Below are 225,486 nucleotides of genomic sequence, written 5' to 3'. Positions count from 1 at the left end.
GGGTGTGAGGCGAAGTCGGTGAGCCGGTCGGAGGCGACGGGCAGCATGTAGCGGCGGACGGGGTCGGCGAGGAGGGTTTTGTCGGTGATCTCGCCGGTGGGGACCATGGTGTTGATCATGTGGGGTGGGACGAGCATCGACATGGTGGCCTGGGTGGCCTGGTCGAGGGCGAGGTCGTCGTAGAAGTCGGCGGTGATGAGGTCGCCGTAGACGGTGCGCAGCTGGTTGATGTTCTTGACGCAGTGGGCCCGCTGCCATTGGGCGGATTCCCATTCGTCGCGGGTCACGTGGCGCCAGCCGGGGAGGCGGCGCCAGTCCGGCTCAACGAGCTCGTGGCGTTCATACGCGTACGGCTGCACGGCACACCTCCAGAAATTCTGCGCTAGAACCGTCACAGTAGCGAAGATTCTCCGGTGTTTCGAGTCGCGGCGGGAGATTCTGCTGTCTGTCATCCGGCTGGTCGGAAAAGCGGGTCCTCGGACATGACGGTCGGTCACCGTCGGGCCCGCTTACGGTGGCGGTCCGCAACCGAACTGCACCCGAGCGATGCCCGAGGTCTCATGAACAACCGTTGGTCCATCCGCGCGAAGATCACGGCGATGCTGGCGATCCCGATCGTCATGCTCGTCGCGATCTGGCTGTTCGCGGTGAGCTTCACCCTCGAGACGGCGCTGGACCTGCGTAACGCGAAGCTGGTCAGCGACAAGGTCACCGAACCGGCCGAGGCGATGGTCGAGCAGCTGCAGATCGAGCGGCAGCTGACGACGGTGTACGTCGCCGGCGGCCGCCGCAACGCCGGCGCGGTCCAGGAGCAGCGGGCGAAGATCGACTTGGAGGTGAAGGAGTTCCGGGAGCTGGCCTCGGACAAGGACTTCCAGGACGTGGCGAGCGCGGAGACGAAGCAGGCGATCGCGACGTCGACGAACGCCCTGGACGCGTTGCCGCAGCTGCGGCAGCTCGCCGACAACGGTGGGCAGGCCGACGCGGTGCGGCAGGCGTACTCGGGGATCATCACCGGCAGCTACGGCATCGGTGAGTCGGTGACGAACCACCAGGATTCCGAGGTCACCGAGGAGGCCACGGGTGTGTTCGTGCTGGGCCTGTCCCGGGACCTGTACTCGCAGGAGGACGCGCTCATCACGCAGGCGGCGGCGAGCAACCAGTTCACCGCGTCGGTGCACACGGAGCTGGTGGCGCTGATCGGGCAGAAGCGGCTGATCCTGCCCTACGGTGTGACGCTGCTGCCGACGCAGACGCAGGCCCGGTACCGCATGGTCGCGGCCGGTGAGGCGATGCAGAAGCTGACGCAGTTGGAGAACCAGCTCCTGGCGCCTCCGCCGGGGACGGCGGAGGCGGCGGGGATCAACCTGCAGGCGTGGCGGGGTGCGTTCGACCCGGTGAACGAGGACCTGAAGCGGTTCCGCGGGGAGGTGCAGGCGCACAACGTGCAGGCGGCGCGGGACGCGTCCGACGCGATCTTCCTGCGGCTGGGTGTCGCCGGTGTGTGGGGCTGCTCGCGGTGATCCTGTCGCTGGTGCTGTCGGTGCGGATCGGCCGGTCCCTGGCGCGGCGTCTGGACGGGCTGCGGGCGGCGGCCCTGGAGCTCGCCGATGAGCGGCTGCCGTCGGTGGTGTCGCGGCTGCGGCGTGGTGTGCAGGTGGACGTGGCGGCGGAGGCGCCGCCGCTGCGGCTGGGCACGGACGAGATCGGTCAGGTGGGTGAGGCGTTCAACTCGGTGCAGCGCACGGCGGTCGCGTCGGCGGTGGAGGAGTCGTCGGTGCGGCAGGGCATGAACGAGGTGTTCCTGAACATCGCGCGCCGGTCACAGACGCTGCTGCACCGGCAGTTGTCGCTGCTGGACGGGATGGAGCGGCGTACGTCGGAGCCGGATGACCTGGCGGACCTGTTCCGGGTCGATCATCTGGCGACGCGGATGCGGCGGCACGCGGAGGACCTGGTGATCCTGGCGGGTGCGGCGCCGGGCCGGGGCTGGCGTAACCCGGTGTCGGTGATCGACGTGGTGCGTGGCGCGGTGTCGGAGGTCGAGGACTACGCGCGGGTGCAGGTGCAGCAGATCGGTGAGGGTGCGGTGGTCGGGCGGGCCGTCGGCGACATCATCCACCTGCTGGCGGAGCTGATCGAGAACGCGACGGCGTACTCGCCGCCGCACACGCGGGTGAACGTGACGGGTCAGCTGGTCCCGAACGGTTTCGTGGTCGAGGTCGAGGACCGTGGGCTGGGGATGTCGGAGCAGGCGATCGTGGAGGCGAACCGGCGCCTGGTGGAGCCGCCGGAGTTCGACCCGGCGAACAGTGCCCGGCTGGGGTTGTTCGTGGTGGCGCAGCTGGCGGCGCGGCACGGGGTGCGGGTGGTGCTGCGGTCCTCGCCGTTCGGTGGGGTGACGGCGGTGGCGTTGCTGCCGACGGATCTGGTGGTGGCGCAGCCCTCTGCGGTGCCGTCGCCGCTGCCGCCGGGGGCGCCGGCGGATCTGTCGAACACGCATGAGCTGCAGGTGGTGGCGCGGGAGCCGTTCTCGTGGCTGCCGGGTGACGGTGCGGGTGAGGTGCCTGAGCACACGCAGGTGTTGCCGGCGTCGTCGATCGGTGCGCGGCCGGCGTTGTCGGTGGTGCCGGACGGGCGCCGCAACGGTCCGGGTCCGTTGCCGCAGCAGCGGCCGGCGGCACCGGCCCCGGCGGCGAACGCGGCGAGCGCGGCCGGTGGGGCGTCGGGGAACGCCGGTGGTGGGAAGCCGGCGGGTTCGCGGGGGTTGCCGAAGCGGGTGCGGCAGCAGAGCCTGGCGCCGCAGCTGCAGCAGGACCCGGCAGCGGTCGACGATCTGGGCGAGGTGGAGGTGCCGCAGCCGAACCGGTCGCCGGAGCAGCTGCGCAAGATGATGTCGTCGTTCCAGGCGGGCACGGCCCGGGGCCGGCACGCGAGCGGCGCCGAGGACAGCAGCGACGGTAACGGCAGCAACGGCAGCACGGGTCGTGACGGGGTGGCGGGATGACGGCGGCGCAGGGTAGCAACATCGGGCTGAACTGGCTCCTGGACGATCTGGTGGATCGGGTGCCGTCGGTGCAGCGGTCGGTGGTGCTGTCGGTGGACGGGCTGATGATGGGCGCGTCGAAGGGGTTGTCGCAGGAGGACGCGGAGCATCTGTCGGCGGTTGCGGCGGGGTTCCAGAGTCTGGCGCGGGGTGCGGGGCGGCACTTCGGCGGCGGTCCGGTCCGGCAGACGATCATCGAGATGGAGTCGGCGTTCCTGTTCGTGACGGCGGCGGGGCGCGGGGCGTGTCTGGCGGTGCTGGCGGTGTCCGACGCGGACATCGGGTTGATCGCGTATGAGATGGCGATGCTGGTGCAGCGGGTCGGGCAGAACCTGTCGACGTCGGCGCGTCCGGTGGCCGGCGGATGACGCCGCCGCCGGGCCGGCACGCCGCCGGGCATCCGGACCGTGGCGATCCGCGGGAGGCGGGTGCGGCCGAGCAGTGGGTCGAGCAGCAGCGGGCGGATGCGTACCGGGCGGAGCTGTATGCGGCGCCGCGGGGTGAGCAGCCGTGGCCGGAGCGGCCGCGGGGTGATCTGACGGCGGAGCCGTGGGTGGATCACACGTGGGTGGACCGGGATGCGGGTCCGATGGTGCGGCCGTATGCGATGACGGGTGGCCGGGTCCATCCGGCGTCGGGTTCGTTCGACGTGGTCGCGATGGTGGTGGCGAACCGGGCGGCGATGTCGGACCTCGGGTACGGGTTGCAGCCGGAGCACCGGGCGATCCTCGCGTGGGCGCGGGAGCCCCTGGCGGTGGCGGAGTTGGCGTCGCACCTGGATCTGGCGCTGGGTGTGGTGCGGGTGCTGCTGGGTGACCTGCTGGGGCAGGGCCTGATCGAGATGTACCACCCTCCGGCGGCGGGCGAGTTGCCGAGCGAGAGCATCCTCAAGGCGGTGATCAATGGACTACGGGCGCTCTAGTGGTGTTGCGCGGCCGGTTCCGACGGCGATCAAGATTCTGGTCGCTGGTGGGTTCGGTGCGGGGAAGACGACGCTCGTCGGTGCGGTGAGTGAGATTCCGGCCGTTGCAGACGGAGGAGTCGCTGACGGCGGCGGGGATCGGCACGGATGATCTGACCGGGGTGGAGCGGAAGTCGACCACGACGGTGGCGATGGACTTCGGGCGGATCACGATCGGGCAGGATGTGGTGTTGTACCTGTTCGGTACGCCTGGTCAGGACCGGTTCTGGTTCCTGTGGGACGAGTTGGCGCTGGGTGCGCTGGGTGCGGTCGTGCTGGCGGACACGCGGCGGTTGGCGGACTGTTTCCCGTCGATCGACTACTTCGAGCGGCGCAATACGCCGTTCGTGGTGGCGGTGAACTGTTTCGATGACGCGTCGTCGTATACGGAGGCGGAGGTCCGGGAGGCGCTTGATCTGGATGGTCATGTGCCGTTGTTGTTGTGTGACGCGCGGGTCCGGGAGTCGAGCAAGGCGGTGCTGATCGGCCTGGTCGAGCATGTGCTGGCGCTGTCGACCGCCCGGACACGGTAGTTCTTCCCGCACTGTGGCTGGTGCGCCGGAAAATCTTCGGCTAACTTGTGGCAGTGCGGGAAATGACATCGCCGATCGGGTTGCATCGGGTCGTGGAACCGGCCGGGGTGCTGCCCCAGGCCGCTGACCGGCTCGACCCGGACCCGGCCATCGGCGCGGACGAGGTCCGCATCCGCGTCGAGCGGCTCAACCTCGACGCCGCGTCGTTCCATCAGCTGCGGACCGAGCACGGCGGCGACGGCGCCAAGGTCCGCGCGGCGGTGCTGGACATCGTCGGCAGCCGCGGCAAGATGCACAACCCGGTCACCGGCTCCGGCGGCATGCTCATCGGCACCGTCGAGGCCGTCGGGCCGGCGTCGCCGCTCGGCCTGCGGGTCGGTGACCGGGTCGCGACGCTGGTGTCGCTGACCCTGACCCCGCTGCGGATCGCCGATGATCTGCGCGACTGGGACGGGCTGTCGGAGCAGGTGCCGTGCGACGGTCACGCGATCCTGTTCGCCCGGTCGATCGCCGCGGTCCTGCCCGGCGACCTGGACCCGCAGCTGGCCCTGGCTGTCCTGGACGTGTGCGGCGCCCCGGCCCTGGTCGCGCGGGTCGTGCGCCGGTCCCTGCGGGACCGGGCCGCTGCTGCGGGGCCGCTGACGGTCGCCGTCCTCGGCGCGGCGGGCAAGAGCGGTTCCCTGGCCCTCGCCGCGGCCCGGGACACCGCCGCCGGTGGTGCGGTGCGCACCGTCGGGGTGGTGCGTGATGACGCCGAACGGGTCAGGCTCGCCGCCGCGGGCCTCGCCGACGCCGTGGTCATCGCCGACGCCCGCGACGCCGTCGGCCTCGCCACCGCCATCACCGCCAGCACCGACGGCACGAGCGGCGGCGGCGCGGACGTCACCGTCGTCTGCGTCGACGTCCCCGGCTGCGAGCACGCCGCGGTCCTGGCCACCGCGCCGGGCGGCACAGTGATCTTCTTCTCGATGGCCACGTCGTTCCCCGCCGCCGCGCTCGGCGCCGAAGGGCTCGCCGCGGATGTGACGATGCTCATCGGCAACGGTTACGTCCCGGGACACGCCGACTACGCGCTGCGGCTGCTGCGGTCCGAGACGGGCGTCCGGGACCTTTTCCAGGCGCGGCTGGGGACCGAAGCACCGCCCGGGTTGGCAGACTGAGCCGCATGCGAACCCTCTTCCGTGACGGCCGCGTCCACACCCCCGCCGACCCGTCCGCGACGGCGATGCTCGTCGACGGCGACACCATCGCCTGGCTCGGCCCGACCGGGGACGCGCCGACCGGCGGGGTCGACCGGGTCGTGGACCTCGACGGGGCGCTCGTCACGCCCGCGTTCGTCGACGCGCACGTGCACACGACGGCGACCGGGTTCACCCTGCGCGGGCTCAACCTCGCCGGGACCACGTCCAGGCTGCAGGTCCTCGACGCGGTCGCGGCGCACGCCGCGACGCTGCCCGCCGACGCGATCGTCATCGGGCACGGCTGGGACGAGTCCGGGTGGCGGGACCAGCGGACCCCGACCGCGGCCGAACTCGACCGGGCCGGCGGCGGCCGCGCCGTCTACCTGTCCCGGGCCTGCGTCCACGCGGCGCTCGTGTCCAGTGCGCTGCTCACCGACGCCGTGCAGGCCGCCGCCGGCTACGACGGGTCCGGGTGGCTGCGCCGCGACGCGCACCACCTGGTGCGGGAGGTCGCGTTCGGGTCGGTGACGCACGCGCAGATCCTCGACGCGCAACGCGCCGCGCTGACCCACGCCGCGTCGCTGGGGATCGCGTCGATCCACGAATGCGGGGGGCCGGGCACGTCCGGGGAGGCGGACTTCGTCGCCGCGCTCGGTCACGGCGCCGGGTACCCGCAGGTGTACGGGCTGTGGGGTGAGGTGAACGGCGCCGGGAAGGCGAAGCAGCTCGGCGCGGTCGGCGCGGCCGGTGACCTGTACGCCGACGGTGCGCTCGGCGCCCGCACCGCCCACCTGCGCGGCGCGTACCTGGACGGGTCGGGCGCCGACGAGCACGGGCACGGGTACCTGAGCGTGGAGCAGGTCACCGAGCACGTCGTGGACTGTGTCCGGCACGGGATGCAGGGCGGGTTCCACGCCATCGGCGACCAGGCGATCAGCACCGTCGTGGACGGGTTCAAGGGCGCGGCGAAACGGGTCGGGATCGACCGGATCCGGGCCGGCCGGCACCGCATCGAACACGTCGAGCTGCTGGACAAGACGCTGATCGCGGGGCTCGTCGACTTCGGGATCGTCGCGTCGGTGCAGCCGGCGTTCGACCGGCTGTGGGGCGGCGAGCACGGCATGTACGCTGCTCGGCTCGGCAAGGCCCGGTCCCTGGCGTCGAACCCGATCGGGGCCCTGGCCGGGGTCGGGGTGCTGCTGGCGTTCGGGTCGGACTCGCCGGTCACGGACCTCGACCCGTGGGGGACGTGCCGGGCGGCGATGCGGCACCACAACGCGGTGCAGCGGATCGGGGCGAAGGCCGCGTTCGCCGCGCACACCCGCGGCGGGTGGCGGGCCGTCGGCGTCGACGACGAGGGTGTCCTGAACCCGGGCTGGTCGGCGACGTTCACCGTGTGGGACACGACCGAGGAGATCAGTGAGGTGCTGCACACCGAGACGAACCCGCAGGCGCGGGTGACGGTGCTGCGGGGCCGGCCGATCCACAACAGGCAGGAACCCCTGTGACCACTCAGAGCAAGCTGAAGCTGGACCGGCGGACGGTCGCCACGGCGCGGCGGCTCGCGGCGGCCGCCGGCCGGCCGGTCGTGGACCTGGCGCGCAGCCACACGACGGTGTCGGTGGAACGGGCCACGCTGCGCCTCGCCGGGATCACCGGTGCGGACCCGGACGGGATCCCGTGGGTGAACCGGCTCGTCGACACCGTCGTGGAGCAGGTCGGGCTCGGCGGCGGGGTCAGCGGGCCGGTGTTCGGCGCGTTGCTGCGCGACGGGCACCAGGACCTCACCCTGCTGGCGCAGAAGGCCGCGGCGGGCAGCGTCACGTTCAGCACCGACACCCCGGCGGCGGCGCGGCGGGCCGCGACGAGAGCGGTCAGAACCGGTCTGGACCGCGTCGAGCGGCGCCGCAGAGAACGGGACCGGCTGATCAAACGGTACGGCGACCCGAAGCAGCGGCCGTGGATCTACCTGATCGTCGCGACCGGCGACATCCATGAGGACATCCCGCAGGCGCAGGCGGCGGCGCGGGCCGGCGCCGACGTGATCGCGGTGATCCGCTCGACCGGGCAGTCGCTGCTGGACTACGTGCCGGAGGGCGCGACCCGGGAAGGGTTCGCCGGGACGTACGCGACGCAGGAGAACTTCCGGCTCATGCGGGCCGCTCTGGACGAGACGTCGAAGGAGGTCGGCCGGTACGTGCGGCTGACGAACTACGCGTCGGGGCTGTGCATGCCGGAGATCGCGGCCCTCGCCGGGCTCGAGCGGCTCGACATGATGCTCAACGACTCGATGTACGGGATCCTGTTCCGGGACATCAACCCGATCCGCACGTTCGTCGACCAGCGGTTCTCCCGGCAGGTCCACGCCCGTGCCGGGATCATCATCAACACCGGTGAGGACAACTACCTCACGACCGCGGACGCGGTCGACGCGGCGCACACGGTGACGGTGTCGCAGCTGCTCAACGAGTACTTCGCGCATGAGGCGGGACTGCAGGACTGGCAGCTGGGGCTCGGGCACGCGTTCGAGATCAACCCGGAGCTGCCGGAGTCGTTCCGGCTCGAACTCGCCCACGCGCTGCTGGCGCGGGAGCTGTTCCCGGACGCGCCGCTGAAGTGGATGCCGCCGACGAAACACATGACCGGCGACGTGTTCCGCGGGAACCTCCTCGACGGGTTCTTCAACCTCGCCGGTGTGCTCACCGGGCAGGGGATCCTCCTGGTGGGGATGATGACGGAGGCGGTGGTGACGCCGTGGCTGTCGGACCGGGACATCGCGTTGCAGAACGTCCGGTACGTGCTGTCGGCGGCGGGGAACCTGCATGAGGACTTCACGCCCGGCGCGTTCATCCGGGACCGGGCCCACACGGTCCTCGGTGAGGCCGTGACCCTGCTGCGGCAGATCGGGTCGCAGGGGCTCCTCGACGCGATCGGCAAGGGCACGTTCGGGATCATGCGCAGGCCCGCGGACCGGGGTAAAGGCCTCGACGGGGTCGCGGCGCGGGAACCCGATTATTTCAACCCGGCGATCGAGATCCTGGACGGCCCGGCATGAACAACGGCATGAGCGCAGCGGTGATCCGCCCGTACGGGGACACGACCGGCGACGGCATGGTGCAGGTCAGTTTCACGCTGCCCCTCGCGGCGGACAAGCGTGGTGAGGGCGCGGCGCTGCAACTGGCGGGGAAGATGGGCATCGACCCGGCGATGGTCGTGCACGCCCGGCCGATCGGTGCGCAGCACACGTTCTTCGTCGTGTACGGCCGGGTCAACCACCTCGTCGAACCGGGCAAGGTCGTCGTCGCGGAACGCGACTACCCGCTGCTGTCGGCGAAGGAGGTCAACGCGGCGATCCGGGCCCGGTTGCGCCGCAAACTCGTCGTCGTCGGTGCGTGCATCGGCACCGACGCGCACACCGTCGGGATCGACGCCATCCTCAACGTGAAAGGGATCGCCGGTGAGAAGGGCCTGGAGTACTACCGGGAGTGCCGGGTGGTGAACCTCGGCGCGCAGGTCGCCGTCGCCGCGCTCGTCGAGCACGCCCGGGCGGAGAAGGCCGACGCGGTCCTGGTCAGTCAGGTCGTCACGCAACGCGACGCGCACCTGTCGAACACGCGGGAGATGTCGGCGGCGTTCCGGGAGGCGTTCCCGGCCGCGAAACGGCCGTTGCTGGTCGTCGGCGGGCCCCGCTTCGACGAGCTGCAGACCGCGGACCTCGGCGTCGACCGGATCTTCGGGCGGGGCACCACCCCCCGGGAGGTCGCGTCGTACCTCGTCCACGCGGTCCACGCGGTCGGTGCCCGGTGAGCGGCGCGCAGGTGGGGGTGCGGGTCGTGCACCGCCGGTACGTGCCGTACTCGCACGCGCACTACGCCGGGAACCTGGTCGACGGTGCGTACAGCCTCGCGCTGTTCGGTGACGTCGCCACGGAACTGTGCATCCGGACCGACGGTGACGAGGGCCTGTTCGCCGGGTACGCGGGCGTGGCGTTCCAGGCGCCGGTGCGGGCCGGTGACGTCCTGGAGGTGACGGCGACGATCACCAGGGTCGGGACCCGGTCGCGGACCGTCGAGTTCACGTGCCACGTCGTGTGCCGGGGTACGCCGGAGGCCGGCGCTTCGGCCGCCGCAGTGCTGGACCCGCCGCTGCTGGCGGTGTCGGCGACCGGCACCGTCGTCGTCCCGTAGTCCCGGTGCCTGGCCGCATGCTGGTCGCGTGCGTGGACGTCGGGTCGACGGACACGAAACTCGCCGTCGTCGACACCGCCGACGGCACCCTCGTGCGGACCGGGACCCACCCGACGACCGGTGGTGACGTCCTGGACGGCGTCGACGCGCTGCTGCGGGACGCGGGGCCGGTCGGTGCCGTGTACTGCTGCTCGTCGGCCGGGGGTGGGCTGCGGCTCGCCGTCATCGGCTACGAGGCCCTCGTGTCCGCCGACGCCGCGCACCGCGTCGCGTTGTCGGCGGGTGCGCGGGTCGTCCACGTCGCCGCCGGCGTCCAGGACCCGGCCGGGATCCGGGCGGTGCGGGCCGCGGCACCCGACGTGGTGCTCCTCGTCGGCGGCACCGACGGCGGTGACGGCGACACGCTGCTGCACAACGCGCGGCGGGTCGCGGCCGCCAGGTGGCGGGTCCCGGTCGTCGTCGCCGGCAACACCGACGTCCGTGACACCGCCGTGGACGTCCTCACCGCGCGGGGGGTGCCGGCGGTCGGCGCCGGGAACGTCCTGCCGCGGATCGGGGTCACCGAACCCGGGCCGGCACGCGCCGCGATCCGCGACGTGTTCCTGCGGCACGTCATCGGCGGCAAACACCTGTCCAAGGGCCCCCGGTTCGGGCGGCTGGTGCGGATGGCGACCCCGGACGCGGTCCTCACCGGCGTGTCGCTGCTCGCCGACACGACCGCCGGGGACCTGCTGGTCGTCGACGTCGGCGGCGCCACCACCGACGTGTACTCCGCGCTCGTCCCCGACGGCGGCGCCCCAGGGGTCGCCGGGACCCTGTGGCGGGCCAGGACCGTCGAAGGGGACCTCGGGGTCCGGTGGAACGTCGACGGGGTCCACACCGCCGCCGCCCGCGAACACGTCACCGTCGGCGCCGGGCCGCTCGGCGTCGCCGCCGCCGCGACCGTGATCGCGACCCGCCGGCACGCGCGCAGCGGCCGGGACCTGCGCAACGTCGGGACGGTCGTCGCGTCCGGCGGGGTGTTCCGGCACGCGACCCGCCGCGACGCGGTCGCCGCGCTCGGCCCGGTCCTGGGCGATCACGCCGGCGGGTGGGCGTTGCCCCGCGCCCCGCACGTCACCGTCGACGACCGGTACGTCCTGGCCGCCGCGGGGCTCCTCGCCGCGGAGCATCCCGCCGCCGCGGCCGCGCTGCTGCGGGCGCACCTGCACAGTGGGTGACGATGGGGGCATCCGGCGGCCCCGGGGCGCAGGTCACTCGCCGCGGGTGAACCAGGCCCGACACACCGCACCCGGCGCACCCGACACGCCGGGCCGGGTGAATTACATCGCGTGCGACGGTTGACAGGGCCCCCCGGCGAGCGCGTAACGTCTTTGCGTCCTACTTCGGCGCGGATGACCACGGTTCGCTACTCCCCAACGCCCACTGATCGGACGTCCTCGTCAACCGACGGGACACCACCGGATCCAGTGTGCGGGGGTCGGCGGGGGCCGCGGGCCGGGCATCCACCGGTGTCAGGGCAGGGGGGTCACGCGACCAGTAGACAACGGCACGCCCCGGGCAGCCAGCCCGAGCCGCGCCGGAACGAAGGCCGCGCCCAGACACTCCTGCCGCACCGGCCGGACCAAGGGCCTGGGAGCGCGGGGCGCGACTTCGGTCGCGCCCCGATTTCAGCCCCGTAGCGCACCGCCGCCAGGGTCGCACCCGCACGTCGCCACCCCGGCGGTCACCGGCAACGGTCGCGAGGGTGTGGTGACGGCCCGGTCGCGGTCCAGCCACATCCCAGCACATTCACAGCGGCGGGCACCACCGCCGATTCCCTGTCCAGGGTGACGTGGCCGCATAATTGTCGCCGCGGGCCGGTACCGGTCCGCGGGTCCGGCGCTGCGCGAGGGGCGGCCGGGCGGACCGCTGGACACGGCAGGGGATGGCGCAGGTGACCTTGGTCGACACCGGGAGCGCGGCGGACGGCGCGGACGGCGCGGACCGTCCCGCGGAGCCGCCCCACGACGCTGCACCCGTTCCCGGACCCGACGCCGGGCCCGGCGGGCCCGCGGTGCGGCCGGTGGTGGGGCAGGTGGCGGGCCGGGCGGTGCCGCCGCTGTGGGTCGCTGTGCTGCTCGCCGCCGCCGCCGGGGCGGTGATGCTGGTCGCGTTCCCGCCGTATGGATGGTGGTGGGCCGCGCCGGTCGCGGTGGCGCTCGCCGCCGCCGCCGTGCACGGGCGCCGGCTGCGGGCCGGTTCTGGCTCGGCACCCTCACCGGCGCGGTGTTCTTCACGCCGCTGCTGTCCTGGACGAACCTGCACACCGGGATGGTCCCGTGGTTGCTGCTGTCGGCGTTGCAGGCGCTGTTCATCGGGCTGCTCGGCGCCGCCACCGCCTGGATCAGCCCACTGCGGCAGCAGACGGTGCGGACCCGGTCGTGGATGTGGGTGCCGGCGCTCGCGGCGCTGTGGACCGCGCAGGAGGCGCTGCGGGACCGGGCGCCGTTCGGCGGGTTCCCGTGGGGCCGGCTCGCGTTCAGCCAGGACGCGTCGCCGCTGCTGCGGCTCGCCGCCGTCGGCGGGGCACCGCTGGTCACGTTCGCGGTCGCGTTCACCGGTGCCCTCCTCGCCGTGCCGTTGCTACGGATCATCACACCCCGGGCGGCCCGGCCGGCCGTGCTAACCCGAGGGTGGAGTCCGAGGGTGAGTTCCGCGGCCGCCGTCGCCGGCGCCGTCGTGGTGGTCGCCGGGGCGCTGCTGGTGCCGTTGCAGCAGCCGTCCGGCAGGGGCGTGTACGTCGCGGTCGTGCAGGGCAACGTGCCCCGGCTCGGCCTGGACTTCAACGAGCAGCGCCGCGCCGTCCTCGACAACCACGTGCGGGCCACCGTCGAACTCGGCCGCAAGGTCACCGAGGAGGGCGCGCGCCGGCCGGACCTGGTGGTGTGGCCGGAGAACTCCTCCGACATCGACCCGCTGCGCAACACTGACGCGGCCGCCGCGATCGCGACCGCCGCCCGGGCCGTCGGCGTGCCGATCCTCGTCGGTGCGGTCCTCACCGACCCCGCCGTCGGGGTCGAGAACGCCGGGCTCGTCTGGGAACCCGACGTCGACGCGGACGGCAACACCCGGCAGGGCGGCGTGTCGGCGCGGTACACGAAACGGCACCCGGTGCCGTTCGCGGAGACGATGCCGCTGCGGGACATCGCCCGGATCGTGTCGAAGGAGGTCGACCGGGTCTCCGACATGACCCCGGGGCACACGCCGGGGGTGCTGCAGGTCGGGCCGGCGACCGTCGGTGACGTCATCTGCTTCGAGGTCGCCTACGACGGGATCGTCCGCGACACCGTCACCGGCGGTGCGCAGCTGCTGGCGGTGCAGACGAACAACGCGACGTTCGACGAGGCCGAGGCGCGGCAGCAGCTGGCGATGGTGCGGCTGCGGGCCGTCGAACACGGCCGGGACGCGTTGATGGCCTCGACCGTCGGGATCTCCGCGTTCGCCGACGCGGCCGGCCGGACCCGGCAGGAGACCGGGTTCAACGAGGCCGCGGTCATCGCCGCCGAGCTGCACCTCGGGTCGGCCCGTACGCTGGCGACGAGGCTCGGCGCCGGCCCCGAATATGTGATCGTGATGCTGGGTATTGCCGCTGTTGTGGCCGCCGCCGCGGTCCGCCGCCGCAACCGGCAACACCCGACAGAGGAGGACGTGTGAGCGCAACCGACCGAGGCGTGAACCAGTACCCCGGGGTCGGCAGGGTCCTCGTCATCGTCCCCACCTACAACGAGGCCGACAACCTGCGGCCGATCGTGGCGCGGGTCCGTGCCGCGACCCCGGCCGTGGACGTGCTCGTCGCCGACGACAACAGCCCGGACGGAACCGGCCGGATCGCCGACGAGCTCGCCGCCGCCGACCCGGCCGTGCACGTGCTGCACCGGCCGGGGAAACAGGGGCTCGGCGCGGCGTACCTGGCCGGGTTCGCGTGGGCCGGCGAACACGACTACGACGCGGTCGTGGAGATGGACGCCGACGGGTCTCACGCCCCCGAGGAGCTGCCGCGGCTGCTGGACGCGCTCGGCGAGGCCGACGTCGTGCTCGGCTCCCGCTACGTCAAGGGCGGCAAGACCGTCGGGTGGCCGTTCCACCGGCACCTGATCTCCCGCAGCGGCAACGTGTACGTGCGGATGGCGTTGGGGATGCCGTTCCGCGACGCGACCGGCGGCTACCGGGCATACCGGACCCCGGTCCTCAGCAAGATCGAAATTGAGTCGATCGCGTCGCAGGGGTACTGCTTCCAGGTCGACCTGGCGTGGCGGTCGTTCCGCAACGGGTTCCGGGTCCAGGAGGTCCCGATCACGTTCGCCGAACGGCAGCGCGGGCACTCGAAGATGAGCTCGTCGATCGTGCGGGAAGCGTTGTTGCGGGTCACCGTGTGGGGTGCGTCGGCGCGGTGGGAGGCGCTGCGCCGCGGCGTCGCCGGCGGCGGACCCCGCGACGCCCGCGCCGACGCCCGGCAGCAGAGCGGCTGAGGAAAGAAGACGTCATGCGGACCCTGGGATTCGCCGCCGCCGGCGCGCTGTTCCTGGTGATCGTCGAGATCACCGTGTTCGTGCTGGTCGCGCACGCGATCGGCTGGTGGTGGGCGGTCCTGGCCGGGCTCGCCACCACGATCCTCGGTGGGGTCCTCGCCAAACGTGAGGGGGTCCGGGCGTGGCAGCGGCTGCGGGCCGCGGTCAGCGAGGGCCGCCCGCCCGGCGGTGAGGCCGGGACCGGCGTCGCCGGGCTCGCCGGGGCGCTGCTGCTGCTCGCGCCCGGGTTCGTCACCGACGCCGCCGGGCTGCTGCTGCTCATCCCGCCGGTGCGGGCGTTCGCGGGGCGGCAGGTCCGCCGGGCCACCGAGGCGCGGATCTCCGCCGCCGCGGCCGGGGACCTGTTCGGCCCCAGGGTCGTCAAAGCAACCCGCGCCGAGCCGCGCACCGACCCGCGCGCTGACCCGGGTGCGGTCCCGCACCAGCCCGGCAGCGGCGAGGTCCTGCAGGGCGAGGTCATCGAAGGCGACGTGATCGACCCGCAGCACCGCCACCACAACGCGTGAAGGCCCGCCCCGTCACCGTCGGCGGGCTCGCCGCCGACATCGCCGCCCGGGTCGGGAAGGCCCACGCGACCCGCGTCGCGGTCGACGGCGCACCCACCGCCGGCGGTGACGTCCTCGCCGCGCGGGTCGTCGAGCAGCTCCGCGCCGACGGCGGGCACGCCGTGCACATCCCCGCCGGTGGGTTCCTGCGGCAGGCGTCGCTGCGGCTGGAGCGTGGCCGCACCAACCCCGACGCCTACTACGAGGACTGGCTGGACCTGCGCGCGATCACCCGCGAGGTCCTCGGCCCGGCGGCGGCCGGCGGCACCGGACGGGTCCTGCCGTCGCTGTGGGACCCCGTCACCGACCGCGCCACCCGCGCCGCCTACCTGGACCTGCCGGCCGGTGCCGTCGTCGTCGTGTCCGGCACGATGCTGCTCGGCGCCGGTCTCGACTTCGACGTCACCGTCCACCTCACGCAGACCCCGGCGGCCCTCGCCCGCCGCACCCCGCCCGAAATGCAGTGGACGCTGCCGGCGTTCCAGCGGTACGACGATGAGGTGCTGCCCCAGGACATCGCCGACGTCGTCGTGCGCGCCGACGACCCCCGCCACCCCGCGATCGTGCTGTGACCCCGCCAGTGACGCCGCCATTGACGCCGCCGGTGCCGCCGGTGTTCCTGCCGGGGCTGGAGTTGTGCGGGGTGTTCTACCGCGACGCGGTCCGGCCGCTGCTGGACGACGCGTATCCGGGGCTGCCGCACGCCGCCGCCCGTATCGGCGCCGGGTCGGAGGTCCTCGGCTACGACAGCGTCCGCTCCACCGACCACGACTGGGGGCCGCGGCTCACCCTGTTCCTCGACCCCGCCGATCACGCCCGGCACGCCGCCGGGATCGACGCGGTGCTGCGGGCGCGGCTGCCGAAACACGTCCTGGGCTGGCCGACGCACTTCACGCCCGAGGACGCGCGGGTCCGGGTGATGACCGCGACCGACGGGCCGGTCGCGCACCGCGTCGACGTCACCACCGTCGCCGGCTGGACCGCCGGGCAGTTCGGGGCGCCGTTCACCGGGTCGCTGCTGGACTGGCTCGCCACGCCGACGCAGACGTTCGCGGAGACGGTCGGCGGCGCCGTCTACCACGACGACACCGGCGAGCTGACGGCGTTGCGGGCGGCGGTCGCCTGGTACCCGCACGACGTGTGGCGGTATGTGCTGGCCGCGCAGTGGACGCAGATCGCGCAGGAGGAGGCGTTCCCCGGCCGGGCGGTAGAGGCAGGTGACGCGCTCGGCGGGCGGGTCGTGGCGGCGCGGCTGGCCCGGCACGTGATGCGGCTGCGGCTGCTGCAGCAGCGGCGGTGGCCGCCATACAGCAAATGGCTCGGCACCGCGTTCGCCGCGCTGCCGGGGCTGCTGGACCCCGACGACCTGTGCAGCGCCTACGAGGACGCGGGACGCCGGCAGAACCTGCTCGGGCTGTCCGCGGCCGTGGACGCGACCCGCCGGCCGTACTTCGACCGGCCCTACCCGGTGATCGACGCCGGGCGGTTCGCCGCCGCGCTGACCGCCGCGATCACCGACCCGGCCGTCGCGGCGCTGCCCCCCGTCGGCGGGATCGACCAGTACGTCGACAGCACCGACCTGCTCGTCCGCGCCGACCTGCGCCGGGCCGTCGCCGCCGCGGTCTTGCAGCCGGTCCTGGGGCGGGTTGACCTTTGACGGGCTACCGTCGCAAGGTGTGAAGACGTTCTGGGTGGACCGTGACCGGGACCGGTACCTCAGCGCCGTCCAGCGCCACGCGGCGGAATTCGCCGAGACCGTCGGCGACATCGCCCCCGTGGGGTTCGCGTGCGTCGCCTGGGCCGCCGCGACCCCGCCGCTGCTGGACCCCGGCTACGTGCGCTGGCACCGGCGGGTGCTGACCGCGGTGTGCCAGCGCAACCCGTTCGACGGTGGCCTCACCGCCCGGGTGGAGCTGGTGTCGCCGCTGCCGGCGCCGCTGACCGCGTCCCGCACCTGGTGGCGGGACCGTGGCTGGCGCGGCTGGCCGGAACTGTTCGGGCAGTTCGTCCAGCCGACCGAGCAGGACCTCAGCCGGCACCCGCACCTGCGGGGCACGCTGCTGCTGGAGACGCCGCTGCCCCTGGACGGGCTGCCGACCCCGACCGAGGACCGGCACGTCGACGCCGCCGCCGAACGCGCCGTCACCGTCCTCGTCCGGCACCTCGACGACGTCGTCCGGCCGGTCCTGGAGCAGCTGGACACCGACCACGCCGCCCGGTGAGCCACCGCCAGTGCGCACCCGGCCCCTCACCTGCGACGAATGGCAGCTGAAACGGTATCTGCGGCTCGCCGCGCTGCTGGACAGCCCGGCCGCGTTCGCCAGCAGCCACGCCCGTGAGACCGGCCGGTCCGAGGCCGAGTGGCGGGACTGGCCCCGGCACGGCACCTGTTTCGCCGCGTTCGACGGCGCCGAACCCGTCGGGATCGCCGGCACCTGGGTCACCCCCGCGGACCCCGACGTCACCCACCTGATCAGCATGTGGGTCAGCCCCGCCGCCCGCGGCCGCGGCGCCGGCGGGCGGCTCGTCGCCGCCGTCACCGGCTGGGCCCGGCGCCGGCACACGAGCCGGGTCGAGCTCGAGGTCGCCGCCGGCAACGACGCGGCGCTGCGGACCTACACCCGGGCCGGGTTCACGGCCGCTCGGCGGGCGCCGTTCACGACCGGCGGGACCGTCCTGGAACTGCACCTCGCGTAGGTCCCACGCCGGTCTCGCACCGGTTCTCGCACCGGTTCTCGCACCGGTTCTCGCACCGGTTCTCACACCGGTTCTCACACCGGGCGTTCCGTGTTCAACGAGCTGACCTGAAAGCGGTCGCCGGCTGTCCTAAAGTCGTCCAGCCTTTGGCTGAAAGGATGACGCGTTTTGCGAGAAATGCCGCTTTCCGCTACATAGTGTAATCGCGTCATCACGACACGAGGGGGAGTCAAAGATGCGTAACACACAACGGTTCCTGACCCTGGCGGGCATGACGCTCGCCGCCGGCGCGATTCTCGGCATGGGCGCCACCGCCGCGTCGGCCGCGCCGTCCGCTGACAGCGGCAGCAGCACCGTCCAGGCCCCGCCGCCCGGCGGCGGTGGCGGCGGTGGCGGTGGCGGTGGCCAGCCCGGTGGCGGCGGCGGTCAGCCTGGCGGTGGCCCCGCCTGGCCGGGTGGCATGGGCAACAACAACAACGGTGGCGGCCGCTGGCACGGCAACTTCGACGGCCACCGCCGCAACAACCAGTGGGTCCAGTCCTGGGTGGTGGACACCTTCCGCAACAAGAAGGCGTGCAACTTCGCCGGCTGGATCGGCGAGCAGCGCAACTGGTGGGACGACTCGGACTGCTACCGCATCGGCAGCCGCAACCACGTCCGGTACGTCCTCGTCGCGCACGAGTACGGCGGCCGCCGCCACCGCTAGAACCCATCGCATCGCACACGGCGGGCGGCACCTTCACCGGTGCCGCCCGCCGGCGTTTGTCCGCTTCCGCCGGGGCCGTCTGCTTCCGGCGTTTCGTTTGCTTCCGGCGTTTCGTTCGCTTCCGGAGGCGGTCAGTGCGGCCGGCGGCGCAGCAGCACCGCGCCGAGCGCGGCGGCGAGCAGGTGACTCGCGGACAACACCCCGACCAGGACCGCCGGCGGGGCGGCGGCCAGGAACGTGAACGTCGCCGCGCCGACCGCCGCCGCGGTCAACTTGATCCCCGCGCCGAGGGTGAACACCTGCGTGCGGGTCCCCGGCGGCGCCTCCTGCGAACGGACCAGCAGCACCGAGGACAGCAACGGGCCGTCCAGGACCCCGGCCACCGCGAACACCCCGACCAGCACCGGCCACGACACGCCGCCGAGGACCGCACCGGCCAGCCCGGCGAACGCGGCACCCACCCCCAGCAGGCACGCCACCACGACCAGCTGCGGCGCCGGCCGCACCGGGAACCGCGCGACGAGCAGCGACCCGCACAACGCGCCCACGCCCAGCGCCGTCACCAGCAGGCCACCACCGGCCGGGTGGCCGGCCGCGACGCCGAGGACGACAGCGACCGGGGTGATCATGCCGGCGCCGTACGAGGCCAGGGCCGTCGCCGCGGTCACCGCCAGCAGCGGGCGGCTCCGCACGATCGCGGCGAGCCCGTCCCGGACCCCGGCCCGCGCCCCACCCGTCCCGCCGTCCCGTGGTGAAGGCCCGCTGTCCCGCGCCGCCTCGCCGGAGCGGGTTCCCGCGCCGTGCTGGGCTGCCGCGCCGTGCTGTGGCACGGCGCTGGTCCTGGCCGCCGCAGCGGTTTCCGGCGCTGCGGCGGTTTCCGGCTCCAGGTCAGGGGCGTCGGCGACGGTGAGCAGCGCAGCCGCCGCGAGCAGGCACGCACCGCACAGGACCAGCGCCGCGACCGGCACCCCGAACGCCGCCACCAGCAGCGCCCCAGCCGCCGGACCCGCAATCTCGGCCACGTTGTACGTCGCCGCGTCCAGCCCCCGCGCCCGGGGGCGGCGCGGTGGCGGTACCACATCATCCAGCAGACTCGACAGACCGCCGAAGATCATCGGGCCGCAGGTGCCGGCCACCAACGCCAACGCGACGACCACCGGCAGCGGCGCAACCCCCGCCAGCAGCAGCACCCCACCGAGCGCGACCCCGAACAGCGCCGCGAACCCCGCGTGGACCAGCCGCGGCCGGCGGGCCCGGTCGGTGACCAGACCGACGAACGGCCCGGCGAGCACGTGCGGGACCAGCAACGCGGCCAGGACCGTCGCGCCCTGCGCCGGGTCGCCGGTGTGCCGCACCGCGGCGAGCAGCAGCACCACCGCGGCGGCCGCCTCCGCGGTCCGGGCCAGGGTCGCGGCCGTGAGGAGACGGGCGAGCATCGCAGCAACGTACCCGCCGTCCTGCAGACCGCGGCGAACCGGTGCAGGATCGAATGATGAATGTTGCAGTGACGGACTGTGCCGACGGTGTCGTGCTCGTGGCGGTGCGCGGCGCCCTCGACATCGACTCGGCCCCGCAGTTACGTGAGGCGATGCACGGTGCGCTGGACCGCGGGCGTTCCCGGATCGTGGTGGACCTCGGCGACGTCGACTTCTGCGACTCGGTCGGGTTGGGGACGTTCGCGTACAGCCACAACCGGTGCGTCGCCGACGGCGGTTACCTACGGCTCGTGGCGCCGTCGCCGTCCCTGGCCCGGCTGCTGGACACGGTCGGGCTCACCGGCCGGATCCCGGTCCACGCCACGGTCAGCGACGCCCTGACCGGCGCCCCGCCCGCCCCTCGTCCCCGCGACCCGTTCGAGGACGCCCCACCGTCTTAGGCTGCGTTCCCGCTGCCCAGTGCGTCGGATGGCGGAACCCGACCGGCAGGCGGGTCGTCGCGTCACCACGGGCGGCGTCCAGCTGCGACTGGATCAGGAACAGCACGCCGCGCAGGTCCGCGCCCCGCAGATCGGCGCCGCGCAGGTCCGCGCCGGTGACGTCCGCGCCCGTCAGATCCGCACCCCGCAGGTCGGCGCCGAGGGCCGACGCGCCTCGCAGGTCCGCACCGCGGAGATCGACCCGCCGCAGGTCCTTGCCGACGACGCTGCGGCTCTGGAACGGCGGCCGCTTCCCCCGCACCCCGGCCCTCGCCAGCTCGCTGGCCTGCCGCAGCAACGGCACCACCGACACCCGATGCGCGTCGACGTCGACCCCGGCGAGTTCCCCGGCGGGCAGGTCGCTGAGCCGTCGCGTCTCGGCGGCGGCCGCGTCGAGGCGGTCGTGCAGCGGCCCGGCAGCCGGCAGGTCACGGGCCTGCGTCAGGTACCAGAGCAGCTCGTGCAGGTGACGCATCACCGCGAATACGGCGAACATCAGCGGCGCCTGCCCCGGTGCCTGCCGCCAGTCCCGGCCCGCGAACGTCACCTGGGCCACCTTCTGCCCGGCGCCGAAACAGTCGTAGACGGTGCACCCGACGAACCCGCGCTGCCGCAACTGGGTGTGGATACCGCACCCGAACCCGCTGCCGCTGCCGGCCTGGGTGCCGGCCGGAATGCTGGTCGGAGTGCTGGTCGGGGTGGCGGTCGGGGTGGTCGTCGGGGTGGTGCCGAGGTTCGGGCAGGCGTGCCCGGCGGGCTTGTCGATGGCGAAGTCCGCGGACCTCGCGAACGCCGGCGCGACGCAGCACAACCCGAAGCAGCTGCCGCAGTCGGCGCGAAGACCGGCCCTCGGGTCGGCCGGCTCCAGGGTCGGGGGGTCGGCACGCAGAGCGCCCCGACGGTCATCGACCGTCGGGGCGTCCTTGCCGTCCTGTGTGCTTATGCGGTGGTCCCGCTCACGCCGTGCGGCCGCGACGGTGGCGGACCTCTTCGAGGCGCTCGTTGAGGATGTCCTCGAGCTCCGCGATCGAGCGCCGCTCCAGCAGCATGTCCCAGTGGGTGCGCGGCGGCTTCGCCTTCTTCGCCTCCGGCTCGTTGCCGTCGACCAGCCGGGCGACGCTGCCGTCGAACTTGCACTCCCAGGTCATGGGGACCTCGGCGTCGACGGCGAACGGCACCTCGAACTGGTGCCCCTTGGCGCACAGGTATTCTCGGGTCTGACGCGGGGCCAGCTCGGTGTTGCGGTCGGACTCGTAGCTGACGGCTCCGAGACGGCTGCCGCGCAGCATGCGCTCGCCCATGGTCGGTCTTCCCCTTCGAATCGTGTTGCGCTTCGTTGTAACCAACGACACCACGTGGTCTGACGATTCCCACTGCGGGCGGGCAGATTACACGACCTTCCGGGTCCTGCGGTAGTCCAGTCGCCGGGTCGGTACGGTTATTTTACGTTGGGTTTCAATGATCGACCAGTTAGGCAGCGCCGTGGCGCGTCTCACCACCCGGAGTTTCGGCAGGTAACACACCCGGTTGACGGGAACCGGTCAGTTGCGCCAGCGCCCCGCTCAGCGTCGTGAGCTGCTGTTGCAGCTGCGCCTGCGCCGTCACCTCCCGCTCCACCGCCCGCGCCAACTGGGTGCGCAGATCCTCCGCCCGGTCCCGGGCCCGCTCAAGTTCACCCTCCAGCCGGCGGACATCACCCTGCAGCCGGGTGTTGTCCTCGTGCAGCCGCTCCGCGGTCGCCTGAGACTGCTCGAGGCGCCGCCGCAGCCGGGTCGCCTCGTCCGCCCGCCCGGCCAGGTCCCGTTCGACGTTCTGCCGTTCCCGCACCGCGGTGTCGGCGGCGGCCCGGGCGGTGTCGCGTTCCCGGTACGCCTCCGCCCGCAGCGCCGCCTCCGTCGCCGCCTCCCGCCGGGCCGTGTCCCGTTCGACGGTCGCGACCGCGAGGGCGGCGTCGGCGTCGCGGGCGGCACCCTGCGCCGCGTCGACCCGCAGCGTCGCGTCGCGTTGCGCCTCGGCGACCGCCTGGGCGGCGGTGTGGTGCGCCTCGGCGACCTGGACCGCGGCCTCTTCCGTCGCCTGCCGGACGCTGTGCCGTGCCTGCTCGGCGGCGTGTTCGGCGGCCTGCCGGGCCGCGTCGGCGGCGGCGTGCGCGGCGCCGGCGTCCTCCCGCGCGGCGGCGGCCTCCTCCCGGGCGACGGCCGTGGCCGCTTCCGCGGCGCGGGTCGCGGCCTCGGCGGCCTTCGCGGTCGCCTGAGCGTGCTGGACGGCAGCGCGGGCGTCGTCGCGTTCGGCGTGCGCGGTCAGGACCCCGGCCGCTGCCTCGGCCCTGGCGTGCGCGATCTGCCGTTCGACGCCGGCGGGGGACAGCTCCGCGTGCAGCGCCTCGACGAGCGTGTCCACGACCTGGTCGAGCCGCTCGGCGACCTCGAACGCCCGGGCCACCTGCCCGCTCAGCCCGGGGGAGGCCCGGTGCCGCAGCCGGGCGTTGCGGGCGGCCCGCTGGCAGTCACCATCGTTGTCGCGGCAGTACCGGAACGGCCGCCCGGCGGCGTTGCGCTGCGGCACCGGCCGGCCGCAGTGCGCACACGGCCGCTCGTCACCGTCCTGGTCCACGGCCGGGTCGGTGGACCAGCTCTCAGCCGGGCCGCTCCGGGGTCGGTCCTGAGCCCGTTCCTGAGTCAGGTCCCGGGCTCGCTCCTGGAGCCGTTGCTGGGGTCGTGCCTCGGGCCGTTCCTGGGGCTGCGTCTGGGGTCGTTCCGAGGCTCGGTCCTGCACCCGGTTCCCGGTCCGGCTGCCGGCCGGGTCCTGGGCCCGGTCCTGATCGACGGCGTCGATCCGCGCGTCGACCCGCATCCCGCGCGCCGGCGTCGCCGGGCCGCGTTCCTTCTTCTCTGCCACGCCCGTGAGCGTAGGCACCCGCGGGCTTTCCAGCCGCACGACACGCCACATTACCGTATTGCGATTACCGATAATCCAATAAATACCCTCGGAAGGCGTACACCATAATCACTGTTATGCGCGCGAACGCCGGATCTCTGGAGCGCCGACCGGGCACGGAGCGGTGATCACGGCGACCGACGGCCCAGCTGTCGTCTGCCAGCGTGTCTGAGGCATCTCACCGTTTCTGCCATTTATGTCCCGTGCCATCGAAGGTGCTCCGGGACGCGGGATGCTGCCGGAGTGACGCTCGTTGATGAGCCGGCTGTCTCGGTAGCGGCGGTTGACCGGTCGGCGTTCGCCGTCGAGTTCGTGGGCGAGGACGGTGAGTCTCGCCATGGACGTTTGGGCTCGTGCTGGCATGTGCCGTTCGAACACGCGTCGTGATCGACGTTCGTCCTGATGATCGGATCGAGCAGGCCGACGCGGAGGCGTTCGACGCGACGGCACGGGCCTGCGCCGAGGTGGGCTGGCTGTTTCCCGGGTGGGGACACCGGATCCGGTGTTGGCGGCGAATCTGCGCTGGCTGGCGCGGTATCGCCACCCCCATTGTGGTGTTCGGCGTGACGTCGTCGCGTCCCTGGTTGGCGTGGCCGTTGTCGCTGCTGCAGGCCGCGCCCGACTTCGAGGTGCTTGACCGCCGGCGCCAGAGAGCGGTGCCGGCGGTGGCGTCGTTGGAAGGGCTGCCGGAATCGGTGCTGGTGCGGGCCTTGTGGTGGGAGCCACACATCCTGGAGGTGCTGCACGGGGTTCGTCCCGACGCTGGACCTGGGACGGGGCCGCGTCCGCAGTACGACCCGGCCCGGCATTCGTTGGCCAGTCGGGAGCAGACCAAGGCCGCAGAGTTGGTCGCCGAGGGGTATGCGGTGACCGTTGCCACGGTCAAGCGCCAGCCTCCGGGAGGGCCCTCCGTGACGAGAGCGCCTCGCACAGAATCTCGGACGCCCCGTGCGGCCGACCTGCACGGGGCGCCATTGCTGCCCTTTAATCAGTTCCCCAGCGGGGACACGTGCGCTCTGCTGAAACCAACCGCCACTGGTCGAAGCGATTCACCGGACTCGTTGGGCGATCCTCAGCTCCGTCAGGTAGCGCTTGACAATTTGCCCCCCGTAGTCCACGTCGATCAGCCGCGCGACGGAGTTCAGCAGTGCGCTGCGCTGCACGTCCGGCAAGGCACGGTGTCCGGAGTAGGTCAACAGCAGATCCAGGTAGTCAGCTGTCGAGTACGGCAGCTCCCACTCGTATCGGTAGAACTTCGCAGGCCCGAATCGCCCCGACGAGGTGAGCTCCCGATCGTCTTCGACGATGTCACGAGCGGTCTCAAGACGCAGGCCCGGTGGGGTCGACGGATCGAAGCGCTCGTAGCACTTCTGGATCTCAACGAAGAATGCCTCGGTCCAGGTGCCGCCGGCGATGTGGTGGGTTCCCACGGTGGCCAGCAGGCCACCGAGACGCAAAGCGTCAGCAGACTTCGACACCCGCACCGCGGGGTCGATCCAGTGAAACGCGGTAGCGGAGAACACCACGTCGAACGGTTCACCGGACAAGGGCCACTCCTCGAACGCCGCCGTAACGACCTCCACCGCGTCGAACGCGGCAAGATTTCGCCGAGCCACAGCCGCCATGTCCGCGCCCAACTCGACAGCCACAATGCGGCAGCCCCGCTCGGCCAACGGCACAGTCGCCTGCCCAGTGCCACAGCCGATCTCCAGCACCCTTGCCCCAGGCGCTACCCCGGCCGCAGCGAGATCATCAAACATCTGCACTGGGTACCGGGGGCGGGCACGGTCATACCGTGCAGCGTCCTCATTAAAGGTCTCTCGCAACCTCACGTAGTCATTGCTATCGCTCACCAATAGAGAGTACGAGCGCAGCTCCTACGACAGGCACCCAATTCTCGATGCCAGGCACGGCAGGGTCCAGCCGCTCGCCCGCCTGCCGATCGTTACCGGAAATTCGCAATAACGTGCCCAGATCATGAGCCGCGCCTGGATCGGCCACGAACCGGCACTACGCAGTTCGGGGCAACTTCGATGGCACACATGCCCACCCCAACCAGCATCGTGAAGGGGCTCCAGCATCCACCCGTGCCATTCAATCGTGTCCGCCCAGGCAGCGGACCTGGGCCCCCGAGCACCTTGGGTGGCAAAGAACAGCACCTTGATGGTCGGTGCTTCGGCTCATCTCAGCGGCGCCCACGGCGCCGTTGCCGCCGGCCGGACTGTTGGACGGGTTGCCGGAGGAGATGGTCGAGCAGGCTCGGCGGTGGGAGCGGCACATCGTGGAGGTGCTCACTGGTCTGCCGGCGGGTGCGGAGAAGGGCGCCCGGGGCCGGCCGGAGTTCGATTCGGAGACGCGCACGTTGCGGCAGTGGGAGCTGGCGAAGGTTGCGGAGTTGAACGGCTCAGGTAAGCAGGAACATGCCACCGGCATTCCGCACCCGGGGACGCGAGCCAGATTCGGTATCGAACCGACCCCATTACGCTCACATCCATGACCGCGGCCATGATCGAGTTGGATGACGGTGCACAGCTACGCACATGGACCACAGGCTCGGCGACCCCGCAGACAGTTCCTTTGGTTATGGTGCACGGCGGTCCTGGGGTCCCCGACTATCTAGCCCCGGTCGCCGGCATCATCGACGACCTGTGCCTGGTCCATCGCTACGACCAGCGCGGCACCGGCGGATCCTCCTGGGAGGGGGAGCACACGATCGCCCGCCACGTTCAGGACCTGACGTTGTTGCTCGATGCGTGGGGACACGACCGTGTTGTTCTGGTGGGGCATTCGTTCGGAACCAATATGGCCAGCTACTTCTTGCTGGCCCATCCCGAGCGCGTGGCCGGACTGATTCAGATCGCCGGGCCCTTCCTGGATCCATGGCGGGAAGCCGACCGAGCAGCACAGCGAGCACGACGCACCGACCAGCAACGGGCCAGACTCGATGAACTCGATGCGATCGAATCACGCACCGACGCCGAGGAGATCGAGTACCTCACGCTGTCGTGGTTTACCGACCACGCCGACCGGGCTCGAGCACGGGATTGGGCGCTGGCATCAGCCCGCACGCTGCGGCCCATCAACTACGCGATGAACAGCCAGCTCAACGCCGCGAAGAAAGCCGACCCGCTCGAATCACACGTGGACGAACTTCGCGAGCACCTGCCGCCCGGCACGGTGATCATTGGCGGGGCCGGCGACAGCCGCCCTGCCGATGCCCTGCGACGTCTCGGAACACGCCTCAACTGCGAGGTCATCATCATCCCAAACGCGGGTCACTATCCATGGCTGGAAGCACCAGACCAGTTCACTGCGGCGCTCCGCGCCGCAGTGAAGAGCCAGACCCAAAGGGGGCAGCTGACGGGTCAGCGATCCCCTGAACCGGACGCGGCCGGGCTCAGCGCAAGCAGCCAAGCTGCGGCGCATCGCTGAGCGACCCAGCTATCCCATGGATCACGGTCTGCCTCAACTCCACTGGCAAGAACATCCGCCGGGTTCTGCCAGTCAATCTGAGGCACACCAGCTCAGGAGCATGATCATGCCTCAGCATTGTTGGCAGACGACAGAAGCTGATATCTCCCCGATACAACTGACACGCCGGACCGTCGGTCTGACAAAAGGTCCGATGAACCTGATAAGACGATCGTCGTGGTGAGCTGATGAACGCGGCTCCCAACGTGGTCCGCCTCGCGACTGGAAGAGCTGGTTGGTGGCATTGCGATCGATGGAGGTGACGGGATGGCGCGGCTCATCCATCTGAACGGCCCGCCGGGCATCGGCAAGTCCACCCTGTCGGCGCTCTACGCAGACCGGAATCCCGGCACTTTGAATCTTGACGTCGATGCCCTGCACCGCCTGGTGGGCGGGTGGCAGGACGAGGAGATCGACACGTGGCCGGTCGTGTGGTCCCTGGTCCGGGCCATGGCGAAAACCCATCTGGAGGGCGGGCGCGATGTCGTCCTGCCCCAGTACCACGCCAAGGTCGACGAGGTCGTCGAGCTTGAGAAGCTCGCGCACCAGCACGGGGCGGGCTTCCGGGAAGTCGTCCTGCTCGACGACCGGGAAGCGGCGATCGCGCGGTTCGACCGCCGCGCTCAGGAAAGCGATGACCCGTGGATTCGCCACCACCACCGTCTCATCGAGCTGGGCGGCGGGCATGTCGTGCTCGCAGCCATGTACGACAACCTGATGGAGGTCGTACGTCAGCGCCCAGGGACGGTGGTGGTGCCGAGCGCGGTGGGGGCGGTGCAGGAGACCTACGAGCTGTTGGCGGACGCCTTACGCGAGCCGGTGTCCCCAGAGCCCGGTTGAGCATTCCCAGAGAACTCTTACACCTCGATGCGGACCCACGCGTCGTCGGCACGAAGCCAGAGAACTCCGTCGCGGCCCTGGCCGCATCGCAAGACAACGCGACCAGGTGTCTTCACGACCTGGCGTTCCACCGTGACCCATGTACCGTCGACCAACTCCGCGCGGGTCACCGCAGTCGAGTTCTTGTTGTGAGCTCGCCGGGTCAGGACGGCCCGATGCCCACGCACCGCCAAACCGTCCGGAGACTCGATGTCGTCACCGATGCAGAAGGAGTCCTCGACCGCCCCCTCCGAGGAATACACAAGGCGTTCGGCTCCCACGATCCTTCGCCGCCCTTCCGGGCGCCACCGCTCGCGATGAGGAGCCGGCCGCCCGGCAGGAGCGAGATGTGACTCGGCCCCAGCGGAATCGACGCGATGGTGCGGTGATGGCACCGACCTCGCCGATCGGTTTGTGGGGTTGACGTTGCCGTTCCGATGGAAGGACACTGCGGAGCTCCCCGCGCTCGCGAACTCCTACGGCCTGGACTGCTATGACGCGCAGGCCGATGAGCTGCTGCGGGCCGGGCCCCGGCCGAGCGGGCCGCCCACACACCGCGTCGAGGGCAACACCACTGACGCAGCGTCCTCCGTCGGCGGGTGGGTGCAGGAGGACAACGTTGTCCGGGCGATGGAACTGATCAGCAAGCACATCGGCTACCCGTACGACCATCTCGACGAGGCTGCGCTGACCGGTGCGCTGGACGGGACGAATGACGAGTCGGCCGACGGGTGGTTCCAGTATCCGTTGCAGGGCGTTCCCCCGCTGATGGTGCATTTGGCGCGGTCGCCGGGCGACCTGGTCGTCATCGTTCGCGTGGAGGGGGACATGGACGCCGTGCTGGCGGCTCGAATCGATACGCTGCTGGACATGCTGTAGCTGCTCACGCGGTGAGCGTCGCGTGTCTCGAGGCTGACGGAGATCCGCAGGTTCAAGTGCTGTCAGCGCACCGCGGGCCAGGGCGTGTGAACAGGCTCAGAGCTCGTATGGATACAGATGGACGTCTTTGTGGGGGACGTGGATCTGAATCCAGGTGCCGTCAACGTCTGGGGGAGGGAGTTCGTCGAACTCCAGCAGGATCGACGAGCCGCTGAGATCGAGCACACCGACGCCGTCGGGATCCAGGCGCAGATGTCCGCGCAGAATCACGCAGTGGCCGCCGGCCAGGATGGCGGGCCCGGTCTCGTCTGCGGGCTTCGCGGTCAGACCCCAGGTGATGTCGGTGTCGATCGTCCACTCGACGCGATGCCGGCCGAGCGGCGCATCCGGTGCGCCGCGCCAGGGCACCGCCGTCCGCCCGATCGGGGTGTCGATCCGTGCAATCGGGAAGGGGCTCCAGGACAACTCGCGCATCATCTCGATCTCGACCAGCACCCTGGACCTTCTCAACACTGCGGGTTGTCGGACGACAGTTGGAGCTGGAAGAGCGTCAGCGCCGCCAGCGACGGCGCATCCACGATCTGCTCCGAGCGGATCATCCCGGCGATCTCCTGGTCTGTGAACGCTCGTCGGAACTGCTCGACCAGCCAGAAGCCATCCCGCCAGCGGGGCATGACCAGCGCAAAGTCGGGCTTCTCCACCACGCCGAAGATGCCCGCAGTTCCGTCCGGATGCCGGATCTCGTCCTCCCGGACGACCATCCAGGGGTTCTGATACACCACGCGACTGTTGACCCGTTCCATCGCGTGATCATCTCAGCTGGCGGTCACCAGGCAGATACCCCAGGTCAACGCCGGGTTGGTGCCGCATCTCGGTTGACGGACAGCCGCTATGTAGTGGTACCGTGTAGTGGTACCAAGTGGTACGAGGTACCAGAGGGAGTGGCGGGGAGGTGCGGTGGACGACCTGACGGAAATGCTGAAAGGCACCCTCGAGGGCTGCGTCCTGGAGATCATCGGCGGTGAGGAGACCTACGGGTACGCCATCACCCGCCGGCTGAACGAGCTCGGCTTCACCGAGGTCGTCGAGGGCACCGTGTACACCATCCTGCTGCGGCTGGAGCGCAACGGGCTCGTCCAGGTGACGAAACGACCGTCCGAGGTCGGCCCGCCGCGCAAGTTCTACGCCCTCAACGACGCCGGACGGGCGGAACTCGCCACGTTCTGGGCGAAATGGCAGTACGTCTCATCACGCATCGACAAGCTCAAGGAGGGTGGGAGATGAGCTTCTGGGACACCATCACCGGCAACGATCTCACCAGGCAGTGGCAGGCCTTCGAGACCCGGGCGGCGGCGCTGCCGGCGGACTACCGGGCCGCGTGGGAACAGATCAAGGCCCACACCGCCCCGTACGCGGACTTCACCGGCCGCAACCTGACACCGATCATGGACTCCGCCCTGGCGCTGCTGGAAGAAGGAGCGGCCGACGAGCTGAGCCTGGGCGAGGTGCTCGGCGACGACATCGCGGGCTTCGCCGCGGCGCTGGCCGGCGGCGCGGGCGCCCGCACCTACCGCGACCGGTGGCGGGAACAGCTGAACAGCAACGTCGCACGGAAACTGGCCCGGCTGGGAGGCTGACATGGGAATCCAGGACATCATCGAAGGCAAGAAGCAGTGGCGGGCGCACGTGGCCCGGGTCAAGGCCCTCCCGCCGGACTACCAGATCGTCTACAAGGAGCTGCAGCGGTACCTGTTCAAGGTCGGACCGGTCGACCTGCCCGACGGCGGGCTGCTGCCGGGGATCGTCGACTTCTTCGAGGAGGGCGCCGCGGCCGGCAAGGGGGTGCTCGGGCTCATCGGCACCGACGTCGCCGCCTTCGCCGACGGCCTGATCAAGGACTCACGCACGTACGCCGACATCTACCAGGAGTCCATCAGCGGCAGCCCCGGACCGGACCGCACATAGGGTCAGGCGTCCGGATCCCGGGCCCGGTTCACCCGGCCGCGTTGAGGAACCGCTCACCCCAGTCCCTGAGGTGAGCGACGAACTCCGGCGGTCCGATCACCTCGAACTCCGCGCCGATGTTGCCCAGCGCCTGGGTGGGCCAGTCCAGGCTGGTGGACACCATCGTGAGCCGGCAACGGTCCGGGCCGACCGGCTCGACTGCGCCCCACTGACCGACCAGCGGCCGGACACGTCCGGCGGGCGCGTGGACCAGCACGACCACCGTGTACGCGGCCGGGACCTGCGCTGAGGTGCGCACGAACGCTGCCGCGTCCCCGCCGGGCAGCGGCCGCTGCCGGAACGCGGCGCCGGTGTTGCGCGGCTCGCTCAGCCGGTCGAGCCGGAAACTGCGCCAGTCGTGCCTGGTCAGGTCGTAGGCGACCAGGTACCAGCGGCCGCCGAGAGCGACCAGGCGGTGCGGCTCCACCTCACGTTCGGTCTGCGTGCCGCCGCGGGTGGTGTAGTGGAAGCGCAGCCGTTCGTCGTCCCGGCAGGACCGGGCGATCGCGGTCAGCACCTCCGCCGGGACGACCGGGCCGGTGGACGGCGCGGAGACGGTCATCGCCCGCAGCGCGTTCACCCTGGTCCGCAGGCGCGGCGGGAGGGCCTGCACGACCTTGGTCAGCGCGCGGACCGCCGCCTCCTGCGCACCGGCGATGCCGCTCTGGGTGGCGTCGGCCATGCCGACCGCCAGCGCGACGGCTTCGTCGTCGTCGAGCAGCAACGGCGGGAGCACGGCCCCCGGGGCCAGCTGATAGCCGCCGTCGGTGCCCCGGGACGCCTGCACCGGGTAGCCCAGTTCGCGCAGGCGGTCGACGTCGCGGCGCAGCGTACGTTCGGAAACCCCGAGACGGTCGGCGAGCTGGGCGCCGGGCCAGTGCCGGTGCGTCTGCAGCAACGACAGCAGGGTGAGCGTGCGGGAGCTGGTGTTGGCCACGTCGTCGAGCATCCCGGGACTTCCGGTCAGGAACTGGCCGGAAGCCTCCGTAGGTTCACCGACATGATCACTCGTGAGGTTCACCTGACCAGCCAGATCACCGGCGTCCCCGGACCCGGGCACTTCACCGTCGCCGAGACACCGGTCGACGGCGAGGTCGTCGTCCGCACCGACTACGTGGGCCTGGCCGCCACCTACCTGGAACTCATGCGCCCCGACTGCCACCTGCCGATCCCCGCCTGGCAGCCCGGTCAGCGGGTCGGCGTCACGGCGATCGGCACCGTGCTGACCTCGGCCGCCCCGGACCTGAAGGAGGGCGACCTCGTGCAGTCGATGAGCGGCTGGAGCACGCACTCGGCGGGCCCGGCGGCCGCCTACGTCAAACTGGACCCCGCCGCCTACCCGGACCCGAGCTACCACCTGGCGCAGGGACCGACGGCATACCACGGCATGGCGGACGTGGCCAAGGTCGGCGCCGGCGACGTCGTGTTCGTGTCCGGAGCGGCCGGCGGCGTCGGTTCGCTGGCCGGGCAGATCGCCCGGAACCTGGGCGCGGCGAAGGTCATCGGCAGCGCCGGCAGCCGGGCCAAGGTCGACTACCTCGTCGACGAGCTCGGCTTCGACGCCGCATTCGACTACCACCGTGACCCGGTCGCCGCGCTCAAGGCACTCGCGCCGGACGGCATCACCGTCTTCTTCGACACCGTCGGCGGGGCGTTGTACGACGCCGCGCTCCGAGCCGCCGCACCGGGCGCGCGGTTCGCCCTGTGCGGGTCGCTGTCCACGCAGCTGGGCGCGGCCGCCGACCGGTACCCGGCGCCGGACCCGGCGGCCGCCCTGGCCGGGCAGGTCGAGCTACTGCCGTTCTCCTGCTACCACCTGCCGGAGCAGATCGCCGCCTGGCACGAGCACTTCCGCGCCTCGCTCGAACAGGGACGGTTCGTGTACCCGCGGACTGTCCTGGAGACCGACATCGACGGTGTACCCGGCGCGTTCCTGTCGATGCTGCGCGGCGAGCACCGGGGCAACGTCTCGGTGCGGCTGCCATGACCGCGGCTTGACCCTGACACTGTGACAAGGTCTTCACTGGGGTGCAGGAGGTGGTCCCCGTCAACCCCACATACCAACCCGGACTCGTGGACGCGCTGCGCGCCGCGAACCCATCGACCCGGCTGCAGGCGGCCCTCGCGGCCGGCACGCACCCGGACCCAGGCCTGGTCGACGCGCTCGTGGCCCGGTGCGCCGTCGAGCCGGACTTCTACGTCCGGGACATGCTCACCTGGGCGTTGACCCGCCAGCCGGCGCAGCTCACGCTGCCCAGACTCCGCACGGAACTCGAGACGGGGCAGGCGCAGGCCCGCAGCCAGGCGCTGCACACCCTGTCCAAGATCGGGGACCGGGGCGCGTGGCCGGCGATCACCCGGGCGCTGCTGCGCGACGCCGACGACGAGGTCGCCCGCAGCGCGTGGCGGGCCGCGGTCGTCCTCGTGCCCGATGGGGAGCAGGCCGGGCTGGCCGCGGAACTTGTCACGCAGCTCGGCCGTGGCGACCGCACCGTCCAGCTGAGCCTCAGCCGGGCCCTCGCCGCGCTGCCGGACGCGGCCGAGGCGGCACTGGGACCGGCGCTGGCGAGCACCGACCCTGCCGTACGCGCGCACGCCAAGGCCACGCACCAGCTCCTGCGGGACCCGGACGCCGCGTTCGACCCGGACGTCGAGGCGGCCCGGCGCATCGTCGCGCTCGGCCCCGAATGGGTCGAGGGGGCCGCGTGCTGATCGGTGAGGTGGCCCGCCGCTCCGGGGTGAGCACCCGGATGCTGCGCCACTACGAGTCCCTCGGCCTGGTCCGGCCGTCGGGCCGCACCGTCGGCAACTACCGCGAATACGAGGCCGACGACATCCGCCGGATCTTCCACGTGGAGAGCCTGCGGACGCTGGGCCTGTCGCTGCGGCAGGTCGCCCGCGCCCTGCAGGACCCCGGGTTCGAACCGGCCGCGCTGGTCGGTGACCTCATCCGGCGCACCGAGGACCGGCTGCAGCGGGAGCAGGAGCTGCTGGAGCGGCTCCGGGCCGTCGACGCGTCGGCGCCCGGCGGGTGGCAGGGCGTCCTGCGCATCGTCGAGCTGCTGCACGGGCTCAACTCGCCCAGCGCCGCCCGCCGGCAGCAGGCGGTCCTCGCGCCGGCCGAGGACGCGCCGATCCCCACCGACGTCCTGGCCCGGGCGGTCCTCACCGAGTCCGACCCGAACGTCGCCGGTGCCCTGCGGTGGGCCCTGGCCAGGGCCGGCGCCGACGGCGTGGCGGGTGTCGCCGCCGGCGTCCAGTCCCCGGACGCCGGTGTCCGGCGGCGCGCGGTCATGGCGCTCGCCGAACTACCCGGCGACGAGGCGACCGCGGCCCTCGCCGGCGCGCTCGGCGACCCGGAGCCGGCGGTGCGGGGGCCCGCCGCGCTGGCCCTCGGCGCCCGCGGCGTGGCCGCGGCGGTGCCGGCGCTCGTCGGGATGATCGTCGACGGCGCCAACGACGTCGAGGCGGCCGAGGTCCTGGGAACCCTCGCCGTCGACCCGGAGTGCGCGGACCAGATCATGCAGGCCCTGACCAGCGAGATCGCCGGAGCCGACGCCGCGGCCCGGATCCGGCTGACGCAGGCGCTCGCCGAGTTGCCGGCGGACCGTGCGCAGATCGTGCTGCGGCAGCTGGCGCACGACGCCGACCGGGTGGTCGCCCTGGTCGCCTCGGCCCTGCTGGGAGCCCTCAGCCGGTGACCGTCACCCCGTTGCCGCGCAGGGCGGCGAGGACCGGCCGCCACGCCCCGGCGTCGCGGGCGCTGCCGAGGTTCGCGACGTCCAGGGTCCGCAGCGACGCGATCGCGGGCAGGGCGTCGACGTCGACCCACCGGTCCAGGGCGCACATCCGCAGGTGCCGCAGGTCCGGCAGCCCGGTGAGCGGGGCGAGGCTGCAGTCGCTGAACATGCCCTGGCCGAGGGTGAGGTCGGTGACCGCCGGGCACATCCCGATCCCGTCCAGGGCGGCGATGTCGAAGTGGTTGCCGAAGTGCCACCAGCCGGGGAACACGGTGTACACCTCGCGGTCGCCGTCGAGGCACAGGTGGGTGACGGCGGCGAGCTCGCCGGTCGGCAGCGGCAGGGTCCGCAGGAAATCCTCCAGCTCCGGCAGGCGGTCGATGCCGAGCCGGGCCTCCAGGTCGTCCCACTGCGGCCCGCCGGCGACGGCCCGGTGCGCGGTGTACGGCTCCCGCAGCGTCGACAGCCAGTAGTAGTCGCCGGCGCGGGCCACGGACACCTCGTCGAGCAGCGCCAGCCGCAGGTTCGCGTCGGCGATCACGACGTCATGAACTCCGACACCGGGCGCAGCGGGGTGCGCAGCAGCGACCGCGCCAGGGTGCAGTCGAGCCGGACGTCGAGGGGCCGGCCGGGCAGGACGTCGGCGCTGCGGGCGGCCGGGATCGACGCCGGGTCGAGGCCGTCCCGGGCGGCGACCATCAGGCCCAGGTCGTAGCGGCTGACCGGCTCCGGGCCGGTGACGTGCAGCGGGCCGGCCACGTCGGTGCCGGCGAGTTCGATGAGGGCGTCGGCGAGGTCGTCGACGTGGACCGGCATGCGGATCTCGTCGGTGAACAGGGCGCCTGTCACCGCGCCCGAGGACAGGGCGTGGGTGAGGACCTCGTGGGCGCCGCGGCCGTCGCCGAGGATCGTCGAGGTCCGCACGAGGACCGCGGCGGGCGCGATCGCCTGCACGGCGGTCTCGGCGGCGGCCTTCGCGGCACCGTACCGGTACGTCGGGTCGGGCAGGGCGTCCTCGGTGTAGTGGACCTCCCGGCCGGAGAACACGGCGTCGCTGGAGATGTGGACCAGCCGGGCGCCGGTCGCGGCGGCGGCGAGCGCGACGTGGGCGGCGCCGTCGGCGAGGGACCGCCAGTCGCCGCGGTCCCGGCCGGCCGCCGTGTGGATCACGACGTCGGGTCGCAGGTCACGCAGGGCGGCGTCGACCGCGGCCCGGTCCCGGATGTCGAGGCGCAGGTCGGCGGCGGCGGGGGTCGTGAAACACGTGCCGGTCGCGGTCCAGCCGGCGGCGCGGGCACGTTCGTAGACCCGGCGACCCAGCGAACCGGTCGAACCCGTCACCAGCATCCGCCCCGTCACGAACCGCACGATACCGGTTCAGGAGATCCGGGCGTGCAGGTGCATGTCGTGCCAGCCGTCGGTGTGGCGGGCCTCGCCGCGTTTCGTGCCCTCCAGGGCGTATCCGGCGCGGGACGCCACCCGGCACGACGCGAGGTTCGCGGTGGAGTGGCAGACCTCGACCCGGTGCAGGCCCAGCGTGCCGAACGACCAGCCGGTCAGCGCCGCCAGGGCCCGCCCGGCGACGCGGCGGCCACGGGCGTGCGGCAGCACCCAGTACGACACCTCGGCCAGGGCCTCGGCGAGGTCGATGCGGCGCAGGCTGATCTGCCCGGCGACGGCACCGCCGTCGGTGACCGCCCAGCCGGCGCCGGTCCCGGCCTGCCACCGGGCCGGCCACCGGTCGATCCAGTCGCGGGCCTCGCCGGGCGTCATCGTCCGGCAGTGCCAGCGCTGGATGTCGGGGTCGGTGTAGGCGGCGACGACGGTGTCCGCGTCCGCCGCCCGCCAGGGCCGCAGCCGCAGCCCGCCGTCGCCGTCCAGGGACGGCTGGGTGAGCGCGGCGAGGGTCCCGGCGGGCAGCGCGGGTGTCACGAGTGACGGCACCCGGAAAACCTAGACCAGAGCGGCCTTCGCGGCGCGGCTGGCGTCGTCGACGAGGACCTCCGGCCGGCCGGAGGCGACCCCGTCGAGGGCGGTCGCGGCCACGTACGCCGGGTCCAGTTTCGGCACGTCGAACCCGGCCATCATGTCGGTGTCGGCGGCGCCCAGGTGCACGCCGGTGACGGTGGTGCCCTGCCGCGCCAGTTCGAGACGGATGCCGTTGGTGAGGCTCCACTGGGCGGCCTTCGCGGCGCTGTAGGCGTTGGCGCCGTCGTAGTTGGCCCACGACAGCAGCGACAGGACGTTGAGGATGGCGCCGCCGCCGTTGCGGGCCAGGACCGGCGCGAACGCCCGCACGACCTGCAGCGTGCCGAAGTAGTGCGTCTCCATCTCGAGCCGGATCCGGTCCAGGTCGCCGTCGAGAAGGTTGGTGCCCGTGGCCACGCCCGCATTGTTGACCAGCAGGTTGACGTCCTGCGCGGCGTCGGCGGCGGCTGCGACGCTGCCGGGGTCGGTGATGTCCAGGCGCAGCACCCGCGCCCCGGGCAGGTCGACGCCGCGCGGGTCGCGGGCCGTCGCGTACACCGCTGCCGCGCCGCGGTTGAGCAGTTCCAGGGCGAAGTGCCGGCCGAGGCCACGGTTGGCGCCCGTGACGAGCGCAACCGATCCGTTGATCTCCATGTCGGCTACGCTAAAACCTGACGCTGACGTCAGAGGCAAGTGAGGGGTGCACCACATGCGGATCGGTGAGCATGCGGATCGGTGAGCTGGCGGTGAAGGCCGGTGTCAGCGTGCGGGCGTTGCGCTACTACGAGGAGCAGGGTCTGCTCGGCGCCGACCGCACCCCCAGCGGGCAGCGCACCTACCCCGACGGCGCCGTCGACCGGGTCGTGCTGGTGCAGCAGCTGTACGCGGCGGGCCTGTCCAGCCGCCGCATCCTGGAGCTGCTGCCGTGCGTGTACACCGGCTACGCCACCCCGCAGACCCTGGCGCTGCTCGCCTCCGAACGGGACCGCATCGACACGCAGATCACCGGCCTCGCCGCCACCCGCGACCGCCTGGACGCCGTGATCGCCGCGGCGACGGCCAGCGTCACCGACGGCTGCACCCCGAACCACTACCCGGAAAGTTGATGATGCCCTCATGACGTACGACCCACGCGACCTGCTCGTCGCGAGCCGGCTCGGTGTCCTCGCCACGATCAAGGCCGACGGCCGTCCGCAGCTGTCACCCGTCCTGCCGTTCTACGACCGGGCCGCCGGCGTCATCTACGTGTCGATGACGCAGGGCCGCGCGAAGACCGCGAACCTGCGCCGCGACCCACGCGCGACCCTGGAGGTCACCAGCCCCGACGGCACGGCGTGGGCGACCGCCGAGGGCATCGCGACGCTCACCGGGCCGGGCACCGACCCGCACGGCCCCGAGGTGAACGCCCTCGTCGACTACTACCAGCGGGCCGCCGGCGAACACCCCGACTGGGACGAGTACCGCTCGGTGATGGTGTCCGACCGGCGGGTCCTGATGGTGATGACGGTCGAGCACGTGTACGGCGCCCAGATCGGCTGAGCTGCCGGCGTTTCAGCGTGTCGCGGCGTTCAGTGCTGCGCGGCGCCGAACCAGGCGGGCAGGTGCTCGACAAGGTCCTCCTGGTCGGCGCCGGCCCAGGCGACGTGCCCGTCCGGCCGCAGCAGCACCGCCGGCACGTCTTCGGCGGCGTCGGCCACGTGGTCGACCCGGTCCGTCCAGCCCGCCACCGACAGCCCACCGGTGCGGTCCAGCAGCAGCCCACGGCCGGTGCGCAGCAGCTCGAACAGGCGGCCGTTCTTCAGCGGCACGTCCCGCAGCCGCCGGCCCAGGAGCGGATGGGCGTCGCCCAGGTCGTACCGGATCCCGATCGCAATGATCTTTTCGATGAGGTAGCTGTTCACCTCCTCGAACTCCATCAGCCGCGTCACCAGGCGGCGCACCGCCTGAGCGCCCGGGTCCAGCGACATCAGCTGCATCTGCGCGCGGGTGTCGTCCAGCACGCCGGCGGCGACCGGGTGCCGCTCGGTGTGGTACGTGTCCAGCAGCCCCTCCGGCGCCCACCCGCGCACCGCCGCGGCCAGTTTCCAGCCCAGGTTGTGCGCGTCCTGGATGCCGAGGTTGAGCCCCTGCCCGCCGACCGGCGGGTGCACGTGCGCCGCATCCCCGGCCAGCAGGACCCGGCCGGTCCGGTACCGCTCGGCGAGGCGGGTGGCGTTGCCGAACCGGGACAGCCAGCGCGGCGAGTGCACCCCGAAGTCGGTCCCGCCGGTCGCCCGCAGCTGCTGCCGGAACTCCTCGAACGACGGCGGCGTGACCCGGTCCTCGGCCACCCCGGCGGCGGGCACGACCACCCGGAACACGCCGTCGCCGAGCGGCATCGCCCCGAACCGCAGCTGGGTCCGGCGGACCTCGGTCATCACCGCGGCCAGCTCCTGCGCCGACGCGGTCAGCTCCATCTCGCCCAGCAGCGTGTCGACCGTGGACGCCTCGCCGGGGAACCCGACGCCGGCGAGCTTGCGCACGGTGCTGCGGCCACCGTCGCAGCCGACGAGGTACCGCGACCGCAGCACCGTGCCGTCGGCGAGTTCGGCGCTCACCCCGTCGCCGTCCTGGCTGAGCGCCACGAGTTCGGCGCCGGTGCGGATCTCGGCGCCGGCCTCGGCGGCGTGCCCGGTCAGCAGCCTGGAGGTGATGGTCTGCGGGATGCTCAGCACGTAGGCGTGCGAGGTGTCCAACCGGTCCGGCTGCGGCTTGGTGATGCCGGCGAAGAACCCGCCGAGCGGATGTTTACGGCCGAGCTCGAGGAACCGGTCCAGCAGCCCCCGCTGATCCATGATCTCGATGGTGCGGGCGTGGATGCCGAGCGCCCGCACCACCTTGGTCGGTTCGGTCTCCTTCTCCAGCACGAGCACGCCCACCCCGTGCAGCCGCAGCTCACCGGCCAGCATCATGCCGGTCGGCCCGCCACCGGCGACGATCACGTCAAACATCTCGACCATGAGAACCCCCCAATTCGCCGCGAACCCCTGATTTCGTCAGGTTCTGGCCACGGCTGGAGATTCTGCGCCCTCACCCGGGTCTTGCCGCAAGCCCCGGGGTGCGATATACGTTGAATGTGGCAAGGAGAAGCTTCTCCTTGCCTTTGCTGTTTCCCGGCGTGGTCCAGACGATCCGGGCTGTCTGTCGCGCGGATTCGGTCAGTGCCGCAGCAGCCCACCGGCCTGGATCGGGTCCACGTGGCCGGTCGGCGGCAGCCTCCGGTGCAGCTCGAGCCCGACGTCGACGATGACGGCACGCGGCAGGGTGCGGACTTCGGGTAGCGGGACCCAGCGCGTCAGGTCGGTCGAGCCGCCGGTCTCATGGCGGAGCGCTCCGCCGACGACCTGGACCCGGTAGAAGATGCCCACGTGATGCAGCTCGGCGCCCCGTTCCACCTGCCTCGCCCGGGAGTCCATGCCGAGCAGCTCCTCGACCCGGACCTGGTAACCCGTCTCCTCGGCCACCTCCCGGACGACCGCGTCGAACGGGTCCTCGGCGTGCTCGACCTTGCCGCCGGGCAGCGTCCAGTGCCGCCGGGAACCGTCAGGCGAGACCCACCGGGCCAGGAGAAGGTGTTCATCTTGCTGGCACACCCCGTACGCGGCGACCCGTTGCCGTTGCGTGATCACAGTTCACAGTGTGCGGGTGGGGGCGAAGAGGACACGCACCACGGCGCGTAACAAGTGCGGTATTGGGGTGTAACGGCGGCTGGACACCATCAGGGGCAGCCAGGGCCGCCCGTGCCGGTCCTGCGGAGAGGACGGCAGAGGTGCAGACGACGCCACGTTTCCTGCAGGGTGTGTTCCCGTTCGTCGGCAAGGGGATCGAGTCGCCGGTGCCTCTCGACGCGGCGCTCGTCTACACGGTGCCGGTCGGGGTGATCGCGCAGACGGTGTACTTCCGCGGCGGCAACACCACCGGTGAGCTCGTCTACGTGGTGCTGACCCGGGACGGGCGGCCGATGCGGTACTTCCCGATCGGCGCGAAGAGCGACGTCCACGTGCCGCTGCGGGTCGTCGAGGACCTCGACGGCGGGACGGTCGTGGAGCTGCTCGTCGGCGCGCCGGAGGGCGTGGCGGGGGCGATCGTCGTGGACCTCGGCCTGGTGGAGGTATAGCCATGCCGGACAGGCAGCGGCTCGTGGTCGTCGGCAACGGGATGGCCGGAGCGCGGGCGGTGGAGGAGATCCTCGAACGCGGAGGCCGGGACCAGTTCAACATCACGATGTTCGGTGAGGAGCCGTACGGCAACTACAACCGGATCATGTTGAGCAACGTGCTGTCCGGGGCCGACGAGGAGGACGGGATCTTCCTCAACAGCCTGCCCTGGTACGCCACGAACGGCATCGACCTGCGTGCCGGGATCCGGGTCGAGCGCGTCGACCGGTTCGCGAAGGTCGTGCTGGACTCGACCGGCAACGAGCTGCGGTACGACAAGCTGATCATCGCCACCGGCAGCCGGCCGTTCATCCCGCCGATCGAGAACATGCACCACCCGAAGCGCGGCTACCACCAGGGCGTGTTCACGTTCCGGACGATCGACGACACCCGCGGCATGATCCGCTACGCGCGGGACCACGAGCGGGCCGTCGTCATCGGCGGTGGGCTGCTCGGCCTGGAGGCCGCGCGCGGGCTGCAGCAGTACGGGGTCGACGTGACCCTCGTGCACGCCGCCGGGCACCTGATGAACGCGCAGCTGGACGCCCAGGGCGGGGCGATCCTGAAGGCGAGCGTCGAGCGGCTCGGGATCACCGTCGAGCTTGCCGCCCGTACCGCCGCGATCGAAGGAAAGGCGAAGGTCGAGGGCGTCCGCTTCGCTGATGGGCGGGTGATCCCGTGCGACATGGTCGTCGTCGCCGCAGGGATCCGGCCCAACACCGGCCTCGCCGAGGTCAGCGGCCTCACCGTCGAGCGCGGCATCGTCGTGGACGACCAGCTGCGCTGCCTCGACGAGCCGGACATCTACGCGGTGGGGGAGTGCGTCCAGCACCGCGGCGAGACGTACGGGCTGGTCGCGCCGCTGTGGGAGCAGGCCCGGGTGCTCGCCGACCACCTCACCGGCGTCAACCCGAAGGCCGCCTACCACGGGTCGCGGACCGCGACGAAACTCAAGGTCGCCGGCGTCGACGTGGCCGCGATGGGGATCACCACCCCGGCACCCGGCGACGAGTTCGTGGTGTTCTCCGAGCCCAGCCGCGGCGTGTACAAGAGCGTCATCATCCGCAACGACCGGCTCGTCGGCGCGACCCTGCTCGGCGACGTCGGCAAGGTCGGATACCTGATGCAGGCGTTCGACCAGGGGCTGCCGCTACCGGAGGAACGGGTCCGGCTGCTGTTCGACCTCGGCGGGCCGTCAGACGAAACGTCGGCAGGGGAACTCGCCGGTGACGCCCAGGTCTGCAACTGCAACGGCGTGAGCAAGACAGCGATCGTGGAAGCAACAAGCACGATGAAAACGCTGTCCGGGGTCATGGAGCGCACCCGGGCCGGGAAGGGCTGCGGCTCCTGCAAGTCCCTCGTCAAGCAGATCGTGGACTGGGCCGCCGGAGGCGCCGCGGACGAGGACCCGGCCGCCAACTGGTACGTGCCGGGCGTACCGCTGCCGAAACCGGAACTCATCGCGGCGATCCGCGCGCAGAACCTGCGCAGCGTCTCCGCCGTCTTCGACGCGCTCGCCGGTGGCGAGGAGGACGCGAAGAGCAAGATGGGGCTCGTGTCGCTGCTGCGGATGCTGTGGGGCGACGACTACGTCGACGAACGCGGCGCCAGGTTCATCAACGACCGGGTCCACGCCAACATCCAGCGGGACGGGACGTTCTCGGTGGTGCCGCAGATGAAGGGCGGCGTCACCACCCCGGCGCAGCTGCGGCGCATCGCCGACGTCGCCGACAAGTACGCGGTGCCGCTCGTCAAGCTCACCGGCGGGCAGCGCATCGACCTGCTCGGCATCCGCAAGGAGGACCTGCCGGCCGTCTGGGCGGACCTGGACATGCCGTCGGGCTACGCGTACGGCAAGAGCATGCGCACCGTGAAGACGTGCGTCGGCTCCGACTACTGCCGGTTCGGCGTCGGCGACTCCACCGCGCTCGGCATCGCGATCGAGACCCGGTTCCAGGGCCTGGAAAGCCCGGGGAAGATGAAGCTCGCCGTCACCGGCTGCCCGCGCAACTGCGCTGAGGCGTATGTGAAGGACCTCGGCGTCGTGGCCATCGACGGCGGCCGGTGGGAGATCTACGTCGGCGGCGCCGCCGGCGCCCACATCCGCAAGGGCGACCTGCTCGCCACGGTTGACACCCCGGCCGAGGTGATGACGTTGACCGGGCGGTTCCTGCAGTACTACCGGGAGAACGCGAACTGGCTGGAACGCACCTACGCGTTCGTGCCGCGGCTGGGCATCGAACGGCTCCGCGACCTCATCGTGCTGGACAGCGAGGGGCTCGGCGCGGGCCTCGACGAACGGATGGAGGCGGCCGTGGCCGCGTACCGCGACCCGTGGAAGGAAGGGCAGGACCCGACGGTGCCCGGACAGTTCCGCACCGCACTGCCGCTGGTCGTGCTGCCGCAGGTGCCGGTCCGATGAGCGTGGACGCGGTGCAGACGCACCGGCTCGGGCCGCTCGAGGAGATCCCCGTCGGTGAGGGCCGCGCCTACGCCGTCGACGGTCACCAGGTCGCGGTGTTCCGGCTGCGGTCCGGTGCGCTGCGCGCGGTGTCCGCGGTGTGCCCGCACGCCGGCGGGCCGCTCGCCGACGGGCTGATCGACGCGAAGGTCGTGATCTGCCCGCTGCACCAGCACGTGTACGACCTGGCGACCGGCTGCTCGAGCACGGGCCAGCCGCCACTGCGGGTGTACGACGTGCACACCGACGACGACGGGACGCTGATACTGACGACATGACGCGTCACGTGGTCGCGGTTGTCCTTGCCGCGTTCGTCCTGACCGGTTGCGGTGGCGGGCCGGGCGGGCCGCCGGGGACCGTCCACGGCTCGATCGTCGTCTCGGGCGGGCCGCCGGGCTCGACGGCCCACGGCGAGGCGGGGACGGTGATCGTGCGGCAGGGCGGCACCGAGGTCGGCCGGCGGGACCTGGCGGCGGGCGAGGAGTTCACGTTCACCCTCGACCCCGGCAGGTACCGGTTGTCGGTGCGGGGTCTCGGCGACGGCTGCATCGACACGACCGTCACCGTGACCGCGTCGTCGGATCAGTCGGTCGACCTGGTGTGCTCGCGGAAGTGACCGTTGCCTGAGATCGGGCTCAGGTCGGCTCAGAGGACTCACAGCCGCCGATGGCGAGACTGTCGGCATGCTCCAGGTGCGCACGGCGGCGGGTTGGACGGCGGTCGGCGCGGCGGTGGTGTACGTCGCGCTGAACGGCAACCTGGTCGGCGGCGTGACCCGCGGCGAATGGCCCGTGGACGGTCTCGTCCCGGCGGGGCTTGCGGTCGCCGGGGGCGCGGTCGCCCTGATCGTGTTGCACCCGTGGCTGACCCGTGTGCTGGCGCGCGGTGTCCGGCCGGCACCGCTCGGCAGCCCCGGGTACGTCATCCTGGTGCGATGCCCGACGTGCGTTCAGTGTCTGCCGTGGTCGCGTTGTTCGACGCTGATGACAGCGACGGTGTCCTCGCCGCCCTACCCGGCCTCGCCGGGGCTGATGCTGTGCGAGCGGGGGCCTGGGAGGCGCTGCGTCGACGGCTGTGCACGGTCCCCGGACCGGACGTGCGGCAGGACCTGACCGACCAGGCCTGGAGCCGGCGCCTGCTGACCCGGGCCGTCGTGGCCCTGGCCGTGGGTCCCGCCGACGTCGCGCGGCGGATGGGCTCATACGTGTTCCTGCATCCACCGGTGGCCGACATCGGCCGGGTCCTCACGTCCCGGACACCCGAATGGCGGCGGGCGTTCACGGAGGCCACCCTGCGCGCCGAGGCCGCCGAGACCGAGGTCGGTCTGTTCGGCCCGATCTGGTGGGACATCTGGCGGCGCGTGCGGCAGCTGGAGCTGGCCGGGGTCTGGCAACCCGACGGCACGTCCGCGGACTATCTCGTGCTGATGGTCCGGGGCCTGCTGTTCAGCGACTCCGTCACCGACGCCGTCCGCGCCGACCCGGCCCTGGCCGACCGGTCGGTCTGGGCGCTGTTCGAGCCGGCGCCCGGGGTCCAGAAGGCCCTGCTGGGCTCCGAACGGTACTGGAACCCCGGCAACACCTGGCGGGTCGCGCTGGTCCGGCTGGCGCTGGACGGTGTGCTCGACCGTCAGCGGCTCGCCGACGCGGCCACCGCCGCCGCCGCCGACGCGCGGCTGGGGCGCAACCATCGCAGCTGGTACCGCAGGATCCCGCAGCTGCTGGCCGACCCGGGCCTGCTCCCACGGGAACCCGGCCACGGCCCACCGCCGCCCGGCAACCAGCTGCGCCGGCGGTGACGGCTGTGACGGCTGTGACGGCGGTGACGGCTGTGACGGCTGTGACGGTCACGTCGGTGGTGCCGCCGGGTCGCCGGCGCGGGTCAGCAGGTGCCGCTGCTCCGCCCGGTTGGTGGTGAGGCGGGCCGCGGTCCGGAACCAGCGCGACGCCTCCGCGTGCGCGCCGGACAGTGCCAGCAGGTGCGCGCGGACCGCGGCCGGCCGGTGGCTGCGGGCCAGCCGAGGGTCGCCGGCGACGGTGTCGAGGACGGTGAGGCCGGCCGCCGGGCCGTGCACCATCGCCTCGGCGACGGCCCGGTTCAGGGTGACGACTGGGCTGTCGGTGACGGCGCCGAGCAGCCGGTACAGGGCCAGGATCTGCGGCCAGTCGGTGTCCCGCGGGTGGTCCGCCTCGGCGTGCACGGCCGCGATCGCCGCCTGCAGCTGGTAGAAGCCGGGCGGGCCGGCCCGCAGCGCCGCGGTGACCAGCGTGACGCCCTCGGCGATCGCGGTGTGGTCCCAGCGGGTGCGGTCCTGCTCGTCGAGGGGCACGAGGACACCGCCGGGGCCGGTGCGGGCGTCCCGGCGGGCGTGGGTGAGCAGCATCAGGGCGAGCAGGCCGCCGACGTCGCCGCGGCCGGGGAGCCGGGCGTGCAGGAGGCGGGTCAGGCGGATCGCCTCGGCGGCGAGCTCGACCCGGTCCAGGGTGTCGCCGGTGGTGCCGACGTAGCCTTCGGTGAAGCTGAGGTACAGCACGGCGAGAACCACGTCGAGGCGCTCGTCGAACTCCTCCGGCGCGGGCAGCCGGAACGTCGCGCCTTTGAGCTGTGCCTTGGCGCGGCTGATCCGCTGCGCCACGGTGGTGACGGGGGTGAGCAGGGCCCGGCCGATCTCGGCGGTGCTGAGGCCGCCGACGGCGCGCAGGGTCAGCGCGAGCTGCGCGGGCGCGTTCAGCGCCGGGTGGCAGCACAGAAACAGCAGGGTCAGCGAGTCGTCTTCGCACGACACCGCCGGCGGCACCGGCGGTTGCCAGGCGGCCTCGCGGCGGGTCCGGGCCTGCTCGCTGCGCAGCAGGTCGACGAGGCGCCGCGACGCGACCCGGATCAGCCAGGTGCGTGGCTCCGCCGGCACACCCTGCGCCGGCCACTGGGTCGCGGCGGCCAGCAGCGCCTCCTGCACGGCGTCCTCGCACGTGTCGAAGTGCCCGTAGCGGCGCACGAGCGCGCCGAGCACCTGCGGGACCAGGTCACGCAGGTGCTCGGCGGTGACCGGCAGGTCAGCCATGCATGATCGGGCGGACCTCGACGGTGTCGCCGACGGCGTCGGCGATCCGCGCCGCGATGGCCAGGGCCCGGTCCTGCCCGTCGCAGTCGAGGATTGCGAAACTCGCGAGGACCTCGCCGGTCTCCGCGAACGGGCCCTCGCTGACCAGGGACCCGCGGCGCACGGTGTGCGACAGCGCCGGGTGGCCGAGGCCCTCGGTGCCCAGCAGCTCACCGGACTCGGTCAGTTCCTTGATCAGGTCTGCGTAGAACGCGCAGGAGGCCAGGAACTCCTCCGACGTCACGTCGACGCTGTCCCACTCGGCGAGGCTGGTGTACGCCAGTAACAGGTACTTCACGCGATCCGCTCCATCTCGGCGTGGTAGCCGCCACCCGGCCACACCCAGTCTCCGGTGAGCGTGTCGCCGGTGGCGTCGAAGGTGCCGCGGAAGTAGCCGGGTGAGCCCTTGAACCCGCCCCAGATGGTGAGGGTGTCGCCGTCGAGGTCGTAGACGTAGTCGAGGGTGTTGCCGTCCGCGTCGTACGCCCGGGCCTTGATCTCGGTGCCGGGCTCCTCACCGAACCTGCGCTCCCGGCCGATGATCTCGGTCATCGACACGCGGTGCCCGTCGTGGTCCAGGACGCCGCGCTGGATCAGGAAGTGTCCGCCGTCGAGCCATTCGTAGGTGGTGATGCCGGTGGCGCCGCCGGTGACCTTCCAGGTGCCGGCGAGCCGGCCGAGGCGCTGCAGTTCGTCGTCCATCGGTGCTCCTTGTCGAGATGTCAGGTGCTGTCGCCTGATACCTCGGAGCGGCCCGGCGCGTCTCGACAGACGAAGACGCCCCAGCCGAGAAATTCCCGCTGGTATTCCAGATGGGTGCGCCGGCACTGGTCGAGGTACCGGCGCATGTCGTCGGCGTCGGGGTGGGCGGGGTGCTCGCGCAGCCAGGCGTCGACGGTCCACCACTGCGCCGCCACGTACCGGTCCCAAGAGTCGCGGTCGGCGAGGACCATCTCGACCAGGCTGAGCCCGGCCGCTTCGAGCCGGTCGAGGGTGCCGAGCAGCGATGTGAACTCGGCGAGCTCGGCGGGGACGCCGGTCGGTGGGGTCGCGGTCCAGTACGGCTCGCCGATGAGCAGCAGCCCGCCGGGGCGCAGCGCGGGGCGCAGCAGCTCGACGGTGCCGGCCAGGCCGCCGCCGATCCAGGTGGCGCCGATGCAGGACACCACGTCGTAGGACGCGTCGGCGGGGACGTCCTTGCCGGCGTCGCCGTGCCGGAACGTGACGCGGTCGCTGACGCCGAGTTCCCTGGCCCGTTCGTGGGCGGCGGCGAGGAACACCTCGCTGATGTCGACGCCCTCGCCGACGGTGCCGTAGACGTCGGCCCACCGCGACAGCATCTCGCCCTTGCCGCAGGCGAGGTCGAGATGGCGTTGTCCCGGTCCGAGCCGGCACACCTCGCCGAGCAGCATCAGCTTGTCGTCCGTGAACGGGTTGAGAATCCGATGGCCGGCCTCGGCGATCTCATGCTGGCGAAGGATGTCCATGCTGCACCTTCGCCGCGCCGGGTGCCGGTTGTCCACCGTTTTGCGGGTGTGCGGCCAGGATCGCGCCGTTGAGGAACAGGTCGACGAGGTCGGTGGCGTCGCCGCCGGCCAGGACGAGGGTGTGGAACACGCGGGCGAGGTATTCGGGGTCGCGGCGCAGCTCATCCTGTTCGGGTTCGAACAGGACGGCGAGGGCGTCGACGGTCGCGGTCATCGCGCGGGTGCGGCGGTCCGGGTCGGGGCGTTCGGCGGGGTCACGGCGGCGTTCGGCGAGGTGGCCGAGGGCGCCGGCGACGGCGCCCATCCGGGTCATGTACGCCCGCAGCGTCTCCACCGCCTCGACGAGGCGGTCGGCGAGGGGCTGGTCGAGGTCGATGGCGCGGACGTGGGCGAGGGTGTCGTCGGCGCGCAGCGCCTCGGCCATGCACGCGAGCAGCAGCGCGTCCTTGTCCGCGAACGCGCGGAAGACGGTGCCCTCGCCGATCCCGGCGGCGCGGGCGACCTGGGCGGTGGTGACGGCGGCGCCGTGCTCGACGACGAGGGGCAACGCGGCCGCGACGATCATCGCGCGGCGCTGGTCAGGGCTCATGGGCGAGGCCCGCCTGCGGGGTTCGGTCATACCCAGATTCTGCGGAGTGAGTGCTCACTCCGTCAAGAGTGGCTTATCGTGATCTTTCGTGAACGGCGTCCAGCTCCTCCTGATCATCTTCGGCGGGATCGCGGTCTCCGCCGTCGCCCACCGCCGCGGTGCCCAGCCCGGCCTGGTCGTGGTCATCCTCGCCGCGGCCGCGTCGTTCATCCCCGGCGTACCCCGGCTCGAGCTGGACAGCGAACTCATCCTCGCCGTCGTCGTGCCGCCGCTGCTGTACTCCGCGACCCGTGGCGCGTCCGGATCCAGTTTCGCGGCGAACCTGCGCCCGATCCTGACCCTCGGCGTCACGCTCGTCGTGATCACCACCGGCGTCACCGGGTGGGTCGCGTCGCTGCTGCTGCCCGCGATCGGGCTGCAGGCCGCGCTCGTCCTCGGCGCCGTGCTCGCCCCGCCGGACACCATCACCACCGTCTCGCACGGCGAGGCGCTCGGCCTGCCCCGCCGGGTCACCGCGATCCTCACCGGCGAGAGCCTGGTCAACGACGCGACCGCCCTCACCCTGTTCAGCCTCGCCGTCGCGGCGACCGGCGCCGGGCACACCCTGTTCGACAACGGCTTCGTGCTCTTCCTGTACAACGCCGTGACCGGCATCGTGATCGGCGGGCTGCTCGCGATCGCCACGCTGTGGCTGCGCAAACGCCTGCACGACCCGGTCCTGGAGACCTCGGTGTCGCTGCTGCTGCCGTTCACCGCGTTCCTGCTGGCCGAGCAGGTGCACGCCTCCGGCATCCTCGCCGTCGTCGTCGCCGCGTTCTCCGTGTCCATCAACACCGCCCTCGACAAGCGCCACCAGTACCCGGGCGCCTACCGCTCCCGGCTGCAGGAGGACACCGTCTGGCCGGTCGTGGACTTCCTGCTGGAGACGTTCGTGTTCGCGTACATCGGGCTCCAGCTGCGGTTCGTGGTGCAGAACCTCGCCTCGTCGGACTCGCTGCTGCGCACCGTGGTCGCCGCCGCCGTCATCCTGGTCACGGTCATCGTCTTCCGGCTCGGCGCGGTGTCCGCCGCGTTCGCCTGGTGGGGGCTGCGCCGACGGCGGCGCGAGCAGCGGGTCGAGACCGACCCGCGGGCCCGCGCCCAGTGGGAACGCCGTCTGCAGTGGCGGGCCCGCCGCGGCCGCAAACGCCCCGTCCTCGGCGAGCCCACCCCGAAGGAGGCGCTCATCGTCGGCTGGACCGGCATGCGCGGCATCCTCACCCTCGCCGCCGCGGCCGCCGTCCCCGAACACCTCCACGACGGCGCCCCGTTCCCCGGCCGCGACGAGATCCAGACGATCGCGCTGCTCGTCACCCTCGGCACCCTGCTCATCCAGGGCACCACGATCCCGATGCTGGTGCGCCGCCTGCGCATCGACGTCGCCGCGGAACGCGAGCAGGAGGCCGCGCTGCTCGCCACGGGCGTCGCCATCGTCGAGGCGGCCGGGCCGGACTTCGACGCCCAGCGCGACGCCCTGGCCCAGGCCGTCTATGAGGAGACCCTCGACGACGCGACCGCCCGCAGCCTCATCCACGACGTCGACCTGCGCCAGGCCGCCGACGGCACGCGGCTGTAGCCTGCCCGGTCCAGGCGCTCGGGCTTCAGGCGCTCGCGGTCAGGGCGGCGGCGAGGTCGGCGGTCCGGCCGAGGAGCCGCGCGGTGGCGATCGGGTCCATGTAGTCCTGGTAGGACACGATCTCGCCGGCGCGGACGCGGATGACGCCGAGAGCGCGGAAGCGGTACGCCTCGCCGGTCACCGCCGAGCGCCCGTGATGCTCGATCTGCGCGACGACCACCTCGGGGTCGTCGGTGTCGCGGACGACCGCGTCGACGCCGTCCATCTCGAACAGCCGGCGCGAGTCCGACGCCGCGCCGTGGTAGGCCTGGATCGCGGCCCGGCCGCGCAGCTCCCGGGGCTGGCCGGGCAGGGCGAACGGGTATTCGAGGACGCCGTCCTCGGCGAACAGGTCGGCGAAGCGGATCCCCTCGCCGGCCACCATCCGCCGGACCTGCTCGGCGACCTCGCGCGGACTGTGCACCATGATGCCTCCCGTATAATCGGAACGTTGACCCCGCTTATCTCGACCCGACGATACGGAACGGTGGCCCCGGTTAGCAATGGCTTCCGCTGAGCAACCCCTGCGCGCCGACGCCCGGCGCAACCGCGACCGGATCCTCGCGGCCGCCCGCGCCGCGTTCGCCGAGTCCGGGTTCGCGGTGCCGCTGGACGACATCGCGGCCCGCGCCGGCGTCGGCCCCGGCACCGTGTACCGCCACTTCCCGACCAAGGAAGCCCTGTTCCAGGCGGTGATCACGGCCCGGGTCACCGACCTCGTCACCACCGCCCGGCAGCACGCCGGCGACCCCGATCCCGGCGCGGCGTTCTTCGCGTTCCTGGCCCACCTGGGCGCCGAGGGCGCCGCCAAGCGCGACACCTCCGACGCGATGTCGGTGCCCGGGCCGCTGATCGCCGACCTGCACGCCGCCGTCGCCACGCTGCTCGCCCGCGCCCAGGCCGCCGGCGCGGTCCGCGCCGGGGTCACCGTCGAGGATCTGTTCGCGTTCCTGAAGAGCCTGTTCGCCACCGCCCACGAGAGCACCGACCCCGGCAGGGCGCAGCGCCTCTTCACCGTGCTGACCGACGGCCTGCGCCCACCACGCGCAGCGGGCAGTCCAAGATGAGCGCATGACGACTGGGCCTTTGCGGGGCGTGCGGGTGGTGGAACTGGCCGGGATCGGGCCGGGGCCGTTCGCCGGGATGATGCTGGCGGACCTCGGCGCGGACGTGGTCCGGGTCGACCGGATCGGGCCGGGGTCGCCGATCGCCCCACCGGCCGCGACCGACCTGCTCAACCGGGGCAAACGGTCCGTCGCCGTCGACCTGAAGGACCCCGTCGGCGTCGCGACCGTGCTCGCGCTGGTGCAGAAGGCCCAGGTGCTGATCGAGGGGTACCGGCCCGGCGTCGCCGAACGGCTCGGGGTCGGACCGGAGCAGGCGCACGCGGTGAACCCGGCACTCGTGTACGGACGGATGACCGGCTGGGGGCAGGACGGGCCGCGGGCCGCCACCGCCGGGCACGACATCACATACCTGGCGCTGTCCGGCGCGCTGCACCCGATCGGCCGGGCCGGCGGGCCGCCGCAGGTGCCGGTGAACCTGCTCGGCGACTTCGGCGCGGGCGCCATGTATCTCGTCGTCGGCGTGATCGCGGCGCTGCGGGAGGCCGAGCGGACCGGGCGCGGGCAGGTCGTCGACGCCGCGATCGTCGACGGGGCCGCGCACATCAGCACGATGCTGCACAGCATGCTGGCCGTCGGGCTGTGGCAGGACCGGCGCGGCGTCAACATGATCGACACCGGGGCGCCGTTCTACGACGTGTACGAGACCTCCGACGGCAAACATGTCGCCGTCGGCGCGTTCGAGCCGCAGTTCTACGCGACCCTCGTGGCCACGCTGGGCCTGAGCGACCTGCCGGACCAGCTGGACGTGGCGCAGTGGCCGGTGCTGCGGGAGCGGCTCGCCGCGGCCTTCCTGACCCGGACCAGGGACGAGTGGTCGGCGCTGTTCCACGACACCGACGGGTGCGTCACGCCGGTGCTGTCGCTGCACGAGGCACCCGGGGACGCGCACCTGGCGGCGCGGAGCACGTTCGCCGACCACCTCGGGGTCGTGCAGCCCGTGCCGGCGCCGCGGTTCTCCGCGACCCCGGCGACGCTCGGCGGGCCGCCGCCGCTGCCGGGCCAGCACACCGCCGAGGTGCTGCAGGAGTGGGGCGTTCAGCCGGATCAGTCGGAGTAGCCGGGTGCGGCGGTGCAGCGGTCGATCGCCGGGGTGGTCGGTCGCAGCGTCTCCGGGTCGAACTTCACCCGCCACTCCTGGCCGTCGGCGGTCCGCGCGACCAGCAGGTCGCCGGTGACGGTGGCGGAGGCGAACGTCCAGTCCGGGTAGGCGCCGCCCTCGTCGAGGAAGCACGCCACGTCGGTGGTGCCGTCGCGGCTGAACAGGCCGGCGCGGCTGCGCAGGCGCAGCCGCAGATGCCGCCGCGGGACGTCGTCCTGCCGCCACGAGACGACCCGCACGTCGGTGCCGGTGGCGACGACCTCGGGCTGCCGCGGCGAGAACTCCCCGGCGCTGTGCACCAGCGCCGCGACCACGGCGACGACGACGGCGAACAGGCCGGTGCAGGCCTGGGCGACCACCCGCTCGGTGCTCTCCGGCAGGACGCCGCGCAGCGCGATGATCGCCATGACCGCCGCGACGAGGATCGCCAGGAACGGGTGGGCGATCGGGGTGAGCGCCGGGTAGTGCAGCGCGGTGGTGAGGCCGGCCAGGACGGTGATGGCGACGGCCGATCCGGCGAACCAGAGCATGATCAGAGCGGTCCCCCGGCGCATGTGGACATTCTCGCAGGGCGATGGGAGGCGGTGGGGTACCGCGCCCGGGAAGGGCAAGTTACTCTCGGGTAGGTGAGCACTGAGGCTTTCGTTTACGACGCTGTCCGCACGCCGCGCGGGCGGGGCAAGCAGAACGGGTCGCTGCACGGGGTGAAACCCGTGTCGCTGGTCGTCGGGCTGATCGACGAGCTGCGCCGCCGCTATCCCGGGCTCGACCCGGCCGACATCGACGACGTCGTGCTCGGCGTCGTGTCCCCGATCGCGGACCAGGGGTCCGACATCGCCAAGACCGCCGCGATCGCCGCCGGGCTGCCCGACACGGTCGCCGGGGTGCAGCTCAACCGGTTCTGCGCGTCGGGGCTCGAAGCGGTCAACGTCGCCGCGCAGAAGGTCCGCGCCGGCTGGGAGGACCTGGTCCTCGCCGGCGGTGTCGAGTCGATGTCGCGGGTGCCGATGGGCTCCGACGGCGGCGCCTGGGCGATGGACCCGGAGACGAACTACACCACCCGGTTCGTCCCGCAGGGCATCGGCGCCGACCTCATCGCCACCATCGAGGGCTTCAGCCGCGAGGACGTCGACACCTACGCCCTGGAGTCGCAGACCCGCGCCGCGAAGGCCTGGGCCGGCGGCTACTTCAACCGGTCCGTCGTGCCGGTCCGCGACCGCAACGGCCTCGTCGTGCTCGACCGCGACGAGCACCTGCGCGCCTCCACGCTCGACGGGCTCGGGGCGCTGCCGGCGTCGTTCGCGACGATCGGCGACCTCGGTGGTTTCGACGCGGTCGCGCTGCAGCGGTACCACTGGATCGAGCGGATCGAGCACGTCCACACCGCCGGGAACTCCTCCGGCATCGTCGACGGCGCGTCGCTCGTGCTCGTCGGCAGCGAGGCCGCCGGGACGAAGGCCGGGCTCACCCCGCGGGCCAGGATCGTCGCGGCCGCCGTCAGCGGCGCCGACCCGACGATCATGCTGACCGGGCCGGCGCCCGCGACCCGCAAGGCCCTCGCCAAGGCCGGGCTCACCGCCGCCGACATCGACCTGGTGGAGATGAACGAGGCGTTCGCCGCCGTCGTGCTGCGCTTCGCCAAGGACATGGACTTCGACCTGGACAAGGTCAACGTCAACGGCGGCGCCATCGCGATGGGGCACCCGCTCGGCGCGACCGGCGGGATGCTCATCGGCACTCTCGTCGACGAACTCGAACGCCGCGGCCTGCGCTACGGCCTCGCCACGCTGTGCATCGGCGGCGGCATGGGCATCGCCACCATCGTCGAGCGAATCTGAAGGGCACCGAAACCATGACCGACACGATCCGCTGGGACCGTGGCGACGACGCCGTCGTGGTCCTCACCATCGACGACCCGGCCCGCTCCGCCAACACGATGAACGCCGCGTTCGTCGCCGACCTCGAAACCGTCGTCGACCGCCTCGAAGCCGAGAAGGACACCATCACCGGCGTCGTGGTCACGTCGGCGAAGAAGACGTTCTTCGCCGGCGGCGACCTCGACCGGCTCGGGAGCATCGGCCCCGACCAGGCCGCCGACGTGTACGCGTCCTCGATGCACCTCAAGAGCCTGCTGCGCCGGCTGGAGACCCTCGGCCGGCCGGTCGTCGCCGCGGTCAACGGCTCCGCGCTCGGCGGCGGCCTCGAACTCGCCCTCGCCTGCCACCACCGCATCGTCGCCGACGACCCGCGCGTCGAGATCGGCTTCCCCGAGGTGACCCTCGGGCTGCTGCCCGGCGCCGGCGGGGTGGTGCGGACCGTCCGGCTGCTCGGCATCGCCCAGGCGCTGCTCACCGTGCTGCTGCGCGGACAGCGGCTCCGGCCGGCTGCGGCCCTCGAAGCCGGGCTCGTGCACCAGGTCTCCCCCCGCGAGGAGCTGCTGGACAGGGCGAAGGCATGGATCGCCGCCAACCCGAACGCCGTGCAGCCCTACGACGTGAAGGGCTACCGGATCCCCGGCGGCACCCCGGCGCAGGCGTCGTTCGCGGCGAACCTGCCCGCGTTCCCGGCGACGCTGCGCAAGGAGCTCAAGGGCGCGCCCTACCCGGCGCCGCGCAACATCCTCGCCGCCGCCGTCGAAGGCACCCAGGTCGACCTCGCGACCGCGTTCGCGATCGAGGGCCGCTACTTCACCGAACTCGTCACCGGCCAGATCGCCAAGAACATGATCAAGGCGTTCTTCTTCGACCTGCAGGCAGCCAACTCCCGCGGCGGGTCAGAGAAGTTCGCCAAGGTCGCCGTCCTCGGCGCGGGCATGATGGGCGCCGCGATCGCGTACGTGTGCGCGAAGGCCGGCATGCAGGTGCTGCTCAAGGACGTCACCGTCGAGGCCGCCGAACGCGGCAAGCAGTACTCGGCGAAGATCCTGGCGAAGAAGACGTTCCTGCCCGGCGAGGAGATCCTGGCCCGGATCACCCCGACCGCGGACCCGGCCGACCTCGCCGGCTGCGACCTCGTCATCGAGGCCGTCTTCGAGGACCCGGCCCTCAAGCACAAGGTGTTCGCCGAGGTCCAGGACGTCGTCGCGCCCGACGCGCTGCTGTGCTCCAACACCTCGACGCTGCCGATCTCGCTGCTCGCCGACGGCGTGACCCGCCAGCAGGACTTCGTCGGGCTGCACTTCTTCTCACCCGTGGACAAGATGCCCCTCGTCGAGGTCATCAAGGGCGCCGCCACCTCCGACGCCGCCCTGGACCGGGCCCTCGGCGTGGTGCGGCAACTGAAGAAGACACCGATCGTCGTCAACGACAGCCGCGGGTTCTTCACCAGCCGGGTCATCGGCACGTTCACCGGCGAGGGGCTGCTCATGCTCGCCGAGGGCGTCGCCGCGCCGTCGATCGAGCAGGCCAGCCTCCAGGCCGGATACCCGGCCGCGGTCCTCGCGCTGATGGACGAGCTCACGCTGACGCTGCCCCGCAAGATCCGGCTCGCGTACGGCGACGCGTGGACCCCGACCCCCGCCGACGCGCTCATCGACCGCATGATCGACGAGTTCGGCCGGCCGGGGCGCTCCGGCGGAGCCGGCTTCTACGAGTACCCCGGCGGCAAACGCGACCGGTTGTGGCCCGGACTGCGGGAACACTTCGCGAAACCCGGCGTCGACGTGCCGTTCGTCGACATGCAGGAGCGGATGCTGTTCGCCGAGGCCCTCGAGTCGGTGAAGTGCCTCGACGAGGGGGTCCTCACCAGCGTGGCGGACGCCAACGTCGGCTCGATCCTCGGCATCGGGTTCCCCGGCTGGACCGGCGGTGTGCTGCAGTACATCAACCAGTACGACGGCGGCCTGCCGGGCTTCATCGCCCGCAGCCGCGAGCTCGCCGCCCGCTACGGCGCCCGGTTCGAACCGCCGGCGCTGCTGCTGCGCAAAGCGGAGCAGGGCGAACAGTTCGTGTAGATCGCCGTAAGGTCGGGTCATGGGGACCGGACACATCGAAGTAACCGACGGCACGCTCTACTACGAGGCCGCCGGGGACGGGCCCGCCGTGGTGCTGCTGCACGGCGGGCTGCTCGACTGCCGGATGTGGGACGACCAGTTCGAGCTGCTCGCCGGCACGCACCGGGTGATCCGCCTCGACGCGCGCTCGCACGGGCGGTCCAGCACCGCCACCGGCGACTTCCGCCACGACGACGACCTCGCCGCCGTCCTGGACACCCTCGGCGTCGACCGGGCCGCGCTGGTCGGGCTGTCCATGGGCGGGCGGATCGCGTTCGACTTCGCCGTCAGCCGGCCGGAGCGGGTGTGGGCGCTGTGCGCGGCGGCGACCGGGATCAGCGGGATGACGTTCACCGACCCGTACATCCTCGATCACAACCAGGAGATCGGCCGCGCCGCGCAGGAGCGGGACACGGCCGGGTTCGTCGAGGCGTTCCTGCGCGCCTGGGTCGACGGGCCGCACCGCACACCGCAGGACGTGGCCGCGTCGGTGCGGGTGCGGTGCGCGGACATGGCCGCCAACAACGCAGCCCTGCACGCCACCGCGCAGGGCCGGATGCTGGAACGCGACGCCCTCCACCGGCTCGGCGAGGTCACGGCGCCGTCGCTGCTGGTCATCGGCGACGCCGACTCCAGCGACATCGTCGACGTCACGCAGCGCGCGGTGCGCGACGTTGCGGGTGCGCGGCGGGTCGAGATCCCCGGCGCCGGGCACATGGTGAACCTGGAACAGCCCGACGCGTTCAACGCGGCGCTGCTGCCGTTCCTTCGGGAGCAGTCCCCCTGATTCCGCGTATCCGCGCTATAACTCTCCGTTACGGTCTTCGACTGCGGGGCGGCGGGTAGTCGAGCCGCCGCCCTCCAACCGGAGATCGGACGGGGGAGACCGCGATGGCGGCGTTCGGCGTGCGGCTGAGACGTGGGCCGGTGAGCACTGTTTCGGCGGCGGCTGCGGCGGTGCTGGCAGCGATCGGCGGGACGGTCTCCATGCCGCTCTCCGCGGCGGCTGAACCGGCGCTCGCCCAGCAGCACATCACCTGGACCGGCACGCCCGACACGCCGCTGACCGCCGGCACCGTGTCCGTCGCCGCGGTCGCCACGTCCGGCCTGCCCGTGCAGTACACCAGCACCAGCGGCGACGTGTGCACCGTCGACGGCGACGTCGTGACGCTGCACCGGCACGGCCGCTGCACGGTCCGCGCCACCCAGCTCGGCAACGGCTCCTTCGCCGCCGCCGACCCGGCCAGCGACACGTTCACCGTGCTCGGCCGGGCCCAGACGATCACCTGGCACCGGACCCCGGACACGCCGGTCGCCGCCGGCACCGTCCAGCTGACCGCGGCCGCGACGTCCGGCCTCGCCGTCAGCTACGCCAGCGCCACCCCGCGCGTGTGCAAGGTCAAGGGCCACACGGCCACCCTCGTCGCCGGCGGCACCTGCACCGTGCACGCCGACCAGCGCGGCGACGAGACATTCGAGGCCGCACCCCGCGCCGACGACTCCTTCCAGGTCGCCAGGTCCACGCAGACGATCACGTTCGCTGTGGTGCCGCTGCCCGACGACACGACGATGACCGCCGGCACCGTCCGCATCGACGCGACGGCCACCTCCGGGCTGGCGGTCACGGTCACCAGCGCCGACCGCCACGTGTGCACCGTCGCGAAACGGCGGGTCACCCTCGTCGGCGCCGGAACCTGCCGGCTGCGCGCCGACCAGCGCGGCAACGGCCGGTACGCGGCGGCACCCCGCGTCGACCGGGCGTTCGCCGTCGGTCGCGGCCGGCAGACGATCACGTTCCCCACGCCCGGACCCGCGCCGCTCGCCGCCGGGACCGTGACGATCGCGCCGAGCGCCGACAGCGGGCTGCCGGTCGCGGTCACCAGCGCCGACCCGGCGGTGTGCACCGTCGCCGGCGCCACCGTGACCCTGCACGCCACCGGCACCTGCATGCTGGTCGCGCGGCGGCCCGGCACCGCCTCGTGGGCCGCAGCGCCGGACGTCGAGGTCCGCTTCACCGTCGGCCGCGGCGCGCAGCACATCACGTTCCCGCCACCGTCGGCGACCGCGGCCGGCGCCGGCCCGGTCACCCTCACCGCCACCGCGACCTCCGGGCTGCCGGTCACGTTCACCGCCGCGACCCCCGCCGTGTGCACGGTCGCCGGTGCCGTCGTCACCCTGGTGCGGACCGGCACCTGCACCGTGCACGCCGACCAGCCCGGGTCCGCCGGCTGGGAACCCGCCGCCCGGGTCGACGGCACGTTCACCGTCACCGGTGACGCCGCCACGATCGCGTTCGCCGCGGTCCCGGACGTCGCGCTGACCGACGGGCCGGTGCGGCTGGCCGCGACCGCGACCGCCGGGACGCGGGTGGCGTTCACCGGCAGCACCCCACGCGTGTGCACGGTCGCCGGGTCCGTCGTCACGCTGCGGACCCCGGGCCGCTGCACGGTCACCGCGTCCCGGCCCGGTCCCGACCCGGCACCGCCGGTCACGCAGACGTTCACGGTCACGCGGGGCGAGCAGCACATCGTGTTCCCGCCGCCGGCCGGCCGGTCCTACCCCGACGGGCGGCTGACCGTCGCGCCGGCCGCGTCGTCGTTCCTGCCCGTGGTCCTCAGCAGCGGCAGCCGCCGGGTGTGCACCGTCGACGGGCCCGTCATCACCCCGATCGCCGCGGGCACCTGCATCGTCCGCGCGGACCAGCCCGGCAACGCGCAGTGGGCGCCGGCACCACGGCTCATCCGGACGGTCAGGATCGCCCCGGCGGTGCAGACGGTCACGCTCGCCGCGCCACCACCGGCCGCGGTGCCCGACGGGCCGGTCATCCTCGCCGCGACCGCCACGTCAGGGCTGCCGGTCACGGTCACGACCACCTCGCCCGGGATCTGCGCCGTCGACGGCGCGACCGTGACGCTCCTGGCCGCCGGGGCGTGCGCGCTGGTCGCCGCGCAGGACGGCGACCGCCGGTACGCGGCCGCGCCCGACGTCACCGCCACGCTGACCGTCCTGCGGGACCCGGCGCCCGTCACCATCCCGGCCACCGCACCGACGACCGCCGACGGCCTGCGCAACACCGCCGGTGGGTCCACGGCCTCCGGGGCGGCGATCACCCTGCACGGCGGCGGCTACAAGCCGGGCACGTCCGTGGCCGTGGTGGTGTACTCGACGCCGCAACCGCTCGGCACCGCGTTCACCGGCGCCGACGGCACGTTCAGCCTGCTGGCCGTGGTCCCCGGGGACCTCGGCGGGGGCCGGCACACGCTGCTCGCGGCCGGGCTGGCCGCCGACAACACGGTGCGGTACCTCAGCGTGCCGGTCGCCGTGTCGCAGGCGGCGGCGATGCTGCCGGTGACCGGCGGGCCGATCGGCACGGTCGCGGCGCTGGGCACCTGGGCGGTCGTGATCGGCACCGTCCTGGCGCTGCTCGGCCGGCGCGGCTGGCAGCCCCGGCGGGGCCGGTGGGTGTACCGGTGGACGTACCGGGCCCGGCACGCCGTGGCGTGATCGTGCGCCGCCTCACCTGGCCTGTTGCGGTCTGGCCTGGCCTCACCAGTCGAACAGGCCGGTGCCGATCTGGGACACGGTGACGAGGGCGCCGAGCAGCAGGGCCGCGGCGGCGATGCGGGGCAGCCACCGGGTCACGGCCGGGGCGGTCAGCGCGGCGAGCCGGCCCGTCGCGGCGCCCAGCCCGGCGACGGCGAACGTCACCGAGGGCCCGAACACGAACCAGTGCAGCGCCGGCACCTCGCTGATCTTCAGGGCGTCGGCGAGGCCGATGTCCCCGTCGGCCATGCTCTCGATCGAGTACCGGTACTCGGGTGCCGCGGCCAGGACCGCGATGAGCACGGCGAGCAGCAGCCCGCCGGCGTCGGCGCGGCCGAAGACCGGCCGCACCTCGCTGCCGTCGAGCCGGCGCCGGGCCGCGAGCAGGATCACCGCGGCGATCAGCGCGACGACCAGCACGACGTAGACGCCGACAGCGCCGCCGACGTACGCGACGACGATGGTGACCTCATGCGCGAGGATCATCGCGGGGATGAGCACCAGGCCCCAGGTGACGGCGCGGGCGACGGTCTTGCCGGCCGGCGCGGCGAACAGGTACGCCAGCCACAGCACCAGCCCCGGGTACAGGTAGGTGCGACCTGTGTCGTGGCGAGCGGCCGGGCACTGCCCTCCGCGACCACCAGCTCGGGCTGCTCGAGGACCGTCGGGGCGACCCCGGTCGCCCGGTGCAGCAGCGTCGCGACGAGCGGCATCCGGCTGGACCCGCCGACCAGGAACAGTCCGGCGAGGGGGCGGGTCGGCTCGGCGGAGGTGAGCACGGTGCGGGTCAGCGCGACGGTGCGGTCGACGACCGGCCGGGCGAGCCGCTCCAGCTGCTCGCGGCCGAGCGGCGCGTCCTGCTCGATGAGCGGCACGTGGATGTAGGTCGCCGCGGACCGGGACAGGATCTCCTTCGCGGTGCGGACGTCCTCCCACAGGTTGCGGTTGGCGCGGCGGTCGGCGACGGTCTGCGGCTGGACGAGTCGCTGCATCTCCTGCGGGTGGGTGGCGGCGTGGACCGTGCCGAGGTGCTCGACGATGGCGGTGTCGACGTCGAGGCCGCCGGCGTCGTCGAGGCCTTCGCTGGCGATGACCTCCCAGCCGGACGCGGTGCGGGTGACGACGGACGCGTCGAACGTGCCGGCGCCGAAGTCGTAGACGACGACCCGGCTGCCGACGGGCACCGCAGCGCCGGTCGCGGCGACGAAGAACGCGGCGGCGGCGACCGGCTCGGGGACCAGCTGCGGGGTGCCGAGGCCGGCGAGGCGGGCCGCGTCGAGCAGCACGGCGCGGCGGCGGGGACCCCACGCGGCCGGATACGTGAGCACCACGGTCTCCGGGTCGCCGCCCATGGTCCGCACCGTCTCCGCCCTGACCTGGGTGAGGACGGCCGCGATGAGCCCGCTGACGGGGACCTCGGCGGCACCGAGCAGGACCGTGCCGTCGTCGATGCGGCGCTTCGGGTGCGGCTCGAACAGCTCGGGCCGGACCCTGGCGGCGTGCATCGCCTCCCGCCCGACGAGCAGCTTGCCGGTGCTGGCGCACACGCAGGACGGCAGCAGCGGGAACCCGTCGAACAGCACCGGCCGGGTGCGCCCGTCGCCCTCGTGGATGACGGCGACGGTGTTCGAGGTGCCGAAATCGATGCCGAGCCGGTACCGCACAGCGATCACTCGCGCACCCTACGCCCACCGCCGGCGTCCGGGGCGTCGCCGACGGTTTGCTGACAGATCATCCGCTCCCAGGTGCATTGATACCCTCGAAGGCATGACCGCACCGACGCGGGACGAGCCTGACCTCTCGTTCCTGCTCGACCACACCAGCCACGTCCTGCGCACGCAGATGGCCGCGGCGCTCGCGGAGATCGGCCTGACCCCGCGGATGCACTGCGTGCTCGTGCACGCGGTCGGCGTCGAGCGCACCCAGATCCAGCTGGCCGAGATCGGCGGCATGGACAAGACCACGATGGTCGTCACCGTCGACGCGCTGGAGAAGGCCGGATACGCGCAGCGCCGCCCGTCCAGCACCGACCGGCGGGCCCGGATCATCGCGGTGACCCCGTTGGGCGCGCAGATGGCGGCCCGCAGCCAGGAGATCGCCGACGGGGTGCACGCCGCGGCCCTGGACTCGCTGCCGGCCGCGGAGCGCGACGTGCTCGTGCGGGCGCTGACCGCCCTGTCGGCGGGACATCTTGCCGCGCCCGTCGAGGCGCCGGGGGTACGCCGGGCCAGAGCCGCCGCCCTGTAGGTCCCTAAAAGATGGTTCCGTAGCAGACGATCTGTTACGGTCGAACCATGACCACCAATCGTGGGGCGGCCCTCGCCGTCCTCGCCACCGGCATGCTGATGACCATCCTGGACGGCAGCATCGTCACCGTCGCCATGCCCGTCATGCAGGCCGACCTCGGCTTCACCCCGTCCGGGCTGACCTGGGTCGTCAACGCGTACCTCATCGCGTTCGGCAGCCTGCTCCTGCTCGCCGGGCGCCTCGGCGACCTGCTCGGCCGGCGCCGGCTGCTCATCGCCGGCACCGTCGTCTTCGTCGCCGCGTCCGTCCTGGCCGGCCTCGCCACCAGCCCCGCGTTGCTGATCGCGGCCCGCTTCCTGCAGGGCGCCGGCAGCGCCATGTCCAGCGCCGTCAGCCTCGGCATCATCGTCACCCTCTACCCCGCCCCGGCCGAACGGGCCAAGGCGTTCGGGGTGTTCGCGTTCACCGGCGCCGCCGGCGCCTCCATCGGCCAGGTCCTCGGCGGCGTCCTCACCGACCTGCTCAGCTGGCACTGGATCTTCCTGATCAACCTGCCGATCGGCGTCGCGGCCCTGCTCGCCATGCGGTTCGTCCCCACCGACCGGGGCCTCGGCGCACGCGCCGGCGCGGACGTGCTCGGCGCGTTCCTGGTCACCGCCGGCCTGATGACCGGCATCGCCGCCGTCGTCCAGCCCACCGGCCGGGTCCTGTTCGCTTCCGCGGCGGTCCTGCTCCTCGCCGGGTTCTTCGCCCGGCAGGCGACCGCCCGCACCCCGCTCATGCCACTGCGCATCCTGCGCTCCCGCCAGGTCGCCGGCGCCAACGTCCTGCAGATCCTGATGATCGGCGCGATGTTCTCCTTCCAGATCCTGGTCGCCCTGTACATGCAGCGCGTCCTGCACTACACCGCCCTGCAGACCGGCCTGGCGATGCTGCCCGCCGCCCTGGCGATCGCGGTGGTGTCCCTGTTCGGGTCGGCGCGGGTGATCGCCCGATTCGGTGAGCGGATCACCCTGATCGCGGGCCTGGCGCTGCTGGTCCTCGCCATGGCGTGGCTGACCCGGCTGCCGGCGGACGCCCGGTTCGTGCCGGACCTGCTGCCGGTGATGCTGCTCATCGCGGGCGGTGGCCTGGCGCTGCCGGCGATCACCGGGCTGGGCATGTCCGGCGCCCGGGCCGACGACGCGGGGCTGGCGTCGGGCCTGTTCAACACGACGCAGCAGCTGGGCATGGCGCTGGGGGTGGCGGCGCTGTCGACGGTCGCGGCGTCACGGACGGCGGGGCGGCTCGCGTCGGGCGCGTCGGAGGCGGTGGCGTTGACGGCCGGGTACCGGCTGGCGTTCACGGTGAGCGCGGTGCTGCTGGCCGTGTCGATCGGGGTGGCGGCCCTGGTCCTGCGCTCCCCGGCCGCGCTTGCCGCCGCGGCGGGTGAGGCCGCTGCGGGCGGGACCGAGGGTGCCGCTGCGGGGGCCGTCGCGTCGGGCGACGCGGCCACGGCTGCCGCCCCTCGTTGATCGACGGCGGCCGTCCGGTTGCGCTGCACCGGGAGCGGATCCTCCCCGGTGATCGAAGTCGCCCACCGGCCGTTCGGATGGCCGGCACGCGACTTCGATCACGGGTCAGAAGGGGTGCTGTTCGGCGACCGCGAGCCAGGCGTCGACCTCGTCCGGGGTGTGGTGGCGGATCGACCAGTCGACCTGGCGCAGTGCCATGTGGGCCCAGCAGGCGGTGAGGACCTCCGGCGGGGCGAGGTCGGCCGCGGCGGCCCGGATCTGCGCGGTCAGGTGCGGGGCGTGCCGGGTCAGCACGAACAGCAGCGTGACCAGGTCGAAGGCGCGGTTGCCGCGGCCGGCGCCGTCCCAGTCCACGACGCCGGTCACCACGCCGGTGTCGCCGACCAGGACGTTGCCCGGGTGGTAGTCGAAGTGGACCAGGTCGTCGCCGGGCAGGGTGTCCAGCGGGACGGCCCGGACCGTGGCCAGGAGCGCGGCGGCGCGCGCCGAATGTCCGGCCAGGGAGCCGTGCTGGCAGAAGCCGGGACCGTCGCGGTGCAGGTACAACTCCCGCTGTGGCAGGCCGGAGTCGCGCAGCAGGCCGGTGCAGCGGGTGCTGACGGCCAGCATCCCGTCCAGCACCGCCTGGTCGACCGGGCCCGGCGGGCGGCCGGGGAGCAGCTCCTGCACCACGACCGTCGCGCCGGCGAACTCGGCGACGAGCTCGTAGCGGGGTGCGGGCACGCCGGCGGTCCGGGCCACGTCGATGAACGGAACGGAGTCCCGGTGGCCGCCGGTCAGGACCGCCCGGCGGCCGTCGGGCAGCAGGACGTAACCGGCGCCGACCTCGCCGCCGGAGATCGGGCCGTCGTAGGTGAGCCCGAGCGCGGCGGCGCAGGCGGGAACATCGAGTCGCAACTTCCGTCCAAACTCTATACACTGTAGAACGTGATTGACGTCCGGGACATCCGCAAACGTTACGACGACCACACCGCCCTCGACGGCCTCGGCCTCACCGTCGCCGCCGGGACCGTGCACGGGCTGCTGGGCCCCAACGGCGCCGGCAAGACCACCCTCGTGCGCATCCTCGCCACCCTGGTCCGGCCCGACGGGGGGACCGCCACCGTCGACGGGCACGACGTCGTGCGGCACCCCGACCGGGTCCGCGCCGCGATCGGGCTCGTCGGCCAGCACGCCGCCGTCGACGAACTGCTCAGCGCCCGGCAGAACCTCGTCATGTTCGGCCGGCTCAGCCACCTCGGGACCGCCGCCGCCCGCCGCCGTGCCGAGGAACTGCTGGAGCAGTTCGGGCTCACCGACGTGGGGGAGAAGCCCGCGACCCGGTTCTCCGGCGGGATGCGCCGCCGCCTCGACCTCGCCGCCGGGATGATCCTCACCCCGAAGGTGCTGTTCCTCGACGAACCGACCACCGGCCTGGACCCGCACGGCCGCGCCGAGGTGTGGGCGGCCGTGCGGCGGCTCGTCGACGGCGGCACCACGGTCCTGCTCACCACCCAGTACCTGGACGAGGCCGACCAGCTCGCCGACCGGATCAGCGTCATCGACCACGGCCGGGTCATCGCCGACGGCACCCCCGCCTCGCTGAAGGGCGCCGACCGGCTCGACGTGCTCACCACCCCCGCAAGCACCGACGCGACCGCGGCCCGGCTCGCGACGCTCGGCCCGGTCACCGTCGACGGCAACCGGGTCAGCGTCGCCGTCCACGACCGGGTCGCCGCGTTCGCGCTCGCCGCCACCATCCCCGACGTGGAGGACATCACCGTGCGCCGCCCCACCCTCGACGAGGCCTTCCTGAAACTGGTGACCGCATGAGATGGGCACTGCACGACGGCTGGGTCATGACGCAGCGGGAACTGGCGCACCTCACCCGCCAACCCGCCCAGATCGTGCTCACCCTGCTGTTCCCGGTCCTGCTGGTCGTCATGTTCGGGTTCGTCCTCGGCGGCGGCATGAGCGTCGCCGGCGGCGGCGACTACCGCGAATACCTCCTGCCCGGCATGTACGCCATGACGATGCTGTTCGGGGTCGAGACGACGTTCGCGGCGATCGCCACCGACACCGGCCGCGGCGTCACCGACCGGTTCCGGTCCCTGCCGATGGCACCCTCCGCGCAGGTCACCGGGCGGGCCGTCGCCGACCTGCTCACCTCCGCGCTGGGACTGCTCGTCATGCTCGGCTGCGGCCTCGCCGTCGGCTGGCGCTGGCACGACGGCCTGGCCGGCGCGCTCACCGCCGTCGCGCTGCTGCTGTGGCTGCGCTTCGCCGTGCTGTGGATCGGCATCTACCTGGGACTGCTGTCCGGCAACCCGCAGCTGCTCGTCGCCGTGCAGATCCTCGTGTGGCCGGTCGCGTTCCTGTCCAGCGCGCTCGCCTCACCCCAGGACATGCCCACCTGGCTCGGCGCGCTGTCACACTGGAACCCGCTGTCCGCCACCGCGGACGCGACCCGCGCCCTCTTCGGCAACCCCGGCGGCGGCGCGACAGCGGGAATGCAGCCGGCGCTGCTGTGGCCGGCGGCCCTCACGGCCGTCTTCGTGCCACTGTCCATCCGCCAGTACCGGAGACTGGCGCGGTAGGCGCTAGAGTAGAGCGTTCGAGCAACAAAAAAGGCGCCCTCGGGCGCCTGACTGATCCAAATGTTAGCCGACTGGAGACGGGTTGTCAAACGCATCCGAGCTCGCAACTGAGCAAGCGCATCTCACGATGCTGTACGGGCACCTCGATACGCTGCGAGAGGAAGCGTCGGAGCAACTCCAACGGGCGCTGCTGCAAACGGGCGGCACCCCCGCCGACCGGTCGCACCGCGACTCGGCGACCGCGCTGTACACCGACCGCATCGCCCAGTACAGCGCCGTGGAGAACGGCCTGTGCTTCGGCCGCCTCGACTTCGAGGAGTCCGGGGAGGTGCGCTACATCGGCCGGATCGGCATCTTCGACGAGGACAACGACTACGAGCCGCTCCTCATCGACTGGCGGGCCCCCGCGTCCCGACCGTTCTACCTGGCCACCGCCGCCGCGCCCGAGGGGGTGCGGCGGCGCCGCCACATCCGCACCGAACGGCGCACCGTCACCGGCGTCGACGACGAGGTCCTCGACCTCGCCGAGGCGCACCACACCGGCCGCGGCGCACACGACGGCGTGGCCGGCGAAGCCGCGCTGCTCTCAGCGCTGAACGCGTCCCGTACCGGCCGCATGAAAGACATCGTCGAGACCATCCAGGCCGAACAGGACCGCGTCATCCGCGGCGACCTCAACGGTGTCCTGGTGGTGCAGGGCGGGCCCGGCACCGGCAAGACGGCCGTCGCGCTGCACCGGGCCGCGTACCTGCTCTACACGCACCGGCAGATGCTGTCGTCCCGGGTCGTGCTCATCGTCGGGCCGAACCCGACGTTCCTGCGCTACATCGGCCAGGTCCTGCCGTCCCTCGCCGAGACCGGGGTCCTGCTCGGCACCATGGGCGACCTGTTCCCCGGCGTCGTCGCGCACACCGACGAACCCGCCACGATCGCCGAGATCAAGGGCCGCGCCGAGATGGCCGACGTCCTCGCCACCGCCGTCCAGGACCGCCAGCGCGTCCCCGACGAGCCCGTCGCGATCCGGCTCGACATCCTCGACGGCGCCGCCGTCATGCTCGACCCCGAGGTCATCGCCGACGCCCGCGACCGGGCCCGCCGCTCCGGGAAACTGCACAACCTCGCCCGGCCCGTCTTCGACACCGAGATCATCCACGCGCTGTCGCTGCTGGTCGCCGACACCATCGGCATCGACCCCTACGCCGACGACCCCCTCGGCGGCGACGACGCCCCCGGCGACCCGCAGATCCTCGACGAGGCCGACCTCGCCGAGATCCGCCGCGAGCTGCGCGGCGAGGCCGAGGTCCTCGGCGCCCTGGACTGGCTCTGGCCGATCCTCACCCCGCAGCAACTCGTCGCCGGCCTGTTCGCCTCCACCGCCCGGCTGCTCTCCGCCGGCGCGCCCCTCGCGCTGCAACGCTCCGCCCGGTCCGGCTGGACCCCGGCCGACGTGCCGCTGCTCGACGAGGCCGCGGAACTGCTCGGCGAGGACGACACCATCCGCGAGATCATCGCCGAACGGCAACGCAAACGGCAGATCGCCTACGCCGAAGGCGCCCTGGAGATCGCGTTCGGATCCCGGTCCATCGACGTCGAGGACGAGGACGACCCCGAACTGCTGTCCGTCACCGACCTGCTCGAGGCCGACCGGCTCGCCGAACGCCAGGACGAGTCCTCCGGCCTCACCCCGGCCGAACGCGCCGCCGCCGACCGCAAATGGGCGTTCGGTCACGTCATCGTCGACGAGGCGCAGGAGCTGTCACCGATGGCGTGGCGGCTGCTCATGCGCCGCTGCCCGTCCCGGTCCATGACCGTCGTCGGCGACGTCGCGCAGACCGGCGACCTCGGCGGCGCCGCCACCTGGGCGTCCGCGCTGGACCCGTACGTCCCCGGCCGCTGGCGGCTGCGGGAACTCACCGTCAACTACCGCACCCCGACGGAGATCATGGCCGTCGCCGCCGAGGTCCTCGCCGGCATCGACCCCGACCTGCAGCCACCCCGCTCCGTCCGCGCGTCCGGCGTCGACCCGTGGATCCGCGGCGTCGCACCGGCCCGCCTGCCCGACGCGCTCGCCGAGGCCGCCGTCGCCGAGGCGGCGCTCGCCGGGGACGGACGGCTCGGCGTCATCCTCCCCGCCTCCTCATTTGCGGACCTGGTGCCGGCCGTGCTCAAGGTCCTGCCCGACGCCGCCGTGGGCGACGAACCGGAACTCGCCGCGAAGGTCGTCGTCCTCACCGTCAAGCAGGCCAAGGGCCTCGAGTTCGACGGCGTCATCGTCGTGGACCCGGACCGCATCGTGGAGGAGTCACCGCGCGGGGCGAACGACCTGTACGTGGCCCTGACCCGGGCCACCCAGCGCCTCGGCGTCCTGCACCCCGGCACCCTGCCGGACTCGCTGCACGCGGTGGTCGGCATGTAAGCGCTCTACTTGGTTTTCGCGGGGGGTTGTGGTGGGAGCGTGTTGGGTCGGACTCCAGCACGCTCACCGAACCGGCGCCGACCCGGGATGCCTAGTCCCGTGCCGACCTGTCCGTGAGCGTAGCAACCCCTCTGATGAACCCTCCGTCGGCGGGGTCCACCTGTGCAGTCCACCCCAGTTTCCCCAGGTCGGCAGCGAGCCCCGCGGCGTCATGGAAGAGTTTTACGACCTCGTGCTCGCTGCCGTCCTTCAACCTGCGCAGCACCGTGGCCCGATCACCGGGCGCCGCCCGCTCCGTCAACCGCTCCGCCGCGTCCGTGTCGACGAACACGACCCGCCCACCGGGCCGCACCGCACCGGCCACCGCCGCCCAGAACGCCGCGAACCGCTGCGGCGGCACATGCGACAACCAGAACGCGAAGAACACCGTGTCGTACCGAGCCTGCGGCCGCCACGAGAACAACTCATGCTGCTCGAACGTCGCCGTCAGCCCGGCCGCCTCGACCCGCCGCCGCGCGATGTCGAGCATCTCCGGCGCCCCGTCGACCGCAGTCAGGCTTTGTGCTCGTCCGGCCAGCCGGACCGTCCACTGCCCGGTCCCGCACGCCAGCTCGAGCACGTCACCACCGACCGGCAGCTCGTCCAGCAGGTCGGTCAGGGACCGGAACCCCCGCTCGCCGTACACCTCGTCGTACTCCGGTGCCCTCGCCCGGTAGTACGCCAACTGCCCGTCCAGCAACGACTCCAACCCATCCGACATACCCGGCAGTCTATGCGTTACCGGTCGCCGTCCACCTGGACGATGCGCTCCACACCGCTCAGCACTCCCTTCAGCACTCCCTTCAGCACTCCCTGACGAAGGCGATCCCGTCGGCCCGGTCCACGTCCGCCGGGTCCAGCGGCGCGTACCCGAACCAAGGGGAGTGGCGCGCGGCCACCTCCAGACCCGCGAACCGGCGCGCGTCCACGACACCACGCTCCTGCGGCAACGCGTACAACATCCCCTCGACGGTGTCCGGCGCCGGCACGCCCACCCCCCGGTGCCGGATCGTGCCGACCGCCGTGGCCACGAACCCGTACTGCTCACCCAGGTGCGCGCTGACGATCGCGCCCGCGCCCCACCACTGCAGTCGCGCACCGCCCATCGACATCTCGCTCCGGACCCGCTGCAGGTGCCCGTTGTGGCCGTGCGCCAACGCCGGCCCCTTCGCCGTGATCGCCAGCAGGTTGGCGGCCATCATCGAGTCCCGCGCCGCGCACAGCCGGGTGAGACGGTCCGGTCCGGTGTCGGCCATCCAGTGGTGGTACCGCAGCAGCCCGGTGAGCGTCCGCGCGTACAGCCGCGCCCGGTCCCAGTCCTCCCGGCTCTCCGCGACCAGCTGCGGGGTCTGCTCGTCGAGCACCGCCACCAGCTCGTCGGCGAGCAGCCGCAGCCGCCCGGCGTCGGGCGTCTGCCCGACGGACTTCGCCGGGTCCCACATCGCGGCCGGGTCGGTCCACCACTCGTCGGCGCCGATCAGCTCGTCGACAGTCGCCGCGGCGCCCAGGCCCGCGTCGACCCGGGCGGCGAGGTACCCGTGCACCGCGGCGAACGCCTCCCGCGGGCTCGCGGCGGCGGCCATCTCCAGCGGACCGTCGAACCCGGCGAACCGCACCTGCTCCGGCCGCGGCCGCCCGTCGTTGTACGCGCGCATCCACCGCACCAGCGCACGGTTGCCCTCGTATGCGCCCCAGCCGTGACTGAACCCGCGTTCCATGACGTCGTCGAGGTCACCGGCACCCGAGGTGACGTACCCGTCGACGACCAGACCCATCAGGCAGTCGCTCTCGATCGTGATCGTGCGGTAGCCCTCGTGCTCGACGAGCTGCCGGAACAGGTCGTTGCGCAGCTCGAGCAGGGCGTCCTCGCCGTGGGTGGGCTCGCCGAGCGCGAGCAGGCGCGGCCGCCCCGGAAGCAGCTCCATGACGGTCGCGGCGTATCCATCTGTCATTCCTTCAACCGTATCGTTGAACGGCCGGTTGAAACTTCTGCCGGACCTCCACCTTGGTGATGCCGCCGAACCTTCAAACCGGTGTGACACGTCCGCGCCGGCTGTCGAGAATGCGTCTCCGTCCCTGGGTGCACCGTGGCCGATACGGTCCGCCGGACCGACCACGGGTCTGAACGCGACGGCGGGGCGGGTCTGAACGCGACGGCGGGGCAGGGGATAGGGGAGTCGATCGCGGAGCAGCACCATGTGTCGCCGGTGAGCAGCCAGGTGCCGTCGGGGCCGGGCCGGGCTGTGACCGCCGGCGACGACCCGGCGATGTCGGAGCCGCTCTGCGGTCCGGGACCGGGCCGCTCCGTCGGCGCGATCCGCCCGCAATCCGCGCGACCAGGGGCGCGGACCCTGGGCCGTCCCGTCGGCGCAATCCGCCCCGCACTTCGCGCGACCAGGGGCGCATCGTTCGTCGTCGTCAGCGCAGCAGCGCCTCCGGCACCCGCAGGTCCGGCTCCGCATACAGGGCGGTGACCTCCGCCGGGTCGTCGCCGGCGGTCACCGCGGCGATACGGTCCATCAGTGCGTCGTAGTCGGTGCCGGTCTCACCCTTGTACGCGGCGTCCATGCGCCCCCACTCGTCCCACGGCAGCAGCTCCACCTTGTTGAGCGCGGCCAGGTCGCGGACCGCGTTGCCCTGGATCTCCGCCGGCCCGAAGTTCTCCGTGCCCTGCACCCCGAACCGCGACGCGTCGATGCGGCCCTCCCGCCAGGCCGCCCACGCCTCACCGCCGGTCAGGAACAGCCCGTCGGCGAGGTCCTCCGGGCGCGGCACCAGCGTCGCGGCGACGAACTGCACCTCGCTGCGGACCCACCGGCCGTCGCGGTGATGCTCCACGACCCAGTGGTCCAGGCCCTGACCCGGCTGGAAATACGTGCCGAACCCGCACCTGGCCCGGGCCGGGATGCCCCGCCACCGCAGCAGCGCACACGCGAGCACCGTGAAGTTCCGGCAGGTGCCGACGGCCCGCCGGTGCGCCGGGCGCGGCACGTGCAGGGGGTCGTCCTCCAGCTGCAGGACCGCCGCGACGATCCGGTCGGCGTGCCGCAGCTGGTTGTCCGCGAACCGTTCCTCGGGCAGGTTCAGCCCGGACGTCTCGTTGGGATGCACGATGAGCGTGTGCACGAGCCGGATGATCCCCTCCGCGTCCGCGGGCACCCCGGCGAGCGCAGCCGGCCGCACCGTGGACAGATCCGTGAGTGGTCCCGCCGTGGCGTAATCGATCCCCGTCATGCCCAGCAACCTACCGCCGGCGTACGACACTTTCCCGCCGACGTAGTTGACATAATGTGCATTATCGAACATCTACGGGCAGCGGGACGCTACGCTGCCGGACGTGCGTTACGTCGTGGCGGAGCAGTTCGACGCCCGCGCCTATCTCGCCGCCCTGCCACAACTCGCCGGTGACCTCCCGCCGGGCGCGGCACGGTTCGCAACCGACCCGGACCATTACGACCTCGCCGGACTGCGCTGCGTCAAAGACCTCAGCATCGGCGAGCTCGAACACGACGAGCCCGGCACCGCGCGGATCCGGTTCACCGGCAACCCGTGGAAACACGATGAGGACCTCGTCGTGCAGTACACCGGCGTCATCCACCTCCACGTCGAACCCGGCGAACCCACGTCCGTCAGCGGCCCCGGCCCGATCGGCAGCATCATGCTCGACGAGATCCTGCCCGACCCGGGCGGCTGCCGGCACGAGATCGCCGGGCACAACGGCCGTGCCGTCGTCGTCTGCGCCGACCTGACCGCGACCTGGCACCGGGTGCCCCGTCCCGACGACCCACCACCCGGCACCTGGACGCCGGTGCTGCCGCTCGGCGACCGCTGGAACTGGCTCGGCCGGCACACCGACGGCACCTGGGTCGTCGGCGTGCCGCACCGCCACGCCGACCCGGCGCCGGAACGCATGGACGCGCTGTCACACGTCCTCACGCAGCCGTGGCGGACGGTCGCGCACCAGTGGCCGGCGGTGCCGAGTCTCGACGACATCGTCACGCACGCCCTGACCTGCACGGGCTGGGAAAGTCTCAGCGCTCTGGACTGGATCGAGCACGGCTATCCCCTGGGCCCGCACGTGCGTGCCGCGCTCGAGACGATGCGTCAGGACCGGCGGCAGGCGCAGGAACGCCGGGCCAGGGCGTCGAAGCTGCTGCGGCGGGCTGCTGAAGGTGAAGACGTCCACCACGGACGGTGACGGAATACCGGGCGGGTATGCCATATCGGCGCAGGTGGGCTCGAATGTCCCCCGTCCGGGTGATGCGACGCTAGGTGATCAGCGTATGCGGCCGCTACCCTGTGCGTATGCGTGAAGTGCGCAAGGAGCGGGTCACGGTGACGATGCCCGCCGATGAGGCCGCTGCGGTGCGGCGGTTCGTGGACGCGGGTGGCGCGGAGTCGGTGTCGGCGTATGTCGCCGAGGCGGTGCGTGGCCGGCTGGCCCGGGACCGGGCGCTGCTGGCGTTGAACGAGCTGTATGCGCGGCGTGGGGTGCGCATGGACCCGGAGCACCACGCGTGGGCGCGTGAGGTGCTGGGGGTGGCACCCGCCGGGCCGGCGTCGTGACCGCCGTGGGCGGCCGCATCCTGGACAGTTCGGCGATCCTGGGGTTCGTGGCCGGGACGCCGTACAGCTCGGCGATCGTGTGGCACGCGGTGGACCAGGGTGTGGTCCTCGCGGTGCCGGCGGCGGCGCTGGCGGAGGCGTGGGCGCAGACGTCCCCCAAGGACTATGACGTGCTCAAGGTCCTGCTGAGCCTGCCGGTCGTGGTGGTGGACGACCTGACCGCCGCCGATGCCGTGGACGGTGGATCACTCTTCGCCGGAGAGGGCGGTCCCGCTCTGGTTGCGGCCGCGCATGTGGTGCGTCGTGCGCAGGCCCGACCCGGATGGGCCATCGTCACGGATCGTCCGGAGGTGCTGCGCACCCTCGACCCTTATGCGGAGATCGACGAGCTGCCCTGACGCCGAGATCATGTCGTACGGTGTGTCGCGTTCGGAAAATGTCGTACCCGACTGGTAGAACGTTTCCGACACATGTTCGATTGAGGAGGGTGCGATGGTAGCCGCGCGGACCGCGGCCGGGGGCTTGTCGACGGTGGAGCTGGAGCAGATCCGGGACACCCTCGCGGCCGGCCGGAAGCCGAAGGTCGTGTTCACGGAGGCTGCCGGCCAGATCGCCGGGCAGCTGGGGCAGGTCGTGCAGTTGACCGACCCCGAACTGTCCGAGGAGTGGGTGGTCGTCCGGTTCGGCCGGGACGAGTTGCCGTTCTCCCCCGCTGATCTGAAGATCGCTCCGAAGGCGGCGCCGGCGCGTCGCACCCCTGCCGTTCCAGCACCTCGTGAGGAGACCTCCGTGCCCGCGCCGTCCACCGTCGAGCCGTCCACCGACCCTGCCCCGGCCGACGTCGTGACCGAACCTGTCCCGGCCGCCGCGCCGGCGGAGCCGGTGACCGCCGAGGCGAAGGACGGCAAGGAAGTGAAGGAGAAGGAGCCGGTGAAGGAGTCTGCGGGCATTCCCGCGCCGCGGGCGACGCCGGCGAAGAAGGCAGCGCCGAAGCCGAAGGCGCCGGCGGGGTTGACGGTGACCCTGGCGTATGCGGACGGCGAGTGGACCGTCGCGGCCAACCAGGGCACGAAGTCCCTGGCGAAGCCGTATGTCATCAAGGCCAGCGAGGCGTTGAAGATGGTCGGGATGCTCGACGTTCCCGGGGTGCACGAGGCGGTCGAGGAGATCGTGTCGGCGGCCCGTGCGGAGGCCGAGTCGCAGGCGGAGCGGTTGCGGGCGGAGCTGGCCGAGATAGAGGCCCGTCTCGCCGAGCTCCGCGAAGCCGAGTAGCGGGGCTGAGGAGCGGGGCCGCTTGGCCAAGGCCCACGTCACCGCCGCCGAAGCGCTGACAGGCTGGCCGGTGGCGGATCTGTCCGCGGCGAGCTCCGGCCCGTCGCGGCCAGGCCGCCCGGCCAGGCCGAGCAGCGAAGCCAGCTGGATGGACGTCAGGGCCGAGCCTGGATGGGCGGTCAGGGCCGAGCAGTGAAGCCGGCTCGCCCGCTGGCGTGGGCCGAGTAGCGAAGCAGGGCTGACTGGCGGAGCCTGACTGGGCCGACAGGCAAAGCGGCGAAGCCAGTTGGATGGACGTCAGGGCCGAGCAGTGAAGCAGGGGCCGGCTGGCGAAGGCTGGCCGGCCCTGGGGCACGCACGTCGGCCAGGCACAGACCCGCATGGTCCGTGTCTGCGGCGCGGCTTGCCCGGCACTCGGCTTGGCCGGGCAGCCGCCGGTCGGTCGCGCGGAGCGCGAGTTGCGTGGTCCGTGTCTGCGGGCGGGCTCGCTGGGTTGTCGCGCCGGGCTGTCGTGCGCAGCTGGCGGCCGGTGAGGAACTTGATCATGCGGGTGCCGCGCCGGATGGCCGCGGTGCGGCGGATCGGGGCGAGCTGAGGTCACGGCCCGCAGATGAGGTCGCGGGCGGCGGGTCCTGGCGTGCGGTGTGCGCGTGTGTGGCGGCCGAGGTGTGACGCCGCACTGCAAGGCCGGTGACGCCGATGGCGCCGGTGACGCAGTCTGTGGTGCCGCTCCCCTCCCCTGGCCCGCCGCGGCGGCGCTTGTCGTTTCGCGGCCGACCTCACGTTGCGGCGCCGGCCCTCCGCGGGCCGCGTCGTCGAGGCGGGTCGTGTCCGCTGCGGTGGTGTGCGGCCGCCGTCCTGGCCTACCCGCTTCGGGCAGCCACGGTTGCGCAGTGATGGCGGACCGTGCTGCCTGACGGACTCGCTTCGCTCGCGCCGCCGTTGCGTCCTGTGGCCCGCGGACGCGGTCGCGGTCGAAGTTGTCCCGTGACCGTCCGGACGGCCGGTCTGTGACTTCGATCTGTGCAGGGTCTCGTCCGGCGGGTGGTGATGCGACAAGCGGAACGTTTTCCGGGGTCAGGTGTCCGGGGATCCTTCCGGTTATGGGGAATCCGGCCACGACCCCACGTGCCCGGCGCCAGGTCCGGCGCTGCCGAGGCCCGGATCAGCCTCTTCGCCCGAGTGTTCCGCCGCCGGCAGTGGATCTTCCTGCCGACGCGGCGGATGCGCAGGAACCATTCAGGTATTTTGTCCGGAAATGTGGACCGGTTCGAGTGGCATTCGGTGTGCTCCGCGAGTCGTGGCGGGACCCGTGGTCGACAGGACGTGCGGTATCCCCCACTACCTGGTGGATTCGTGATCGCCGGTGGTCAGTGATCCACCAGGTAGTGGATGTCGGCGCGGCAGCGTACCGTCTCAAGGTCGAATTCGGACTCATCGGGGCGGGAATGACGGACGTGGACCAGGGCGCGGCGAGTTCCGCAGCAGGGCATGGTGCTCCGGCTGGTGCGGTGGGTGGCTCCCCCGCCGCGGCGCTCTCCCCTGATCCGCCTGCGCCGGTGGGCACGAGCATTCCGGCCGGGGCGGTGTGGCGGGCGCCGCGGACGTGGCGGTTCCTGCTGTTCCTGGCGAGGGTCGTGGTGATGCCGGTGGCGCGGCTGAAGGTGACCGGGGACGTGCCGGCGGCGTTGCGGGACGGGCCGGTGATCTTCGCGGCGAACCACATCGGGCCGTTCGACCCGGTGGCGATCACCGCGGCGTGCCGGGTGGCGCGGTTGACGCCGCGGCTGATGGCGACGGGTGGGCTGTTCCGGGCGCCGGTGGTCGGGTCGGTGATGCGGGCCGCCGGGCACATCAGGATCAACCGGCGGCAGGCGGACGTCGGCACGGCCGTCGACATGGTCGCCGACGCCCTCGCGGTCCGATCGCACGTGCTCGGCTATCCGGAGGGGCGGATCACGCTCGATCCGGGGATGTGGCCGGAGCGGGGGAAGACGGGGATGGCGCGGATCGCGTTGCGGACCGGGGTGCCGGTGGTGCCGGTCGCACAGTGGGGTGCGCATGAGGTCGCGGCGTGGGGTGGGTTCGGGCCGACGGTGCGGACGTTGGGGCGTTCGTTGCTGCGGCGGCCGGTGGTGCGGGTGCATTTCGGGGCGCCGGTCGACCTGTCGGACCTGGACCCGGCGACGCCGGGTGCGGCGCAGCGGGCCACGGACCGGATCATCGACGCGATCACGGCCGAGCTCGTGGCGTTGCGGGTGGCGGAGCCGCGGCTGCCGCGGTACGTCGATCCGGTCCGGCCGTTGTCGACGCAACGGCGGCACCGCCCGGCCCGCTGACCGCGCCGGCCGCAACAGTCAGATCGGGCGGCGGAGCATGAAGACGTCGACCGGGTCCTCGGATTCGACGGTGAAGCCGTGCCGTTCGTACAGGCGCCGGGCCGCGCTGCCCTGCAGGACGTTGAGCCGCACGGGGGCCCGGTCGGCGTCGGCGCGGGCGAGGACGGTCCGCAGCACCGCCGAGCCGATGCCGTGGCCGTGCAGGGCGGCGGCGAGGTAGAAGTGTTCCAGCCAGCGGCAGTCCCCCGCGGGCCGTAGAGCGACGCAGCCGGCCAGGGCGCCGCCGGTGACGATGATCGTGGTGTGGTGCGGGTTGAACGAGTCCCGCAGCCGTTGCCGGACCCGGTGCTCGTCGTAGCGGCCGAGGCGTTCCAGGTCGGGGCGTAGCACGTCGGCGCGGAGCTCGGCGATCGGTTCGACGTCCGCCGGGGTGGCCGGTCGTGCCGTCCACGGCGCGGTCATGGCCGAAGTATCGCAGGGGACCCGAAAGGCACCCGAACCGAACCTGGCGAACCGCTCCCCCGGCAGCGGTGTCCTGCCGACATGGACACGACAGGTCGGTCACCAGGGCGTCACGCGGCGGAGGGGGTTCGGCGGAGCATGCAGGGATCCCGTACCCGCAGGCGGTGGCGGCTGGCCATCGGCGGGGTCATCGTAGTGCTGCTGTCGGTTGCCGTGCTGGGTGTCGTCGGGGTCGCCAGGACCCGGCACGCGTCGGAGACGGTGGCGCGGTCCACGGCCCTCGCCGACGCGTACGCGCGGGCCAACAAGGCGATCGCCGAGGAGGAGTCCCTCGAACGCAAGTACCGCCTGGACCGTGGGGACGAGGTGCGGGCGCGGCACGCGATGGCGGGGGCGGCGTTGCGGTTGCGGCACGTCCATGACGAGTACGGGTATGCGGTGCTGCGGGTGTTCGCGGCCGTCGACAACGGCGACCTGATCGAGGCGGCCCGGATCAACAACAACGACGTGGACCGGATCTTCTACCAGATCAGTGCGGAGATCCAGGCGGCGGCGGATCTGCATGCGGGGCGGGCCAACGCGGCGATCGAGGAGTTGCGGCGGGTCGAGGCGCTGGTGTTCGGCAGTCTGCTGGGGGCGGTCGGGCTGGGTGCGGTGCTGCTGGTCGGGCTGGGGCTGCTGGTGGTGCGGTACCAGAACACGATGATGGCGCAGGCGGACCGGCATGAACACGCGGCGCGGCACGACGCGTTGACGGGGTTGCCGAACCTGCACCGGCTCGGCGTCCGGTTGTCGATCGACGACTACGGCACCGGGTACTCGTCGATGGCGTACCTGCGGCAGCTGCCGGTCGACGAGCTGAAGATCGACCGGTCGTTCGTGGTGAACCTGTCCGGCGCGGACGACGACGACGCGGTGCTGGTCCGTTCGGCGGTCGACCTGGGCCACAACCTGGGGATGACGGTGGTGGCGGAGGGGGTGGAGCACGCGGGGCAGGTCGCGGCGTTGCGCCGGCTCGGCTGTGACATCGCGCAGGGGTTCCATGACGCGCGGCCGGAGCCGGCGGACCGGCTGCAACGGTGGCTGCAGCCGGCCGGGGTCCACTGACCGGGGTCCGCGAAAAAGCGGTCAGCCGCCTTCCCGGCGGATCCGCAGGTACGCCAGGACCGCCTCGCGGGTGGTGCGCACGCCGAGGACCTCACGGGCCTCGGCGATGCGCCGGTTCGCGGTGCGCAGCGACAGGAACTCCGCGGCGGCCGCGGCGGCGATCGTCTCACCGCCGGCGAGCCGTTCGAGGAGGGCGCGTTGCTCGGGGGCGAGCTGGGGGCCGCCGCTGTCGGGTTCGGGGATGGTGCCGAGGTCCGCGTCGGGGTCGGTGGTGACGGGTCCGATACGGGCGAGGTCGGCGAGCAGGGCCCGGCCGATGTCGCCGCCGGTGTCGCAGATCGCGACGATCCCGGCGCCGCGGGCGGCGGCGAGCAGCGCGAGTTCGGCGGTGTCGCCCTCCGCGACGCGTCCGTAGAGGGCCAGCCGCGCGTCGGAGACGTCCCACGCCTGGTCGGTGAGCGCGAACCCTTCCCGGGTCGTCCAGCCGGCCCGGGCGAGCCGGCGCAGCACGCTGGTGGCGTCGCCTCCGGACGCGACCACGTAGCGGGGTGCGTGTGCGGGGTCGCCCGCCATCAGCGGCCCTGACCGGTGACGCGGCCGGTCGGTCGGGGCAGTCCAGCGGGTGTCATCCGCCAACGATGCGATGCGGAGGCGCCCACGCACAAGAGCACGCCGTTACTCATCCAAGCTCCTCGATCGCAAGGGCGGCGGCCTCGGTGCGGGTGCGGGCGCCGAGCTTGCGCATCCCGGAGCGGATGTGGGTCTCGACGGTCTCCCGGGAGATGCCGAGCTGCCCGGCGATGCGCCGGGTCGGTTCGCCGTTGGCGACGAGGCGCAGCACGTCGCGTTCCCGGTCGGTGAGCTCGTCGCCGGCGCGCCGGCCGCGGGTGTCGCGGCGGATCGAGTGCCGGCGCAGGGCGCGGCGGGTCCGGCCGAGCAGCACGACGAGGCCGGCCTCCTCGGCGAGGCGTTCGGCTTCCAGCAGCGCCGGGACGGCCCGTTCGGCGTCCTCCTCGAGCATGCCCTGGGCGAGCAGGCAGCGGACCTCCTCGCGGCGGGCGAGGTCGTGCCAGGCGGCCGCGGCGGCGGCGAACAGGTCGGGGGCCTTCCACGCGTCGAGGGTCGCGGCGACCGCGGCGAGGGGCCGGTCGCCGAGGTCCGTGCCGGTGGCGGCGAAGTCGCCGGCGTCGTAGGCGGCCCACCGGGCGGTGATGCGGCGCAGCCCGTCGACGAGCGGCGGCGCCGGCAGGTCGGTGGCGCGGGACGTGGCGTGGTCGGGTTGCCCGTCCAGCCACGCCGCTTCCCGGGTCACCCAGTCCAGGACGGGTCCGGTCGAGGACGGCCGGCCGGTGAGCGCGTCGAGGCGGGCGCGGGCCGGGGCGAGCAGCCCGCCGTCGGCCTCGGCGAGGCTGGCGGCGGCGACGGCGTAGCCGCGGGCGACGGCCGGCAGGGTCCGGTCGGTGAGGTCACCGGCGCGGCGGACGACCTCGTCGATCTCCTCGCCGCGCAGCGCGTCGCACCACAGTTGCGCGGCGATGAACCTGGTCTGCCACGAGTAGGCGAGGTCCCCGGCGCACGCGGCGGCGGCCGCGGCGGCGGCGTTGGACGCCTCGGCGAGGCGGGCGTCGGCGGTGAGGGTCTCCACCAGCAGCCACGCCGACCAGCGGGCGGCGAGGACGTCACCGGCCTGCCCGGCGGCGGACGCGGCGGACGCGAGCCCGTACTCCCAGCCGGGGCGGCGGGTGCCGGCGCGGACGGCGGCGATCGCGGCCCGCAGCCCGGGGTGGGCGGGGGCGTCGCCGTGGACGCGCAGGAGTTCCTCGGCGCGGGTGAGGGCCGCGTCGGCGTCGCCGGCGAGGGTCGCGAGGAGCCGGATCCGGTCGCGGGCGCCGAGGACGTCGGCGGGGACGTCGTCGCCGACGGTGGTGACGGCGTTCGCGGCGGCGACCGGGTTGCCCTGCTGCAGCAGCGCCTCACCGCGCAGGACCGCGCCGACGGCACCGACCCCCGGGTCGGTGACGGCTTCGGCGGGCAGGACCCGCAAGCAGGAGCCGGGCCGGCCGGCGGCGAGCGCGGCGCGGGCCGCTTCCAGGCGCACGTCGGCTGCGGGAGTGACGCCGGGCAGGTCGCAGGCCAGCAGCAGCAGTTCGGCGCGTTCGCCGGTGGACGCGGCGGTCCCGGCGGCGCGGACCGCCACCTGGTACGCGTCGCCGGGCGCGCCGGCGGCGGCGAGGTGCCGGGCCGCCTCGCGGGGCGGGACGAGCCCGGCGAGGCGCCGGTGCAACGCGACCCGTTCGGCGGGTTCGAGGAGCCCGGCGGCGACCTCGGCGGTGTACGGCGACACGGGCGCGGCGATCCCGGCCTGGTCGACCTCGACGAGGCCGGTCGCGGTGAGCTCGGCGATGCCCTCACCGAGGACGGTCGCGGTCACGGGCCGGCCGAGCAGGCCGAGGGCGGCCATGGCGGTGCGGGCGGGCCGGTTGAGGTCGGCGAGGGCCCCGGCGACGGTGTACGCGAGGCCCTTGTCGGCGTCGAGGGGGGTGCCGCCCTGCGCGACGTGTTTCGCCAGGGCGGTCACGGCGAGGGGTACCCCACCGGCGCGGCGGACGAGGTCGGTGACGACGGTCGTCGACGCGCCCGGCGCGATCTGCCGCACGAGGGCCGCGGCGGCGTCGGCGGGCATCGCGGGCACGTTCAGCCAGGCGGTCGCGGCGGCGCGCAGGACCTGTTCGGCGTCGCCGGGCAGCCGGTGCGGCGTACGCAACGTGACGGCTATCCGACAGTGTTCGGCGATGGCCGGTAACGCGGCGATCGTCAGCGGATCCGCCCACTGCAGGTCGTCGAGGAGCAGCAGACCGTGACGGACCCGGGAGCGGACCGCCTCGGCGAGCAGCGGCGCCTCATGTGACGGGAGTCGCACCCGCACCGCCCGGGACAGCGGCAGCGCCGGGACGCCACGCAGCATCGCCAGGGCACCACCGGCGAACACGGTGCCGCGGAACGTCTCGCCGAGCCGTTTCAGCACCGTCGAGCGGCCGGTGCCGGGCGCTCCCGCGATGACCACCAGACCGGGGTTACGCAGGGCGTCGACCGCCGCGGCGACCAGGTCGGCGGGTGGCCACGCGGTGGCCCCCACCGTCGCCCGGCCGACCGTCCCGGCCGCCGCAACCGTCGCGGCGCCTGGCTCGTCAGTCGGTGCCTCAGGCACTTCTCGCCTCCATTCGTGGCACGAACATGGGATCCTGCGCGCGCAGGATATTCGTAATGTGTGTGCCGTACGTGCGTGACATGACGGTCTGATTCCACCCGGGAGCGAGTAATGAGCGAGGACCACCCCTTGGAACCCCGAGGGTACGTCGGCATTCTGGCTGAAAACACCGGCCTCGCGCAGTCGGTGATCAGTCTCCCGGAGCAGGTATCAGGTCGCGGTCCGGGTCGCGCCGCCGCGGTCCGGGGCTGACGACGTGGCGCCAGGACCACTCAGCTCCCGGGTCGCGGACCTGTGCGCGGAGGTCGGCAACCGGCTCGGCGGCGGCGCCCAGGCGCAGGTCGTCGACGTGCGCAGGCGGCTCGGCGAGCCGCTGCGGGTCGCGATCGCGGGCCGGCTCAAGTCCGGCAAGTCGACGCTCGTCAACGCGCTCATCGGCCGGCGGGTCGCGCCGACGGAGGTCGGTGAGTGCACCCGCATCGTGACCCAGTTCCGGTACGGCACCTCCGACCGGGTCGACGTCGTCAAACGCAACGGTGCCCGGGTCAGCCTCCCCCTCGACGAGGCCGGGATGATCCCGCAGCGGCTCGGCGTCGCCCGGCACGACGTCGCCTACGTCGACGTGACCCTGACCAGTGACCACCTGCGGGACCTGACCGTCGTCGACACGCCCGGCCTGTCCAGCGCGAACACGTCCGTGTCGGACCAGGCCCGCCGGTTCCTGTTCTCCGAGGCGCCGATCGACGACGACCTGGACTCCGACTCCGCCGGTGCCCTGTCCGGCGCCGAGGCGATCATCTACGTGTTCACGCAGTCGGTCCGTGAGGACGACGTGCAGGCCCTGGAGGCGTTCCGGTCGATCTCGGCGCGGCTGTCGAGCAACCCGATCAACTCCCTCGGCCTGTTCAACAAGGTCGACAAGCTCGCCGGCGGCGGCCAGGACCCGTGGCCGATCGTCGCTCCGCTCGCCGGTGACCAGTCCAAGGTGCTGCGCCGCGTCGTTTCCGACGTGGTGCCGGTCGTGGGGTTGCTCGCCGAGACCACCGAGGCGGGCCGGCTCACCGCCGCGGACTGTGAGGCGCTGCGGCAGCTCGCCGCGCTCCCCCAGGGCGAACGCACCGTCCTGCTCGCCTCCGTGGACCTGTTCACGACCCGTGAGTGCGGGATCACCCGCGAGTCCCGGGAGCGGCTGCTGCGGCTGCTGGACCTGTACGGGATCAGCTTCGCCATCGCCCAGCTGGTCAACAAGCCGACCCTGGCGACCGGTGAACTCGTCCGGATGCTGTTCCAGGCGTCCGGGTTCCCCCGCCTGCGGCAGACCCTGGACCACGCGTTCCGGTGGCGAACCGACGCGATCAAGGCCGGTTGGGCGCTGTCGAGCCTGGAGAAGATCGCCAGCCACGCCGAACGCCCCCACGACCGGGAGCTGCTCCGCGACGCGATCGAACGGGTCCTGCAGCAGCCGGAGTCGCACCGGCTGCGGCTGCTCGAGGTCGCGCAGCTCGTCACGACCGGCGCCGTGGACCTGCCCGACCAGATGGAGGGCGAACTGACCCGGCTCGCGCTGTCCAACGACCCCGGCTGGATCCTGAACCTGCAAGGATCCGACCGTGACCAGATGGTCCGGGCCGCGTTGGACGCCGCGACCCGGTGGCGGGCCTACGCCGTCGCCGGTGCCAGCCCGTCCCAGTCGCGGGTCGCGCTCGTCGCGCACCGCGGTTTCTACCTGCTGTCCCAACGTATCCGTGGCCAAGCCCGTGTCAACTGAAGGCACCTACCCCCAGGAGCCGACGATGTTCTCGTCCTCCAACAGCCTGCGTCTCGTCGCCGTGGCTGTTGCCCTGATCGTCGCCGTGCTCACGGGCGCCGCGACCGGCCTGATCAGCGGCGCCCCCGACTGCCCGGCGGTGCCGGCGTCGACGGCGACCACCCCGCCGGCGGCCCCGACGACCGCGTCCGGCGGCGCCGGGATCGGTGACTCCGTCGGTGGCGGCGGCGCCCCCGAGGCGCCGCCGAAGCAGCAGCCGACCGCCGCGGCCGCGGTGGTCCAGGCCGCGCAGCCGGCGTGCACCGCGCGGGAGCCGTTCGGGGTGACCGCGGCGCTGACCGGGTTCGTCGGTGCGCTGCTCGTCGGCGCGGCGCTGCTGCTGCTGTTGCTGCTGTCCTCCCGCGGCGGTCCCCGCCAGGTGCAGGTGCCCGTCGCCGCCCGCGGCAACGGGACCGGCCCGGCCGACGCCGACCGGCGGGCCCTCGTCCAGGCGTGCATCTACGTCCGGGACCGGGTCACGTCCAAGGCGCTCGGCGACCGGCTCGGCGCCGCCCTGGCCGAGGCCGGGGTGAAGACCCTGGAACCGACCGGGGTCCGGTTCGACCCGGCGCACCACGAGGCCGGCGGCGCGGCACCGGCCACCGACCCGAAGCTGATCGGGTCGATCGCCGCCGTCGAGGTCCCCGGCTACCTCGACCGTGACGGCCGGGTGCTGCGTGCTCCGATCGTCACCGTCTACCAGGCCGCCCGCAACCCGGGCGGGCCGACCGGCGCGCACCCGACGGTCCAGCAGCCCGCCCAGCACACGCCCAGCCCGCAACCACGCAGGGAGCAGCCCCGATGACCTCGACGGAGAACGCGGCGCCCCCCGCGAACGGCAAGCCGAAGCCACCGAGCCCAGAGGCGGCCCTCGGCAAACTGCTCAAGGCCGGCGTCGACGGGTCCCTCGCGTACCTGCGCAAGATCGACCCGGACGCGGCCGCGGACGTGGACACCGAACGCCGCCGCGACGTGCAACGCCCGCGCATCGTCGTGGTCGGTGAGACGAAACGTGGTAAGAGCAGCCTCACGAACATGCTGATGGGGGTGCCGAACCTGTCGCCGGTCGACGCGGCGGTGGCGACCGCGTCGTACCTGGAGTTCACCCACAACGCCCAGCACGGCGCCCGCGCGTACGTGCCGGGCCGGGAGGACCCGATCCCGATCAACCTGACCGACCTGCGGGACTGGGGCACCGTCCTGGGCCGGCTCCCCGACGGGATGCGCCCGCCGCGGCGGATCGAGGTGCACCACTCGGCGCCGCTGCTGCAGTACCTGACGCTGACCGACACCCCCGGCACCGGCGGCCTGGACTCGATGCACGTCGAGGTCGCGATGGACGCCGTGGAGCGGGCCACCGCCCTGCTGTTCGTCGTCGACGCGTCCTCGCCGTTCTCCAAGCCGGAGATGAACTTCCTCATCGAGGCCAGCAAGAAGGTCAACTTCGTGTTGTTCGCGTTGACGAAGGTCGACGCGTACCCGGGCTGGCGCACGATCCTCGCCGACAACAAGGGCCAGCTGCAGACGCACGCGCCCCGGTTCGGTTCGGCGCCGTGGTTCCCGGTGTCGGCGCGGCTGGCGGAGCTGGCGATGACGCTGCCGAAGGAGGCCGCCGGGGAGCTGATCCGCGAGTCCCGCATCGCGGAGCTGCAGCACGCCCTGATCGACCTGGCGAAGAAGGGTCACCTGCTGCAGCAGGCCAACGTGCTGCGTTCGGTGCGCTCGGAGTACATCCGCATCGACCAGGAGTACGGCGACCGGATGAAGGCCACCGACCCCGACCCGAAGGACGCCGAACGCGCCAAGGAGGAACGGGCCCAGGTCGCGACCCGCAAACGCACCGAGGCCCGGCAGTGGTCCCTGGCGCTGTCGACGGAGACGCAACGGGCCCGGGTCGAGGCGACGACCCGGCTGCGGTCGTACATGACGCAGCTGCAGGAACAGTTCATGGAGAAGATCGACAAGGGCGGCCGCAGCGACATCAGTGAGCTGCCCGCCGAGGTCGACAAGGCCCTGTACGCGTTGTCGGTGCGGCTGTCACACGACCTGGAGTTCCGGTTCCGCAAGGTCGGTGAGCGGGTCCTCGCGCAGGTGTTCCACCCCAACGAGCTGCAGCACGTGCTGCGGCAGCTCAACGCGAAGCTCCGCCACGCACTGGGCACGAAACCACGCCGGGACAGCGGCGGCGGTGACGGCGCGATGGTCGTCATGTCCTCGGCCGGTATGGCGATGATGGCCGGGCGGGGCGCGATGGCCGGTGCCGGCGCGATCGGTCTGGCCGGTGTCGCCGGTGCGGGCCTCGTCATCCCCGTCATCGGTATCGGCCTCGGCCTCGCCGCCGGCGCGTACATGATCTTCAAACGGAAGAGCATGACGGACAAGGTGGCGACCCGGGCGTGGCTGCGGGAGGTCCTCGGTGAGGCCCGCGCCGCCCTCGCCGACGAGATCATGCACCGGTTCACGGACCTGCAGTACGCGTTGACCCTCGCCCTGGACGAGGCGATCGAGCGGCGGCTCAAGCAGCTCGACGCGCACATCGCCAACATCGACAAGTCCCTGACGGAGGACAAGGCCGAACGGGGCAAGCGCAAGGCCGCGCTGAACACCGAACGGGAAGGCCTCCGCGCCCGCATCAAACAGGTTGACGAGGTCCTGGTGCGGGTACGGGCACTGGCACCGAACGCACCCGCGGACGCGGCCGACGCGCCGGCCGAAGCGTAAGGGGGTTGGATCATGGACGGGCACTGGGAATGGTCGGAGTCGGGGGACGAACCCGACACCGGTGACACCGCCGACCTCGGCGGCGACCCCGGCTACGGGCAGGGGTTCGAGCACGGCTTCGAGCCGGGACACACGTTCGACGGTCACGACGACTTCGGCGGCGGTGACGCGCTGGGCGGTGACCCGCACAGCGGCGGCGACGACCTGGAGGAGCCGCTCGGCACCGAACACGCCGCGGAGGCCTACGACCAGTCCGTCCATGACACCCACGACACCCACGACGGCCAGGACGGCCAGGACACGCACGACGGGTTCGCCACCGAGGACGGCGACCCGGCGCAGCACGCCGAGTTCGAACCCGTCACCGACCACACCGACCACACCGACCACACCGACCACACCGACATCGCCGACCACACGGACGATGTGGCCGCCGGTGGCACGGACGTGGACGCGGAGACGTTCGGCACCGACCCGGACCTCCGCGGCGACGACGGCTGGCCCGAGCACACGTTCCCCGAGGAGCTGCACCTGGACGGCCAGCCCGAACCCGTCGACGGGTTCCCGTGGAGCGACGCCGACGTCCTCGGCGGCCCCGACCACTCGTTGTCCGCGGCGTACGACCCGTCCGCGCACGCCGACCCGCCGAACCCGGCCGACCTCGCCGGTTACGACGGTGTCGACGTGCCGGCCGGCGCGGACCCGTGGAGCCTGCTGCTGGGCTCCGACGACCCGGCGACGAGCTCCCTCGCCGGGTTCTGGGCCCCGCACAACTAAGGAACACGCCATGGGCCCGGGGACGCGTCCCCGAGGCCCATGGCGTGTTCCGTGGCTACGTGGATCGTTCGAACGTCGTGGACGCGGTCGCGTCCGACAGCGAGGTCGCCGTCCAGCTGTTCCCGGCGCACTGGTACGGCATCGGGTTGTTCTGCGGGTTGACCTTCTCCGACGCGGCCCGGTAGGCGTCGACCAGGACCGAGATCTCCAGGTTCGTGGACACCAGCTCGAACAGGATCCGCCCGTTGGACGTCTTGAGTTTCCACTCGTGGCCGCCGGTGAACGTCAACGTGACCAGGCGCCCGTCGGTGGTCGAACCCTTGTACTCGGCGTCGTCGAACGTCTCGGTCGCCGCGCCCGTCGACGTGATCTTCCAGCGGCGGCCGTCGCCGGTGGTCTTGATCTGACCGACGGGTTTCCCGGCCCTGTCCAGGGTGCCGCTCAGGTCGAACCCGGCGCTGTACTTCGTCTGCCGCCAGTTGCCGATCAGGCACTCGTCGAACCCGCCGGCGCCGCCGGCGGCGCTCGTGGACGGTGACGCGGCGACCGCCGTCGTCTCCGGGCCCGCGACGGTGTCCTCGCCCCGCTGCCGCACGACCACCACGACGATGATCGCGGCGATCAGGACCCCGACCAGGGTCACACCCGCGACGAGCACGACCGGCAGGATCCCGCGCCGCCGCGGCGGCGGCTGATACGGCGCCTGATACGGCGGCTGGTACGGCGGTGGCGGGTTCCAGTTCGCCATCGGGCCTCCCCGTCCAACACGCGGACGACCCGCGCACGAGGGCACAGAATGGCATATTCGGCCGCGGCCCGCTGACCCGCGCACGGCCCGTCACGCGGTGCGTGACGGGCCGTGCGGTCCGGCAAAAGGTCAGCCGTTGAACGCGGTCAGCAGCAGGATCACGAACAGGACCGCGACCAGGACGAGCACGACGATGATGACGGCGACCCAGTTGCGCTCCCCCTCATCGGAGGTCTGCTGCGGCTGCGGCGCCGGCTGCGGCCGGGCGACCTGCGGCGGGAACGGTCCCGGCCGGGCCGGCTGCGCGACCGGCGCCGGCGACACCGGCGGACGGTACGGCTGCTGCTGGACCGGCGGCGGCTGCCGGACGAGCTGGACCGGCGGCGGGGCCTGCACGGGCGGCTGCTGCCGGACCATGTTGACCGGCTGCTGCTGGACCGGGGGTTGCTGCATCGGCGGCTGGACCGGTGGGGGCTGCCGGACGAGCTGCACCGGCGGCTGCTGCCGGACCATGTTGACCGGCTGCTGCACCGGGGGCCGCTGCTGCATCGGTGGCGGCTGGACCGGGCCGGGCCGGTTCATCGCCGGGGACACCGGCACCGCCGACACCGGCCGCTGCTGCGGCGGGGGCGGGGTGACGGTCCGCGGCATCCCGGACGCGCGGACCGGCGCCGACGGCGCGCCGATGCACAACGCGCCCTCCACGACGACCGTCTCCGGCTGCTCCAGGGTCGTCGGCGCCACCCCGAGCTCGGTGTGGATCAGGTGCGCGGCCAGGGGGATCCGGGACGAGCCACCGACGAGGAAGATCCCGACGAGGTCCTTCGGCTGCAGCCGGGCGGAGTCGATCGCCCGGCGCAGGCACGACACGGTCCGCTCCAGGTACGGCTTGACGAGCCCCTCGAGCTCTTCCCGGGTCAGGTGCGCGTCGACCTCGAGGGACGGCAGGTGGATGTCGGTCGACGCGGTCCGCGACAGCATCTCCTTCGCGCCGCGGACGTCCTCGTACAGCAGCCGCCGCTGCCGGCGGGCGTTCGCGTCGGACGGGTTCGCGATCGACGTCCACTTGTCGGCGTGGCTCTCGGAGTACACCTTGCCGAGGTGCTCGACGATCGCGTGGTCGAAGTCGAGGCCACCGACGTCGGCGAGGCCGTCCTCGGCGAGGACCTCGAACCCGGACTGGGTGCGCCGGACCACGGTCGCGTCGAACGTGCCGCCGCCGAGGTCGTAGATGGCGAGGCTGCGCCCGACCGGGACGGCGGAGCCGAGCACCGCGGTGAAGTACGACGCGGCGCCGACCGGCTCCGCGATCAGCCTGGGGGTGCCGAGCCCGGAGATGCGGGTCGCCTCGACCAGCAGCGACCGGCGCCGCTCACCCCACCGCGCCGGGTGGGTGAGCCGCACCTCGTCGGGTGCCGCGCCGAGCTGCCGGCGGGCCTCGGTGTTGACCAGCGACAGCACGTGCGCGAACAGCCGCGGCACCGGCATCGGGTGGTCACCGATGAACACCTCACCGTCGTCGATGCGACGTTTCGGGTTCGGTTCGAACCGGGCCGGGTCCAGCCGCGCGTTGCGCTCGGCGTCCCGCCCGACAAGAACCTTGCCGTCGGTGTTGAAGTACAGAGCAGAGGGCAGCAAGGGAGAACCGTCGAACAGCAGCGGCCGCATCCGTGAGTCCGGGGTCCGGATCATCGCGACCGTGTTCGACGTGCCGAAGTCGATGCCGAGCACGCGCATGTGCGTCACCCTACCTTTGCCGTTCCACACGCTGCGTCGCCCGGCAAGCCTTCCGGAGACTGCTGGACAGCTTCCGGTAACCCGCCGTTACGCAAACGCAGGCGAAGATCACTCCATACTGTCGGCGTGGCCTATCTTGACCTGCCAGGACCGTTGGGTTTCGCCCACCGTGGCGGCGCGGCGGCCGGTGACGAGAACACGACAGCGGCGTTCGCGCGTGCGGTCGAGCTCGGCTACCGGTACATCGAGACCGACACGCACGCCACCGCCGACGGTGTCGCGGTCGTCTTCCACGATGACACGCTGCAGCGGATGCTGGGGCGTCCGGGTCGGATGATCGACGTCCGGTTCGCGGACCTGCAGACGGTCCGGGTCGGCGGCGCCGCGGTCGTGCCCCGCCTCGACGAGGTCCTCGACGCGTGGCCCGACGTCCGGTTCAACATCGACTGCAAGACCGACGCGGCCGTCGGCCCGACCCTGGACGTCGTGGACCGGGCCGGCGCGCATGACCGGGTCCTGCTCGCGTCGTTCTCGTCCCGGCGGCTGGCCCGTATCCGCGCCCGGACCGGCCCGGCCGTGGCGACGTCGCTGGGCATGCGGGAGGTCGCCGCCCTCTACGCCGGGTCGCTGACCGGCCGGCCGGTGCAGGTCCCCGCCGGGGTCGTCGCGGTGCAGATCCCGCCCCGGTACGGGCGGCTCACCCTCGCCGGGCCCCGCCTCATCCGCTACGCGCACCGGCTGGGCCTGCACGTGCACCTGTGGACGATCGACGACGCCACCCAGATCGGGCACTTCCTGGACCTCGGCGTTGATGGCATCATGACCGATCACATCGAGGTGCTCCGCGACGTGTACGCCGCTCGCGGCATCTGGAACCCCGCCTAGGAAGGCCGCGCCCGTGTCCGCCGTCGAGGTGCCCGAAACACCGCAGCTCAGCACGAAACAGGAACGTGTCGGCTGGTACTTCTACGACTGGGCGAACTCGGCGTTCTCCACGACCGTCGTCACGGTGTTCCTCGGCCCCTACCTGACCTCGATCGCGGAGAAGGCCGCCGGCTGCGTCGATGACGCCTGCGACGACGCCGTCATCCACCCGCTCGGCATCGCGATCGCGCCCGGCGCCCTGTTCCCGTACACGGTGAGCCTGTCGGTGTTCCTGACCGTGTTCGTGCTGCCGGTCGTCGGCGCGGTCGCGGACCGTTCACCGCGCAAGAAGCAGCTCCTGGCCCTGTTCGCGTACCTCGGCGCGGCCGCGACCGCCGGGATGCTGTTCCTCACCGGCGACCGGTACCTGCTCGGCGCGGCCCTGTTCCTGGTCGCGAACATCTCCTTCGGCGCGTCCGTCGTCGTCTACAACTCGTTCCTGCCGCAGATCTCCTCCGAGGAGGACCGCGACCGGGTCTCCAGCTTCGGCTGGGCGTTCGGATACCTCGGCGGTGGCCTGCTGCTGCTGCTCAACGTCGTCGCCGTCCTCATGAAGGACAGCCTCGGCATGAGCACCGGCGAGGTCGCCCGCTACAGCATCGTGTCCGCGGGCCTGTGGTGGGCCGGGTTCACCACCATCCCCCTCATCCGGCTGCGCAACCGGCCCCTGCTGGAACCCCCCACCGCCGGCGTGAACCTGCTCACCGACGGGTTCCGGCAGCTGTGGCACACGCTGCGCTCGTTGAAGGCGTACCCGCTGACCCTGTTCTTCCTCGTCGCGTACCTCGTCTACAACGACGGTATCCAGACCGTGATCGCCCTGGCCAGCCAGTACGGCACGAAAGAACTCCAACTGGACGACGACGTGCTGGTCCCGACGATCCTCATGGTGCAGTTCCTCGCGTTCGCCGGGGCGCTGCTGCTGGGCTGGCTCGCGAAACGGTACGGGGCGTGGAAGACGCTGCTGGGCAGTCTCGTGCTGTGGACCGTGATCATCGTCATCGCGTACTTCCTGCCGGCGAAGGAGCCGCTGCTGTTCGTCGCGCTCGGCGGCGGCATCGGCCTGGTCCTCGGCGGCAGCCAGGCACTGTCACGGTCGCTGTTCTCGCAGCTGATCCCGAAGGGCCGCGAAGGCGAGTACTTCGGCATCTACGAGATCTCCGACAAGGGCACCAGCTGGCTCGGGCCGCTGCTGTTCGGCCTCGCCTACGACACCACCCGCAGCTACCGCGTCGCGATCATCTCGCTGCTGGTGTTCTTCGTCGTCGGGTTCGTCGCGCTGCTCGCGGTGCCGATCCGCAAGGCGATCGAACAGGCCGGCAACACCCCACCGGCCCGCCTGTAGCAACCGGTTGTAGCCACCACCACCCCCGCGGACTAGATTCGGCACCGTGCGTTACCGGCTGCTCGGTCCTCTCGCGGTCGACGTCGCCGGGCGGCCGGTCGAGATCGCCGCGGCCCGGGACCGGGTGCTGCTGGCGATGCTGCTGCTGCAGCCGAACCGGGTCGTCACCGTCGCCCGGCTCGTCGACGCCGTCTGGGGTGACCAGGCCCCGGCGACCGCCCGGGCGCAGCTGCACACGTGCGTGTCGCGGCTGCGCCGGCTGCTGCCGGACACGATCCGCACCGACACCGCCGGGTACCGCGCCGCCGTCGCCGACGACGAACTCGACACGCTCACCTTCGCCGCGCTCGTCACCGCCGGCCGGGCCGCCGCCGCCGGAGGGGACCTGCGCGGCGCCCGCGCGCAGCTGCGCACCGCCCTGGACCTGTGGCGCGGCCCGGCGCTCGCCGGCGTCGACAGCCCCGCCGCGCAGGCCCACGCGGTCGCCCTCGAGGAACGCCGCGACGCGGCCCTGGAGGACTGCGTCGACGTGGAGCTGCGTCTCGGCCTGCACGCGGAGCTGATCGGGCAGCTGACCGCCCTCGTCGAGCAGCACCCGCTGCGGGAACGGCTCACCGGGCAGTTGATGACGGCGTTGACCAGGGCCGGGCGGACCGCCGACGCGCTCGCCGTGTACCGGCGGCTGCGTGACGCCCTCGACGACGAGCTCGGCCTGCCCCCCGGCGAGCAGCTCCAACGCCTGCACCACGACCTGCTGCAACCACCCGCCGAACCACCCGCCGCCGCGTCGCCGCCGGCGGGTGCGGCGCGGCCGTGGACGCTGCCCAGGGACGTCGCGGACTACTCCGGCCGCGACGACCTCATCGCCGACCTGATCAACCCCGACGACGACCTGGACTCCGACTCGGACGAGGACTTAGGTGGGGTACCGGCGGTGCTCAGCATCGACGGGATGGCCGGCGTCGGCAAGACCAGCCTCGCCGTCCACGTCGCGCACCGCGTCGCCGGCCGCTACCCCGACGGACGGCTGTTCCTGGACCTGCGCGCGCACAGCGACCAGCCGCCGCTGCCGCCGCACGACGCCCTCGGTGTCCTCCTCGCCCACCTCGGGGTCCCGCCCGCCCGGGTCCCCGCCGACCCCGACGACCGCGTCGCCCGGTGGCGCAGCGAACTCGCCGGCCGCCGGGTCCTGCTCGTGCTCGACAACGCCGCCGACGCCGCGCAGGTCCTGCCGCTGCTGCCGGGGTCCTCGGCGTGCCTGGTCATCATCACCAGCCGCCGCCGCATCGCCGGCCTCGACGGGGTCCGCCCCGTGTCGCTGGACGTGCTGTCCGCCGTCGAGTCCCGCCGGTTGATCACCGCGGTCGTCGGGGCCCGCGCCGCCGCCGACCCGGCCGCGACCGCCGAGGTCGCCCGCCTCTGCGGGCACCTGCCCCTCGCGTTGCGGCTCGCCGCGGCGCGGCTCGCGCACCGCCCGTCGTGGAGCGTCGCCGACCTCGCCGACCGGCTGCGCCGCGCCCACCCCGCCGCCGTCGACCTCGCCGTGGACGGCCGGTCCCCGCAGGCCGCGTTCGAACTGTCCTACCGGCAGCTGCCGCCCGCCGCGCAGCGCCTGTTCCGGCTCCTCGGCGTGCACCCCGCCGGGGAACTGTCGATGCGGGTCGTCGCGGCCCTCGCCGACCTGCCCGCCGGCGACACCGACGCGCTGCTCGCGCAGCTCGTCGACGCGCACCTGCTCAACGAACCCGTCGCCGGCCGGTTCCGGCTGCACGACCTGCTCCGCGAATACGCCACCCACCTCGCCGGCACCGACCCCGAACACGACCCGGCGACCCGGCGGATGCTCGACTACTACCTGCAGGCGACCGCGGCGGCGACGAGGGTGTGGGAGAGCAACCGCGACCGGGACCCGGTCGACTTCACCGACGTCGGCCCGCACGTCCCCACGTTCACCGACATGATCGACACCCGGCGGTGGCTGGACCTGGAACTGGCCAACGTCGTCGCCGCCGCGCACCTCGCCGACCGGCTCGGCTGGCACCGGCACACCGTCCTGCTGCCCCGCGCCCTGTGGGGGTACCTGTTCCGCAACTCGATGAACGACGTGTCCCTGGACCTGCACCGCCGGGCCCTCGCCGCCGCCGAGGCCCTCCACGACGCGGACCTGATCGCGATGACCCACAACTACCTCGCGTCCGCGCACGCCCGCGGCGGTGACCTGACCTCCGCCGCCGCGCACCTGGCCCGGCTCGTCGCGCACCCCACGTGGGGGGTCCGGGCCCGGTCGAACCTCGCCTACGTGTACTTCAACGTCGGCCGGTTCGACGAGGCCCTGCACCTGCTGGAACGGTCCCTCATCGGCGACGGCGGCGACGGCTGGCACGTCAGCGTCCAGTGGGGCGCCCTCGCCGGGATGCTCCGCGCCGTCGGCCGCGTCCACGAGTCGACGCTCGTCGCGCAACGCATCATCGGCCACGGCCGCGCCGCCGGCCTGACCTGGCCCGCCGCGCTCGGCGCCGTCGAACTCGGCGCGTCCCGGGCCCGGCTCGGCCGGCACCGGCAGGCGGTCCTGCTGCTGTCGTGGGCGCGCCGGCAACTCGGCGGCGACGTCGGCCCCGCCGCCGAACTCGAGGCCCGCTGCTACCTCGGCGCCAGCCTCGTCGCCCTCGCCGCCACCGACGCCAGCACCGAACGGGGCCTGGACCTGCTGCGCACCGCCTACGAGGACGGTCAGCAGCTGGACCCGACCGTCGCCTGCCAGGCCGGCAACACCTACGGTGAGGCCCTAGCAGCGCTCGGCCGGCCCGCGGAGGGCAAACTCGTCCACGCGCAGGTCCTGGACCGGGCGATGCGCATCGGGCACCGCTACGAACAGGCCCGCGCCTACCACGGTCTCGGTGTCTGCACCGACGACCCGCGCCTGGCCCGCAAACGGCTGCGCACGGCGCTGGAACTGTTCGAGGCGATGGGCACCCCGGAACGTCACACCGTCCGCGCCCGCCTGAAGAACCTGGAACGCCTGGGCGACCAGTAGGCTGCCTCGTCGTGACGTCCTCCACCTCCTCCCTCGACGAAGACCCGAACGCCTGCGTCGCCGCCGGTGACAGCCGGCTACGACGCGGTGGCTCGCTGAAGTTCTTCTACGGTCCGATGGACTGCGGCAAGTCGACCCTCGCCCTGCAGATGGACTACAACCACGCCCGGCAGGGCCGCCGCGGCCTGGTCCTCACCACCATCGACCGGGCCGGGCCGGGCCGCCTGTCGACCCGGATCGGCCTCGGGAAGGAAGCCGTCGACGTCAGCGCCGACCTCGACATCCGCGGCCTCGTCCGGCAACGCTGGCAGCAGGGGATCCGGGTCGACTACCTCATCTGCGACGAGGCGAGCTTCTACACGGTCGCGCAGATCGAACAGCTCGCCGACCTCGTCGACACCTCCGACGTCGACGTGTACGCGTTCGGCCTCGCCACCGACTTCCGCACCAGCCTGTTCCCGGCCGCGCAGCGGCTGTTCGAACTCGCCGACGAGGTCACCCGCGTCCAGGTCGAGGTGCTGTGCTGGTGCGGCCGGCCGGGGCTGCTCAACGCCCGCGTCGTCAACGGCGGCATCGCCCGCGAAGGCGACCAGGTCGTCATCGGCGACACCGCCTCCTCCTCTGACTCCTCCGACTCCCCGCAGCAGGACCACACCGAACAGGACGTCCGCTACCAGGTGCTGTGCCGCCGCCACCACCGCGTCGGCGACCTCGGCCCGACCGCCCGGCAGGAGGGGCAGCTGCGGCTCGTCTAACCCCATTACCGGACGGTAACCTCCTGGGTATGAGCCGTTTCGTGCAGGACAGCCCGGCGTTGCGTGACCCGTACACCAGCGACTGGCAGCTGCGGGGCTGGCTGGAACGGCTCCTCGGACCCGACGGGCACGCCGCCGCCAAAGGACGCCTCGCCGCGCTGTCCGCCGACGTCCTCGGCCCGCTGCGGGCCGCGCACCACGACGCGGAGACCCACCCGCCGACCCTGACCCGGTTCGACCCGTGGGGCGCCCGCATCGAACGCGTCGACGTCTCCGCCGGCTGGGACACCCAACGCGCCGCCGCCGCCCGCCACGCCGTCGTCGCGCTGCCCTACCAGCGCGACGCCCACGACACGTGGGGACCCGGCACCCGCATCGTCCAGCACGCCCTGCTGCACCTGTGGGGGCCCGAGTCCGCGACGTTCTCCTGCCCCGTCGCCATGGCCGACGGCGCCGCCGCGCTCCTCGCCGCCACCGACCCGACGTCGCCGTGGCTGGCCCGGCTCACCTCCACCGACCCGGCCGTCGCCGTCACCAGCGGCCAGTGGATGACCGAATCGCAGGGCGGCTCCGACATCGCCGGGTCCACCACCACCGCCCGCCCCGGCCCCGACGGCACCTGGCTGCTCACCGGCGACAAATGGTTCTGCTCCGCGATCGACTCCGCGATGGCCGTCGCCCTGGCCCGCCCCGCCGGCGCCGGCCCCGGCAGCCGCAACCTCGCCCCGTTCCTCGTGCCCCGCTACACCAGCGACGGCGTCACCCCCGCCCCCGGCCTGCAGGTGCTGCGCCTCAAGGACAAACTCGGCACCCGCGCCGTCCCCACCGGCGAGGTCCGCCTCGACGACACCCCCGCCATCGCCGTCGGCGACGCAGGCGTCCCCGGCCTGGCCCGGATGATGACCCTCGTCGTCGTCACCCGCCTGCACAACGCGGCCGCCGCCGCCGGCGGGATGCGCCGAGGCCTGGAATACGCGCTCAGCCACGCCGCGAACCGCCGAGTGGCCGGCGGCGTCCTCGCCGACAACCCGCTGCACCGCGCCACCCTCGGCGGGCTCGCCGTCGACGCCGCCGGCGCCTACGCCCTCGCCGCGCACGCGTTCACCCTCCTCGGCGCCGACCCGACCGGCGACGAGCTGCGCCTCGTCGCGCCCCTGGCGAAACTCACCACCGGCCGGCTCGCCGTCGCCTCCGCCAGCGAATACCTCGAAGCGTTCGGCGGCGCCGGCTACGTCGAGGACACCGGCATCCCCCGCCTGCTCCGCGACGCGCAGGTCCTGCCGATCTGGGAAGGCACCACCAACGTCCTGTCCATCGACGTGCTCCGCGCCCTCGCCACCGGCGCCGGCGCCCGCCCGCTGCTGCACCGCGCCGAGATCGCCGCCGACGCCGCCGTCACCCGCCTGCCCGACGTCGCCGAAGCCGTCATCGCCGCCACCCGCCGCCTCGCCGTCGACGTCGAGACCGCCGCCGCCGACCCCCGCAACAGCCGCGTCGTCGCCGGCGCCCGCGAACTCGCGCTGCGCCTCGGCAACACCCTCACCGCCGCGCTGCTCCTCGAACACGCCGCCTGGGCCACCGACCGCGGCGACGACCGGCCCGCGCTGCTCGCGACGCTGTGGACGCTGCGCCGCCTCGGCGGCGCCGACGTGTCCGCGGACCTGCACACCCACTTCGATCAGCTCATCTGAGCCGGTCCCACACCATCCGCCACTTGTTGGGGGCACCGGCCAGCCGCGCCGGGTCCCCACCGACCCGGACCGTCTCCACGTACACCCCGCCGCGGGACCGGTAGAACCGCTGCGCCGCCGCGTTCTGCTCCAGGACCCACAGGTACAGCCGCTGATCCCGGGCCCGTTCCACGACCGCGTCGACGGCGGCGGCGTGCAGGGCCGTGCCGATCCCGGCGTGCCGCCGGCCGCTGGTCACGTGCAGGTTGTCCACCAGACTGCCCCACCGCTCGTCGTCGTCGAGGACCACGTGCACGAACCCGACGACTGCCTTCTGGTCTTCCGCGACCAACGTGGCCGTCGCGGAGCGGTCGGCGAACCGGGCCCGCCACACCGTGCGCCGGTCGTGCTCGAGGTCACCGTCGAGGTACGCGTCGGCGTACGCACCCCGGTAGTGCCGCCGCCAGCTGTCGGCGTGCAACGCCGCGATCGCGTCGACGTCGCCGTCCCCCGCCACCCGGATGATCATGCGGTGTTCCCCCTTCGGGCCCGGGCCGCCGCGATCGTGTACGCGGGATCCCGGTCCAGGTTGTGCCGGTCCCGGTCGTACCGGCGGGTCGTGCGCGGGTCGGCGTGCCCCATCGCGTCCTGCACGTCTTCGAGGGGGACCCCTTCGTCCCGCGCCGACGTCGCGAACGCGTGCCGCAGCGAATGCGGCGACAACCGCGCCCACGCCGGCACCCCGGCCTCCTTCGCCAGCCGCCGCACCAGCCGGAACACCGCGTGCCGGTCGACCCGCCCACCCGACGCCGTCGCGAACAGCGGCCCCGGCACGTCACCGCGGACCGCCAGATACACCTCCAGCGCCGCGACCACGTTCGGCGTCAACGCCCGCCGCCGCGGCTTGCCGCCCTTGCCGACGAACCGGACCGTGCGGTGCCCACGCTCGGTGCCGATGTCCGCGTGATCCAGCGCCACGACCTCACCGACCCGCAACCCCAGATCCGCCAGCAACGCCAGGATCGTCAGGTCCCGGGCCGCGGTCGGCCCCGCCTGCCGGGTCGCCGCGGCCAGGATCGCGTCGACCTCCGCACCGCTCAACCCGACCGTCGCCGACGTGTCCCGGTCGACCCGGGGCCGGTCCGCGCCACCGACCGGGTTCGCCGCCACCGCCTGCAACCGCAGCAGGAACGCATACCAGCTCGACAACGCCGACAGCTTCCGCGCCACGCTCGCCGGCGCCAGGACCCTCCCCGTCCGCACGTCCACAGTGGACTCAAGGTCCCGCGCATACGCGTTGACGTGCAGAAACGACGCCCGCAACGGATCGAGGTCCCGGCCGGCGCACCAGGCGAGGAACTGGTGCACGTCACGCCGGTACGCCGCCCGGGTGTGCGCCGACAACCGCCGGTTCGCCAGCCACGCGTCGGTGAAGTCACCGGACGCCGGCGTCAAAGCATGCTGGACGGGCTGCAAGGGGTGCATCGGTGCGACAGTTTAGAGAACCGGCCGCCACACGGTGGTCCGCTTCACCGGCGTGTCCTCCAGGGTCTGCGGCACCGGCACGTCATACACCGCGACCAGCCGCAGGTGCTCCTTCGGCAGATACGCCCGCCCCGGATCCCCGACCAGGCAGTCCGCGCCCCGTTTCGTGACCCGCCGCAGGAACTCCAGCACCTGCCCCGTCATCTCCCGGCTGTAGAACACGTCACCGGCGAGGACCACCTCGGCGTCGCCGCCGTCACCGGGCAGCACATCCTCCAGCCGCGCGTCGACGGTCACGTCGTTCACCGCCGCGTTCACCGCCATCGCCGTCACCGCGAGAGGGTCGATCTCCACCGCCGTCACCTGCGCCGCGCCGGCCTTCATCGCCGCGATCGCGACCAGCCCCGACCCGGCCGCCACATCCAGCACCCGCCGACCCCGCACCAGGTCCGGATTGTCCAGAATGTACCTGGCGAGGGCCTGCCCACCCGCCCACGCAAACGCCCAGAACGGCGGCGGCAACTGCACCCCACCGGCAAACTTCTCCGTGTACTGCCACAACTCGATCGCCTCATCAGCCAACCGCAACCGCACCTCCGGCACGAGCGGAACCGGAGACAGGCTGGTGTGCGCAAGAACGAATGCGGTGGACATCGGCTCGGACCCTATGTCACTCGTGCAGGCGACACCCCGCGGGGGCTGCCATCGGTACCGTCGAATCCATGGGGATCGGGCTCCTCTGGGTCATCCTCGGCACGGCAGTTGTCGTGCTGGTCATCATCACGCTCTACGTCGACTCGCTGCGCCGGTGACCATATCGTTGCACCGGTGATCAGCCCGCATATCAACGACACACAACGCCGCGCCAGACTCGCCTGGCGACACGGCCTCGCCACACCCTGCGCTCCCGGCCCCGACGCCGTCGCCGCCGACCTCGTCGCCCTGCACGCCACCGACGCCGCCACCGTGTACCTGTCCACCGCCGCCCGCCTCGCCACACCCACCGTCACCGACCTCGAAGACGCCCTCTACACCCGCCGCAGCCTGCTCCGCATGCTCGGGATGCGCCGCACCATGTTCGTCGTCCCCACCAGCACCGCCCCCACCATCCACGCCGCCGCAACCCGAGCCGTCGCCACCGAACAACGCCGGCTCCTCATCAAACACCTCCACCAATACGGCGCCGGCACCGCCGAATGGCTCGACACACTGCTCACCGACACCCTCACCGCACTACACGCCCGCGGCGGCGCCGCCACCGCCACGCAACTGTCCACCGACGTCCCCCGCCTCCGGACCACCTTGGACCTCCCGCAGGGCAGCCAGTACATCACCAGCCGCGTCCTGCTCCTGCTCGCCGCCGAAGGCCGCATCGTCCGCGGCCGCCCCAACGGCACCTGGACCAGCACCCAATACACCTGGCACCTCCTCGACGGATGGCTCCCCGGACCACTACCCGACCTCGACCCCTCGGCTGCCCGCGCCGCGCTCGCGCACGCCTGGCTGGCCCGGTACGGGCCCGGAACCATCGCCGACCTCAAGTGGTGGACCGGGTGGACCCTCACCCACACCCGCGCCGCCCTCGCCGCCCTCGACACCGTCACCGTCACCCTCGACGGCGGCGGCACCGGCATCGTCCTCGCCGACGACGTCGACGACGTCCCCACCCCACCACCATGGGTCGCGCTGCTCCCCGCACTCGACCCGACCGTGATGGGCTGGGCCGGCCGCGACTGGTACCTCGGACCGCACGCACCAGCACTGTTCGACCGGACCGGCAACCCCGGCCCGACCATCTGGGCCGACGGCCACATCATCGGCGGCTGGGCACACACCGACCGGGTCCTCGTCGAGTTCCTCCCACCCCAACCCCCCAGTCGGGTACAGGCAACCGTCCACCAGCACGCCGACCGGCTCACCGACTGGATCGGCGACATACGGGTGACCCCACGATTCCGGACCCCCCTGGAACGGCGGCTGACCGAAACTGTCACACCGAACGGGTAGGTTCGGCCGCATGGTGCTGTGGGGGGTCGCGGCAGTCCTGGCCGGATTCACACTGGTCCGGCTGACCGGGTCGGAGCGGGGCACACCGCTCGTGCAAATCATGGCGTTCACGCCCTACATCGCGCCGATCGCGCTGCTCGCAGCCGTCGCCGCGGCGATCGCGGGCGCGACCGGACCATGGCTGGTATGCATCCTGACGTGGGCGGCGCTGTCCGCGGTCGTGGTCCCGCGACTCCTCGCCACCCGCTCAGAAGAACGTCCCGGGGCGGTATTGCGGGTGATGACCGCCAACATCCTGTACGACCGCGGCGACATGGCAGCACTCGTCAAACAGGTGAAGATCGACGACGTCGACGTCCTCGCCGTGCAGGAACTCACCCCCGGCGCCCTCGACGCCCTCGACGCCGCCGGCGTCGACGGACTCCTGCCGTTCCGGGTCACCCACCCCGCCCGGCACGGCCACGGCTCAGGGCTCTTCAGCCGGCACCCGCTCACCCCGGCCGACGGCGACAAACCCGGCCTGGCCCGCCAGCACCCCTGCGGCATGCGGCAGGCCGGCGCAACGGTCCACGTGCCCGGCGCCGGCCCGGTCCGCATCGAATCCGTGCACCCGTGCGCACCCCGCCCCGGACACACCAACTGCTGGGCACGCGACCTCGCCGCGCAGCCACCCGCCGGCGGAGCCGTCCCACAGGTCCTCCTCGGCGACTTCAACGCCACCCTCGACCACGGCCCGCTCCGCCGCGTCCTGCGCACCGGCTACCGCGACGCCGCCGCCACCCGCGGCCGCGGCCTCGCCCCGACCTGGCCGTTCCAACGATGGCGGGGACAACGAACCGTGCCATGGGTCACCCTCGACCACATCCTCGCCGACCGGCGCATCGGCATCGGCGACACCGGCACCCGCACCGTGCCCGGCAGCGACCACCGCGCCGTCATCGCCGAACTCCACCTCACCAGCACCACCACCGCACCGCGCACCGAGGAGTGACCTTGTTCGAACCAGCCCCGACCCACATCACCATCACCGGCGCCAGGGAGAACAACCTCAAGAACATCACCGTCCAGATCCCCAAACACGCCATCACCGTCTTCACCGGCGTCTCCGGATCCGGCAAAACGTCACTCGTCTTCGACACCATCGCCGCCGAAGCCCAACGCCAACTCAACGACACCTTCACCGCCTTCGCCCGCACCCGCCTCCCCACCGCCGCACCACCCGACCTCGACCACATCGACAACCTCTCCGCCGCCGTCATCGTCGACCAGAAACGCCTCGGCGGCGGCCCCCGCTCCACCGTCGGCACCGCCACCGACATCAACGCCATCCTCCGGCTCCTCTACAGCCACGCCGGCCAACCCCACCTCGGCCCCGCCAACAGCTACTCCTTCAACCACCCCCACGGCATGTGCCCCGACTGCCACGGCACCGGCACCCAACCACACCACCCCGAAACCACCTGCCCCACCTGCCGCGGCACCCGCCTCAACACCGCCGCCCGCAACAGCCGCATCGACGGCTACGCCATCACCGACCTCACCGCCATGGAAACCACCGAACTCCTCGCCGTCCTACGCCTCTTCACCCACGAAACCGCCGCACCCATCGTCGGCACCCTCCGCCACCGCATCACCCACCTCATCGACATCGGCCTCGGCTACCTCACCCTCGACCGCCCCACCAACACCCTCTCCGGCGGCGAATCCCAACGCGTCAAAATGGTCCGCCACCTCAGCAGCGCCCTCGTCGAAATGCTCTACATCTTCGACGAACCCAGCATCGGCCTGCACGCCCACGACGTCGCCCGCCTCAACAACCTGCTCCGCAAACTCCGCGACAAAGGCAACACCGTCCTCGTCGTCGAACACGACCGCGACGTCATCACCATCGCCGACCACATCATCGACCTCGGCCCCGACGCCGGCACCCACGGCGGAGAAATCGTCTACGAAGGCACCCTCGAAGCCCTCCCCTACGCCCGCACCCACACCGGCCGGCACCTGCGCCACCGACTCCCCCTCAAAACCGACGTCCGCACCCCCACCGGCGCCCTCACCATCACCGACGCCAACACCAACAACCTCAAAAAACTCACCGTCGACATCCCCACCGGCATCCTCACCGTCATCACCGGCGTCGCCGGCTCCGGCAAAAGCACCCTCATCAACAACGCGTTCCTCACCCAGCACCCCACCGCCGTCGTCATCGACCAAACCCCCGTCAGCACCTCCACCCGCGCCAACCCAGCCACCTACACCGGCATCATGACCAGCATCCGCACCCTCTTCGCCAAAGCCAACAACGTCGCCCCCGGCCTCTTCAGCGCCAACTCCACCGGCGCCTGCCCCACCTGCCACGGCCTCGGCACCATCACCACCGACCTCACCCTCATCACCGGCCACACCACCACCTGCGACGAATGCCACGGCCGACGCTTCCGCCCCGAAGTCCTCCAACACCGGCTCCGCGGCAACACCATCGCCGACATCCTCGACATGACCACCGAAACCGCCGCCACCGTCTTCACCGAACCCAACATCCAACCCGTCCTGCGCGCCCTCAACGACGTCGGCCTGCACTACCTCACCCTCGGCCAACCACTGAGCACCCTGTCCGGCGGCGAATGCCAACGCCTCAAACTCGCCACCGAACTCCACAAGACCGGCACCGTCTACGTCATGGACGAACCCACCACCGGCCTGCACATGGCCGACATCCAGCACCTGCTCGACATCATCGAACGCCTCGTCGCCCGCACCAACACCGTCATCGTCATCGAACACAACCTCGACGTCATCAAGAACGCCGACTGGATCATCGACCTCGGCCCCGACGCCGGCACCGGCGGCGGCACCATCGTCTTCGAAGGCACCCCCGAACAACTCACCCACGCCACCGGCTCACACACCGCCGACGCCGTCCGCCGCGACCTGTCCCACGGGTAACCGGCTGTCAGGGTCGCTGGGCCGCTGTCAGGGTCGCGTTCAGCGGCGACGCGATCCGGCCACGGTCCGGGCGAACCGGTCGGCGAGCCGCGCGAACGCGTCGGTGAGCTCCTCCGGACCGACGACCTCGATGTCGGCGTCGAACCGGGCGGCGGCAGCAGCAAGACTCGGCCACGACCACGACCCGAACGTCAACCGGCAACGATCCGGGCCGATCTCCTCGACGACGCCGTCGCGGGTGTAGAGCGCCACAACCGCCGCCGGCAGATCGAGCACCACCGTGCCCCGGCACGGCCAGCTTCCCGACCCGTCACCAGAACCGCGGAACGTGCTGGTGACATAGGCGGCAACATCCCCTCCCGGCACCACCCGGGCAACAAAACGGGGACCATTGGGCGTGCGCAACGTGATCCGGTCCACCCGGAACGTGCGCCAGTCGCCACGGTCAAGATCCCAGGCGACGAGATACCAGCGACCGTCCCAGGTGATCACATGATGCGGCTCGACCCGGCGCGCAGGTCCGTCCCCGCTGCCGGACCCGTAGTCGAACCGCAGGATCTCCCGGGCGTGCACCGCGGCGCTCAACGCCACCAGCACGCCGCCGCCCACCGGCCCGGCCGGCCGAGATGCCGGCCGGTCAACCGCGGTGACCTGCAACGCGTTCACGCGGTGCCGTAACCGCGAGGGCAGGACCTGCCGGACGGTGTGCAACGCCCGCGCGGCCGCCTCGGCAAAACCACCACCGGGCGTGGTCGCGACGAGCTGCAGGGCGACGGTGAGCGCGACAGCCTGGTCATCGTCGAACAACAACGGCGGCAGCTCAGCGCCGGCGCCCAGCCGGTAACCGCCGTCCGGGCCCTTCCCCGCGACGATCGGATACCCGAGCTCACGGAGCCGATCGACGTCGCGGCGCACCGTGCGCAGGCTGACGTCCAGGCGCTCGGCCAACACCAACCCGGACCAGTCCCGGCGAGCCTGCAACAGCGACAGCAGGGCCAGCAGTCGCGCGGACGTTTTCGGCATGCACCCGATCCTGCCCGAAGTAGGTGCCACACCCTGTCACCCACCGCTGCGAATCTTGCTCCAAGCCGGTCCTGCCTCAAGCCGGTGTTGCTTTCAAGAAGGAGTCCCAACATGGCCATCACCACCACCCACCTGAACTTCCGCGGCACCGCACGCACGGCGCTGGAGTTCTACCAGTCGGTGTTCGGCGGTCACCTCACCGCCATCGCCTACCGCGACTTCGGCATGCCGACAGACCTCCCGGACGCCGACAACATCGTCTTCGGCCAGGTCACCGCCGACAACGGCTTCCGCATCATGGCCTACGACGTGCCCAGCCACGCCCCAGCCACGGCCGCACCGGCCACCACCAGCCGCGAGCACGGCATGACACTCACCAACCAGGGATTCTTCGTCTCCGTCCGCGGCGAAACCACCGAAGAGATCGCCGCGCTGTGGAACAAACTCGCCGACGGCGCCGACATCATCGAGCAGTACGGCCCGTCGCAGTGGACACCGGGCTTCGGCATGCTCACCGACCGCTTCGGCGTCACCTGGATCCTCGACGTCGCAGCCCCGCACGCCGGCTGAACCACCACACCGACCCGGCCTCGTGCAGACCGGCCGGGTCGGTGAGGTGGGTCATTGCCCCAGCACTGCTCAGCACTGCTCAGCCCGAAACCACCGCGGCCAGCTCGTGGAACGCGGCACGCACCCCGTCCGGACGCTCCACCCACGGGAAATGCGCCGCATCCTCGATCCAGCGGTGCAGCACATGATCACCCCGAAACCGGGGCTCATCCCACAACGACTGCGCGACGACCCGGTCCCGCACCCCACTGACGATCAGCGTCGGCAACTGCGCCGGCCACCACCGCGACGCGTACGTGCTGTCGAAATTCCGCGCCGACCAGTCGACCGCAGCCGCGTTGCACGGCATCCGGGCCAACAGCTCCGTGCCGGCCGCCACCCCCGCCGGCGTGAAGTTCCACGGCGCCGCCGCCATCGTGACCAGCCGCAGATGCTCATCCGTCGGATCAGCCTCGTACACCGCACCGGCCGCCTCGACCGCCGGCAACGGATACTCCTGCGTCATCTCCACGAACGACGTCATCCACCCCGCATGCGGCGCCGAACTGACCAGCACCAGCCCCGCCAGCAGCGGCTCCAGCTCCGGCACCGACAGCAGATACATGCCACCCGTCGAATGCCCGACGAACACCACCCGCGGCAACGCCTCCGCCGCCTCGACCAGAACCCCCGGCCACCCCGCGAACGGATCACCACCGACCACATTCGAACCGTCGCCCGGCAGGTCGACCAGCCACGTCACACCCGCAACACCGACCGCGTCCGCCAGACCCTGCAAACTCTCCGACCCGATCCCCGGCCCACCGGGCAGCAACAGCCAGTTCAGGTCACCGGGCCGCTCCGCCACCGGCCGCAGCCGCACCCCGGACGCCGTCCGGAACTCATCCACCGTCACGGCACGGCATCCTCCACCCCGCCGGCACGCCACGCCACGCGGTTTCCGGCTCTTCGGGGCGCTTCGGGGCGCTTCGGGGCGCTTCGGGGTCTCAGATCGCCGGGCGGTAGAAGAACGTCCGGCGCCGCGCCACCCGACCGTCACGAACCTCGAACCAGTCCGCGAAGATCTCATTCAACGGCACCCCGGAATGCGACATCCCCTCGAACCGGCCCCAGACGAACCCCTGCCCGCCGGACTCCACCCACCGGTCCACCGCATGCCGCCCCGACGCCACGATGCACCGCCGCCGGTAGAACGCCACGAACGCGTCCACCCCTTCGATCGGCGGACAACCCGGACGGTGATACACCACGTCATCCGTGACCAGATCCACCAGGTCACCCCAGTCGCGCCGATCGATCACCGCCAACATCGACGAGATCAACCCCGACCGCTCCGCCACCAGCGCGTCGTCACCCATACATCCATGGAAATCCGCCGACCACCCCCGGTCAACACACCGCGACGGCTTCTTACACCCCGAAACCGGACCGTAACCCCGTCACCCCATCCGCGCCGCCGTCGACGTGCCGAACCGCTCCGCAACCAGACGCTTCAACCCATGCGGAAACCCCGTCCTCGCCGCCACATGCGGACCCGCCAACCGCAACTGCGCCGCCGCGTCACCCTCCCACGCCGCCACACAGTCCTCCACCGCCACATTCGCCACCGCCAGGATCGCCCCCGCCGCACCCAACATCCCCGCCGTCGACACCAACGCCGAAGAACCCACGTACACCGCGCCGTCCCACTCCGTCAGCAACCGCAACAACCGCTCCACATCACCCGTCGAGTCCTTCACCCCCACCACCGGCAACGACGGCAACACCTCCACCGGCACCGCACCACCCGCCACCGCCGGAAAGTGATACGCCAGCACCGGCCGCCCATCCGCCGCCGACGCCACCCGCTCGTAGAACACCCGCAGATCCCCGGCCCGCCGCGGCGGCGCCACCAGCACCGCATCCGCACCCACCGCCACCGACGCCGCCGCCAACTCCGCCGCCGGACCCGCCCACGCACCACCCGCACCCGCGATCACCGGCACCCCGGGACACGCCTGCCGCACCGCCGACACCAACGCCACCCGCTCACCATCACCCAACGCGTCCGCCTCACCGGTCGACCCCGCCACCAGGACCGCCCGCACACCGGACGCGACGAGGCGCTCCGCGTGCCGGGCCGTGCCCGCGACATCCACCGACCCGTCCGCCTCGAACAGCGTCACCAGCGCCACCGCGACACCCCGCCACAACGGATTCCGCTCCAGAGTCATACCAGAACCCTAAGCTGGGACCCGGGTGCGCAGGCCGTCGGCGTGCCAGCGCACCCACCCACACATGAAGGCGCCGCCGACCGGTCCGGTCGGCGGCGCACGTCTCATGAGGGGCGAGCACCCCACCGCATCCTGACCCGCTCACGGCCGGCCGTCTCACGCGCCACCCACTGCGCCATCAACGGCACCGTCGTCGCGGACGCGGCACCTCGAACACCGGACATCGTCGTCGCCACCAGGTCACCTACACCCGGCACCACGGCACGCCCAACCCCGGCGGGCGCTGCTACACGGTGACGTCGACGTGCTCCACCGCGGTCACGTCCGTCGCCTTCTCCGCGTCCACCTCCGGCTGCGCGGCGGTCCGCGACGCGGCGAACGCCATGATGAACGACCACGGCGGCATCCCGCCGACGTTCGTCACCGCGCCGGTCGGCGACAGGTGATAGCCGGTCAACCCTGAGATGGCCGCCCGGTCGCCGGGTGTCAGCTGGCTGAGCACCTGCTGCGACCCGGGCAGCCCACCTTTCGGGGGCGGCGCGACCGGCTCGACCGCCGGCGTGTTCGTCGTCTTGTTCTGCGCAGCGGCGTGCGTCGCCGGCGACAGCTGTCGAATCTCCATGGGGTGCCTCCCGAAGCGTCCGTGCTTCAAAGCTGATCCTCGCGTACATCACAGCATTTCCGCAGGTGAACGGGCAGCCCGGCGACCGAAGGTACATGTCTGCCCGAACGGCTGACGCGATTCCCACCCGCCCCGAACGGACCTTTCGCCCCGCCCTCCCCTGTCGGAGACAGGGGTTTCAAAGGCGTGCCGTCAGGCACGTCGTCTAAGGCGTCCTAGGATGCTAGGATTCGACTGTGAACCCGCTGCTGGCACCCGACGAACAAGCGACCCTGCAAGCACTCCGACGCGTGGGCGTGCAGCTGGTCAGCAGCTTCACGCTGGCCCTGCCGAAGGCCCGCGCCGGGGTGCTGCGCCGGCTGTGGGGCGCCCTGTGGCGCGAAGGCGTCGTCGACACCCGCCGCCTCGGCACACCCGCACCGACGCTGTTCGGCGACGGTCTGAGGGCGGTCGTCGCCGACGGCGTCACGCACACCCACCCCGCCCGCCTCCTGGAGGCGCTGCACCCCACCGGTCACGCCGACCGCCTCGTGCGGGAGCTGGACAACAGCGTCGCCAACCTCGCCCTGGGCCTCGCCGCCGCGGACCTGGGCGGCGAGGGCCACCGCCACAGCGACCTGGTCGCCCTCGAGCAATCCATCGTGGACGGACATCCGCTGCACCCGTGCTGCCGCACCAGGATCGGGATGAGCACCACCGACGTGCTCGCATACGCACCGGAGCACCATCCGCTGGTCCGGCTGCGCGTCGTGGAGGTCGACCCCGGCCGCTGGCGGACCACCGGGGCACCCCGCCGGCCGCTGCTGCCCGTCCACCCGTGGCAGCTGGAGCGGGCCCTCGCCACCGGCCTCGTCCGCGACACCGGCCGCGACCTGCCCGCCCGGCCGCTCATGTCGCTGCGGACCCTCGCCCCGCTCGACACCCCCGACCAGCACATCAAAACCGCCGTCGAGATCCAGATGACCAGCGCCGTGCGGACCCTGTCCGCGGCGGCCGTGCACAACGGCCCCCTCGCCTCCGACCTCGTCGCCACCCTCGCCGCACGCACCCACGGCCTGCGCATCCTGCGCGAGACCACCGCCGCCACCGTCCTGGACACTCACGGCGACCCCCAGCGCACCCTCGGCGCCGTCTGGCGGCAGGCACCACCGCCCGGCGCGTTCGTCCTCCCGCTCGCCCTCCTGCCGCACCGGCCGGACCTGCTCACCCCGGCGTTCTTCGGCCAGCTCGTCCGGCTGCTCCTGCCCGCCCTGTTCGACCTGCTGCGCGACGGCGTCGCCCTCGAGGCACACGGCCAGAACACCCTCGTTGAGATCCGCAACGGACGCCCGGACACCATCTGGTATCGCGACCTCGGCGGCCTGCACGTCCACCCGGGGCGGCTCGCCCGCGCCGGCCTGCCGATGCCGCCACTGATCGGGGCCCTGCCCACCCACGACGAGGACGAGTTACGCACCAAGCTGTTCGCCGCCGCCCTGTCCACGGTGCTGACCGAGCTCGTGCACGCCCTCGGCGGCGAGCGGCATGCGGAAGCCGCCTGGGACGTGGTCGCCACGACCATCCGCGACACCGTCACCGACAACGACGACCGCAAGGCCTGTTTCGCCGACACGTGGCCGTTGAAGGCCACCACGGCGATGCGCCTCGCCGACGACCCGCTGCAGGACCTGTGGTGCCAGATCCCCAACCCGCTGCGCTGACCCGACAAACACCGCGCCACACCGCCATCGGCAACGGCGGTGCCGATGGCAGCGGGCAGCGCCGCGCCGCCCGCGCTATCGAGGCGCCGCGAGGCCGGCCGGGCCGGAAGGTGCACCACGTCGGGCGGGGCCACGGATTCGACGCTCCCGGGGCCGTGGGCCAAGCCCATGGGCGCAGTCGGCGACGTCCATGGTCTCCGTGTGCACCCGCACGGCACAGCACGGCGGTCGCGGTCTGCGTCCCCGAGGCACCGTGCCGTGCCCTGGGTCCCGCGGGTGGCGTCCGGGCGCCGTGGGCGACACCCGGACGCGGGGGCCTGAGCCGCACAACCGACGGACGCACCTGGCCGGCCACGATGCGGGCGGGGTCAGCGCCAGTCGGGGCGTTCGCCGGTGTCGATCAGCTTCCAGTCGTTGTTGTCGTACAGGACGTTGTCGTAGTAGAAGACCGTCGGCGGGAGCAGGTCCTGTGCCGTGAAGGCGGCCCGGGCGGCTGCGTGCAGCGACGACGGCCGCACGCCCCACCGGTCCTCGGCGAGCGCCGCCACGTAGGACAGGGCGTGGTGGCCCATGAAGCTGTCGTAGGTGAGGCTGAACACCTCGTCCGCGGCCATCGGCACGTCGCGTGGGATCACGTTCGCGGGTGGCAGCGGCCCGGTCAGGCCCAGCCCGGCGCGACGGGCCGCGTCGACGTAGATCGCGCAGTCGCGGTACAGGATCCGGGTCTCACGGCGGTGGGCGTCGAAGGCGAACAGCGTGTTCTGCCCGTGCGTCTCCAGGGGACAGCCGGTGTCGCGGGCCACCGACGCCCACAGCTGCACCATCGGCACCACGATCCGCGAGGCGACAAACGCCGTCGGGTCCTCGTCGAAGGCGTCGACGAGTTGCTCCAGCAGGGTGGGGTCAGACGGGTGGTGCAGGTCGCGGCCGTACAGGGCGAACAGCGGCACCGTCCACGCCGGTGCGGGGGTGAGGGGGCGGGCGGCACGCAGCAGGAAACCCCAGGCGTCGGACCCGGAGCCCAAACCGGAGCCCAAACCGGAGCCAAAACCGGAGTCCGGACTGGAACCCGCGTCGAACCAGCCGCCGCCGACCTCCGGCAGCACCGGCGCGCCGACGCGCACGAGCTCGTCCGACACCCACAGTTGCAGCTCGATCACCGGCTTGCGCAGGCGGCGGGTGAAGCGGGACAGGCGGCGCGGGTAGTGCAGCTTCACGAAGTGCGGGTCGACCGGGGTGCCGTCGATCGCGGTGACGAAGACGGTGCGGGCGTTCGCGGTCGGCACGGCGGTGAGGGTCGGGCCCTGCGGCGAGGCCAGCAACGAGGAGAGGCCCACGAGGCCGGGGGCGTCCAGCGCGTTCGGGTGCACGGGCAGCAGCCCCCGGTACAGTTCCGGTAGCGGCGACTGCACAACCGGTGAGGCGACGTGCACGCTGCCCGGGACCTGGAACGTCGGCAGCTGGAACGTCGGCGTGCCCCGCTGTGGGTGGAAGGCGTCGTCGATGTCGAGGTCGCCGGCGTAGGGGCTGTAGGTCCGGGTCCCGACACCGAGATACCGTTCCGCGTACTGCCAAAGGGTGATCGGGTCACTGGAGTCGAGCTGCATCGCCGAGAAGCGTACCGGTGCATGGACTGGAGTCGACTGGTGGTTCCCCCGCACGTGTCCGTCGCCATACTCGCCGCCGAACGGCCGGTCTGTGCCTACGTGTACGACCGGGCCGTGCTGCACGCCAACGTGCGGGCCCTGCGCGCGGCGCTGCCGGCCGGGACCCGGATCGCGTACGCGATGAAGGCCAACGGCGACGACCGGGTCGTGGCGGCGCTGCTCACCCACGTCGACGGCCTCGAGGTGGCCTCCGGCGGGGAGCTCGCCGCGGCCGTCGCCGCCGGGTCGCCGTTCACGGTGTTCAGCGGGCCCGCGAAGACCGACGCGGACCTGCGCGCGGCGGTGGCGGCCGGAGCCGTGATCAACGTCGAGAGCCTGCATGAGTTGCGGCGGCTCACGGTGCACGGGCGTGCGCGGGTCTGCCTGCGCGTCAACCGGTCGCACCCGGCGCTGCCGGGCAGCCATGCGATGGCGGGGGTGCCGACCGCGTTCGGGATCGACGAGGCGCTGCTGCCGGAAGCAGTGCGGCTGGTCCGGGAAGGCGGCCTCGACCTCGCCGGGTTCCACCTGCACGCGGTGTCCAACAATCTCGACGCGGCGGCGCACGCCGCATACATCCGGGGCGCCGTCGCGTGGGCGGGCGAGGCGGCCGGGCGATGGGGCGTCCAGGCGCCGATCGTCAACGTCGGCGGTGGGTTCGGGGTCGACATCGCCGGCGACGGCCGGTTCGACCTCGAGGCGTTCCGCGACGCCCTCAGCGATCTTGATCTCCCGGCCGGGGCGACGCTGGTCGTGGAGCCTGGCCGGTTCGTGGCGGCGAGCGCCGGCTGGTACGCCGCGGAGGTCCTCGACGTCAAACAGACCCACGGGCGCTGGTTCGTCGTCGTGCGCGGCGGCACGCATCATTTCCGGCTGCCGGCGTCGTGGGGGTACAGCCACCCGTTCACGGTGCTGCCCGTCGACGCGTGGCCGTATCCGTTCGAGCGGCCGCAGGTCCGCGACGCGACCGTCGACGTCGCCGGTGAGCAGTGCAATCCCCGCGACGTCCTGGCCCGGGACGCGCCGGTCTCCGCTGTGCGGGCCGGGGACGTGCTGGTGTTCGCCAACACCGGTGCCTACGGGTGGGAGGTGGCGCACCACGACTTCCTGCGCCACGCCCACCCGCAGTTCATGATCATCTAGTCGGGGCGGTCAGGAGCGGGGCCCGGCGAACTGGGCGCGGACCGCGCGCAGCGCCTGGCGGCGGGCGTCGCCCTTGAGCGTGTCGACGTAGAGGGTGCCGTCCAGGTGGTCGGTCTCGTGCTGCAACGCCCGCGCGAGGAGGCCGCTGCCGGACACGGTCACCGGCTCGCCGTGCTCGTCGAAACCCTCCGCGGTCGCGTGCATCGCCCGCGGCGTCGGGAACCACAGGCCCGGGATCGACAGGCAGCCCTCCTCGCCGTCCTGGGTGCCGTCCACCATCGTGATCGTCGGGTTGACCAGGTAGCCGACCTGCTTGTTCGCCGCATACGAGAACACCCGCAGGCCCACGCCGATCTGGGGGGCCGCGACCCCGGCGCGGCCCGGCTCACCGGTCACGGTGTCCAGCAGGTCACGCACCAGCGCGCGCAGCTCGGCATCGAACGAGGTCACAGTCTCACAGGGGGTACGCAGCACCGGGTCGCCGAGCACCCGGATCGGTCGGATCGTCACACGTCACAGGCTACTTCGGGGCGGCGTGAACCCCGGTTGACGAGGGCCTAAACTATGCCGACTTCCCACCCCCGGAGGCACACCCATGGCCTACCAGGCCGACAGGGCGGACGTGCGGTCACACCGCAAGAGCCCAGCTCAGCGCAGATCACGGCGCCTGTCGTTGATCATCGGCGCGGTCGTCGTCGTGCTCGTCGCCGGCGGCACCGCCTACGGCGTCAGCCAGCTCGTCAAAGCTTCCTGTAACGGCACCGTCACCGCGAAGATCGTAGCGTCGCCGAGCACGGCGCCGCTGCTGCAGTCGCTCGCCAAGTCATGGACGGACGGCGACCCGACCGTCGCGGGGCGTTGCGCCCGCGTCGAGATCGCCGGCCGGGAGACCGCCTCGATGGCGCAGGCCCTCGGCACCGACTGGGACACCAAGGCCGGCTCCCCGCCGGACGTGTGGGTGCCGGACTCCACCGCCTGGGTGCGCCGGGCGTCGACCGCGGCGATCGCCGAGCGGATGATGCCGGACCTGCAGCCGATGCTGGCCCGCACCCCGTCGGTCCTGGCAATGCCGAAGCCGATGGCGGAGGCCCTCGGCTGGCCCGGCGGCGAACTGTCCTGGCAGGACGTCATCAACAAGGTCGCCGCCGACCCGCAGGGCTGGGCGAAGTACGGCAAGGGCGACTGGGGCAAGTTCAAGTTCGGGATGAGCGATCCGCTGCAGTCCACCGCCGGCCTGCTCGCCCTGATGGCGATCCTGGACGGCAACGACGACGGCGAGGTCACCGCCGAGGAGCAGGCCACCCTCGCCAAGCTCAAGCAGGAACGCGCCGTCTACACCGACACCACCGCGCAGCTGCTGGACGACCTGGCCAAGGCCGACGACCAGGACGCGGCCAAAGCGCTGGCGTTCGTCTCGGCGTTCCCCGCCCTCGAGCAGGACGTGCTGGCGTACAACAAGACCAACCCGAAGGTCCCGCTCGTCGCGGTGTACCCGTCCAACGGCAGCGCCGACGCCGACAACCCGTACCTCGTCCTGGACGCCCCGTGGGCGGAGAAGGACAAGCAGGACGTCGCCCGGCAGTTCCTGGCGTACCTGCGCGGCCCCGACGGGCGCAAGGTGTTCCTCGAAGCCGGGTTCCGTGACCCGAACCGCGACGCGGGCACCGCCATCAGTGGCAACAACGCGTTCAGCGCCAAGCTCAAGACGGTGCCACGGGCGGTGCTGCTGCCCGAGTCGGTGAAGCAGTCGATGGACTCGTGGACCGCGCTGACCCGCCCCACCAACGTCCTGATCGTGCTGGACATCTCCGGCTCGATGGCCGAACAGGTCCCCGGCACCGGGCGCAACCGCATGCAGCTGGCGAAGGACGCCGCCCGCGAGGCCGTGCAGCTGTTCGACGGCGACGTCGACGCCGGCCTGTGGGTCTTCTCCACCCGGCAGAACGGCCAGCAGGACTACAAGCAGCTCATCCCGATCGGCCGCGTCGGCGACCAGGTCAACGGCAAACCCCGCCGGGACCAGATGGTCACCGCGATCGACAAGCTCGCCCCGATCGGCGACACCGGCCTGTACGACACCGCCGCCGCCGCGCAACAGGCGGTCGTGGACGCGTACAAGCCCGGCGCCACCAACCTGGTCGTGCTCATGACCGACGGCAAGAACGACGACCCCACCGGCGGCCTCAGCCTCGACCAGCTTCGGCCGAAGCTCGAGGCGAACGCCACCAGCGACAAGAAGGTGCCGATCGTCACCGTCGGATACGGCAACGACGCCGACTTCGCGGCCCTGCAGGAGATCTCCCGGGTCAGCGGCGGCGCCCTGTACACCTCGAAGACCGCGTTCGACATCAACGAGGTGCTGCTCACGGCGATCTTCGGCAAGGTCTGACGCACGGTCTGACGCGAAGCCTGACGCACGGCATCGGCCCTGGCCGCCGCCCGCTCCTCGCGGGTCAGGCGGTCAGGGCCGCCTTGATCGGGGCGGTCTTCGCCGCGGCCTCGGCGACCTCGGCGGCCGGGTCGCTGTCCCAGACGATGCCGCCGCCCGCCCAGACGTGCGCGCGCCCGTCGGCGACCGCAACCGTGCGGATGGTCAGACCCAGGTCGATGTGCAGCCGCCCGTCGGGGCCGTGCCCGATCCAGCCGGCAGCGCCCATGCTCGGGCCGCGCCCGACCGGCTCCAGGGCGCTCACCACGTCGATCGCGGCCAGCTTCGGGGCGCCGGTCACCGAACCGCCCGGCCACACCGCACCGAGCAGCTCGGCGAGGCCGACCCCGGGCGCGAGCCGGGCGCTGACGGTCGACTCGGCCTGCCACAGCCGGGACCAGCGGCGGATGGCGAAGAGCTCATCGACGCGGACGGTGCCGGTGCGGGCCACCCGGCCGAGGTCGTTGCGCTCCAGGTCGACGATCATGATGTGCTCGGCGCGTTCCTTGACGGAGGCCAGCAGGTCCGCACGGCCCCGATCGGTGGCGGGCCGGGTGCCCTTGATCGGCCGCGTCACCGCCCGCCCGTCGGTGACCTCGACGAGCGTCTCGGGCGACGCGCACGCGATCCACCAGGCCGGGGTCTCGCGGGTGCCCCCACCGCACAGCACACCGCCGTAGCGGGCGCCCGGCAGGGCCGCGACCCTGGCCAGCGCCGCCCGCGGGTCACCGGCGAACGGAGCGCTCGCGTGGCCGACGACGTTGGCCTGGTAGACGTCGCCGCGCGCGATCGCGTCCCGGACCGCCTCGACCGCGGCCGCATGCTCGGCAGCGCTCCAGCTCGGCGTCCACGGCGCCGCCGTGCCACCGGCCCGCGCAGCCGGCGGCCCGGCGCCGGGACGCGCCGGCGGTGGGGTGTGGCCGTAGACGACCGCGACGAGGTCCGGCACCGCCGGTGCCGGGGACGCGACCCGCGACGGCGGCGCGAGAAGCACCGCCGCGCCGCACAGCGTGTCCGTCACGGTGCGTGATCGCGAGACATCGTTGACGGGAAGTCCGGCGGCGGTGAGGAACGCCGTGAGGATCGACAGCGGGTCCCCGCCGTCGCGGGAATGCCACTCGAGTCGGGAACGCTCCCATAGATGTGGGATGCACGACGAGGCAGACCCGGGAGGGTGAAGCTCCACCAACCCGGGCCGGCACCCGACGACCGGTCCTAATGTGCTCATACGAATGGCGGATTATCCCCGAGTTGTGTCGTGACGTGTTCGGAATTGTGTCGTTGGCCGTAGTAGCGTGCATCCCTGGTCATGTGAACAACCACACAGGCCTCAACTGAACCTCTCAATCGGAGACCCCCGATGCTCTGCCAGCACCAACCATCGTGTCCCTCAGCCGCCGACTCGGACCACGAAGCCGCCAGGATCATGGCCGCGCACCCCGAACAAGGGTGGAGCCTCCTGTGCAACGGCGTGATCATCTTCGAGGACACCGGAGAGCTTCTCCCCGACTGCAGCGTGATCGAACCGCACCGCGGCCCGGCCATGCACGTCCTGGTCCGAGCCGCCTGATTCGTCACCCTCAGTAGTCAGTCACTCCTCGTAGGCTGATGCCGGCGGGCAGGAGCACACCAGGTTCCGGTCGCCGTAGCTGTCGTCGATCCGGCGTACCGGTGGCCAGTACTTCGCCACCGACACGCCGGCCGGATACGCGGCCAGCGACCTCGGGTAGGCGTGCGACCACTCGTCGGCGGTGACGGCCGCGGCCGTGTGCGGCGCATTGCCCAGCGGATTGTCCCCCGCGGGCCACTCACCGGCCGCGACCCGGTCGATCTCCGCACGGATCGCGATCATCGCGTCACAGAACCGGTCCAGCTCCGCGAGGTCCTCGCTCTCCGTCGGCTCGACCATCAGCGTGCCGGTCACCGGGAACGACATCGTCGGGGCGTGGAAGCCGTAGTCGATGAGCCGCTTCGCCACGTCCGCGACACTCACGCCGGTCGCCTTCGTGATCGTGCGCAGGTCCAGGATGCACTCGTGCGCGACGAGGCCCTCGCTGCCGCTGTACAGCACCGGGTAGTGCTCCCGCAGCCGCGCCGCCACGTAGTTCGCCGCGAGGACCGCCGTCGCCGTCGCCTTGGCCAGGCCGTCCGGGCCCATCAGCCGCAGGTACGCCCACGGGATCGGCAGGATCCCCGCCGAACCCCACGGCGCCGCCGACACCGGCCCGACCGGCGCCTGCGCGTCCAGGATCGGGTGCGACGGCAGGAACGCCGCCAGGTGCGCGCGGACCGCCACCGGGCCGACCCCGGGACCGCCACCGCCGTGCGGGATGCAGAACGTCTTGTGCAGGTTCAGGTGCGACACGTCCGCCCCGAACTGCCCCGGCTTGGCATAGCCGAGCAGCGCGTTGAGGTTCGCGCCGTCGACATACACCTGGCCACCCGCCTCGTGCACCTTGGCACACAGGTCGGCGATGCCCGTCTCGTAGACCCCGTGCGTCGACGGATACGTGACCATGATCGCGGCCAGCCGGTCCCGGTGCAGCTCGATCTTCGCCTCGAGGTCGCCGAGGTCCACGTTGCCCAGCTCGTCACACGCCACGACGGCCACGCGCATGCCGGCCATCACGGCGCTGGCCGCGTTCGTGCCGTGCGCGCTGGACGGGATGAGGCACATGTCCCGCTCGGTGTCGCCCCGCGAGTGGTGATACGCCCGGATCGCCAGCAACCCGGCGAGCTCCCCCTGCGAGCCGGCGTTCGGCTGCAGCGACACCGCGTCGTAGCCGGTCACCTCCGCCAGCCACTGCTCCAGGTCGCCGATCAGCTTCCGGTATCCCTGCGTCTGCGACGCCGGCGCGAACGGGTGCACGTTGGCGAACTCGGGCCAGGTGATCGGCTCCATCTCCACGGTCGCGTTGAGCTTCATCGTGCACGAGCCGAGCGGGATCATCCCCCGGTCCAGCGCGTAGTCCTGGTCCGACAGGCGCTTGAGGTACCGCAGCATCGCCGTCTCCGAGCGGTGCGTGCCGAACACCGGGTGCGACAGGAAGTCGCTGGTGCGCCGCAGCTCGGCCGGCACCACGTCGGCGGTGTCCAGCGCCGTCACGTCGACGTGCGACAGGCCGAACGCGGCCAGCACGTCGCGCAGGTGACCGAACGTCGTCGTCTCGTCGCACGCGATCCCGACCCGGTCGGCGTCCACCTGCCGCAGGTTGATCCCACGGTCCGCGGCGGCCTTCGTCACCTGCTCCGCGTTGCCCGGCACGACCGCCGTCACCGTGTCGAAGAACGCGTCGTGCTCCGTGGTGACCCCGCCGGCGCGCAGCCCCGCAGCCAGCCGCACCGCCATGTCGTGGGTGCGCGAGGCGATCCCCCGCAGCCCGTCCGGGCCGTGGTACACCGCGTACATGCTGGCCGTCACGGCGAGCAGGACCTGCGCGGTGCAGATGTTGCTGGTCGCCTTCTCCCGCCGGATGTGCTGCTCACGGGTCTGCAGCGCCAGCCGATAGGCCGGGGCGCCGTCCGCGTCCTTCGACACGCCGACCAGCCGGCCGGGCAGCGTGCGCTCCAGGCCCTTGCGGACCGACATGTACCCGGCGTGCGGCCCGCCGAAGCCCATCGGCACCCCGAACCGCTGAGCGCTGCCGACCGCGACGTCCGCGCCGAACGCACCCGGCTCGCGCAGCAGGCACAGCGCGAGCAGGTCCGCGGCGAACGTGACGATCGCGCCCTTTTCGTGGGCTTCCGCCGTCAGCCGCTCGTAGTCGCGGACCGCGCCGGACGCGCCCGGGTACTGCAGGTGGATGCCGAAGTACTCCTCCGGCCTCTGGTTCCCGGTCAGGTCGGCCACGTGGACGGTGATGCCCAGCGGCTCGGCGCGGGTCCGGATCACCGCGAGGGTCTGCGGCAGGACGTCCTTGTCCACGACGTAGACGTCGGCCTTGACCTTCGACGACCGGCGGGCGAGGGTCATCGCCTCGGCGGCCGCGGTCGCCTCGTCCAGCAGCGACGCACCGGCGACCGGCAGACCGGTCAGGTCCGTGATCACCGTCTGGAAGTTCAGCAGCGCCTCGAGCCGCCCCTGGCTGATCTCCGGCTGGTACGGCGTGTAGGCCGTGTACCACGACGGGTCCTCGAGCACGTTGCGCAGGATGACCGGCGGCGTGTGGGTGCCGTAGTAGCCGAGGCCGATCATGCTGACCAGGGTGCGGTTGGCCGACGCCAGGGCCCGCAGCTCCCCCAGCACCTCGGCCTCGGACGCCGCGAGGGGCAGCGCGAGGGGCTGGTGCCAGCGGATGGAGCCCGGGATGGCGGCCGTCATCAGCGCCTCGACCGAGTCATACCCGACGGTCTTGAGCATCCGGGACTGCTCGTCCGGGGATGGTCCGATGTGCCGGCTGGCGAAATTGGTCATTGGCCACACTCTTTCGGATCCGGGGTCGGGGGTGCGCACGTCCCTCCCCCTCTGTCGTGTGGCCTCCAGAGGTGCCAACCCGTCGCGGTCCTTCTGCCTGAGAGGTTCCGGGGAGGATTTGCCCCTTCGGCGCCGTCCTGGGTGCAGACGGTCTCTCCCGCGCGGGTATTGCCGGCATGCCCAATCTACCAAGTGCCGCGAATCTGACCATGGTCGCTTCTGCGTGGGCGACGCCACAGCGGCTGGTGCGTCCTAGGAAGCTAGGTTATGATTCAGGGGCGGCAGCGGGCGGAGTTCGCGTCCACCATCAGCAGCGAACCGTCGACCGCCTCGAAGTCCTTGCCGGAGAGGCCCTTCAAGGCGTTGAGCTGGTCGTTCTTCCACCGGTCGTCCTGGGTGCCGGAGAAGAACCACGGAGATCCGTTGTCGGAGAGGATCGCGCCGTACTGCTTGAGCGCCTGCGCCACCACGCGGGCCTGAGGAGGGAACTTGGAGATGTCGACGGAAGCCTTCAGCCGGAAGCGGGCGCCCATCGGAGGCAGCGCCGGGTCCGTGGCCGACGAGGCGGCGTGGCGGGCCGGCCAGACATAGGCCTTCTTCGTGCGGGGCGCGGTGAATCGGATCGCGTGGTCGATCCGGCCGGCCGCGACCTCGTCGGCGCGCGGCAGCCCGGCGAGGATCGACAACCCGGCCGCGTCCGCCGACGTCCAGCCGGCCTTGCGCAGGTCGTTGCGGCGCAGGTCGAACACGGCACCCGAGCCGGCCTTCCAGGAGCCGTCCGCGTTCGGGTGGGCGTCGAAGAGCTCGTACGCCTTGCACGCCGCGGTGTCGTGGACGATGACGTGCCGGTCGCCGTCGGCGTTCGGGCCGCCCTCGACGCGGGCGTTGCGCGGGACCGGGTAGGGGCCCTTGTCGCTCTCGTCGGCGTACTCGAAGGTCACCTTGACCGTGGCCTGCCCCGCGCCGACGGTGGTGACCGGGATGCCGAACGGCGCGCCGTCGATGAGCCCCGCGCCGAAGTCGGGATGCGCGTGCGCGGACGCCCCGATGCTGGCCACCCAGGCCGCGGAGTCACGGTGCACGGGCAGCTTCGACACGTCGGCGTGCCAGACGTTGTCCGCGGGAAAGATGGTGCAGCCGGCCTGGGCGGCGCCTGAGGACGCGGCGCCCGATGGGCCGGACGACCCCGGCACGGCGCCGGGCGACAGGCCCTGCGCGCCGGACTCGGCTGACGCACCCGACGGGCCCGTGGCCTTGGCGGCGTCGGCACCTCCGGACGAGCTGCAACCGCTCACGGTCACCGCCACCATCACCATGACCGCCAGCGCGGCACTGCGCCTCATGATCCTCCTCGGGTCGGCCCCCGATCCTCACGGACCAGCCGGGACGATACCCGGACCCGCTGTCCGACTCACCACCCCGTGCCCGAGCGCGGCCACACTCCCCCAACCGCCTCCGGCAGCATCGCGTTGCGGTCCTCGGACTGGACGCGGCCGTTGCCCGCGCTTCCCGAACTGCGGGAAACCGCCACCACCTGGTTGATAGCTGGTGTCCACGAGCCACTCATCAACCAGGTGGTCGCACGATCGATCGAGCCACCGTGACCGGGTGGTGGTCACGGGGGTGTCCGGGGGCGCAGGTGGTGGCGGATGCGGGCGGCCTGGCGGGTGAGGTGGTCGCGTTCCGGGAGGCTCGGGGCGGCGTGGGAGGCTTCGGCGTAGAGGTCGGCGGCGCGGGCCAGGTCGCCGGCGCGTTCGTGCAGGTGGGCCGACACGGCCGTGAAGCGGGGCACGGACGGATCCACGGCCGCCAGAGCCGCCAGGCCCGCCTGCGGGCCGTCGGCCTCGCCGAGGGCCACCGCGCGGTTGAGGCGCACGACGGGGCTGCCGGTCAGGGTGAGCAGCTCGTCGTACCACTCCACGATCTGCACCCAGTCGGTCTCCTCGGCCGAACGGGCGTCGGCGTGCAGGGCGGCGATCGCGGCCTGGGCCTGGTATTCGCCCAGGCGGTCGCGGGCCAGGGCGCTCTGCAGGATCGTCACGCCCTCCGCGATGAGGGTGGTGTCCCAGCGCGACCGGTCCTGTGCAGCGAGGGGCACGAGGCGGCCGCCGGGGCCGGTGCGGGAGGCGCGGCGGGCGTGTTGCAGCAGCATGAGGGCGAGCAGCCCGGCGACCTCGGGCTCGTCGGTGAGGGTGGTCAGCTGCCGGGCCAGCCGGATCGCCTCGGCGGCCAGGTCGACGTCGCCGCTGTAGCCCTCGTTGAAGACGAGGTACAGGACGCGCAGCACGGTGCCGAGGTCGCCGGGCTGGTCGAGCGGCAGGCCCGCGAGGCGCTTCTTGGCCCGGCTGATGCGCTGGGCCATGGTCGCCTCGGGGACCAGGTACGCCGCGGCGATCTGCCGGGTGGTCAGGCCGCCGACGGCGCGCAGGGTCAGGGCGACCGCGGCGGCGGATGGCAGGGTGGGATGGGCGCACAGGAAGTACAGGCGCAGCGTGTCGTCGGTGGCCAGGGCCGGGCCGTCCGGGGCGAGCGCCTCCACGGCGAGCTCCCGGCCGCGCCGGGACGCCTCGGCGCGCACGACGTCGAGGTGCTTGCGCCAGGCGACCGCGACCAGCCACCCCTTCGCGTCGCGGGGTGGGTCGTCCGGCCAGGTCGACAGGGCCTTGATGAGGGCCTCCTGCACGGCGTCCTCGGCCGACGCGAAGTCCGCTCCGCGCCGGACGAGGACACCGATGACTGCGGGCACCAGGTCCCGCAGCAGGGATACGTTCACTCCGGATCGGTCAGCGACATGGTGAGGATCGGCCGGACCTCCAGCCACTCCTGGATCGGCCGGCCGCCGGGGCCGGGGGCGGCCGACAGCTCGCCGGCCAGTTCGACGGCGCGGTCCCAGGACTCGACGTCGATGATCATCCAGCCGGCGACGAGGTCCTTGGTCTCGACGAAGGGGCCGTCGGTCACCGGCGGACGGTTCTCGCCGTCGGACCGGACGAACGCGCCCTCGGGCGAGAGGGCACGTTCGTCGACGAGCTCACCGGTCTCCTGCAGTCGGACCGCGAAGTCGCGCATGTACTGCACGTGCGCGTCGACCTCCTCCGGCGTCCACTGGTCCATCGGCGCGTATTCGTGCGCCGGCTTCGGACCGCCCCGGTAGTGCTTCAGCAGCAGGTACTTCAAGGTCGCTCTCCTCCGAAAGGCCGCAAGAATGCGGCGTTGCACCCCTGGGACGGAGCCGCCGCCACCTTCTCGACACACAAGCCTGCCTGAATTGAAAAAATCAGCGCGCGGCGACCAGGCCGTAGGAGGACGGGGTCACGTCCGGGAACACGTCGCCCAGGGCGCCGAGGCCGCAGCGGCGCTGAAGGATCTCGCCGATCACCGAGCGGTAGTCGGTGGTGGCCGCCAGGTCACCTGCGGTCAGCTTCGCCGGGGCGAGGCCGGGCCAGGTGCCGTGGACGCGGCCGCCGCGCACGCCGCCGCCGAGCAGGAGCATGGCGTTGCCGTTGCCGTGATCGACGCCGCGGGAGCCGTTCTCCGCGACGCGGCGGCCGAACTCGCTCAGCGTCACCAGGGTGACCCGGTTGAACGCGGCGCCGAGGTCGGTGGCGAACGCCTCCAGGGCGAGGGCGAGCTCGGTGAGGTGGTCGTGCATCCGCTGGCCCTTGACGGCGGTGCCGAGGCCCTCGTGCATGTCCCAGTCGCCGAAGTCGACGGTCGCTGCCATCAGCCCGACGTTGGCCTTGACCAGGCGGGCGACGTCGCGCAGCGCCTTGCCGAGCGCGGTGTTCGGGTAGGTGGCGGCCGGGGTGTACGCGCCGAGGGCCGCGACGGTGCCCAGGGTGGCGTTGACGGCGCGGGCCGGGTCGGCCAGGACCGCCGGGGCGCCGTCGAAGAGCTTCGCGAGGGTCGCCGCCATGGGGGTCTTCGCGTCGTTGCCGGCGAGCTTGAACGTGTCCACGGCGGCCATCGACACGTCGGGGGCCGGGCCGGCGAACAGCCGCGCGGGGCTGGTGGCCCCCATCGCGACCCCGGCCGTCGGGGCGGTGGCGCCGGCGACGCCGAGCATCCGGTCGAGCCAGCCGGTGCGCACGGACGTGCCGGCGGCGGCCCGCTCGAGGTCCTCCATCGCCTGGAAGTGCGAGCGGGACGGGTTGGGCTGGCCGACGGCGTGGACCGCGCCGAACGTGCCGGCGGTCCAGCGGGCCAGCAGCGGCGCGAACGCCGGGTTGAGCCCGAAGGTGCCGTCCCCGGCGATCACCGACGCCTTCGGCACGGCGATCGTGGGGCGGGCGGTGTAGTAGTCGGGGTCGCCGATCGGCACGACGGCGGACAGCCCGTCGAAGCCGCCGCGCAAGGACAGCACGACGATGGTGTCGCCGGTGTACGGGGTACCTGCGAACGCCAGCCGGGTGGCGAGTCCCTCGCCGACGAGCCCGGTGAGGGCCGCGCCGGCACCGATGGCGGCGGCCCGGCCGAGCAGCCCCCGCCGGGACAGACCGGTCGCGTCGGGGGTGCAGCAGGAGGAAGGCAGCGTCATAGCGGTCACCTGGCCAGGAAGTAGGGCGAGTCGAGGATGAGGGCGATGAGGTGCGGCAGCCGGCCGGCGACGGCGGCGTCGGTGGCCTTCAGCTGGCTCGCCGCCGTCTTGCCGACGAAGCTCAGCAGCGCCGCGCTGTGCGCCGGTTGCAGGGGCATGCCGACGAGCCGGGTCGCGAGGGCGTCGATGAAGGCGCCGTGCGTGGCCGGCAGCGACGGGACCAGCGACGCGAGCATCGACGCGGGGCGCACGAGGGGTTTCGGGTACCAGCCGGCGGCGAGGTTCAGGTGCGCGTTCCAGCGCACGAGCAGGCTGGACGGCGCGGTCCAGGCGGCGGCGACGTCTGGGTAGCCGTTCGGCGGGGCCCACCGCATCGGCGCGCGGCCGGCGTCGACGAGGTAGTTGTACAGGCCGCGGACGCCGTCGGTGCCGGTCGCCTCGGGTTGCAGGCCGAGGACCCGCACGGTGGCGGCCAGGTCCTCGAACGGGGTGCGGACCTTCGCCCCGATGGCGGCGGCGAACTCCGGGGACGTGAACAACGCCCGCAGGACCGGGCCGATCGCTGACTTCTGCTGGACGTACACCTGCTGCAGACGGGAAACGAGCGCGGCCGGTGGGTCGTCGGAGACGAAGCGGACGCAGAGCTTGCGGGCGATGCGCTCGGCGGTCGCCGGGTGCTGGGCGAGCATTTCCACGAACGCGAGGGCCGCCGCCTCGCCGCCGCCGGCAGTGGCGTTGTCGTGCCGCCAGCCGAGGACGGTGACGGCGCCGGTGGCGTGCTGGGTGGCGTCGAACTTGTACAGGCCGGTGGTCTTGTCGACGGTGAGGCCGGTGAGCAGCCGGGCGGCGTCCTTGACGTCGGCCTCGGTGTAGATGAGCCCGACGGTGTGCAGCTCCATGAGCTCGCGGGCGTAGTTCTCGTTGGGTTTGGCCTTGGTGGAGCTGCGGTTGTCCAGGTAGGACAGCATCGCCGGGGCGGTCGCGGTCGCCTTGAGCAGGTCAGCGAACCGGCCGAGGGCATGCTTGCGGATCAGGCCGTCGTAGGCGGCGCGGCTGTCCCACACCTCGCCGTAGGGGCAGGTGACGTTGAGGTGGTTGGACCACACGTCGACCATGACCTCGAGCAGCTGCCGCTTGCTCCACGCGGCCCGCGCGACGGCGGCGGAGCCGAGCTGCTGCATCGCGTCCCACGCGCCGAACTTCAGCGCGCCGGCCTTGACCTTCGCGCGGATGCCGGCGATGTCGAGGCCGATCAGCGGGTACCGGGTGAGCAGCGCGTCGCACGCCGAGTCGTCGATGGTGGCCGGGGCCAGTTGCCGGTTGAGCCACGAGGCGGCGCCGATGTCGCGGATCTCGGCCTCGGCGGCCGGGTTCGGTCCGTAGGTGGCGCGGCGCAGCAGGTGCAGGACCGGGTCCTGGGGGGTGAAAGCGGTCACGCCGTCCCACGTCGACACGGCGGAGCCCGGTCTGACCAGGGTGTTGCCCGCGCTCCCCCGCGGCACCCGGTCCGCACCTTCGCGAATGATCCGGAAGACCCTGACCACCCAGAAGTGCACAAGGTCTTCCGGATCATGGGTCAGGCGGCGCGCACGGCGGCGGTGAATGCGGCGATCGACGGGTGTGCGCCGGTGCCCGCCCGGTAGGCGAACCTGGTCCGGCGGCGGGTCCGCAACGGCGTCAGCACCACCCCGTCCGGCGCGACCGGCGTCGCACCGTCCGCCGCGACCGTCGTCGCTGCCTGACCAGGCGGCGACGACGGCGGGCGCAGCGCCAGTTCCGGGACGACCGCGACGCCCTGGCCGGCGGCGACGAGGGTCAGCACGGTCACGAAGTCGTCGGCGTGGTGGCGGGCCCGGGGCAGGAACCCCTCCGCCTCGCACGCCCGGACCGTCATCGTGTGGCACAGCGTGCCGGGCCCGGCGAGGATCCACCGCTCGTCGCGGCAGGCGGCGAGGTCCAAGGGGCGGGTCGCGGCGAGGTACATCGTCTCGTCCAGCAGGGGCGCCGTCTCCAGCGCCGGGTCGGGGGCGATCGGGACCAGGTCGTAGTCGTGCACGAGCGCCACGTCGAGGGTGCCGTCGCGCAGCCGGGCCGGGACCAGCGCCGGGTCCAGCTCGTCGACGCTGAGGTCCAGGCCCGGGTGCTCGCGGGCGAGGGTGGCGAGCGCGGCGGGCAGCAGGGTCCGCATCGCGGTCGGGAACGCACCGATGCGCAGCGGCCCGGTCAGGCCGGTGCGGGTCGCGGCGAGGGCGGCGGTGGCCCGTTCGAGGGCGGCGAGGACCTCTTCGGCGTGCGCGGCGAGGACCGTGCCGGCGGGGGTGAGCGTGACGCCGCGGCCGGTGCGGGCCAGCAGCGCCGTGCCGGCCTCCCGTTCCAGGGCGGCGAGCTGCTGCGACACCGCCGACGGGGTGTAGTTGTGGGTGGCGGCGACGGCGGCGATGGTGCCGCGGTCGGCGAGGTCGCGCAGGAGGCGCAGCTTCCGGACGTCGAGCATCAGTTCAGCTTATGCTCGCCGCAACGAACGTGAACTGGACCTTCCGCTCGACCGGAGGGACGCTGGGCGGCATGAAGGGGATTTTCGTACCGCTGGTGACACCGTTCGACGCCGACGGGTCGGTGGCGCTCGGCGCGCTGTCGGCCCTCGCCCGGGACGTCCTCGACGAGGGGGCCGCCGGACTGGTCGCGCTGGGCACGACCGGGGAGCCGGCGACGCTCAGCGAGGCGGAGCGGGCCGCGGTCGTCGACGTCTGCCGCGACGCCTGCGCGCGGCACGGGGTGCCGCTGCTGGTCGGGGTCGGCGGCAGCTCGACCGCCGGGACGGTCGCCGCGGTCCGCGAGATCCGGGGTGACGTGGCGATGGTGGTCGTGCCGCCCTACACGCGTCCGGGCGCCGCCGGGGTCCTCGCCCACCTGCGGGCCGTCGCGGCCGGGTCGCCGGTGCCGGTCGTGGTGTACCACGTGCCGTACCGCACCGGGCAGCCCCTGGACGTGACGTCGCTGCTGGAGATCGCCGCGATCCCGGGCGTCGTGGGGATGAAGCTGTCCGACGGCGCCGTCAGCGGCGACACGGTCGCGTTTCTCGGCGGCCTGCCGGCCGGGTTCTCGGTCCTCGGCGGCGACGACGCGGTGATCGCGCCGCTGCTCGCGATCGGCGCCGCCGGCGGCATCCTGGCCTCCGCGCACGTGGCGACCGGCGCGTTCGTGGCCCTCGCCGAGGCGTGGCGCGACGGTGACGTGGGCCGCGGCCGGCGCCTGGGGACCGCCCTCGCGGCGGTGTCGGCGGCGCTGTTCGCCGAGCCGAACCCGGCCGTCATCAAGGCCGTCCTGCACGCGACCGGGCGGATCCCGACCCCGGACGTGCGCCTGCCGTTGCTGCCCGCCTCGGCGGCGGCGACCTCCGCGGCGCTGCGGGCCCTCGACCGGGTCACGGCGGCCGCCACGACCGGGTGAACACCACCGCCGGACATCGATGCATCGTCACGGCGCGATCACCTATCGGCGTCGCCGGCGCGCTTGCCCCACGGATTCACATACCGGACGGTTCGACCAGCTCGGCACGGTGGCACGTTCGGGGGATACCCGGTCGCTGCGCAGCCCGTACCGTCGATGGCGTCACCTAGCGTTAGCAACTGAGGGGGAACACCCATGAGCGACTTCGACACCGGCGCCGACTACGGCCACGTCGAGGCGGGTCAGGAGCACGAGTCGCTGGACCAGCTCCACCAGGTCGAGGGCAGCGAGAACAACTACGACTCGCAGTTCGGCGTCTACGAGCAGGACCACGCGTCGGCCGAGTCGACCAGCTTCGACCAGGGCCACCACGTTGAGTACACCAACCCGTCGGGTGCGCACTACGAGGAGTCCGACTTCACCTCGTACGATCACAACGAGGCCGAGACCGACCACATCTTCGCCGCCGAGGGCTCCGAGTCCGCGAGCTCGTCGGAGTTCGGTCAGCTCGACGCCCTCCAGCACCAGCTGGACACGTCGTTCGCCTCCGCCACGGAGCTGCACACCGGTGGTGCGGGCGAGCTCGGCGTCGCCTCCAACTGAGCGCCTGACTTCGAAGCCGGCCAGCCCCCGCAGCTGGCCGGCTTCGCCATGTTCAGGGGCCCCCGAAACCCGGCTGGAAGCCCGACAGTGGCGCCGCCCACGACCACCCGACGCGGATTGGACCGCGCCGCCGGACTGGGCCGCGCCTAGCGTCGAAGGCATGGAAATCCTTCGGTACAGCGCGTTCACCACCGACCCCAAGGGCGGCAACCCGGCCGGCGTGGTGCTCGACGCCGCCGGCCTCGACGACGCCGCGATGCAGGCCATCGCCGCCGACGTCGGATACTCCGAGACCGCGTTCCTCGTCCACGCCCAGGACGGCATCCGGGTCCGGTACTTCAGCCCCCTCGCCGAGGTGCCGTTCTGCGGCCACGCGACGATCGCGACCGCCGCCGCGTACGCCGAGCGCTTCGGGCTCGGGCCGCTGCGGCTCGAGTCGCGGGTCGGCCCGATCGAGGTGGAGACGCGGGTCGGCGTGGACGGGCTGACCGCGACCCTGCGCAGCGTGCCGCCGCACACCGAGCCGATCGACGCCGGCGCCCTCGAGGCGCTGCTGCGCGCGCTGCGCTGGGACGCCGCCGATCTGGACCCGGCGCTGCCGGTGCGGGTCGCGTACGCGGGCGCCCGGCACCCGATCGTGGCTGCCGGCACCCGCGCCCGGCTCGCCGACCTCGACTACGACGTGCCCGCGCTGACCGCGCTGATGGCCGCGCACGACTGGACCACGATCGACCTGGTGTGGCGGGAGTCGCCGACGGTGTTCCACGCCCGCAACCCGTTCCCGCCCGGCGGGGTCTACGAGGACCCGGCGACGGGTGCCGCGGCCGCCGCGTTCGGCGGTTACCTGCGGGAGCTCGGACTCGTCGAGGTGCCCGCGACGCTGCACATCCACCAGGGGCACGACCTCGGCCGGCCCAGCCTCGTCACGGTCGAGCTCGACGCGGACCCGGGCAGCGGCGTCGCCGTCACCGGCACGGCCGTGCCGATCCCGTAGAAAGCCCTAGAAAGACCCAGAAAGCGTTGGCCGGTGTACCGCGGGGAGGGCTGATCCAGCCGCGGACATCGGCCAACGCTCTACGAGGCGAGGCAGGCGGTGCCTGTGCGCATCAACTGCCGGGTCAGCAGCTGGACGCGAACCCGATCACGGCGACCGAGTTGCACGACACGTTGATCGGCATCTGGAAGGTGTTCGAGGACTGGTTGCCGTTGCCGAAGCCGACGTTGTAGCCCGTGGTCCAGTTGCCGCCGTTGTTGTTGTACGCGTACGCGCCGCCACCGCCGTTGGAGCTGCCGTTGCCGTTGCCGTACGAGTTGTTGTTGCCGTACGAGTTGCTGTTGGCGCTGTGCTTCTTGTGCTTCTTCTTCTTCTTGTGGCTGGTGGCGTTCGCGTTGCCGTTACCGTTGCCGTTGGAGTTGCCGGCACCGCTCCAGCTGCCGCCGTCGCCGTCGCCGGCATAGGCACCGCCCGAGCAGTTGGCGTTCGCGAAGCCGACGATCGCCACTGCGTTGCCGCAGATGTTCACCGGCACCTGGACCGTGGTCGAGGACTGGTTGCCGTTGCCGAACCCGACATTGGGCCCGCTGACCCAGTCGGCATGTGCGGCGGTGCCGGTGAGCGCGAGGCCACCCAAGGACAGCGCGGCGATCTGCACCGACCGGATGAGCCAGCGATTCATGATGACGACCTTTCGACGAGTGATCGACGGTGAACGTCCGTCGCGACCACCACTTAACCCGAAATGCGAGTCCTGGACGGATATTTCACGAAAAACAGTCACGCAATGCACCCGCAAGGTTACGTAATGTAGCCGTCTCCGGCGTGGCGCCGACGGGTCAGCGACCACCACCGATCTCCGCGAAGCCGGGACCCCGTCAGGAGCTGACCCGGCGTCGGCGGCGCCACACGTACACCAGCGAAAACGACAGCACGAGCAGCGCCGCCACCACGATCGCCGGCGTCTCGTAGCGGTGCACGAAGGTCCGGACCTGCTCAAGGTTGCCGCCGGCGAAGGCGCCGACCGACACCCACAACGCGGTCCACAGCGCCCCGCCGATCGCGTCGCGGACCGCGTACTGGCGCCAGGGCAGGGCGATCGCGCCGGCGATGAGGCCGTTGGTCTGACGCAGGCCGTCGATGAAGCGGGCCACGACGACGATGTTGCGGCCCCGGCGGGCGAAGAAGTCCTCGGCGCGGGTGAGCCGCGGCTCGGTGAGACCGACCCGGCGGCCCCATCGCAGGATGACCGGACGGCCGGCCCGGCGGCCGAGCCAGAACCCGAGGTTGTCACCGGCGACGGCGGCGGCGAAGGTGATCGCGACGACCAGCGGCAGGCTCATCGAGCCGTGCCCGGCGAGCACCGCGGCGGCCACCACCACGCTCACCGCCGGGGTGGGGATGCCGATCCCCTCCAGCAGCACGAGCAGTGCGAGGGCGGGATAGCCGTAGCGCTCCAGTTGCTCCACGGGACAATGAGATCATGCCGAGTTGGTACGAGTCGCACATCGACCGCCAGATCCGGGAGGCCCAGGAAGCCGGTCAGTTCGACGATCTGCCCGGCGCCGGGAAGCCGCTGCCGGACCGCGGGGAGCTCTACGACGAGGACTGGTGGATCCGCGACCTCGCCCGGCGGGAAGGACTGCCGGGCGGGGTGCCGCCGACGCTGCGGCTGCGCCGCGAGGTCGAGGACCTGCCGGACCTGCTGCCGACACTGCGGACCGAGGAACGGGTGCGGCAGGTCGTCGCCGACCTGAACACCCGCATCGAAAAGGCCCGGCGCGGGATGCTGGACGGGCCGGCCACGATCCTTCCCCCGCTGGACGTGGAGGAAATCGTGGAGCGGTGGCGGACGGGCCGCTGACCGGCGAGTGCCGGAATCGGCCGTTGACACGACGGCGTGGGGGCACCTACGGTTCCACCAACTGTTAGTCAATCTGCCTATTAGTTGGGGGCGACAGCAAATGCCGCTGGGCGGATCCTCCAAGCTGCTCAAGGCGCTCAACGAGGCGGCCGCGCTCGGGCACCTGCTCGACCACGGCCAGCTCACGCGCGCCGAGCTGCGCTCCCTGACCGGCCTGTCCAAGCCGACGATCTCCGAGGCGGTCCGGCGGCTCGCCGACGCCGACCTGGTCGTCGGCGCCGGCCACGAGACCGGCCGGCCCGGCCCCAACGCGGAGGTGTACGCGGTCAACCCCGACGCCGCCTACGCCGTCGCCATGTCGGTGCGCGACGGCGCGCCGGCGCTGACCGCGTCGCTGCACGACCTGCGCGGCGTCCAGCGGGCCAGGCTCGCCGTCCCGATCGACTTCACCCGCACCGACCCGGTCACCGCCGTCACCGGCACCCTCGACGCACTGTGCGCGGAGGCCGGCGTCGGCCGCGACCCGGTCGCCCACGTCCAGCTCGCCGTGGCGGGCGCGTTCGACCCCCGGGACCGGGTCATCCACCACGTCGACGTGCCCGGCTGGAGCCGCCGCGGGCTCGTCGACGACCTCGCCGCGGCGGCCGGCGTGCCGGTCGAGGTCGACAACGACGTCAACCTCGCCGCCCTCGCCGAACGGGCCCACGGCGCCGCGCAGGGTCATGATGCGGACGGATTCGCGCTGCTGTGGCTCGGGGAGGCAGGCCTCGGCCTGGCCATCGACCTCGGCGGCGGGAAGCTGCTGCGCGGTGCGCGGGGCGGTGCCGGCGAGATCGGCTACATGCCGGTCGCCGCCGACGGCTTCCGGGACTTCCACGACCTGGTCAGCGGCGACGCCGTGCACGCCCTCGCGGCGGAGCGGGGGGTGCCGATCACCGACACCGCCCTGCTGCGCGAGCTGGCAGAGCGGATCGTGCTCGGCCTCGCCGCGATCGTCGCGGTGCTCGACCCACCGCTCGTGGTGCTCGGCGGGGAGATCGCCCGGGCCGGCGGGGCCGCGCTCGGCGAGGCGGTCGCGAAGGCGCTGTCGCGGGCGGCGCCGCTGGACACCGAGATCGCCGTGAGCACCGTCGAGGACGACGCTCCCCTGCTGGGCGCCGCGGACGCCGCACTGTCCGCCGTGCGCCGGGCCCTGCTGGACACCCTGCGGCAACCGGGCGCGTAGCCGCCCCCCTGAACCACGGACGTCGGCCGATCTGGCGGCATCGACCGACGTCCGTGTGCTACCCACCACCATCCCCCATGCAAACGACGTCGGTCAATACGTGCTGTTGACCGGGCGTTTCCGTACGCCCACGTTCCGACCCCCAGGAGGAACCCCTTGCGTCGCATCGTCCCCTTGATCGCCGTGGCTCTGCTCGCCACGGCCTGCACCCCCGGCCCGAAGGACAAACCGATCGCCGACCCCGGCGCCGACGTCTCCGGCACCGTGGAGTTCTGGCACTTCTTCACCGACCGCGAGGCCACCGCGATCGACGGCGTCGTCGCGGACTTCCAGACGTCCCACCCGAAGATCAAGGTCGTGGTCAAGTCCGGCCAGGACGACTCGAAGATGACCCAGGCGATCGGCGGCGGGCAGGGCCCCGACGTCGGGCTGTCCTACTCCACCGACATCGTCGGCCAGTTCTGCGCCAGCGGCGCCTGGCTGGACCTCGGGCAGTACCTGACCCGCGACAAGGTGTCCCTCGACGGCTTCCCCCAGACCGTCAAGGAGTACACCCAGTACAAGAACAAGCGGTGCGCGATGCCGGTCCTCGCCGACGCGTACGGGCTCTACTACAACAAGAAGCTGTTCGCCGAGGCCGGGATCGCCGGCCCGCCGAAGACCCTCGATGAGTTCGCCGACGCGGCGAAGAAGCTCACCAAGCGCTCCGCCGACGGCACCATCCAGGTGGCCGGGTTCCTGCCGCTGTGGGGCTTCTACGAGAACGCGCCGTCGCACCTCGGGCCGATGGTCGGCGGGCAGTGGCTCAAGGGCGACGGCACGTCCGCGATCGGCGGCGACCCCGCCTGGCAGACGCTGCTGAAGTGGCAGAAGGACCTCGTCGACTGGTACGGCTACGACAAGCTCGAGGCCTTCCGCGCCTCCCTCGGCGACGAGTACTCCGACGCGAACGCCTTCCAGAAGGGCCAGGTCGCGATGAACTTCGACGGTGAGTACCGCATCGCGTTCGCCAAGGACCAGTCGCCGGACCTGCAGTTCGGGGTCGCGCCGATGCCGACGTCCAGCCCGGACCGCTACGGCTCCGGCTACGTCACCGGCAACGTCATCGGCATCTCCCGCACCGCGAAGAACCCCGAGGCGGCCTGGGAGCTCATCAAGTACCTGACCACGGACACGAAGGCGATCGTCAAGCTCGCCAACAGCCTCAAGAACATCCCGTCCACGAAGGACGCCCTGGCCTCGCCGGACCTGCACCTGGACCCGGAGTTCAAGGTGTTCGTGGACATCTTCAACCACCCGAAGACCAGCACCACACCGCCGTCGGCGGCCGGCCCGGCCTACCAGGAGACGTTCCAGACGTTCTGCGACACGTGGCAGAGCGGCGGCGCGACCGACCTCGGCAAGGGTCTGTCCGATGTGGACAAGCAGATCAACTCGCTGCTGCAGCTGGGCGGGTAGCGTGCCCCACAAGCTCCGCCACGCGCTGACCGTCGCCTCGTTCATGGCGCCGGCGACGGTCGGCATCGTGGTCTTCTTCCTCTACCCGCTGTGCTCCGCGGTCTACTTCTCGTTCACGAAGTTCGACCTGCTCAGCACCCCGGAGTGGGTCGGGCTGCGCAACTACCGGCACCTGTTCGACGACCCGTTCCTGACCCGCGCCGCGACCAACACCCTGTGGCTGTGCGCGATCCTCGTGCCGGCCCGGATGCTCGGCGGCCTCGCCACCGCGATGCTGCTCACCACCGTGCGCCGCGGCGCCGGGATCGTGCGCACCATCTTCTACCTGCCCGCGCTCGCCCCACCCGTCGCCGCCACCCTCGCGTTCGTCTACCTGCTCAAGCCCGGCGTCGGCCCGGTCAACACGGCGCTGGCACACGTCGGGATCGACGGGCCGCTGTGGTTCAACTCCCCCGACTGGTCCAAGCCGTCGCTGGTGCTGCTGGGCCTGTGGGGCGTCGGCGACGTGATGGTGCTGTACCTGGCGGCGCTGCTGGACGTCCCGCAGGCACAGCTGGAGGCGGCGCAGCTCGACGGCGCGAACGCGTGGCAGCGGTTCCGGGCCGTGACGCTGCCGAACATCTCGCCGGTGGTCACGTTCACCGCCGTCATCGGCGTCATCACCACGCTGCAGTACTTCGCGCAGGCCGCGGTCGCCGCGTCCGCGGCCGGCGGGCAGGCCACCACCGGCGCCGGGATCTCCTCCACCTTCGGGTACCCGGAGGGGTCCACGTTCACCTATCCGCTGTGGCTCTACGTCGTGGGCTTCCGCTACGGCGCCCTCGGCTACGCCAACGCGATGGCGGTCGTGCTGTTCGTCGTCGCGTTCGCCGTCTCGCTGCTGCTCCTGCGTCGATCCCTGAGGGAAACATGAACCGCTGGTTGTTGTGGACGGCCCGGCACAGCATCACGATCGCGCTGTGCGTCATGTTCGTCGCGCCCGTCCTGTTCCTGCTGCTGACGTCGCTGATGACCGACTCGCAGGCGCTGACCGCCTCGTACTGGCCGGATCCGTGGCGGTTCGCCAACTACGCCGACGTGTTCAGCAAGACGCCGCTACCGCGGTACCTGCTCAACACCGTGATCTACGCGGTCTGCGCGACCACGTTCATGCTCCTGGCCAGCGTCCCCGCCGCGTACGCCCTGGCGAAGCTGCCCTGGCGGGGACGAAGCGCGTTCCTGGTCGTCATCGTCTGCATGATGATGATCCCGCCGCAGGTGACGACGGTGCCGTTGTATCTGATGTGGGCCAACGCCGGGCTCACCGGCACCCTGGTGCCGCTGGTGCTGCCGATGCTGCTGGGCGACGCGTTCTCCATCTTCCTGCTGCGGCAGTTCCTGCTCACGATCCCGACCGAGTACCTCGACGCGGCCCGCGTCGACGGCTGCGGCGAGTGGCGCACCCTGCTGCGGGTGGTGCTGCCGATGGCCCGGCCCGGGATCGCCGCCGCGGCGCTGTTCCAGTTCTTCTACGCCTGGAACGACTACTACGGCCCGCTGCTCTACACGAGCGAGAATGAACACAACTGGACGCTCTCCTTGGGCCTGGCGTCCTTCAAGACCCTGCATCATGTGCAGTGGAACCTCGTCAGCGCCGCGACCATCCTCACGATGGTGCCGGTCGTGGTGCTGTTCTTCTTCGCCCAGCGCGCGTTCGTGCAGGGTGTCACGCTGACAGGAGTCAAAGGTTGAAAATCGCCGTCGTCGGGGGTGGCTCCACGTACACCCCGGAGCTCATCGACGGGTTCGCGCGGCTCGCCCCGTTCGCCTCGGAGATCGTCCTGCTGGACCCCGCCCACGAGCGGCTCGAGGTCGTGGGGGCGTTCGCCCGGCGGCTCATGGCCGCGCACGGGCACCCGGCGAAGCTGCGGTGGACCTCCGACGTCGACGACGCCCTGGCCGGGGCGGCGACCGTGGTCATCCAGCTGCGGGTCGGCGGGCAGGCGGCGCGGATCAGCGACGAGACGTTCCCCCTGGCGTGCGACTGCGTCGGGCAGGAGACGACCGGCGCCGGCGGGCTGGCGAAGGCGCTGCGGACGGTGCCGGTGGTGCTGGACATCGCCCGCCGGGCCGACCCGGGCGCGTGGATCGTCAACTTCACCAACCCGGTCGGGATCGTGACCCGGGCGCTGCTGGACCACGGGTTCAAGGCGGCCGGGCTGTGCAACGTGGCGATCGGCTTCCAGCGCCGGTTCGCCGCGACGCTCGGGATCGACCCGTCGTCGGTGGTCCTGGACCACGTCGGCCTCAACCACCTGACGTGGGAGCGGGCGGCGTACGTGGACGGCGTCGACCGGCTGCCGCAGCTGCTGTCGTCGCATATTTCGGACATTTCGGCTGAAGTCCAGATCCCGGCCGAGGTGTTGGCCTCGCTCGGCAACGTGCCGTCCTACTACCTGCGGTACTTCTACTGCCACGACCTCGTGGTCTCCGAGGAGCGCGGGCAGCCGACGCGGGGTGCGAAGGTCGCCGAGATCGAGGCCTCACTGCTGGACATGTACGCCGACCCCACGCTGACCGAGAAGCCCGCGCTGCTGGGCCAGCGGGGCGGGGCGTTCTACTCCGAGGCGGCCGTCGGGCTGATTGCGTCGCTGCAGCACGACGACGGCGGCATCCACGCCGTCAACGTCCGCAACGCCGGCACCATGCCGTTCCTGCCGGACGACGCCGTCATCGAGGTCACCTGCCGGGTCGGCGCCACCGGTGCCACCCCGCTGCCCGCGCCCCCGCTCGACGCCCACCAGCGCGGCCTCGTCGGTGCGGTCAGCGCCTACGAGGAGCTCGCCGTCGACGCGGCCGTGCACGGCGGGCGGGACCGCGTGTACCGGGCGCTGCTCGCCCACCCGCTGGTCGGCCAGCACACCCAGGCGACCCGGCTCACCGACGACCTGCTCGCCGCCAACCGCGACCACCTCGCGTGGCTGCGGTGACCGCTCAATTGTTCGCCGCGCTCGACGGCGGCAACTCCAAGACCGACGTGGTCCTCGGCGACTCCGACGGCCGGATCCTCGCCCGGATCCACGGCCCCACGATCTCCCCGCACGTCATCGGGCTCCAGGGCTGCCTGGACCAGCTGGGCGACCTGGTCCGGCGGGCCAGGACCACCGCCGCAATCCCCGCCGAACTGCCGCTGAGCCGGCTGTCGGCATACCTCGCCGGTGCCGACCTGCCCATCGAGGTCGAACGGCTCGACGCCGGCGTCACCGCGCTCGGCCTCGCCGACGCCGTCACCGTCGACAACGACCTCTTCGCCCTGATGCGCGCCGGGACCGCAGACCCCGACGCGGTCGGCGTGGTCTGCGGGGCCGGGATCAACGCCGTCGGCCGCCGCCGCGACGGGCAGACGTCGCGCTTCCCCGCCCTCGGCCAGCTGTCCGGCGACTGGGGCGGCGGGCAGCACCTCGCCGCGCTCGCTCTCTACCACGCGGTGCGCGGCGAGGACGGCCGCGGACCGGCCACCGGACTGACCACCGCCGTCACGGACCGGTTCGGGCTGCCCAGCGCCGCGGCCGTCAGCGTCGCCCTGCACCTCGGCGAACTGCCCGCCGGCCGCATCGACGAGCTGTGCGAGGTCCTGCTCACCGTCGCCGCCGCCGGTGACGCGGTCGCCGCCCGGGTCGTGTCCAGGCTCGCCGCGGAGATCGAGGCCCTGGTACGGGTGGCCGCCGGCCGCCTGTCGCTGCTGGACGCCCCGTACACCGTCGTGCTCGGCGGCGGGGTGCTCACCGCCCGCCACCCGGTGCTGCACACGGACATCCTCGGCAGGCTGGCCGCCCTGTCGCCGCGGGCGTCGGTGACGGTGCTGTCCTCGCCGCCGGTGGCGGGTGCGGCGCTGCTCGCCCTCGACGCCCTGCACGGCGGGCCCGTCCCCGCCACGGTGGAGGCCGCCGTCCGCGCAGGCCTGTAGGGACAGACAGAACGTATCGATCCCCGTTACCGTGCGTGTGGTGACCGGCACGGTGAACGGGGGTCTGTGATGCGGCGGCAGAGCGTGGTGTGGCTGACGGCCGGGGTGCTCGCGGTGGCCGCGGCGACCGGGGCCGTGGCCTGGTTCTCGATGGCGGAGCCGCCGGCGGAGCGCATCTCGATCGACGCGGTCGCTGCCGACGGGCAGCAACTGCACGTGCACCTGACGTTTTCCAGCTGCGACGAGCTTGACCGGATCGACGTCGTCGAGGCGACAGAGGTCGTGCGGCTCAGCGCCTACGTGCACGAACGGCCGTCGCAGACGTGCGGCACGGCGCCGATCGACCAGCGGACGGTGGACCTGTCCCTCCGGGAGCCCCTGGGCAACAGGTCCGTCGTGGACGACGCGACCGGGGGCAACGTCCTCGTCCGCTGAGCCGCGCCACCCTCTGCACATCCGCCGGACATCCACCGTACGCACAACACGTATCGACCACGACTACCGTGTGTTGGTGCGACGGACGTGGAAGCCGAAGATCCGGCTGGGCGTGGCGTGGGTGGCCGCGGCGGTGAGCCAGGTGCTCATCGCAGTTGTGGTGGCATGGCTGACCACCGGCCCCGACGTGTTCCCGGCACATATCGACGCCGTCAACGTCGTGCCCGGCTCGGACGAGCGCACGATCAAGGTGTCCCTGACGTTCTCCAGTTGCATGAAATTCCGCGGGGTCGACGTCGCCGAGGATGCGAGCACGGTGCGGTTCACCGCGCACGTGGTGGCCGCGAAGTCGTGCGGCGAAACGCCCACGACGTCACTGGTCGTGCCGGTGTGGCTCGAGCGACCGCTGCGGCAGCGGTCGATCGTGGACGGCAGCAACCGGGCGCACCTGCACGCCGGCTGACGCCCCGGCGCTCACAACCGGGCGCTGCCCGCCGATGGGCCTGTGAGGTCAGGCACAGAACTGGCCGATCGGTCAGGTTCTGACCGATCGGTCAGGCATGCTGGCCGTCGGAGGTGACCCCCATGGCCCGCAGCAAGACCCGCGACGAGATCCTGACCGCCGCCACCCGCCAGTTCGCCGAGTCCGGCTACAAGGGCACGTCGTTGCAGGACATCGCCGCCGAGGTGGGCTGCTCCAAGGCAACCCTGCTGTATCACTTCGACAGCAAGGACGCGATCCTCGCCGAGCTGTGCGCGCCCGCCATCGCCGAGCTCCGCGACCTGCTGGACCAGGTCGCCGCCGCGGCCGACCCCGATGCCGCGCGGAAGATCGCGGTCCAGGGCTTCGTCGACCTCGCGATGCGGCACCGCCGGGAGATCCAGGTCATCTACGGCGACCTGGCGGCCCTGCTGCTGCAGCCCGCCCTGCGGCCGGTGCAGGAGCTGACCGAACAGCTGCACGCGACGCTCGCCGGGACCTCCGGCTCGGCGCAGTCGCGGCTGTCCGCGAAGTTCGTCCTCGCCGGGCTGCCGGCCGTCATCTTCGCCTGCACCGAGTTCGACGACGAGACCCTGCGGGCGGCGCTCATCGCGACCGCCGGCCGGGCGCTGGAATCCCTCTCGTAAACCCTCACGACAAGGACGACCGACATGGCAACCGTGCTCTACCGGCTGGGGCGGGCCTCGTTCCGGCACCGCTGGCTCGTGCTGATCATCTGGGTGGTGGTCCTCGGCGGGCTCGGCGGTGCGGCCGCCGCGTTCAGCGGTGCCACCTCCAGTGACTTCACCATGCCGGGCACCGAGTCGCAGCGGGCGATCGACGCGCTGAAGTCGCAGTTCCCGGAGGCCAGCGGCGCCACCGGCACGATCGTCGTCGCCGCCCCGCAGGGCCAGCAGCTGACCGGGGCGAAGAGCACCGTGGACGGGCTCGTCGCGGAGGCGTCGAAGCTGCCGGGCGTGCTCGGCGCGCTCGACCCGTTCCAGACTGGTGCCGTGTCGCAGGACGGCAGGTACGGGCTGATCACCGTGCAGTTCGCCGACCGCGCCGACAAGGTCACCGACGAGCAGCGCACCGCCTACGAGAACAGCGGCGCCGCAGCCCGGCAGTCCGGGCTGACGGTCGAGCACGGCGGCGAGGTCATGAACAGCGAACCCGAGGTCGGCGGCACCGAGGGCATCGGCGTCCTCATCGCCCTCGTGGTGCTCGTCGTGACGTTCGGCTCGCTGGTCGCGGCCGGCATGACCATGCTCAACGCGCTGATCGGCGTCGGCGCCGGCATGGCCGGGCTGTACGCGCTCAGCGGCGCCGTCCAGCTCACCAGCACCGCGCCGGTGCTCGCGCTGATGCTCGGCCTCGCCGTCGGCATCGACTACTCGCTGTTCATCACCTCGCGGCACCGGCAGAACCTGGTCGAAGGGCTCGCCCCCGACGAGGCCGCCGGGCGGGCCGTCGGCACCGCGGGGTCGGCGGTCGTCTTCGCGGGCGCCACCGTCGTCATCGCCCTCGCCGGCCTGTTCGTCGTCAACATCCCGTTCCTGACCGTCATGGGTCTGGCCGCCGCGGGCACGGTCGCGGTCGCGGTCCTCGTCGCGATCACGCTGCAGCCGGCGCTGCTGGGCTTCGCCGGCCGGCGGATCCTGCCGAGGCGACTGCGCAAGGCAAGCGGGACCGGTGAGTCCGTCGTCCACCACGTCGAGGGGTTCGGCTTCCGCTGGGCCCGGGCGATCACCCGGTTCCGCGTCCCGGTGCTCCTCATCGGCGTCATCGGGCTGGGCGCACTGGCGATCCCGGCCGCGGACATGCGCATCGCGCTGCCCGGGGCCAGCGCCGGCCCCACCGACTCCCCCGCACGCAAGGCCGCCGACCTCATCGACGAGGGCTTCGGCCCCGGCTTCAACGGCCGGCTCGCGCTGGTCGTGTCCACGGACTCGGCCGACACGACGAAGGCGAAGGCGCAGGAGGCCCTCGGCGTCCTGCAGGGCACCCCGAACCTCCTGGCCGCCACCCCGCCGAACTTCAGCCGCGACGGCAAGACCGCGCTGCTGGCCGTCATCCCGAAGACCGGACCCACCGACGAGGCCACCGAGACGCTCGTCCACGACGTGCGCGCCAGGGTCAAGCAGGTCCAGGGCGCCGACATCGCGCTGACCGGCCAGACCGCCGTCGGCATCGACGTGTCGGAGAAACTGTCCGACGCCATGCCGCGCTACCTGCTGCTGGTCGTCGGGCTGTCGGTGCTGCTGCTGATGCTCGTGTTCCGCTCGATCCTGGTGCCGCTGAAGGCCGCCGCCGGGTTCCTGCTCACCGTCGGCGCCACGTTCGGCATCACCGTCCTGGTGTTCCAGCAGGGGCACCTGGCCTCGCTCGTCGGGCTCGACACGCCCGGCCCGCTGGTCAGCTTCCTGCCGATCCTGCTCATCGGCATCCTGTTCGGCCTCGCCATGGACTACGAGGTGTTCCTGGTCTCCCGGATGCGGGAGGACTACGTGCACGGCGCCGGCCCACAGGAGGCGACGATCAGCGGCATGGGCCACGGCGCCCGGGTCGTCACCGCGGCGGCGCTCATCATGACGTCGGTGTTCGCCGGCTTCATCCTCCTCGACGACCCGGTCATCAAGTCGATGGGCTTCGCCCTCGCCATCGGCGTCGCCATCGACGCGTTCGTGGTCCGCATGACGATCGTGCCGGCGGTCGTGTCGCTGCTCGGCCGCGCCGCCTGGTGGCTGCCGGGCTGGCTGTCGAAGATCCTGCCGAACGTCGACATCGAGGGCGAGAAGCTCCGCGAGCACCTCGCCGCCGTGCCGGAGCCCGAACCCGCGCACGTCTGACGCAACCGCTCGGGCGGCGACAATTCGCTCGCCGCCCGAGCGCCCGGTCACCACACTGGGCGCCGTGGACGACGTGTTCCACGACAACATGCTGTGGCCGGTGGGACGAGGAACACCAGGTCAAGCCGGAGCGGACCGCCCGGGCCGCCAAGGCCGCGGTCGACCGGCTCGGGGCGCGGGCCTGCTGGAACCCGGGCGCGGTACGCTGATCCTGATTCGAAAGGACGTGGTCGCGAGACACGACAAGCCGGAGACGGGGCCCTGGTCGGGGAGCTGACCGAGGGTCGGGGTCTTTTGCCGTTCCCTCCTGGGGCAACGGTGTCGCTCCCTTGTACTTCTCGCCCGGCGCCTGTGCGCGCCGCGATCACCCTTTGGAAGATCATGATTCTCGTCACCGGTGCCACCGGCACCATCGGCTCCGAACTCGTCCCCCTGCTCGCGCGGCGCCACGCCGTGCGCGCCATGACCCGCCGCCCGTCCTTCCCCGGCGCGGTCTACGGTGACCTCGACCGGCCCGAGACCCTGCCCGCCGCGCTCGACGGCGTCACCTCCGTGTTCGTCCTGGTCCCCGGCTACGGCCCGGAGGGTCCCGTCCAGGAACGCTCGCTGGTCGCCGCGGCCCGCGCCGCCGGCGTCCGGCACCTCGTGAAGCTCTCCACCAGCGGCGTCACGTTCGGCGCCACCGACGCGATCTCGACCGGCCACCGCGCCGGCGAGGACGTCATCCGCGAATCCGGGATCCCGTGGACGATCCTGCGGCCGGGGACGTTCATGACGTACCTGGAGCAGTACGCGCACGGCATCGCCCACGACCGCACCATGACCGTCACCGAAACCGACCCGGTCTCGGCGATGGTCCACCCCCTCGACGTGGCCGCCGTCGCCGCGACCGTGCTCACCCGCCCGGGCCACATCGGGCAGGAGTACACGATCACCGGGCCGTCGGCGCTGTCACCGGCCCAGCAGGCGGACACCATCGCCTCGGCGATCGACACCCCGGTGCGGCTCGTCGTGCGCACCGTGGCGCAGACCCGCGCGGCGTTCGAGGCCCGCGGCTGGGGCGGCCCCCGGCTGGAGTCGCTGCTCGAGCTCAAACGGCAGTCGGGCGCCTGGGATCACGCGGTGTTCGACACGGTGCCGCGGGTGACCGGCCGGCCCGCGCTGACCCTGAGCGACTGGGTCGAGGACCACGTGGACCTGTTCACCGGCGCCTGACCACCACATCCATTTCGAGGTCCCGGCCAAGCGCGCCTTTCAGACCGAGCAGCAACGCCTCGCCGCGCCGGCGGTAGTCGCGCAGCCGCGGCACCTCGACCGTCGCCGCGGTGACGGCGTCACCCAGGTCGAACAGCGCGCGCAGCGACCCGGTCAGGAACAGGGTCGCCGCGGCGACGGCCACCAGCACCCGTGGCGGGGCGTCCCAGCCGGGCTCCCGCCACGGGCGCGGCGAGGGCGACCGCAGTGTCGCGGGCCGGCCGGTGTCCAGGCCGGCCCGCACCGCGTCCCGGTCGGTCCGGGCCTTCACGCATCCGTCCACCCGGACCGTAGCCTTGCCGCGTGACCGGATCCGAGGTGCGGCAGGTGCGGGCACGGCTTCGTGACGCGTTCGTCTGGCGGGGTGACAGCACCGACGAGAGCCGGTACGCCGACGTCACCGGCTGGTGGCGGGACCCCGAGCTGCTCCAGCTGCTCGGGCCCGCCCTGGCCGGGTTGTTTGCGGAGGCGGCGCCCACCGTGGTGCTCGGGCCGGACTCGCGGGGCTCGCTCATCGGGCCGCTCGTCGCGCTGCACCTGAGGGTCGGGTTCGTCGAGGTCCGCAAGAACCGTGCGCCCGCCGCCGACAGCGACCAGTGGATCCGGCGCACGACCCCGCCGGACTACCGGGACCGGCATCTGGAGCTCGGGTTCCGCCGGGACCTGATCCACTCCTCCGACCGGGTCCTCGTCGTCGACGACTGGATCGACACCGGCAGTCAGGCGCGGACCGTGCACGCGATGGTCGCCGGCGCCGGCGCCACGTGGGTCGGGGTCGGCTGCGTCGTGGACGCGCTCGACGACCCGCGGCTGCGCCGGGACCTGCGGGTGCGCTCCCTGCTGCACCGCCGCGATCTCTGACCCGACGACAGACGCGAACGAAGAGGGTCCTTTACAAGAACCGTAAACAAACTTAATAATGGCGAGCACCGTCGATGGAGGTCCACCCCCATGAAGCGCATCGCGCTCATCCTCGGCGCCGCGATCCTGCTGGTGACCGGTCTGCTCGTAACCACGAATGCCTATGCTGCCAACCTGTTGACCAACCCCGGGTTCGAGAGCGGCTCGCTGGCCGGCTGGGCCTGCACCGGCAGCGGCTCCGGGGTCGTCACCACTCCCGTACACGGCGGGTCCTACGCCCTGAACGGCAACGCCACCGCCTCCGACACCGCCCAGTGCACGCAGACCGTGGCGGTCCAGCCGAACACCGCGTACACGCTGACCGGATGGGTCCGCGGCTCGTACGTGTACCTCGGCGTCACCGGCGGCCCGTCCACCTGGACCAGCGGCACCGCCTACAGCAAGCTGACCGTGCCGTTCACCACCGCCGCCGGGCAGACCTCCGTCCAGGTCTACCTGCACGGCTGGTACGGCACCGGCGCGTACAACGCCGACGACATCTCCCTCGACGGCCCGGGCGGCCAGCCCAGCCCGACGACCGCCTCGCCGTCGCCCAGCCGGTCCACAAGCCCGTCCGCCAGTCCCAGCGCGTCGCCGTCGAAGTCGCCGTCCACCTCGCCGTCGCCGTCCACCTCGCAGCCGCCGGTGACCGGGCTGCCGAAGCACGCGCTCATCGGCTACCTGCACGCCAGCTTCGCCAACGGCTCCGGATACGTGCGGGTCGCCGACATCCCGGCCGCCTGGGACATCATCAACCTGTCGTTCGGGGAGCCGACCTCGGTCACGTCCGGCGACATCCGGTTCAACCGCTGCCCGGTCGCCGAGTGTCCGAACGTGGAGTCCGACGCCGACTTCCTCGCCGCGATCAAGGCCAAGCAGGCCCAGGGCAAGAAGGTTCTGATCTCCATCGGCGGGCAGAACGGCCAGGTGCAGCTCACCACCACGGCGGCCCGGGACGCGTTCGTCAACTCGGTCAGCGCGATCATCGACCGGTGGGGCCTGGACGGCCTCGACATCGACTTCGAGGGCCACTCGCTGTACCTGAACGCCGGCGACAGCGATTTCCGCAACCCGACCACGCCCGTCGTGGTGAACCTGATCGCCGCGCTCAAGTCGCTGAAGGCGAAGTACGGCACGAAGTTCGTGCTGACCATGGCGCCGGAGACGTTCTTCGTGCAGCTCGGGTACCAGTTCTACGGCGGCACCAGCGCCGGGGACAACCGGGCCGGGTCCTACCTGCCCGTCATCCACGCGGTCCGCGACTTCCTCACCGTGCTGCACGTCCAGGACTACAACTCGGGTCCGATCACCGGCCTGGACAACCAGTACCACCAGATGGGCGGCGCCGACTTCCACATCGCGATGACCGACATGATCAAGGCCGGGTTCCCGGTCGCGAACACCGGTCAGACGTTCCCCGGGCTGCGGGCCGACCAGATCGCGTTCGGGGTGCCGGCCGCGGTCAGCGCCGGGAACGGCTATGTGGCGCCGGCCGTCGTCCAGGCCGCCGTCAACTGCCTCGTCAAGGGGACGGGCTGCGGGTCGTACACCTTGCGCGGCGGGACCTCACCGGCCTTCCGCGGGCTCATGACCTGGTCGATCAACTGGGACCGGTACTACAGCTGGGAGTTCATGAACACCCAGGAGCCGTTCCTCAACGCCCTGCCGTAGTTTCGACGGTGTGAGCGCACTGGATCTCGTCAGCACCTGGCCAGTCACCACCGCGTCGGTCGCGGTCGTGGGTCCCGAAGGGGTCCGCGACCGCACCGGTCCGGACGATCCGCTGCCGTGGGCGTCGGTGACGAAGCTGCTGACGGCACTGACCGTGCTCGTCGCGGTCGACAAGGGCGACGTCACGCTCGACGAGCCGGCCGGCCCGGAGGGCTCGACGGTCCGGCACCTGCTCGCGCACACGTCCGGGGTCGCGTTCGACGACGACACGCGGGTCGCCGCGCCCGGCCGGAAGCGGGTCTACTCCAACCGCGGGTTCGAGTACCTGGCGGACTTCGTCCTGACCCGCACCGGCGGCACGTTCGCGGAGCTGCTCACCGAGTCGGTGCTGCGACCGCTCGGCATGGGCGGCACCACCCTGGAGGGCTCACCGGCCGCCGGGGCCCGCGGCCCGCTGTCGGACCTGGCCCTGCTCGGCCAGGAGCTGCTGGACCCCTCGCTCGTCCCCGACCTGATGCCGGAGGCCGTGTCCGTGCAGTTCCCCGGGGTTTCGGGGGTACTGCCGGGCTTCGGCCGTCAGGACCCGAACGACTGGGGTCTGGGCTTCGAGATCCGCGACGGGAAGTCCCCGCACTGGACCGGTTCCCGCAACTCCCCCGCCACCTTCGGTCACTTCGGCCGCAGCGGCACGTTCCTGTGGGTCGACCCGGTCGCGGGCCTCGCCTGCGCGTGCCTCACCGACCGCGACTTCGGCGAGTGGTCCGCCGAGGTCTGGCCGGTGCTGTCCGACGCCGTCCTGGGCTGACGCACGACGAAGGGGCGCCCCCGTGGGCGCCCCTTCGGTGTGCTCATGACCAGCTGGACGTCGACCAGTCGTCGGCGGACCAGTAGTGGCCGCTCCAGTAGTGGCCGGACCAGTAGTGCCCGGTCCAGTACTGCTCGGACCACTCCGGTCGCTCCACGAACCGGTGCCGGTCCACGGCGAGCCCTGCCACGAGGCGGCGGCCCAGGTCCGCGACGCCGACGGCGGGACCCAGCGCTGGTTGTCCTGGTCGAGGCAGTCCCAGATCTGCAGCTGGGTGCCGTTCGCGGAGTTCCAGCCGTCCACGTCGAGGCACTTGCTCGAGCCGACGTTCACCAGCTGGCGGGCGGTGTTGACCCGCCACTGCTGGGCCGGCGTGCCGTTGCAGTCGTAGAGCTGGACCTTGGTGCCGTTGGCGGTGCCGGCCGCGGTGACGTCCATGCACTTGCCGAGGGCCTGCGCGGTGCCGTCCGCGGCGAGGACCCAGTACTGCGCCGGGGTGTTGTTGCAGTCGTACAACTGGATCGGCGTGCCGTTGATGTTCTGCCGGTTCTGCACGTCGATGCACTTGCCCGCGAAACCGGTGACCTGTCCCGTGCCGCCGGTCCCGCCCGCGCCGGTCCAGGTGTCGCCGGCCATGCGGTACCCCATCCACATGCCGCCGTTCCAGGACGTCCTGCTCGCGGCGAGGTTGGCCCAGGCGGTGCCGTTGAACGGGCCGAAGATGGAGTTCTCGCCCTTGAGCTCGATGTTGTTGAACGACAGGTGGTTGCCGCCGCGGGTGGTCTCCAGGGAGCCGGTGCCGGTGCCCTTCGCGGTGGTCTGCGTCGCGGACGGGGTGGCCGCGGCGACGGCGGCGGAGACGTTGAGCTCCTTGAGGCCCTGCGTCTTCGCCGCGCCCGTGGTCAGCGCGGTCGCGCTGCTCGTCAACAGCTTCTTGACCTGGTCGGGGGTCAGCGACGGGCGCTGCTGCAGCAGCAGCGCCACCGCGGCGGCGGTCACGGCCGCGGCCTGCGACGTGCCGCTGCCCTTGAAGCCGGTGTCGCCGACGCGGGCCGTCGGGTACTGCTGGTCGACGTTGGAGCCCGGGTCGCGCAGCGACACGATCGACGTGCCGGGCGCCAGGATGTCGACCTTGCGGGCCTGGTTGGAGTTGTTGGTGTACGTGGCCAGGTCGTCGTCGGTCATGGCGATGGTGTTGTTGGTGGTGGACGCGCCGACCGCCAGGACGAACGGGTCCATCGCCGGGTTGGTGAGCGCGGTGGTGGTGTTGCCGTCGTTGCCGGCGGCGACGACGACCACGATGCCGGCCTGCCACGCCTGCTCGACGGCGAACATCAGCGGGTCGACGGTGGAGGCCGACATGCCGCTGGAGCCGTAGGACAGGTTCAGCACCCGGATCGGGCTGGCCGGGTCGTGGTTGCGGTTCTGCACGACCCAGTCGATCGCGGCGATCATCTGCGACACGTCGTTGGCGCCGGTGGCGGTGCCGACCTTGACGGAGGTCACCTTCGCCTTCGGGGCGAGGCCGATCGTGCCCGACGCCGCGTCGTTGCCGACCATGATGCCGGCCATGTGCGTGCCGTGGCCGAACGTGTCCAGGTAGCGCAGCTGGCCCGACTGCGACTCGAACGACAGGTCGGGACCGTTGACGACCTGCGCCGCCGGGAGCCCGGCGACCGGGGCGACCCCGGTGTCGATCAGCGCGATGCCGACCCCCTGGCCGGTCAGCGACGCCGCGGCGCCACTGTCGGCCTTGATGATCGACCGCACGCTCTTGAGCGTGGTGCCGGCACCCGCCGGCCACTCGTCGGCGGACCAGCCGCCACCCAGGCGGCTCGCGCCGGCCTCAGGGCTGGTCGCGGCCGCGGCTGGACCGCCGACCCCGATCAGGCCCAACGACGTCGCGACGGCTACCAGCCCCGACGCGCCAGCGCGCAGTCGACGACGGCCCGTCATCGGCTTCATCATCCGCATCTCCCCATCCATGGAGCACGAACGCACTCACTCCGTGCGTTCGAATCACCACGATGCGGTGCCATACACCGAAAGTCACGGGCCGGTGACCAGAATGCGCCGAACGCCTGACAGGCTTTCTGACCTGCTGTCATACCCCCCGCCGGCGGTCACCCCGAACACCCGACAGCCGGGCGCTGGCATACTGCGGCCGTGGTGTTGTCCCGGCGGTGGTCCCTGGTCCTGATCGTGGTCGCGGTGTGGAGCTGGCTGATCTGGCCGCGGTTCCTGCTGGCCATCTGGGACGACGAGCGGTCGTGGACGGCCCCGCACGGCTCGGCGTTCTTCTGGATCCACGTCCTGCTGATCACGGTGTCGCTCGGGTTCGGCACCGCGGTCGGTGTCCTCGGCGTGCTCGGCCTCCGGGGCCTGCGCGGGTCCAGGAAGAACACCGGACTGTAAGGACGTCGGCCGCCGCGACGCCCTAGGGTTGGGCGCATGGCGGAAACGGTGGACGTGGTGGTGGTCGGGTTGGGTGTCGGCGGCGAGGAGGTCGCCGGGCGCCTCGCCGAGGCCGGCCTGCGCGTGGTCGGCGTCGAGGGCAGGCTCGTCGGCGGCGAGTGCCCCTACTGGGGGTGCGTGCCGAGCAAGATGATGATCCGGGCCGGCAACGCCCTCGCCGAGGCCCGCCGCGTGCCGCAGCTCGCCGGCGCCGCCGACGTGCGCGCCGACTGGGCCCCGGTCGCCCGGCGCATCCGCGACGAGGCCACCGACTCGTGGGACGACAAGGTCGCCGTCGACCGCCTGGTCGGCAAGGGCGTGACCTTCGTCCGCGGCTGGGCGACGATCACCGGCCCCGGTGAGGTCACCGTCGGCGACCGCGTGTTCCATGCCTCCCGCGGGATCGTCCTGGGCACCGGCACCGAGCCGGCGGTCCCCCCGATCGACGGCCTGGCCGGCACCCCGCTGTGGACCAACCGCGAGGCCATCGAGGTCGAGACCCTGCCCGCGTCGCTGATCGTGCTCGGCGGCGGGGCGATCGGCGTCGAGCTGGCCCAGGTCTTCGCCCGCTTCGGCGTGACCGTCACCGTCGTGGAGGCCCTCGACCGGCTCGTCGCCCTCGAGGAGCCGGAGTCCAGCGACCTGGCCCACGACGCGCTGACCCGCGACGGCGTCACCGTCCACGTCGGGGTCAAGGCGTCATCGGTGCACCACGCGGACGGCTTCACCGTCAGCCTGTCCGACGGCCGGACGGTCAGCGCCGAGAAGCTCCTCGTCGCCACCGGCCGCAAGGTCGACCTGTCCAAGCTCGGCGTCGACCGGGTCGGCCTGGACCCGGCCGCCCGCAGCGTCACCGTCGACGAGCGGATGCGCGCCGCCGACAAGGTCTGGGCCGTCGGCGACGTGACCGGCCACGGCGCGTTCACCCACATGGCGATGTACCAGGCGGGCATCGCCGTGCGCGACATCCTCGGCCAGGACGGCCCGCCGGCCGACTACCGGGCCACGCCCCGGGTGACGTTCACCGACCCGGAGATCGGCGCCGTCGGCCTCACCGAGGCGCAGGCCCGCGCCGCCGGCACCCGGGTCAGGGTCGGCACCGGCCAGGTCCCGTCGTCGTCCCGCGGCTGGATCCACAAGGTGGGCAACGAGGGCTTCATCAAGCTGGTCGAGGACGCCGACCGCGGCGTCCTGGTCGGCGCGACCTCGGCCGGCCCGGTCGGCGGCGAGGTCCTGTCGGCCCTGGCGGTCGCGGTCCACGCGCAGGTCCCGGTGGAGACGCTGCGCCACATGATCTACGCGTACCCCACCTTCCACCGGGGCATCGAGGACGCGCTGCGCGACCTGCACTGAGGAAGCCCGCCTTTGCTCAGAATGCGATCCGGCACGCCGATAGGATGCGCACGACGAGAAGGCTGGAGGTGCCCGGGTGGTCCTGCGCCGCGACCGGCTCTGGCTCGCGCTCCTGGCGCTCGGCGCCCTGTGCACCGCGCTGTTCGCGCTGGACGTCGCCGCCGACCTCGCCTCTGCGGTGATCGGCGTCGTGTGCATCCTGGCCTGGGCGTTCGGGCCACGCCTGCACGCCGTGCACCCGCGCCGGCCGTGGCGGCTGATGACGGCGGCCGCGTCGTTCTTCCTCGTCGGGATCATCGTGCGGGCGATGCTGGTCGACCAGCCCGCGCCGGTCGCGCAGATCGGCGACGCGTTCACCATCTGCGGGTTCGGGTTCTTCATCGCGTCCCTGGTCACGTTCCAGAGCCGGTGGGGCATGGACCGGCACGCGCTGGTCGACGGGCTCATCGTGTGCATCGGCTCGGCGCTCGCCTCGACGCTGCTGTTCGTGCTGCCGGCCGCGTCGATCCCCGGCCGGCCGCTCATCGTCACCCTCATCGCCGGGCTGTATCCGCTGCTGGACACCGTCACCGTCCTGCTGGTGGCCAACCTCGCGTTCACCACCGCCAAGCGGCAGCCGTCGTTCATGCTGATGGGCGCCATGATGGTGCTGGTCTTCGCCGGCGACCTCGGCTACGCGATCATCGGGCGCCACGGCGACGTGATCGGGCCCCGGCTGATGGCGCTGCCGTTCCTGCTGGCGTTCACCCTCGGCGGGGCCGCCGCGCTGCACCCGACGGCGAAGGCCCTCGCACGGGCCATACCGCTGCCGATCCAGGCGTGGTCGGTGCCGCGGATGCTGCTGATCGGCCCGGCGGTCGCGGTGCCGTTCGTGCTCACCGTCACCCTCAGCGCCGACACGCCGGTGAAGCGCTGGGCCCTCGGCCTCGGCGGCGCCGCGATCGTCGCGCTGCTGCTGGTGCGGGCCTCCGCCGCGGTGCAGAGCCACGCCGCCGCGCAGCGGCGCTTCGAGCACCAGGCGACCCACGACCCCCTCACCGACCTGCCGAACCGGCGGATGCTCAGCATCATGGTCGAGCGGCTGCTCGGCGACGAACGCAGCCACGAGCGGGGCGACCGGGCCGCGAACGTGTGGATGTTCTACCTCGACCTCGACGGGTTCAAGCTGGTCAACGACTCCTGGGGGCACCCGGCCGGCGACCAGCTCATCGTCGCCGTCGGCACCAGGCTGCGGCAGGCACTGCCGGACACCGCGACGATCGCCCGGGTCGGCGGCGACGAGTTCGTCATCGTGCAGCGCTGCACCGAGCCGGAGGCGATGGCCAACGCCCGTCGGATCATGGAGTGCGTCGAGCACCCCCTGGAGGTCATCACCGCCGAGGGCGGCAGCGCCGAGGTGGTCATCGGCGCGTCGATGGGCATCGTGCAGGCGCCCAGGAACACCCGCGCCGACCGGGCCGACTCGCTCATGCGCGACGCCGACACCGCGATGTACCGGGCGAAGGAGTCCGGCCGCAACCGCTGGACCGTCTTCGACGCCTCGATGCGCGACGCGGTGCGGGAGCGGGTCGAGATCGAGGTGGCGCTGCGCGCCGCCGTCGCGCAGGAGCAGCTCAGCATCGCCTACCAGCCGATCGTCGCGATGGACACCGGCCGGCCCGCCGGCGCCGAGGCGCTGTGCCGGTGGCAGCACCCGGTCCGCGGCTGGATCGGACCCAACATGTTCATCGCCGTCGCCGAGGACTCCAACCTCATCTCCGCGCTCGGCGCCTGGGTGCTGCGCGAGTCGCTGCTGCAGCTGGCCCGGTGGCGCGCCGACGGCGTGGTCGACGACGGCTTCTGGATGTCGGTGAACGTCTCACCGCGGCAGCTCGGCGACCCCGCGTTCGCGGAGCGGCTCGGGCGCACGCTGCGGCAGGTGGGGGTGCCTGCCGCCAACCTGGTCCTGGAGATCACCGAGTCGGTCATGGTCGAGGGCAGTGACCTGACCGAACGGGTCCTCGTGGAACTGCGCGCCCTCGGCGTGCGGATCTCCGTCGACGACTTCGGCACCGGGTTCTCCGCGCTGGGCTACCTGCGCCGGCACCCGGTCACCGGGGTGAAGATCGACCGGTCGTTCGTCAACGGCCTGGGCACCAGCGCCGAGGACGAGGAGATCGTGCGGGCCGTCGTTGCGATGAGCAGCGCCCTGCACCTCGCGGTCGTCGCCGAGGGCGTGGAGACCGAGGCGCAGCGTGATGTGCTCCTTGCGCTGGGTGTACCCCTCGCGCAGGGCTGGCTGTGGGGCCGCGCCGTCGACCCGGCCGCGTTCGCCGCCGCCTGGGCGGTCCGCGTGGCATTGCCCGCGGTCGCTCCGTCAGACTGAACGGATGACCGACACGATCACCGCTGAGGACGCCCACCTCTGGCTCGAGGAGGTCGACGGCGCCGATGCGATGGCCTGGGTCCGGGACCGCAACGCCGAGACCGTCGCCGCGCTCACCGGCGAGGCACGCTTCGCCGAGCTGCGCGACGAGATCCGCATCGTGCTGGACGCCGACGACCGGATCCCGATGATCGCCTGGCACGGTGAACGGGTCTACAACCTGTGGAAGGACGCCGCCCACCCCCGCGGCCTGTGGCGGCGCACCACGCTGGCGGACTACCGCACGGGCGAACCCACCTGGGACACGGTCCTGGACCTCGACGCGCTCGCCGCCACCGAGGATGAGAACTGGGTCTGGCAGGGCGCCACCTACCTGCGCCGCGGCCCCCTCGCCGGCGACCACCGGGCGCTGCTGTCGCTGTCCCGCGGCGGCGCCGACGCCGCCGTCGTGCGCGAGTTCGACCTGGACCGCAAGGAGTTCGTCGCGGACGGCTTCTTCCTGCCCGAGGCGAAGAGCGACGTCAGCTGGATCTCGATCGACGAGATCTTCGTGGGCACGGACACCGGGCCGGGCTCGATGACCTCGTCGGGCTACCCGCGGCAGGTCCGCCGGTGGCGGCGGGGCACGCCCTTCGCCGAGGCCCCGGTGGTCTTCGAGGGCACCGACGACGACGTGTCCGTCCGCGCGTCCAGCGACCCGTCCGCCGCCGGCGAGCGGGCCGTGATCCGCCGGTCGCTGGACTTCTTCCACGCCGAGCGGCACCTGCTCGCCGGGGGTGTGCTGACGAAGCTCGACGTGCCCGACGACGCCGGTGTCGACCTGCACCGCGACTGGCTGCTCATCCGGGTCCGCACCGACTGGGCCGTCGGCGGCACCACCCACCCGGCCGGGTCGCTGCTCATCGTGAACCTGGACGCGTTCCTCGCCGGCAGCCGGGACCTGACGACCCTGTTCACGCCCGACCCGCACACGTCGCTGTCCTACAGCGACTGGACCCACGACGGGCTCATCCTGGTCCTCCTCGCCGACGTGCAGAGCCGCCTCGAGCTGCTGACGTTCGTGGACGGCAGCTGGGAGCGCACCGTGCTGGGCGGCCTCGAGCTGGGCCAGACCGACGTGTGGAACACCAACGCCGACGCCGACGAGCAGTACCTGCTGCTGTCCAGCGGCTTCACGCTCCCGCCGACGCTGCGCCACGGTGTCCTCGGCGGCGACCCGCCGACCACGCTGAAGCAGGGCCCGGCCTATTTCCCCACCGACGGGATCACCACCCGGCAGTTCTTCGCCACCTCCGCCGACGGCACGCAGGTGCCGTACTTCGTCGTCGGCGACCCGTCCGCCGGGCCGGGACCGACGCTGCTGAGCGGCTACGGCGGCTTCGAGGTGTCGCGGGTCCCGTCCTACAGCGCGATCATCGGCCGCGGCTGGCTGGCCCGCGGCGGCACCTACGTGGTGGCGAACATCCGTGGCGGCGGCGAATACGGTCCGCAGTGGCACCGCTCCGCACTGCGGGAGAACCGCCCCCGCGCCTACGAGGACTTCGCCGCGGTCGCCACCGACCTCGTCGAGCGGGGCATCACCACCCGCGCGCAGCTGGGCATCGAGGGCGGCTCCAACGGCGGCCTGCTCATGGGCGTCATGCTGACCCGCTACCCGGAGCTGTTCGGCGCGATCGTGTGCGCGGTGCCGCTGCTGGACATGCGCCGCTACCACCTGCTCCTGGCCGGGGCGTCGTGGACGGCGGAGTACGGCGATCCCGACGTCGCCGACGACTGGGCGTACCTGCGGCTGTTCTCGCCGTATCAGAACATCCGCCAGGGCGTGCCCTACCCGCCGACGCTCATCACCACCTCGACCCGTGACGACCGGGTGCACCCCGGCCACGCCCGCAAGATGGTCGCCCGGCTGCGCGAGCACGGCCACGACGTCAGCTACTACGAGAACATCGAGGGCGGCCACGGCGGCGCCGCGGACAACGCGCAGCTGGCGTTCAAGTGGGCCCTGGCGTTCGAGTTCCTGTGGCGGACGCTGGCTACGGCGTGACCGGCAGTGCCTCGCCGCGGCGCATCGCGGCGAGGTGCTCCGGCCGCATGATGCGCCGGGTGGTGCGCCGGTAGCGCCACACCTGGGCCGCGCCGAGCCCCCACAGCAGGTACTGGATGGCGAACGCCCACTTGTACGCCCCGAGCGTCGGGTGGGCGGCGCCGTCGCGGGTCTGCAGGTCCAGCAGCACCCCGATGCCGATGATCACGACGATGGACGCGGCGAACCCGCCGACGTTGACGATGCCGGTCGCCCCGCCGATCCGCGCCGCCGGATTGAACGATCGCGCGTAGTCGAACCCGATCATCGAGCCGGGCCCATTCACGGCCAGGACCAGGACCAGCCCGGTGAGCACGGCGACCGGCGCCCGGCCGGGCCACAGCAGCACCACGGTCCACGCGAGCGCCGAGCTCGCCACGATGCCCAGCACCAGGGTCGAGCGGTGATACGGCAGCCGCCCGCAGAAGTGCCCGACGACCGGCCCGAGGACGATGCCGCCGACGGTCAGCAGCGACAGCAGCAGCGCCGCGGTCGCCGGGTCGAGGCCTTCGCCCTGCGTCAGGAACGGATACCCCCACAGCAGCGCGAACACGCTGCCGGAGAACTGCGCCACGAAGTGCGTCCACAGGCCGAGCCGCGTCCCGGGGTGCTCCCAGGAGCGCTTCAGCCCCGTGTCGGCGCCTTTCGCGGCTTTTGCCCGCCCCGACCTCGTGTCGGTGTCGGTGTCGGTGTAGGCCTCGGTGTCGGCCTCGGCCTCGGTGTCGCTCTCGGTCTCGGGCTCGGGCGAGTCCTTCAGCGTGAACGCCACCAGGGTGATCGCGGCGGCGCCCAGCCCGGCCGCGCCGACGAACGTGGCCGTCCACCCCGCGTCCCGCAGCAGCACCACCAGCGGCACCGCCGACGACAGCGCGCCGAGCTGCCCGACCATGCCGGTGAGCTGCACCATCAAGGGGTTGCGGCGCGGCGGGTACCACATCGCGACGACCCGCAGCACGCTGATGAACGTCATCGCGTCGCCGACGCCGATGAGCACCCGGGCCGCGATCGCGGGACCGATGTCGTGGGCGTAGGCGAACAGCAGCTGCCCGGCCACCATGAGCAGCCCGCCGCCGACCAGCATGCGCCGCGACCCGAACCGGTCCAGCAGCACCCCGACCGGGATCTGCATGCCGGCGTAGACGGCCAGCTGCGCCACGGACAGCAGCGCCAGCAGGGACGTGCCGACCCCGAAGCGGTCCGCCGCGGCCACCCCGGCCACCCCGAGCGAGGACCGGTGGAACACGGCGATGATGTACGCGGTGAGCCCGATCGCCCACATGACATGTCTGCGCATGGCACCTGCGACGCTAGCGCCGCGCGGCGGTTTCCGGGCCGGTTTGTGACGCCGCTCAAGTGTGGGCTTGCGGACACCCCATACGCTGTCCGGGTCCACTTTGTCTCGCGTCTTTGAGGGCTCCCTGTCATGAGCGACCTGACCGCCACACCCATCCGGTGGGAGCACTCGGGTGACGGCGAGTTCCCGTATCACGCCGAGGTCGACGGTCGCACCCTCACCGTGCGGGTCAACGACTTCCCGGCGGAGCCGCTGTACACCCTCATCGTCGACGGGTCCGAACTGGTCGACCTGGACGACTGGCCCACGGTGTGGCGCCGCCCGCCGGCGCCCGCGCACCTGCTCGACCTGATCGCCCGCCCGATCACCACGGATCTGTTGTGGACCTGGTCACGGCGGATCTGCGGGGTCACCACCGAGCACCCGGCGGAGGTCGCCGCGCTGCTCGGGCTGCCGGCGCCGACGCAGGACGACTTCGGCCGGCTGTTCGTGCAGCCGAGCCCGCCCGGCACCGCGCGGCTCGAACTGTCCTTCGACCGGGCCGGCCTGTCCGCCGTCGTCATCCACTTCACCGAGCCGGCCCTCACCCGGGCCGAGCTCGACGCCTGCTTCGGCCCGAGCCAGGACCTGCCCCGCATCCACTGGGACTCCGCGCACGTGACCGCCCACCGGATCACCGCCCCGGAGGCGCCGCTGACGTGCGTTCTGCTCGCGTATTTCAGCACCCAGCCGGCCCCACCGACCCGCGCCACCAAAATCACGCTGCGCCGCGACCACCACTGACCGCGGCTTCGCCCGTTCCGGCATCCTCGCCGATTTCGGCGGTTCTCACTTCTCCGGGGTTTCTGCCTTCCTCATCGTTTCCGCCCTCCTCGGCCGTTCTGCCTTCTTCGGCGTTTTTGTCGGCCTCGGCGACCGCGGCGTCGATGCGGGCGTTGCTGAACTGAAGGGCGGCATACCCACCCGCGGCGAGCGTGAGCACCGCACCCACCAGGATCGGGGTGCGCAGGTCGCCGGCTCCGACCTTGGCGAGCGCGCCACCGGCCAGCGCGCCCAGGGGCATCACGCCCCAGGCGAACACGCGGTAGATGCCGATGGTGCGGCCCAGCAGCGCGTCCGGGGTCAGGCGCTGCCGGAGCGAGCCATACACCACGTTCCACACGAGGATCGCCCAGCCCGTGAGCGCCCACCCGAGCGCCGCGACATACACCGATCGGGTGGCGGCCGCGAGCAGCAGGCCCAGCCCCGTGACGATCGCGGCGAGGGCCATCGTCCGGCCGCGCCCGGCCCTCGCCGCGACCCACGCGGCGCTCTGGCTGCCGGCCAGCGCGCCGACCGCCGACGTCAGCAGGAAGAACCCGAACGCCGCCTCCGGCACCCCGAGCGTCTCCCGGCTCCACAGCACGACCAGCGCCGTCGACATGGCATTGGCGAACCCCAGCACGACGACCACGGACAGCAGGTTCCGATGCACCCAGTGGCGACGCACGAACCGCAACCCCTGCCCCATCGCCTGCACCATCCGCACCGGTTGCCCGGCCGTCGCCCGGTACGTGCCGGGCAACGCCAGCATCAGCACCACCGCAATGGCGTAACACGCCACGTTGATCCCGAACGCGGCCCCCGCCAGCAGCGCGAACACGGCACTGGCCAGCGGCGGCCCGATGAAGCTCTGCGCCACCAGCTCCGCGCCCAGCAGCCTGCCGTTCGCGGTCTCCAGCCGCTCCCGGTCACCCACCACGGCCGGCACCATCGAGCCGACCGCGTTGTCATACACGGTCTCGCAGGAGCCCAGCACCAGCACGACCGTGTACAGCAGCCACAACGAAGCCCGATCGGCGGCGACCGCGACGAGCAGCACCGCGAGGACCCCGGTGCGGACCACACCGACGAGGAGCGCTAGCCGACGACGGTCATACCGGTCGACCAGCACCCCGGACGGCAGCCCGAGCACCAGCCACGGCAGGAACCCGAGCGCGGTCAGCACCGAGAACGCCAACGGGTCGCTGGTCAGCCGCGCGGCCAGCAGGCCGATCGCGACCCGATACACCCCGTCACCGAGATTGCCCGCGGCCACGGCCGCCCACAACTGGTTGAACCGCCGGCCGAGCCCCCGCTGCGCCATCTTGCCCACCTAACCGGACACCACACCCCCGCACCACCCGGCAATCCACGATCGTGAACCTTTACGCTCTCAGCGCAGCGTGAGGATCTCCACGGTGACCGAAGTCGCCGGCTGGCCGCGTGGACGACCACGTCGCGGAAGAACCCGACAGCCCTGACCGCGACGTCAAGGCGATCGAGGCGGGCGCCGCTCCTTCCACCGCGGCGACCAGCAGGTCGATCGGATGATCGTCGCGCATGGAAGGGCCCCACGTCACCGGCATCGGTGGCATTGCAGAGGCGCTTCGAGTGGGCCGGTTGTCATCAACGAAGCCACCCACGTGGACGTGCGCGGGCGGCGGCGTCGGTGTGGGCGCGGCACGCAGTACGGTCTTCAGGTGAACGTCGTGCACGGGGTCATCACCACGGAAGGCCGGCTCGCCTGCTGGGCGGAGACGCCCGCCGGCCCCGGCTCGGGTCTGCAGCGCCGTCCGCGGCGGGCAATCCCGCACCCGTTCGCGACGCTGCCGCCGATTTCCGGTGCGGTGGGCACCGCCGATCTGGCGCTGCCCACGGTCGGCGCCCGTCCCGCTCCGTCGCCGGAACTGTCCGCCCTTGCACCGGCAGACGCTTCCCGGACGATGCTGTGGACCGTCCCCGTGGTGCACGTCGCGGCCGGCGTCGAGCTCGAGCCCCTGCCGGTCACGGACCTCGACGCCCCCGAGCCCGAGACCGTGCCGATCGCTGACATCGACAGCCCAGCGCCCGAGACCGTGCCGATCACGGACATCGACAGCCCAGCGCCCGAGACCGTGCCGATCACGGACATCAACACCCTCACCGGTGGGCTGGCCGCCCTGGCCGGTGGAACGGATGCCCTCACCGGCGGGCCGACGGCGGGCCCTGGCCGAGGGCCGGTGGAGGACGTCCGGCCGGGTGCGTCGATCGGCGCGCTCACGGACCTGGTGACCTTCGCCGCCGACCTGGTGCGCCGCGGGCGGGTCCTGCCCGACCTGCTCGACCACCCGATCGAGGCCCGCTGGCGCCCCGTGCTGTGGGGCGACGACGCCGTCACGTTCGAGGCCCTGTGGCGCGCGATGCCGGGGATTGCCTGCGCCGCCGGTGACTGGACCGCGGAGGAGGCGGTCCGGGCGGCGCTGCACTTCCAGGTCGACGCGCTCGTGCGGGCAGCCCTCGGCGACCGGACGATCCTCGCCGACGGTCAGGTCCGCCAGGACGGCACCGTCCGTGCCTGGCTGGCCGCGCTCACCGGCCCCGACGCAGCCCTGCGCGAACGCCCGAACACCGCGCCGAACCCGACCGACAGACCAGGCCGCAACACCAGTCAGGACAGCCGCGACACCAGGCAGAACAGCGGCAGCGGCCAGGACGGCGGCAACACCAGACAGGACGGCCACGACACCGGGCAGAGCACCGACACCGGGCAGAGCAACAGCAGCGGGCAGGACGGCGGGAGCGGCAGCGGCCAGGACGGCGGCGGGTGGCACGGCGGCACCGCCATCGCACCCGGCCAGCGCACCGACGAGCCGACGGGCAACGGTGGCCGGGTGGTGCGGGAGAGCACCGACGTGCGGCGGGTGCGTGACACGATCCGCAGGTGGGCGGCGAGCGGGCGGCCCGCGGCGGTGCGGTTGTGCTTCCGGCTGAGCTTCGTCGAGGAGTTCGACGACGGCGAGGACGACGGCCCGGGGCCGGCCCGGGGCGGCGCGGTGCGGGTGGACGACGGGCGGGACGCATCCGGGTGGCTGGTGGAGTTTTTGCTGCAGCCGGTCGCCGAGCCCGGGCTGCTCGTGCCGGCGCAGGACGTGTGGCTGGACGCGTCGTCGCCGCTCTTCCGGTGGGTCGACTACCCGCAGGACGTGCTGCTGGAGGACCTGGGGCGGGCCAGCCGGCTCTGGGCCGAGCTGGACGAGGCGCTGCACCAGGCCCGGCCGGAGCACCTGCGGCTCGACACGATCGGTGCCTACGACTTCCTGCGGCACGCGGGGATACTGCACGACGCGGGCTTCGGGGTGTTGTTGCCGGCGCAGTGGCAGCGGCGGCAGGACCTGGGGCTGACGCTGACGACGCATACGGCGCAGCCGGCCAGCCCGGTGCTGCGGGACACCACGGCGAACCGGGACGCGATCGTGCGCTACCGGTGGGGTCTGGCGATCGGCGACGAGTTCCTCAGCGAGGCGGACCTGCAGGAGCTGGCCCGGGCGAAGGTGCCCCTGGTGCGGCTGCGGGGCCGCTGGGTGCACCTGGACCGGGAGCGGCTGCGGGCCGGGCTCGCGTTCCTCGCCCGCGGCGGGCAGGGGCACATGTCGGCCGGCGAGGCGATGCGGCTCGTCCGGCTCATCCCGGAGAGCGACCTGCCGCTGCCGGTCACCGGCGTCGACGGCACCGGGTGGCTCGCGGACCTGCTGACCGGACGGGCCGTGGAGCGTCTCGAGCTGCTCGACGCGCCGGCCTCGCTCAACGCGACCCTGCGCCCGTATCAGCGCAAGGGGCTGTCGTGGCTGGCGTTCCTGGACGGGCTCGGGGTCGGTGCCCTGCTCGCCGACGACATGGGACTCGGCAAGACCGTGCAGGTCCTCGCCCTCGAGGCGTTGCTGCGCGACCAGAGACGCCGGCCGCCGACGCTGATCGTGTGTCCGCTGTCGGTGCTGGGCAACTGGCGGCGCGAGATCGAACGCTTCACGCCGGGGCTGCGGGTCGCGGTGCACCACGGCACCGAACGGATGCTGCGGGACGACGTGGACCTGGTCCTCACCACCTATCAGGTGGCCACCCGCGACGTGGACCGGCTCGCGGCGCGGGACTGGGACCGGATCGTGCTCGACGAGGCGCAGCACGTGAAGAACAGCACCAGCGCCGCGGCCAGGGCGGTGCGGGAGATCCCGGCGCGGCACCGGGTCGCCCTCACCGGCACGCCAGTGGAGAACCGGCTCACGGAGCTGTGGTCGATCGCCGACTTCCTCAACCCCGGCATTCTCGGGCCGGCGAGCATCTTCCGGGCCCGCTACTCGGTGCCGGTCGAGCGCTACGCCGACGCCGACGCGGCCGCCCGGCTGCGCCGGGTCACCCGGCCCTTCCTGCTGCGGCGGGTGAAGACGGACCGGGCCGTCATCGCCGACCTGCCCGACAAGCTCGAACGCCGCCAGTGGTGCAACCTCACCCTGGAGCAGGCGACGCTCTACAAGGCAGTCGTCGACGAGCTCTTCGTCAAGCTGCGCGAGGGGCGGGCCGGCGACCAGCGCAAGGGCCTGGTGCTGTCGGCGATGACGAAGCTCAAGCAGGTCTGCAACCATCCGGCGCACCTGATGGGTGACGGCACGCCCCTCGCGGGACGGTCGGGGAAGCTGGCCCGCCTCGAGGAGATCCTCACGGCCGCGCTCGACGCCGGGGACCGGGCGCTGGTCTTCACCCAGTTCGCCAAGTTCGGCCACCTGCTGACGCCCTACCTCGCCGCGCGGCTCGGCACCGGGGTCGAGTTCCTGCACGGGGGCACCGCGAAGGGCGCCCGCGACGCGATGGTGCAGCGGTTCCAGTCCGGGGAGGGTCCGGGGGTGCTGCTGCTGTCGCTGAAGGCCGGCGGGACCGGGCTCAACCTCACCGCCGCCAACCACGTCGTGCACGTGGACCGGTGGTGGAACCCGGCGACCGAGCAGCAGGCCACCGACCGTGCCTTCCGCATCGGGCAGCGCCGCGACGTGCAGGTCCACACGTTCGTCTGCGTCGGCACCATCGAGGAGCGCGTCGACACCGTCATGGCGGAGAAGCGGACCCTCGCCGGGGTCGCCGTCGGCAGCGGCGAGGGCTGGCTCACCGGTCTGTCCACCGACGACCTCCTGGACCTGATGACGCTGCGGCCGGAGGCGATCGATGAATGACACCAGATGGTCCCACCAGTTCATCGCCATGTTGGAATCCTTGCGGATGGGTACGACATTTTCCGTCGGCCGCCGCTACGCCCGCGCCGGCAACGTCCGCTCGTTGACCATCTCCAGCAGCGTGGTGACCGCGCTGGTGCTCGACGAGGACGGCGGGACGTACCGGTCCCGGATCGGCACCAAGGCGTTCACCGCCGCGGACTGGGCCCGCATCGAGCGCGCCCTGTCGCAAGAGGCGCGTTACGCGGCCAAACTGCTGGCCGGCCACCTGCCCGACGATCTGCAGAACCTCCTGGACTCCTTTGGCCTGTCGCTGTTCCCGCAGAGCCTCGCCGAGCTGGTCCTGGACTGCGACTGCCCCGGCTGGCAGAAACCGTGCCGCCACCTCACGGCCGCCTGCTACGTCCTGGCCGAGGAGTTCGACAGCGACCCGTTCCAGATCCTCGCCTGGCGCGGCAAGGGCCGCGACGAACTGCTCGAACAGCTCCGCGGGCACCGGGTGTCGGCGCTGCGCCACGTCGGCAACAGAGAAGCGCCGCCGGAGAACACGACAAGCGCAGGGTTCTGGACCGCCGGCCCGAGACTGCCGAAACCCGCGGAACCGTTGCCCGGCACCGTGATCCGCAGCGACGCCATCCTCGACCAGCTCGATCACCTGGGGCTGACCGCCGGCCGGTTCGAGGTCGGTGACCTGCTCCGTGACGTCTACCGCACACTCGGTTGCGGCGACGCCGAGCGAGACGGTACCGTCGAATCCAATCGCGGCTGAAAACGTCGCGGTCGCGGTCGAGAGGCGCTGCGACGAGCCCTGAAGGGCTCGCCACGCTCGGCCGTTGACTACCCTTGACCCAAGGGCGCCTCCTGTCACCGGGAGGTGACCTTAGGCTATGCACAAGTTCCTGCAGACGCGCAACGGGATCGAGTTCGCCGTTGCCGACCTGTCCCTGGCGGCCGCCGGCCGCACCCAGATCCGCCTCGCCGAGCACGAGATGCCGGGCCTGATGGCGACGCGGCGGGAGTTCGCCGACGCGCAGCCGTTGCGGGGCGCGCGGATCGCCGGTTCCCTGCACATGACCGTGCAGACCGCGGTGCTCATCGAGACGCTCGTCGCGCTCGGCGCCGAGGTCCGCTGGGTCTCCTGCAACATCTTCTCCACCCAGGACGAGGCGGCCGCCGCGGTCGTCGTCGGCCGCGACGGCACGCCGGAGGAGCCCAAGGGCACGCCGGTGTTCGCGTGGAAGGGCGAGACCCTCGCCGAGTACTGGTGGTGCACCGACCAGCTGTTCGACTTCGGTGACGGCCTCGGCCCGAACATGATCGTCGACGACGGTGGCGACGCCACGCTGCTGGTGCACAAGGGCGTCGAGTTCGAGGCAGCCGGTCAGGTGCCGCAGCCCACGGCCGAGGACTCCGAGGAGTTCGCGTTGGTCCTCGGCACCCTCGCCGACAGCCTCGCCAAGGACAACCGGCGCTTCACCAAGATCGCCGCCGGCATCCGCGGTGTCACGGAGGAGACCACCAACGGCGTCAAGCGGCTCTACAAGCTCGCCGAGTCCGGTGAGCTGCTGTTCCCCGCGATCAACGTCAACGACTCGGTCACCAAGTCGAAGTTCGACAACACGTATGGCATCCGGCACTCGCTGCTGGACGGCATCAACCGGGCCACGGACGTCATGCTCGCCGGGAAGCTCGCCGTCGTCTGCGGTTACGGCGACGTCGGCAAGGGCGCCGCGGAGGCGCTGCGCGGCATGGGTGCCCGGGTCGTCGTCACCGAGATCGACCCGATCTGCGCGTTGCAGGCCGCGATGCACGGCCTGCCCGTGGTGCGGCTCGAGGACGTGGTGGAGACCGGTGACCTGTTCATCACCACCACCGGCAACAAGGACATCATCATGGCCGCCGACCTGGCCCGGATGAAGCACAACGCCATCGTCGGCAACGTCGGCCACTTCGACAACGAGATCGACATGGCGGGCCTGCAGAAGGTCCCCGGCATCGTGAAGAACGAGATCAAGCCGCAGGTCGCCGAGTGGACGTTCCCCGACGGCCACGCGGTCATCGTCCTGTCGGAGGGCCGCCTGCTCAACCTGGGCAACGCGACCGGACACCCGAGCTTCGTGATGTCCAACAGCTTCACCAACCAGACGATCGCGCAGATCGAGCTGTTCACGAAGCCGGACGGATACGAGCGTCAGGTCTACCGCCTGCCGAAGCACCTCGACGAGAAGGTTGCCTCGCTGCACCTCGAGGCGCTCGGCGTGCGGCTCACCGAGCTGAGCAAGGAGCAGGCGGAGTACATCGGCGTGGACGTGGCCGGCCCGTACAAGCCGGAGCACTACCGCTACTGAGTCTCAGCGACTCTCCTCGCAGAACCGTTTGAATCCCTTGAGGTCCATGTGCAGCCGGGCGTGCAACGCGGCGTCCGGCTGCCGCTCATACATCCGCACCAGGCTGTCGTCCAGCTCCGCGACCGCCACGACGTCGGTGGCGTCGTCGCCGGCCGCCGACAGCCAGAACGACTCGACCAGCGCGTCACTGTCCCAGCGGACGAACCGGCCCGGCTCGACGTCGGCGAGGACCGCGTCGATCTCGACCCGCCGCCCGCCGATGTCCAGCGACAGATGCGCCGCGGTGTCGTGCACCGGTGTGACGCCGAGGACCCCGGACATGAAGCGTGCGTATTCGCTGAACCGCACCAGATGCTCGTACGCGGACATCGGCGACACGGCCACCCGCATGGTGTCCTGGGTGACGATCATGACACACCACCCCCTTGGCAGTTCAACCGTACGCCCAGAAATGAGCAGCGCATGATCCGGCAGTTCCAGTGGACCGACTACGACGCCGTCGTCTCCGTCTGGGCGGCGACGGGCCGGGACGTCGTGCCCCGCGCCGAACTGGAGGCCAAGCTCCTCCGCGACCCCGAACTGTTCCTGGTGGATGAGGCGGACGGCGCGGTCACGGGCGTGGTGCTCGGCACCTACGACGGTCGTCGGGGCTGGATCCTGCGGCTCGCCGTACACCCGGATCAACGACGACAGAAGATCGCGACGCGACTCGTCGAGGAACTCGAACGCCGCCTGGCGCTCCTCGGCTGCCCGCGGATCAACCTCATGGTCCTGCCGGACAACGCCGCCGGGCTCAGCTTCTGGCAGCGGCTGGGCTACCTGCCGGTCCCGGACGTCCTGTGCACAAAGCCGCTACGACCGTAGGGCGGCCGTCGCGAAGTCCCGCATCCCCTCCTCGAGGCCGACCCGGGCGGTGAAGCCGAGCTCCGCGCCGGCGCGCACCGGCGCGGCGACCACGTGCCGCACGTCGCCGGCGCGGAAGTCGCCCGTGACGACCGGTGCGGGGCCGCCCATGGCGCCGGCGAGCGCGGCGGCCATGGCAGCGACGGTCGCCGGCCGGCCGGAGGCGACGTTGTAGGCCCGGAACCCGCCGGCAACCGCGGTGGCGTCGACGGCGAGGACGTTGGCGGCGGCGACGTCCGAGACGTGGACGAAGTCGCGGCGCTGCGCGCCGTCCTCGAACACCCGCGGCGCCCGGCCGGCGGAAAGGGCGGAGCGGAAGATGGCAGCGACGCCGCTGTACGGCGTGTCGCGGGGCATGCCCGGCCCGTAGACGTTGTGGTACCGCAGCGCGACGGCGGTGCCCGCCCCGGCGATCGACCACGCCTGCACGAGGTGTTCCTGGGCCACCTTGGTCGCGGCGTACACGCTGCGGGGGCACAGCGGGGCGTCCTCGTCGACGTCGACCGGCTCCAGTCGGTGCCCGCACGACGGGCAGCCGGGCTCGAACCTGCCCGCGGCGAGGTCGGCCTCGACACGTGGGGCGGGTGCCGTCGGTCCGTGGGCGGCGCAACGGTAGGCGCCTTCGCCGTACACCACCATCGAACTGGCCAGGACCAGCCGCCGCACGCCCGCGCGGGCCATCCCGGCGAGCAGCACGGCGGTGCCGAGGTCGTTGCAGCCGACGTACTCCGGCAGGTCGGCCAGGTCGACGCCCATGCCGACCATCGCCGCGTGATGGACGACCACGTCGACCCCGTCCAGCGCGGCGTCGACCGCGTCCCGGTCGCGGACGTCCGCCCGCGCGAACGTCGGGTCCGGGCTGCTGTGCGCGGCCGGATGCAACGCGTCGAGCACCGCGACGTCGTGGCCGGCGTCGTGCAGGGCGCTGACGACGTGGCTGCCGATGAACCCGGCGCCGCCGGTGACGAGAATCCGCATGACCCTGACGCTAGGCAAACGCCGGACCGGGCGGGCGGCCGTGTTCGCGGTTCGTAATGGTTGGTTCGCTGCACGTAAGATCTTTGCCTGCTCACCGTCGGTAGCGTCCGATCCGTGCCAGATGTCGTGTTGCCTTGTCTCAACGAAGCCGCCGCGTTGCCGTGGGTGTTGTCCCGGCTGCCGGACGGCTACCGTGCGGTCGTCGCCGACAACGGCTCCACCGACGGGTCGCCGGCGATCGCCGCCGCGCACGGAGCCGTGGTCGTCCACGCCGCCCGGCGCGGGTTCGGTGCCGCCGCGCACGCCGGTCTGGAGGCCGCGACCGCGGACGTCGTGTGTTTCATGGACGCCGACGGCTCCTTCGACCCCCGGCAGCTTCCGCTGGTCGCCGAGCCGGTCCTGGACCGCCGGCTCGACCTGACGCTGGGCCGGCGCCGCCCGACGAGCATCCGGGCGTGGCCCGTGCACGGCCGGATCGGCAACGCCGTCGTGGCGTGGCGGTTACGGCACGCGACCGGGATCCGGGTGTACGACCTGGGCCCGATGCGCGCGGCCCGCCGCGAAGCGCTCCTGGAGCTCGGCCTGCTGGACCGCAGGTTCGGCTACCCCCTCGAGATGGTGGTCCGCGCGGCGGAGGCCGGGTGGCGCATCGCCGAGGTCGACATCAACTACGCGCCGCGGATCGCCGGCGGCCGGTCGAAGGTCACCGGCACGGTCCGCGGCACCGCCCGGGCCGTCCGGGACATGACGAAGGTGCTGAGCCGATGACCACGACCCCGGTGCAGCTGCTGCTGCTCGCGAAGACCCCCGTGCCGGGACGGGTGAAGACCCGCCTCTGCCCTCCGTACACGCCGGCGCAGGCCGCCGCGATCGCCGCGGCGATGCTCGCCGACACCGTCGACGTCCTCAGTGCCGCGCCGAGCGTCGCAAGGACCCTCGTCGTCGACGGCGACCTGCCCGCGCCGCCGGGCTGGCACCGCCGGCCACAGCGCGGCGACGGGCTCGGGGAGCGCCTCGCCGCCGCGTACGCCGACACCGCGCGGCCGGGCGTCGCCACGCTGCTCGTCGGCATGGACACCCCGCAACTGCGGATCGGGCACATCGTGGCGGCGTGCGCGGCGCTGGCGAGCGCCGACGCCGTGCTCGGCCCGGCCGAGGACGGCGGCTGGTGGGCACTCGGCCTCCGGGATCCAGCGATGGCCCGAATACTGAAAGGCGTGCCGATGTCCACTTCGGACACCGGGGCGGCGACCCGGGCCGCGCTGCCCGGCCTGCGGGTGGCGACGCTGCCGACGCTGCGGGACGTCGACACCGCAACCGACGTGCGGGCCGTCGTCGCCGACTGCCCGCAGAGCCGTTTCGCGCGATCGGTGGCCGTTGCATGAACGCCCCGGTTTCGGTGTACGGCGCAGCACTGCGCCGGGCCGCCCGCGGCGAGGACGCGGCAATGGACCTGATCGACCCGGACGGTGCCGTGGTCCGGGCCCTCGACGCCGGCGCCTGGTCGGGCCGGCCCAGGCCCGGCGACCAGCAGCTCATCGACCGGTGCGCGGACGGCACCCTCGACCTCGGTTGCGGGCCCGGCCGGCTCATCGAGGCCGTCGCCGCGACCGGCCGCCGCGCCCTCGGCGTCGACGTCAGCCCGCAGGCGGTGCGGTACGCCCGGCGCCGCGGCGCACCGGTCATCCACGGCAACCTGTTCGGCCCGCTGCCGGGCGAGGGCGGCTGGGCCTGCGCGGTCCTCGCCGACGGCAACATCGGCATCGGCGGCGACCCGGCCCGCCTGCTCGGCCGCTGCCACTCCCTCATCGCCACCGCCGGCAGCGTCCTCGTCGAGGTCGACCCGCCCGGCAGCCGGACCTGGAGCGGGCACGTCGCGCTGACCGGCGCCGACCGGACCAGCACCACCTTCGCGTGGGCGTTCGTCAGCGCCGACGACATCGCCGCCATCGCACGCGACGCCGCGCTGCGGCTCGCCGGGACCTGGACGGAGGCCAGCCGATGGTTCGCCCACCTGACGCCCTGACCGCGCTGTCACGCCGGTTCACCTCGCCGCTGCGCTCGCCGCGGCTGACCGCCCACCTGGGGCTGTGGCTCGCGGCGGCCTTCACCGTGTGCTTCGCGACCGGCCTGCTCAGCCACGCGATCCAGCACCCACCCGGCTGGTTCCACTGGCCGGCGCGCCCGGTGCAGCTGTACCGCATCACCCAGGGACTGCACATCGCGACCGGGCTCGCCTGCTTCCCGCTGCTCACCGCCAAGGTGTGGTCGGTGTTCCCGAAGCTGTTCGCGTGGCCGCCGGCCCGCAGCGTGCCGCATGCCCTGGAGCGGGGTGCGGTGGCACTGCTGTCCGGCGCGGCCCTGTTCGAACTCGTCACCGGGCTGCTGAACATCGCGTACTGGTACCCGCTGATGCCGTTCGGGTTCGTCGGCGCGCACTACTGGACCGCGTGGCTGCTGATCGGCGCGATGCTCATGCACGTCGCGGCGAAACTGCCCGTCATTGCCACGGCGCCGCCTGCGGACCGGTCCCGTCGCGGGGTCCTCGCGCTCGTCGGCGCCGCGGCCGGCGTCATCACCGTCGCCACCGTCGGGCAGACCGTCCGGCCGCTGCGGCGCCTGTCCGTGCTCGCCCCGCGGCTGCCGGACGTCGGCCCGCAGGGCCTGCCGGTCAACAAGACCGCGGCCGCGGCCGGCGTGACCACCGTGGACGGGGACTACCGGCTGACCGTCAGTGGGCCCGGTGGCCGGCACTCGCTCAGCCTCACCGACCTGGCGGCGCTGCCGCAGCACACCGTGTCGCTGCCGATCGCGTGCGTCGAGGGGTGGAGCGCCACCGCCGACTGGACCGGGGTCCGGGTCGTCGACCTGCTCCGGCTCGTCGGCGCCGCCGACGTGGACCTGCCGGTCGCCGTCGAGTCGCTGCAGCCGGCCGGCGCGTACCGGACGTCCACATTGGAGCCGGGACCGGCCCGGGACCCGCTGACGCTCCTCGCACTCCGGGTCGGCGGCGCGCCGCTGCACCCGGACCACGGCTACCCGTGCCGGCTGATCGCGCCGAACCGCCCGGGCGTCCTGCAGACGAAATGGGTCGGTGCCCTCACCGTGCTGTCCGCATGAGGGCCGCGCTGCTCGCCGCGGGCCTCGCCGTGACCGGCTACGGCGCCTACGGCTGGCTGACCCACGACGGCTCGCAGCCGCTGGGGCAGTTGGTCTTCCTCGCCGTCCTGCTCGTCACGCACGACTTCGTCGTCGTCCCCGCCGTCATCCTGGCCGGCGCGGCGCTCGCCCGCTGGGTGCCGGGACCGGCACGCACCCCGGTCCGCGCGGCGCTCGTCGTCAGCGCGGCGGTGAGCGTGGTGGCGCTGCCGTTCATCGTCGGGGCCGGCCGGATCGCCGACAACCCGTCCGCGTTCCCGCAGTCCTACGGCCGCGGACTGGCCCTCGTGCTCGCCGTGGTGTGGGCGGTGGCGGTGGCGTGGACGGCGGCCAACGTCAGGCGGCGACGGTGACGGCACGGAGGATCGCTGCGGCCACGTGCCTCGTCGCGACGGTCGCTGCGGTGTTCCTGCCCGGCCGCTGGTACCTGCTGATGTGGGTGCCGTTCGCGGCCGGCGCCTACCTGGTGTGCCGCCTCGACCGCCGCACCGCGCTCGTCCTCGTCCTGCTCGGCGGGGCCGCGCTGCCACTCGCCGCCGCGATCGAACCGCCGAACAGCAGCGACGACATGTACCGCTACGTCTGGGACGGCCGGGTCCAGCGCGCCGGTGTCGACCCGTACCGGTTCCCGCCGTCGGCGCCGGAGCTGACCGGCCTGCGCGACGGCTTCCTGTGGCCGGACGCCTCGAACTGGTGCGTGCCCAGCGGCTGCACGCGGATCAACCGGCCGGACGTGCCGACGATCTACCCGCCGGTCGCCGAGGCCCTGTTCGCGGCGGTGCCGCCCGGCCACCGGGAACGCCCGATGCAGCTGACCATGTCCGCGTTCGCCTTCGGGACGGCGGTGTTGCTCTGGTGCGCGCTGCGCCGCCTCGGCCGTGATCCGCGCCGCGCCGTCCTGTGGGCGTGGTGCCCCCTCGTGGCTCTGGAGGCGGGCAACAACGCCCACGTCGACGTGGTGGCCGTCGGTGTCGCGGCCGCCGCCCTGTACGTGCTGGCCCGCGCCCGGACCGGGCGGGCCGCCGCGCTGGGTGGGTTGCTGCTCGGACTGGCCGTCGCCACCAAGCTCACCCCGGCGCTGCTCGGCCCGGCGGTCCTGCGCCGGCGGCCGGTGAGCGTCGCGGTGGCCGCCGCCGGCGCGATCACCGCCGTCTACCTGCCGCACATCCTGGCCGTAGGCCCCGCGGTCCTCGGCTACCTGCCCGGCTATCTCCACGAGGAGGGTTACTCGAACGGGTCCCGGTTCGCGCTGGTGAGCCTGCTGCTACCGGCGCCGCTGGTCGCTCCCGCCGCGGTGCTGCTGCTGGTCACGGCCGCGCTGTACGCACTCCGGACCGCGGATCCCGACCGGCCCTGGCGGGGCGCCGCCGTCATGGTCGCCGCCGCGCTGCTCGTCACCGCACCCGCCTACCCGTGGTACTCGATGCTGCTCGTGATGCTCATCGCGTACGGCGCTCCCGCCGAATGGCTGGTCCTCGCCCTCGCCGGCACGTTGACGCAGCTCGCGTCCGACCTCGGTCTCGCGACGTCCGTCGTGCAGCGCGCCGGGTACGGCGCCGCACTGGTCGTGATCGTCGCCGGCATAGGATCACGACATGCGTCTCGGTGTGCTGCTGCTCCCGACCGACCCTTGGCCGCAGACCGTCGCCCGCGCGCGGCATCTCGAGGCGCTCGGCTACGCACACCTCTGGACTTATGATCACTTGTCGTGGCGGCGGTACCGGGACCGGCCGTGGCACGCCGCGCTGCCGTGGCTGACCGGGCTCGCCGGTGTCACCAGCCGGGTGCGGCTCGGCACGATGGTCACCTCGCCGACGTTTCGCCACCCGGTGTCCCTCGCCAAGGAGGCGATGACCCTCGACCACGTCAGCGACGGCCGGCTCACGCTCGGGATCGGCGCCGGCGGCACCGGTTTCGACGCCACCGTGCTCGGCGAGGAGGTGCGCACGCCGCGGCAGCGGGCCGCGCGGCTGACCGAGTTCGTCGAGGTCCTCGACGGGCTGCTGCGCGAGCCGGCGTACTCCCACCGGGGCGAGCACTACACGGTCGAGGACGCGCGGATGATCCCGGGCTGCGTGCAGCGGCCCCGGCTGCCCCTCGCGATCGCGGCCGCCGGCCCGAAGACCCTGGCCCTCGCCGCCCGGCACGCCGACGCGTGGATCACCTACGGCGAGCCGGACGCGGCCGACCAGTCCCCCGCCGCGATCGAGGCCGCGGTCAGGAAGCAGGCCGCGATCCTCGACGAGCGTTGCGCGGAGATCGGCCGGGACCCGAAGTCCGTGGACCGGATCTACCTCGTCGGCAACACCGAGGAGCGGCCCCTGGCCAGCGTCGCGGCGTTCGAGGACTTCGTCGGGCGGTACCGGGAGCTCGGCTTCACCGACATCGTCTTCCACGACCCGCGCCCGGACGACCCGGTGTGGACGGAGGACCCGGCGATCGTCGAGCACCTCATCCGCTGAGCTCAGCACGGTGGCTCACCACGCGAACCGCTCCCGGTGCAGGCGGGCGGACGGGACGCCGAGCTGTCGGGCGGCCCGCAGCACGGCGTCGGTCCAGGCGTCGGGGCCGCACACGTAGACGTCGTGCTCGGCGATGTCCGGGGCGAGGTCACGCAGCGCCTCGGTGTCGGTGTAGTCGGCGTAGCCGGCCGGCAGCCACGAGCCGGGCGCGGCGCGCGGGCCGACGAGCGGGACCAGCCGGACCCCGCGCCGCCGGGCCAGCCACTCCAGCTCGGGCAGGAACGCGACCTCGTCGGGGCGCCGGGTGCGGTAGACGAGCGTGGCCTTGGCATGGCCGTAGGGCAGGTCCCACAGCAGCGCCAGCAGCGGCGTCACGCCCACCCCGCAGGCGAGCATGGTGACCGGGCCGCCGGAGTACGTGTCCGCGGTCATCCGCCCGTACGGCCCCTCGATGAGCACCCGCGTGCCGGCCCGCAGCGCCGCGACCCGGGCGGTGCCGTCACCGACGGTCTTGACCGTGATCCGGAGCCGGTCGGCGCGGGGCGGCCCGGACAGCGAGAACGGGTTGCCGCGCAGGGCGCCGCGGCCGTCGAGGAACCGCCACACGAAGTACTGCCCGGCGCGGGCGTCGAGCCGGTCGAGGCGGCGGCCGGTCAGGTACACCGAGACGAGCCCGGGCGCCTCGGTGACGACCCGGTCGACGGCGAGCCGGTGCCGCAGCGTCCGCCAGATCGGCAGGCCGACCCGGAACACGAGGATCGCGCCGGCGGCGGCGAGGTAGGCGCCCCACCAGTACGCCCGGGCCGCCGGCGCGCGGAAGTCGCTGCCGAGCACGAGTTCATGCGGCAGGGCGAGGGCGACGCCGAGGTAGGCGTAGAGGTGCAGGAGGTGCCACGACTCGTATCGCAACCGCCGCCGCACCGACCGCACGGACGTGCCGACGACGAGCACCAGCGCGGCGAGGGCGAGCAACGCCAGGATCATGCTGGGACGGGTGAGCAGCGCCCACAGCCGTCCCGGGCCGGCGCCGGCGCGGGCGGCCAGCGCGAGGACGACGTGCGCCAGGAGCAGCTGAAACGAGGCGCGCCCGGCCCACCGGTGCCAGCGGGCCACGGTGTCCCGGCCGTGGGCCCGCTCCAGCCACGGGATCCGGGCCATCAGCACGACCTGCAGCAACAGCAGGTCCGCCGACCACAACGCGGCGAGCCGCCCGGCGGCGGCGATCCCCTGCGGCGCCCCGTCGAGGCCGGCCGCCCACAGTGCGGTGACGACCATCAGGCTGGCCGCCGCGACAATGCTCACGACGCTTGAATGTACGAATCACGCCCGGCCCGCGGCACTGGTTGTGAGCATGCCGACGATTCTGGAATAAGCGTTATCGACTGCCCCCGGAATCGTCGTGGGAGTGCGGACAGAAAAGCACGGAAACACCGATCGCCCCACCGGCGACGGCAGGGCGATCGTGCGTTTCAGTGCGTTTCTGTGCGGTCCTGTCAGCCGCCGGCGAACTTGGGCTCGATGCCGCACTTCGCTTTCGCGTCGAGGCAGATCTTCACCAGCGGGCCGAGGTTCTCCGGCTTCCACGCGTTGACGAAGTCGCCGTGCATGGAGGAGGCCATGCCGGAGGACAGCGCCAGGCCGTTGCCGCCGAGCGACTCGTAGTTGACCATGAACGACAGGTTCGGGATGGCGACCGGGTACTGGCCGGTGCACTTGCCGTTCTGGGCAGGCCCCATGTGCGACTTGTGGTCCGGCGAGTCGATGTGCTTGCCGTCCCAGCAGTCCTGGAAGACCAGCTGGAAGATGAGGTTGCCGCCGGGCGCGCAGACCGGCCAGTTGCCGTCGGCACTGCGGCCGGTCTCGGCGCTGCCGGCGCACCAGAACTGCCCGCCGGCCCCCTTCGGCGTGGCGACCTGGCGTTTCGCGTCGCCGTGCACCATCACCAGGCCGGGCGGGAAGGGAACCGTCACCGACGGGTCGGGCAGCCGCGAGCCGTAGTACACCCGGAAGCTCTTGATCTTCACCGGCTGCCCGTCGCGGGTCAGCTGCGGGACCCAGTAGGCGCTGTTGTCGCCGGGCGCGTTGCAGTTCGTCGACCGGTTGAACAGGTCGGCGGGCCGGGTCGCGGCGTCCACGGTCGGGCCGAAGAAGGTGTGCAGGTGCGAGGCCCCGGTGAGGCCGGGCAGGACGATCGGGTCGTCCTTCGCCTCGTTCGCCACCGCACAGTCGGTGTGGAACTCCGCGACCCGGGTCGTGCCGGCCGGCACCGGCAGCTGCTTGATCGCGTTGAACGCGGCAAGTTCCCGCTGCCAGGCGGCCTGGTCGACGGGCACCCAGCCGGCGGTGCCGCTGCCGCCGGACGCCGATGCCGACGCGGAGGTCGCCGGGGCGCTGCTGGCCGGCGGCGCGACGGTCGCCGTCGCGGGCGGGCGCGACACCGGGCCGAGCGTGAGGTAGTTGATGTTCACGAAGTCGGCGGGCTGGGCGCTGCGCATGACCGCGACGATGGTCTGCCGTCCGGTCGGGACGCTGGTCGCCTTGGCGGTGACGGTGGTCCACCGCTGCCAGCCGCCGGTGTACGCGACCGGGAACGTCGCGAGCAGCGTCCCGGTCGGGGTGCCGAGGTGCAGTTCGATGGACCCGCCGGCGCGGTGCTGCGCGGCGATCCGGGCGGTCAGGTCGGCGCCGCCGACGGTCACGTTGTCGAACTGCAGCCAGTCACCGTCGGCCAGCCAGCCGACGTTCTTGCCGCCGCCCGCGTCGGCGGTGTTCTCGGTCTTCGCGCCGGACTGCGCCGAGAACGACTCCGCCTCCAGCCGGGCGGCCGGCGGGGCGGCCTCCTCGGCGCTGGCGGTGGCGATGTAGGTGCCGGTGGCGCCGAGCGCGAGGACGACGGCGACCCCGACGGCCACCCTTCCCCTGCGCCTGGTGCGCCCCGGCGGTCTGCTCGAACTTGTTTCTTCAGTACGCATTGACGGTCCTTCGTCTTGCCGTGCGCTGCAATGTCTGGGCTCGTTGCGCTGGCAAGTATGGTTCCGCCGCGACACTTGATTCAAGACATAAAGGAAGAATTCGAAATGGTCCGCGACAAAGCACCAGGTGAGCGGTTCCGGCCCACTCGATTACACTTTTCCCGGACCAGTTTCCTTAATTCTTTCTTAGAGCGTGTTTGCGAAGCGCTTCGGTTCGGTCGGCGCGGCGCCGTGACCACCGGTCAACTGATATGCGGTAGCGCCGCAATCAGCGCGTCGAACACCGCGGGGTCGTACCGGTCCGCCCTCGCCGCAGGCAGTACGGCGGGAAGGCCGTCCGACGGCAGTTCCCAGCGCACCCGGCCGGGTGCGGCCAGCTCCAGCGCCTGGTACCACTCCCGCAACGGTTCCGCCAGCCGAACGTGCAACGCGAAGTTGCGACGTTGACGGGTCGGGTCGCCATCCCGGCGCCGGCGCAGCTCCTCAACGGACGGCAGGGAAACCAGGACCACGTCGGCGAAGCCGAGACGGCCGGCCGCGATGGCAGCCCGGTTCGCGGCCACCTCGAACGTCCACAGTTCCGGACTGGCCGCACCGATACGGACCAGCGACCAGGAATAGTGCAGCTTCAACGGGTCGTCGTCGCAGACGGCCAAGCCAGAGGCCCGCTCCCGCGCTACCGCGGCCTGCCACCGGCGGCAGTTCACCGCCGACCAGAAGGCAGCCTGCGCCGACAAGTCCCCGTCGTCCGGTTCCGCGCCGGTCGGCGCGTACTCGGCGACCAGATTTTCGGGGTGGTGGCGTCGGCACCACGTGGTCTTGCCGGCCGCGCTCGGGCCGGTCACCGCAACGATCACACCCGACAGTCTGCCAACAACCAGCGCGAATCTCGCAACACTGACGCCGGCTCCCCGGCGCTGCGGTGCTACCAGGACCCCGCGATCGCCGAGTGCCTGCCGCGTCAGACGCCTCGGGCCACCATGCGGGTGGTCCATTCGTCGACGACGGACACCAGCAGGGCCGGGTCGACGTTGGCGAGCCCGGACAGCGGGGTCACCCAGGACTCCGTGCACCACAGCTGCGCGACCAGCCGCCGGGCCCGCCGCGGATCCGCGACTTCGGCCATGGTGACGAGCACCAACGGCAGTTGGTCAGGGTGCACGGCTGCCAGGGCGAAGGCCTCGGCGTCGTCGAGCTGGCCGGCATGGTCTTGCGCGAATCGCCGGATGATGGCGGCGACGACCTGCGAGCGGCGCTGCTCGCCGGTGATGCGCTGCACGAGTTGGACGGCGCGTCGGCGATCACCCAACAGCAGCGCCGTCTCGGCGAAGACTCCCGCTGTGCTCCAGAGATGCTCCATGCCGGCGATCGCGTTGAGGTGCCGGTCGGCGGACCGCAGCGCCTGGCCTGCCGACTCATGGTCACCTTTCCGGGCGGCAACAAGCGCCTTTCCTGCGACCGACTCATCGGTGCCGCCGACAATCGTCGTGCTCAAGGAATCGTCTCTGATCCCGTCCGCAACCGGCACAGGCCGCCGGGCCACCAGGTCGGCGACGGAGATCGCAAGCCAGCCGGATTGCCGAAGCCCCTCGACGATACGGATCGCAGCATTCAGCCGGCCGGCCGCCGCGAGGGACTTTGCGACCCGGGCCAGCGCAACGTTCTGGTCGTCGTCGCCAGGCTCGCCGATCGACCTGGCGAGGGCCTCGGCACGGTCCTCATCGCCGGTTGCGGCCACGCCCGCAGCCGCCTCCGTGAGCCCCCGGTGCCGAGCATCGGTGCCGTTCAGGGTGCCCGCCAGGCGCACGGCACGGTCCGCATCGCCCGCAGCCGCGTGCAACCGGCACAGCTCGATCTGCACGACCGTCTTGGCGGGGCCGTGTGGTTGCGCGTCGACGAGCACCGCCAGTTCCTCGATGTGCCTCGTCGCACGCGGCAAGTCGCCCGACGCGACCGCGGCTTGTCCCAGGCCGAGGAGCAGGCGTAGCCGTTGCTGGGGATCGTCGTCGCGGCTCAGCAAGATCGAGATCGCCTCGGACTCATCCTGGTCGGTCGCTGCCAGCGCCGTGACCAGCATGTCGACGGCCGCATCGCGATGTCGCGGGTCGACGATGCCCGCCACCAGGCGCCGCGCGGCGGCTGCGACCGGGACCATGAGGCCCGGCACGGCCGCGACAGATGCGGCCCGGAGCAGTGCGGCGATGGTGCGCACCCGGTCGTCGGCCGGTGCGATCATGCGAGCCGTGCGTTCGGTCGCCACCGCCATGGCCGTGGCCCACTCCGGATCGTCCGCGGCGGCGGCCAGCGCCAGCCGCGCCATGACCTGCACCTGCTGCTGCGGGTCGGCGATGAGCGCCACGAGACGTTCCGCCGTCGGATACTGCCCGGCGGCGCACGCGGCGACGGCACACTCGGCGATGATTCGCTGCCGCCCCGGTTCGCTGCCGATCGTCTTGACCGCCTCTTCCGCGGCCGCGACCAACCGGGCGGTGTGCTCGACCTCGCCGAGCGCCGCCGCGGCCGCCGCGAGGCGGGCCTTCGCCGCGGCCAGCTCCTCCGGCTTCATCCGCCACAAGATGCCCCGCTCGGCGCTGACGATCACCTCGCTGAGGTCGTGCGGCGCTCCGTCGGCGTCGATCGCCACGAGCAGGCGGGCGTCGTCGGCGAACTCGGCGGCCGGCCGCTGCCACCAGCCCGACGGCATGGGATCGCCGTTCGCCCGGGCGTGCCGGAACGCCTCGGCGGCCCGGTCCGCGGCGCCCCGGGTGGCGAACCCGCGGGCGTAGCGCAGGTAGGCGCCGCTCTGATTGCCGACGGCCCCGCGAACGATGGCCTGGGCGCGCCTCGGATCGCCGTACATGGTCATCGTGGCAGCCAGGTCGTGCAGGGTCGGGCCCTGCCGTTCCGGCTCCCGCACCGTCCTGGCCAGCCGCCACGACGCCATGGCCAGCTCCTGGGCCTCGCCGGTGCGGTCGGCGATCACCATCGCCTGTGCGACACGGGCCAGGGCGACCGACCGCCAGTGCGTGTCGCGCAGGTCATGCGCGAGTGTCATGGCCTCATCCAGGGATCCCGCGTCGAGCAGGGTCTCCACGACCTCGGCCAGGGCCCGCGCCCGGCGGTCCGGGTCGCTGATCAGGCGGGCCGCGTCCTGCGCCCGTTCGATGTCGGCGGCAGCGGCGAACGCCTCGACGAGGTGCAGCAGGGCCTGTGCCTGCTGGTACGGCTCCCTGATCGAACGGGCCGCGGTCTCCGCCGCCGTGGACAGGGCCCGGGCACGCTGGATGTTGCCGGCCGTGGCGGTGGCCCCGGCCAGCCGGGCGAGCGCAGACACCTGCCGCTCGGGGTCGGAGATGGTGCGGACGATGGCCTCCACCGCCTGCTCGATCTCCTCGGCGAGCCCGGCCTCGTCGGTGGTGCCGGCCGCGGCCAGCATCCGCCACAGCGCCTCGGTCTGCCGGATCTGGTCGGTGATGCCGCGGGCCAGTCCCTCGGCCCGGGCCGGCTGGCCGAGGACCGCCCACACAGCCGGCAGGTCGACCGGGATGAAGGCGTTGCGGTCGGCGAGGTCGTCGCGGTGCATGGCGATCCGCGCGAGCTGGAGCAGGTCGGGCTCGTCGGCGGCCATGACGAGGGTCTGCGCGCTCTTGAGTTCCGCGAGCGCGGCGGCGTCGCCACCGGTCAGGCTGAGCATGCGGTCGTGGCGGGCCACGTCGGTCGCGAGCCGGACGAGCCGGGCGGTGTCCGCCTGCTCCTGCACCATCAGCGGGTAGCCGCGGAACAGGTAGCGCGGCGTGTCATCGGGCCAGCCGCGGTCCTCGTACCCCTGCGCCCAGGCGTGGATGCGTTGCCGGTGACGTTCCAGCAGCGCTGGGCCGAGCCGCCGCACGGCATGGACCCGCAGCGTCTCGTGGGTGAACAGGTAGACCTGCTGCGCGGTCTGTCCGGTGGTGTCGCGGCGGGCCGCGACGGTGCGTCCGCCGACGCCGGTGAGCAGCTGCTCCAACTCGTACGGTGGGCGGTCGAGCACCTCCTCGAGGTCGGTCAGGGTCAGGCCGCCGCCGCACGCGGCGAGGACGCCGATCACCTCGCGGCCCGCCGCACCGCCGACGAGCAGCCCGTCGAGTTCCTCGCCGGCGCGGCGGGCGGTCTGCCCGGCGTGCGGTGAGCGGTGCAGGGTATGCGGTGGAACGATCCGCAGCGGGTGCCCGGCCGGCACGTCGTGCGGGATCGGCGGATCGGGGCGGCTCGCCACGATCACCTTCACCGCGTCGGGCGTGCCGTTCACGGTCGCCCGGGGCAGCAGCGACGCGATGCTGGGCAGCCCGGAGCCGATTCCTGCGCCGCGGTCCTCGTCGAGCCCGTCCACCACCAGGACGAGCTGCCGGCCCTCCTGCTGGGCCCGGTCCGCGGCGGTGCGCAGCAGGGTCGCCCGGTGCCGTTCCCGGGCATGGCCGGTCAGGCTCGGCGGCACGCTCTCCCCGAGCAACGCGGCGAGCTGGTCGAGCAGCGCGTCGGTGAACGCCGTGCTGTCGGACTGAGCGGCGAGCCGGGCGGTGACGAAGAACGACACGACCTCGACGCCGTCGGGTGGGTCGAGCACGAAGGTGGACAGCAGCGCCGACTTGCCGGTCCACGGCTCGGCCCGCCACCACAGGTACTGCTCGGCGCCGGCGCAGAAGCGGGCCATCAGGTTGAGCTCATCGGCGCGGTCCAGCAGGCCGCCGGCGGGCGCGATGTCGCGGACCGTTTCCAGGTACGCGGAACGCGGCGCCGGCGCGCCGGGCGGGGTGACCGTGTCGGGGCCGGCGCCGTCGGCCAGGCCGAGCAGGGCGCCGAGTCCCGGCCGGGCGCGAGCGCCAAGGCACGTGTCGATCCGGGTGGCGGTGAGCCGGGCCGGCCCTTCGCGAGGGTGCTGGAGGGTGACCACGCCGATGATCCGGTCGCCGGCCCATACCGCGGCGCCGGACATCGCCTCCCACGGTGACCGCCCGTGCTCCGGCTCCGCGCCGGGTGGCTCGACGGTGATCTCGAGGGTACCGCTGCGACGGTTCGACAACACCGCGACGGTGCCGTGCGCGTCGTGCAGGTCCCGGAAGACCCTGCCGTCCGGCCCGGTGCGGATCTTCCAGCGGGGGAAGCCGGCAGCGTTGACCGGCAGCACCATCTGCCGGTCCGGCAGCGTGCCGAACCGGCAGGGCGTGACGTGTGCGGCGGCCGGCGGCGGGTCGAAGCCGAGGACCGCGACGTCGGCGGCCTCGTCGCACCAGACGATGCCGGCCTGTGCTGTCCATTCCGCGGGGGTGCCGGCGTCGCATCGGACGCTGATGCGGGTGCCGGCGGCGGTGACGACGTGCGCGGCGGTGAGGACCGAGGTGCCGGTGACGCGGTAGCCGGAACCCCGGACGCCCGGCCGGTCGGGGAGGTCGCAGATGACCTCGGCGATCCGGCCGGGCTGCACGCCGCCGCGCAGCGGCCAGTGACTGTCGTGATGCGTCATACCGGCGCCTCGTCGACCCGGCAGGTGTACCGCACGGTCACATTGTGCCGCAGCGTGACCACGGCTGGGTACGAGTACGTCGCCGACCGGACCCAGCCGAGCGGCGGGTCAGTGGCGGCGGGTGGCGAAGTGGCGGACCGCGCAGACGAGCAGGTCGGTGTTGAACGGCAGCCGGTCGCAGCAGGCGACCGCCTCGGCCAGGTGGGCGTCGGTGAGGCGGCGCGCCTCGGCGAGGCCGCAGGTGCGCACGATGTTGGCCTTGGCGGTGTCGTGGCCGGCGTCCTTGCCGAGCAGCGCCGTGGACGAGGTCGCGTCCAGCACGTCGTCGTGCAGCTGGAACACGACGCCGGCGTGGTGGGCGTACCGCTTCAGCAGGTCGATCTGCTCCGGCGGGCGGTCCGCCAGCATGAGGAGCGGCACCAGGGATGCCTCGATCGCGGTCGACGTCTTCAGGCTGTACATGTCGATGATCTGCGCCGGGCTGACCGGGGCGCCGTCGCGGCCCAGCCGCAGATCGAGGTCCTGGCCGCGGCAGAGGCCGGCGGGTCCGAGCACGGTGCCGACGTAGTCGATGACGGCGGTGACCCGGCGGGCCGGGAACGCCCGGTCGAGCTGGGCGACGAGGCCGAAGGCGGAGGAGATCATCGACAGCGCCGCGAGCTGGGCGCTGGCCTCGCCGTACACGGTGTGCGCGGCGGGCCGGCCGCGGCGCAGGGTCGCGCCGTCCTGGGCGGGCAGGTCGTCGAAGATGAGGCTCGCGGTGTGGAACAGTTCGCCGGCGACGAGGACCGGCTCGATGGCGGCCGGGGCGATGCCGAGTCCTTCGGCGAGCATGAGCCCGAGCGCCGGGCGCAGCCGTTTCGCGGAGCCGGCCAGGGCGTAGCCGACGACCGCGTCGAGGTCGTTGCCCTCCCGGACCGGCCAGCGCCGGTGCAGCAGGTCGTTGAGGTACGGCAGCCGGTCGGCGATGAACGTCCGGCAGTCGACGGACGTGGGTTCCCGGTGCCGCAGCACCTGCCCGGCCCGCTCCCGCAGCCGCTGCTCCGCCACGTCCCGGCGGCGGCCGGGGGTCGCCGCGATGAATCGCTCGACGGCTCCGGTGGGCGCGAACCGCAGCGTCCGGGCGCGTGCCGCGTCGGCGGCGAGATGGTGGCCCAGCCGGGTCGCGGTGTAGTAGGCCAGCGCGTCGGCGACGGCCGGGTCCCCGCCGTAGACCTCTTCCGCGACGTACGCCGAATAGGCGAACAGGTCATGCAGCGGGTCCGCGCCGCCGGGATTGGTGAAGGGGTCGGTGAACGGGGTCCGCCGCCCGGCGCGCTCGTCGTCGGCGGCGTCGATGAGGTCGTCGCGCAGCTGGCTGATGAACGTCGTGTTGATGCTGCGGCGGTAGAACTCGTCGCCGACGGTGCGGCGGGCGAGCAGGTTCGCGATCACCCGGCTCATCCCGGCCTTGACGAACATGTCCGGGTACAGCCACGCCGACTGCCCCTGTGCGTCGCGGTGCTGGGCCAGGTACATCGCCTCGGCCGCGTGGTACAGGTGCCGGTGCTCGTCGAAGGGGTACGCGTCCAGCAGCCACCCGTGCACGGCGTGCAGCTCCTCGGCGAGGGGGTGGTCCGGCAGTTCGGCGGGGTCGGCGGGCTGCCCGGTCGCGAGGCCCTTGATGGTGAGCTCGTGCAGCCGCTCGCGGTGTTCCGGCGGGAGGTGGTCGCCGGGCAGGTCGTGCAGCGTGTCGTCGACGATGGCGTAGGCGGCGCCGAACCCGTACGCGCCGCGCACGACGCCGGCCAGGTGCGCCCGCGCGGTGCCCGGGTCGGCGCCGGCGGTCTCGTGCGCGGCGATCAGCAGCACGCCGGTCGTGGCCCGCACGACCTTGCCCATGCCACCGGCCCGGACGACCGTGTCGGGCAGGATGCGGTGCAGGTGCTCGAGGCGCGCGGCGAGCCAGTCCAGCTCGGTGCTGCCCCGCAGCGCCGGCAGGTGCCGCGCCAGCGTGCCGACCACCCCGCGCACCCCGCGGCGTTCGTCGATGCCGGAGAGGACCTCGCGGACGCTGGGCAGGCCCTTGGTGACCGCCTGGGGCAGCTCGGCGAGGTTGAAGACGCTGAAGTGGGCGACCTCCAACGCCTGCGTGTCGGCGCGCCGGCGACGCGACCCGGCGGCCAGGACCTGCGCCGTGCAGCGGTCGGTGTACCGCTCGATGAGCGCCGGGTGGGTGCCGCTCCAGGCCCGGAAGTCGGCGAGGGTGTGCGCGACGCCGGCCAGGAGGCGGCTCTCCGGCAGGTCGTCCTGGCGGAACGGGTACGGCCCGCGGGTATCGGCTGGGTCACTCATAGTATCCGGCCCCCTCCTGGCGGTTGCCCGGATGGTAGGCGACCCACGCTCGCGCATCGACGGGCGTCATGCCGTGGCGGGGACCCCGGAGCCCCCGCCACGGTTAAGGCGTGTTTGGTAAGTGGGGTCGCTGCGAGGCGAGGCCCAGGCGTCGGCTGGGGCCGCACCGGGCGCGCCCGGATACCGGGGTTGTATCCGGGTGTGGCCGGCGTGGTTCCAGGTGGCGTCTGGGTCCGCCGCAGCCCGGCATCCACTTACCAAACACGCCTTAAGGTCAGCGCAGTTGCGCCCGGACCTCGGCGGCGGCCGCGACGAGACCCGCGAGGGCCTGCTCGACCTCCGGGTAGCCTCGCGTCTTCAGCCCGCAGTCCGGGTTCACCCACAGCCGGTCCGCCGGCACGGCCGCGACGGCCAGCCGCAGCGCCTCCGTGATCTCATGCTGCGGCGGTACGCGCGGCGAGTGGATGTCGTACACCCCGGGCCCGACGCCGCGGCCGTACCCGGCGGCGCGCAGGTCGGCCAGGATCTCCATCTTGGACCGGGACGCCTCGATGCTGGTCACGTCCGCGTCCAGGGCGTCGATCGCCGGCAGCACCTCACCGAACTCCGAGTAGCACAGGTGGGTGTGGATCTGGGTGCCGTCGGCGACGCCGCCGGTCGCGATCCGGAACGCCGTCACCGCCCAGTCCAGGTACGCCCGCTGGTCGGCCCGCCGCAACGGCAGGAGCTCCCGCAACGCCGGCTCGTCGACCTGGATGATCTGGATGCCGGCGGCCTCGAGGTCGACGGTCTCGTCGCGCAGGGCGAGGGCGACCTGGTTGGCGGTGTCGGCGAGGGGCTGGTCGGTGCGCACGAACGACCAGGCGAGGATCGTGACCGGGCCGGTGAGCATGCCCTTGACGGGCCGCGTGGTGAGCGACTGGGCGTAGCCGGCCCAGCCGACCGTCATCGGCGCGGGCCGGCTGACGTCGCCGTAGATGATCGGCGGGCGCACGCACCGGGACCCGTAGGACTGGACCCAGCCACGGGCGGTGGCGGCGAACCCGGCGAGCTGCTCACCGAAGTACTGCACCATGTCGTTGCGTTCCGGTTCGCCGTGCACGAGCACGTCCAGGCCGAGCCGCTCCTGCAGCGCGACGACCTCGGCGATCTCGGTGCGCATCTGCTCGGCGTAGCCGTCGGCATCGAGGGTGCCGGCGCGCAGTTCGGCGCGGGCCTTGCGCAGCTGGTCGGTCTGCGGAAACGACCCGATCGTCGTGGTCGGCAGCGGCGGCAGGCCGAGCCGGGCCTGCTGTGCCTGCGCCCGCTGCGGGTACGCGCCGCGCCGGCGCACCGGCAGCTCGGCCAGCCGGGACCGGACGCGCTCGTCGCGCCACGCGGCCGGCGCCGCGCCCGGCGGCTCGGGCAGGACCGCGACGCCGTCGCGCAGCGCCCGGCCGAGCTGGGCCACCTCGCCCGCCTTCTGCCGGGCGAACGCCAGCCGCGCCCGCAGGTCCGGGTCGAGGTCCGGCTCGGCGTCCAGGTCGACCGGCACGTGCAGCAGCGAGCACGACGTCGACACCACGACGTCGTCGGCGACGCCGGTGAGCACGGCGGCCCGGGCCGCGGCGGCGCGCAGGTCGGTCCGCCAGACGTTGTGACCGTCGACGAGACCGGCGACGATCGTGCGGCCCGGGATCGGGCCGCAGCCGGCCAGCCGGTGCACGTCGCCAGGCCCGGCGACCAGGTCGAGGCCGACCGCCTCGACGGGCGTGGCGAGCAGGGCGGGCAGCGCGTCGCCGAGCTCCCCGAAGTACGACGCGACGAACAGCCGGGGCCGTTGCCGCACCGCGCCCAGCCGGGTGTACGCGCTGCGCAACGCGTCGATCTCGGCGCCGGTCCGGTCCGTGGTGAACGCCGGTTCGTCCAGCTGTACCCACGCGACACCGGCGTCGGCGAGCTCGGCCAGCAGTTCCGCGTAGACGGTGACGAGGTCGTCGAGGCGGTCGAACGGGCGGAACCCCTCCGGTGCGCCGGCCGCCGCCTTGGCCAGCAGCAGGAACGTGGCCGGCCCGACCAGCACCGGCCGGGTGGTCATGCCCAGCGCGCGGCTCTCGGCGAACTCGGCGACGGCCTTGCCGGGCCGGGCGACGAACACAGTGTCCGGGCCGATCTCGGGGACCAGGTAGTGGTAGTTGGTGCCGAACCACTTCGTCAGTTCCAGCGCCGGTTCGCCGGCGGTGCCGCGGGCCATCGCGAAGTACGTGTCGAGCTCGTCGAGCCCGAGGCGCCGGAACCGGTCCGGCACCGCGTCGACGGCGACCGCGGCGTCGAGCATGTGGTCGTAGTACGAGAACGTGTTCGACGGGATCGCGTCCACGCCGATGTGCCGCAGGTCCCGCCACACACCGGCGCGCAGCTCGGCGCCGACCCGGTGCAGGGCGGTCGCGTCGATCCGGCCGGCCCAGTAGGACTCCAGAGCCCGTTTGAGCTCCCGGTCCGGGCCGATGCGGGGATAGCCGAGCACAGTGCTCAGGCCGAATGGCGTTGTCGTCACGCCGGTGTTCCCTTCCCTCGAGGTGGTCGACGACCACCCGGGAGGGGCACGTGGGCAGACCGGGGCGTCGAACGTCACCGGGTCGCCCGTGGCCAGCCCGCGCAGCCGTCGGCGGCGTGCGCGGGGTCGCGCACGCGGTGCGGGCAGGTCTTCGGACTCGCGGGCGCGACCGTCTCCGGTCTCCTACTGGCCGTCGCTTCCCAGGTCCGCACGGACCCAGTGCTCATGACGGCGGTCGTTCCCACTCACCGCTGCGGGGCAGCCCCGGATTCACACCGGGTTCCCTCTTACGACGCCCCTCGGGTGGAGGGGCGAACCAGCACTGCCCGCCATCCTACGTCGCACGCCGGGGCGGCGCCTTGCGAGAATGGTGTCGTGGACCACGTACCCGGCGTCGAGCTTTCCGCAGCCGAACTCGAGGCCCTCCCCGCCAGGTGGGCGTCGTGCTGGACACCGTACGAGGTCGCACGGCGCCTGGCCGGGATCGGCAGCACCTGGTGCGTGGCCGCCGGCTGGGCGCTGGATCTGTTCCGTGGCAAGCAGACCCGACCACACGGGGACATCGAGATCGCCGTCCCCGCCGCTGACTTCGCCGAGGTCCGCGCCCGGTTCCCCGGCTACGCCTTCGACGCGGTCGGCAGCGGCCGGATCTGCGCGGACCCCACCCCGGACGTGCTGGCCGCCACCCACCAGACCTGGCTCCGGGAACCGGCCACCGGCAACTACCTGCTCGACGTCTTCCGCGAGCCCCACGACGGCGACACCTGGATCTGCCGACGCGATCCCGCGGTCCGGCTGCCCTACCGCGAGATCATCCGGCACACCCCGGACGGCGTCCCGTATCTGGCGCCCGAACTGGTCCTGCTGTTCAAGGCCAAGCAACCGCGCCCCAAGGACCAGGCCGACTTCGACGGCACCCTGCCGCACCTGAGCCCGGACCAGCGCTCGACCCTCGCGGCGCTCCTCGCCCGCGTGCACTCGGGCCACCCCTGGATCGCCGAACTGTAGCCGCCCGTGGTCAAACGGAGGCGCCGCCGAGGCCGGCCTCGCGGGCCTTGACGATGGCCTGGGAACGGTCGGAGACCTGGAGCTTCGTGAAGATGTTGGACACGTGGTTGCGGACGGTCTTGAGGCTGATCATCAGGTCGTGGGCGATGGTCGCGTTGCCCTTGCCGGCGGCGACCAGGTCGAGGACCTCACGTTCCCGTTCGGTGAGGGACGGGAACGCCGCCGCGGTCGAGCCGGCACCCCCGGCGAAGTGGGCGATGATCCGCTGCGCGATCTGCGGGCCGAAGATCGCCTCGCCGGCGGCCGCGGCCCGGATCGCCCGGATGATCTCGTCCTGTTCGGCGCCCTTGAGCAGGTAGCCGCGGGCGCCGGCGCGCATCGCGGCGAAGACGGAATCGTCGTCCTCGAACATGGTGAGCACGACGACGGCGGCCGTCGAGCCCGCGCGGGCCAGCCTGCGGGTCGCCTCGATGCCGTCGAGGCGGGGCATGCGAAGGTCCATCAGGATCACGTCCGGGACGAGTGAGCCGGCCAGCTCGACCGCACGCTCCCCGGTCTCGGCCTCACCGACGAGATCGATGTCGGCGGCGTCGGCCAGCATGAGCTGCAATCCGCGGCGGTACGCCGGATGATCGTCCGCGATCAGGAGTCTGGTCACGTGGTCACCGGTTCGTCCGAGGTCAGCGGCAGGACGGCACGGACGACGAGGCCGCCCTCCGGCCGGCTCGTGATCGTGCAGCTGCCGCCGAGTTCCGCGGCCCGTTCGCGCATCGAGGTCCACCCCATCCCCCGGACCGTGTGCTGGTCCGCGCCGTGACCGTTGTCGGAGACGGTCAGCTCGAACGCGCCGTCGACCAGAACCCCGACCCGGCACCGGGTCGCACCGGAATGGCGGGCCACATTCGTCATCGCCTCCGACGCGATCCGGAACGCGGCGACCTCGACCGCCGCCGGCAGCGGCAGGAACCCGTCGGGGCCGGTGACCTCGAACGTGACGTCGCCGGACAGGGACGAGGCGCGCTGCCGGAGCGCGCCGAGCAGACCGACCTCGTCGATCGCCGGCGGGCGCAGGTCGTCGACGAGGCGGCGGACCTCGGCGATCGCGTCCTTGACCTCGTCGCGGGTCTCGGCGATCAGCGCGTTGCGTTCAGCGGCGTCGGTCCGCGACTGCGCGGCGTTGAGCTTCAACACGACGGCGGCGAGGGACGGGCCGACGCTGTCGTGCAGGTCGCGCCGCAGCCGGCGGCGCTCTTCCTCGCGACCGGCGACGATGCGGGTGCGCGACTCCCGCAGCTGGTCGTTGAGCTGCTCGGAGCGCACCAGGATCGCGGCATACCGGGCGAGGTCCCGCACCAGATCGAAATCGGACGCCACGAACGCACGGTCGGGTGGGATCTGGATCGCGAGGTAGCCGACATGCTCGCCGCGGTGGACCATCCTGGTCCGCAGCGCCGCTTCGGAGACCCCGGGGGCCGTCTCCACCCAGACCCGCTCGACCCGCAGCGCGACGGTCACGGCATCGGTGACGGCCGCGACCAGACCGTCCGGGTCAGCGGCCTCGACGCGGTCGGCGAGGAGCCGGATCGCCGCGCCCGGGTCGGCGCGCAAGCCATACACCCACTGCTCGATCCGCCGCCGCAGGAACGAGTACGCGGGGTGCACCGCGATCGCGACCACGCCGACGGCCAGCAGCCCACCCAACCGGTCCGTGGCGAGCAGCAGAGTCGCGTACACCACGAAAACGCCGATGACGAGCAGCAGATAGGTGAGGGTGCGGGACAGCACGATCCGGATGTCGAACAGGCGGTGACGCAGGATCGCGATGCCAGCGGTCGCCGGGAGCCCGACGGCCACCAGCGCGAGCGCGACGGTGAACAGCGGCCCGTCGTCGAGCAGGAAATGGTTCACCCAGCCGGCGAGCAGCGTGACCGGGACCGTGAGCGCACCCCAGACCAGCCACAGCAACTGGAGCCGCTCGTCGCCGCGGGCCCGGCGCAGCCGCCACCACACGGCCCCGAACCCGCCGAAGAACAGCAGCGCCACCAGCACCAGGCCGGTGAGTCCCAGCAGCCCCGACCACGGCTCCGGCAGCCACGGCACGGGCAGCGCCGCGCCGTCGTGCGTCTCCGCGAAACCCTCCCGGTCACCGGCCGCTCCCACGACGAACACGGCCACGCCCACCAGGCCGGCCCGCAGCCACCAGCGCCAGAAGCGGTTTGCGGTGCGCCCGTCCGGCAGCAGGTACGCAATCACCACCAGCCACAGGAACAGCAGCACCCAGGTGCCCATGCCGAACTGGTCGGCAACGCGGCCGGCCCGGGACGTGCGTGGCTCGTCGAAGGTCAGGACCGCGAAGAACGAGATGCCGTGCGCGACCAACAGCCAGCCGACCGGGTGCCGTGGCCGCCAGCGCAGGACGAGGCCGCCGACCAGGATCGGGACGGCGGCGCCGAGAACGACCAACGTGAGTTGCACACCGCCATTGTGGTTGGGTGCGCCGGTGGTGTCAGCACGCCCGGGAACTGTTCCCGACCTGTCCGGGACATCGGGCCCGTGTTCCTGGGCCGGTCGGCGCGGGACGGTCAGCGCACCGGTGAGGGTCACCGGGACCGCAGACGGAAGGAGCCGGCCATGCCGACCTCCACGTTCGAGAAGTTGCTGCCCTGGACCGGCGCCGCCGCCGGCCTCCTGTGGGCCACGCACATGTTCGCCGCGACCGCCCCCGACGACCCGACCGACCCTGCCGCGGTGGCAGTCATCGGCGACGCGGTGGCCCGCAACTACGTCGCCGGGTTCGCCCTGTTCGTCGCCGCGCTGATGCTGCTGTTCTTCGCCGCGGCGGCCCGGCGGGCGTTGCGGTCGGGCGAGGCGGGTGAGTCGACGTATTCGTCGGTCGCGCACGGCGGCCTGCTGGTCGCGGCGGCCGGGTTCGGCGGGCTCGGCGTCCTGCAGATCGCGGTCACCAACGCGGCCGACGCGGGGGACGCGACCGCCACGGCGACGTTAGGGCAGCTCACGCTGGTCGGCTGGCTGCCGGCGCTGGTCGGATTCGTCGCCGCGTTCTGGGGCACGGGGCTCGGCGGCCTGCGCAACGCCACGCTGCCGAAGTGGTTCGCCATCGCCACGATCGTGCTCGGGGCCGCCGGGGTCCTCGGTCCCGCGGCGATGGTGGTGTACCTGTTGCTGCCGCTGTGGCTGATCGCCGCGTCCGTAGTGACGGCGGCCCGCCCGGCGGTCCGCGACACGTCGCTCACCACCGCCTGAGCCAGCCGCTTGCGGGCTCCCCGGCACGGTGCACCGTCGCCTGCGCCACCCGGGGTGCGGACTCCCCGACCGCCTCGCCGGGCGGCCGGGGAGTCCGGTGTCTACCCGGCGGGTTGCGGGCCCGGGGCGGTGGCGGCGGCCTTCCCGGGCCGGATCAGTGACAGCGCGATGAGCGTGGTGGTGGCGGCCAGGCCAAGGAGGGTCAGCCAGTGCAACGGCGACAGCACGTATCCCGCCCAGGGCGGTTGGAGGTAGCGTTCTGGCTGACCGAGGGACCACAGCCCCAGGTACGCGACCAGCGTCGGCAGCAGGAACAGGGCCAGCGCGCCGGTCGTGAGCAGGGCGGCGAGGACCTGCACCACCAGGCCTTGCCGGCGGATCCGGTATATGGTCGCGGCGGCGAACAGCCAGCCGCCGAGCGCACCGATCAGCCAGCCTGCGGTGAGCCCGGCCGGTGCGAGAGCGGGCTCGTCCTGGACGATCTCGATGCTGAGGAACGTCCTCGGCGGCTCCGCCGAGGCCGGGATGTCCATCCAGCGCACCCAGATCACCAGGCCGTCGCGGGACGCCGACAGCGCGGGCCCAGCGGAGCCGAGCGGCGGGTCGGCGGCCGGGCGGATCTTCCAGCCGGCGGCGGTGAGCCGGCGGGCGACCACGTCGGTGGTCGAGCCGGGCACATCGCGGGACTCCGCGTTGCCGACATACGCCGGGCTGCTGCTTTCCGGTGGGACCAGGCCGCCGAGCAGGCCGACGGACCGGTTCAGGCCGTGGTCGTAGGGCACGCCCATGGCCGTGCCGATGATCTGCTTGGCCTCCGCGTCGCCCGGCAGCCCGGGTGAGGTGAGCCAGGCGGACCAGCCGCCGGCCGCCGCGCCCATCGCGCCGACGACGAGGGCCGCGAGGACCGCGACGACCCGCGGGGCGATGCCGATCGGGAGCCGGAACCGTTGCCGCAGGCCGCCCTTGACGAGGTCGGCCACGGCCCGGCGGGACGGCCGGCGCTGCCCCGGCTCGGCGGCGTCCAGCAGCGTGGTCACCAGCTCGGCGCCCACGTCCTTCCGGAACGCCCTCGGATACCAGCGCAGCAGTCGCCGGTAGCGCCGTTCGAGCTCGTTCGTCGGTTCCTCCATGGCTGGCACGCGATCAACGTACAGCCGACGCTATACAACGTCAACCGTACTATCACCGCACGGTGATCACGACGTTGCCGACCTTGCGGCCGCGTCGCGCCCGCTGCACACGGCGTCCACCTGCGCCCCGGCCGCGGCGGCGACCTGCACGGCGTAGGTGCCGATGCTGCCGGACCCGCCGATGACCAGCACCTGCTGTCCGGCCTGGACGCGGGCGAGCCCGTGCAGGAAGTGCCACGCCGTGGTGAACCCGTCGACGCTGGCCGCGGCCTCCTCGTAGCCGACGCCGTCCGGGACCGTGGTGAACGACGCCCGCTTCGACAGGCACTTGTGCTCGGCGTTCGCGCCGACCCCGAACCCGGTGAAGCCGAAGACCCGATCGCCGAGCCGGGTCCGGCGCACGGCCGGCCCGACCGCCGTGACCTCTCCGGCGAATTCGAGGCCGAGCACCCGGATCCCTTTGCGGGGCCGCCGCGGCCCGAGGATCAGCCGTCCCCACCTGGGCTCGCCGCGCCGCATCCCGCACTCGGCGGACGTCACCGTGGTCGCGTGCACCCGGACCAGGACCTGGCCCCCTTCGGCACCGGTGCCGGCAGCTCCGCCAGGGTGAGCACCTCGGGCGGGCCGTACGCCTCAAACATGACCGCTCGCATGCGCGTCATGATGCGACAGTGCCGCTGATACGACGCTGAGTGCGGGGTCAGTCCTCCCAGACGTCGACCCGCGGCAGCCCCCGTTGCGCCCGCGCCGCGTCGACCATCCGCTGGATGAGTGCCGTTTTGGCGCGGGTGTACGAGTCACCGTCATGCCCCGCCGCGGCGAGTTCGCGTTTGAGTGCGCCGTACGCGTCCCGGTCCGCCGGGTGCCGGAGCAGGTGGTCGCGCAGCAGCCGCTCGTTGCGGGTGTCCCACGACGCTTCGGTGACGACGTGCAGGTGGTAGGCGACGGGTTCGCCGTCCCGCCGGTAGAACAGCCGCTCGCGCATGCCGGTCTCCAGCCGCTGGTACCCGAGGCCCGCCAGGATGTCCTCGACCGCGAGCACGGCGTCGAGCGCGGGGGTCGCGGCCATCAGGTCGATGACCGGCTTGGCCGCCAGCCCCGGCACCGCGGTGCTCCCGACATGTTCCACGGCCCCGGGCAGGGCCGCGGCCAGTTCCCCGATGGCCTGCCGCGCCGCACCGGGCCAGCTCGGGTCGTAGTCACGGACCTCGATCATCACTCCCGGACCCTACCCACCGCCCGCACTGCCGCAGTTGGCGTGGCTATGTAGAGCGGCGGTATAGTGTGCCGATGCGAATCACGGTGCCGACGGCGCGGGTGCTGGCGGCGTTGCTCGCCGATCCCGGCGCCGACCACTACGGCCTCGAGCTCATGCAGCAGTGCGATCTGGCCAGTGGCACGTTGTATCCGATTCTGCACCGGCTGACCGAGGCTGGGTGGCTCGAGCGGCACTGGGAGGGCGTCGACCCGGCCGAGGTGGGCCGGCCCGCGCGGCGGCTGTATCGGCTGACGGCCACGGGCGCGACCGAGGCCCGGCAGGCACTCGCCGAGTTGCGCGCGCAGCTCGGCGGGACGGCCACGGCGACGGACCCGCGGCCGGCCTGGTGACCGGGCCGAGCACGGCTCAGGCGGCGCGCAGGCTGTCGAGGACCCGGGTCAGCGTGCGGCGGCCGGTGGCGCTCATCGCCGGATTGCTCTGCTCGTAGTACCAGACCAGGCCCATGGATTGCAGGAAGGCCCAGGCCCGGCCGCGGTCCCATTCGGGGTCGTCGCTGCCGAGGCGCTCGCGCAGCGCCTGGCGCGGGCCGGACTCCAGCAGATGCCAGGCGCCGACCAGGTCGAGGGCCGGGTCGGCCGGGCCGAGCCCGCCGACGTCGAGGACCCCGGCGAGGCGCCCGTCGTGCACGAGGACGTTGCCGGGCATCAGGTCGCCGTGGTTCATCAGGTCCGGCTGCCCGCCCCGGGGCAGCAGCCGCATCGACGTCCACGCCCGCCGCAGCGCCGGCACGTCCAGCAGCCCCTCACTGCGTCGCAGGCAGGTCTCCATCCACCCGTCGTGGTCCTGCAGCGCGCCGCCGCGCCCGCGCCCGCCGAAGGTGCGGCCCGCGGTGTCGATGGCGCGCACACCGGCGATGAACTCGGCCAGGTCCTGCCCGAACGGCACCGAGTCACCGGGGTCGTCGGCCGTGGCGATGGTGCCGGGCAGCCACGTCTGGATCGACCACGGCGACGGGTACCCGAGACCGGGCGCACCGATCGCGACCGGCGCCGGGGTCGCAAACCTGGTGCGGCGCAGCAGTTCGCGGGCGGCCCGGGCCTCCGCCTCCAGCGACTGCCGGTCCTGCGGCTGGAGCGGGAACCGTGCCGCGAGCCGGTCGCCGACGCGGAAGATGGCGTTGACGGTCCCCTGCGACGGCAGCTGCCGGACCGGCAGGTCGCGCAGGTGCGGGAACTGCGCCGCGATCAGCGCACGCGCCGTCGCGTCAGACACGTCGAGCTGATCGTCATGCATCCGCACATCAAGATCATGTCTGCCCGTCCCGCCGCCGGCAACCGCAATTCCGCCGTGCTGCTGCACGGCCACGACCGGCTGATCGTCGCCGCGCGGCAGGCCCGGGCGTAGGGTGGTCCGGCCGCATTGACTACTGTGACCGGCGATGAGGTCGACCGGGGACGACGGCGGCCGTGCCGTCGATCCCGGCCTGGTGCACCGCGCCCAGCAGGGCGACGCGCTCGCGATCGACGAGCTGCTGCGGATCCTGGACCCGTATGTCGGCCGGCTGTGCGCGCCGATCGCGTTGCAGGACGCGGCCGACGCCGCGCAGGAGTCGATGATTGTCATCTTCCGCAGCATCGGGCAGCTCAGGGAGCCTGCGGCGCTGTTCGGCTGGGTGCGCACCATCTGCACCCGGGAGGCGGTGCGGGTGGCCCGGCGTCGCGTCGTCGCCGCCGAGCTGAGCGAACTGCCGGCGCCCGGGGATCCGCAGCTGCGCACCGACATCCTTGACGTGCTGCGGCGGCTCAGCCCGGAGCACCGGGCCATGCTGGTGCTGCGCGACCTCGAGGGGCTCGACGAGAAGACGGTCGCGGGGATCCTCGACCTCCCGCTCGGCACGGTGCGGTCGCGACTGTCCCGGGCCCGCAGCGCGTTCCGCGATCGCTGAAGATAGCCGGGAAGGTTTCGGCGGTTCGGGCCCTCTCAAAGGGCGCGGGTCCTGCACCGGGCAGGGACCGACCGTCGAGAGAGGCCCGACCATGACCGTGTTGCACGTGACGTCCAGCCGCCCGTTCCCCGAGGTCGCCGGGGTGACCCACCGCTTCGTGGACGTCCGCGGGACCCGGCTGCACGTGGCCGAGGCGGGCGCCGGCACACCGTTGCTGCTCCTGCACGGTTTCCCGCAGCATTGGTACGCCTGGCGCCACGTCATCGCACTCCTGCCGGTCGGCTACCGGCTGATCTGCCCCGACCTCCGTGGCTTCGGCTGGTCGGCGCCGTCGCGGGACGGGCACGGCACCGAGGACCGGGCGGCTGACGTCGTGGCGCTGCTCGACGCCCTCGGGCACGACCGGGTCGGGCTCGTCGGGCACGACTGGGGCGCCTGGGCCGGGTTCGCCGCGTGCCTGCGCGCGCCCGAACGGTTCAGCCGGTTCATCGCGCTGAACATGATGCATCCGTGGCCGGCCCGGCGGGCGCTGATCACGCAGGCCTGGCGGTTCTGGTACACGGCGGTCATCGAGTACCCGCTGCTGGGGCGGCTGGTGCTGCGGCACTGGCCCGGGTTCACCCGGTTCCTGCTGCGGCGCGCGGCAGCCGATCCGGCGGTCACGTGGCGGCCCGGTGAGCTCGACGAGTTCACCGCCGCCGGCCGGGAGCCCGGTGCCGCGCACGCGGGGCAGGCGCTGCACTGGAGGTTCGTGGTCGACGACATCCCGCGGCTGCGCCGGGGCTGGTCCGGCGGCGCGCGGCTGCGGGTGCCGACGCTGATCGTGGGCGGCGCCCGGGACGTGGTGATCCCGCCTGCGCTGCTGTCCACCGCCGACGGGCACGCCGACGACCTGACCGTGGAGGTGGTCCAGGGCGCCGGCCATCAGCTGCCGGACGAGCGCCCGGACCTGGTGGTGGCCCGGATCCGCACGTTCTTCCCGCACTGATCCGGCACCGGCGGCACGGACCGGCGGCACGGACCAGCGGCACGGACCGGCGGCGGGAGTCAGCCGGTCTGTGCCGGTCCGGTGGCGCGCTCACCGACCAGGCGCGCCAGGTGGTCCAGCATCCGTCGCGCGGACGAGCCGGCGAGAGGCACGAACAGCAGCCGGCGGGTGCGCCGCAGGCGCCCACGGACACCGCCGAGCACCGCGAACCTGGTGCCGTCGCCGTCCGGCGCCGCCGCCATCCCACCGATCACGTAGGGACTCTGCATCACGCACCAGCCCGGCTCCAGCGCGACCTCGAACACGGCACGGTGGCCGAGGCGGCTGACCGCGACGGCCCGCCGGGGAACCGCGGTGCCGTCCACGAACTCGAACGAGCGCATCGTGCGGATCCACTGTGGCAGGTGCCGCGGCAGGTCCCCCGCGACCGACCAGACATCGGCGGGCGGCTCCGCGAAGTGCGCCTCCGCGTAGAGCGGGGCGCGCAGCGTCTCGCTCAGCACCCGCAGCCGCTGGACCGCGTCCAGTCGTGCGGTCGGCCAGGTCGACGTCATGAGACCCCTAGCCTAGTGCGCCCTGGACAGGCCGCTCAACCGGACAGTATTGTCCGGTTTCTCGCCGCAGGAGGCACGATGCCGCAGTTCCATCCAGACCTGACCCGCGCCCGGTTCATCCCCCGGGTCAAGTTGCGCCCGTGGCTGGTCCGGTTCATGCAGCGAGTCCAGGTTCCCGCCGCCCGCACCCCGGACGGCATGACGATTGAAAACATGAGCGCGCCGGGTCCGGCGGGACAGCCTCCGGTGCGGGTGCGCGTCTACCGGCCGGCGGGGCTGCCACGCCCGGCGCCGGCGCTGTACTGGATCCACGGCGGCGGCTTCGTGCAGGGCCGGCCGGAGCAGGACGACCGGTCCTGCATCGCGTTCGCACGGGAGCTCGGCGCCGTGGTCGCCTCGGTCGACTACCGGCTCGCGCCCCAGCACCCGTTTCCGGCACCGCTGGACGACGCGTACGCGGGACTGCAGTGGCTGGCCGCCAACGCGGCGGAGCTCGGGGTCGATCCGGGCGCGATCGCGATCGGCGGCGCCAGCGCGGGTGGCGGACTCGCCGCCGGGCTGGCGCTGCTCGCCCGGGACCGCGGCGTCGTCTCGCCGGTGTTCCAGCTGCTGGTGTATCCGATGCTCGACGACCGCACGGTGCTGCGGACCGGCGTCGACACCACCTACCTGCGCGCCTGGACTCCGCAGAACAACCGCTTCGGCTGGTCGGCCTACCTCGGGCGGGAGCCCGGCGGCCCGGGCGTGTCCGACTACGCGGCGCCGGCCCGGTGCGAGGACCTGTCCGGGCTGCCGCCCGCCTGGATCGGGGTGGGCACGAACGACCTGTTCCACGACGAGGACCTCGACTACGCGCGGCGGTTGCAGGCGGCGGGGGTCGCCTGCGACCTGACCGTCGTCGACGGCGCGTTCCACGGCTTCGACGCGATCTTCTCCAAGACCGGGGTCGCGCAGGCGTTCCTGGACGCGCAGATCGCGGCATTGCGGGCAAAGCTTTAAATCTTTGGTCGACGCCGTGAGAAAGTTCGCCGATCTCGAACAAAACATCTAGACATCGAAATGAAAGCCTCGGTAGATTTGCCGCGCCAGGCATCGGCGTGCCAGGCAACCCGCAGGACATCGACAGTGGTGCCCGCCGGTTGTCCGCGCGCCGCCCTGAACGGTTGCCGCACCTCCGGTGGAGCACTCTCGCTCTCTCCCTGGAGGACCCGTGTCCGTCCCGCCCCGGCGCACGCGCAGCCCGATCCTGGGCGCGCTCGCCTCCACCCTGGTGGCCACCGCCCTGGTCATACCGTCAAGCGCGTCCGCCGCGCCGCCGGCGCAGGAGCCCGGCGTCACGCTGCGCACCTTCGACCTGCAGACAGCCCTCAGCAACCTCTGCACCCTCAAACCCGCGCAGACCCCCAACGTCGACAAGCTCATGCCGACGATCGACTGGACCACCTCGGCCCAGTTCGGGCTCGAGGACAACTTCCTCACCCAGGCGATCGGCAACGTCAACATCGCCACGGCGGGCAGCTACACGTTCCGGCTCATCAGCGACGACGGCTCGCGTCTCGTTGTTGATGACAACGTTGTCATCAACAACGACGGGCTGCACGGCGCGACCGCCAAGGACGGCGCCGTCCAGCTGACCACCGGCTACCACTCGCTGCTCGTCGAGTTCTTCGAGGCCGGCGGCGGGCAGCAGCTCACGCTGCAGTGGCAGACGCCCGGCTCGTCGTCGTTCGTGACCGTGCCCAACTCGGTGCTCAGCACCGACGCCGGGGTCGTGCGGGTGACCGCGCCCGGCAAGAAGGAGTGCGAAGGCACGGGCGACTCCCCCGGCGACGGCCTGCCGCTGACCGCCGTCCACCCGAACTTCACGCTGACGAACCTGCGGCCCAACAGCAGCTTCCAGCCGAAGGTCACCGGCATGGACTGGCTGCCCGACGGGCGCCTGGTCATCTGCACCTGGGGTGGCAGCGACCAGTCCGGCACGTCGCAGGCCGGCGAGGTCTGGATCCTCGGCAACACCGGCGGGGCGACCTCGCCCGGCAACGTGACGACGAAGCGCATCGGCAGCAGCCTCAAGGAGCCGATGGGCCTGAAGGTCGTCAACGGCGTCGTCTACGTGTCGGAGAAGCAGCGGCTGACCCGCCTCGTCGACACCAACGGTGACGAGGTCGCCGATCAGTACCAGACGGTTGCGACCATGCCGTTCGACGGCAACTTCCACTCGTTCGCGTTCGGCCTGCTCTACGAGGCGGGCTTCTTCTACCTGAACCTGTCGGTGTCGATCGACTACGGCGGCGCGACCACGAACCCGCAGGGCGTCGTGAACCGCGGCACCACCATCAAGATCAACCCGGCGGACGGGACGTTCACCTACGTCGCCGGCGGTCTGCGCACCCCGCACGGCATCGGCTGGGGCCCCGAGGGCGGCATCTTCGTCACCGACAACCAGGGCGGCTACCAGCCGTCGTCGAAGCTGCTGCACATCAAGCAGGGCCGCTTCTTCAACCACTACCTCAACCCGCAGGCCCTGTTCGACGACAACCCGGTGACCCAGCCGGTGCTGTGGCTGCCGCAGAACGAGATCGGCAACTCGCCGAGCACGCCGCTGTACATGCCGTCCGGCCTGTACCAGGGCCAGTTCCTCATCGGTGACGTCACCTACGGCGGCCTGCAGCGCGCGTACGTCGAGAAGGTCAACGGCGAATACCAGGGCGCGCTGTACCGCATGACCCAGGGTCTCGAGGCCGGTATCTCGGAGGTCGCGCTCGGCCCCGACGGCGCGGTCTACGTCGGCGGTCTCGGCGCCGGCGGCAACTGGGGACAGACCGGCAAGCTGACCTACGGCCTGCAGAAGCTGACCCCGAACGGTGCCAACTACTTCGACATGCTCGCGACCCGGGCCACGCCCAACGGGTTCGAGATCGAATACACCCAGCCGCTGTCGGCCGCCACGGCCAGCGCACTCGCTTCGAAGTACCGGGTGAAGCAGTGGCGCTACGTGCCGACCGCGGCCTACGGCGGCCCGAAGGTCGACGAGGAGACGCTGAGCGTGTCCTCGGCGACGCTGTCCGCCGACGGCAAGAAGGTCAACCTGGTCATCAACGGGCTCAAGGCCGGCCGGGTCGTGCACATCCGCTCCCCCAAGCCGTTCGCCGCCTCGAACGGGCAGTCGCTGTGGAGCACCGAGGTCTGGTACACGCTCAACGCCATCCCCGGCCAGACGCCGCCGGTCAACCTGGCCCTCGGCAAGCCCGCCACCTCCGACAGCAACTGCTCCACGTCGGAGAAGGCGGCCCGCGCCGTCAACGGCACCACCACCAACGGCAACCTCGACAAGTGGTGCTCGCAGGGCGCCACCAAGTGGCTGCAGGTCGACCTGGGCTCGACCCAGAGCGTCAACAAGTTCGTCGTGCAGCACGCGGGCACCGGCGGTGAGAACACGGCCTGGAACACCCGCGACTTCAACATCCAGGTGAGCACCAACGGCACCAGCTGGACGACGGTGTCGACCGTCACCGCCAACACGGCCAGCACGACCACCCACACCATCGCGGCGACCCAGGCCAGATACGTCCGGCTCAACGTCACCACGCCGGCGAGCGACGGCAACACGGCCGCCAGAATCTACGATTTCGAGGTGTACGGCGGCACCGCGCCCCCCGCCACCGGCAACCTCGCGCTGAACAAGACGGCCACCGCCGACAGCTCCTGCGGCACCACCGAGGGTCCGGAGAAGGCCGTCAACGGCAGCCTCAACGGCGGCAACGCCGACAAGTGGTGCTCGCTCGGCGCCACCAAGTGGATGCAGGTCGACCTCGGCTCCAGCCAGAACGTCAGCCGGATCACGCTCAAGCACGCGAGCGCCGGCGGGGAGAACCCCAGCTGGAACACCCGCGACTTCAACCTGCAGACCAGCACCAACGGCACCACGTGGACGACGGTCGCGACCGTCACCGGCAACACGGCCGGCACGACCACGCACAACTTCACCACCACGTCCGCCCGGTATCTGCGGCTCAACATCACCACGCCGGCGAGTGACGGCAACGCGGCGGCCCGGATCTACGAGTTCGAGGCCTACAGCACGACCGGCACCAACCGGACCGTGCTGTTCGACGGCACGAACATGAACAACTTCGAGGGCTCCGGCGGCTCGGCGGTCACCTGGCCGCTGGGCAACGGCGGCGTCGAGGTCCTCGGCGGCGACATCCGCAGCAAGGAAAGCTTCGGCGACTTCAAGCTGCACATCGAGTTCTGGCTGCCGAACCTGCCGGGCAGCGTCACCGGGCAGCAGCGCTCGAACAGCGGTATCTACCTGCAGGACCGCTACGAGCTGCAGGTGCTCGACTCGTTCGGGGTCGCCTCGGCCCCGGGCATCGACACCTGCGCGTCGATCTACAACAAGATCGCGGCGACGAGCAACGCCGCGACCGCCCCGGAGACGTGGCAGACCTACGACGTGACGTTCCGCGCGGCCCGGTACAACGGCACGACGAAGACCGAGAACGCCCGGGTCACCGTCGTGTGGAACGGCATCACCGTCCACAACAACGTCGCCATCGACGGGCCGACCGGCAACGGCGCCGCCGAGACCGCGTCGGCGGGCAAGATCCGCCTGCAGGACCACGGCGATGCCGGCGCGAACCTGTACTACCGCAACATCTGGGTCGAGCCGGTGGCCTGACCCTCCCTGCCGCACCCCGGCGCCGCTGCTCGACGGCGGCGCCGGGTGTGCCGTAGGAATAGGGCCATGACCGCCCTGGAGCACCTGATCGCCGTGTCGCACGGGTCGCGTAGATCGTCCCCGCCGGCGGACACGGCCGACCTCGAGCGCGCCTTCGGCACGCGGCTGCCGGCGGACTACCCGCGGTACGTGGCGGCGGTCCCGGCCGGCTACTTCCGGGGCTATCTGGGGGTCCTGCGACCGCTGTTCCTACCGTTCGCCGGCGAGGTCCAATGGACCCGCGACAAGCTCCGCGCCACCGGCGCGCCCGCGCACCTCCTGCCGTGGGCGACGATCTACCCGGGCTACTACGCGTGCTGGGACACCGGCACCGGCGACCCGGACACCTGGCGCACCGGCCTTTTCGATACCTATGCCGGCGGGACGTGGTACCCCTTCGACGGCGGCCTCACGGAGTTCCTGCTGGCGTTCGTGACCGGCAGCACCGGCATCGACGCGCTCGGCTTCGCATACCGCGACGACAGCGCGCCACTGTTCAGCGACGACCCGACGTTGCCGCCGGCCCGCGTGGACCCTGCGGGTTGGAGCGGTCGCGAGCCCCTCGACGACGTTGAAGCGGTGGACGTCGGTGCCGCCCTGCTGGAGTCCTGCCCCGGGGAAGCGGCCGGCGCTACCGACGGACTGCCAGCCGACTACCGCCGGCTCCTGCACGCGGGCGTCGCCTCGCGGATCAGGTTCGCCCGGCTGGCTTTCGACGTCTTCGATCAGGGCGCGCAGGTGCACGAGCGGATGCTGGCCGTGATGTCCACCCGGGGCGGCCTCCGACCCCCGTACCACCCCGAGCCGGACGGCCTGGTCCCGTTCGCCACCTACGACAACGGCGCTGTGGCGTGCTGGATCCCGGTCGGCGCCGACCCGGACCGCTGGCCGGTCGGCGTCGTCGACAACACCTTCACCACGCTGACCGAGCACCGGTTGACCGCGACCGGGCTGCTCGCGCAGGTCTGGCGGACCGAGCCGCTCTCCACCGCTGACGCCCTCGCGGCCGCGGCGGCGTTTCTCGCGGCGGAGGAGTCCCAGAGCGTCGAGTTCGAGCCGCGCCCCGGTTGGGAGGTGGTCGAGGACCCACCCGGATTCGAGCCGGAGCCGGTGCGGATCGCCCCGGAGCACGCGTTCACCGTCGGCCGCGAGCTCATCGTGCCGTGGAACTCGATCGCCCTGCTGGATCACGGCGACCAGGAGGCCGAGCTGGGCGGCAACGCGTCGATCTCGGTCGACCTGGACACGCACGAGTGCCGCTACCTCGACCTCATGGAGGAGTTCGCGTACCGGGAGCGTGGTCTCCCGCTCTGAGTTGACGCAACCGTTTGATTGCTATACGTTTGTAGCAACTGAATGGTTGCTATTAGGAGGCGGACATGACGTTCCCCGACAAGATCGAGCGCACGCTGGAGCTGGCCCACTCGCCGGAGCGGGTCTGGGCGGCGCTGACCACCGCGGAGGGCCTGGGCACCTGGTTCGGCAACCGGGCCGAGGTCGACCTGCGCGTCGGCGGCAAGGCGACCCTCATCTGGGACAGCGGCGACACCGCCACCCTCACCATCGAGCGCCTCGAGCCGCCGCACGTGTTCGCCTACACCTGGCCGGTCTACGGCCTGCCCGACGGCGACCCGCGCCGCACCTACGTGGAGTTCACCCTGGAGCCTACGGGCGGCGGGACCACGCTCACCATGGTCGAGAGCGGGTTCGCGCAGGTGCCGGACGCCGAGGCGCACACGACGGCGTACAACGGCAACACCAAGGGCTGGCTCAACGAGCTCGGCGAGCTGGTCGCGTACCTCGATGGACAGGCCTGACCCGGAGGCGGTGGCGCAGGAGGTCTTCGCCGCCCTGGCCGACCCGAGCCGGCGAGGCATCCTCGCCGCACTCGCGGCCGGGGGGCCGGCCACCGCCACGCACCTCGCCGGGCAGCTGCCGATCACCCGGCAGGCCATCGCCAAGCACCTCGCCCTGCTCGCCGACGCCGGCCTGGTCGTGGCCGAGCCCGGCGAGCGGCGCCGGGTCCGCTACCGGCTGGACTCGGCGTCGATGAAGGTCGCGCAGCAGTTCCTGGCCGCGCTCGCCCGCGACTGGGACAGCCCCCTCGCCGCGCTGCAGGACCGGCTGGGATGATCTTCGTGGTGACGCTGGTGCTGGTGCTGGGCGCCGGATTCGGTGGGCTGGAACTGTCGACGACGGTGGCGCAGGCGTGCGGCGCGGACGTCGAGCTGACCCTCGTCGACCAGGCCGACGGGTTCGTGTTCGGCTTCTCCAAGCTCGACGTCATGTTCGGGCGCACGCGGCCAGAGCAGGTGCTGCACCGCTACGCCGGCATGGTCAGCCCGGCGGCCGGGTCGTCGTGGGCGTGACGTCGACGCCGTTCAAGTGCCCGCCCGCGCCGAGCGAGACGGCGCTGCTCCTGCACGAGTTCCTCACCGCGCGCGGGCTGCGCGACACGTCGGAGATCTCCCTCGTGATGCCGCTGGGCACCCCGATCCCGCCGTCGCCCGAGGCCTCGGCCGCCGTGCTCGCCGCCTTCGAGCAGCACGGGATCCGCTGGTACCCCGAGCGCCTGGTCCGCGCCCTTGACCCAGCCCGTCGGGTCGCGCTGCTCAGGGACGGCGGGGAACTGCCCTACGACCTGTTCCTCGGCGTGCCCGTGCACCGGGTGCCCGACGTGGTGGCCGGCTCGGGGCTGGCCGTGGACGGCTGGATCCCGGTCGACCCGCGCACCCTCGAGACGGGGTTCCCCGGCGTCTACGCCGTCGGCGACGTGACCAGCGTCGGCACCCCGAAGGCAGGGGTCTTCGCCGAGGGGCAGGCCGCCGTCGTCGCCGAGCGGATCGTCGCCACGGTGCGGGGCGGCACCCCGGCCGCGCAGTACGACGGCCGCGGCGTCTGCTACCTCGAATTCGGACCCGACCAGGTGGCGAAGGTCGACGTCACGTTCCGCTCGGGCGAGCGCCCGGTCGGCGGACTGGAAGGCCCGTCGACGGCGCTGGTCGCGGACAAGACCGCGTTCGGCACGGACCGGATCCGGCGCTGGTTCGGCCGGGACTGGACTCCGACGGTGTGATCATGCGCCAGGACGGGCCGGCGTCACGGCGAACCACGTCCTGGTGCGCTCGCTCAGCAACAGGACGAGATACACCGCCGGCCAGAGCAGATCCATGCTCGCCGCCGTGACATCCGGCGTCGATGTCGCCATGAGCAACAGCACCGCGAAGTTACCGCCGTGCAGCGCGACCAGCGCCCACCAGGCCCACCGCTTGGCCTGCACCACCGCCCAGGCGAGGACCACGTAAACCGGGCTGAGCAGCGCGTACGTCCACGCCGGCAGCCCACCGTAGAGCCCGGCGCCGGGGGCGAGCGAGACGATCGCACTGCACACAAGCAGCGCGGACAGCGCCGTCACGCGTCGCGGCCGGGCCATCCGCACCGGTTCAGTGTCGATCACGCCACGCATTGCATCACACGCGGCTGAGCAGCAGGTACCGCTCGTCGGTCACGGGCTTGCCCCACAGGGCTTCGTCGGTCAGCAGCCGCACGTCGGCCTGCTCCCGGCGCCCACGGACCAGCGAGACGCAGTCGGCGGCGGTAATCCCGGCGCCGGTCGACCAGCGCCCTTCGATGAGCACGAGTGAGCCACCCGGCCGCAGCAGCGCGATCCACCGGTCCAGGACCGCGCCGGGGTCGGGCAGCGCCCAGAGCACGTGCCGGGTCAGGACCACGTCGAACCGCGCGGCCTCGAACGGCGGGTCCGCCGCGTCACCGAGGACCAGGTCCACCGCGACGGCGTGCCGCGCGGCCTTGTCCCGCGCCACGTCCAGCATCCCGGGCGACGAGTCCACGCCGTGCACGCCGTACCCCGCCTCGGCGAGCAGGGTCGCGATGCTGCCGGTGCCACAGCCGACGTCGAGCACGGCAGCCGGCGCGGGTGGCAGCACCGGCGACAGCAGCGCCGCCCACGCGGCCCGCACCGCCGGATCCCGCAGGCCGTGATCCGCCTCGTCGTCGAACGTCGCCGCGTGCGCGTCCCAGATCCCCCGCGTGTCCTCGCCCATCCGGCGAACCTACCGGGGCCGGGCCAGGTACGCGGTCTTCGCGTCACCAGAGAAGCCGCACGCGCGGTAGAACGCGTGCGTCGACGGCCGGCGCGAACCGGTCATCAGCATCGCCTTGTAACAGCCCACGTCCCACGCGGCCCGCAGGGTGCCGGCCATGATCTGCTTGCCCAGCCCGGTGCCGCGCAGCGACTCCTCGACCACGACGTTCTCGACGACCGCGTACGGCGCCGCCGACCGGCTGAGGTTCGGGATCACATTGAGGTACGTGGTGGCGACGAGCGCACCGTCGAGGTCGAGCACGAACAGGTGCAGGCCCTCGGTGCGCAGGATCCGGTCGAAGACCGCCGGGCCGACGCCGTCCGCGAGCTCCGGGTCGTCGACGTTGAGCTGGCGGTACAGCCTGAGCACGCCCGCGAAGTCGTCGGGTCCGGCCGTCCGGAACACGGCACTCAATGCTGGTTCACCGGCCAGACCGCGGCCGGGCAGGCCAGCAGGTAGACGTCGTTGCCCAGGAACAGGCCGTGGTCCGCCAGAATCGGCCGGCCACCGGCGGTGTTCCGGTCCCCGGCGACGGCCGGCGTCGACGTGATCTCGATCAGGTGCACGGGCCGACCGTACCGGCGATCACCACAACCGCAGCTGGCCGGGGTGGACGTCCGCGGCCAGCACGCGGCAGGCCGCCCGGTCATCGGGTCCTGCGGCACTGGCGGCGGCATGCAGCCGCGAGCCGAGCAGCCACCGGTCCACTGCCGTCGGGATGTCCTCGTCCGGTCCGCTGTCGGGGTCGCGGTCCCAGAACCAGGCGGCGATGGCGGCGTCGTCGAGGTCCCGTCCCGGCGGGTAGGCCATCGCCAGGAGCTCGGACGTCTATACGATGCGGCCGTGGATCCGCTGCAGCTGTATCCGGCCGAGTTCCAGGCGCTGGTGGGCGACGGTGAAACGGTGCGGGCCGCCGCGCACTGTCAGCGGGCGTTCGGCAGCGACCGGCTGGAGCGTTCGCCGGAGGAGCTGGAGCGGCTGGTCGGGTTCCTGCCGGTGCGGTTGCGCGACCAGGCGCTGGCCGCGTTGCGGGCCGAGCCGCGGCCGGAGCGGGCGTGGGAGCGGGTCCTGGCGGTCCTCGCGGGCGCCGACTCGGTCATCCGCTTCGATGTCGATCAGGCGATCGGTGGAATCGCCGCCGCGGGGCACGCCGGCTCGTGCGCGGCGCGACTGGCCGACGGGATGCGCGACGCCGGCATGGTGCACCTCGTCGTCACGACCGAGCGGCTCGTGCTGGCCGGCATGGACCTCGACCCCGTCGCGTTCCGTCCCCTGGCCGACCTGCCGATCGGGGCCGTGCTCCGCGCCCGGCGGGAGGGCCGGTTCCTGCAGCGGGGGCGGGTCGTCATCGACTTCGTCGACCTGTCGCAGCTGGCATTGATGACCGGCATCTTCGGCACGGGCCGCGCCGACCGCATCGTCGGGGCGCTCGCGGTTCGACAACGCACCCCCCACGAGGAGGCATCGGCTGCTATACATCTCGGCGTGAATTCACGGTATACGGGACTGGTCGTCCGGTTCGTGCTCGCGGGGGTGCTGCTGCTCGCCGGGTGGCAGATGCTCGCTCACGGCAGCACGACCGAGGCGCAGCGGGCGCGGGAATCGGCGGACCTCATCGCCGACTACCGGCCGACCTGCGACGGCAAGACGATGGGCCGGCGCGACACGTGCCTGGTCTTCGGGGGCAGCGGCGACGAGGGCGGCTCCTACCAGCACATGATGGACAAGTACGCGGCCGCGAACTCGCCGGAGGCGCTGGCCGAACGGGACCGCAACTGGCGCGTCGCCGGCACTGTGGCGCTGGGCCTCGGCGGGCTCACGTTGCTGTTCTTCATCCTGTCGCTGATCGAGGCGATCCGGTTCGGCACCGGGCAGCCGCAGGAGGCGACCATCTCCTACCAACGCCGGATCGTCGGGCTGTTCGTCGCCGTGGGCATGGCGGTCGGCGGGGTGGCGCTCATCATGGAGGTCGGCAACTTCGGCACCTGGCTGCTGGCCATCGCCGGGGTGCTGTTCACGGCCGGTGCCGTGGCCGGTCTCGTGTCGGCGTGGCGGACGCGGATCGGCCGGCCCAGGTGGGCCCGGAAGCACGGGTACACCTACGAACACTTCAACAAGGACCTGATGGAGCGGCTCGGCTGGAGCAACGTGCGGCCGTTCGCCGGCGGCGTGGTCACCGGCACGTACCGCGACCGGGCGTTCCTGGTCTTCGACTACGCGGAGAAGGACTCCCGCGACACGGCCCTGGTGATCGGGTTGCCGGGTGAGGTGCCGCCGCTGGTGGTCGAGGCGAAGGAGAAGCCGGGCGCGCGGCTGCTGACCGGCACCGCGCAGCACTGGGCGAACCACGCGACCCAGGTCGTCGCGGCCGCCGACCGGCACTACCCGTGGGCGTTCAAGGCCAGCGGCAAAACCATCTGGGCGAAGTACGACGAGTTCATCAGCCCCAGCGGCAAGCGGCTGAGCAAGCGGCTGGACGGCCTGCACCGGGTCGGCACGGACCTGGTGGCCCTGCCGCCGTCATGAGCGGGTCATCGAGAAGTTGATCACTTCGGAGATTCGGCACAGGCCACCTGACCAGCGGCGCGGCGCTCCGGCGCCGCGCCGCTCAATTGACACGCTGGAACGGCGTCCGTACCGTCCGAAAGGAAACGTGACAGTGAACGGAAGCCGGTGCAAGCCCGGCACGGTCGCGCCGCTGTAACCACGCACCCCGTGGGAGTCAGACCCGGCCACTGTCACGACAACGCTCGATGGGACGCGAAATCCCGCAGGAGGCTGAATCTGATGAGCTCGATCACGGCTCTGCCCACCCCGGTCACGGCACCGGCCCCGATCCCGCTGCGGCAGATCCTGCCGTGGGCCGCCTTCGGCGCCGTGCTCGCCGTCGTGCTGCTCTACTTCGTCGGTGCGGAGCAGGGCGTCACCGCGCTCATCTCCGGCGAGACCGTCCACGAGTTCGTCCACGACGGCCGGCACCTGCTCGGCTTCCCCTGCCACTGAGTCGGGGGACCCCAGCATGAACGCCCGCACCCTGCTGGTGCGCGGAATGATCGTCGGCGCCGTCGCCGGCGTCGCCGCGTTCCTGTTCGCCTACCTGTTCGGTGAAGGCCCGATCAACGACGCGATCGCGTTCGAGGAGGCCCACGCCGCTCCCCTCGCCCCCGGCGAGCACGAGCACGAGCTCGTCAGCCGGACCGTGCAGAGCACCTTCGGCCTGGCCACGGCGTCGGTCGTGTACGGCGTCGCGCTCGGCGGCCTGTTCGCCATCGCGGTCGCGGTCACCCTCGGCCGCATCGGCCGGATCAGTGCCCGTGCCACCGCGGGGCTCGTCGCGCTGGCCGGGTTCGTCGGAGTGGCCCTCGTGCCGTTCCTGAAGTACCCGGCCAACCCGCCGGCCACCGGCAACCCGGACTCGCTGCAGCAGCGCACCGGCCTGTACTTCCTGATGCTGGTCATCGGGGTCGCCGCGGTCATCGGGGCGATCGTCGTCAGCCGGCAGCTGCAGCCGCGGTTCGGCACCTGGAACGCCACGATCGCCGGCACCGTCGGCGCCGCGGTCGTCGTCGGGATCGCGGTCGCCCTGCTGCCGGCGGTCAACGAGGTGCCGGACGGCTTCGCACCGGTGCTGCTGTGGCAGTTCCGGCTGGCGTCGCTGGGCACCCAGGCCGTCATGTGGTCCACGCTCGGCCTGCTGTTCGGGTACCTCACCGAGCGCAGCGAGCGCACGGCCGCCGTGGTGAGGGCCCAGCCGGTCACCGCCTGAACCGTCCGACCACGACGCGCGGCTGAGCTCCGGCTCCGCCGCGCGTCTGCGTTTTCCGTTTTCCGGAGACGGTTGGAGGAGGCGGCTTCAGGGAGCCGGCTTCAGGAGATCAGCGCCGGGTCGGCGTCGCGTTCGGTGGCGCAGGCGGTGCACTGCACGGTGTGCTTGACCCGCAGCGGGATCAGCGGCACGAAGAACAACGACAGCTTCAGCACCTTCTTGTACAGCGGATGCGCCACCGTGTTGCCGCAGTACGGGCAGCGCAGGGTCAGCGTGCGCAGGTGCTTCACCCGCCAGCCCCAACCGAAGATCAGCACGCGGGCAGCCTACCGGGCGACCTTCCCGGCTTCCGCCCGGCCCGTGATCAGGCTCGCGACCGTCAGGACCACCGCGCCCAGGCAGGCGAGGAACAGCATCGCCACATACGGGTCCTGGATCTCGATCCGGCTGTTGGCGAGGCGGTCGGCCGGGGTCAGCGCGGCCGGGACCAGCTCGGGGATCAGGCGGGCCGGGCCGTAGCGCGACATGAGCACCACCGACGCGAACACCAGCAGCGGCCCCAGCAGGCCGACGCTCAGCGCCGACAGCAGCGCGTCCCGGGGCCGCCCTCTCCCCGCCAGGGCCAGGGTCACCGCGGCGACGCCGCAGCCGAGCGTGAAGATCGCGCCGCCGACGTTGGCCGACACCGGCGGGAACAGGAACTGGCCCGCCACCCAGACGCCGGCCGCGGCCAGCGACCCGGCGGCACCGATGGCGATGGCGCGGCCGGGCACCGCGGTCCGGCGAGCGGTGAAGGCGAGCAGGCCGACCAGGTAGCTGGTCAGGAACACGGCGAAGACCGGCACCCCGAAGCTGGCCTGCTCGTCCGGCGGGCCATGGGTGGCCATCCTCGCCACGAACGCCGCCGTCATCGCGGCGATGAACAGGCATCCGCCGGCGCGGACCGCGCGGGCCGTCATGCTGTCGCCGACCGGTCCCAGCGGGCCGGGCCGGCGGCCCCACAGCGCGACGACGTGCAGCAGCGCGATGAGCCCGACCAGGCCCCACCGCAGCGGGCCGTAGGCGATGCCGGCCGACCACCGCAACACCACGGCGAGGACCGCCACGGCGGAGAGCGGATACCCGACCGCGCGCACCGCGGCGCGCTGCGACAGGACCGCGCCGGCGCAGCCGAGGGCGTGCGCCCAGCGCTCGCGGCCGGCCGGCAGCGCGGCGGTCTCGGCCCGCATCGCCCGGCCCCAGTCGCGGTGCCGGGCGGGCAGCAGCCGCACCACGAGCGCGAGGAGGGCGTCGGTCACCACGCACCCCGCGGCTCCGGGCGGACCCGCGGTGCGGGGGTCGCAGCGGGGGTCGCAGCCGGGGCGAGCGCCGAGGCCATTTCCAGACCCGCGGCGGTCAGCCGGTACAGATGCCGCGGTGGCCGGCCCTGCGGCGGGTCGGCTTCCCAGGACGCCTCGAGCAGGCCGCGGTCGGACAGCCGGATGAGGATCGGGTAGAGCGAGCCGGCCTTGAGCCCGACCTCCTGGCCGAGCTCGTAGCCGTAGCGCCACTGCGCGGGGTCCGCGGCCAGGGCGCGCAGCACGGCCGCGGTCTGCGGAGATGGTTGCCTGGCTCGCGTCACCCCATAACTCTATATACGTAGAGAACTGTGCGCTAGGCCGTTCGCGCGCGGCGTTCCGCGGCGTGCACCAGGACCGAGCCCCACATCCGGAACGGTCGCCAGGCCTCGGTCAGGCGGGCCACCTCGGCGTCGGACGGCAGTTCCGGCAGGTCGTACCACCGCTGCAGGCCCGCCCTGGTGAGCTCGTCGCCGGGCGACGCGTCGACCAGGCCGGCGCCGCGCATCACGATGGCGACGGCGAAGAAGTCGCCGACCCCGCGCAGCCGCTTCACGTCCGCCAGGGCCTCCGGCACCGGCAGGGACCGCAGCCGGGCCCGGTCCAGCCGGCCCTCGAGGGCGGCGGCCGCGATGCCGTGCAGGCGGGTCACCTTCTCCTCGTTGATGCCGGGGAACTCGCCGATGCGCAGTAACTGCTGCGGCGACGGGAACGCGTGCACGGTGACGCCGCCGATCTCGAACGCCTCGCCGTGCGCGCGGGCCATCCGCTGCCGGATCGCGCGGCCCTGCTCGATGCGCAGCCGGTGCGCGATGATGAACGCGCAGGCCGCCTCGTACGGCGAGTGGAACAGCACCGGCCGCAGGTACGCGTGCTGGCGCTGCAACGCGCCGATCACCGGGTCCCGCTCACCGACCTTCGGCCAGCCGCTGCCGTCCACGTCCAGCGACAGCACCGCGAGGGCCTGCTGCCAGGCCTCGGCCGGCCCCCGCACCTCCCCGGTCATGGTGCCGGGCGCGCTCTGCCGCAGCAGCACCGCCGCGGAGTGCTCCCAGCCCTCGACCGGGAACGCCATGACGATCGTGCGGGCGTCCCCGACCGGCTGGGTCCAGCCGCCGAAGTACTCGTTCTGCCGGGCCAGGTCGTACGGGCCGGTGATCTGTGCGTCCATGCCCCGAAGCATCGCGCGTCAAACAGGACATCCTCTGTCATGTTTCGCGGATATGCTTCGCCGGGTGCGCGCCGATCGCCTGCTGTCGCTGGTCCTGCTGCTGCAGGCCCGGCCGGACGTGGCCGCCCCGGAGCTCGCTGACCGCCTCGGCGTCTCCGTGCGCACGGTGCTGCGGGACGTGGATGCCCTCAGCACTGCCGGGATCCCCGTCTACACGGAACGCGGCCGGTTCGGCGGGATCCGGCTGCTCGACACGTACCGCTCGGGCCTGGCCAACCTGAGCCGCGCCGAGGGTGCCGGGCTGGCCGTCGGGCAGTCCCGCCTGGCCGGTGACCTCGGCCTCGGCGACGCCCTCGACTCCGCCATCGAGAAGATCATCGGCGCCGGCGGCCAGGCCCTGCGCGGCGGCCTCACCCAGGGCCGCCGGCACGTGCTCGTCGACGTCGACCCGTGGATGCGCGCCGGTGAGGCCGTGCCCCTGCTGCCGCTCATCCACGACGGGCTGCTGCGCGGCCGGCACCTCTCGCTCGACTACCGCGACAGCGCCGGCGACCGGCAGCTGCGCACCGTCGCCCCGGCCGGGCTGGTCGCGAAGGCCGGCACCTGGTATCTGGTGACCACGGAACCGGCGCTGATCCGGGTGTCGCGCGTGCTCGCCTGCACCGTCCTGCCGCAGCCGGCGCCACTGCCGCCCGGGTTCGACCTCGACGCCGCCTGGTCGCGGCTGCGCGACCGGGTCGAGGTGCGCCCGCGCGACCTGCCGGTCGTGGTCACCGCGGCGCCCGATGCGGTCGCGATGGTCCGCCGGGTGCTCGCCCGGCACCTGCGCGACGACGACGGCAGCTCCCCCACCGTCCGGCTCGCGTTCGCCGCGGAGCAGCACGCCGTCGGCAGCCTCCTGGGCCTCGGCACCCGGGTCGAGGTCGTCTCACCGCCGTCGGTCCGCACGGCGATGCGCGCCGCCGCCCTGGCCGTCGCGGACCTGTACCGGTCCGGCTGATCCGGACCAGTACAGGCTCGCCCGTTACAACGTCAGTCGCCTGTTGACGACGTCAGTCGCCCCGCACCGGCAGCTCGCTGAGCAGCGTGAACTCGAACTCGATCTGGCTGGCGTCGGCGCTGTCGTCCGGGCTGACCAGGTAGGACTCGACCCGGAAGCCGAGGTTGAGCACGTCCGCGGCCCGGATGTGCTCGACGAGCTCCTCCGCGGCCGTGAAGTAGGCGGTATAGATGATCGACGGCCCGTCGCCGGGCTCGGCGGCCGTCTCGAAGGTCTCCTCGGCGTCGCTGTCGCCGGGGGTCTCAGCTGCGATGTCAACAGTCACGAGCGGCGAGCTTACGTCACCTCCGCGCCGCTCGCCCGGTGGCGCCCACTTCTCCGTGATCCGGTGGACCTTGGGTACCCAGGGGTGCACGAGGTCTACCGGATCACGGCAAGGGCGGTTACTCCGCGAGGGCCGGGCAGTACTTCGCGGCCGCGGTCGTGGCCTTCTCCATCTCCGCCTCGAAGGCCTCGTCGGCGAAGTTCGTGCCCGTCAGCATCTTGCCGAACGTCGCCACGAACTGCTGCAGCGCCGCCTTGGCCTGCGGGTCGGTGATCTTGGCGAGCTCAGGCGCGAGGGCCTTCGCGAGCCGGTCGAGGATGACCTTGCCCTTGGCCTCGGCCGCGGCCATCGCGGCCTTGTCCTCCTTGAGGCTGGCCGCGCCCAGCTCGCTGATGACGCCGACGAGCTCGACCTTCTCCTTGTCATAGGCGGCCACGATGTTCTTGCACGCCGCTTCGGTGTTGGCCTTCACGCCCACCGGCGAACTCGCGGCGGCACCGGCGCCACCGCCGACGCCAGTGCTGGCACCGCCGCTCGAGCCGCCGGCGCTGCTGGAGCCGCCGGCGCCTGCGCCGCTGCTGGCGGGTGCCGCGCCCTGGGTCGCGCTGCCGGAGTCCTGGCCGCACGCCGCGGTCAAGCCCACGGTGGTGCACAGGGCCAGGGCCATGAGGATCCGTCGAAACTGCATGTCAAGTGCTCCCCGTGTGGTTGAACAAGGCCAGGAGAGCATAAGGACAGGCACCGACAATTTCGCCGTGAGGTCCAGTGCCGAAGCGTACGGTGATCATGGGATGACCGTACGCAGCGGGCGGGTGATGTGCGATGACGACGACCCGTCACCGCCGTGTTCGGGGTCGCGTTGTACGCCACCCTGTTCCGCTTCGTGCAGTCCGGCATCATGGCCCACCACGTGCCGCCGGAGCTGGTCAAGCGGTTCGAGGAGTTCACGGGCCTGGTCCGTTCCGACGCCACGTTCGCCGATCAGGTCGCCACCGTCCTCGCGCAGACCGGCCTGACCGTCTTCACGTCCCCTCACGGCGTTCGCGCTCATCCTGTTCCTGGAGCCGCCCTGGCGGATGTTCGCCGGCTGGACGACCGTGCGCGCCGACAAGCGACCCGCCGCGCTCGTCGCGGTCCTGGTGGCGATCCTGCTGGTCATCCTCTCGGTGCCGGGCCTGTCGCGCTATTTCAGCCTGGTGCCGAATCCACTGATCTACATCGGTGTGGCCGTGTTCCTGCCGCCGTGGTTCCTCGCGCTGCGCACCATCTGGCGGCGCAACCTCCTGCGACGCGTCCTGGGTCTCAAGGACGACTAGAAGTGGTGCTGCCGGCCGGCAGGGCGTGGGCCAGTTCGCCGCGGGACTTGATGCCGAGTTTCGGGAAGATCCGGTACAGGTGCGTGGTGATCGTGCGCGGTGACAGGAACAGCCGCTCGGCGATCTCCTTGTTGCTCAGCCCCTGCGCCGCCAGCCGGGCGATCTGCAGCTCCTGCACCGTCAGCGCGCCGGCCGCGTCGGCGGGGCGGCGCAGCGACTCACCCGACGCGCGCAGCTCGGCCCTGGCCCGGTCGGCCCACGGCACCGCGCCGAGCGCGTCGAACGTCGCCGCGGCCGAGCGCAGCAACGGCCGGGACTCCGCGACCCGGCGCCGGCGCCGCAGCCAGGCGCCGTACGCGCGCTCGAGGCGGGCCCGCTCGAACGACCACGCCGACAGGTCCGCCGCGAGGGCCGCCTCGAACGCCGGCGCGTCGTTGGCCAGGACCGCCCCGGCGTAGCGCAGCGCGTCCTCCTCGCCGCACCAGAAGGCCGCCTCGGCCAGGTGCCCGGACATCATGAACCGCAGGTACGGGTGGTAGGCCACGTCGTCCGGGTCGAAGATGCGGTGCAGGTGCCGGTACGCGTCGGCGGGGCGGCCGCCGGCCAGCGCCTCGACCCCGCGGATCGCCTGGACCAGGGCGAGCATCGGCAGCCGCCCGCTCGGCAGCAGGATGCTCTCGCCGAGGTCCGCGGCCTCCGTGGCGGCGGCGCCGTCGCCGGCGAGGGCCTGCGCGTGGCCGAGCATGAGCCGCGCGGTCAACGCCCACGCCGGCTGGCCGGTCTCGGTGGCGAGGTCGGCCGCCTCGACCGCCGCCGACAGCGCCAGCCGGGCGTCGCCGAGGCACGCCGCGTTGAACGCCTGGCTGGTCAGCAACTGTGCGAGGACACCGACGCGGCCCTGGGCCCGCACCCCGGCCGCCGCCGACGCGTAGAACTCGGCCGACAGGGTCAGCGCCCCGGTGCCGCTGGCGCTGAGGCCGAGCAGCTGCAGCTCGGCGGGGGCCAGGTCGAACCGGGTCCGCAGCTGCGCCATCCGTTCCAGTGTCACGACGCCGCGCTCCACGGGGGCGATCAGCCCCACCGCAGCGATCATCCGCACGTCGTCCTTGGGCACGTCGATGGCGTCGGCGACCGTCAGGTACGCCTGGATCGTCGACTGCGGCGGGTTCGACCAGAAGAACCGCAGGCTCATCGCGACCAGTCCGTCCACTGCCCGGCGCAGGTCACCGTCGCGGCGCAGCGCGTCGATGAGCTCCGCATACACCAGCAGCCGCGAGGTGCCCGACCAGCCGGTCAAGGAGAACTGCTCGCGCAGGTATGACAGCCAGGCCCGGTCCGCGGGCCGCAGCTGCTCATCGACGACGTCGCCCACGAGCCGCCGGGCGGCCTCGATGTCGCCCAGCTCGGCGGCGACATCGGCGGCCGCCAGCAGCCGCCGGCCCCGTTCGGCCGGGTCGCCGCTGAGCTGCACGGCCTGCTGGAACGCAGCGAGGGCCACGCTGGCCGCCTGCCGGTGCCCGGCCCGCATCGCCGTCTCGGTCAGCTCCGTGGCCAGTGCCTCGTCGGGGCCGGACGCCGCGCCGGCCCGGTGCCACACCCGCCGGTCGGGGTCGGCGGCCACCACCTCGGCGAGGGCGGCGTGGACCCGCCGCCGCTGGGCCGCGCCCGCCGACTGGTACAGCGCCGAACGCAGCAGCGGATGCCGGAACCGCAGCCGGTACGTGTCGTCGACCCAGGCCAGCCGGGTCACGACGGCCGGTTCGACGTCCTCGACGGTGACCGGGCCGCCCTCGTGCCGGCTGGCCGCGGCGAGGATCTCGTCCAGGCCGTCGCCGTCGTCCAGCGCCGCGACCAGCAGCAGCGACCGGGTCGCCGGCGGCAGCTCGGCGACCAGCGCGGCGAACGTGCGCTCCACCCGGGTGCTCAGCGGCAACCACGACGGCAGCAGCGCCGCTCCCCCCGACGTCACCGCGACCCCGCCCAGCTCGACCAGCCCCAGCGGGTTGCCCGCGGACTGCTCCAGCACCCGTTCCCGCAGCGGCGGGGACAGGTCGGGCGCGACCGCCGCCAGCACCGCCTCCGCGTCGGCCGGCGGCAGCGGATCGAGCCGCAGCTCCGGCAGCCCGGCCTGGCCTAGGAGCCGGTCGACGTCCTCGCCGTCGCGGGTGGTCAGCACCATCGCGACCGGGTCCGAACCGATGCGCCGGGCCGCGAACGTCAACGCGTCCCAGGTGCCGCGGTCCAGCCAGTGCGCGTCCTCGACGGCGACGAGGACCGGTTGCTGCCGGTCGCTCAGCAGCTCCAGCAGGTCCATCGCGGCGCGGTACGGCGACTCGATCTCGTCCGGGCCGGGCGGGCGGCCGGGTCGCAGGGAACGCAGCAGCCGGTGCAGGCCCGCGTACGGGATGTGCACCTCGGCCTGGACCCCGGCCACGCCGACGACCCGCATGCCGCGTGCCGTGGCGAGCGCCGCCACGTGGGTCAGCAGCGCCGTCTTGCCGATCCCGGCCTCGCCCCGCACCACCACGGCACCACCGGCCTGTGTGGCCGTGCGCTCCAGCAGCGCGGTGACAGCCTTCACCTGCGCCTCGCGTCCTACCAGCATTGCGTCCCCGTCGTCAGGTTGGTCGGCCCACGGTCAGGTGCGGGCTTGCGCGCCCGCGGCCGCGATGGCGGTAAAGCCGGCCGGTGCGGGGGTGTGCGCCCGTTCGGCATCAGTGAGGGCGCGCCACTGCGACGGCGTGCACCCGTACTGCTGTTTGAACGCGCGGGAGAACGTGGAGTGGTCCGGGTATCCCGACGTCCGGGCGATGGCGGCGACCGACACGAGCGCGTTGGCGGGGTTGGTCAGGGCGCGTGCCGCCCGGCTGAGCCGTTCGGCGCGGATCCACTCGCTGAGCGTGACGTCCATCCGGGCGAGCACCGCGTACAGGTACCGCTTCGAGATGCCGAAGTGGGCGGCCAGCTTGTCGGCGCTGAGGTCGGGGTCGGTCACGTGCGTGCGCAGGTGCACCATGATGCGCGTGCCGAGCGTCTGGCTCAGCGGCTGCCGGCTGAGGAACTCGTCGCCGCCGGCGGTCGTCAGCAGCGCGCGCAGCAGGTCGATCGTGGGGTGCGCCAGCGCCGCGGCCTGGGCCTGCGACAGCTCGGGCAGTGGCGCACGGTCACGGCCCGACGAGCTCGGGGTACATGGCCGTCACGGGTGCGGACAGCCTGGCCTTGACCTGTTCGCCGTACGTGTCGGCGATGATCTCGTAGTCGCGGGCGGCCAGCCCGGCCAGGGCCCGGCCCACGACGGTGTCCAGCCCGGGGTCGGTCTCGCACAGCCCGAGCACCAGGCTGGCGACGTGCACGCCGGCCGGGGCGAGCTCCACCCGCAGCGCGTTGGTCGCCGACCACAGCGCGGCCTGCGACACCGCGTAGGCACCGCTGAGGTTGATCCACGCCTGCACCGAGCAGACCATGAGCAGCACGCCCCGCGGCGACCCGGCCAGCACCGGCGCGAACGCGGTCGCCAGCCGGATCGCGCCGATCACGTTGGTGTCCAGGTGCGCGGCGACGGCGGCCAGGTCGCCGCCGCCGACGGTGACCGCCGGCCAGTCCGGCAGCCCGTCGTTGTTCAGCAGGATCGTGGCGTCGGAGGCGGCCCGGATGGCCCGCGCGATGGTGCCGGTGTCGCGCACGTCGAGGTCGACCGCGACGACCCGGTCGCTGGACCAGTCGCGGGGCCGGCGTCCCCCGGCGTAGACGCGGGCGGCGCCCTCGGCGAGGAACCCTTCCACGAAGCGTTCGCCCAGTTCCGACGACGCGTCGGTGACGAACACCACCTCCGATTCGAAGCCGGCCACTGTCCCCCCTTCCTGTGGCCGGAAGCCTAACGCCGCAGGTGGTGGGAACGCTCCAGCCTGGTGTGCATCCTGTTGTGCAGGACGTGCACAGCGGCTACTCGAGGTTGTCCCGGGAGATCGGCGGCCCGACCCGGAAGTCGCGGAACGTGGCCCGCAGGCCGGCCCGCTCCGGCGAGCAGCACATGACGCCGACGTCCACGGTCTCGGGCAGGTCGAGGTGGCCGAGGCGCAGCAGGTGCCATGCTGCGTCACCGCTGCGGTAGTGGACGGTCACGGCGGCGCCGAACCGGGAGATCCGCATCGAGACCTCGCCGGCCGGACCGGCGACCGGCGCCATCGACACGTCGGAGTGGCCGCGGGTGTAGACCGTGCTGATCTGCACGGCGCCCGAGGTGACCTCCAGGCCGGTCTTCAGCCAGTTGCGCTCGTCGGCGCGGAGCATCATGCCGGCCTGGTCGAACCGGGTCGTGTGGGCGGCGGACACGACGGCCTCGGCGGTGAAGTCACCCGTCACCGGCCGGTGGAAGAAGTGCCCGTTGTCGGTGGTCCAGCCGTAGAACGTCGCGCGCCAGAAGTCGGTGCGCAGCTCGGTGACCGCGTGCAGGACGCCGTCCTCCAGTGACCATTCCCGTGGCTCGTTCAACCACTGCATGTTGTCCAACACGGGCCAGAGCGTATTCGCCGAGCGGCGCCTGCGCCGACCCTCAGTCGCGGGATACGCCGAAGACCGCCCGGAACAGGTACATGACGCAGAAGGCAAAGGCGGGCATGAACACTGCCATCCCGGCGAGGAACACCAGTCCGCCGAGCCCGCCGAGCCACCTGCTGGTGTTGAACCGGCCGTAGGAGCAGCCGGAGTCGTCGCAGCGTTCCCGGATCGTCACCTTGCGACCGACGTCCTTGCCGGTGACCACGGAGCGGTCGACGGTGGCGTGCACTTCGACCTTGTCGTCGTGGTACGTCACCTCGCAGGTCCACCAGTAGCCGAAGCCGGCGTGGCTGACCGGTCCGTCCCGGCGGCAGGCATCGACGTGCACAGTCACTTCGCTGCCGTCGGGCGGATAGGCGGTGAGCGACGTTGCGCCGTGGATGCTGTCGACGGTGGAGATCAGCAGCAGCACCACCAGGCAGATCGCGGCGGAGGCGACCGCGCCGAGCACGGATGCCCTTCGCCCGGTCCGCCATTGGCGCGGCACCTGCCGGTGCCGTCCCGTGCCGGTGAAGCGGCGCGCTGCATTCATCGGCTTCGAGGCTACGGCCGGACCGCAAGCGGTCAGGCGAAGCCGAACACGGGCGGGAAGACGAGGACCACGATCCAGGCCCAGGCGGCGTACACGGGCAGGTGGCGGGTCTGCCAGCGTTCCAGGGCGGCGAACGGGCCCTGGCGGCGGATGAAGCGGAGCAGGAGCAGGGCCGAGCCGGCGAGGTTGACTAGCAGGATCACGTTCTCGCCCAGGGCGGCGGCCTTGTTGGGGGTGCCGCCGTATCCGGCGAGCCGGCCGGTGATCTCGAGCAGGACCAGGGTGTCGATGGCGAGGGCGCTGAAGACCAGCGCGAGCTGCAGCTTGTCGAACAGTCCGGGCGGTGCGAACGGGTCGCGGGCGGAGATCGAGTACAGCAGCAGGCCCAGGACCACGACCAGCAGCAGGTCGAACAGGATGAGCGCCTCACGCTCGACGTCGATGCGGTTGGCGGTCACGCCGACGGCGATGAGGAACGCGAGCAGCACGGCGGTGAACAGCGGGGTGAACAGCCGGGTCAGGACGGGCGCGATGTTCTCCACGACGCTCTGCTTGGCCTCCACCAGCCAGCCCGCGACGACGACCGAGGCCATGGCGCCGCACGGCACGAGCCACTGGCCGATGAACGTCTCCGGTTTGACGCCGATGGCGTTGAACGTGCCGACCGTGAACGCGGTGAGCACGCCGCCGCCCAGGGCGATGAGCACGAAGTAGACGAACACCTCGCCGGTGAAGCGGATGAAGTCCATGTGCCGGCGGGTGGAGCGCCAGTCGTCGGCGACATACGCCACGCCCACCACCAGCCACAGCGCGATCGGCAGGTGGATGCTGGTGATGACCAGCGACTGCGAGTCGTCGGTGAGCGGGTAGACGTTGGCCGCGACGGCGCCGAGGACGAACAGGGCCGCCACGACCGCGAGCAGCGGGCGCGGTGCCTGCCGCCGCCAGGCGAGGAACCCGGCCAGCCACGGCAGCGTGAAGAGGCTGATGTTCGTCGCGTAGAACTCGCCGTTGCCGTCGAACCCCGCCCCGAACAGCTGCGGGACCTTGATGGACGCGGCGGCGCCGGCCGCGCAGCCGACCATCACCCACAGGGTGCGCCGGGACCGGGTGCCGGCCGCCGGGGCGCCCGGGGCGGGTTCGCCGGTGAGGACGAGCTGCTTCCACAGCCGCTCCGAGTGCTCCCGGGCGAACTCGCGGGACAGCTCGTCCAGGCTGCCCATGCGTTTGACCGCGACGAGGAACGCCTCGTCCTCGCTCAGCCCGGCCGCGACCAGCTCGTCGACGGAGCCGCGGAGGTGGTCCTCGAGCTCGTCGGCGTCGGCGGTCTGCAGCTCGCGGCGGCGTTGGACGTATTGCCGCCACTGCCCGATCTGCGCTTCCAGGCCGTCCGGTGTCATGCGAGGCCCTCCTGGGGGCGGACGGTGGCGCCCAGCCACAGCTCCTTCAGCGCGTCGACGACGGTGTCCCATTGCCGGCGCTGCTCGGCGAGCTCGGCCAGGCCCTGCTCGGTGACGCGGTAATACTTGCGGCGCCGCTCCCCCGTCACCGACTGCCAGGTCGACTCGACGTGGCCGAGCCGCTCGAGCCGGTGCAGCAACGGATAGAGCAGGCCCTCGGTCCAGGTCAGCTCGCCGCCGGAGAGCTCGTTGATGCGCTTGAGGATGGCGTAGCCGTAACTCTCGCCCTCGGCGAGGATGCCGAGCACCATCGGCGTCGCCGACGCGGCCACCAGGTCTTTGGCAACCTTCACGGACCATCACACCCCTAAGACTTCGATGCATAGTACTGCTAGGTATTTACCGGCGCTAGAAATGCCCATGGCTTGTATATACCGATGGTCGGTATAGTGGAGGGTATGGCGATGCACGAGCCGACGTTCTTCATCCTCACCGCCCTGGCCGAGGGCCCGCTGCACGGCTACGGGGTCATGCAGACCGTGGCCCGGCTGTCCGGGGACCGGGTGACGCTGCGGGCGGGCACGCTCTACGCGGCCCTCGACCGGCTGACGACCGAGGGGCTGCTCACGGTGGACCGGGAGGAGGCGTTGCAGGGCCGCCTGCGCCGCTACTACCGGTTGACCGACGCCGGATCCGCCGCGCTCGGCGCCGAGGTGGTGCGGATGCGCTCGGCCGCGTCGATGGCCGCCGCCCGGCTGCGCACCCACGGCGGGTTCGCCCTGGCAACCGGCGGCGTGGCATGAACAACCATCGGACCCCCGACGGCGTGAACGGCGACCCGGCGCCCGACGGTATGAACGGCGACCCGGCGCTGGGCGGCGTGAACGGCGACCCGGCGCCCGACGGTATGAACGGCGACCCGGCGCTGGGCGATGTGAACGACGATCCGGCGCTGGAACGCGCCTACCGGCGGCTGCTGCTCGCCTACCCGCGCCGGTTCCGCCGGGACCGCGGCACCGAGATCCTGACCACGCTGCTCGACGCCGCCCCGCCCGGCCGGCGCCGCCCGACCACCTGGGACGCCGTGGACCTGCTCGTGGGCGGCATCCGGGCCCGGTTCCTGCCGCCGCCCGGAGCGCTCAACGCTGTCACCGCCACCCTCGCCGCGCTCCTCGTGGGCATCGGCGGCGCCGCCGCCACGGGCTGGCTCGGTTGGCAGGCGTCCACCACGATGCCGTCCGCCCAGGCCGCCGCCGCGACCGCGCAGACCGCCTTCGGTGAGCCGGCGACGGACCCGGTCGCCGACCCCGGCGACCCGCTCGACCAGGACTGGCTGGGCATGCGGACCTCCCCCGGTGACGAGGGCAACACCGGCCCGCACCCCGCCCCGGGCGCCGTCCAGCTGCGCCTCCGCACCGGATCACAGGACCCCGTGAGCGTGCTCGCCGGTGCGCGGGAGCGCATGGTGGCGGCCGGGTGGCGTACCGACGAGTCCGCCGCCGACAACGTGTTCTGGGCCTCGAAGGGCGACCAGGTCGTGCGGGTCACGGCGCTGGCCGGCGACCGCACGCCCGACGGCGGCGGCTCATGGAGCGAGGGCGACCCGGTGTCGCTCATGGTCAGCGTCCACAGCCCCGCGCCCGGCGCCGTCACCGTCCTCGCGCTCGCCGGCCTGCTCGCCGGCGCCGTCACCGGCTGGCTCGCCGCCGCCTGGGCGCTGCACACCCGGGCCCGGCACCGCTCGCGGCTGCGCGTCGCCACCCTGGTGCTGGGCCTGTCGTCGCTCACGCTCGGCGTCACCACGGTGCTGCTGCCGGCCCTCGCCGGTGTCGCCGGGCTCGCCTCGATCGACGGCTGGTCCCCGCACGACTCCCTGGTGGCCGCCGCGGCCGTGCGTGGCGCCGGCTTCCTGGCGTATGTGGTGGCGCTGGGCCTGGCCGGCACCGCGGTCCTCGCCGTCCTCGCCCCCGCGACCCCGGCGCCCGCCGGCCCCCTGCCCCGGGCCAAACATCCGGTGGTGTGGCTGGTCGCCCTGAGCCTGCTGGTCGCCTTCCTCGGCTTGTCGGGCCAGATCGCCCTGTGAGCCTCAGGCCGGAACGGTGTCAGCCGCCGAGGGCGGCCAGGAGGGCTTCGAGGCCGCCGGGGCGGGTGATGGCGGTGCCGACGCCGACGGCTGCGGCGCCCGCGTCGAGGAAGGCGCGGGCGTTGGTGGCGTCGATGCCGCCGGTGGCGACGAAGCGCGCCTCCGGGAAGGGGCCGCGCAGTTCGCGGAGCCAGCCGGGGCCGAGCGAGCCGGCCGGGAATGCCTTGAGCCAGCCGCAGCCGGCGTGCAGCGCGTGGTGGACGTCGGTGGCGGTGGCGACGCCGGGCAGGTGCGGCAGGCCGGCGGCGTGGCTGGCGGCGGCGACCTCGGCGTCGAAGCCGGGGGCGACGGTGAACGCGGCGCCGGCCGCCGCCGCGACCGCGACGTCTGCCGGGGAGCGGACGGTGCCGGCGCCGACCGGCGTGCCGCGGGACGCGAGGTCCCGCAGCACGTCGACGGCTTCGGCGGTCTGGATCGGCACCTCGACGACGCCAAGTCCGCTGGCCCGGACGGCGGCCGCCAGCTCGGCGGCCCGCGCGAGGGGTACCCCGCGCAGGATCGCCATCAGCGGGCGGCCGCCGAGCAGGTCGTCGAAGGTCACAGGCGCTCGATCCAGAACTGGACCGACGTCGGCGGCAGGGTGAGGGTGAGCACCGGGCCGGTCTTGTCGGTCAGGTTGGTGTTGCGGGCGGTCGGCGTGTACTGCTGCCCCTGGAACGCTCGCGTGCTGCCGGTGTCCACTGTGTACGTCACCGTCGACAGGCTGCGGTTGGTCATTGCGAAGACCAGCTTGCCCTGTGGGGTCTTCCAGGCCATGATCCGCTGTTCGGTGCGCTGGGTGCCCTCGTCGACGTGGTAGCGCACCGAGTTCCACGGCAGGTACTTCACGAAGCCGTGGATGCCGTTGAAGTTGCGCGGGTTGTAGTCCCAGTGACCCTTGGCGATGTTCGGGTACTTCGTGAAGTCGTCGTCGTCATAGGGGCGCCAGAAGCCCAGCGAGTAGCCGGAGGCCTCCGAGTTGTAGGTGGGCTTGAGGGCGTGCAGCCAGAACCAGGTCGGTGAGTTCTGGAACGTCATCCAGTTCATGATGGACTGGGCGGTGTTGACCATTTTCCAGTCGCTGGTCGGCACCTGATACTCGAACTCGTTGCTGAACACGGGTTTGCCGGCGGCGTCGCTGGTGTAGTTGTTCTGCAGCTGGTCGTTGCTGTCGCTGCCGATGCGGTGGAACGACCAGCCGTCCACCTGGGACAGCGCGGTGGCGTCGGCGCGGATGAGGGCGCCGCCCCGGCCGCGCTGGCCGTTCTCGGCGTCGGCGTGGATGAAGATTCCCGGGAACTCGGCGCGGATCTTCGGCGCGATCGCCTTGAACGCCTTGTAGTACTGGTCGTTGCTGTAGGAGCAGCAGGAGTACGCGACGTAGTCGATGCTCGGCTCGTTCTGCAGGCTGAACATCTTCACCGGCACGCCGTTGTCGCGCAGGTAGGCGAGGTCCCGCACGATCGCGTCGCCGTACTGGTCGAGCCAGCCCGGGTCGGTGGAGGCGATCGTGCCGCCCACGTAGCTGCCGTTGGACTTCCAGCCCGGAGCCGGCGACCAGTACTCGGCGGACACGCCCTCGATCCCGGACACGGCGATCAGCTCGGCGAGCTCCGCCAGCTGCGTCGGCCAGCGGCCGATGATCTGCTTCTGGGTGCTGTCCAGGCCCCGCAGGTACAGGCCGAGGGCCAGCCGCAGGTACCGGAAGCCCCGGTCGTCGCGGATCTTCAGCAGGTCGGTGTACATGCGGGTGCGCTCGGACGCGACCAGGTCGTGCGGGACCGAGGTGGTGGCGGTCGGCAGGCCGTTGTTGCCGGAGCCGATCGAGTCGGACTGGATCTCGACGCCGAGGCCGAGGATGGTCTGGCGGGGCTGGTCATGGCGGATGACGTAGTCGGCGACCGCGGCGGCGGCCGGTTCCGGGCGGACGGTCGCGCCGGCAAGAGCACCGGCAGCGCCGGCAGCGCCGGCAGCGGTGGCGGCGAGGGCGGTTCTGCGGGTCAGGGGCATCAGGACTCCTCTGAAGGAGGGGCCTCCGTGAGCGGCGGGAGGCCGAGGCGGGCCCGTGGGCCGGGTCTGAGCAGTGCGGCGGGCTGGACGGCGGAGGCACCGCCGTCCAGGACGATCTCGGTGCCGGTGAGCAGGGCGGCGCCGGACGAGACGGCGAACGCGACGGCGGCGGCGACGTCCGCCGGCTCGCCGGGCCGCTGGGTCTCGGCGAGGCGGGTGAGATCGGCCGGGTCCTCGACGCGGGTGAGCGTGTCGGGGGTGCGGACCCAGCCGGGGCTGATGGTGAGGGCGCGGATGCCGTGGTGGCCGTAGTCCACGGCGAGCTGGCGGGTGAAGGCGGCGAGGCCGGCCTTGGCCGCGGCGTACGCGGGATAGCCGGGGGCGAACACGCGGCCGTGGACCGAGCCGATGGTCACGATGACGCCCCGGCCGGCGGCGAGCATGCCGGGCAGCGCGTGTTTGGCGCAGAGGAAGGCGGATGTGAGGTTGGCGTCGATGATCGCGTGCCAGTCTTCGACGGTGGTCTCGTGCGCCGGCGCGCCGGCGGTGACGCCGGCGCAGGTGACGAGCGCGCCGACGGTCCCGATGGCGCGGAACGCCGTGGCGACGGCGGCCTCGTCGGTCAGGTCCGCCTCGGCCCGGTCCAGGCCGACGACGTCCCAGCCGTCGGCCCGCAACCGTTGCGCGACCGCGGATCCGATGCCGCCGGCCGCGCCCGTGACCACGGCCCGGTCAGGCACGGAACACCTCGTAGTGGGCGACGAGGTCCTCGTCGAGGGTGATGCCGAGGCCCGGCTCATTCGACACGACCAGCGCACCGTCCACTAGGGACGGTGGGGCGGCCAGGTCGTCGCGGAGCGGATTGGGCAGCCGGTTGTACTCGTAGATCGGCACGTTCGGGGTGGCCGCCGCGAACTGCAGGGCGGCGGCGAGGCCGATCGCGGAGCCGACGCCGTGTGGTGAGACGTCGACGTGGAACGCGGAGCACAGGGCCGCGATCCGGCGGGCTTCGGTGATCCCGCCGGCGCGGGTGAGGTTGGGCATGACGACGTCGGCGGCCCGGGCGAGCAGGAAGTCGCGGTAGCCGTACCGGATGAATTCGCTCTCGCCGGTGACGACGGGGATCCGCACGGCGGCCCGCACCTCGGCGAGGCCCGCGACGTCGTCGGTGGCGAGGGGTTCTTCGAGCCAGCGCACGCCCAGGTGCTCCAGGGCGTGGCCGAGGCGGATGGCGGTCTTGACGTCGTAGGCGCAGTTGAGGTCGACGTGCAGGGCGGCGCGGCCGTCGAGAGCTTCGGCGACCGCCGCGGCGTGGGCCAGGTCCGTGGCCTCGCCGCGGCCGAGCTTGAGTTTGACGGCGTGGAAGCCGTCATCCAGGAAGGACAGTGCACGTTGGACCGACTCGGCGGTCGACGGCAGGAACGGGATCGGGGAGGCGTAGACGGGCACGGCGGTGCGGACCGGGCCGCCGAGCAGCCGGTGGACCGGTTGCCCGGCGGCCTTGCCGCGCAGGTCCCACAGGGCGAGGTCGATTCCGCTGATCGCCTCGAGGTAGAACCCGCCGGTGCGTCCGGCGCCGGCCTGCGCGCCGAACATGAGCTCCCACAACGCCTCCGACGCACCCGCGTCCCGACCGACCAGCATCGGGGCCAGGAGCGAGCCGATGATGGTCGCGGTGACGCGCGGTTCCGGCAGGCCGTAGGCCTCGCCGATCCCTTCGAGGCCGTCGACCGTTCGGATCCGGACGAGGGTGGTGTACTGGCCGAGGCGCGGCAGCACGCGGTGGCTGGACGCCGGGGTCGTGAGCCAGTCGGGCACGTCCCGGAACATCCGCGCGAACGGTGCGGCCAGGGCGACGGCCTCGACGGAGGCGATGGTGAGCTTCATTTGATGAGGGCGTTCATCCGGTCGCGGGCGGAGGTGAGGGCTTCCTTGGGGTTCTTCTTGCCGATGAGGATCGACTGGACCTCTTCGGCGAGGACCTTCTCCATCTGGGAGAACTGCGGGTAGACCCAGAACGGGCTGGCGCTGGAGTTCGCGCCGATCCGCTCGGTGAAGTCGTTGGCGAACTTGTCGTTCTTCACGACCGTGTCGGCCAGGCCGGAGGTGGTGGTCGGCGGCAGCCCGGTCTTGCTGAACCATTCGATGTTGTACGCCTTGTCGGTGGTGACGGTCTTGGCGTAGTTCGCGGCGGCCGCGGCGCCGGCGCCGTTGACGACCGCGATGACCTGGCCCCAGGCGAGGTGGCGTGGCTTGTCGCCATCCGCCTTGACCGGGCGGGCGATCGGGACCATCTTCGCGGCGAGGTCCTTGTCGGGTGAGGACTTGGTGACCGTGGCCTTGCCGCCGATGGCGTCCTCGTAGAAGGCGGTCTTGCCCTGGGACATGAGGGCGCGGGCGTCGACGCGGTTGACGTCGGGGGCGATGAGTTTCTGGTCGTAGAGCTTCTTGTACCAGGTGAGCGCCTCGACGCTGCCGTCGTCGCCGATGACGACCTTGTTGTCCTGCACGATCGGGGACCCGAACTCCCACATCCACGGGATGATGTCCTTGAGCTGGTCCACCTTGGTCATCCCGGCCCACGGCACGATCCCGCCGCCGAGGCCCTTGACCGCGGTGAGCGCGGCCTCGAACTCCGCGACCGTCTTCGGCGGGCTGGTGACACCGGCCTTGGTGAGCAGTTCGGTGTTGCTGATCAGGCCGATCCCGGCGAACGTCCACGGCAGCCCGTACTGCTTGCCGCCGGACTGGCCCAGGGCCAGGGCGGCGGGGGCGTAGTCGGCGCCGGTGGCGACGGTCTTGAGGTCCAGGAGTTTGCCGGTGGCGGCGAGGGTGGCCAGCCACGCCACGTCCAGCTGCACCGCACCGGTCAACTG

The 225,486-nt window shown here is 72.5% G+C and carries 216 protein-coding genes, 4 pseudogenes and 2 riboswitches (1 of these 222 only partly in view); of the genes and pseudogenes, 124 read left to right on the top strand and 96 right to left on the bottom strand.

Features of this window, described 5'->3' with window-relative positions; all coding sequences use genetic code 11:
- A protein-coding gene (locus ACFPIJ_RS34860) for a KamA family radical SAM protein (RefSeq protein WP_380122080.1) crosses the window boundary here: on the bottom strand, positions 1-407 show its 5' portion. Its footprint begins 997 nt before the window's first position; only the first 407 of its 1,404 coding nucleotides appear in the window; its start codon is at positions 405-407; the stop codon falls past the left edge of the window.
- A gap of 153 nt (positions 408-560) precedes the next feature.
- On the opposite strand from ACFPIJ_RS34860, the gene ACFPIJ_RS34855 reads away from it, so the two are divergent.
- The 19 genes and pseudogenes from ACFPIJ_RS34855 to ACFPIJ_RS34765 all read left to right on the top strand — a co-directional run bounded on the left by ACFPIJ_RS34855 (position 561) and on the right by ACFPIJ_RS34765 (position 18,427).
- Positions 561-1,523 (top strand): nitrate- and nitrite sensing domain-containing protein, encoded by a 963-nt coding sequence (locus ACFPIJ_RS34855; RefSeq protein ID WP_380121609.1) that lies wholly within the window; start codon positions 561-563, stop codon positions 1,521-1,523.
- On the top strand, positions 1,505-3,007 hold the full coding sequence (locus ACFPIJ_RS34850; RefSeq protein ID WP_380121607.1) for a sensor histidine kinase: 1,503 nt from the start codon (positions 1,505-1,507) through the stop codon (positions 3,005-3,007). Before ACFPIJ_RS34855 ends, ACFPIJ_RS34850 begins: the two co-directional genes overlap by 19 nt.
- Positions 3,004-3,414 carry a roadblock/LC7 domain-containing protein gene (locus tag ACFPIJ_RS34845; RefSeq protein ID WP_380121605.1) on the top strand — a complete coding sequence of 137 codons (411 nt, stop codon included), beginning with the start codon at positions 3,004-3,006 and terminating at the stop codon, positions 3,412-3,414. Before ACFPIJ_RS34850 ends, ACFPIJ_RS34845 begins: the two co-directional genes overlap by 4 nt.
- Before the next feature lie 167 nt (positions 3,415-3,581).
- Positions 3,582-3,968, top strand: a complete 387-nt coding sequence (locus ACFPIJ_RS34840; RefSeq protein ID WP_380122078.1) for a DUF742 domain-containing protein — start codon at positions 3,582-3,584, stop codon at positions 3,966-3,968.
- A pseudogene (locus tag ACFPIJ_RS34835) lies at positions 3,949-4,540 on the top strand (GTP-binding protein). The gene ACFPIJ_RS34840 and the pseudogene ACFPIJ_RS34835 overlap by 20 nt, the downstream one beginning before the upstream one ends.
- Before the next feature lie 62 nt (positions 4,541-4,602).
- Positions 4,603-5,700, top strand: coding sequence for an L-erythro-3,5-diaminohexanoate dehydrogenase (gene kdd / locus ACFPIJ_RS34830; RefSeq protein WP_380121603.1), 1,098 nt, complete (start codon positions 4,603-4,605; stop codon positions 5,698-5,700).
- Positions 5,697-7,229, top strand: a complete 1,533-nt coding sequence (locus ACFPIJ_RS34825; protein WP_380122076.1) for an amidohydrolase — start codon at positions 5,697-5,699, stop codon at positions 7,227-7,229. The genes kdd and ACFPIJ_RS34825 overlap by 4 nt, the downstream gene beginning before the upstream one ends.
- Positions 7,226-8,776, top strand: coding sequence for a lysine 5,6-aminomutase subunit alpha (gene kamD / locus ACFPIJ_RS34820; RefSeq protein WP_380121600.1), 1,551 nt, complete (start codon positions 7,226-7,228; stop codon positions 8,774-8,776). Before ACFPIJ_RS34825 ends, kamD begins: the two co-directional genes overlap by 4 nt.
- Positions 8,777-8,784: 8 nt before the next feature.
- Positions 8,785-9,528, top strand: a complete 744-nt coding sequence (gene kamE, locus ACFPIJ_RS34815) for a lysine 5,6-aminomutase subunit beta (RefSeq protein WP_380121598.1) — start codon at positions 8,785-8,787, stop codon at positions 9,526-9,528.
- Positions 9,525-9,908: a 3-aminobutyryl-CoA ammonia lyase gene (gene kal, locus ACFPIJ_RS34810; protein WP_380121595.1), complete on the top strand. Its 384-nt coding sequence runs from the start codon at positions 9,525-9,527 to the stop codon at positions 9,906-9,908. Before kamE ends, kal begins: the two co-directional genes overlap by 4 nt.
- A 17-nt stretch (positions 9,909-9,925) precedes the next feature.
- On the top strand, positions 9,926-11,128 hold the full coding sequence (locus ACFPIJ_RS34805) for a glutamate mutase L (protein ID WP_380122075.1): 1,203 nt from the start codon (positions 9,926-9,928) through the stop codon (positions 11,126-11,128).
- Positions 11,129-11,835: 707 nt separating this feature from the next.
- Positions 11,836-13,604, top strand: a pseudogene (lnt, locus tag ACFPIJ_RS34800) (apolipoprotein N-acyltransferase).
- The gene (locus ACFPIJ_RS34795; protein ID WP_380121593.1) at positions 13,601-14,419 is read left to right on the top strand and encodes a polyprenol monophosphomannose synthase; all 819 of its coding nucleotides are present in this window, start codon (positions 13,601-13,603) and stop codon (positions 14,417-14,419) included. The pseudogene lnt and the gene ACFPIJ_RS34795 overlap by 4 nt, the downstream one beginning before the upstream one ends.
- A gap of 14 nt (positions 14,420-14,433) precedes the next feature.
- Positions 14,434-14,985: an FxsA family protein gene (locus tag ACFPIJ_RS34790; protein WP_380121591.1), complete on the top strand. Its 552-nt coding sequence runs from the start codon at positions 14,434-14,436 to the stop codon at positions 14,983-14,985.
- A complete protein-coding gene (locus ACFPIJ_RS34785; protein WP_380121590.1) occupies positions 14,982-15,596 on the top strand; it encodes a nucleoside/nucleotide kinase family protein in 615 nt (204 codons plus the stop codon). Before ACFPIJ_RS34790 ends, ACFPIJ_RS34785 begins: the two co-directional genes overlap by 4 nt.
- Positions 15,593-16,681 (top strand): DUF4037 domain-containing protein, encoded by a 1,089-nt coding sequence (locus tag ACFPIJ_RS34780; RefSeq protein WP_380121588.1) that lies wholly within the window; start codon positions 15,593-15,595, stop codon positions 16,679-16,681. Before ACFPIJ_RS34785 ends, ACFPIJ_RS34780 begins: the two co-directional genes overlap by 4 nt.
- 19 nt (positions 16,682-16,700) lie before the next feature.
- The gene (locus ACFPIJ_RS34775) at positions 16,701-17,246 is read left to right on the top strand and encodes a hypothetical protein (RefSeq protein WP_380121586.1); all 546 of its coding nucleotides are present in this window, start codon (positions 16,701-16,703) and stop codon (positions 17,244-17,246) included.
- Positions 17,247-17,256: 10 nt separating this feature from the next.
- Complete coding sequence (locus ACFPIJ_RS34770) at positions 17,257-17,721, top strand: GNAT family N-acetyltransferase (RefSeq protein WP_380121584.1); 465 nt, start codon at positions 17,257-17,259, stop codon at positions 17,719-17,721.
- A 235-nt stretch (positions 17,722-17,956) separates the two neighbouring features.
- Positions 17,957-18,427 carry a hypothetical protein gene (locus ACFPIJ_RS34765; protein ID WP_380121582.1) on the top strand — a complete coding sequence of 157 codons (471 nt, stop codon included), beginning with the start codon at positions 17,957-17,959 and terminating at the stop codon, positions 18,425-18,427.
- A 131-nt stretch (positions 18,428-18,558) separates the two neighbouring features.
- Here ACFPIJ_RS34765 and ACFPIJ_RS34760 read toward each other — a convergent pair whose 3' ends face one another.
- Positions 18,559-19,863, bottom strand: a complete 1,305-nt coding sequence (locus ACFPIJ_RS34760) for an MFS transporter (RefSeq protein ID WP_380121580.1) — start codon at positions 19,861-19,863, stop codon at positions 18,559-18,561.
- 56 nt (positions 19,864-19,919) lie between these two features.
- Here ACFPIJ_RS34760 and ACFPIJ_RS34755 point away from each other — a divergent pair, with 56 nt between their 5' ends.
- Positions 19,920-20,303 carry an STAS domain-containing protein gene (locus tag ACFPIJ_RS34755; protein WP_380121578.1) on the top strand — a complete coding sequence of 128 codons (384 nt, stop codon included), beginning with the start codon at positions 19,920-19,922 and terminating at the stop codon, positions 20,301-20,303.
- Here ACFPIJ_RS34755 and ACFPIJ_RS34750 read toward each other — a convergent pair.
- The 4 genes from ACFPIJ_RS34750 to ACFPIJ_RS34735 all read right to left on the bottom strand — a co-directional run bounded on the left by ACFPIJ_RS34750 (position 20,230) and on the right by ACFPIJ_RS34735 (position 25,111).
- A complete protein-coding gene (locus ACFPIJ_RS34750; RefSeq protein WP_380122073.1) occupies positions 20,230-21,210 on the bottom strand; it encodes a pentapeptide repeat-containing protein in 981 nt (326 codons plus the stop codon). The two genes, ACFPIJ_RS34755 and ACFPIJ_RS34750, sit on opposite strands and share 74 nt — an antisense overlap.
- 88 nt (positions 21,211-21,298) lie before the next feature.
- The gene (locus tag ACFPIJ_RS34745) at positions 21,299-21,643 is read right to left on the bottom strand and encodes an RNA polymerase-binding protein RbpA (protein ID WP_380121576.1); all 345 of its coding nucleotides are present in this window, start codon (positions 21,641-21,643) and stop codon (positions 21,299-21,301) included.
- Positions 21,644-21,812: 169 nt separating this feature from the next.
- A complete protein-coding gene (locus tag ACFPIJ_RS34740; protein WP_380121574.1) occupies positions 21,813-23,240 on the bottom strand; it encodes a serine/threonine protein kinase in 1,428 nt (475 codons plus the stop codon).
- Positions 23,241-24,328: 1,088 nt separating this feature from the next.
- The gene (locus ACFPIJ_RS34735; protein WP_380122071.1) at positions 24,329-25,111 is read right to left on the bottom strand and encodes a class I SAM-dependent methyltransferase; all 783 of its coding nucleotides are present in this window, start codon (positions 25,109-25,111) and stop codon (positions 24,329-24,331) included.
- Between the two features lie 661 nt (positions 25,112-25,772).
- On the opposite strand from ACFPIJ_RS34735, the gene ACFPIJ_RS34730 reads away from it, so the two are divergent.
- The 3 genes from ACFPIJ_RS34730 to ACFPIJ_RS34720 all read left to right on the top strand — a co-directional run bounded on the left by ACFPIJ_RS34730 (position 25,773) and on the right by ACFPIJ_RS34720 (position 28,508).
- Entirely contained in the window at positions 25,773-26,711 is a 939-nt protein-coding gene (locus tag ACFPIJ_RS34730; RefSeq protein WP_380121572.1) for an alpha/beta fold hydrolase, read from the top strand.
- Between the two features lie 306 nt (positions 26,712-27,017).
- Entirely contained in the window at positions 27,018-27,590 is a 573-nt protein-coding gene (locus tag ACFPIJ_RS34725) for an AAA family ATPase (RefSeq protein ID WP_380121570.1), read from the top strand.
- 459 nt (positions 27,591-28,049) lie between these two features.
- Entirely contained in the window at positions 28,050-28,508 is a 459-nt protein-coding gene (locus tag ACFPIJ_RS34720) for a hypothetical protein (protein WP_380121568.1), read from the top strand.
- 96 nt (positions 28,509-28,604) lie between these two features.
- Here the strand turns inward: ACFPIJ_RS34720 and ACFPIJ_RS34715 are convergent, their stop codons facing one another.
- A complete protein-coding gene (locus ACFPIJ_RS34715) occupies positions 28,605-29,003 on the bottom strand; it encodes a hypothetical protein (protein WP_380121566.1) in 399 nt (132 codons plus the stop codon).
- A gap of 11 nt (positions 29,004-29,014) precedes the next feature.
- The gene (locus tag ACFPIJ_RS34710) at positions 29,015-29,311 is read right to left on the bottom strand and encodes an NUDIX hydrolase (RefSeq protein WP_380121565.1); all 297 of its coding nucleotides are present in this window, start codon (positions 29,309-29,311) and stop codon (positions 29,015-29,017) included.
- Positions 29,312-29,465: 154 nt separating this feature from the next.
- Here ACFPIJ_RS34710 and ACFPIJ_RS34705 point away from each other — a divergent pair, with 154 nt between their 5' ends.
- The 3 genes from ACFPIJ_RS34705 to ACFPIJ_RS34695 are packed head-to-tail and all read left to right on the top strand — an operon-like array spanning position 29,466 to position 30,473.
- Positions 29,466-29,792 (top strand): PadR family transcriptional regulator, encoded by a 327-nt coding sequence (locus ACFPIJ_RS34705; RefSeq protein ID WP_380121563.1) that lies wholly within the window; start codon positions 29,466-29,468, stop codon positions 29,790-29,792.
- Complete coding sequence (locus tag ACFPIJ_RS34700; RefSeq protein WP_380121560.1) at positions 29,789-30,145, top strand: DUF1048 domain-containing protein; 357 nt, start codon at positions 29,789-29,791, stop codon at positions 30,143-30,145. Before ACFPIJ_RS34705 ends, ACFPIJ_RS34700 begins: the two co-directional genes overlap by 4 nt.
- A gap of 1 nt (position 30,146) precedes the next feature.
- On the top strand, positions 30,147-30,473 hold the full coding sequence (locus ACFPIJ_RS34695; RefSeq protein ID WP_380121557.1) for a DUF1048 domain-containing protein: 327 nt from the start codon (positions 30,147-30,149) through the stop codon (positions 30,471-30,473).
- A gap of 28 nt (positions 30,474-30,501) precedes the next feature.
- On the opposite strand, the gene ACFPIJ_RS34690 is transcribed toward ACFPIJ_RS34695, so the two are convergent.
- Positions 30,502-31,461, bottom strand: coding sequence for a helix-turn-helix transcriptional regulator (locus tag ACFPIJ_RS34690; protein ID WP_380121555.1), 960 nt, complete (start codon positions 31,459-31,461; stop codon positions 30,502-30,504).
- A 51-nt stretch (positions 31,462-31,512) separates the two neighbouring features.
- Here ACFPIJ_RS34690 and ACFPIJ_RS34685 point away from each other — a divergent pair, with 51 nt between their 5' ends.
- From ACFPIJ_RS34685 to ACFPIJ_RS34675, 3 genes are read left to right on the top strand one after another with little or no spacing between them, the layout of a single operon-like run.
- The gene (locus ACFPIJ_RS34685; protein WP_380121553.1) at positions 31,513-32,499 is read left to right on the top strand and encodes a zinc-binding dehydrogenase; all 987 of its coding nucleotides are present in this window, start codon (positions 31,513-31,515) and stop codon (positions 32,497-32,499) included.
- Between the two features lie 50 nt (positions 32,500-32,549).
- Positions 32,550-33,224, top strand: coding sequence for a HEAT repeat domain-containing protein (locus tag ACFPIJ_RS34680; protein ID WP_380122069.1), 675 nt, complete (start codon positions 32,550-32,552; stop codon positions 33,222-33,224).
- On the top strand, positions 33,218-34,213 hold the full coding sequence (locus ACFPIJ_RS34675) for a HEAT repeat domain-containing protein (protein WP_380121551.1): 996 nt from the start codon (positions 33,218-33,220) through the stop codon (positions 34,211-34,213). Before ACFPIJ_RS34680 ends, ACFPIJ_RS34675 begins: the two co-directional genes overlap by 7 nt.
- Here ACFPIJ_RS34675 and ACFPIJ_RS34670 read toward each other — a convergent pair.
- The 4 genes from ACFPIJ_RS34670 to ACFPIJ_RS34655 are packed head-to-tail and all read right to left on the bottom strand — an operon-like array spanning position 34,203 to position 36,874.
- The gene (locus tag ACFPIJ_RS34670; protein ID WP_380121549.1) at positions 34,203-34,793 is read right to left on the bottom strand and encodes a DUF6892 domain-containing protein; all 591 of its coding nucleotides are present in this window, start codon (positions 34,791-34,793) and stop codon (positions 34,203-34,205) included. The two genes, ACFPIJ_RS34675 and ACFPIJ_RS34670, sit on opposite strands and share 11 nt — an antisense overlap.
- Positions 34,790-35,611 carry a sugar nucleotide-binding protein gene (locus ACFPIJ_RS34665; protein ID WP_380121548.1) on the bottom strand — a complete coding sequence of 274 codons (822 nt, stop codon included), beginning with the start codon at positions 35,609-35,611 and terminating at the stop codon, positions 34,790-34,792. Before ACFPIJ_RS34665 ends, ACFPIJ_RS34670 begins: the two co-directional genes overlap by 4 nt.
- 18 nt (positions 35,612-35,629) lie before the next feature.
- Positions 35,630-36,196, bottom strand: coding sequence for a GNAT family N-acetyltransferase (locus tag ACFPIJ_RS34660; RefSeq protein ID WP_380121545.1), 567 nt, complete (start codon positions 36,194-36,196; stop codon positions 35,630-35,632).
- 9 nt (positions 36,197-36,205) lie between these two features.
- The gene (locus ACFPIJ_RS34655; protein WP_380121543.1) at positions 36,206-36,874 is read right to left on the bottom strand and encodes an SDR family oxidoreductase; all 669 of its coding nucleotides are present in this window, start codon (positions 36,872-36,874) and stop codon (positions 36,206-36,208) included.
- 71 nt (positions 36,875-36,945) lie between these two features.
- Here ACFPIJ_RS34655 and ACFPIJ_RS34650 point away from each other — a divergent pair, with 71 nt between their 5' ends.
- Positions 36,946-37,326, top strand: coding sequence for a MerR family transcriptional regulator (locus ACFPIJ_RS34650; protein ID WP_380121541.1), 381 nt, complete (start codon positions 36,946-36,948; stop codon positions 37,324-37,326).
- A gap of 10 nt (positions 37,327-37,336) precedes the next feature.
- Positions 37,337-37,759, top strand: a complete 423-nt coding sequence (locus tag ACFPIJ_RS34645) for a PPOX class F420-dependent oxidoreductase (RefSeq protein ID WP_380121538.1) — start codon at positions 37,337-37,339, stop codon at positions 37,757-37,759.
- A 29-nt stretch (positions 37,760-37,788) separates the two neighbouring features.
- Here ACFPIJ_RS34645 and rox read toward each other — a convergent pair whose 3' ends face one another.
- Entirely contained in the window at positions 37,789-39,210 is a 1,422-nt protein-coding gene (gene rox / locus ACFPIJ_RS34640; RefSeq protein WP_380122067.1) for a rifampin monooxygenase, read from the bottom strand.
- A gap of 207 nt (positions 39,211-39,417) precedes the next feature.
- Positions 39,418-39,888: an NUDIX hydrolase gene (locus tag ACFPIJ_RS34635; protein WP_380121536.1), complete on the bottom strand. Its 471-nt coding sequence runs from the start codon at positions 39,886-39,888 to the stop codon at positions 39,418-39,420.
- Between the two features lie 140 nt (positions 39,889-40,028).
- Between ACFPIJ_RS34635 and ACFPIJ_RS34630 the strand changes: the two genes are divergently transcribed.
- The 5 genes from ACFPIJ_RS34630 to ACFPIJ_RS34610 all read left to right on the top strand — a co-directional run bounded on the left by ACFPIJ_RS34630 (position 40,029) and on the right by ACFPIJ_RS34610 (position 44,675).
- Positions 40,029-40,376 (top strand): molybdopterin oxidoreductase, encoded by a 348-nt coding sequence (locus tag ACFPIJ_RS34630; protein WP_380121534.1) that lies wholly within the window; start codon positions 40,029-40,031, stop codon positions 40,374-40,376.
- A 2-nt stretch (positions 40,377-40,378) separates the two neighbouring features.
- Entirely contained in the window at positions 40,379-42,838 is a 2,460-nt protein-coding gene (gene nirB / locus ACFPIJ_RS34625) for a nitrite reductase large subunit NirB (RefSeq protein ID WP_380121532.1), read from the top strand.
- Positions 42,835-43,155, top strand: coding sequence for a Rieske (2Fe-2S) protein (locus ACFPIJ_RS34620; RefSeq protein ID WP_380121529.1), 321 nt, complete (start codon positions 42,835-42,837; stop codon positions 43,153-43,155). Before nirB ends, ACFPIJ_RS34620 begins: the two co-directional genes overlap by 4 nt.
- A complete protein-coding gene (locus ACFPIJ_RS34615; protein ID WP_380121527.1) occupies positions 43,152-43,493 on the top strand; it encodes a hypothetical protein in 342 nt (113 codons plus the stop codon). Before ACFPIJ_RS34620 ends, ACFPIJ_RS34615 begins: the two co-directional genes overlap by 4 nt.
- A 327-nt stretch (positions 43,494-43,820) precedes the next feature.
- A complete protein-coding gene (locus ACFPIJ_RS34610) occupies positions 43,821-44,675 on the top strand; it encodes a hypothetical protein (protein WP_380121525.1) in 855 nt (284 codons plus the stop codon).
- 48 nt (positions 44,676-44,723) lie between these two features.
- Here ACFPIJ_RS34610 and ACFPIJ_RS34605 read toward each other — a convergent pair whose 3' ends face one another.
- The 5 genes from ACFPIJ_RS34605 to ACFPIJ_RS34585 are packed head-to-tail and all read right to left on the bottom strand — an operon-like array spanning position 44,724 to position 48,083.
- Complete coding sequence (locus ACFPIJ_RS34605; protein ID WP_380121523.1) at positions 44,724-45,938, bottom strand: RNA polymerase sigma factor; 1,215 nt, start codon at positions 45,936-45,938, stop codon at positions 44,724-44,726.
- Positions 45,931-46,275, bottom strand: a complete 345-nt coding sequence (locus ACFPIJ_RS34600; RefSeq protein ID WP_380121521.1) for a YciI family protein — start codon at positions 46,273-46,275, stop codon at positions 45,931-45,933. The genes ACFPIJ_RS34605 and ACFPIJ_RS34600 overlap by 8 nt, the downstream gene beginning before the upstream one ends.
- On the bottom strand, positions 46,272-46,679 hold the full coding sequence (locus tag ACFPIJ_RS34595; protein WP_380121520.1) for an NHL repeat-containing protein: 408 nt from the start codon (positions 46,677-46,679) through the stop codon (positions 46,272-46,274). The genes ACFPIJ_RS34600 and ACFPIJ_RS34595 overlap by 4 nt, the downstream gene beginning before the upstream one ends.
- Positions 46,680-46,699: 20 nt before the next feature.
- Positions 46,700-47,464, bottom strand: a complete 765-nt coding sequence (locus ACFPIJ_RS34590) for an SAM-dependent methyltransferase (protein ID WP_380121518.1) — start codon at positions 47,462-47,464, stop codon at positions 46,700-46,702.
- Positions 47,442-48,083, bottom strand: a complete 642-nt coding sequence (locus tag ACFPIJ_RS34585; protein WP_380121516.1) for a TetR/AcrR family transcriptional regulator — start codon at positions 48,081-48,083, stop codon at positions 47,442-47,444. The genes ACFPIJ_RS34590 and ACFPIJ_RS34585 overlap by 23 nt, the downstream gene beginning before the upstream one ends.
- Positions 48,084-48,141: 58 nt before the next feature.
- Between ACFPIJ_RS34585 and ACFPIJ_RS34580 the strand changes: the two genes are divergently transcribed.
- Entirely contained in the window at positions 48,142-49,668 is a 1,527-nt protein-coding gene (locus ACFPIJ_RS34580) for a cation:proton antiporter (RefSeq protein WP_380121514.1), read from the top strand.
- A gap of 25 nt (positions 49,669-49,693) precedes the next feature.
- On the opposite strand, the gene ACFPIJ_RS34575 is transcribed toward ACFPIJ_RS34580, so the two are convergent.
- Entirely contained in the window at positions 49,694-50,134 is a 441-nt protein-coding gene (locus ACFPIJ_RS34575; RefSeq protein ID WP_380121512.1) for a nuclear transport factor 2 family protein, read from the bottom strand.
- Positions 50,135-50,210: 76 nt separating this feature from the next.
- On the opposite strand from ACFPIJ_RS34575, the gene ACFPIJ_RS34570 reads away from it, so the two are divergent.
- Entirely contained in the window at positions 50,211-50,774 is a 564-nt protein-coding gene (locus ACFPIJ_RS34570) for a TetR/AcrR family transcriptional regulator (RefSeq protein WP_380121510.1), read from the top strand.
- Positions 50,775-50,778: 4 nt separating this feature from the next.
- Complete coding sequence (locus tag ACFPIJ_RS34565; protein WP_380121508.1) at positions 50,779-51,891, top strand: CaiB/BaiF CoA transferase family protein; 1,113 nt, start codon at positions 50,779-50,781, stop codon at positions 51,889-51,891.
- Here the strand turns inward: ACFPIJ_RS34565 and ACFPIJ_RS34560 are convergent.
- Positions 51,879-52,487 (bottom strand): hypothetical protein, encoded by a 609-nt coding sequence (locus ACFPIJ_RS34560; protein WP_380121506.1) that lies wholly within the window; start codon positions 52,485-52,487, stop codon positions 51,879-51,881. The two genes, ACFPIJ_RS34565 and ACFPIJ_RS34560, sit on opposite strands and share 13 nt — an antisense overlap.
- Before the next feature lie 72 nt (positions 52,488-52,559).
- Between ACFPIJ_RS34560 and ACFPIJ_RS34555 the strand changes: the two genes are divergently transcribed.
- From ACFPIJ_RS34555 to ACFPIJ_RS34540, 4 genes are all read left to right on the top strand, one after another.
- Positions 52,560-53,771, top strand: a complete 1,212-nt coding sequence (locus ACFPIJ_RS34555; RefSeq protein WP_380121504.1) for an acetyl-CoA C-acetyltransferase — start codon at positions 52,560-52,562, stop codon at positions 53,769-53,771.
- A gap of 14 nt (positions 53,772-53,785) precedes the next feature.
- On the top strand, positions 53,786-55,885 hold the full coding sequence (locus ACFPIJ_RS34550) for a 3-hydroxyacyl-CoA dehydrogenase NAD-binding domain-containing protein (RefSeq protein WP_380121502.1): 2,100 nt from the start codon (positions 53,786-53,788) through the stop codon (positions 55,883-55,885).
- Positions 55,886-55,904: 19 nt separating this feature from the next.
- A complete protein-coding gene (locus tag ACFPIJ_RS34545) occupies positions 55,905-56,711 on the top strand; it encodes an alpha/beta fold hydrolase (RefSeq protein ID WP_380121500.1) in 807 nt (268 codons plus the stop codon).
- 140 nt (positions 56,712-56,851) lie between these two features.
- Positions 56,852-59,428, top strand: coding sequence for a hypothetical protein (locus ACFPIJ_RS34540; protein ID WP_380121498.1), 2,577 nt, complete (start codon positions 56,852-56,854; stop codon positions 59,426-59,428).
- A 42-nt stretch (positions 59,429-59,470) separates the two neighbouring features.
- Here ACFPIJ_RS34540 and ACFPIJ_RS34535 read toward each other — a convergent pair whose 3' ends face one another.
- Both ACFPIJ_RS34535 and ACFPIJ_RS34530 read right to left on the bottom strand, forming a co-directional pair.
- Positions 59,471-60,040 carry a hypothetical protein gene (locus ACFPIJ_RS34535; protein WP_380121496.1) on the bottom strand — a complete coding sequence of 190 codons (570 nt, stop codon included), beginning with the start codon at positions 60,038-60,040 and terminating at the stop codon, positions 59,471-59,473.
- The gene (locus tag ACFPIJ_RS34530; RefSeq protein WP_380121494.1) at positions 59,950-61,140 is read right to left on the bottom strand and encodes an Hsp70 family protein; all 1,191 of its coding nucleotides are present in this window, start codon (positions 61,138-61,140) and stop codon (positions 59,950-59,952) included. Before ACFPIJ_RS34530 ends, ACFPIJ_RS34535 begins: the two co-directional genes overlap by 91 nt.
- A 94-nt stretch (positions 61,141-61,234) precedes the next feature.
- On the opposite strand from ACFPIJ_RS34530, the gene ACFPIJ_RS34525 reads away from it, so the two are divergent.
- Positions 61,235-61,714 (top strand): MarR family winged helix-turn-helix transcriptional regulator, encoded by a 480-nt coding sequence (locus ACFPIJ_RS34525; protein ID WP_380121492.1) that lies wholly within the window; start codon positions 61,235-61,237, stop codon positions 61,712-61,714.
- A 47-nt stretch (positions 61,715-61,761) separates the two neighbouring features.
- Positions 61,762-63,228, top strand: a complete 1,467-nt coding sequence (locus ACFPIJ_RS34520; protein WP_380121490.1) for an MFS transporter — start codon at positions 61,762-61,764, stop codon at positions 63,226-63,228.
- 105 nt (positions 63,229-63,333) lie between these two features.
- On the opposite strand, the gene ACFPIJ_RS34515 is transcribed toward ACFPIJ_RS34520, so the two are convergent.
- Positions 63,334-64,125: an aminoglycoside phosphotransferase family protein gene (locus ACFPIJ_RS34515; RefSeq protein WP_380121487.1), complete on the bottom strand. Its 792-nt coding sequence runs from the start codon at positions 64,123-64,125 to the stop codon at positions 63,334-63,336.
- Positions 64,126-64,155: 30 nt separating this feature from the next.
- Between ACFPIJ_RS34515 and ACFPIJ_RS34510 the strand changes: the two genes are divergently transcribed.
- From ACFPIJ_RS34510 to ACFPIJ_RS34500, 3 genes are all read left to right on the top strand, one after another.
- A complete protein-coding gene (locus tag ACFPIJ_RS34510) occupies positions 64,156-65,040 on the top strand; it encodes an ATP-binding cassette domain-containing protein (RefSeq protein ID WP_380121485.1) in 885 nt (294 codons plus the stop codon).
- Positions 65,037-65,804 carry an ABC transporter permease gene (locus ACFPIJ_RS34505; RefSeq protein ID WP_380121483.1) on the top strand — a complete coding sequence of 256 codons (768 nt, stop codon included), beginning with the start codon at positions 65,037-65,039 and terminating at the stop codon, positions 65,802-65,804. The genes ACFPIJ_RS34510 and ACFPIJ_RS34505 overlap by 4 nt, the downstream gene beginning before the upstream one ends.
- A 127-nt stretch (positions 65,805-65,931) precedes the next feature.
- A complete protein-coding gene (locus ACFPIJ_RS34500; protein WP_380121481.1) occupies positions 65,932-68,220 on the top strand; it encodes a HelD family protein in 2,289 nt (762 codons plus the stop codon).
- A 91-nt stretch (positions 68,221-68,311) separates the two neighbouring features.
- Here ACFPIJ_RS34500 and ACFPIJ_RS34495 read toward each other — a convergent pair whose 3' ends face one another.
- The 3 genes from ACFPIJ_RS34495 to ACFPIJ_RS34485 form a co-directional block, all read right to left on the bottom strand.
- Entirely contained in the window at positions 68,312-68,980 is a 669-nt protein-coding gene (locus tag ACFPIJ_RS34495) for a class I SAM-dependent methyltransferase (protein ID WP_380121479.1), read from the bottom strand.
- Positions 68,981-69,062: 82 nt separating this feature from the next.
- Positions 69,063-70,211: an erythromycin esterase family protein gene (locus ACFPIJ_RS34490; RefSeq protein WP_380121478.1), complete on the bottom strand. Its 1,149-nt coding sequence runs from the start codon at positions 70,209-70,211 to the stop codon at positions 69,063-69,065.
- A gap of 466 nt (positions 70,212-70,677) precedes the next feature.
- Positions 70,678-71,493, bottom strand: coding sequence for a transglutaminase-like domain-containing protein (locus tag ACFPIJ_RS34485; protein ID WP_380121476.1), 816 nt, complete (start codon positions 71,491-71,493; stop codon positions 70,678-70,680).
- A 103-nt stretch (positions 71,494-71,596) separates the two neighbouring features.
- Here ACFPIJ_RS34485 and ACFPIJ_RS34480 point away from each other — a divergent pair, with 103 nt between their 5' ends.
- The 5 genes from ACFPIJ_RS34480 (at position 71,597) to ACFPIJ_RS34460 (ending at position 76,436) form a co-directional block, all read left to right on the top strand.
- Positions 71,597-72,457 carry a hypothetical protein gene (locus ACFPIJ_RS34480; protein WP_380121474.1) on the top strand — a complete coding sequence of 287 codons (861 nt, stop codon included), beginning with the start codon at positions 71,597-71,599 and terminating at the stop codon, positions 72,455-72,457.
- Between the two features lie 107 nt (positions 72,458-72,564).
- Positions 72,565-72,825, top strand: coding sequence for a ribbon-helix-helix domain-containing protein (locus ACFPIJ_RS34475; RefSeq protein ID WP_380121472.1), 261 nt, complete (start codon positions 72,565-72,567; stop codon positions 72,823-72,825).
- A gap of 5 nt (positions 72,826-72,830) precedes the next feature.
- Entirely contained in the window at positions 72,831-73,223 is a 393-nt protein-coding gene (locus tag ACFPIJ_RS34470) for a hypothetical protein (RefSeq protein ID WP_380121471.1), read from the top strand.
- 94 nt (positions 73,224-73,317) lie between these two features.
- A complete protein-coding gene (locus ACFPIJ_RS34465) occupies positions 73,318-74,097 on the top strand; it encodes a hypothetical protein (protein WP_380121469.1) in 780 nt (259 codons plus the stop codon).
- A 1,559-nt stretch (positions 74,098-75,656) separates the two neighbouring features.
- Entirely contained in the window at positions 75,657-76,436 is a 780-nt protein-coding gene (locus ACFPIJ_RS34460) for a lysophospholipid acyltransferase family protein (RefSeq protein ID WP_380121467.1), read from the top strand.
- 18 nt (positions 76,437-76,454) lie between these two features.
- Here ACFPIJ_RS34460 and ACFPIJ_RS34455 read toward each other — a convergent pair whose 3' ends face one another.
- Positions 76,455-76,898 (bottom strand): GNAT family N-acetyltransferase, encoded by a 444-nt coding sequence (locus ACFPIJ_RS34455; protein ID WP_380121465.1) that lies wholly within the window; start codon positions 76,896-76,898, stop codon positions 76,455-76,457.
- 138 nt (positions 76,899-77,036) lie between these two features.
- On the opposite strand from ACFPIJ_RS34455, the gene ACFPIJ_RS34450 reads away from it, so the two are divergent.
- Positions 77,037-78,005, top strand: coding sequence for a GGDEF domain-containing phosphodiesterase (locus ACFPIJ_RS34450; protein ID WP_380121463.1), 969 nt, complete (start codon positions 77,037-77,039; stop codon positions 78,003-78,005).
- A gap of 21 nt (positions 78,006-78,026) precedes the next feature.
- Here ACFPIJ_RS34450 and ACFPIJ_RS34445 read toward each other — a convergent pair whose 3' ends face one another.
- Complete coding sequence (locus ACFPIJ_RS34445; protein WP_380121461.1) at positions 78,027-78,578, bottom strand: helix-turn-helix transcriptional regulator; 552 nt, start codon at positions 78,576-78,578, stop codon at positions 78,027-78,029.
- Between the two features lie 106 nt (positions 78,579-78,684).
- Positions 78,685-81,213, bottom strand: coding sequence for a LuxR C-terminal-related transcriptional regulator (locus tag ACFPIJ_RS34440; RefSeq protein ID WP_380121459.1), 2,529 nt, complete (start codon positions 81,211-81,213; stop codon positions 78,685-78,687).
- A 256-nt stretch (positions 81,214-81,469) separates the two neighbouring features.
- Between ACFPIJ_RS34440 and ACFPIJ_RS34435 the strand changes: the two genes are divergently transcribed.
- The 4 genes from ACFPIJ_RS34435 to ACFPIJ_RS34420 are packed head-to-tail and all read left to right on the top strand — an operon-like array spanning position 81,470 to position 86,518.
- Positions 81,470-82,981, top strand: coding sequence for a dynamin family protein (locus ACFPIJ_RS34435; RefSeq protein ID WP_203850416.1), 1,512 nt, complete (start codon positions 81,470-81,472; stop codon positions 82,979-82,981).
- Between the two features lie 25 nt (positions 82,982-83,006).
- Positions 83,007-83,825, top strand: coding sequence for a nucleotide exchange factor GrpE (locus ACFPIJ_RS34430; protein WP_380121457.1), 819 nt, complete (start codon positions 83,007-83,009; stop codon positions 83,823-83,825).
- Entirely contained in the window at positions 83,822-85,741 is a 1,920-nt protein-coding gene (locus ACFPIJ_RS34425) for a dynamin family protein (protein WP_380121455.1), read from the top strand. Before ACFPIJ_RS34430 ends, ACFPIJ_RS34425 begins: the two co-directional genes overlap by 4 nt.
- Positions 85,742-85,753: 12 nt before the next feature.
- Positions 85,754-86,518, top strand: a complete 765-nt coding sequence (locus tag ACFPIJ_RS34420; protein ID WP_380121453.1) for a hypothetical protein — start codon at positions 85,754-85,756, stop codon at positions 86,516-86,518.
- A 55-nt stretch (positions 86,519-86,573) separates the two neighbouring features.
- On the opposite strand, the gene ACFPIJ_RS34415 is transcribed toward ACFPIJ_RS34420, so the two are convergent.
- Positions 86,574-87,266, bottom strand: coding sequence for a hypothetical protein (locus ACFPIJ_RS34415; protein WP_380121451.1), 693 nt, complete (start codon positions 87,264-87,266; stop codon positions 86,574-86,576).
- Between the two features lie 129 nt (positions 87,267-87,395).
- The gene (locus ACFPIJ_RS34410) at positions 87,396-89,003 is read right to left on the bottom strand and encodes an Hsp70 family protein (RefSeq protein ID WP_380121449.1); all 1,608 of its coding nucleotides are present in this window, start codon (positions 89,001-89,003) and stop codon (positions 87,396-87,398) included.
- Between the two features lie 126 nt (positions 89,004-89,129).
- On the opposite strand from ACFPIJ_RS34410, the gene ACFPIJ_RS34405 reads away from it, so the two are divergent.
- From ACFPIJ_RS34405 to ACFPIJ_RS34385, 5 genes are read left to right on the top strand one after another with little or no spacing between them, the layout of a single operon-like run.
- Positions 89,130-89,888 (top strand): glycerophosphodiester phosphodiesterase, encoded by a 759-nt coding sequence (locus ACFPIJ_RS34405; RefSeq protein ID WP_380121448.1) that lies wholly within the window; start codon positions 89,130-89,132, stop codon positions 89,886-89,888.
- Between the two features lie 13 nt (positions 89,889-89,901).
- Positions 89,902-91,272, top strand: coding sequence for an MFS transporter (locus tag ACFPIJ_RS34400; protein WP_380121445.1), 1,371 nt, complete (start codon positions 89,902-89,904; stop codon positions 91,270-91,272).
- Positions 91,273-91,318: 46 nt separating this feature from the next.
- Positions 91,319-94,306 (top strand): AfsR/SARP family transcriptional regulator, encoded by a 2,988-nt coding sequence (locus tag ACFPIJ_RS34395; protein ID WP_380121443.1) that lies wholly within the window; start codon positions 91,319-91,321, stop codon positions 94,304-94,306.
- An 11-nt stretch (positions 94,307-94,317) separates the two neighbouring features.
- Complete coding sequence (locus ACFPIJ_RS34390) at positions 94,318-95,061, top strand: thymidine kinase (RefSeq protein WP_380121441.1); 744 nt, start codon at positions 94,318-94,320, stop codon at positions 95,059-95,061.
- Between the two features lie 29 nt (positions 95,062-95,090).
- Entirely contained in the window at positions 95,091-96,752 is a 1,662-nt protein-coding gene (locus ACFPIJ_RS34385) for an acyl-CoA dehydrogenase family protein (protein ID WP_380121439.1), read from the top strand.
- On the opposite strand, the gene ACFPIJ_RS34380 is transcribed toward ACFPIJ_RS34385, so the two are convergent.
- Genes ACFPIJ_RS34380 through ACFPIJ_RS34370 form a run of 3 tightly spaced genes read right to left on the bottom strand, consistent with a single transcriptional unit; the run spans position 96,745 to position 98,870 of the window.
- Entirely contained in the window at positions 96,745-97,260 is a 516-nt protein-coding gene (locus ACFPIJ_RS34380; RefSeq protein WP_380121437.1) for a GNAT family N-acetyltransferase, read from the bottom strand. The genes ACFPIJ_RS34385 and ACFPIJ_RS34380 overlap by 8 nt on opposite strands.
- On the bottom strand, positions 97,257-98,216 hold the full coding sequence (locus ACFPIJ_RS34375; RefSeq protein WP_380121434.1) for a tyrosine-type recombinase/integrase: 960 nt from the start codon (positions 98,214-98,216) through the stop codon (positions 97,257-97,259). Before ACFPIJ_RS34375 ends, ACFPIJ_RS34380 begins: the two co-directional genes overlap by 4 nt.
- 12 nt (positions 98,217-98,228) lie before the next feature.
- Positions 98,229-98,870: a class I SAM-dependent methyltransferase gene (locus tag ACFPIJ_RS34370; RefSeq protein ID WP_380121432.1), complete on the bottom strand. Its 642-nt coding sequence runs from the start codon at positions 98,868-98,870 to the stop codon at positions 98,229-98,231.
- A 174-nt stretch (positions 98,871-99,044) separates the two neighbouring features.
- Here ACFPIJ_RS34370 and ACFPIJ_RS34365 point away from each other — a divergent pair, with 174 nt between their 5' ends.
- Genes ACFPIJ_RS34365 through ACFPIJ_RS34355 form a run of 3 tightly spaced genes read left to right on the top strand, consistent with a single transcriptional unit; the run spans position 99,045 to position 103,169 of the window.
- Positions 99,045-100,223, top strand: a complete 1,179-nt coding sequence (locus tag ACFPIJ_RS34365) for a winged helix DNA-binding domain-containing protein (protein ID WP_380121430.1) — start codon at positions 99,045-99,047, stop codon at positions 100,221-100,223.
- Between the two features lie 10 nt (positions 100,224-100,233).
- Positions 100,234-101,214 carry an endonuclease/exonuclease/phosphatase family protein gene (locus ACFPIJ_RS34360; protein ID WP_380121428.1) on the top strand — a complete coding sequence of 327 codons (981 nt, stop codon included), beginning with the start codon at positions 100,234-100,236 and terminating at the stop codon, positions 101,212-101,214.
- The gene (locus ACFPIJ_RS34355; protein WP_417323606.1) at positions 101,211-103,169 is read left to right on the top strand and encodes an ATP-binding cassette domain-containing protein; all 1,959 of its coding nucleotides are present in this window, start codon (positions 101,211-101,213) and stop codon (positions 103,167-103,169) included. Before ACFPIJ_RS34360 ends, ACFPIJ_RS34355 begins: the two co-directional genes overlap by 4 nt.
- A 39-nt stretch (positions 103,170-103,208) precedes the next feature.
- Here the strand turns inward: ACFPIJ_RS34355 and ACFPIJ_RS34350 are convergent, their stop codons facing one another.
- Positions 103,209-104,192: a helix-turn-helix transcriptional regulator gene (locus tag ACFPIJ_RS34350; RefSeq protein ID WP_380121424.1), complete on the bottom strand. Its 984-nt coding sequence runs from the start codon at positions 104,190-104,192 to the stop codon at positions 103,209-103,211.
- A 111-nt stretch (positions 104,193-104,303) separates the two neighbouring features.
- On the opposite strand from ACFPIJ_RS34350, the gene ACFPIJ_RS34345 reads away from it, so the two are divergent.
- On the top strand, positions 104,304-104,762 hold the full coding sequence (locus ACFPIJ_RS34345) for a VOC family protein (RefSeq protein WP_380121423.1): 459 nt from the start codon (positions 104,304-104,306) through the stop codon (positions 104,760-104,762).
- Positions 104,763-104,841: 79 nt separating this feature from the next.
- On the opposite strand, the gene ACFPIJ_RS34340 is transcribed toward ACFPIJ_RS34345, so the two are convergent.
- The 4 genes from ACFPIJ_RS34340 to ACFPIJ_RS34325 form a co-directional block, all read right to left on the bottom strand.
- A complete protein-coding gene (locus tag ACFPIJ_RS34340; RefSeq protein WP_380121421.1) occupies positions 104,842-105,657 on the bottom strand; it encodes an alpha/beta fold hydrolase in 816 nt (271 codons plus the stop codon).
- Between the two features lie 91 nt (positions 105,658-105,748).
- Complete coding sequence (locus ACFPIJ_RS34335) at positions 105,749-106,120, bottom strand: nuclear transport factor 2 family protein (RefSeq protein WP_380121419.1); 372 nt, start codon at positions 106,118-106,120, stop codon at positions 105,749-105,751.
- Between the two features lie 81 nt (positions 106,121-106,201).
- Positions 106,202-106,975, bottom strand: coding sequence for a dihydrodipicolinate synthase family protein (locus tag ACFPIJ_RS34330; RefSeq protein WP_380121417.1), 774 nt, complete (start codon positions 106,973-106,975; stop codon positions 106,202-106,204).
- A gap of 286 nt (positions 106,976-107,261) precedes the next feature.
- Complete coding sequence (locus ACFPIJ_RS34325; protein WP_380121415.1) at positions 107,262-107,597, bottom strand: hypothetical protein; 336 nt, start codon at positions 107,595-107,597, stop codon at positions 107,262-107,264.
- 236 nt (positions 107,598-107,833) lie between these two features.
- On the opposite strand from ACFPIJ_RS34325, the gene ACFPIJ_RS34320 reads away from it, so the two are divergent.
- Entirely contained in the window at positions 107,834-109,297 is a 1,464-nt protein-coding gene (locus ACFPIJ_RS34320; protein ID WP_380121412.1) for an IucA/IucC family protein, read from the top strand.
- A gap of 368 nt (positions 109,298-109,665) precedes the next feature.
- On the opposite strand, the gene ACFPIJ_RS34315 is transcribed toward ACFPIJ_RS34320, so the two are convergent.
- Positions 109,666-110,904 carry a ferric iron reductase gene (locus tag ACFPIJ_RS34315; RefSeq protein WP_380121411.1) on the bottom strand — a complete coding sequence of 413 codons (1,239 nt, stop codon included), beginning with the start codon at positions 110,902-110,904 and terminating at the stop codon, positions 109,666-109,668.
- Between the two features lie 54 nt (positions 110,905-110,958).
- Here ACFPIJ_RS34315 and ACFPIJ_RS34310 point away from each other — a divergent pair, with 54 nt between their 5' ends.
- On the top strand, positions 110,959-112,086 hold the full coding sequence (locus tag ACFPIJ_RS34310; RefSeq protein ID WP_380121409.1) for an alanine racemase: 1,128 nt from the start codon (positions 110,959-110,961) through the stop codon (positions 112,084-112,086).
- A gap of 9 nt (positions 112,087-112,095) precedes the next feature.
- Here the strand turns inward: ACFPIJ_RS34310 and ACFPIJ_RS34305 are convergent, their stop codons facing one another.
- Entirely contained in the window at positions 112,096-112,596 is a 501-nt protein-coding gene (locus ACFPIJ_RS34305; protein WP_380121407.1) for a peptide deformylase, read from the bottom strand.
- Positions 112,597-112,681: 85 nt separating this feature from the next.
- Between ACFPIJ_RS34305 and ACFPIJ_RS34300 the strand changes: the two genes are divergently transcribed.
- Positions 112,682-114,475, top strand: a complete 1,794-nt coding sequence (locus ACFPIJ_RS34300) for a substrate-binding and VWA domain-containing protein (protein WP_380121405.1) — start codon at positions 112,682-112,684, stop codon at positions 114,473-114,475.
- 64 nt (positions 114,476-114,539) lie between these two features.
- Here the strand turns inward: ACFPIJ_RS34300 and ACFPIJ_RS34295 are convergent, their stop codons facing one another.
- The gene (locus ACFPIJ_RS34295; protein WP_380121403.1) at positions 114,540-115,742 is read right to left on the bottom strand and encodes a chorismate-binding protein; all 1,203 of its coding nucleotides are present in this window, start codon (positions 115,740-115,742) and stop codon (positions 114,540-114,542) included.
- 132 nt (positions 115,743-115,874) lie between these two features.
- Here ACFPIJ_RS34295 and ACFPIJ_RS34290 point away from each other — a divergent pair, with 132 nt between their 5' ends.
- Positions 115,875-116,084, top strand: a complete 210-nt coding sequence (locus ACFPIJ_RS34290; protein WP_380121401.1) for a DUF5999 family protein — start codon at positions 115,875-115,877, stop codon at positions 116,082-116,084.
- A gap of 21 nt (positions 116,085-116,105) precedes the next feature.
- Here ACFPIJ_RS34290 and gcvP read toward each other — a convergent pair whose 3' ends face one another.
- From gcvP to ACFPIJ_RS34255, 7 genes are all read right to left on the bottom strand, one after another.
- Entirely contained in the window at positions 116,106-118,928 is a 2,823-nt protein-coding gene (gene gcvP, locus ACFPIJ_RS34285; protein ID WP_380121399.1) for an aminomethyl-transferring glycine dehydrogenase, read from the bottom strand.
- A gap of 75 nt (positions 118,929-119,003) precedes the next feature.
- Positions 119,004-119,098: riboswitch (glycine riboswitch) on the bottom strand.
- A 102-nt stretch (positions 119,099-119,200) separates the two neighbouring features.
- The gene (locus tag ACFPIJ_RS34280; RefSeq protein ID WP_380121397.1) at positions 119,201-120,271 is read right to left on the bottom strand and encodes a hypothetical protein; all 1,071 of its coding nucleotides are present in this window, start codon (positions 120,269-120,271) and stop codon (positions 119,201-119,203) included.
- A gap of 272 nt (positions 120,272-120,543) precedes the next feature.
- A complete protein-coding gene (locus tag ACFPIJ_RS34275) occupies positions 120,544-121,701 on the bottom strand; it encodes an RNA polymerase sigma factor (protein WP_380121395.1) in 1,158 nt (385 codons plus the stop codon).
- The gene (locus ACFPIJ_RS34270) at positions 121,698-122,105 is read right to left on the bottom strand and encodes a YciI family protein (protein WP_380121393.1); all 408 of its coding nucleotides are present in this window, start codon (positions 122,103-122,105) and stop codon (positions 121,698-121,700) included. Before ACFPIJ_RS34270 ends, ACFPIJ_RS34275 begins: the two co-directional genes overlap by 4 nt.
- 100 nt (positions 122,106-122,205) lie before the next feature.
- Positions 122,206-123,465 (bottom strand): DUF1501 domain-containing protein, encoded by a 1,260-nt coding sequence (locus ACFPIJ_RS34265; RefSeq protein ID WP_380121391.1) that lies wholly within the window; start codon positions 123,463-123,465, stop codon positions 122,206-122,208.
- A gap of 5 nt (positions 123,466-123,470) precedes the next feature.
- Positions 123,471-124,901, bottom strand: a complete 1,431-nt coding sequence (locus ACFPIJ_RS34260) for a DUF1800 domain-containing protein (RefSeq protein ID WP_380121390.1) — start codon at positions 124,899-124,901, stop codon at positions 123,471-123,473.
- A 140-nt stretch (positions 124,902-125,041) separates the two neighbouring features.
- Positions 125,042-125,959 (bottom strand): LysR family transcriptional regulator, encoded by a 918-nt coding sequence (locus ACFPIJ_RS34255; protein ID WP_380121388.1) that lies wholly within the window; start codon positions 125,957-125,959, stop codon positions 125,042-125,044.
- 71 nt (positions 125,960-126,030) lie between these two features.
- Here ACFPIJ_RS34255 and ACFPIJ_RS34250 point away from each other — a divergent pair, with 71 nt between their 5' ends.
- From ACFPIJ_RS34250 to ACFPIJ_RS34240, 3 genes are all read left to right on the top strand, one after another.
- Entirely contained in the window at positions 126,031-126,915 is an 885-nt protein-coding gene (locus tag ACFPIJ_RS34250) for a dihydrodipicolinate synthase family protein (RefSeq protein ID WP_380121386.1), read from the top strand.
- Positions 126,916-127,110: 195 nt separating this feature from the next.
- Positions 127,111-127,518, top strand: coding sequence for a hypothetical protein (locus tag ACFPIJ_RS34245; RefSeq protein ID WP_380121383.1), 408 nt, complete (start codon positions 127,111-127,113; stop codon positions 127,516-127,518).
- Positions 127,519-127,678: 160 nt separating this feature from the next.
- Positions 127,679-128,512, top strand: coding sequence for a PhzF family phenazine biosynthesis protein (locus ACFPIJ_RS34240; RefSeq protein ID WP_380121381.1), 834 nt, complete (start codon positions 127,679-127,681; stop codon positions 128,510-128,512).
- 124 nt (positions 128,513-128,636) lie between these two features.
- Here the strand turns inward: ACFPIJ_RS34240 and ACFPIJ_RS34235 are convergent, their stop codons facing one another.
- Together ACFPIJ_RS34235 and ACFPIJ_RS34230 are read right to left on the bottom strand one after the other, a co-directional pair.
- Positions 128,637-129,194: a chaplin family protein gene (locus ACFPIJ_RS34235; protein ID WP_380121379.1), complete on the bottom strand. Its 558-nt coding sequence runs from the start codon at positions 129,192-129,194 to the stop codon at positions 128,637-128,639.
- Between the two features lie 196 nt (positions 129,195-129,390).
- The gene (locus tag ACFPIJ_RS34230) at positions 129,391-129,981 is read right to left on the bottom strand and encodes a DedA family protein (protein ID WP_380121377.1); all 591 of its coding nucleotides are present in this window, start codon (positions 129,979-129,981) and stop codon (positions 129,391-129,393) included.
- A 14-nt stretch (positions 129,982-129,995) separates the two neighbouring features.
- Between ACFPIJ_RS34230 and ACFPIJ_RS34225 the strand changes: the two genes are divergently transcribed.
- The 12 genes from ACFPIJ_RS34225 to ACFPIJ_RS34170 all read left to right on the top strand — a co-directional run bounded on the left by ACFPIJ_RS34225 (position 129,996) and on the right by ACFPIJ_RS34170 (position 141,985).
- Positions 129,996-130,376 (top strand): DnaJ family domain-containing protein, encoded by a 381-nt coding sequence (locus ACFPIJ_RS34225; protein ID WP_380121374.1) that lies wholly within the window; start codon positions 129,996-129,998, stop codon positions 130,374-130,376.
- A gap of 100 nt (positions 130,377-130,476) precedes the next feature.
- Positions 130,477-131,601, top strand: a complete 1,125-nt coding sequence (locus ACFPIJ_RS34220) for an ROK family transcriptional regulator (protein WP_380121372.1) — start codon at positions 130,477-130,479, stop codon at positions 131,599-131,601.
- 183 nt (positions 131,602-131,784) lie between these two features.
- Positions 131,785-133,059 carry an ABC transporter substrate-binding protein gene (locus ACFPIJ_RS34215; RefSeq protein ID WP_380122065.1) on the top strand — a complete coding sequence of 425 codons (1,275 nt, stop codon included), beginning with the start codon at positions 131,785-131,787 and terminating at the stop codon, positions 133,057-133,059.
- 1 nt (position 133,060) lies between these two features.
- Positions 133,061-133,972 carry a carbohydrate ABC transporter permease gene (locus ACFPIJ_RS34210; RefSeq protein WP_380121370.1) on the top strand — a complete coding sequence of 304 codons (912 nt, stop codon included), beginning with the start codon at positions 133,061-133,063 and terminating at the stop codon, positions 133,970-133,972.
- Positions 133,969-134,790: a carbohydrate ABC transporter permease gene (locus ACFPIJ_RS34205; RefSeq protein WP_380121368.1), complete on the top strand. Its 822-nt coding sequence runs from the start codon at positions 133,969-133,971 to the stop codon at positions 134,788-134,790. Before ACFPIJ_RS34210 ends, ACFPIJ_RS34205 begins: the two co-directional genes overlap by 4 nt.
- Positions 134,787-136,028 carry a 6-phospho-beta-glucosidase gene (locus ACFPIJ_RS34200; protein WP_380121366.1) on the top strand — a complete coding sequence of 414 codons (1,242 nt, stop codon included), beginning with the start codon at positions 134,787-134,789 and terminating at the stop codon, positions 136,026-136,028. The genes ACFPIJ_RS34205 and ACFPIJ_RS34200 overlap by 4 nt, the downstream gene beginning before the upstream one ends.
- Entirely contained in the window at positions 136,025-137,005 is a 981-nt protein-coding gene (locus tag ACFPIJ_RS34195; protein ID WP_380121364.1) for an N-acetylglucosamine kinase, read from the top strand. The genes ACFPIJ_RS34200 and ACFPIJ_RS34195 overlap by 4 nt, the downstream gene beginning before the upstream one ends.
- 69 nt (positions 137,006-137,074) lie before the next feature.
- Positions 137,075-137,440: a hypothetical protein gene (locus ACFPIJ_RS34190; RefSeq protein ID WP_380121362.1), complete on the top strand. Its 366-nt coding sequence runs from the start codon at positions 137,075-137,077 to the stop codon at positions 137,438-137,440.
- Positions 137,441-137,516: 76 nt separating this feature from the next.
- Entirely contained in the window at positions 137,517-137,903 is a 387-nt protein-coding gene (locus ACFPIJ_RS34185) for a hypothetical protein (RefSeq protein ID WP_380121361.1), read from the top strand.
- Positions 137,904-138,025: 122 nt separating this feature from the next.
- Positions 138,026-138,568 carry a TetR/AcrR family transcriptional regulator gene (locus ACFPIJ_RS34180; RefSeq protein WP_380121359.1) on the top strand — a complete coding sequence of 181 codons (543 nt, stop codon included), beginning with the start codon at positions 138,026-138,028 and terminating at the stop codon, positions 138,566-138,568.
- A gap of 24 nt (positions 138,569-138,592) precedes the next feature.
- Complete coding sequence (locus ACFPIJ_RS34175; RefSeq protein ID WP_380121357.1) at positions 138,593-140,770, top strand: MMPL family transporter; 2,178 nt, start codon at positions 138,593-138,595, stop codon at positions 140,768-140,770.
- Positions 140,771-141,151: 381 nt separating this feature from the next.
- Positions 141,152-141,985, top strand: a complete 834-nt coding sequence (locus tag ACFPIJ_RS34170; protein WP_380121355.1) for an NAD(P)H-binding protein — start codon at positions 141,152-141,154, stop codon at positions 141,983-141,985.
- Here ACFPIJ_RS34170 and ACFPIJ_RS34165 read toward each other — a convergent pair.
- Entirely contained in the window at positions 141,972-142,295 is a 324-nt protein-coding gene (locus ACFPIJ_RS34165; protein ID WP_380121353.1) for a hypothetical protein, read from the bottom strand. The genes ACFPIJ_RS34170 and ACFPIJ_RS34165 overlap by 14 nt on opposite strands.
- A gap of 32 nt (positions 142,296-142,327) precedes the next feature.
- Here ACFPIJ_RS34165 and ACFPIJ_RS34160 point away from each other — a divergent pair, with 32 nt between their 5' ends.
- The 3 genes from ACFPIJ_RS34160 (at position 142,328) to ACFPIJ_RS34150 (ending at position 145,400) form a co-directional block, all read left to right on the top strand.
- Entirely contained in the window at positions 142,328-142,885 is a 558-nt protein-coding gene (locus ACFPIJ_RS34160; RefSeq protein WP_380121351.1) for a phosphoribosyltransferase family protein, read from the top strand.
- 90 nt (positions 142,886-142,975) lie between these two features.
- Positions 142,976-144,595 (top strand): chitinase, encoded by a 1,620-nt coding sequence (locus tag ACFPIJ_RS34155; protein ID WP_380121349.1) that lies wholly within the window; start codon positions 142,976-142,978, stop codon positions 144,593-144,595.
- 10 nt (positions 144,596-144,605) lie between these two features.
- Positions 144,606-145,400 (top strand): serine hydrolase domain-containing protein, encoded by a 795-nt coding sequence (locus tag ACFPIJ_RS34150; protein WP_380121347.1) that lies wholly within the window; start codon positions 144,606-144,608, stop codon positions 145,398-145,400.
- Positions 145,401-145,625: 225 nt separating this feature from the next.
- On the opposite strand, the pseudogene ACFPIJ_RS34145 reads toward ACFPIJ_RS34150, so the two are convergent.
- A pseudogene (locus ACFPIJ_RS34145) lies at positions 145,626-147,356 on the bottom strand (S8 family serine peptidase); the annotation flags it as partial.
- 210 nt (positions 147,357-147,566) lie between these two features.
- Here ACFPIJ_RS34145 and ACFPIJ_RS34140 point away from each other — a divergent pair.
- The 4 genes from ACFPIJ_RS34140 to ACFPIJ_RS34125 all read left to right on the top strand — a co-directional run bounded on the left by ACFPIJ_RS34140 (position 147,567) and on the right by ACFPIJ_RS34125 (position 153,616).
- Complete coding sequence (locus tag ACFPIJ_RS34140) at positions 147,567-147,815, top strand: SCO4848 family membrane protein (RefSeq protein ID WP_380121345.1); 249 nt, start codon at positions 147,567-147,569, stop codon at positions 147,813-147,815.
- Positions 147,816-147,851: 36 nt separating this feature from the next.
- Positions 147,852-149,207 carry a dihydrolipoyl dehydrogenase family protein gene (locus tag ACFPIJ_RS34135; RefSeq protein ID WP_380121344.1) on the top strand — a complete coding sequence of 452 codons (1,356 nt, stop codon included), beginning with the start codon at positions 147,852-147,854 and terminating at the stop codon, positions 149,205-149,207.
- A 76-nt stretch (positions 149,208-149,283) separates the two neighbouring features.
- Positions 149,284-151,572, top strand: coding sequence for a putative bifunctional diguanylate cyclase/phosphodiesterase (locus ACFPIJ_RS34130; RefSeq protein WP_380121342.1), 2,289 nt, complete (start codon positions 149,284-149,286; stop codon positions 151,570-151,572).
- A 4-nt stretch (positions 151,573-151,576) separates the two neighbouring features.
- A complete protein-coding gene (locus tag ACFPIJ_RS34125; protein WP_380121340.1) occupies positions 151,577-153,616 on the top strand; it encodes a prolyl oligopeptidase family serine peptidase in 2,040 nt (679 codons plus the stop codon).
- Here the strand turns inward: ACFPIJ_RS34125 and ACFPIJ_RS34120 are convergent.
- Entirely contained in the window at positions 153,606-154,949 is a 1,344-nt protein-coding gene (locus tag ACFPIJ_RS34120) for an MFS transporter (protein WP_380121338.1), read from the bottom strand. The genes ACFPIJ_RS34125 and ACFPIJ_RS34120 overlap by 11 nt on opposite strands.
- 129 nt (positions 154,950-155,078) lie before the next feature.
- On the opposite strand from ACFPIJ_RS34120, the gene ACFPIJ_RS34115 reads away from it, so the two are divergent.
- Complete coding sequence (locus ACFPIJ_RS34115) at positions 155,079-155,732, top strand: hypothetical protein (RefSeq protein WP_380121335.1); 654 nt, start codon at positions 155,079-155,081, stop codon at positions 155,730-155,732.
- Here the strand turns inward: ACFPIJ_RS34115 and ACFPIJ_RS34110 are convergent.
- Positions 155,707-157,074, bottom strand: coding sequence for an MFS transporter (locus ACFPIJ_RS34110; protein WP_380121334.1), 1,368 nt, complete (start codon positions 157,072-157,074; stop codon positions 155,707-155,709). The two genes, ACFPIJ_RS34115 and ACFPIJ_RS34110, sit on opposite strands and share 26 nt — an antisense overlap.
- 376 nt (positions 157,075-157,450) lie before the next feature.
- Between ACFPIJ_RS34110 and ACFPIJ_RS34105 the strand changes: the two genes are divergently transcribed.
- The 3 genes from ACFPIJ_RS34105 to ahcY all read left to right on the top strand — a co-directional run bounded on the left by ACFPIJ_RS34105 (position 157,451) and on the right by ahcY (position 163,296).
- Entirely contained in the window at positions 157,451-160,948 is a 3,498-nt protein-coding gene (locus ACFPIJ_RS34105; protein WP_380121331.1) for a DEAD/DEAH box helicase, read from the top strand.
- A 46-nt stretch (positions 160,949-160,994) separates the two neighbouring features.
- A complete protein-coding gene (locus ACFPIJ_RS34100) occupies positions 160,995-161,717 on the top strand; it encodes an SWIM zinc finger family protein (protein ID WP_380121329.1) in 723 nt (240 codons plus the stop codon).
- A gap of 118 nt (positions 161,718-161,835) precedes the next feature.
- Positions 161,836-163,296, top strand: a complete 1,461-nt coding sequence (gene ahcY, locus ACFPIJ_RS34095) for an adenosylhomocysteinase (RefSeq protein WP_380121328.1) — start codon at positions 161,836-161,838, stop codon at positions 163,294-163,296.
- 3 nt (positions 163,297-163,299) lie between these two features.
- Here ahcY and ACFPIJ_RS34090 read toward each other — a convergent pair whose 3' ends face one another.
- Positions 163,300-163,707 (bottom strand): hypothetical protein, encoded by a 408-nt coding sequence (locus tag ACFPIJ_RS34090; RefSeq protein WP_380121326.1) that lies wholly within the window; start codon positions 163,705-163,707, stop codon positions 163,300-163,302.
- A 51-nt stretch (positions 163,708-163,758) separates the two neighbouring features.
- Between ACFPIJ_RS34090 and ACFPIJ_RS34085 the strand changes: the two genes are divergently transcribed.
- Positions 163,759-164,160, top strand: a complete 402-nt coding sequence (locus tag ACFPIJ_RS34085; protein ID WP_380121323.1) for a GNAT family N-acetyltransferase — start codon at positions 163,759-163,761, stop codon at positions 164,158-164,160.
- On the opposite strand, the gene ACFPIJ_RS34080 is transcribed toward ACFPIJ_RS34085, so the two are convergent.
- A complete protein-coding gene (locus ACFPIJ_RS34080; protein WP_380121321.1) occupies positions 164,149-165,177 on the bottom strand; it encodes an NAD-dependent epimerase/dehydratase family protein in 1,029 nt (342 codons plus the stop codon). The genes ACFPIJ_RS34085 and ACFPIJ_RS34080 overlap by 12 nt on opposite strands.
- Positions 165,178-165,291: 114 nt before the next feature.
- Between ACFPIJ_RS34080 and ACFPIJ_RS34075 the strand changes: the two genes are divergently transcribed.
- From ACFPIJ_RS34075 to ACFPIJ_RS34045, 7 genes are read left to right on the top strand one after another with little or no spacing between them, the layout of a single operon-like run.
- Positions 165,292-165,945, top strand: coding sequence for a glycosyltransferase family 2 protein (locus tag ACFPIJ_RS34075; RefSeq protein ID WP_380121319.1), 654 nt, complete (start codon positions 165,292-165,294; stop codon positions 165,943-165,945).
- Positions 165,942-166,562 carry a TIGR04282 family arsenosugar biosynthesis glycosyltransferase gene (locus ACFPIJ_RS34070; protein ID WP_380121317.1) on the top strand — a complete coding sequence of 207 codons (621 nt, stop codon included), beginning with the start codon at positions 165,942-165,944 and terminating at the stop codon, positions 166,560-166,562. The genes ACFPIJ_RS34075 and ACFPIJ_RS34070 overlap by 4 nt, the downstream gene beginning before the upstream one ends.
- Positions 166,559-167,203 carry a methyltransferase domain-containing protein gene (locus ACFPIJ_RS34065; protein ID WP_380121314.1) on the top strand — a complete coding sequence of 215 codons (645 nt, stop codon included), beginning with the start codon at positions 166,559-166,561 and terminating at the stop codon, positions 167,201-167,203. Before ACFPIJ_RS34070 ends, ACFPIJ_RS34065 begins: the two co-directional genes overlap by 4 nt.
- A complete protein-coding gene (locus ACFPIJ_RS34060) occupies positions 167,179-168,297 on the top strand; it encodes a molybdopterin-dependent oxidoreductase (protein ID WP_380121312.1) in 1,119 nt (372 codons plus the stop codon). The genes ACFPIJ_RS34065 and ACFPIJ_RS34060 overlap by 25 nt, the downstream gene beginning before the upstream one ends.
- Positions 168,294-168,689: a hypothetical protein gene (locus tag ACFPIJ_RS34055; RefSeq protein WP_380121311.1), complete on the top strand. Its 396-nt coding sequence runs from the start codon at positions 168,294-168,296 to the stop codon at positions 168,687-168,689. Before ACFPIJ_RS34060 ends, ACFPIJ_RS34055 begins: the two co-directional genes overlap by 4 nt.
- Positions 168,686-170,035, top strand: coding sequence for a glycosyltransferase 87 family protein (locus ACFPIJ_RS34050; protein WP_380121309.1), 1,350 nt, complete (start codon positions 168,686-168,688; stop codon positions 170,033-170,035). The genes ACFPIJ_RS34055 and ACFPIJ_RS34050 overlap by 4 nt, the downstream gene beginning before the upstream one ends.
- Positions 169,932-170,798, top strand: a complete 867-nt coding sequence (locus ACFPIJ_RS34045; RefSeq protein WP_380121307.1) for an LLM class flavin-dependent oxidoreductase — start codon at positions 169,932-169,934, stop codon at positions 170,796-170,798. The genes ACFPIJ_RS34050 and ACFPIJ_RS34045 overlap by 104 nt, the downstream gene beginning before the upstream one ends.
- A 15-nt stretch (positions 170,799-170,813) precedes the next feature.
- Here the strand turns inward: ACFPIJ_RS34045 and ACFPIJ_RS34040 are convergent, their stop codons facing one another.
- The 6 genes from ACFPIJ_RS34040 to metE form a co-directional block, all read right to left on the bottom strand.
- Complete coding sequence (locus ACFPIJ_RS34040; RefSeq protein WP_380121305.1) at positions 170,814-172,100, bottom strand: ferredoxin reductase family protein; 1,287 nt, start codon at positions 172,098-172,100, stop codon at positions 170,814-170,816.
- A gap of 191 nt (positions 172,101-172,291) precedes the next feature.
- Entirely contained in the window at positions 172,292-173,710 is a 1,419-nt protein-coding gene (locus ACFPIJ_RS34035; protein WP_380121302.1) for a DUF1996 domain-containing protein, read from the bottom strand.
- Positions 173,711-174,012: 302 nt separating this feature from the next.
- The gene (locus tag ACFPIJ_RS34030; RefSeq protein WP_380121300.1) at positions 174,013-174,627 is read right to left on the bottom strand and encodes a hypothetical protein; all 615 of its coding nucleotides are present in this window, start codon (positions 174,625-174,627) and stop codon (positions 174,013-174,015) included.
- A gap of 104 nt (positions 174,628-174,731) precedes the next feature.
- Positions 174,732-179,270 carry a P-loop domain-containing protein gene (locus ACFPIJ_RS34025; RefSeq protein WP_380121298.1) on the bottom strand — a complete coding sequence of 1,513 codons (4,539 nt, stop codon included), beginning with the start codon at positions 179,268-179,270 and terminating at the stop codon, positions 174,732-174,734.
- A gap of 108 nt (positions 179,271-179,378) precedes the next feature.
- The gene (locus ACFPIJ_RS34020) at positions 179,379-181,604 is read right to left on the bottom strand and encodes a polyprenyl synthetase family protein (RefSeq protein WP_380121296.1); all 2,226 of its coding nucleotides are present in this window, start codon (positions 181,602-181,604) and stop codon (positions 179,379-179,381) included.
- A 274-nt stretch (positions 181,605-181,878) separates the two neighbouring features.
- A complete protein-coding gene (gene metE / locus ACFPIJ_RS34015; RefSeq protein WP_380121295.1) occupies positions 181,879-184,140 on the bottom strand; it encodes a 5-methyltetrahydropteroyltriglutamate--homocysteine S-methyltransferase in 2,262 nt (753 codons plus the stop codon).
- Between the two features lie 125 nt (positions 184,141-184,265).
- Positions 184,266-184,476: riboswitch (cobalamin riboswitch) on the bottom strand.
- Between the two features lie 39 nt (positions 184,477-184,515).
- On the opposite strand from metE, the gene ACFPIJ_RS34010 reads away from it, so the two are divergent.
- Positions 184,516-185,148 (top strand): nucleotidyltransferase domain-containing protein, encoded by a 633-nt coding sequence (locus ACFPIJ_RS34010; RefSeq protein WP_380121293.1) that lies wholly within the window; start codon positions 184,516-184,518, stop codon positions 185,146-185,148.
- A gap of 10 nt (positions 185,149-185,158) precedes the next feature.
- Here ACFPIJ_RS34010 and ACFPIJ_RS34005 read toward each other — a convergent pair whose 3' ends face one another.
- Positions 185,159-185,806, bottom strand: a complete 648-nt coding sequence (locus tag ACFPIJ_RS34005; RefSeq protein WP_380121291.1) for a response regulator — start codon at positions 185,804-185,806, stop codon at positions 185,159-185,161.
- Complete coding sequence (locus ACFPIJ_RS34000) at positions 185,803-187,623, bottom strand: sensor histidine kinase (RefSeq protein WP_380121289.1); 1,821 nt, start codon at positions 187,621-187,623, stop codon at positions 185,803-185,805. Before ACFPIJ_RS34000 ends, ACFPIJ_RS34005 begins: the two co-directional genes overlap by 4 nt.
- Positions 187,624-187,779: 156 nt before the next feature.
- Here ACFPIJ_RS34000 and ACFPIJ_RS33995 point away from each other — a divergent pair, with 156 nt between their 5' ends.
- Positions 187,780-188,412 (top strand): hypothetical protein, encoded by a 633-nt coding sequence (locus ACFPIJ_RS33995; protein WP_380121286.1) that lies wholly within the window; start codon positions 187,780-187,782, stop codon positions 188,410-188,412.
- Positions 188,413-188,513: 101 nt separating this feature from the next.
- On the opposite strand, the gene ACFPIJ_RS33990 is transcribed toward ACFPIJ_RS33995, so the two are convergent.
- From ACFPIJ_RS33990 to ACFPIJ_RS33980, 3 genes and pseudogenes are all read right to left on the bottom strand, one after another.
- Entirely contained in the window at positions 188,514-189,551 is a 1,038-nt protein-coding gene (locus ACFPIJ_RS33990; protein WP_380121284.1) for a hypothetical protein, read from the bottom strand.
- An 81-nt stretch (positions 189,552-189,632) separates the two neighbouring features.
- Positions 189,633-190,195: pseudogene (locus ACFPIJ_RS33985) on the bottom strand (alcohol dehydrogenase catalytic domain-containing protein); the annotation flags it as partial.
- Between the two features lie 47 nt (positions 190,196-190,242).
- The gene (locus tag ACFPIJ_RS33980; RefSeq protein ID WP_380121282.1) at positions 190,243-190,758 is read right to left on the bottom strand and encodes a GrpB family protein; all 516 of its coding nucleotides are present in this window, start codon (positions 190,756-190,758) and stop codon (positions 190,243-190,245) included.
- Positions 190,759-190,832: 74 nt separating this feature from the next.
- On the opposite strand from ACFPIJ_RS33980, the gene ACFPIJ_RS33975 reads away from it, so the two are divergent.
- The gene (locus ACFPIJ_RS33975; protein ID WP_380121280.1) at positions 190,833-191,150 is read left to right on the top strand and encodes a PadR family transcriptional regulator; all 318 of its coding nucleotides are present in this window, start codon (positions 190,833-190,835) and stop codon (positions 191,148-191,150) included.
- A 16-nt stretch (positions 191,151-191,166) separates the two neighbouring features.
- Here ACFPIJ_RS33975 and ACFPIJ_RS33970 read toward each other — a convergent pair whose 3' ends face one another.
- Positions 191,167-192,054: an aminoglycoside phosphotransferase family protein gene (locus ACFPIJ_RS33970; RefSeq protein WP_380121278.1), complete on the bottom strand. Its 888-nt coding sequence runs from the start codon at positions 192,052-192,054 to the stop codon at positions 191,167-191,169.
- 145 nt (positions 192,055-192,199) lie between these two features.
- On the opposite strand from ACFPIJ_RS33970, the gene ACFPIJ_RS33965 reads away from it, so the two are divergent.
- Entirely contained in the window at positions 192,200-192,706 is a 507-nt protein-coding gene (locus ACFPIJ_RS33965) for an RNA polymerase sigma factor (protein ID WP_380121276.1), read from the top strand.
- Positions 192,707-192,797: 91 nt separating this feature from the next.
- Positions 192,798-193,694, top strand: coding sequence for an alpha/beta fold hydrolase (locus ACFPIJ_RS33960; protein ID WP_380121274.1), 897 nt, complete (start codon positions 192,798-192,800; stop codon positions 193,692-193,694).
- A gap of 59 nt (positions 193,695-193,753) precedes the next feature.
- On the opposite strand, the gene ACFPIJ_RS33955 is transcribed toward ACFPIJ_RS33960, so the two are convergent.
- On the bottom strand, positions 193,754-194,248 hold the full coding sequence (locus ACFPIJ_RS33955) for a hypothetical protein (RefSeq protein ID WP_380121272.1): 495 nt from the start codon (positions 194,246-194,248) through the stop codon (positions 193,754-193,756).
- Positions 194,249-194,326: 78 nt separating this feature from the next.
- On the opposite strand from ACFPIJ_RS33955, the gene ACFPIJ_RS33950 reads away from it, so the two are divergent.
- The 7 genes from ACFPIJ_RS33950 to ACFPIJ_RS33920 all read left to right on the top strand — a co-directional run bounded on the left by ACFPIJ_RS33950 (position 194,327) and on the right by ACFPIJ_RS33920 (position 202,044).
- Entirely contained in the window at positions 194,327-195,247 is a 921-nt protein-coding gene (locus ACFPIJ_RS33950; protein WP_380121270.1) for an alpha/beta hydrolase, read from the top strand.
- Positions 195,248-195,458: 211 nt separating this feature from the next.
- Entirely contained in the window at positions 195,459-198,929 is a 3,471-nt protein-coding gene (locus ACFPIJ_RS33945) for a galactose-binding domain-containing protein (RefSeq protein ID WP_380121268.1), read from the top strand.
- A 66-nt stretch (positions 198,930-198,995) separates the two neighbouring features.
- The gene (locus ACFPIJ_RS33940; RefSeq protein ID WP_380121267.1) at positions 198,996-200,282 is read left to right on the top strand and encodes a hypothetical protein; all 1,287 of its coding nucleotides are present in this window, start codon (positions 198,996-198,998) and stop codon (positions 200,280-200,282) included.
- Between the two features lie 65 nt (positions 200,283-200,347).
- The gene (locus ACFPIJ_RS33935; RefSeq protein ID WP_380121265.1) at positions 200,348-200,785 is read left to right on the top strand and encodes an SRPBCC domain-containing protein; all 438 of its coding nucleotides are present in this window, start codon (positions 200,348-200,350) and stop codon (positions 200,783-200,785) included.
- The gene (locus ACFPIJ_RS33930) at positions 200,772-201,101 is read left to right on the top strand and encodes an ArsR/SmtB family transcription factor (protein WP_380121263.1); all 330 of its coding nucleotides are present in this window, start codon (positions 200,772-200,774) and stop codon (positions 201,099-201,101) included. The genes ACFPIJ_RS33935 and ACFPIJ_RS33930 overlap by 14 nt, the downstream gene beginning before the upstream one ends.
- Positions 201,098-201,337 (top strand): hypothetical protein, encoded by a 240-nt coding sequence (locus ACFPIJ_RS33925; protein ID WP_380121261.1) that lies wholly within the window; start codon positions 201,098-201,100, stop codon positions 201,335-201,337. Before ACFPIJ_RS33930 ends, ACFPIJ_RS33925 begins: the two co-directional genes overlap by 4 nt.
- Positions 201,334-202,044, top strand: a complete 711-nt coding sequence (locus ACFPIJ_RS33920) for an FAD-dependent oxidoreductase (protein ID WP_380121259.1) — start codon at positions 201,334-201,336, stop codon at positions 202,042-202,044. Before ACFPIJ_RS33925 ends, ACFPIJ_RS33920 begins: the two co-directional genes overlap by 4 nt.
- On the opposite strand, the gene ACFPIJ_RS33915 is transcribed toward ACFPIJ_RS33920, so the two are convergent.
- The 5 genes from ACFPIJ_RS33915 to ACFPIJ_RS33895 are packed head-to-tail and all read right to left on the bottom strand — an operon-like array spanning position 202,045 to position 203,884.
- Complete coding sequence (locus ACFPIJ_RS33915; protein WP_380121258.1) at positions 202,045-202,425, bottom strand: hypothetical protein; 381 nt, start codon at positions 202,423-202,425, stop codon at positions 202,045-202,047. It lies immediately after the preceding gene.
- 13 nt (positions 202,426-202,438) lie between these two features.
- Positions 202,439-203,032: a class I SAM-dependent methyltransferase gene (locus ACFPIJ_RS33910; protein WP_380121256.1), complete on the bottom strand. Its 594-nt coding sequence runs from the start codon at positions 203,030-203,032 to the stop codon at positions 202,439-202,441.
- A 9-nt stretch (positions 203,033-203,041) separates the two neighbouring features.
- On the bottom strand, positions 203,042-203,479 hold the full coding sequence (locus ACFPIJ_RS33905) for a GNAT family N-acetyltransferase (RefSeq protein ID WP_380121253.1): 438 nt from the start codon (positions 203,477-203,479) through the stop codon (positions 203,042-203,044).
- Positions 203,480-203,484: 5 nt separating this feature from the next.
- On the bottom strand, positions 203,485-203,640 hold the full coding sequence (locus tag ACFPIJ_RS33900) for a hypothetical protein (RefSeq protein ID WP_380121251.1): 156 nt from the start codon (positions 203,638-203,640) through the stop codon (positions 203,485-203,487).
- A 19-nt stretch (positions 203,641-203,659) separates the two neighbouring features.
- Complete coding sequence (locus ACFPIJ_RS33895; protein ID WP_380121249.1) at positions 203,660-203,884, bottom strand: hypothetical protein; 225 nt, start codon at positions 203,882-203,884, stop codon at positions 203,660-203,662.
- A gap of 33 nt (positions 203,885-203,917) precedes the next feature.
- Here ACFPIJ_RS33895 and ACFPIJ_RS33890 point away from each other — a divergent pair, with 33 nt between their 5' ends.
- From ACFPIJ_RS33890 to ACFPIJ_RS33880, 3 genes are all read left to right on the top strand, one after another.
- Positions 203,918-205,600 carry a hypothetical protein gene (locus ACFPIJ_RS33890; RefSeq protein WP_380121247.1) on the top strand — a complete coding sequence of 561 codons (1,683 nt, stop codon included), beginning with the start codon at positions 203,918-203,920 and terminating at the stop codon, positions 205,598-205,600.
- A gap of 261 nt (positions 205,601-205,861) precedes the next feature.
- Positions 205,862-206,077 carry a CbtB domain-containing protein gene (locus ACFPIJ_RS33885; protein ID WP_203850321.1) on the top strand — a complete coding sequence of 72 codons (216 nt, stop codon included), beginning with the start codon at positions 205,862-205,864 and terminating at the stop codon, positions 206,075-206,077.
- A gap of 16 nt (positions 206,078-206,093) precedes the next feature.
- Positions 206,094-206,840, top strand: a complete 747-nt coding sequence (locus tag ACFPIJ_RS33880; protein ID WP_380121246.1) for a CbtA family protein — start codon at positions 206,094-206,096, stop codon at positions 206,838-206,840.
- Between the two features lie 101 nt (positions 206,841-206,941).
- On the opposite strand, the gene ACFPIJ_RS33875 is transcribed toward ACFPIJ_RS33880, so the two are convergent.
- The 4 genes from ACFPIJ_RS33875 to ACFPIJ_RS33860 are packed head-to-tail and all read right to left on the bottom strand — an operon-like array spanning position 206,942 to position 209,348.
- A complete protein-coding gene (locus tag ACFPIJ_RS33875; RefSeq protein ID WP_380121244.1) occupies positions 206,942-207,157 on the bottom strand; it encodes a zinc ribbon domain-containing protein in 216 nt (71 codons plus the stop codon).
- A gap of 9 nt (positions 207,158-207,166) precedes the next feature.
- On the bottom strand, positions 207,167-208,138 hold the full coding sequence (locus ACFPIJ_RS33870) for a hypothetical protein (protein WP_380121241.1): 972 nt from the start codon (positions 208,136-208,138) through the stop codon (positions 207,167-207,169).
- Positions 208,135-208,461, bottom strand: a complete 327-nt coding sequence (locus tag ACFPIJ_RS33865; protein WP_380121239.1) for a PadR family transcriptional regulator — start codon at positions 208,459-208,461, stop codon at positions 208,135-208,137. Before ACFPIJ_RS33865 ends, ACFPIJ_RS33870 begins: the two co-directional genes overlap by 4 nt.
- Positions 208,462-208,493: 32 nt before the next feature.
- The gene (locus ACFPIJ_RS33860) at positions 208,494-209,348 is read right to left on the bottom strand and encodes a DNA-3-methyladenine glycosylase family protein (RefSeq protein ID WP_380121236.1); all 855 of its coding nucleotides are present in this window, start codon (positions 209,346-209,348) and stop codon (positions 208,494-208,496) included.
- Positions 209,349-209,412: 64 nt separating this feature from the next.
- Here ACFPIJ_RS33860 and ACFPIJ_RS33855 point away from each other — a divergent pair, with 64 nt between their 5' ends.
- The gene (locus tag ACFPIJ_RS33855) at positions 209,413-210,348 is read left to right on the top strand and encodes a helix-turn-helix transcriptional regulator (RefSeq protein WP_380121233.1); all 936 of its coding nucleotides are present in this window, start codon (positions 209,413-209,415) and stop codon (positions 210,346-210,348) included.
- Between the two features lie 52 nt (positions 210,349-210,400).
- Here ACFPIJ_RS33855 and ACFPIJ_RS33850 read toward each other — a convergent pair whose 3' ends face one another.
- From ACFPIJ_RS33850 to ACFPIJ_RS33840, 3 genes are all read right to left on the bottom strand, one after another.
- Positions 210,401-210,673 carry a hypothetical protein gene (locus ACFPIJ_RS33850; RefSeq protein WP_380121232.1) on the bottom strand — a complete coding sequence of 91 codons (273 nt, stop codon included), beginning with the start codon at positions 210,671-210,673 and terminating at the stop codon, positions 210,401-210,403.
- Positions 210,674-210,791: 118 nt separating this feature from the next.
- On the bottom strand, positions 210,792-211,361 hold the full coding sequence (locus ACFPIJ_RS33845; protein WP_380121230.1) for a hypothetical protein: 570 nt from the start codon (positions 211,359-211,361) through the stop codon (positions 210,792-210,794).
- A gap of 96 nt (positions 211,362-211,457) precedes the next feature.
- Positions 211,458-211,724, bottom strand: coding sequence for a hypothetical protein (locus ACFPIJ_RS33840; protein WP_380121228.1), 267 nt, complete (start codon positions 211,722-211,724; stop codon positions 211,458-211,460).
- Positions 211,725-211,749: 25 nt separating this feature from the next.
- Between ACFPIJ_RS33840 and ACFPIJ_RS33835 the strand changes: the two genes are divergently transcribed.
- Positions 211,750-211,989 carry a hypothetical protein gene (locus tag ACFPIJ_RS33835; protein ID WP_380121226.1) on the top strand — a complete coding sequence of 80 codons (240 nt, stop codon included), beginning with the start codon at positions 211,750-211,752 and terminating at the stop codon, positions 211,987-211,989.
- Here ACFPIJ_RS33835 and ACFPIJ_RS33830 read toward each other — a convergent pair.
- The 7 genes from ACFPIJ_RS33830 to ACFPIJ_RS33800 form a co-directional block, all read right to left on the bottom strand.
- The gene (locus tag ACFPIJ_RS33830) at positions 211,976-214,594 is read right to left on the bottom strand and encodes an ATP-binding protein (RefSeq protein ID WP_380121224.1); all 2,619 of its coding nucleotides are present in this window, start codon (positions 214,592-214,594) and stop codon (positions 211,976-211,978) included. The genes ACFPIJ_RS33835 and ACFPIJ_RS33830 overlap by 14 nt on opposite strands.
- 33 nt (positions 214,595-214,627) lie before the next feature.
- Positions 214,628-215,005 (bottom strand): helix-turn-helix transcriptional regulator, encoded by a 378-nt coding sequence (locus tag ACFPIJ_RS33825; protein WP_380121222.1) that lies wholly within the window; start codon positions 215,003-215,005, stop codon positions 214,628-214,630.
- A 148-nt stretch (positions 215,006-215,153) separates the two neighbouring features.
- Entirely contained in the window at positions 215,154-215,837 is a 684-nt protein-coding gene (locus ACFPIJ_RS33820; protein WP_380121220.1) for an SDR family NAD(P)-dependent oxidoreductase, read from the bottom strand.
- Positions 215,838-215,931: 94 nt separating this feature from the next.
- Complete coding sequence (locus tag ACFPIJ_RS33815; RefSeq protein WP_380121217.1) at positions 215,932-216,501, bottom strand: DUF1349 domain-containing protein; 570 nt, start codon at positions 216,499-216,501, stop codon at positions 215,932-215,934.
- A 40-nt stretch (positions 216,502-216,541) separates the two neighbouring features.
- The gene (locus tag ACFPIJ_RS33810) at positions 216,542-217,078 is read right to left on the bottom strand and encodes a DUF6346 domain-containing protein (protein WP_380121215.1); all 537 of its coding nucleotides are present in this window, start codon (positions 217,076-217,078) and stop codon (positions 216,542-216,544) included.
- Positions 217,079-217,110: 32 nt separating this feature from the next.
- Positions 217,111-218,478 (bottom strand): permease prefix domain 1-containing protein, encoded by a 1,368-nt coding sequence (locus ACFPIJ_RS33805; protein WP_380121212.1) that lies wholly within the window; start codon positions 218,476-218,478, stop codon positions 217,111-217,113.
- Complete coding sequence (locus ACFPIJ_RS33800) at positions 218,475-218,831, bottom strand: PadR family transcriptional regulator (protein ID WP_380121210.1); 357 nt, start codon at positions 218,829-218,831, stop codon at positions 218,475-218,477. Before ACFPIJ_RS33800 ends, ACFPIJ_RS33805 begins: the two co-directional genes overlap by 4 nt.
- A gap of 105 nt (positions 218,832-218,936) precedes the next feature.
- On the opposite strand from ACFPIJ_RS33800, the gene ACFPIJ_RS33795 reads away from it, so the two are divergent.
- Positions 218,937-219,281 carry a PadR family transcriptional regulator gene (locus ACFPIJ_RS33795; protein ID WP_380121209.1) on the top strand — a complete coding sequence of 115 codons (345 nt, stop codon included), beginning with the start codon at positions 218,937-218,939 and terminating at the stop codon, positions 219,279-219,281.
- Positions 219,278-220,561, top strand: a complete 1,284-nt coding sequence (locus ACFPIJ_RS33790; protein ID WP_380121207.1) for a hypothetical protein — start codon at positions 219,278-219,280, stop codon at positions 220,559-220,561. Before ACFPIJ_RS33795 ends, ACFPIJ_RS33790 begins: the two co-directional genes overlap by 4 nt.
- A 19-nt stretch (positions 220,562-220,580) precedes the next feature.
- On the opposite strand, the gene ACFPIJ_RS33785 is transcribed toward ACFPIJ_RS33790, so the two are convergent.
- The 5 genes from ACFPIJ_RS33785 to ACFPIJ_RS33765 form a co-directional block, all read right to left on the bottom strand.
- Entirely contained in the window at positions 220,581-221,162 is a 582-nt protein-coding gene (locus tag ACFPIJ_RS33785; RefSeq protein WP_380121205.1) for a bifunctional 4-hydroxy-2-oxoglutarate aldolase/2-dehydro-3-deoxy-phosphogluconate aldolase, read from the bottom strand.
- Positions 221,159-222,610, bottom strand: coding sequence for a glycoside hydrolase (locus ACFPIJ_RS33780; RefSeq protein ID WP_380121204.1), 1,452 nt, complete (start codon positions 222,608-222,610; stop codon positions 221,159-221,161). The genes ACFPIJ_RS33785 and ACFPIJ_RS33780 overlap by 4 nt, the downstream gene beginning before the upstream one ends.
- The gene (locus ACFPIJ_RS33775; RefSeq protein WP_380121202.1) at positions 222,610-223,350 is read right to left on the bottom strand and encodes an SDR family NAD(P)-dependent oxidoreductase; all 741 of its coding nucleotides are present in this window, start codon (positions 223,348-223,350) and stop codon (positions 222,610-222,612) included. The genes ACFPIJ_RS33780 and ACFPIJ_RS33775 overlap by 1 nt, the downstream gene beginning before the upstream one ends.
- Positions 223,343-224,497, bottom strand: a complete 1,155-nt coding sequence (locus tag ACFPIJ_RS33770; protein WP_380121200.1) for a mandelate racemase/muconate lactonizing enzyme family protein — start codon at positions 224,495-224,497, stop codon at positions 223,343-223,345. The genes ACFPIJ_RS33775 and ACFPIJ_RS33770 overlap by 8 nt, the downstream gene beginning before the upstream one ends.
- Positions 224,494-225,486 (bottom strand): extracellular solute-binding protein (locus ACFPIJ_RS33765; protein WP_380121198.1); only part of this gene is annotated, 993 nt, incomplete at its 5' end. The genes ACFPIJ_RS33770 and ACFPIJ_RS33765, both read right to left, overlap by 4 nt.

Source organism: Dactylosporangium cerinum (assembly GCF_042653625.1).
Classification (GTDB): Bacteria; Actinomycetota; Actinomycetes; order Mycobacteriales; family Micromonosporaceae; genus Dactylosporangium; species Dactylosporangium cerinum.
Note: the sequence above shows the minus strand (reverse complement) of the source record. Positions and strands in the feature narration are given on the sequence as shown.

Bases quoted from the DNA above. Each gene is read 5' to 3' on its own strand.
- ACFPIJ_RS34855 (WP_380121609.1), top strand. From the start codon at position 561: ATGAACAACCGTTGGTCCATCCGCGCGAAGATCACGGCGATGCTGGCG.
- ACFPIJ_RS34845 (WP_380121605.1), top strand. From the start codon at position 3,004: ATGACGGCGGCGCAGGGTAGCAACATCGGGCTGAACTGGCTCCTGGAC.
- kdd (WP_380121603.1), top strand. From the start codon at position 4,603: ATGACATCGCCGATCGGGTTGCATCGGGTCGTGGAACCGGCCGGGGTG.
- kamE (WP_380121598.1), top strand. From the start codon at position 8,785: ATGAGCGCAGCGGTGATCCGCCCGTACGGGGACACGACCGGCGACGGC.
- ACFPIJ_RS34805 (WP_380122075.1), top strand. From the start codon at position 9,926: ATGCTGGTCGCGTGCGTGGACGTCGGGTCGACGGACACGAAACTCGCC.
- ACFPIJ_RS34790 (WP_380121591.1), top strand. From the start codon at position 14,434: ATGCGGACCCTGGGATTCGCCGCCGCCGGCGCGCTGTTCCTGGTGATC.
- ACFPIJ_RS34765 (WP_380121582.1), top strand. From the start codon at position 17,957: ATGCGTAACACACAACGGTTCCTGACCCTGGCGGGCATGACGCTCGCC.
- ACFPIJ_RS34760 (WP_380121580.1), bottom strand. From the start codon at position 19,863: ATGCTCGCCCGTCTCCTCACGGCCGCGACCCTGGCCCGGACCGCGGAG.
- ACFPIJ_RS34755 (WP_380121578.1), top strand. From the start codon at position 19,920: ATGAATGTTGCAGTGACGGACTGTGCCGACGGTGTCGTGCTCGTGGCG.
- ACFPIJ_RS34745 (WP_380121576.1), bottom strand. From the start codon at position 21,643: ATGGGCGAGCGCATGCTGCGCGGCAGCCGTCTCGGAGCCGTCAGCTAC.
- ACFPIJ_RS34730 (WP_380121572.1), top strand. From the start codon at position 25,773: ATGACCGCGGCCATGATCGAGTTGGATGACGGTGCACAGCTACGCACA.
- ACFPIJ_RS34725 (WP_380121570.1), top strand. From the start codon at position 27,018: ATGGCGCGGCTCATCCATCTGAACGGCCCGCCGGGCATCGGCAAGTCC.
- ACFPIJ_RS34710 (WP_380121565.1), bottom strand. From the start codon at position 29,311: ATGGAACGGGTCAACAGTCGCGTGGTGTATCAGAACCCCTGGATGGTC.
- ACFPIJ_RS34700 (WP_380121560.1), top strand. From the start codon at position 29,789: ATGAGCTTCTGGGACACCATCACCGGCAACGATCTCACCAGGCAGTGG.
- ACFPIJ_RS34695 (WP_380121557.1), top strand. From the start codon at position 30,147: ATGGGAATCCAGGACATCATCGAAGGCAAGAAGCAGTGGCGGGCGCAC.
- ACFPIJ_RS34690 (WP_380121555.1), bottom strand. From the start codon at position 31,461: ATGCTCGACGACGTGGCCAACACCAGCTCCCGCACGCTCACCCTGCTG.
- ACFPIJ_RS34685 (WP_380121553.1), top strand. From the start codon at position 31,513: ATGATCACTCGTGAGGTTCACCTGACCAGCCAGATCACCGGCGTCCCC.
- ACFPIJ_RS34655 (WP_380121543.1), bottom strand. From the start codon at position 36,874: ATGGAGATCAACGGATCGGTTGCGCTCGTCACGGGCGCCAACCGTGGC.
- ACFPIJ_RS34650 (WP_380121541.1), top strand. From the start codon at position 36,946: ATGCGGATCGGTGAGCTGGCGGTGAAGGCCGGTGTCAGCGTGCGGGCG.
- ACFPIJ_RS34645 (WP_380121538.1), top strand. From the start codon at position 37,337: ATGACGTACGACCCACGCGACCTGCTCGTCGCGAGCCGGCTCGGTGTC.
- rox (WP_380122067.1), bottom strand. From the start codon at position 39,210: ATGTTTGACGTGATCGTCGCCGGTGGCGGGCCGACCGGCATGATGCTG.
- nirB (WP_380121532.1), top strand. From the start codon at position 40,379: ATGCCGGACAGGCAGCGGCTCGTGGTCGTCGGCAACGGGATGGCCGGA.
- ACFPIJ_RS34620 (WP_380121529.1), top strand. From the start codon at position 42,835: ATGAGCGTGGACGCGGTGCAGACGCACCGGCTCGGGCCGCTCGAGGAG.
- ACFPIJ_RS34615 (WP_380121527.1), top strand. From the start codon at position 43,152: ATGACGCGTCACGTGGTCGCGGTTGTCCTTGCCGCGTTCGTCCTGACC.
- ACFPIJ_RS34605 (WP_380121523.1), bottom strand. From the start codon at position 45,938: ATGGCTGACCTGCCGGTCACCGCCGAGCACCTGCGTGACCTGGTCCCG.
- ACFPIJ_RS34595 (WP_380121520.1), bottom strand. From the start codon at position 46,679: ATGGACGACGAACTGCAGCGCCTCGGCCGGCTCGCCGGCACCTGGAAG.
- ACFPIJ_RS34590 (WP_380121518.1), bottom strand. From the start codon at position 47,464: ATGGACATCCTTCGCCAGCATGAGATCGCCGAGGCCGGCCATCGGATT.
- ACFPIJ_RS34585 (WP_380121516.1), bottom strand. From the start codon at position 48,083: ATGACCGAACCCCGCAGGCGGGCCTCGCCCATGAGCCCTGACCAGCGC.
- ACFPIJ_RS34575 (WP_380121512.1), bottom strand. From the start codon at position 50,134: ATGGTGCACAGTCCGCGCGAGGTCGCCGAGCAGGTCCGGCGGATGGTG.
- ACFPIJ_RS34570 (WP_380121510.1), top strand. From the start codon at position 50,211: ATGGCTTCCGCTGAGCAACCCCTGCGCGCCGACGCCCGGCGCAACCGC.
- ACFPIJ_RS34565 (WP_380121508.1), top strand. From the start codon at position 50,779: ATGACGACTGGGCCTTTGCGGGGCGTGCGGGTGGTGGAACTGGCCGGG.
- ACFPIJ_RS34560 (WP_380121506.1), bottom strand. From the start codon at position 52,487: ATGCGCCGGGGGACCGCTCTGATCATGCTCTGGTTCGCCGGATCGGCC.
- ACFPIJ_RS34550 (WP_380121502.1), top strand. From the start codon at position 53,786: ATGACCGACACGATCCGCTGGGACCGTGGCGACGACGCCGTCGTGGTC.
- ACFPIJ_RS34545 (WP_380121500.1), top strand. From the start codon at position 55,905: ATGGGGACCGGACACATCGAAGTAACCGACGGCACGCTCTACTACGAG.
- ACFPIJ_RS34525 (WP_380121492.1), top strand. From the start codon at position 61,235: ATGACCGCACCGACGCGGGACGAGCCTGACCTCTCGTTCCTGCTCGAC.
- ACFPIJ_RS34520 (WP_380121490.1), top strand. From the start codon at position 61,762: ATGACCACCAATCGTGGGGCGGCCCTCGCCGTCCTCGCCACCGGCATG.
- ACFPIJ_RS34505 (WP_380121483.1), top strand. From the start codon at position 65,037: ATGAGATGGGCACTGCACGACGGCTGGGTCATGACGCAGCGGGAACTG.
- ACFPIJ_RS34500 (WP_380121481.1), top strand. From the start codon at position 65,932: ATGCTGTACGGGCACCTCGATACGCTGCGAGAGGAAGCGTCGGAGCAA.
- ACFPIJ_RS34495 (WP_380121479.1), bottom strand. From the start codon at position 68,980: ATGTCGGATGGGTTGGAGTCGTTGCTGGACGGGCAGTTGGCGTACTAC.
- ACFPIJ_RS34490 (WP_380121478.1), bottom strand. From the start codon at position 70,211: ATGACAGATGGATACGCCGCGACCGTCATGGAGCTGCTTCCGGGGCGG.
- ACFPIJ_RS34485 (WP_380121476.1), bottom strand. From the start codon at position 71,493: ATGACGGGGATCGATTACGCCACGGCGGGACCACTCACGGATCTGTCC.
- ACFPIJ_RS34475 (WP_380121472.1), top strand. From the start codon at position 72,565: ATGCGTGAAGTGCGCAAGGAGCGGGTCACGGTGACGATGCCCGCCGAT.
- ACFPIJ_RS34465 (WP_380121469.1), top strand. From the start codon at position 73,318: ATGGTAGCCGCGCGGACCGCGGCCGGGGGCTTGTCGACGGTGGAGCTG.
- ACFPIJ_RS34455 (WP_380121465.1), bottom strand. From the start codon at position 76,898: ATGACCGCGCCGTGGACGGCACGACCGGCCACCCCGGCGGACGTCGAA.
- ACFPIJ_RS34450 (WP_380121463.1), top strand. From the start codon at position 77,037: ATGCAGGGATCCCGTACCCGCAGGCGGTGGCGGCTGGCCATCGGCGGG.
- ACFPIJ_RS34445 (WP_380121461.1), bottom strand. From the start codon at position 78,578: ATGGCGGGCGACCCCGCACACGCACCCCGCTACGTGGTCGCGTCCGGA.
- ACFPIJ_RS34430 (WP_380121457.1), top strand. From the start codon at position 83,007: ATGTTCTCGTCCTCCAACAGCCTGCGTCTCGTCGCCGTGGCTGTTGCC.
- ACFPIJ_RS34425 (WP_380121455.1), top strand. From the start codon at position 83,822: ATGACCTCGACGGAGAACGCGGCGCCCCCCGCGAACGGCAAGCCGAAG.
- ACFPIJ_RS34420 (WP_380121453.1), top strand. From the start codon at position 85,754: ATGGACGGGCACTGGGAATGGTCGGAGTCGGGGGACGAACCCGACACC.
- ACFPIJ_RS34415 (WP_380121451.1), bottom strand. From the start codon at position 87,266: ATGGCGAACTGGAACCCGCCACCGCCGTACCAGCCGCCGTATCAGGCG.
- ACFPIJ_RS34410 (WP_380121449.1), bottom strand. From the start codon at position 89,003: ATGCGCGTGCTCGGCATCGACTTCGGCACGTCGAACACGGTCGCGATG.
- ACFPIJ_RS34385 (WP_380121439.1), top strand. From the start codon at position 95,091: ATGAGCCGTTTCGTGCAGGACAGCCCGGCGTTGCGTGACCCGTACACC.
- ACFPIJ_RS34380 (WP_380121437.1), bottom strand. From the start codon at position 97,260: ATGATCATCCGGGTGGCGGGGGACGGCGACGTCGACGCGATCGCGGCG.
- ACFPIJ_RS34375 (WP_380121434.1), bottom strand. From the start codon at position 98,216: ATGCACCCCTTGCAGCCCGTCCAGCATGCTTTGACGCCGGCGTCCGGT.
- ACFPIJ_RS34370 (WP_380121432.1), bottom strand. From the start codon at position 98,870: ATGTCCACCGCATTCGTTCTTGCGCACACCAGCCTGTCTCCGGTTCCG.
- ACFPIJ_RS34360 (WP_380121428.1), top strand. From the start codon at position 100,234: ATGGTGCTGTGGGGGGTCGCGGCAGTCCTGGCCGGATTCACACTGGTC.
- ACFPIJ_RS34350 (WP_380121424.1), bottom strand. From the start codon at position 104,192: ATGCCGAAAACGTCCGCGCGACTGCTGGCCCTGCTGTCGCTGTTGCAG.
- ACFPIJ_RS34345 (WP_380121423.1), top strand. From the start codon at position 104,304: ATGGCCATCACCACCACCCACCTGAACTTCCGCGGCACCGCACGCACG.
- ACFPIJ_RS34335 (WP_380121419.1), bottom strand. From the start codon at position 106,120: ATGGGTGACGACGCGCTGGTGGCGGAGCGGTCGGGGTTGATCTCGTCG.
- ACFPIJ_RS34330 (WP_380121417.1), bottom strand. From the start codon at position 106,975: ATGACTCTGGAGCGGAATCCGTTGTGGCGGGGTGTCGCGGTGGCGCTG.
- ACFPIJ_RS34325 (WP_380121415.1), bottom strand. From the start codon at position 107,597: ATGGAGATTCGACAGCTGTCGCCGGCGACGCACGCCGCTGCGCAGAAC.
- ACFPIJ_RS34315 (WP_380121411.1), bottom strand. From the start codon at position 110,904: ATGCAGCTCGACTCCAGTGACCCGATCACCCTTTGGCAGTACGCGGAA.
- ACFPIJ_RS34300 (WP_380121405.1), top strand. From the start codon at position 112,682: ATGGCCTACCAGGCCGACAGGGCGGACGTGCGGTCACACCGCAAGAGC.
- ACFPIJ_RS34295 (WP_380121403.1), bottom strand. From the start codon at position 115,742: ATGAGCACATTAGGACCGGTCGTCGGGTGCCGGCCCGGGTTGGTGGAG.
- ACFPIJ_RS34290 (WP_380121401.1), top strand. From the start codon at position 115,875: ATGCTCTGCCAGCACCAACCATCGTGTCCCTCAGCCGCCGACTCGGAC.
- gcvP (WP_380121399.1), bottom strand. From the start codon at position 118,928: ATGACCAATTTCGCCAGCCGGCACATCGGACCATCCCCGGACGAGCAG.
- ACFPIJ_RS34280 (WP_380121397.1), bottom strand. From the start codon at position 120,271: ATGAGGCGCAGTGCCGCGCTGGCGGTCATGGTGATGGTGGCGGTGACC.
- ACFPIJ_RS34265 (WP_380121391.1), bottom strand. From the start codon at position 123,465: ATGACGCTGCCTTCCTCCTGCTGCACCCCCGACGCGACCGGTCTGTCC.
- ACFPIJ_RS34255 (WP_380121388.1), bottom strand. From the start codon at position 125,959: ATGCTCGACGTCCGGAAGCTGCGCCTCCTGCGCGACCTCGCCGACCGC.
- ACFPIJ_RS34250 (WP_380121386.1), top strand. From the start codon at position 126,031: ATGAAGGGGATTTTCGTACCGCTGGTGACACCGTTCGACGCCGACGGG.
- ACFPIJ_RS34245 (WP_380121383.1), top strand. From the start codon at position 127,111: ATGAGCGACTTCGACACCGGCGCCGACTACGGCCACGTCGAGGCGGGT.
- ACFPIJ_RS34240 (WP_380121381.1), top strand. From the start codon at position 127,679: ATGGAAATCCTTCGGTACAGCGCGTTCACCACCGACCCCAAGGGCGGC.
- ACFPIJ_RS34235 (WP_380121379.1), bottom strand. From the start codon at position 129,194: ATGAATCGCTGGCTCATCCGGTCGGTGCAGATCGCCGCGCTGTCCTTG.
- ACFPIJ_RS34225 (WP_380121374.1), top strand. From the start codon at position 129,996: ATGCCGAGTTGGTACGAGTCGCACATCGACCGCCAGATCCGGGAGGCC.
- ACFPIJ_RS34220 (WP_380121372.1), top strand. From the start codon at position 130,477: ATGCCGCTGGGCGGATCCTCCAAGCTGCTCAAGGCGCTCAACGAGGCG.
- ACFPIJ_RS34205 (WP_380121368.1), top strand. From the start codon at position 133,969: ATGAACCGCTGGTTGTTGTGGACGGCCCGGCACAGCATCACGATCGCG.
- ACFPIJ_RS34190 (WP_380121362.1), top strand. From the start codon at position 137,075: ATGCGGCGGCAGAGCGTGGTGTGGCTGACGGCCGGGGTGCTCGCGGTG.
- ACFPIJ_RS34180 (WP_380121359.1), top strand. From the start codon at position 138,026: ATGGCCCGCAGCAAGACCCGCGACGAGATCCTGACCGCCGCCACCCGC.
- ACFPIJ_RS34175 (WP_380121357.1), top strand. From the start codon at position 138,593: ATGGCAACCGTGCTCTACCGGCTGGGGCGGGCCTCGTTCCGGCACCGC.
- ACFPIJ_RS34170 (WP_380121355.1), top strand. From the start codon at position 141,152: ATGATTCTCGTCACCGGTGCCACCGGCACCATCGGCTCCGAACTCGTC.
- ACFPIJ_RS34155 (WP_380121349.1), top strand. From the start codon at position 142,976: ATGAAGCGCATCGCGCTCATCCTCGGCGCCGCGATCCTGCTGGTGACC.
- ACFPIJ_RS34135 (WP_380121344.1), top strand. From the start codon at position 147,852: ATGGCGGAAACGGTGGACGTGGTGGTGGTCGGGTTGGGTGTCGGCGGC.
- ACFPIJ_RS34125 (WP_380121340.1), top strand. From the start codon at position 151,577: ATGACCGACACGATCACCGCTGAGGACGCCCACCTCTGGCTCGAGGAG.
- ACFPIJ_RS34120 (WP_380121338.1), bottom strand. From the start codon at position 154,949: ATGCGCAGACATGTCATGTGGGCGATCGGGCTCACCGCGTACATCATC.
- ACFPIJ_RS34115 (WP_380121335.1), top strand. From the start codon at position 155,079: ATGAGCGACCTGACCGCCACACCCATCCGGTGGGAGCACTCGGGTGAC.
- ACFPIJ_RS34110 (WP_380121334.1), bottom strand. From the start codon at position 157,074: ATGGCGCAGCGGGGGCTCGGCCGGCGGTTCAACCAGTTGTGGGCGGCC.
- ACFPIJ_RS34100 (WP_380121329.1), top strand. From the start codon at position 160,995: ATGGGTACGACATTTTCCGTCGGCCGCCGCTACGCCCGCGCCGGCAAC.
- ahcY (WP_380121328.1), top strand. From the start codon at position 161,836: ATGCACAAGTTCCTGCAGACGCGCAACGGGATCGAGTTCGCCGTTGCC.
- ACFPIJ_RS34090 (WP_380121326.1), bottom strand. From the start codon at position 163,707: ATGATCGTCACCCAGGACACCATGCGGGTGGCCGTGTCGCCGATGTCC.
- ACFPIJ_RS34085 (WP_380121323.1), top strand. From the start codon at position 163,759: ATGATCCGGCAGTTCCAGTGGACCGACTACGACGCCGTCGTCTCCGTC.
- ACFPIJ_RS34080 (WP_380121321.1), bottom strand. From the start codon at position 165,177: ATGCGGATTCTCGTCACCGGCGGCGCCGGGTTCATCGGCAGCCACGTC.
- ACFPIJ_RS34070 (WP_380121317.1), top strand. From the start codon at position 165,942: ATGACCACGACCCCGGTGCAGCTGCTGCTGCTCGCGAAGACCCCCGTG.
- ACFPIJ_RS34065 (WP_380121314.1), top strand. From the start codon at position 166,559: ATGAACGCCCCGGTTTCGGTGTACGGCGCAGCACTGCGCCGGGCCGCC.
- ACFPIJ_RS34060 (WP_380121312.1), top strand. From the start codon at position 167,179: ATGGTTCGCCCACCTGACGCCCTGACCGCGCTGTCACGCCGGTTCACC.
- ACFPIJ_RS34055 (WP_380121311.1), top strand. From the start codon at position 168,294: ATGAGGGCCGCGCTGCTCGCCGCGGGCCTCGCCGTGACCGGCTACGGC.
- ACFPIJ_RS34045 (WP_380121307.1), top strand. From the start codon at position 169,932: ATGCGTCTCGGTGTGCTGCTGCTCCCGACCGACCCTTGGCCGCAGACC.
- ACFPIJ_RS34025 (WP_380121298.1), bottom strand. From the start codon at position 179,270: ATGACGCATCACGACAGTCACTGGCCGCTGCGCGGCGGCGTGCAGCCC.
- ACFPIJ_RS34020 (WP_380121296.1), bottom strand. From the start codon at position 181,604: ATGAGTGACCCAGCCGATACCCGCGGGCCGTACCCGTTCCGCCAGGAC.
- ACFPIJ_RS33995 (WP_380121286.1), top strand. From the start codon at position 187,780: ATGCCGACCTCCACGTTCGAGAAGTTGCTGCCCTGGACCGGCGCCGCC.
- ACFPIJ_RS33980 (WP_380121282.1), bottom strand. From the start codon at position 190,758: ATGATCGAGGTCCGTGACTACGACCCGAGCTGGCCCGGTGCGGCGCGG.
- ACFPIJ_RS33975 (WP_380121280.1), top strand. From the start codon at position 190,833: ATGCGAATCACGGTGCCGACGGCGCGGGTGCTGGCGGCGTTGCTCGCC.
- ACFPIJ_RS33970 (WP_380121278.1), bottom strand. From the start codon at position 192,054: ATGCATGACGATCAGCTCGACGTGTCTGACGCGACGGCGCGTGCGCTG.
- ACFPIJ_RS33965 (WP_380121276.1), top strand. From the start codon at position 192,200: ATGAGGTCGACCGGGGACGACGGCGGCCGTGCCGTCGATCCCGGCCTG.
- ACFPIJ_RS33960 (WP_380121274.1), top strand. From the start codon at position 192,798: ATGACCGTGTTGCACGTGACGTCCAGCCGCCCGTTCCCCGAGGTCGCC.
- ACFPIJ_RS33955 (WP_380121272.1), bottom strand. From the start codon at position 194,248: ATGACGTCGACCTGGCCGACCGCACGACTGGACGCGGTCCAGCGGCTG.
- ACFPIJ_RS33950 (WP_380121270.1), top strand. From the start codon at position 194,327: ATGCCGCAGTTCCATCCAGACCTGACCCGCGCCCGGTTCATCCCCCGG.
- ACFPIJ_RS33940 (WP_380121267.1), top strand. From the start codon at position 198,996: ATGACCGCCCTGGAGCACCTGATCGCCGTGTCGCACGGGTCGCGTAGA.
- ACFPIJ_RS33935 (WP_380121265.1), top strand. From the start codon at position 200,348: ATGACGTTCCCCGACAAGATCGAGCGCACGCTGGAGCTGGCCCACTCG.
- ACFPIJ_RS33930 (WP_380121263.1), top strand. From the start codon at position 200,772: ATGGACAGGCCTGACCCGGAGGCGGTGGCGCAGGAGGTCTTCGCCGCC.
- ACFPIJ_RS33925 (WP_380121261.1), top strand. From the start codon at position 201,098: ATGATCTTCGTGGTGACGCTGGTGCTGGTGCTGGGCGCCGGATTCGGT.
- ACFPIJ_RS33910 (WP_380121256.1), bottom strand. From the start codon at position 203,032: ATGGGCGAGGACACGCGGGGGATCTGGGACGCGCACGCGGCGACGTTC.
- ACFPIJ_RS33895 (WP_380121249.1), bottom strand. From the start codon at position 203,884: ATGGCCTACCCGCCGGGACGGGACCTCGACGACGCCGCCATCGCCGCC.
- ACFPIJ_RS33885 (WP_203850321.1), top strand. From the start codon at position 205,862: ATGAGCTCGATCACGGCTCTGCCCACCCCGGTCACGGCACCGGCCCCG.
- ACFPIJ_RS33880 (WP_380121246.1), top strand. From the start codon at position 206,094: ATGAACGCCCGCACCCTGCTGGTGCGCGGAATGATCGTCGGCGCCGTC.
- ACFPIJ_RS33860 (WP_380121236.1), bottom strand. From the start codon at position 209,348: ATGGACGCACAGATCACCGGCCCGTACGACCTGGCCCGGCAGAACGAG.
- ACFPIJ_RS33845 (WP_380121230.1), bottom strand. From the start codon at position 211,361: ATGCAGTTTCGACGGATCCTCATGGCCCTGGCCCTGTGCACCACCGTG.
- ACFPIJ_RS33840 (WP_380121228.1), bottom strand. From the start codon at position 211,724: ATGAGCGCGAACGCCGTGAGGGGACGTGAAGACGGTCAGGCCGGTCTG.
- ACFPIJ_RS33835 (WP_380121226.1), top strand. From the start codon at position 211,750: ATGTTCGCCGGCTGGACGACCGTGCGCGCCGACAAGCGACCCGCCGCG.
- ACFPIJ_RS33830 (WP_380121224.1), bottom strand. From the start codon at position 214,594: ATGCTGGTAGGACGCGAGGCGCAGGTGAAGGCTGTCACCGCGCTGCTG.
- ACFPIJ_RS33825 (WP_380121222.1), bottom strand. From the start codon at position 215,005: ATGGTGCACCTGCGCACGCACGTGACCGACCCCGACCTCAGCGCCGAC.
- ACFPIJ_RS33810 (WP_380121215.1), bottom strand. From the start codon at position 217,078: ATGAATGCAGCGCGCCGCTTCACCGGCACGGGACGGCACCGGCAGGTG.
- ACFPIJ_RS33805 (WP_380121212.1), bottom strand. From the start codon at position 218,478: ATGACACCGGACGGCCTGGAAGCGCAGATCGGGCAGTGGCGGCAATAC.
- ACFPIJ_RS33795 (WP_380121209.1), top strand. From the start codon at position 218,937: ATGGCGATGCACGAGCCGACGTTCTTCATCCTCACCGCCCTGGCCGAG.
- ACFPIJ_RS33790 (WP_380121207.1), top strand. From the start codon at position 219,278: ATGAACAACCATCGGACCCCCGACGGCGTGAACGGCGACCCGGCGCCC.
- ACFPIJ_RS33780 (WP_380121204.1), bottom strand. From the start codon at position 222,610: ATGCCCCTGACCCGCAGAACCGCCCTCGCCGCCACCGCTGCCGGCGCT.
- ACFPIJ_RS33770 (WP_380121200.1), bottom strand. From the start codon at position 224,497: ATGAAGCTCACCATCGCCTCCGTCGAGGCCGTCGCCCTGGCCGCACCG.